The following is a 230,686-nucleotide window of genomic DNA, read 5'->3' on the forward strand; positions in this document are numbered from 1 at the left end:
TAAGTCTCCTTATTACAGTAATATGCAGGGCGTTCACCTAATGTTATTTTTTAATAAGCTTGTTCATTACTTCATATAGCTTATTTGCTGCATCTGGAATACCAAGTTGCTTAGTAGCCAGTTTCATATTTTGTAATGTTTGTGTATCCAATAAAATCTCATCAATGTCACGAATAAGCGTTTCAGATGTTAAATCTTTTTCAAGTAGCATTTTAGCTGCTCCTTTATCAACAACTGATCGTGCATTTTTTTCTTGATGGTTATTTGTTACATACGGACTTGGAATTAATACACTTGGCTTTCCTAACGCTGTTAATTCTGCAAGCGTTGTAGCCCCTGCTCTTGAAACAACAAGATCTACACCCGTCAGTACCTCTGGCATATTATGAATAAAAGGTTTAATAATAACATTATTCGGATTCCCTTTTTGTTTCACGGCTTCCATAACTTTATCATAATGTACTTCGCCTGTTACATATAATACTTCGTAACTTTTATTCCCAAATTGTTCAATCGCTTCTACAAAAGCATCGTTAATCGGTCTAGCCCCGCGACTCCCACCAAAAATAAGCACGGATTTTTTAGAAAGGGATAGTCCTACCGAACGTTTTCCTTTCATTCCATTTTGGTCCATTACTTCTGATGCACGTGGATTACCTGTCATAACCACTTTTGACTGCGGGAAATGTTCTGCAGCTGCTTCAAAACAAACTGCAACTTTATCGACATAACGACTTAAAAATTTATTCGTTACACCAGGTACACTATTTTGTTCATGTACAATAGTCGGAATACCTAATTTAGCCGCAGCATATACAACTGGCCCACATACGTATCCACCCGTGCCAATCACAATATCAGGGTTAAAACGACGAATATATCGTTTACTATCTTGAACACCTTTTAGGAAACGCATCACTGTTTTTACATTATCAAGAGATATTTTTCGTTTAAATCCACTTATAACAATAGATTGGAACGGAATACCCGCTTTCGGTACGATGGTACTCTCTAATCCATTCTCTGTACCAATGTATAAAAACCTTGCTTCTGGATTTAGTTTTTTTATTTCTCTAATTAAAGCAAGAGCTGGATAAATATGTCCTCCAGTACCCCCACCACTTACTAATACTCGCACTACTGATTCCTCCACTTCCCTGTTCTTATTCAATCGTATTTATTTCTATATACATATTGTATTTTCACACACACACACGAAAAACCCTGTCTTTTAAACAGGGTTTAATAGCGAGAATGGCGACTTATATTCAATAATACACCTACTGCCATTAACATTAAGGTCAAACTTGATCCACCATAACTTAAAAACGGCAAAGTAATACCCGTAACAGGCATCAGTCCTGTTACAACACCAACATTAATCATTACTTGAATCGCAATCATCGCCACAATACCTACTGCTAAAAACGTACCATATAAATCTGGCGCTCCTAATGCTATACGAATCCCACGCCATAATAATAGACTAAATAATAATAACACAAATGAACCACCAATAAAACCTAATTCCTCGGATAAGATTGCAAATATAAAGTCTGTTTGTGGTTCAGGTAAATAAAGAAATTTTTGTCTACTTTGTCCAAGTCCAAGCCCAAATAAACCACCAGGTCCAATTGCGAGTAACGATTGTATAATTTGAAATCCACTTCCGAGCGGATCCGACCACGGATCTAAATATGATGTGATGCGTTTCATTCGATATGGCGCTGATGCAATTAACCCTACAAATCCCGCTGCACCAAGCAAACCAAACATTGCAAAGTGAAAGACCCTTGCTCCCGAAATAAATATCATAATAATACATGTCCCAACCATTACCGTTCCCGTACCAAGATCTGGCTGTAACATAATTATCCCAAAAGCAAGAAATACAAAACTAAGAGCCGGTAGTAAACCTCGTTTAAAAGATGTAATTAATTTTTGTCGTTCCGCTAAAAATCTTGCTAAGAAAATAATCATCGCGAATTTCATAAACTCTGACGGTTGGATAGAAAATGCCCCGATTCCAATCCAACTTCGTGCCCCCCCACGAACGAGACCTACTCCAGGAATAAGAACAAGAATAAGAAGAACGAAACAAACTAGTAAAATTACTTTTGAATACGTACGCCACACCCAATAATCAATTTTCATTAGAAAAAACATAGCTACTACCCCAAGACTTGCAAATAACAATTGTCTTTTTGCAAAAAAGAATGAATCCCCCATTTTATAAGAGGCCCAAACCGCACTCGCACTATAAACCATAATCATTCCGATTGTTAACAACGCAAGTGTAACGATGATGAGAATAAAATCAGGCGTTTTCTTCATTACCCATGAACACCACCTCTTTGGGCAGAACCTTTTGCCCTATGTAACAAAACATCAGTAGGTATTAGCCTACTGATGTTTTGATTTACTTTATATAAGTTTATGCACAGCTTGTATAAAAATGTCTCCTCTTTCTTCAAATGTTTTAAATTGATCCCAGCTTGCACATGCTGGTGAAAGAAGAATAACATCACCATCGGTAGAATGAGCATAAGCTTTCACTACTGCATCATCTAAAGTATCGACACTTTCAATTACATCTAATCCTGCTTTTTCTGCCGCTCTTACTAATTTTGGTGCAGTTTGTCCAAATGTTACAATCGCTTTGACATGTTTAAAGTATGGAATTAAATCATCAAATTCATTACCACGATCAAGTCCACCAGCCAATAATACAATCGGTTGTGTAAATGCAGATAATGCTTTTTCTGTCGCTAGCATATTCGTCGCTTTTGAATCATTATAAAATTTACGATTATTAATCGTTGTTACATATTCTAAGCGATGTTTTACACCTGTAAAACTTTTTAACACAGCAGTAATTGCTTCATTAGAAACACCTAGTAATTTAGCAATACTCATTGCTGCTAAAATATTTTCTAAATTGTGCTTACCAGGTAAAACAATATCGCTTACTTTAACTACTTTTTCGCCTTTAAAATAAAGAGCGTTATCTTTTATACACGCACCATCTTCAATTTCTTTCGTCGTCGAAAATAATACTTTCTGTCCTTTACTATATGCCGATAATACCATTACCTCTGCATCATCTGCGTTAATTACACTATAATCTGTTTCAGTTTGGTTTTTGAAAACATTCGCTTTCGCCAAACCATACTCTTTCTTCGTCCCGTGATAATCTAAATGCGCTTCAAATAAATTTAAAAAGGCTGCAATTTTTGGTTGGAACGATTCCACTCCCATCAATTGAAACGATGAAAGTTCCGTAACGACAACTTCATTTTCTTTCGCCAATTGTGTAACTTCACAAGCTACAGTACCTATATTCCCCGCAATAACTGGGTGCTTTTGTCCTTCTTTTAACATTTCAAACGTTAACATTGTCGTTGTTGTTTTGCCGTTAGATCCCGTAATCCCAACAAACGGTGCTGCTGAAATGCGATATGCTAATTCAACCTCAGTTACAATTGGAATTTGCTTTTCCTTCGCCGCCACTAAGAGTGGATTAGAATATGGAATTCCTGGGTTTTTTACGACAAGTGAAATGTTTCTCTCCAGCAATTCTAACGGATGCCCACCACATATAACATCCATTCCTTCCGCTTGTAACTCAGAAGCAAGCGCATTACCCACTAATGGTTTCCCATCATTTACAATGACGTTTGCCCCTAATTTTTTTAATAAAGTAGCTGCTGCATAACCACTTTTAGCAATACCTAATACAAGAACATTTTTATTTTGATATTCAATTACAGTTTTCAATTACATCCACACCCCGATATAAATTCCTAGCACAGCTAATAAAAATCCTACAGACCAAAACGTTACAACAACGCGCCACTCTGACCAACCACATAATTCATAATGATGGTGTAATGGACTCATTTTAAAGACACGCTTTCCTGTTGTTTTGAACGAAATAACTTGGATAATAACAGATAAAGTTTCCGCTACGAATACACCGCCAATAATAACGAGTAACAATTCTTGTTTTAACAAAATCGCTATAGCTGCGATAGCACCACCTAAAGCTAGAGAACCTGTATCCCCCATAAATACTTTCGCTGGATTCGCATTGAATACTAAAAAGCCAAGTACAGCTCCTACAACTGCCATACAGAAAATCGCTACCCCAAATTGTTCTTGAGCTACAGCAATAATACTAAATGCTCCGAATGCAATAGCAGCTGTTCCTGATAATAAACCATCTAAACCATCTGTTAAATTAACCGCATTTGATCCACCAATAAGCATAAATAATACAAGAACAAAATATGCCCAGCCTAATTCAAACTTAACATCAGTTCCCGGAATCATGATATAAGTGTGAAATGCTTGCCCTTTTCCAATTAAAAAGAACGCAATAGCAATTACAAGCTGACCAATCAATTTTTGTTTTGATGTTAAACCAAGATTTCTTTTCTTTACTACTTTTATGTAGTCATCTAAAAATCCGATTAATCCGTACCCAAATGTAACTAATAATAACAATGATACTTCTGCACCTAAATTGTTAAATTTAATCGCCATAATAAGCGTAGTCACCATCATAGATACATATATGACAATACCACCCATCGTTGGTGTCCCTGATTTCTTTTGGTGTGACTTCGGTCCTTCGTCACGAATACTCTGTCCGAACTTTAACTTTCTTAAAAATGGAATAAATAATGGCGAAAGGGCAACAGAAATTAAGAATGCTACCCCAGCCGTTACTAATAAACCTTGTTCAAGCACATGTAGTCCTCCTCTGTTACACTTCGTTGTTTAAACGCTCCGTGATTGCTTCTTTAGCGACTTCACGATCGTCAAAATGATGAACTTCTTTACCAATAATTTGATACGTTTCATGCCCTTTACCAGCAATAATAATAATATCTTCTGCTTTCACTTTCGAGATAGCGGAACGTATCGCTTCTTTTCGATCAACAATTACTTCATAATTATTCCCATTTGCATCATTTACCATATCATCTAAAATAGCCTTCGGATCTTCACTTCTTGGATTATCTGATGTGTAAATTGCATGAGTTGCATACTCGGTTGCAACACTTGCCATTATTGGTCTTTTCGTTCTGTCTCTATCTCCACCGCAACCAACGATACAATATACATCACCTTTTGCAAACTGTTTTGCTGTTTTTAGTACGTTCTCTAAGCTATCAGGTGTATGTGCATAGTCAACAATAACTGTGTAATTTTGTCCACCATCAACAACTTCAAAACGTCCAGGAACGCCGGCAAGCTCTTTAATTACATCAATAATTGTTTGTAAGCTCACTCCTGAAACAAGACCTGCTGCTGTAGCAGCTAACACGTTGTATACATTAAACTTACCAATTAATTTCATCGTAACATTTACAGTTTCATACGGTGTTACAAGTGTAAATGTTGTACCGCCACTCGTCATTACGATATCTCGTGCCATAATGTCGCTTGCAACATCTATACCGTATGTTACAACAGTAGCTGCTGTACTTCTCATATACTCTTCTGCTACTGGATCATCACTGTTTAATATAGCGTATTTTTCACGATTATGATGATAACTATTGCCAAGCTGTGCAAAAAGCAACCCTTTCGCATGTTTATATTCTTCCATCGTTTTATGATAGTCTAAATGATCTTGTGTTAAATTCGTAAATACTGCAACATCGTAATCGCACCCGTGTACACGGCCAAGATCTAAAGCATGAGACGAAACTTCCATTACTGTACTATCCACACCTTGTTCAACCATTTTTGAAAATGTCTGTTGAAGTGTTAGTGCATCTGGTGTTGTATTTTTCACCTCAAATGTTTCATCACCGATTTTCATATTGATCGTTCCAATTAGCCCTGTTTTATGACCATGTGCGCGCATAATTTCATCCATAATATGCGATGTTGTTGTCTTTCCATTTGTACCTGTAATACCGATTAAATGTAACTTGTGTGTTGGTTGGCCATAAAAATAATCAGCTAAAACCGCTAGCGAACGAAAAGTATTTTTCACAAGTACAACTGGAACGTCAACATCAATTGGTCTTTCCGCAACAATAGCAGCCGCTCCTTGTGCGGCTGCTTGCTTAGCAAAGTCATGGCTATCAACCGTATATCCTTTCATACATATAAATAAGCTTCCCTCTTTCACTTTACGTGAATCCGCTTCAATAGATGTTATTTCTGGATTTTCTGTTGGAACAACTGGAAAATCATGCAAACATGATACAAGTGTATGCAACTTCATTTCACTAAACCCTCTCTACATTGTTTATTTATCTCTTATTTTAGCAAGTAACACGTTACCTCCTAGTTATATAAAAATAGGAGGTAAGTGCTACTATAGTCTAATCAATAGATTTATTTATTAATGAGACACTTATCGTCTCAAATAAAGCAATTTTTCTATAAAGAACTCACTTCCACCAATTGTACCATAAAACACAATCAGTTACCTTTAATTCCCGAAGTAAATTCTAACTTTTGAACCCTCTTTTACTTTAGCTCCTGCTTCTGGTGATTGTTTAATTACTTTCCCACCATCACCACTTATATCAAGCTTCAAGTCTACAAGTTGCGTTTGTAAATCTTTCTTTTTCATACCAATTAAATTCGGAACTTCCACAGTTGGTGTATCGCCCCATTTATATTCTTTCTCAACTTGCTCTTTTCTCGGTTCCACTCCCATTACAGGAAGTGCGTCACGAAGAATATTCCCAACAATAGGTGCTGCTACAACTCCACCAAATTGAGTGACTCCTTTTGGATTATCCACTGCTACATAAACAACAATTTGCGGATCGTCAGCTGGAGCAAAACCGATAAATGATACAATATAGTTATTATCTAAATATTTTCCATCTTTCACCTTTTGAGCAGTTCCAGTTTTTCCACCTACACGATATCCATCAATATAAGCCCCTTTACCAGAACCTTTCGCTACAACATTCTCTAATGCGTAACGAACTTTCTCTGAAGTTTCCTTGGAAATAACTTCCCTTTTCGCAACAGGTGTCTTTTTGCTGACAACTTGATTATTCTTCGGATCAATAAATTCCTTCGCTATATATGGCTGATACAAAGTTCCACCATTTACAGCGGCCGCTACAGCTGCTACTTGTTGAATCGGTGTAACAGAAACACCTTGCCCAAATGAAGTCGTCGCTTGCTCGACTGGACCAACTTTATCTAAATTAAATAAAATCCCGCTACCTTCACCTTGTAAGTCAATTCCGGTCTTCTGTCCAAACCCGAAATTGCGAATGTATTTAAACAATCGATCTTTACCAAGACGATCACCGAGTTCAATAAATCCTGGGTTACAAGAGTTTTGAACTACCTCTAAAAACGTTTGGCTACCATGGCCTCCAGCTTTCCAACACCGCAATCTAGCTCCACCAACTTCAGCTGCCCCATCATCATAAAATGTATCTTTCTCTAAGTCTACCAAATTTTCATTCAAGGCTGCAGCTAATGTAATAATCTTAAATGTTGACCCCGGCTCATACGTACTCCATACAGGTAAGTTTCTGTTATATACTTCCGGAGAAACACTTTGGAAATCTGCTGGATCAAAACTTGGTCGACTTGACATACCTAAAATTTCACCATTTTTCGGATTCATTGCAATTGCTATCATACCGTCAGGATTATACGTTGATTCCGCAATATTCATTTCTCTTTCCATAATCCTCGTAATGCGTGAATCAATTGTTAATCCTAAATTCAAGCCGGCTTCTGGTTTTTTGAAATCATCTCCAACGTTAGGCATTCTCTGTCCTTTCGCGTCTGCAAAAAATCGCACATGACCTTTATCACCATTTAGCTCTTTATCATAATATTTCTCTAGTCCCATAAGCCCTTGATTATCACTGCCCGCAAATCCTAATACGTGTGATAAAAAATTACCGAATGGATAGTACCGGATAGAATCCTCTGCGATGTACACACCCTTTAAACTTAATCCGCGTACTTCTTTCGCTTTGTCATGCGATATTTTCCTTCCGCCTTTATCAAGCCTTACAATCGATTCTTTTTTTGTAATCCGCTTATAAACATCATCTTTTTCCACACCTAATACTGCAGCTAACTTCTCTGCAGTCTCTGCTGGTTTTTCAATTTGCCTCGGCACAACAAAGACGGTCGGTGCACTTTTATTCGTAGCAAGCTCCACACCATTTCGATCTAAAATTTTCCCTCGCTCTGGTTCAAAAGTAATATTACGACTCCATGAATCCTTCGCACGATCCGTTAACATATTTCCAAGAAAAAATTGCACATATCCAAGACGAATATCGATAATGGTGAAAATGAGTATACCCGATATAAGTATAAAAATAAGTCGTTTTCTAACTGTTACATTTGATACACGCATATTGGAACAAGCCTCCCTTACGCCTAGCTTGTTCCAATATATGCTTGTACTTATTTAATTAGAACTTCTTCCCTATTACCATTATGGCTTTTCTGCTTCTTGCTGCGGCTCAAGTGGTGGTACGAGTGTTACACCTAATTCTGTACCAGGTTGCAACAATGTTCCTTCCGCCACACTTTGTTCCGTTACATATCCTGTACCAGAAGGTTTTAAGTTAAGCTTTAATGTTTTTGCTAAATTCATAACATCACGCAGTGCCCATCCCTGTATATTTGGCATTGTAGGCTTATCTCCTACTAAGAAGACTCGATCACCCTTTAATGTTTGTTCAGTTGCCTTCGGCACTTGCTGTTGCACTTTCCCTTCACCTAATACGATTGGACGAAGTTTTGCTTTATCAATTGCTTTCTTCGCTTCTTCCATCGTTTTTCCGGTTACATCTGGAACGACAGTTTGTTGCTCTTTCACATATTTCTTCGGATCCTTTATTTCATTTGGCTTAATCTTTAAATACTCTAAACTATTTTTCGTTACATATTTAAAGATATCAGCTAAAGGTTTAGCCCCGTTTTCATCATCTTTTAATTTTGGTTGTTTAACGGCCACATACACAACAAGTTGCGGATCGTCCATCGGTGCCATACCTAAGAATGAGAATATATAATTCTCTCTTCCTGTCATATAGCCACCTTTCCCATCAGGAATTTGTGCTGTACCTGTTTTCCCCCCGACTGAGTACCCATCAACTTGATATGCAGTCCCTGTTCCTTTCGGTGATGTAACAACACGTTCTAGTAATTGCCTTACTTGCGCTGCTGTCTCTTTGGAAACAGGTTTTCCTACTTCTTCTGGTTTATGCTCTAGCTGTACTTTACCTGTTATTGGATCAACAATTTTATCAATTGTATAAGGTTTCATCATTTTCCCATCATTTGCAATCGCTGTGGCAGCTTGTACAAGTTGAATTGGTGTAACTGTAGAACCTTGTCCAAACGCTGTTGTTACTTGTTGTATTTGTTGATCAAATAAAATTGTATTTGACCCTTCACCAAGTAAATCAATGTTTGTTTTTTCATCTAATCCAAAATTATGAATATACTTTCGGAAACGATCTGGACCAAGCTTTTGATCGCCTAAAATTGCAAACGCTACGTTTGAAGAGCGCTCTACCCCTTCATCAAAAGTAATAGAACCCCATCCAGCGCCGCCGTTATGATCTTTTATTTTGCGATTACCAACTTGATATGTACCAGACTGATAAAAGTCTTGTCCCTTGTATACACCTTCATTAATGGCCGCTGCTAATGTAAAAATCTTCATTGTTGATCCAGGTTCAAATGCATTTGCAATTGCGTCGTTATAATAATAATTAATATTTCCCTGGTTCGGATCATAACTAGGTTTACTAGACATCGCTAATATTTTCCCCGTCTTTGGATCCGCAACAATTCCAATTAAATTTTCTGGTTCATAATGTTTACTTGCTTCTTTCATTGCGTCTTCTAAATAACTTTGAATACGTTGGTCAAGCGTTAAATACACGTTATCTCCATTTTTAGGTGCCTTTACATTCACTTTTCCACCGTCAAGAGATACTCCTTTACGATCGCCTGTATAAGCTACCTCTCCATTTGAAGCACCTAAGTATTTATCTAAACTCTTTTCTAAGCCAAATTGACCTACTGAGATTCCATCTTCATTCGGTTTTGCGTACCCAATAACGTAAGATGCGAAATCCCCATTTGGATACACTCTCGCATTTTCGGTAATAAATGAAATCCCTGGCAATTTCAATGCTTCTATTTGTTCCTTCTTTTCTTTCGTCAAGCCCCTACCTAACTTCCCAAATTCCACTTGACTTCTACCTTCTTTATTTAAAGTAGCTAAAATCTCTTCTTCACCGTTTCCGAGTACTCCTGCGATTTTTTTTGCAGTATCCTCTTTATCCTCAACATGTTTAGCTCCTTTTAATTCGGCTACCATTTTATAAGAATTTGCATCTTGCGCTAGTACATGACCATTTTGATCATAAATTGTTCCTCGATTCGCTTCGAGAACTCCTTTTTTACTATGTTTCTGTTCAGCAAGTTTTTTCAAATCATGATTATCCACTGTTCCTGTTACTTGTATGTAAAAAAATCGGGCTAACAATAGAAAAAAGAGCAGGAGGAAAAATATCATAAAATAACCTGCTCCCTTATTGGTATGAAATTTGGTCATATTTTTATTCATCTTTTCTTCACACCTATTTGCCTTACTTTAGGCCTTTCACGTTATTCGCATTAATTTCTAGCCCGTGTTTTTTTGCAACTTCAGCGATACGCTCATAACGACTTAACTTCTCTACTTCAGCCTGCAATTCTTGATTTTCCTTTTGTTTTTTCACAATTTGTTCTTCTATCGTCGCTGCTTCTACATTAACTTGATATAGACCCGCTTTATTCCCAATAAAAGCTACACAGGCATATAATAAAAATCCAATAAACGTTACGTACAATAGCTTTTCAATTCTTGTAATTTTCGTTTTAACTTTTGGTTTAACCATCTGCTGTGGTGGCGTTTGAATTTGTACCTCTTCTTGCGCCTGTTGTTTATACTTTACAGCTAAATTAGTCATACCTCTCTCTCCTTTTTATCGTTTTTCAGCGATTCTCAACTTCGCAGAACGCGCTCGATTATTTTCTTCTAATTCAATGTCAGAAGGCAAAATCGGTTTCCTTGTAATAAGCTTTAATTTCGGCTTAAATTCATCTGGAATAATCGGTAGTCCCTTTGGTAATTGCGGCGTTGTGCTATTTCGCTTAAACGTCGTTTTACAAATACGATCTTCTAAAGAATGGAATGTTATAACACTAACTCTTCCACCAGGCTTGACCATACCAATTGCAGATTCCAACGCTTCTTCAAATACTTTTAATTCATCATTTACAGCAATACGAATCGCTTGGAATACTCGCTTCGCAGGATGTCCACCTGTTCTACGTGCCGGAGCTGGAATACCTTCTTTAATTAATTCCACTAATTCTCCTGTCGTTTCAATAGCCTTATTCTCGCGATACGCTTCAATTTTCCTTGCTATTTGCTTTGAAAATTTTTCTTCGCCGTATTGGAAGAAAATTCTTACGAGTTGTTCATATGACCAGCTGTTCACAACATCATATGCTGTTAATGGGGCATCTTGATCCATCCGCATATCTAACGGTGCATCATAATGATAACTAAAGCCACGCTCTGGTGTATCTAATTGTGGGGATGAAACACCTAAATCGAATAAAATCCCGTCTACTTCTGTGATACCTAATTCATGTAGTTTTTCAGATAAATAACGGAAGTTGCTCTTCACTGTTACAAATTGTTCACCATAAGAAGAAAAGTTTTCCTTCGCATTTTGAATCGCTATTTCATCTTGATCAAACGCTATTAATTTTCCACCATCTGTTAGCTGGGATAATAAATAAGAACTATGTCCTCCTCCACCCAGTGTACAATCTACATATGTACCACTCGGCTTTATATCTAAGCCATCTACTGTTTCTTTCAAAAGTACTGTTACGTGTTTGAACATTGCTGTGCACCTACTCTTTTTCCAATTAATTATGTTAAATACATTTCTCACTCTACAAACATAATTTACTACTAGAGGATGAAATGCTACTAAAGAACGACTCATTTAACTTCCAACAAGGTAGCATGCTATACAAATCGCTATTTTATTTTATTATATACTAAATTTTATCATTTTTTGCGGGAATTTAAACAAAAACCTGTCGAAAAAGATAATAATCCGTTTACATTTTGTGCTATTTTGTCATATATATATACCTGCTACATAGCGATTCATTACATTAACATAAGATAGATAATTCAGAAATGTTTCACTTCACAGTTAATTCAACGGAATAAAAATAAAATCCTGCTCAAAAGAGCAAGATTCTATAGTTTTATTACATGATGTTTTCCGTCCCACGAAAAAGATTGTTCCATTACCCGGTCAACAAAATCAAGACCGAACTGATTTAAATAATAACACACATTCCACACACGTTCTTGCGGTGCTCCTAATGGACGAAGCGCAAATTGTAAACGGCGGAATTTATTCAGTTGAACCTCATGTTTCTTCTCAACATTTCTTTTCAACATTCTTTCTAACAGTTCAATTTGCTCATTAATTTTCAGTTCATTTTTCCCAGCAAACTCATTTAATCCTGGATCTATTTTTTTCACGAATTGTTGTAATGATGTATGAATATCCATTATTTCTTTTTTCGCTTCTATAAATCGCTCGTCAATCGGTTCCTCTATTTGATTAGAAAGCCAGTTGTCACGCAGATTATCTATATTTTTTAGAAATGGATCAATTTCTTGCAAATCTAAATCATATAAATCTGTCGCTATATCTCGCTCCATATAAGTAATCGTAAGACGCGGAACAACAGGTGGCATTTGGAAACCGGCAGTATGAAACACTTGTTGCAATTCACTCCAATAAGCTAACTCCCCCGGACCACCAATAAACGCTAACGTAGGAAACACATATTCTTGCATAAGAGGGCGCGTTACAACATTATTACTAAAACGTTCTGGACTTCTTTCCATCTCTTCCATCAATTCTTCATACGAAAATGAATGTACTCCATCTTTTCCAATAAACTTCCCTTGATTCTCTTCAAGCAATACTCGCTCATTATCAATTTCCATAAATATATGCACTGCATTTGTCTTCGTTTCAATACTCGGTTTAAATCCTAATTCCTTAATTACTTCCTGTTGATTACGAAGCCCTACTTGAATTTCTTTATATTTACTTATAATTTGTTGTAAAAACGGTACTTCTAATTTTCTTAATGCAGGATGATGTGAATCTACAAGAATTAAACCAGAATTTGCGAACATTTTCGTAATAAGGCGCGCAAAGAAATCTACATATGTATGCGATTTACCTAAAGCATCATCAACAAATTGTAATACATCCTTTGTAAAATTCGTTTCCGGATATGTTTTAAAAATCTCTTCAACCCATTTTCTACAGTCTTCAATAGAAAGCTCAGACTCAGAAGCACTTGCCTTTTTCGGATAACGATCATGAAAAATGGTCTTTTTTATTTTTTTATTTTTCGTTACAAATGTATGATTAATTTCATCCATATCATGGTCTTCACCAGCAATCCAAAAGACAGGAACAACCCGAATCCCTAAGCTCTCTTCTTTTTCTTTTGCAAGCTGTAAAATTGAAATGATTTTATGCACTGTATAAAGCGGACCAGTTAATAACCCTGCTTGTTGTCCAGCTATAACAACATATGTATTTTCATCTTCAAGCGCTTTTATATTTTGAATTGTAAATTCTCCCGCTTGCAATTGTGTATTATATTCTAATAAATGCGTTACTAAATCTTGACGGAAAAACTCTCTCTCACGTAAATCATGTAAACGCTGTTTAAAAGCATCCTCTGTTAACAGATAATCAAAACATGACTGTATCTCTTTTTTACCGTTCATATAGTCCGCTACAACACCTTGTAGTGGAACAGAGATTTTTTTTATCTCCATATAATTCTTCCTTTCGTATCCTGTTCTCTCACCAACCCACATTGTAGTCAATGTTTCACGTAAAAGCAAAGAAAAACGCTTATAATTCCATTCCTCTTATTGCATTGAACAAAAATCGAAGTGTCGGAACAGATCTTTGTTGTCCCTTAGCCTCTTCTAGTACATATCCAACAATTGCATTAACTTCCGTTTGTCTATTCGCTCTTACGTCCGCTAACATAGATGAAGTATTATGAGATGTTTTTTCACATACTCCGCATACCATTTTCCATACCATTTCTTTGTCTTCTTCTTTAACAAGAAATGCAACTTCCTGAAATACTTGCTCCATCATTTGATAAAAAAACGGATTTGAAATTAACTCTCCGTTCTCAACCTGCAATAATGCGGTCAACGGATTAATACATACATTGACTACTAATTTATTACGCATAATCACATTCCAATCATCTTCTATCTGAATCGGAAAATAATCAAAAGGAAAACAATTAAATACCTTTTTAAAACAACTAGATTGACCACGCACTACACCAAACTTTGTAACACCTATTCCAATATGATGAACTGTATGTCCATCCCCTTTTTTTGCACCATGCTCCACAATCCCGACTGCTATACGTTCATTTCCTATTTTTTGCATAACGTGAAGATGTGACATTCCATTTTGCAAAAAGATTAATGACGATTCTTCCTGCACAAAAGGTAATATGTCAGTTATATGATATTGCTTTACAGCAATAAATGTATAATCTAACTGTTTATCCAGCATACTTTCTATCGGTAAAATAGATGGAAATACTGTTTCACGTTCTCCATTCCTAATACAAGTTACACCCGTTAAATTTAATTCCTCTGCTTGCTTAGCGTTTCTTGTAAACAACGTAACATCTTGATTGCTTTTTTGTAAATAAAATGTATATAGGAGACCAATAGCTCCCGGTCCAACAATTCCAATTTTCATCTTCACACAAAGAACTCATATTAACAAGTGATATAAGTTCCCTTGCCCTCCCCCCGTTACATCTTATTAAATTACAATTACATAGTTGAGGATTCAATTATCTTTTAACAAATGCAACCTCTTCTTTCACTATGTATATACTACCTATATACATAGTTCTATTCTTAGTTTAGCAAATCCTCAAAAAAATAATGAAAGAAATATTCTATCTTCTTCATAAAAATTAAAAAATGAGTTATAATATTATTATAAATATTTTAACTTTTCTGCATTCAACAAGATAAGAAAAGGATGTGATGTAATGGGATTCCCAAAAGTTGAACGCTTGCTCATCAATTATAAAACATTAGATGAATTTAAAAAATTTAAAGGGTGCGGAGCTCAAGAACTATCCATGTTGGAAGAATTACAAGCAAACATTATTGAAAATGATAGTGAGTCTCCATTTTACGGTATTTATTATGGAGGATCGCTAATCGCACGTATGAGTCTATATATGAAAAGGAACGGTGGAGAACCATTTGAAATTACAGGTACTTACCTAGAACTTTATAAACTTGAAGTGTTGCCGACTTTTCAAAAACAAGGATTCGGACAAATGCTTGTTAATTATGCGAAACAACTACAATTCCCAATTAAAACGATAGCACGTATCCAGTCCGCTGATTTTTGGGATAAATTAAGTTTCCAGCCAGTATCAGTAACTGATGGTGATTTTTATATTTGGCACCCAGAAACAAATTTAAATGCGATTACAAACGAAGAATCTGCATAAGAAATAAAAAAAAACAGCTGTTACGCAGCTGTTTTTTATTTCTTTAATTTTTCTAATTCTACATTCGAGCGAGCACCATTTCTTTCTGCTACCATTACACTTCTTTTTTGATCGATATAATCAAGTAATGTTCTATATTCTTCCTCATATACTGATAATCGCTCCAAAAGACGTTCTTTCTCTGTTTGTAACGATTCAATTTGTTGTTGCAACACCATTAAAGAGCTTTCATCTTTATAATTTCGCAAGAATTCAATAACATCATTCAACGTAAGAGATTTTGGCTCTAATACCTTTGTCTCTTTCACTTCATAATTTTCTACCTTACGAAGTTGCTTCGCTTCTTCAATACGTTCTTTATACTGCTTTCTAACGTAAGAATTCCACCTAAATCCACAAGCTGCAGGTGTACGAGACAAATGCCTCCCCACTTCTTTAAAAGCGGAAAGTTGCGTTCCACCTTCACGAATATGCCGGAGTACTACTTCTGCCAGAAGCAAATCTTCATCATCAGTCCAAGCATCTTGTCTTGTTGTCGCCATCTCTCTAGTCCTCCCTATGCATTTTTTATTAAGCATATGCAGTTACTAGAAAAGATAGAATACAACAAATAAAGAATAAGACAAAAAAAAATAAACGTAGAAGATATCTTCTACGTTTATTTTTCGCAATTACTTGCTGATTACTTCTTTACCTTTGTAAGTACCGCATGCTTTACATACACGGTGAGCTAATTTCGCTTCACCACAGCTTGGGCACTCTACCATACCAGGTACTGATAATTTGAAATGCGTACGACGCTTTCTTTTTACTGTTTTAGAAGTTCTTCTAAAAGGTACAGCCATTCTTCCCACCTCCTTAAAAGAAATAATTATTTTCATATGAAGGCCTAAACCAGTCTTCCGATTATTTGTCAAAAAACTTTGCAAGTCCTGCTAATCTTGGATCAACAGTCTTTTCTTTGTTTTCTTCCGAAATCACTTGCCAGTCTTGACCTTGCATCGGTGCTCCACCAGAAACATCATCACTGAAAATTTGCATTGGAATCTCCAAAAGTATATTTTCCTTGATTACGGGCAGTAAGTCAAGTACTTCTCCTTCTAAACAATGAATTTCAGCTTCTGTTTCAAATTCTTCTTCTGAAGTTTGGAACACCTCAGTTGTTTTAATGTCAAATGGTAATGTCACATCTACTAAAGAGCGAGAACATGGTAAAACCATGCTTCCAGTTATATGTAGATGAAACGTAAACTTACCGGAGCCAAAATCAACTCTTCCTGTTACATGAACAGGATTAATTTCACGAATATCTTTCTCGACCTCTTTTAGTTCACTTACATCTACCATTTCATTTAATGTCAATCCTTTATTTCTCAATTTATTCAATTGATGGATGGACCATTTCATATCATATCACCTCAAGGCAACAAACAAAATTATAGCTAGCCATTTTATATTTGTCAATGTTTTTTCTTTACACTATAATGAAGTCATCATAGGAAATAATATATAGATTATCACGTTTTCCAAAAAGATGCTACATCGAAAGGAGAGATTACCATAAAATCCAGTGGTATTGTTGTTGAATATAACCCTTTTCATAACGGTCATGCTTATCATGTGCAACAAACAAAAAAGTTAACACAGTCTGATATTATTATCGCCGTTATGAGTGGTCCTTTTTTGCAGCGTGGTGAGCCCGCACTCATCTCCAAATGGTATCGTACTAAAATGGCCTTAACAAACGGCGTAGACCTTGTTGTAGAGCTCCCTTATGCATTCGCAACACAAAAGGCCGAAACTTTCGCAAATGGCGCAATTTCGATTTTAAACGCCCTTGGTGTTTCCGAAATTTGTTTTGGTAGTGAAGATGGACAAACTGAAAATTTCTACACTACCATCGCTATACAAAAAAATGAAGAAGAGACTTTTAATCGTCTTGTGAAGCAATTTATGAATGCAGGTAATAGTTATGCAAAAGCTACATCTGAAGCCTTTTTACACATCTTACCACCCGAAAAAAACGTAGATATGTCACAACCAAATAACATTTTAGGCTTACAGTACATTAAAGCAATTCTCTTACAAAATAGTTCCATGCAAGCACAAACTATAAAAAGATTCGCCTCTCATTATCATGATGAAACATTTCACGATCAACATATTGCAAGTGCAACAAGTATTCGCAAACAGCTATTTAATGAAAACAGTTCCTCTACAACTATTGAGCCTTTTATCCCGAAAATGACTGCTTCTCTTTTAGAAAACTACAAGCAAAACTACGGTACGTTACATAACTGGGAAAAATACTTTTCATTTTTTAAATACAAACTTATGACGATGTCTCCAGGGGACTTACAACATATATATGAAATGGAAGAAGGTTTAGAGCATCGTATTTTATCAAAAATACAAAACAGTTCATCTTTCTATTCATTCATGGAAGCATTAAAAACAAAACGTTATACATGGACTAGATTACAAAGAGCTTGTACACATATTTTAACAAATACAACGAAGGAAGAAATACATAAAGCAAATATTGAGCAACATGCGCCGTATATCCGTCTTCTCGGAATGTCACAAAAGGGACAAACTTATCTTTCTAAAAATAAGAAAAAAATAGAACTTCCAATCCTTACTCATACAAAAACATTTGAACATCCGACTTTAGACATAGAACGAAAATCAAATGCTGTATATTTCTCCATAATGCAAGAACCTTTGCGGACACAACTGCTAAAACAAGACGCAACGCATCATCCAATTCGTTATGATGAAATAATGAAAAAATTCCTATAAGAAAAAACCTCTCTTCTTCAGAGAGGTTTACTTTGTTTTACCCATTTTTTCCAAATACGTTAATGCATCATCCAGTGTGTCCACCGGTACAATCTTCATCTTTGTTTTAATATCTTTCGCAGCTTCAAGAGCATCTTTATAATTCGATTTCTCTACACCTTTTTCATTTGGCGCAAAAAACACTTCAGCTCCTGCATCACTAGCAGCTACTACTTTTTGCTGAATACCACCAATTGGACCAATTTCTCCTTTATCATTGATTGTACCTGTTCCAGCTATTTCATGTCCGTTTGTTAAATCTTCTTCAACGAGCTGATTATAAATTTCTAGTGTAAACATTAACCCTGCTGATGGACCCCCTATTTCATGGGAATCAATTTTCACTTTCGGATCTACTACTAACTCTCTTTCCGTAACGATAGAGACCCCTATACCGACGCGTCCATTCCCATTAGGGATTGTCTTTACATTTAAATTTTCTTTAAACTGTTTTCCGCCCCGCTTGTATTCAATACTTACTGTATCCCCTTCTTTTTTCCCTGTCATATACTCAATAAATTGTTCCGTCTTGTCGAATGTTTTTCCATCGACAGCTACTATAACATCTCCAAGTTTAAGCTTTCCTTCTGACGGCATACCCTTTGCTACACCAGCCACTAGTACACCTTTATTTTCAAAAGAAACAGAGCGATTTGCACGTTTATATGCATTATAAATTGCAGCGTTTTGTGAATCTTTCATCGCATACTCTTGACGAAATTGATATTCTTCATCACTCTCACCTTTTTGCAATATTTCTTCCGCCTTCGAAACGTGTGTATATTTATTAAATTGCGCGGCTATTAAGTTCACAACATTTGCAGGCCCCATTGAGACAGTGACAAGCATAAAATCACCAGACTCTTTAGTACCACCGTCAACTTGCACGTACGGCGCTAATTTTGCGGCCATACCTGGTTTTGTCACAAAGTATGGCAAACGCACATAAACAAGTAGCATCGCCAATATAACCCCTATTAAAATTGCATATATAAACCGAAAACGCTTAAACATTATGTTTCTCCTTCCACTGCTCAATTAGTAAATAAATGTTTGAAATGTGTTTTTCTGCTTCCACTTCTCCGACCTTGATAATGTCTTCAATATGTGTAAAAGCACGCGAACTAAATTGTTCTACTGCTGGACGCATCATTAAATCTGATGCTATTTGCCGATTCATCACAAGTTCATGTTGCATGATTTCAATACTTTGCATAATCACATCATAAATCGATGTAACCTCTCCATTCACCTTAATTGGAGATACATCAACAGCAATAACAATATCAGCCCCTAAATCTTTTACAACCGATACGGGAATACGGTCAATTACCCCTCCATCCACTAATAAACGGCCATCTATTTTCTCTGGAACAAACACCCCTGGTACAGATATACTAGCTCGAACCGCCTCCGCAATCGGACCGCTTGTAAAAACAACTTTTTCCCCCTTCAAAATGTCAGTAGCCACAACAGCCGTCGGGATATCTAACTCTTCTAAATTTTTATTATATGTAAACATTTTAATCATATCTTTAATACGTTTTCCAGCAATAAATCCCATTTTAGGAACTGTAAAATCCAAATAATATTTCCTTTTAAAAACAGCTGCCAATTTATACAGTCTTTCAACGTTACAACTCGCTGCATAAAATGTACCAATTAGCGCTCCTATACTACTCCCTGCTATCATATGAATAGGGATACCAGCTTCTCTTAACACTTTTATTACCCCTATGTGTGCAAAACCTTTTGCACCTCCGGATCCAAGCGCTAAACCGATTTTTGGTTCCTTCATTTTTCTCACCCTTTAATTTTTTTCATTCCTTTTTCATACTTATGGTCTAAATTCACCACATATCCACGTATACTGAAATGAACGTTTTTGGGACAAGGGGGGATTTTCTTACATGTACGAAAAATGGAAAACTGCTTTTCTTACCATATCAATGTTGTTTTTAACCTTTTCTCTTGTACTTCACCCCCAAGATGCTTTGCAAGCTTCGATTCGCGGGTTAAATATATGGTGGGAAGTTGTATTCCCTTCACTACTACCGTTTTTCATCATTGCGGAACTTCTAATCAGTATTGGTGTTGTAAAATTTATCGGTGTTATATTAGAACCACTAATGCGTCCACTATTTCGTGTTCCAGGGGTAGGTGGGTTTGTTTGGGCAATGGGAATGGCTTCAGGATTCCCCGCTGGCGCCAAATTAAGCGCTAGACTACGCAAGAGCAATCAACTAACACAAATCGAAGCGGAACGACTCGTATCTTTCACAAATTCTTCTAATCCACTTTTTATTTTTGGAGCGGTTTCTATTGGTTTTTTCAATAATCCGAAATTAGGGCTCGTATTAGCAGCAGCACATTATATAAGTAACTTTATTGTCGGATTACTTATGCGCTTTTATGGTAATAACGATACTTACATAAAAGACAAACATACGAATCAAAAGCGTGCCTTTCAAAACCCTTTTTCCGTCCTCCACCAAACACGTATGCAAGAAAAAAGACCACTCGGAAAACTACTCGGTGACGCTATTGTTTCTTCTATTCAAACATTGCTCATGATTGGTGGGTTTATTATTTTATTCTCTGTTTTAAATAAAATGATTACTGTTTTCGAAATTACAGAAGCGCTTTCTTTTATTATGCAACATATTTTATCATTCTTCCAACTTACATCCCAATTTAGTATTCCGATATTATCCGGTATTTTTGAAATGACGCTTGGAAGCCAAATGATTAGTCAAATTAATGAATCAACACTTCTTCAACAAGCGATGGTAACAAGCTTCATTTTAGCATTTAGCGGTCTTTCTATTCAGGCACAAGTAGCAAGCATATTAGCGGAGACAGATATCCGCTTTAAACCATATTTTTTAGCTCGAATTATCCAAAGTATTCTCGCTCCTATTTTCACTTTTATATTTTGGGGACCATTTTATGAAAAAGTTCATTCTTTCTCGCCTACACAAGAAGATCTTCCCGTATTTTTATTGAATCATTCTTACACACTAACTGATATTTGGACATCATTTATACACTACGGACCAATCTTCACCTTATTTTGTTTATATTTATATGTTATCTTATTGTTTTTACGCATTTATAAAGAAAAACCCCGTTCACTTTAACGGGGTTTGAAACTTTTCTTTTAAAGCACGCTCTACAATCGGAGGAACAAGGTCTACTACACTTCCCCCATATCTCGCAACTTCTTTCACAATACTTGAACTTAAAAATGAATATTGATTGTTTGTCATAATGAAGAAGGTTTCGATATTTTCGTCTAATTTTCGATTCATTGAAGTAATTTGCATCTCATATTCAAAATCAGAAACCGCTCGCAAACCACGTAATATTGCATTTGCATTACGCATTTTTGCATATTCCACCAATAATCCACTATGTGAATCAACTTTTACATTCGGAATATCCTTTGTCGCCTCTCGAATTAACTCTAGGCGTTCTTCTACCGAAAAGAATGGTTTTTTTGATGAATTGTTTAAAACAACTACATATACTTCATCAAATACTTTTGCTCCCCTTTTAATAATATCCAAATGTCCAAGGGTAATTGGATCAAAACTCCCTGAAGAAATAGCTATACTTGTCATTCTGTCCCCTCACCTTCATACTTATAAATCGAAATTGCTGTAATCCCGTAGTTTTCTGCCCGTACTTTTACAAGCTCTCCTATAGAATCAGGTAAAACCACGTCATCCCCATGCTCTGCCATAATGATGCCATCTTTATTTAACAATCCATGTTGATCCATTACACTAATTAAAGACACAATTTTTTGACCTTTATATGGAGGATCTATTAGTATAAGATCGAATGATATTTCACGCTTTATAAGCGCCTTTACCGCACGTTCCGCATCATTTCGATACACTTCAGCTTGTTCTTGTATTCTACAGCTTTCTAAATTTTGATGAATGACTTTTATCGCTTTACTATCTCGGTCAACAAAAATCGCTTTATCAATCCCTCTACTTATGGCCTCAATTCCAAGACCACCACTACCACCAAATAAATCAAGAGCGGTACCACCATCATAATAAGGACCTATCATATTAAAAATAGATTCTTTCACTTTATCTGTCGTTGGACGTGTTGTATTACCAGGTACCGCTTTAAGTGGGTGCCCTTTACATTTTCCTGAAACTACTCTCATCTGTTGTCACTACCTTTATTTCAATCTATCGAGCGATTACAGTAAATCCTTCTCAAGTCGGTAACCGCTACCAAACCATACAATTCTTCACTAATTCGTTACTTAACCTATAGAGAACTTTAGTTAAAATAACCGTTCGCTATTTCTTGCATATTCATCTCACTATTTGCGAACAAAAACCCTTTATGTACATCAGTTCCACTTTACCTTTTTTATCCTATCATAAAATAAAAAAAAGAAAAATAAAAAGCCTAACATAAATTTTAATTTCATTATGTATATCTTCATTTAGATTGGACATAAATAAATATAACAACATCATCTTCGATGTTGTTGCCAACCGCGGAGAAGACTTACGTTTCCCCATAAGTTCTTCCTCCGGTTTCTCCTCTCCCTTTTCCTTCTTACTAGTACATACTAGTATTAGAAGGGCCCTGCTTTGCAGGGTTTTTTTATTTGTCTACTTTTCATTTAAAAAGTGAGGTGGTACAGTAAAAGAAAGAGGAGGAAAAAATATGATTCAACGCTTTATAGAACTCGGAGAAGGCTACTCTGACTTATATGAATTACTTGAAATTGCCAAAACAAACCAAGAACGTGTAACACATATGTTACAATTCGAAACTGTAAAAAACGAAAAAAAAGTGTGTTCACTTGTTGTAATACTAAAACCGACAACTACTGGTGATTTCCAACCATTATACATATGTCGTGAAGGCATTCCTGTACTTGAAAATAAAAAAAGTAAACGTGTCGTTTTATTTGAAGAAATGGCGGAACAAATAGGGAAAAAAGTTACTCCCTTTACTGTAAAACCATCAACAACTTTCCCTGAAAAAGAACTATTTTTTAATCATCTAATTGGTATTTTACGAATGAACAATTTCATTCCTCCAATGAAATAACACGTTATTTCAAGTAAAAAAATCCCCTGCTAAATTTAGCAGGGGATTTTTTTACTTAGCTATAATCGTATTCTTTTGCCCGATCAGGACGCGAATTTTCGAATTCCGTTTTTAAAAATGGGCGATACGACTGTTCTACTTTTTTTACAAAAGGAAGTTTATTCAATTTTTGCATCATATGCTCAATTTGTTCCATATCACAATATACAACGGCATATTTCAAACGTTTTGATATGTAATGAATGTTACCATATTTCCTTAAAATCTTGGCATGTTTCAATGAATGTAAATAAACAATCATACTTTGTCGTTGCCCGAACATAATCTTCTCCATCTTCTCCTTTTAAAAACTTATATTCTTATATTTTATGAAAACCAATCAAAAATTTATGACACTAAAGGACAAACTCTGTATACGTTTTCTTCTATATTCTAAAAAACAGGGTAAATTACCCCGTTTTTTTACAACCACAACCGCCTCCAGTACCACAACCACCGCCACAGCCACCCGCATCAAAAAACGGATTTCCTGTTGGAACTTTAACGGAAGGAGACACCTCAGAACCAATTGCTACACTAACTTCATCTAATAACTTTTGTAAAGCAGTTTCTGCTCTTTTAAAGGCTGCAACCTTATCATGCATATCTACAGAACGCTTTAATTCCCTCATTTTCGTCGAAACGAAAGTATAATCAGGATGATATTTACCAAAACGTTGCACTTCTTCGTATCGCTCTTTCATCGCTGTAAATTGCTGAATTAGCGTCTGGACTTCTATATCTTCTTGTAAATCCTTATAATACTTACGATAATCTTCTGCTATATCTGAACAGATAATCGCTTTTGCAAGCTGCTCTGCCTTATCTAAAATCAATACGCTTTCCAGCGTCGCTACAATCATGAGAGACACCTCCGAGTATTCATCATAACACATTTGGAACAGAACTACTAATTGAAGTATCTCACCTAAAAGAAAGATATGATTCTAACTACTTTTCATACAATCCCCTTGCACTCTTATACACTAATATGCTCCGCAATATTATATTTAAGAACATCCCATTTCCCGCTATTCTCTTTCACGTAGCTAATACATGCGTTTTTTAACGGCGTTTTAAATGTAATTTCATCTGGTGCAATTGCGTGTAAAATAGCTTTTATTGCATGTGAATGCGCAACAATGATAATACGTTTATCTCCATGTGCTGCTGCAACCTCTTGTAAAGCCGTAAAACAGCGCTCTACAATTTCTTCATCCTGCTCCATTCCTTCTATATTACCTTCTGCAATTAACTCTCTAACAGCCGCAACTGGTCTCCCAGAAGCTTTCCCAAAATTACGTTCCATAAATCGCTCATCTAATAAAATAGATGGTAATCCAATAGCCCCAGCAATTTCCTTAGCTGTTTCTTGCGCTCTAATTAACGGACTACTTATAATTATATCCCACGATTCCGCTTGCAAGGCAACTGCACTTTGACTCGCTTGCTTCTTCCCAACTTCGTTGAGTGGAATATCTTCGCGCCCTTGAATAATCTCTTGAAAGTTCCAATCAGTTTGTCCATGTCGTACTAAACAAATTTCCGTCATGCTGCAACTCCTTTTTTAAATAATCCGATTCTATTGTAACAAAAGTTTTGCATAACGGACATAGTTTCCCCTTCCAATTACGTCGTATTTTGCTGCTTCATATACTGGAACATATCAATCATAATTGAAGCAACCGCCAATTGATTTTGAAATTTTTCCACTTTATCTGGTATCGTTTTTTTGAAATGCTGCATGGCAGCTAACTCAAAAGCTTCTTTTTCTTCTGGGTTACGCGTCAATTTCCGGTACCAGTATGGCTGTTCCCGAATATAGCGAGCTAAATCCTCATCAGCTTTTATAAACTCCATAATTTCTGCTCTCATCCTCTTTCCCCCTAATCCTTTTGAAAGAAAAAAGGATTATTTTCAGAAGTACTTTGTTCTTGCTGCGCACGGTTCCCTTGAAATTGTTGGATAACTTGTTGCACGCTACCAATCGCACTCGTTACATTCGCTAAATGATGTTGCATTTGTTCTACGTCTAGCTTTTTAAAGAAAGAAAGCATTTGCCCCATCACATCAGCAGTTTTTTCCTCTTCTGTTCGATTTTCTTTTTCTTCTTTATTTTCTTTTACCGAAGAAAAAGCAGGTGCTCCATCAGGTCTATACGCTGTCCATATTTGATCTTCTTCACCAAGTAAGTACCATTCTTCATAAAATTGCTGCCAAGTTTTTTGACCACCTCTAACCTCATGAACCATTTTAGGGTGATGGTTTACAAAGTCTTTAAACTGTTGAACCGATGGATGTAACGGCCCTTTTGTTGTTGGCATAATCCTCACCTCTTCATGTATATCTACTATATTGTAAGAAAAAAAAGGCACATGGTTCGCCTATTTTTAGACGATTCATGCACCTTTTTATCTCCCTATTTGTGGACAGTAAGACTCCCACCTTAAACTTCTACGAATGCGCAGAAGTTAGGCGGGAGTCTTACTGCCCGTTAAAGCCTTCATTTTATTTTCGGATAAAGTTTTGAGTATAAAATTTATCATATACCCCAACACCTAATCCAGTAAATTGTTCATTTAATAAATTCTTTCTGTGACCCTCACTATTTAACCAACCTTGTACCGCCGCAATTCCATCACTATGTTGCGCCGCTATATTCTCACCAGCAAGTTGAAAAGCCACTTGCCCACGTTGCAAACGATCTCCTAACGTACCAAAAGTAGGTGAATCGTGTGAAAAATAATTATTATCCTTCATATCTTTACTATGGCCAAATGCAACATCTGCAGTTTGTTGGTCCCATGTTAACAACGGTAATTGATGACGACTTCGAATAATATTTGTTAAATCGAGAATTTGTTGCATATTTCCATTTTCTACTTGCTTCATTTTTTCCGGCGTCAGCGGCTGTTCCGCTATTAATTCACCTGAATAAACAAGTTGATATGGTCTTTGTCGTAATAACGTTTCATCATCCATATAACGAAGACCAACAAGCTCATGTGTAAAGTGATCAAAGTATAATTGTGCCCATCCATCTTCTACAGGTACTAGCGGTTGTTCCATTACTTCCGTATCAGATAACTCAAATTGATAACTATTCTTTCCTCTTTTTAATGAAGGCTCATGTGAAAGTGGATTCTTTTTATATACCTCTTCATACTTTTCATTTATATAATAGGGAGCCACCTTAACTTTCTCACCAGCAACATACGCCGTTACAACTTTACGTTCAGCAACTCCAAATTGAACATACTGAGCTAAATCTTGATTATACACCCACCATTCATATCCATAAGCAGACGGCTCTATTCGAGACGGTTCGCCCCACTTCGCTAATAAATTCTCAGAGTCCCCACCAATCATATTTAAAACAGTGTCTGTGGATTCTTCATTTACTTGCTTCTTCTTTTTCACAATTTTATTTTCTTGCTTAGAGTGAGATGGGGTTAATATATATTGTGACACGAGTAACTTCCCGTATAAATCAACAGCTAAAATTAAAAATGTAATCATTACGATACGCATTAATTTCTTCAAACGATATACCTCCTGAACAAAGCATAAAATCGAGATATACACAAATCCTTTTCTTTCCTTTTTTGTGTGTACCGTACTCTTTTCACTATATCATATTTTCACGAAAAAAGTCTGGATTATCCCTTTTCTCGCAATATGAATTGCACTTTCTTATTATTCATACTATTATAAAAATAATGCACTAACATTAAAAGAAGGAGGTATTTCATGCAATTTACAAATACAAAATTTAATGATGCAGTCGTTGATTTAACTCTTTTAACTGAGATTATGGAAAACAATCATTTTGTACTTGCTGGACAATGGGATTACGAACGCGTTACATATGATTATAAATTTGAAATATTAAAGGATATTTATTATTTACGTGTACAAGGATTTGCTGTTGAAGGTGACATCGGCGGCAGACACGCTCAAGTAAAACTATTGCCACCCTTATTAGGAAAACATTATTATCCTCATGGCGTTGAATATGGAGATGATGAGATTTTCCCAACGAATGTACTTCAAAAAAGCGAACAACTCCTACAAAATATTGAAAAAGAGTTGAAAGAATTTCAAATTATTGAATAACAAAAAACTAGCGCATCAATACGATGCGCTAGTTTTTATTTCGTCTGCAAATAAGGAGGTAACTCTTGCAGCTGCTCTTTATCCTTTTCACGCTCTCTACGTGCCCATTTAAAGAACACATAACCGATAATCGTGCCGTACACTATTTCCTGGACAATTTTCATAATGATACCACCTGTTTGCTGGTCTTGTACTACCGGCATCCAATGTAAAAATTCTGGTCCAGTTATATTTAAATCTGATAAAGTACCCACCGGTACACAGAGTTCCATTGCCTTCATCCAAGCGGCCGGATCTGTATATGTTGCAAATAATGGTGCAGTCGCAAAAATTATTAACGCACAAGCTGGCGTTAATAAAATACCATTAGCAAACATGTAACCAAGCTTCTTAATATCACTTAAAGTTTGATATTCTGGCAGCGGATTTAACATCGGCCACCACATCATCATTGCTGCAAAAAACAATATAGCAAGGCAAATAGGATGCGCTATTTGACTTTGTTTTACTGCATCAAAAACAATTGGCAAATGATAAAAGGAAAACAGGCCATTAAATACAAACAACGCAATAAGTGGCTTAGCAAAAAACTTTATCACAATTTGAACGAACTTAAAAGAAGTAATATAACGATATAACCAAACAGGTATACCAAGCAGTAATAACGGAGGCACCGCAATATACATTACTGCCATCTCAAACATATGTGCACTAAATATAATATGACCAATTAAATCAATAGGTCCTCCCTTTACAAAATACAAAAGAACAATCCCGGTCGTAAAATAAAAAATTTGCTTCTTACTTACCTTCGTCGCATTTTCAAATCGCGTTCTATATGGTCCAATAATTAAAAAATAACTAATAAGAATCGAGATCATGAATAATAAAAAAATCGGACTCCATAAAGCTTGAAAACCAAATACCCATAAGTTTTCCATTTCCACACCTACCTTTTCAAAATCCTTATATTTCATATAAAAAGAGGGCTATGATAAATCAGAGCCCCCTACTATCACTGTTTAAATCCACACAATTGTCATAAAGGCTAATATTGTTAATAAACCAATTAACAATCCAGAGTACAAGAAGAAACTCGCCGCTTCATGCCCTTTATGACTCATATGCATGAAATAATATAACTGAAATATAACTTGAACGACTGCTAACAATAATATAAATGGAACCGAAAAAATCGGGCTAAATGTTTTCGGATATGCCACCGCTGCAAATGCAACTAATGTTAAAAAAATCATTAGTGAAAATGTAATAACTTGGTGCTTCATTTCCTCTGCACTTTTTCTCTTCCGATAAACAAGATCCACCTTAGGATTATTCGTTTGCTTAACCGCCATTGTTTATCCCACCATTCCCATCAAATATACTACAGTGAAAATAAACACCCAAACTACGTCAATAAAGTGCCAATAAATTGATGCAACATAAAACTTTGGTGCGTTGTATAAATTTAAACCTCTCTTCGCGTTTCTAAAGATTAATGTTAAAATCCAACATAATCCAAACAACACGTGGAGCCCGTGTGTACCAACAAGAGCATAAAATGCAGAACCAAATGCACTACTTCTCATAGTATGCTTAAATTCATGCGTATAATGATAAAACTCATATATTTCAAACCCCAAAAATCCTAAGCCAAGCAACACTGTTACAAGTAACCAAAGTTGCATTTTCTTAAAGTTGAAATTTTTCATGTGATACATTGCGTATACACTCGTTAAACTACTTGTTAACAAAAGCATCGTCATAATGAAAACGAGCGGCATTTGAAACATCTCTTGAGATGTTGGTCCACCATTTGTAGAGTTCTTTAACGCTAAATATGTGCCAAATAAGGAAGCGAACAACACTGTTTCGCCTCCAAGAAATAACCAAAAACCAACAAACTTATTTTTCCCTTCAAGGGTTGCTTTTTCAGGCTCTGCTGGAAATGTTTCATTCGTTAATTTCTCATCTACATGCATTACGCCTTGCCCCCCTTATCATCTAAATCTTCCTTATGAATATGATATCCATGATCATCAATTACTGAACGACGGAACATTGTACCAAATGTAATGATTAAACCGATAATTGCTACTAATAACCAAAATTTATCTTTGCCGCCCTGCATATACATTGCACCAAAAGCAGCTATAAATAGGCCTAGAGAAATAATAAACGGTGAAAATGAAGAATTTGGCATATGAATATCACCGACTGGTTCCGCTGCTGTCATCTCTTTATTACCCTCACGTTTTTCAATCCAAAACGGATCTAATCCGCGAACAAATGGTAACTGTTTGAAATTATATTCCGGTGTAGGTGCTGGCATTGTCCATTCTAACGTACGAGCATCCCATGGATCACGACCAGCCTTCTCTTTTGATACCGTTGTTTTTATTACATTGAATAAAAGAACAATCGTTCCAAGAGCCATAAACACTGCTCCAATAGAACTAATCATATTCCCCATTTCCAATCCTTGCCCCTCTAGATATGTGTAGTAACGACGCGGCATACCGATTAGACCCAGGAAATGTTGAATAAAGAACGTTAAATGGAAACCGATAAAGAATAACCAAAATGTTATCTTTCCTAACGTTTCATTTAATACTTTATTAAACATAAGTGGCCAATAATAATGCGCACCTGCAAGTAAACCAAATACAACACCACCAACAATTACATAATGAAAGTGTGCTACTACGAAATAATTATCATGAAACTGATAATCAGCTGGTGCAGAAGCAAGCATAACGCCTGTAACTCCACCCATAACGAAGGATGGAATAAAAGCTACCGCCCACATCATTGGTGTTGTAAACCTAATACTTCCACCCCACATTGTAAAGAGCCAGTTAAATATTTTAATACCCGTCGGAACTGCGATCGCCATTGTTGCAACTGAGAAGATAGCATTTGCAACAGGCCCAAGACCAACAGTAAACATATGATGCGCCCATACCATAAATCCTAAAAACCCTATTAATACTGTCGCGAACACCATCGAGGAATAACCGAATAATCGTTTTTTCGAAAATGTGGCGAAGATTTCTGAGAATATTCCGAAAGCTGGGAGTATAAGAATGTATACTTCCGGATGACCGAAGATCCAGAATAAATGCTCCCATATAATCGTGTTCCCACCTAGTGCCGGATTAAAGAAACTTGTGCCAAATAAACGATCTAACATTAAAAGTCCTAATCCTACAGTTAATGGTGGAAATGCAAATAAAATAAGTGAAGATGTTACAAATGTTGTCCATGTAAACATCGGCATGCGCATGTACGTCATCCCTGGCGCGCGCATATTAATAATTGTAACAAGGAAGTTAATACCTCCAATTAATGTACCAATACCTGATATTTGCAAGCCAAGTACATAAAAATCAACACCATGTCCTTTAGAGGCTAAAGCTAAAGATGCATACGATGTCCACCCTGCATCAGGCGCTCCTCCTAAAAACCAACTTAAATTCAAAAATAATCCACCAAAGAAAAATAACCAAAATCCGAGCGAATTCAAAAACGGGAACGCCACATCACGTGCTCCAATTTGAAGTGGTACAGCGGCGTTCATAAATGCAAACACGAGTGGCATAGCTGCGAGGAAAATCATTGTTGTACCGTGCATCGTTAATACTTGATTATAAGCATCCCCAACAAGAAAAGCATTGTTAGGAATCGCTAACTGCAGGCGAATAAATAGTGCTTCTATTCCACCTATTACAAAAAACAATCCACCTGCAATTAAATAGAGAATGGCAATCTTTTTATGGTCTACTGTCGTTAAATAATCCCATATGACAGCACCCATCCCCTGTTTTTTTGCTACAGAACTCACGCTTTCAACCTCCCCTTCGCAAATGATCCCTCTTTACTTTTCAATCTTTAACGTTTGTAAATATGCATTTAATTCATTAATTTGATCATCCGTTAAGTTGCCATATTTACCAGTCATTTTATTACCTGGTTTCATATTTTCAGGATCTTTGAGCCATTTTTTTAAGTTCTCTTCATTATTTTCGGCAATACCAGCAACCATATCGCGATCTGCAAAGTTTGCTAAGTTCGGTGCGATACGAGCAGAAGGTGGTCTACTATCATTTGATCCAACTGCATGACAACCAATACAGCTTTTATTAAATATTTCTTGACCCTCTTGCGCCTTTGTAGAAGCTACTTCTTTTTTCCCATCAATCTTCTTCATGTCAGCAAGCCACTTTTTGTACTCGCTTTCATCCAGAGCTTTCACTTTGAACTGCATTAAAGAATGTGATGGGCCACAAAATTCTGTACAAAAACCATTATAAGTGCCCGATTTATCTGCCTTTAACCACATTTTGTTTACATTATCTGTATTTGTATCCATTTTCCCAGCTAAAGATGGAACCCAAAACGAATGTTTAATATCGGCACCCTTCAAATTCAAATACACTTTCTTACCTGTGGGGATAACTAAATCTTGAGAAGTTACTATTTTTTCTGATTTATAAGAAAATTCCCACCAATAAAGATTCGCTGTTACATCAACAACGATAGTATCTTTATCAATATTCTTTTTCTCCATCGCACTTACATCAGCAAGCTTGAATGTATATGTAACAGTCGGAACAGCCAAGATTAACAAAAGAATAATCGGAATAACTGTCCATATAATTTCTAGTTTGTGATTTCCTTCAACTTGCTCTGGAATATAATCTTCCTCACCCTTTTTTTGTCGGAAACGCACAATTACATATAAGAAAATAATAGTAACTACAAGTACTACTCCTACCATGATTGCACTCGCTAGCAAGAGCAAATCATATTGCATTTTTGCTACTTCTCCTTGCGGAATTAACGTAGACTGAAAAGCTTTACCGCATCCCCCTAACAGTAAAGCCAGCAGTGAAACGAACGAAAGCAGTCGCCACTGTTTCTTCATACAAACAACCCCCACTTTCTTTGTGAATTAGATTGCACTTTATAGTTAAGTAAAGTAAATCTCAACGTAAAGAAATCCAATCATGTCGTTGTCTTAGAAGAATGTAACTACAATCATTGACACAAATAAGATTGTTAAGTAATTCAGGGAATAAACAAACATTTTTACGGACCATTTGATGTCATCTTGCTTCCGGAAGCCATAAAACCCTAATGCGATCCATCCGATGTTAAGCAATGTTGCAATTACCATGAATGTTATTCCAAGCCCACTCATATAAAATGGTAGTGGTAATAAACATACTGTCCAAATCATAATCTGACGTTTCGTAATATCAAATCCCTGTACAACAGGAAGCATTGGGATTCCTGCATTTCGATATTCATCAACACGCTTCATCGCTAATGCGAGGAAATGTGGGATTTGCCAAACAAACATAATTAAAAATAACATCCAAGCAATTGGATGACTTAAAGACGGATCAATTGCCGCCCATCCAATTAAAGGTGGAACTGCTCCTGATATACTACCTACAACAGTGTTTAACGTATATTTTCTCTTCGTCCATAATGTATATAAAACTACATATGTGAAGGCACCAATAAATGCGATTAATACTGCCATCGGTGTCGTAAGTAATAAAAATACAAAGCCAAGAAGTAAAATTACAAGTCCAAATGCAAGTGCAAAGCCAGGTTTATATTTACCTGTTACCGTTGGACGGTTTTTTGTTCTTTCCATTAATGGATCGATATCTCGGTCAATGTAGTTATTTAAACAACATACCCCAGCCATAATTAATGCAGAACCAACGATTGTGAAAAATAGCTTATCTAGATTGTCCATAACACTCAATCCATTAAAATATAAAGCCAACCAAAATCCTGTAAATACAGTAAGTGTATTTGAGTTTACAATTCCCATTTTAACGAGCGCTGATAAATCTTGTAACCGAGTTGTTTCCGGTACACTCGAAACAGCTGACTCATCATGCAGCTCACTTGTTGCATGGTTCATCACTTTAACCCCCTCTTAAACCTATCATCTTTCTAAGCATATATTTCATGTGAAATATTTCGCTTCTATATAGCAATATTATTACAGTAGAAATATTGTTAACCCACTCTACTACTAATCTACGCCCATACTCCAATATATTAAATCACATTTCCCGAACATTTTGTGAAGAAAACATGAACTTTTTGTGTCGAACATTAAAAAACTTTATTCTAATTTATCCTTATCATAACATGATGTTATCTTCTATAATAAACTATTTTGTCATATTTAGCATGTATTCTCCCCATTTCTTTTCAAAACAGCCTGATTTTCCCCTAAAATATGTATTTAAAATCCCGTTTTTTTCTTTATACTACGTACGTTGTCCTCGCCCTCCATTTCTTTGCTATTTTATTATTTTTTATATATCATAGGACTGTAGCACGTTTTATTCTATACATAATGGAATGAAAATATTTCGCAATAACTTCATAGCAGAAAGATGGTGAAAGAGATTGCAACGCTTTATTAAATGGTTAGCAGTCATTACAAGTCTCGATTTATTAGTAGTTTTACTAGGAGGCGCTTTAGTTACAAAAACAGGTTCAGGCCAAGGGTGCGGTAAATCATGGCCACTTTGTAACGGTGAATGGTTTCCATCTAATTTATCAATGGAAACTATTATTGAGCTAAGTCACCGCTTAACATCGGGATCAGCAGGAATCCTTGTTACTCTTCTTTGTATCTTGTCCTGGAAATATTATAAACATGTGCGCGAAACAAAGATGTTAGCAATTTTATCCTTCGTATTTTTAGTTGCACAAGCATTAATGGGGGCGGCAGCAGTTGTTTGGGGACAAATGCCTGCTGTATTAGCTATTCATTTCGGTATTTCCTTAATTTCATTTGCTTCTGTCATCTTGTTAACGTGTCTTATTTTTGAAATTGATCAGAAATTTGATGCACGTTCACTTATTATGGACAAAAAAATGAAATTTCATATTTATGGTGTAACAATTTACAGTTATATCGTTGTCTACACAGGAGCTTTAGTACGTCACGAACGAGCTACCTTAGCCTGTCCAGACTTCCCCTTATGTAGTAAAAACAGACCTATGCCAACTCAACTACATGAGTGGGTCCAAATGGGACATAGAGTTGCAGCGATGTTAATATTCGTTTGGATACTATACGCGATGTTTATAGCTATTCGTCATTACAAGCAGCAGCGTGTAGTATACTGGGGATGGATTATTTCATTTATCCTTGTTACACTTCAAGCTATAGTAGGGATTTTAGTCGTATTGACAAATGCTAGTTTAGCAATGGCATTATTACATTCACTCTTCATTTCTTGCCTGTTTGCTGTACTATGCTATTTAGTTATGTTAGGTACAAGAAGTACATTCAATGCAAAAGAAGCTGAATCAACTTCTAAGCAAACAAAATAAAGTAAAACTATAATACCTTGCCAATTCGGCAAGGTATTATTTACACACAAAAAAGAGCTGCTTTCGCACAGCTCTTTTTCTTTATTTTAATGATCTAATTCAATGAGTAAATCTCCCGTTTGAATTGCATCCCCATCATTTACATATACTTTTTTCACTTTACCACTAAATGGCGCCTGAACCGTCGTTTCCATTTTCATCGCTTCTGTAATTGCCATGGAATCACCTTTTTTCACTTCATCGCCTTCTTTTACAACTACTTTAATAACAGTTCCTGGCATCGTTGCACTAATGTGGTTTGGATTTTCACGATTCCCCTTCACACGCTGTGCAACAGTTGCTTTCACGCTTTCATCTTTCACAATAATTTCACGCGGTTGTCCATTAAATTCCAAGTAAAGCACACGATTTCCATCTGGCTGCGGCTCCCCAATGGAAACTAGTTTAACCATCAATGTTTTACCTTGTTCGATTTCTACATCAATTTCTTCACCAAGTCTCATTCCATAGAAGAAAGTAGGTGTATCAAGCACAGATACATTTCCATAAAGCCCAGCAACTTTTTCATAGTCCATAAACACTTTTGGATACAATGCATATGCGACTACATCAAAAATTGTTACTTCGCGTCCAAGTTTGTGGAATAACTCTTCTTTTAAAGCGTCAAAATCTACCGGCTCTAATAATTCACCTGGTCTTACTGTCAACGGCTCTTTCCCTTTTAAAATAATATTTTGTAATTCTTTCGGGAAACCACCGTATGGTTGGCCTAAATCTCCAGAGAACATTTCAACAACAGATCCTGGGAAGTCCATAGAATCTCCACGCTCTAAAATATCTTGTTCTGTCAGATGATTTTGAACCATAAATAATGCCATATCACCGACAACTTTAGATGATGGTGTTACTTTTACAATATCTCCAAACATGTCATTAACACGACGGTACATCACTTTAACTTCGTCAAAGCGATCTCCTAAACCAACCGCCTTCGCTTGTTGTTGAAGATTACTATACTGTCCGCCTGGCATTTCGTGCATATATACCTCTGTGTGAGGAGCGTTCATACCACTTTCAAATGGAGCATAGTATTTGCGGGCATCTTCCCAGTAATGAGATAGTTTTTCTAATGAGTCTATATTAACATCTGGTTGTCTCTCGTTTCCGCCTAATGCATAGTATAGTGTGTTCGCACTCGGTTGTGACGTTTGACCAGCCATAGAGCTCACTGCTACATCGACAATATCAACACCTGCTTCAATCGCCTTCGTATACGTTAATATACCATTTCCGCTCGTATCATGAGTGTGCAGATGAATTGGAATCGATACGGTCTCTTTTAATGCTGAAACTAAATCATATGCTGCATTAGGTTTTAATAAGCCTGCCATATCTTTAATTCCTAAAATATGAGCTCCTGATGCTTCCAACTCTTTTGCTAAATCTTTATAATAATTTAAATCATATTTACTACGTAACGGGTCATGAATATCTCCTGTGTAACACATTGTTGCTTCTGCAATTTTACCAGTATCTCGTACAGCATCAATTGCAACTCTCATACCTTCTACCCAGTTTAAGCTATCAAAAATACGGAACACATCAATTCCAGCTTGCGCGGAACATTCTACAAATTTTTGAATTAAATTATCTGGATAGTTTTTGTATCCAACTGCGTTTGAAGAACGAAGTAACATTTGGAATAAAACATTCGGCATTTTTTCACGAAGATCTAGTAATCGTTCCCATGGATCTTCTTTTAAGAAACGATATGCAACATCAAACGTTGCACCGCCCCACATTTCCGCTGAGAATAAGTTCGGTAACATTCTCGCTGTCGGCTCTGCAATTTGATGTAAATCTTTTGTACGAATACGAGTTGCAAGTAATGACTGATGTGCATCACGGAATGTTGTATCCGTTAAAAGTATACGTTTTTGATCTTGAACCCACTTTACTAATCCATCCGCCCCGCGCTCATCCAAAATTTGTTTCGTTCCACTTTGAATTGGTTCTGAGTGTGTCACATCTGGTATACGAGCATCTGGAAAAATTGGCTTCTCTTTTTTCCCTACTCCCGGGAAGCCATTGACTGTAACTGAACCAATGTAATTTAACATTTTTGTTCCACGGTCTTTACGTTTTGGGAACAGGAATAGTTCAGGTGACGCGTCAATAAATGAAGTATCATACTCTCCTGATAAGAAGTTTTTATGTTTTACTACATTCTCTAAGAATGGAATATTTGTTTTAATGCCACGAATACGGAATTCTTTTAAATTACGTTCCATTTTTGCAGCAGCTTGTTCAAAAGTAAGTGCCCAAGTTGTAACTTTTACAAGTAAAGAGTCGTAGTACGGTGTAATAACTGCACCTTGGAAACTATTACCTGTGTCAAGACGCACACCAAAACCACCACCCGATCGATACGCCATAATCTTCCCTGTATCAGGCATAAAGTTATTAAGTGGGTCTTCTGTCGTTACACGAGATTGAATTGCATAACCATGCACAATAATCTCTTCTTGTTTCGGCACACTTACCATCTTGCTATGTAAAGCATGTCCATCTGCAATTAAAATTTGTGATTGAACAATATCGATTCCTGTAATCATTTCTGTAATTGTATGTTCTACTTGAACACGTGGGTTTACTTCAATAAAGTAAAATTCATCATCTTTCACTAGGAATTCAACTGTTCCAGCATTTAAATAATTTACATTTTTCGTTAACTTTACTGCAGCATCACAAATACGCTGACGCAAATCATCTGAAAGTGACACGCTTGGTGCAATTTCAACTACTTTTTGATGGCGTCGTTGTACAGAGCAATCACGCTCATATAAATGTACAACATTACCTTCTTCATCTGCTAAAATTTGTACTTCTATATGTTTAGGTTTTTCAACGAATTTTTCAACGTACACTTCATCATTACCAAAGGCTGCTTTTGCTTCTGATTTCGCGCGATTATACGATTCTCTTAATTCTTCACTAGCACGTACAATACGCATACCGCGACCGCCGCCACCAAGGGATGCTTTAATAATAATCGGGTAATCATACTTTTCAGCAAATTCTTCAACTTCTTCTATTGAATCTACTGGGCCATCACTACCAGGAATAATTGGAATTTGTGCTAGTTGCGCTTGTGTTCTTGCTTTAACTTTATCTCCAAACATGTCTAAATGCTTACTTTTTGGACCGATAAAGATAATCTCTTCTTCTTCGCAACGTTTTGCAAATTGAATATTTTCTGACAAGAAACCATATCCAGGGTGGATTGCATCTACATGATTACTTTTCGCAATCTCAATAATGCCTTCAATATCTAGATAAGCATCAATTGGCTTTTTCCCTTCCCCAACTAAATAGGACTCATCGGCTTTATAGCGATGATAAGAACCGCTATCCTCTTTAGAATAGATCGCAACTGTGTTTAATCCAAGTTCTGAACATGCTCGGAACACACGAATTGCTATCTCTCCACGGTTAGCTACCAATACTTTTTGAATACGTTGCAGCTTTATCATGATTTTCCCCCTCTATTTTCCTACCACTCTAGAGATAAAATACATACACACTCTAAAGAGCGTGAAGTTCTTCACTTTCAACATTATATTATACTTAGAAAGCTTCACTTTATTTTTATCCATCATACCTTATTTTTCAACAAATGATAAGTTTTCTGATCAATTTGTTTCACAAAAATAGTATAGCATACCTCTTCCTTTTCTAACAACACTATTGTATATCACATTTATTTAAATGTAATATACTTTTTATTTTAAAAGAATAAATGTTATATCACATTTGAAACTTAACAACATAAAAAACACATTGAACTCTAGAGCTCAATGTGTTTTTTATTTTACAACAACAAGATGCGGTCCACCTTGTTCTATTTCGTTAGTCAATTCGTTTTGTTGTTTCTCTTGTCGTTTTACATAACTAGCAATATTTAACAGTATACCCATTGCAAGTAAATTAGCCAATAAAGAACTCCCACCATAACTTACAAACGGTAATGGTACTCCTGTAAGGGGTATTAACCCAGACATACCACCAACATTTATAAAAGTTTGAACTCCAAACAAACTTGCAATTCCAATTGCTATTAAACTTCCAAACGGATCTTTGCACTTTTGTGCAACCCTAAATGCCCGAACAATAATAAGTAACAAACAGATTAAAATGACAGCTACACCTATAAAACCAAGCTCTTCAGATATAATTGCCATAATAAAATCTGTTTGCGGTTCTGGTAAGTATCCATATTTTTGCACACTGTTCCCTAACCCTCGACCATTTAGCCCTCCTGAAGCAATTCCAATAAAAGAATTTATTAATTGGAACCCATCATTTTGAGGATCGTTAAATGGATCAAGAAAAACTGAAAAACGTGCCTTTTGATACGGGTTTAATGCATAATTTCCGAGAAAATATAGTGCCGGAATCCACACTATAGAAGTTAAAACAATTCGTTTAATCCATAAGTTAATCCGGACTCCCGAACAAAGAAACATAATTCCTACCGTTCCCGCAATTAACATATCGGTACCTAAGTCATTTTGCTTTAAAATTAAAAACATAATTAAACCAACACCTAAAAGTACCGGTCCCGACCCTTTAAAAACGGACGTATTCGTTTCTTGCCTTTTCGCAAAAAAATGAGCCAATACGAGAATAACTGTTATCTTTACAAATTCCGCAGGCTGTATTCCAAATATCCATCCATTTGCACCATTTACTTTCTTAGTGAAAAAGGCTGCTGCCGCTAATAAGGCAACACTAGCACCATAACTCCCCAACAAAAAAATTCGTTTTCTCCAAACTTTATATGGGATAATAGCGATAATTACTAATGCTATAGTCCCAACAGCTAGAATAAATAATTGTCTTTTAAAAAAGTAATTTGCTGGCCAGTTATGCTTCGAAATCGCAACAATGGAACTAGAACTATATACCATTATGACTCCCAGCACACATAAGATAACAAGAGGAAGTAATAATGAATAATCCATCGATTTCCATACTTTTTTCATTTCATTTCCTCTTTCTGTTTCAATTTAATTATTGTTGTATTCCATATGTATATAGGTTCTTCCTTCTTTATTATACAAATAAAAAGCCCAAACTATTTCAGTTTGAGCCCCCTTATTTGAACCCGTTATTGTTGTTTGTTTGTAAATGCTTCATGAAGTGCAGACAACTCACGTTCAAGCTCTCCTAACATTGCTTTCCCTTGTTCTTCTGCAATAAGACCAAGGCGAACCGCAAAATCGACCTCGCGGGATAGTCCAAACATTTGTGTGTCTAAAACTTCTTCATATAATGGACATTGCGGCATTGTAAGATTGTCCATTTGTACCTTAATAAGTCTTAAAATCTTCTCTGCATCCGCTTGTAGAAGGGCTAGTGCCTTTTCCTGATGATTTGATACTGTCTCAGACGCCAAATTGATTCCCTCCGTTTCCGTCCTACTCTCTCATATCTATTAATATTAGCGATAGTTTTAATAAATTGCAATAGAAACATTTTTTGTGACAACAGTGTCTAATACTATTATACTGAAAAGTGGGAGTATAACACAAATGGGGGAACAATAATGAGCGAAATTTTATTTATTAATGGAAAAGTTCGTTTTCCAATCACTATCGATCCAACTGTATGGATTTTCGATGATCGAAAAATAGATTTGACAACCTACTTTGATGAAACTAGAGAAGAATCATCCGAATTAGAAACATACTTAAAACATACTTCGGAGCATTGGGATCGCGAAATCCGTGATGGCGCTGCCTTCCCGCCAATACAACAAAGTGTAAAGAAATACAAAAAAGAACAGCTTATTAACGGGACATTTGGCATACCACTTCATCCATTTCTTAAAAATGCTGAAATTTTAGAAGATGCTACGCAAGTCGAAATTGAAACCACAGACAATACAATTACACTTCCGTTAGAAACAGCCCATAAAGCTATTCTCGGTTTTTCAAAAGAAGGTAAACCATTACGAGAAGACGGGCCTGTTCATCTATATTTCCATGATGGATCTAATAGACAAAATCCGATTCGTAACATCCGTAAATTTACAATCATTTAAATTGTATAATTAAAAGGCAAAAAAGGAGTGAGCTTAGGCTCACTCCTTTTTATAATAAATCCGCTGCTAGTTGTGCTAAATTAGAACGCTCTCCTTTAACAAACTTTACATGACCACTAATACGTTGTTCTTTAAACTTCTCTACAACATATGTTAAACCGTTATTATATTCATCTAAATACGGGTGATCAATTTGCTGAGGATCTCCCATTAATACAATCTTACTTTTTTCGCCTACCCTTGTTAATATCGTCTTTACTTCATGCTTCGTTAAATTTTGTGCCTCGTCAATTATAATGAACTGGTCTGGAATACTTCTCCCGCGTATATAGGTAAGCGCTTCTACTTCAATCGAACCCATCCCAGCTAAAATAGCATCTAGCTCCCCAGGCTTTTTCGTATTGAATAAATACTCTAGATTATCAAAAATAGGCTGCATCCACGGTCTTAATTTTTCCTCTTTCTCTCCTGGTAAATAACCTATATCTTTTCCTACCGGTACAATTGGTCTCGCGACAAGTAGTTTTTTATATAACCCTAAATCTTCCGTTTGCATTAGTCCCGAAGCTAATGCAAGTAACGTTTTTCCTGTACCGGCTTTCCCTGTTAATGTTACAAGTGGAATATCTTCCCGAAGTAGCAATTCTAATCCCATAATTTGCTGCACGTTTCGCGGACGTATCCCCCACACTTGCTCATTGTGAAAAATAAGTTTCTTTACCTTCTTACCTAAATGATCCACAATCCCAAGTGCAGAACTAGAACCCCCTAGTGCATCTTTCATTACAACAAACTGATTTGGATAAAAAGGATGATTTGCGATTTCAGATAAAGGCAGTTCACCTTTTTCATAAAAATAATCTAACTGTTCTTTTGATATATATCCTTCTAAAAATCCTGAATATATATTTTCCACTTCAATTACACGGTCACTTAAATAATCTTCGGCCTGCAATCCGATTGCATCGGCTTTTACCCTTACGAGTACATCTTTACTTACTAAAATAACTGATTTCCCGTCCTCTTTTTCTTGTTCTTCTAAAGATAGGTTTTTTGCCACCGCTAAAATTCGATTATCATTTGTTTTTTCTACAAAAATATCTTGTAATTGAACAAATGAGCGATGATTTAATTCAATACGGAATGTACCGCCGTTTTCTAACGGAATACTTTCATGCAGCTTTCCTATTTCACGAAATTTGTCTATTAACTTAGATACATAGCGAGCATTTCGTCCTACTTCATCCATATAACGTTTTTTCGAATCAACCTCTTCTAATACAACTGCCGGAATCACTACTTCATTTGTTGCAAATGAAAAAATAGATAAAGGATCCTGCAAAAGTACATTCGTATCTAACACATAAATTTTATCCAACCTGTTACCCCCTGACTCCACTTTTAAATTTGTAGAACAAGGGTTTCATCCATATAAATATGGACGAACCATTGTTATAATTATATGTACCGTAAAAACGAGGTAGAATCGAAATTCATAGAAATTAAACCTTTTCTTTATTTTTTATTCATTTCTATTCAATATATTACTTTTAATTATAATTTTTCACATTAAATCACAATACTCACTTGTAAAAGTTTATGAACGATGTTCCTATTCATCTTCTTTATAATTCTTTCATTCCTACTAATACTTGATTATCAAGCTTTTTAGCAGCTCGAAGATCATATGTTTTTTCATATGTTGGTTCAGTAGCAAGTTTCGCACCATAAAACATAACATCACGAACTTCTTGCACAGTCACTTCTACTACCGTTAATTTTAGAGGAATCCCTTCCATTCTATCTGTTAAAATTTCACTTTCACCACTTATGGAAAATACGGATTCATTCGCCATTATAGTCAATACAACCCCTGCACTATGCCGTATATTTCCCACAATACGTGAGCGTTGATCTACCGCAAATCGAATACTAGTTTCACTCACTGCATATACCCAAGAAATAGCACTTACGTTAGGGATTTGTTTTTCGAAGTCTGTTGTTGCTATCATAACGATACACTCTTTACGCAAAGATTGTACTAAGTCATCTGTCAATGTAGGCTCAACTACATTCGCCATATTTCCACCTCCAAATATTCTTTATATATCCTTATCATAACCTATTTTTCGAATTGCGAAAATATTATTTTTTCCCGCTATTATTCAAAAACATTATACTTCCATGATATACTTATACTGATAGAATTCGTATTGAGGTGACGAAATGAGAGTCAAATGTATGATTTGTGATAAAAAAGATATGTTAGATGACGAAAATCCTATGGCAAAAAAACTGCGTAATCGCCCTATTCATACATATATGTGCATGGAATGTACGGAACGAATTGCAGAGCGTACTATGGAACGCCATGCGAGTGGTAATTTCCGATTATATCGTGATAAAAAAGTAGAAGACGATTGGTAAACCGGAAATAAGTCCTTAATCATATAGATAAGGACTTATTTGTATTTTTCTGGTTCACGATTCATCTGATCCAAAAAACAATCAATGGCTTCTACCGGAAATCTTGCACACCTTATTTCTCCATCAATTTCATATGTAATCAAATACATTTCCTCGTTCTTTTCAACTTCTACATTTCGTAATTTATGCTCTTCATATATCATATTTTGAAATAATAAATACGTTTCTTGTGCAGCACTATCATCTGGACGTGCTTCCGCAACCGTTTTAATTGTTAACCAATTATATAGTGCATCTTGTACTGAGCGCATGAAAGCCCCTCCTTTTTTCACCCTGTTTTTTGTTGTTTAGCTTGACGTAAACGCAGTCTATAAATTCCAAATACAATTGCCGCTACAACGAGCCCCTCTCCAACAGGTAAAAAAACTGCAAAAAAAGTTAATACCGTGCATCCGATTGCTAAAGATGTATATATCACTATATTTTTCAGTACCGATAGCTTCCTTGCAAATCCTAAATTATATACAAGTGCACTTAATAAAATTATTGTTCCATAAAGCAACCACATCCCTAACTCTGGATTTTCATCAACTTTACAAAGTTTCGCGAAAAATGACATTCTTTCTAACAATATCTTTCACCTCTTCTCATGAAACAAATTCTCTTTATGTACTTAATACAAGAGTAACTCGCAAAAAAAATACTGTCCACAAAAAAGAGTAAATATTCTAAAAAAAAAAAACAAAAAAACAAAAAAACAAAAAAACAAAAAAACAAAAAAACAAAAAAACAAAAAAACAGCTACCTTTATAAAAGGTAGCTGTTTTAATATTTTATGCTTCAACAGATTTCTTTTTCTTAGCAGCTCTTTCGCGCTCACTCTTATCAAGAATCTTTTTACGTAGACGAATTGATTCTGGAGTTACTTCACAGAACTCATCATCGTTTAGGTACTCTAATGACTCTTCTAAAGTCATTAAGCGTGGTTTTTTCATTGTTGAAGTTTGATCTTTCGTTGCAGAACGAATGTTAGTTTGTTGTTTCATTTTTACAACGTTAACTGTTAAATCATTCTCACGTGTATGTTCTCCAACGATCATACCAGCATATACTTCTGTACCTGGTTCAACGAAGATTACACCGCGATCTTCAACTTGCATAATACCATATTGTGATGCTTTTCCTGCGTCAAGTGAAACTAGAACACCTTGGCGACGTCCACCAACTTGTCCAGCATGTACTGGTTGGTAGCAATCAAATGTGTGGTTTAAAATACCATAACCACGAGTTAATGTTAGGAATTCTGTTGTGTAACCAATTAAACCACGTGCTGGAACCATGAAAGTAAGGCGAACTTGACCGTTTCCGTTATTCACCATATCTAACATTTCACCTTTACGTGCACCCATTGATTCCATAATAGAACCAGTGTATTCTTCAGGCACATCGATTTGTACGCGCTCTACAGGCTCAGATCTTACGCCATCAACATCTTTAATAATTACTTCTGGCTTAGATACTTGTAGTTCATAACCTTCACGACGCATGTTTTCAATTAAGATAGATAAATGTAACTCTCCGCGTCCAGATACGATCCATGCATCAGGAGAATCTGTATTATCTACACGTAAACTTACATCTGTCTCTAATTGTGAACGAAGACGCTCTTCAATTTTACGAGAAGTAATAAATTTACCTTCACGACCTGCAAATGGGCTGTTATTTACAAGGAATGTCATTTGTAGTGTTGGCTCATCAATACGTAATAATGGTAAAGCCTCTTCATGCTCAACCGGACATACCGTTTCACCTACGTTAATGTCTTCCATACCTGAAACAGCTACTAAATCTCCAGCTTTTGCTTCTTCAATTTCTTGACGTTTTAATCCAATGTAACCAAATAATTTAGTTACACGGAATTGTTTTACACTTCCGTCAACTTTCATTAATGCAACTTGTTGTCCTACTTTCATTGTACCGCGGAATACGCGTCCAACCCCAATACGACCAACATAGTCATTGTAATCAAGAAGTGCTACTTGGAATTGAAGTGGCTCTTCGCTGTTATCAACTGGTGCTGGAATATGTTCAATAATTGTGTCAAACAATGATTTCATATTCTCTTCTTGATTTGCTGGATTTGAATCTAAGCTTGCTGTTCCATTCATTGCTGATGCAAATACAACTGGGAACTCTAATTGATCTTCGTTTGCACCAAGTTCGATGAATAAGTCGACTACTTCATCAACTACTTCATCAGGGCGAGCGAAGTCACGGTCAATTTTGTTTACAACAACGATTGGAGTTAAGTTTTGCTCAAGAGCTTTCTTTAAAACAAATCGTGTTTGTGGCATACAACCTTCATATGCATCAACAACAAGTAGAACACCATCAACCATTTTCATGATACGTTCTACTTCTCCACCGAAGTCAGCGTGACCAGGTGTATCTAAAATGTTAATTCTTTTATCTTCATAGTGAATCGCAGTATTCTTCGCTAAAATTGTAATACCACGTTCTCTTTCTAGATCATTTGAGTCCATTGCGCGTTCTTCAATATGTTCATTCGCACGGAACGTCCCCGCTTGACGTAATAACTGGTCAACAAGTGTTGTTTTACCATGGTCAACGTGGGCAATAATTGCTATATTTCGTAAATCTTGTCGTTTTTTCAACATGTCCAACTCCTAATGTCTTTTTAATCCTTCTCTATTATAAGAGCGAAGGGGATACAATGGCAATCAAAATAAAATCAAGAATGAAAATATAGTTGTATTCTTACTTTTGTGAAAGTAAAATGAAATTGGAGGGTGAAGAAATGGAACACATTCAATATCGCTTTTTATTAACAGCAATTATCGGTGTCATCTTCTTAATTGGTATCGGAATTATGATTGCTGAAAATAGTCCCATCGGCACTATTATTTGCATTATCGGCACATTTGTTACAGTTGGATACGGTTTTGTAACAAAAAGAAAAATGCGTAAATCGCAATAACATTAAAAAGTAAGAAGCTTCTTTATGCCTCTTACTTTTTTTCATTATTGCGATACAAATGGTAATAATTCTTCGTATACTCCTGGTTTTGCAACTAACACACTGCTTTTCTCTACAATAGAAAGAGGCGTTCCCAAGAACGTTGTCACTTTACCGCCAACTTCTTCTACAATAATCTGTCCCCCGCCAAAGTCCCATGGCGATAAGCGCGGTGTTACATATGCATCTAATCTTCCCGTTGCAACATATACCATTTCTAACGCTGCACAACCATATGACCTCGTACCTCTCGCCTTCTTAACGAGCATCATCATTTTTTCCATATTAAGCAATGGATTATCAGTAAGCCATATCGCATTCAAAGCTATAATTCCATGCTCTACCGTTCCTTTTTCCAACATGGGAATAGCTAAATCATTGCAAAAAGCCCCTTCTCCCTTTACCGCATGATATAGTTCGTCATGAACTGGATCATAAATAAGACCAATCTTTCCGATACCGTTCTCATAAATCCCGATTGAGATTACGAAATTCCTTTTTTGATGAACAAAGTTCATCGTGCCGTCAATTGGATCAATTAACCAAACAACCCCATTAGAAGAGGTAATCTCATCTCCGTAGCCTTCTTCCCCTAAAATATTATGAGCCGGGAATGTTTCTTTAATTTTCCCAATTAAAAACTGCTCCGTTTCTCGGTCCATGTTTGTTACTAGATCAGCTGCATTTGACTTTGTTTCTATAATAAGTGTTTTTTTCAGTGACGCCATTAAATGTTCTCCGGCTTCTCGAATCCACTGTTTCGCGTGTGTATCGATGTCTTTCCATACTTCTTGCATGTTTAAACACTCCGATCTATACTGTTCACAGAAAAAACGAACCCTTTATAAGGTTCGCACCAACTAATTATTTATACATATATTATTATTACGCTTCTAAACGGATCATTTCAAGTCTTAACACTTCTAATTTTTGTACGCACTCTTCTTTTTTCTGTTTGTCGTTATCCATCATCGCATCATATAAAGTTGCTAATTCATAATCTAGCTCCAAACGTAGCACCGGAATTCTCTTTTCAGCATCTGTTCTCTTTAACGCATTAATCACCTGTCTCATTTTTTTGCCTCCTCCCAATATTCGTCTGCCCTCGGACTAGAATTGATTCAATTTTCTGATTTTTTGTTTTATACTATACTATGTTGGATAAATCATCTATGCAACAAAATTATATTTTTTTATTTAAATTTTTTTGTGCTGTTTTTTTTATGAATAGTACAAGCTATGCTAAAATTAAAACAAAATAGGAGTTGGAGGAACAATCATGACACTACAAACATTCACATCAACTGATTTTGAAGTCTTTACTGTTGATGGTCTTGAAGAACGAATGAGCGCAATTAAAACGAATATTCATCCTAAGCTAGACGCTTTAGGGGAACAGTTTGCAGAATATTTATCACAACAAACTGATGAAAACTTTTTCTACCATGTAGCAAAACATGCACGCCGCAAAGTCAATCCACCAAACGATACTTGGGTTGCTTTTTCAACAAATAAACGTGGATATAAAATGTTACCACACTTTCAAATTGGTTTATGGGGTACTCATGCCTTCATATACTTTGGTTTAATCTATGAGTGTCCACAAAAAGTGGAGACGGCTCACGCCTTCTTAGAACATTTAAATGATTTAAAAACAAATATTCCAAATAACTTCGTTTGGTCCATTGACCATACTAAACCAGGTGTAAAATTACATAAAACGCTTGAAACAGAAGACTTACAAAAGATGATTGAACGTTTAGCTACTGTGAAAAAAGCAGAGTTATTAGTCGGTATTCATATATCACCAGAGGAGTTTTCAGCAATGACCAACGAACAATTCCTTGCTAAGATTGAATCTACGATGCAACCACTCCTTCCTTTATATGCACTTTGTAATCGATAGTAGAAAACGGACAATTTATATTGTCCGTTTTTAGTTGTTATCACATTATAGCACTTCGTATTTTATTTTTCAAAATATTTTTACATTTTAATAATCTTTTTTTCCGCTACTTCCTTTGCTTTTTGAATCGTACGATATATAGAATATCCACTTACTTCTTGAAATTCTTTATCAATTTTTTTCTCCGCTGCCTTCGATGGCACAATCTCTTTAAAACGACGATATAATTCCATCAAATCTTCTCTCAAAACTCCTTTTTCATATACCTTTTCAATCGCTTCATAAAACTTTACAACTGCTACCATTTCTTCATTGGACCAATCGTAATCAAGTGGATATTGATATTCCATTTTTGCACCTCATTCAGTATTCTTTCTTTTTCCATTATGCTACCTTTAAGAGAACCTTTTATTCTTCACTATAGCCACTCTGCATTATACACCATTTATCCATTTCAATGGAATTGTCTTCCTCTTTGCAGTATTTAAAATATGACTATTAAACATACTCACCTTGAAAATGAGATTTTTCTATACATCTATAATTATTGGTGATATAATGCTTTTGTTTTATAGAGAATAAAGTGAGACTACCATCCCCAAAAAGGCTTTTGCGAATGGCAGAAAAACAGGTCAAGTTCTAAAAGCTTGCCATCTTAATTTCCTTTTAGAATGAGATGAAATCATATAAAACAAACTCTAATAAATATTACGAAGAAGAAGGGGTGTATAGATTGTCCCAATACGAAACACCATTGTTTACCGCTTTAGTTGAGCACAGTAAGCGAAATCCAGTTCAATTCCATATTCCGGGTCATAAAAAAGGACAGGGCATGGATCCTACATTTCGCGAGTTTATTGGGCATAATGCATTAGCAATTGATTTAATTAATATTGCGCCGCTCGATGATTTACATCATCCAAAGGGTATGATTAAAGAAGCACAGGATTTAGCAGCCGCTGCTTTTGGTGCAGATCATACGTTCTTTTCTATTCAAGGTACAAGTGGTGCAATTATGACAATGGTGATGAGCGTTTGCGGTCCTGGGGATAAAATCCTCGTGCCACGAAATGTGCATAAATCAGTAATGTCAGCTATTATTTTCTCAGGTGCAAAACCAATTTTCATGCATCCTGAGATTGATCCGAAGCTCGGTATTTCACATGGGATCACAATTCAATCTGTCAAAAAGGCTCTTGAAGAGCACTCAGATGCGAAAGGCTTACTTGTTATAAACCCAACATATTTTGGGTTTGCTGCAGACTTAGAGCAGATTGTAAAATTAGCTCATGCTTACGATATTCCTGTACTTGTTGATGAAGCTCACGGTGTTCATATCCATTTTCATGATGAACTGCCGATGTCAGCTATGCAAGCGGGTGCAGATATGGCTGCAACAAGTGTTCACAAATTAGGAGGGTCTTTAACCCAAAGCTCTATTCTTAATGTAAAAGAGGGTCTTGTTAACGTAAAACATGTTCAATCCATTATTAGCATGCTTACGACTACATCAACTTCTTACATTTTGTTAGCATCTCTTGATGTTGCCAGAAAACGTCTTGCTACAGAAGGAAAAGCTCTCATAGAACAAACAATACAATTAGCTGAACATGTTCGTGATGCTATAAATGCTATTGAGCATCTTTATTGTCCAGGAAAAGAGATGCTAGGTACAGATGCTACTTTTAACTATGATCCTACAAAGATAATTGTATCTGTAAAAGATTTAGGTATTACAGGCCATCAGGCTGAAGTATGGCTTAGAGAACATTACAACATTGAAGTAGAGCTCTCTGATTTATATAACATACTTTGTCTTATCACATTTGGAGATACAGAAAGTGAAACAGATACACTTATTACAGCATTACAAGATTTAGCAGCAACATGCAGCAATAGAGCAGATAAAGGTGTTCAAGTACAAGTAGAAATTCCAGAAATACCTGTGCTAGCACTTTCTCCTAGAGATGCTTTTTATTCAGAAACAGAAGTCATTCCATTTGAAAACGCAGCAGGTCGTATTATAGCTGATTTTGTTATGGTTTATCCGCCAGGGATTCCAATCTTTACTCCGGGGGAAATTATTACACAAGATAACTTAGAGTATATTCGTAAAAATTTAGAAGCTGGGTTACCTGTACAAGGTCCCGAAGATATGACATTACAAACATTACGTGTTATTAAAGAGTACAAGCCTATCAGTTGATAGGCTTTTCTTTCACCTTTTTTCTCTTTTTTCATACGATACTAAAGAATTTGACATTCCCACCCCTAATGGGGCAAGCTGACTAACATCAGTGGGATTCTTGCTACCAAAGGCGAAGTCCATTTCTGGTATCGCTGACGTGTAAGATTGCGGTGTGCCATCACGACTCTCACAACAGATCTTATAGGTTCGTGAGCTATGTACTATACCCATACCGTACAGATTCGTGTTCAGGTGTTTTAGCGTCTTGTTCTTGACGACACATATCATTTTATCGATAGCTTGAATTCGGCTATCGAACTCCCTATGATATCTTTTTTCAAGGAACACATTGGCGTTTTAAAGACCTGTACTTGTCTGTAGTTAAAGTCCACCAAAATATAAAGTGAAACTTTAATCAGTGGGGGTTTTGTTCATCCCCAACTGATTATTAGCCTTCACCAATCGGGTGTTTACAGGCAGCAGGGCTCCCACCTAACTTCTTCGCTCCAGCCGAATTTTGAGGTGGGAGTCTTACTGCCCGCAAATAGCGGGATAAATGTTTTTCTATGAAAAAGCGATACTTTCATCCTATGTCTAAAGGCGGACTAAAGTCCAATATGGGCTTTCCCGTATCGCGAAATCTGTAACGTATAGGTGGGGATACCATTATGATTGTGATAGGCCGTTCTATTGTACACCCTTATATCACAAATGAATATGAGCCATTTGCAGCTGAAAAACAACAGATTTTATCCATAATGGCGGGAAATCAAGAAGTTTATTCCTTCCGAACAGCCGATGAACTCAGCTTTGATCTTAATTTACGAGTTAATATTATTACTTCCGCGCTAGAACTTTTTCAAAGTGGATTTCAGTTTCGTACGTTTCAACAATCTTTTTGCAACCCTCAGTTTTGGGAAAGAACATCACTTGGCGGATTTCAACTACTCCCAAACGTACCACCCTCTATTGCCATCCAAGATATTTTTAAAAACGGAAAACTATATGGAACTGAATGTGCCACCGCAATGATTATCATTTTTTACAAAGCATTACTATCATTATATGAGGAAAAAACTTTCAACCGTCTATTCGCAAACCTCTTACTTTATACATGGGACTACGATCGCGACTTAAAGCTCATAACAAAAACGAGTGGCGATATCGTTCCAGGTGACCTCGTTTACTTTAAAAACCCACAAGTTAATCCAGCTACGATTGAGTGGCAAGGAGAAAATACAATCTATCTAGGAAACTTCTTTTTTTACGGGCATGGCGTAGGCGTAAAAACGAAAGAGGAAATTATTTATTCATTAAATGAACGAAGGATTCCTTATGCTTTTATTTCAGCTTATTTAACCGATTTTATTACTCGTATTGATAGCCGTATGATGAGTCAATATGCCTCTCCTAACACGCCACAAACATCAATAGGATTTATTCCTATTAGAGATGATGCAATCGTTGCAACAGTCGGACATACAACTACAATCTATTAAAAAAACGCCTACATGTGTAGGCGTTTTTTCTTACTTATTAAGCTTTTGTATGTTCTTTATGGTCACATTCGCAATGAGATCCACATTTCCCATAAAGTACTGTTGATTTTTCATCTTCAAAATGTCCGATTGTTCCGTCGCAAACTTGGCATACGATTGTTCCCATTTTCATTTCCCCCTGAGTTTTAAGAATAATCTACTTATATATGATTAAGCTTTCGCATTGTCTCTACTAGCACAGTCACAATTGGAACCACATTTCCCATAAAGTACTGTCGTTTTCTCATCCTCAAAATGTCCGATTGTTCCTTCACAAACTTGACATACGATTGTTCCCATTTTTCATTTCCCCCTAAGTTTATGGTCCTAAAAACTTTTAGCTGTCAATTTCCTATCAATTATTGGGCTTTTGTATGTTCTGTGTGATCACATCCGCAAGATCCACATTTCCCGTAAAGTACCGTTACTTTCTCATCCTCAAAGTGTGCAATTGTACCTTCACAATCTTGACATACGATTGTTCCCATTTTTCATTTCCCCCTAAGTTTAGAATCCCAAAAACTTTTGTAACCGCTTAACTTTCTGTCTTTATTTTAATATGTTATACTTTTTACGTCAATAGGTTTTTAGTATAACACATTAAATATTTTAAAATTAAATTAGTATGCGATATTAACACAAAAAAACAGCCATATCTCATACATACGACTGTTTCTTGTTAATTATTCTTCATACTCCGCATGCAAAGAAGTAGACGGAACAAGAAATTTAAAAAACTGAGCTAACTCCTCCGCCTCCTCTTCCGATCCTAACTTAAAAGTTTCTTGTATATATGGAACATTTTCTACATCATCTCGCCCAAGCAAAGTAGATCTCCCTGTTTGCATACAAACAATAAGTGGCTTTCCAAAAAACATATTTGTATAAATAACTCCAAAATCATAACGTGTATCCTGCGTCATAAATCCTAAAAATCGTACCTTCACACTTTCATGCTCATCATACAATTTTTCAAACATCAGTTTCCACCTTTCTAAATAACACTTCCTACTCATTAATATATTAAACAAAAAAAGCAATACTCCTTTTAATTGTCAAAAAATTCAGTAGGATGTAGAATGATATTATTCTACTAAGCTAAGGGGGAATTTGTATGCAACACGCCTTTATCACACTTGTACCTAAATCCAATCAACAATCTGTTTCAATAGAGGATGTTAAACACCTTTTTCATAACTATAAAACCGTTACTTCCAAGACTGGTGATCAAATTAATTATGCTTATACAAATACAGCTTTTCCTTATGAAATATTAGATACATCAGCAACAACATTAAAACTCCAATCGAGTCACGATCGATATGATTCTATTTATGTTGGGATTGGAATAGAAAAGGAACAATCTTTCATTCAGGTTTCTTTACCTACTACAGCAACATTTGGTGATAAAGGAAAAGCAAATGAATTTAGCCGTTTTCTAGCGAAGAAATTAGAAGGAGAGTTGCAACTATTTAATGGAAGAACAATGTATTTCTATAAACGTTAATTTAAAAAATAGAGAATATGATTAAAAAAAGTATGCAATTTGAACACGTAAGGAATAATGCCTGCTTTCTTACGTGTAATACAAAACATGCAATCACATATGCCAAATAAAGAAATACGAAAAAGAGAATTACTTTATAATGAAACTTATCACCATTCGATAATGTTAATACAATGGAAAAACCACTCCATAATAGAAAATGATAAAATATAACATGTAATATTCTCATGGAACCTTCTCCTTTGACATGCTCTATTTTATTAATATATGGGATTAAGTTTGAATCAATTACATATTATATAACGGCATATATTCTAACCGTTCATTTAAAGTATTATATATTCATTCGACAAGTACATATAAAGACCTTGCAAGTCATTTTATGAAAATGAAAATAACCCATCTCTTTAAATAAGAGATGGGTTATTTTCATTACTCAAATTATTTTACAATGTGAATTGGCATTCCAAGAGCAACTTCAGCTGCTTCCATTGTGATTTCACCTAATGTTGGGTGAGCATGGATTGTTTGAGCGATATCTTCAGCTGTCATTCCAGCTTCAATAGCTAAACCAATCTCAGAGATAATATCAGAAGCACCTGTACCTGCAACTTGTGCACCTACAAGAAGACCATCTTCTTTACGTGTTACAAGTTGTAAGAAACCGTCAGTGCTGTTTAATGATAACGCACGACCGTTTGCAGCGAATGGGAACTTAGATACAGCTACTGTCATTCCTGCTTCTTCAGCTTGTTTCTTAGTGTAACCAACAGATGCTAATTCTGGATCAGTGAAGCATACTGCAGGAATTCCGATGTAATCGATTGCTGATGCATGGCCACTAATTACTTCAACAGCTACTTTACCTTCGTAAGAAGCTTTGTGAGCTAATGGTGGTCCAGGAACGATATCACCGATTGCATAGATGTTTGAAATATTTGTACGGCATTGCTCATCAATTTCGATGATGCCACGGTCAGTCATTTTAATTCCAACTTGCTCAAGACCGATTTCTTGAGTATTTGGACGACGACCTACAGTTACTAAAACGTAATCTGCTTCAACAGTTTTCACTTCACCGTTAACTTCGAAGCTAACTGTTACGCCGTTTTCTGTTTCTTCAACGCCTTTAGCCATAGCTTTTGTATGGATATTTACGTTACCTTTTTTCTGAAGCGCACGCTTAACAACAGAGCTCATTGCTTTTTCAAAACCAGCTAAGATTTCATCGCCAGCTTCTACTACAGTAACTTCTGTACCGAAGTTAGCATATGCAGTTCCTAATTCCATACCGATGTAACCGCCGCCGATTACAACAAGTTTTTTAGGAATTTCAGGTAAGCTTAATGCACCTGTAGAGTTGATAACACGTTTAGAGTATTTGAATCCAGGAATTTCGATTGGTGTAGAACCAGTTGCAAGAACAGCATTTTTAAACGTATAAGTTTGTGCTGCATCTTCAGTCATTACGCGTAATGTGTTAGCATCTACGAAGTAAGCTTCACCGCGAATGATTTCAACTTTGTTACCTTTAAGAAGGCCTTCAACACCGCCAGTTAATTTCTTAACTACGCCGTTTTTCCATTCTTGAACTTTTGTAAAGTCAACTTTTACGTTCTCTGCAGTGATACCCATGTCATCAGAATGCATTGCATTCTCATAACGATGACCTGCATTGATTAACGCTTTTGAAGGAATACATCCAACGTTTAAGCATACGCCACCAAGGTTAGCTTTTTCAATAATCGCTACCTTTTGACCTAATTGTGCTGCACGAATTGCCGCAACGTATCCACCAGGACCTGCACCAACAACGACTGTATCTAATTCAATTGGGAAATCTCCTACTACCATTGTTATTACGCCTCCATTACTAATAATTGTGGGTCATTCAATAGACGTTTAATTTGGTTTAATGCTTTTTGAGCAGTTGCTCCGTCAATTAAACGATGGTCAAAGCTTAGAGATAATGCTAATACTGGAGCTGCAACGATTTCACCGTTTTTCACAACTGGTTTCTCAGCGATACGGCCGATACCAAGGATTGCTACTTCTGGGTGATTGATAACTGGTGTGAACCATTGTCCACCTGCAGAACCAATGTTTGTAATTGTGCAAGAAGCACCTTTCATTTCAGTTGGAGCTAAACGACCGTCACGTGCTTTACCAGCAAGTTCATTGATCTCGTTAGAGATAGTAAAGATAGACTTACGATCTGTATCTTTAACAACTGGTACTAATAGACCTTTGTCTGTATCAGCTGCGATACCGATGTTGAAGTAATGTTTATGAACGATTTCTTGAGAAGCATCGTCTAAAGCAGTATTCAACATTGGGAATTCACGTAATGCAGATGTTAAAGCTTTTACAACGTATGGAAGGTAAGTTAATTTAATACCTTTGTCAGCTGCAACAGCTTTGAACTTCTTACGGTGAGCAACAAGTTCTGTTACATCTACTTCGTCCATTAATGTTACGTGAGGAGCTGTATGCTTAGAGTTAACCATTGCTTTCGCAATCGCTTTACGGATACCACTCATTTTCTCACGAGTTTCTGGATATTCACCAGCTGGGATTGGTTGTGCTTTTGGTGCTTCTTCTTTCGCTGCTGCTGGAGTAGCTTCTACTGCTGCTGGAGCCTCAGTTGCTGCTACAGTTTGTCCACCATTTGCAAATGCATCGATGTCAGTTTTCACAACACGGCCGTTCTTACCAGAACCAGCTACTTTATGAATATCTACACCTTTTTCACGAGCATATTTACGAACAGATGGCATAGCGATTACACGCTCATTTACTACTTCTGCAGTTGCTGCTGGAGTAGTTTCCGCTGCTGGAGCTTCTACTGCTGCTTCTTCAGCTTTTGGAGCTTCATCATGATCGTCACCTTTAAATTTAAGGTTTTCGTATCCAGGAGCATCAAATTTAATTAATGTATCTCCTACTATTGCAACTGTTCCTTCTTCTACAAGTACTTCAAGTACTTTACCTTTAACAGGAGAAGGGATTTCTACTACTGCTTTATCATTTTGCACTTCAAGAAGTACATCGTCTTCATTAACTTCATCGCCTGGTTTAATAAACCATTTTACGATTTCACCTTCGTGGATACCTTCACCGATATCTGGTAGTTTAAATTCAAATGCCACGGAATTCAGCCCCCTGATTCATTTCATTATTATGGAATATGTACAAAAGAAACCAGCATGTGCTGATTTCTTCTGCACATGAAAAACTAAAAATTAGAAGTTCATTACTTTGTTAACAGCTTCAACAATATCTTTATGGTTTGGTAACCATACGCTCTCAGCTTGAGAGAATGGGAATACTGTATCAGCAGCTGCAACACGAACAACTGGAGCTTCTAAGTTTAAGATTGCACGGTCGTTAATTTCCGCTACAACGTTAGCTGCAATACCAGCTTGTTTTTGAGCTTCTTGAACTACAACTACGCGACCTGTTTTTTCAACAGAAGCAATGATTGTTTCGATATCTAATGGTTGAACTGTACGTAAGTCAACAACCTCTAAAGAGATACCTTCTTTTTCAAGTTCTTCAGCAGCTTTTAATGCAGCATGAACCATAGCACCATAAGCGATAACAGATACATCTGTACCTTCACGTTTGATATCAGCTTTACCTAAATCAATTGTGTAATCGCCTTCTGGTACATCTTGACGGAATGAACGGTACAATTTCATATGCTCTAAGTAGATAACTGGATCGTTGTCACGAATCGCAGAGATTAAAAGACCTTTTGCATCGTATGGAGTAGATGGAATAACAACTTTTAGACCAGGTTGTTGAGCCACTAATCCTTCTAAGCTATCAGCATGTAGTTCTGGAGTATGAACGCCACCACCGAATGGAGAACGAATTGTTACTGGAGCAGTCCAACGTCCACCAGAACGGTAACGCATACGAGCTAATTGACCAGAAACTGAATCCATTACTTCATAAATGAAACCGAAGAATTGGATTTCTGGAACTGGACGGAAGCCTTCAAGTGCAAGTCCAACTGCAAGTCCACCAATACCAGACTCTGCAAGTGGAGTATCCATTACACGATCTTCACCGAATTCAGCTTGTAAACCTTCAGTAGCACGGAATACTCCGCCGTTTACACCAACGTCTTCACCAAACACAAGTACGTTAGGGTCATTTTTCATTTCAACGCGTAATGCATCAGTGATTGCTTGAATCATTGTCATTTGAGCCATGGCTTACTTCGACTCCTTTTCTTTGTAAATTTCATATTGTTCAGCTAAGTTGTAAGGCATTTTTTCGTACATGATTTCCATTAAATCAGTAACTTTTTGTTTTGGAGCTTGGTCAGCCTTAGCAATTGCTTGTTTGATATCTTCTTTTGCTTCTTCGATTACTTTCTCTTCAACTTCTTGAGACCATAGGCCTTTGTTTTCTAAGAATGCACGGAAGCGTACGATTGGATCTTTTTGTTCCCATTCGTTTTCGATATCTTTTGTACGGTAACGAGTTGGGTCATCACCAGCCATTGTATGTGGACCGTAACGGAATGTTAAAGTCTCGATTAAAGTAGGACCTTCGCCGTTTACTGCGCGCTCACGAGCGAAAGCAGTTGCTGCGTATACAGCTAATGGATCCATACCGTCTACTTGAATTCCGTAAATACCTGCTGCTACTGCTTTTTGTGCTACAGTTTTAGCTGCAGATTGCTTTTCTACTGGAGTAGAGATTGCATAACGGTTGTTTTGTACAACGAAGATTGCTGGAGCTTTGAATGCACCCGCAAAGTTCATACCTTCGTAGAAGTCACCTTGTGAAGCACCACCGTCACCAGTGTAAGTAATTGCAACAGATTTTTTACCACGTAGTTTCATACCTAACGCAACACCAGCAGTTTGGATGATTTGCGCACCGATAATGATTTGTGGAGCAAGTGCATTTACATTCTCAGGCATTTGGTTACCCATGAAATGTCCACGAGAGAATAAGAATGCTTGATATAATGGTAGACCGTGCCACACTAATTGTGGAACATCACGATATCCTGGTAAGATGAAATCTTCTGCTTCAAGTGCGAAATGACTTGCTAATTGAGAAGCCTCTTGTCCAGCAGTTGGTGCGTAGAAACCTAAACGTCCTTGACGGTTTAAAGAAATAGAACGTTGATCTAGTACGCGAGTATACACCATACGGCGCATTAATTCTTTTAATTGATCATCAGATAATTCAGGCATAGCTGCTTCATTCACAACTTCGCCTTTTTCATTTAAAATTTGTAATGTTTCAAATTGAGCTGCGATAGCTTTCATTTGCTCATCAACATTAAATAGGGTCTTTTTTGTTTTAGTACCCATTCCGTTCACCTCTTCCTCTCTTGAACCATATTCTGAAACGCTTTCACTATCTATTAACTAGACTGAAAGCGCAACAATGTAAACCAACAAATTTGTCTGTCGGTTGAGAATAATTTTGTGTACCTAACAATCTGTACTAATGTTTTTTCAAAAACATATTAATACAATCTTGATCACGTTTTTTAGTTTACAACTATTCTAATTACGATGTCAATTACTTTGAATACGTTTTTTTATAAATAATATGCAGGTTTCCTCTACACAAACGTGTTTTTATTTTTCACATCTGTATTAGTAAGCAATAACCTACTGTTATATTATTCCCTTTTTAACTTGTTTTTTCTCTTAGAATAATATGTAAACGATTTAATTCTCTTTAGTTTTTCTCTCTTCTCAAGAAAATTATACAAACACTTCTTCCTTTTATAGGTAAATACCTATACATTTCTGATCATTCCTCCATACATTATAGTAACCGCAGTATTAGCGGGAAATGATAAAGGAGGTCATCTCATGTACGGATACTCATATTGCTATCCAACAACTTGTTCATATCCTTCCTACGGTTATGGCGGTTCTTGTGGCGGATCTGGACGCGGCTTCGCCTTAATCGTTGTGTTGTTTATCCTTTTAATTATCGTTGGTGCTGCTTGCATTCGCTAATTAATGTAAAATGAAACAACTATGGAAAGAAACAGACGGCTTTGCCGTCTTTTCTTTTTATTAGAAGATTTGTTTCCAAGTAGCTCTTCCTTACTTGCCGATGACTTTTTTTATCTCCTTTGGTAGACTAAAGAAGAAAGGAGAGATTACATATGCTTACAATGAACGAGGTAATTCGTGAAGGAAATTCTATTTTGCGCGACGTCGCAGAAGAGGTCTCCTTACCTGCTAGCGAGGAAGATACAAATACCCTTAAAGAAATGATTGAATTTGTAATAAATAGCCAGGACCCTGAAATGGCTGAAAAATATAATTTACGCCCCGGAATCGGATTAGCGGCTCCGCAAATCGGTATTTCAAAGAAAATGATTGCGGTTCATGTAACTGATACGAACGGTACGTTATATAGCTACGCATTATTTAACCCAAAAATCATTAGTCATTCTGTTGAACGTACATATTTACAAAATGGTGAAGGCTGTCTATCTGTAGACCGTGAAGTATCTGGTTATGTCCCTCGTTACACAAGAATTACAGTAAAGGCAACAGCGATTAACGGTGAAGACGTAAAACTGCGATTAAAAGGTTTACCAGCAATTGTATTCCAACATGAAATCGACCATTTAAACGGTGTTATGTTCTATGACCATATTAATAAAGACAATCCATTTGTGGCTCCCGATGATTCAAAACCTCTAGAGCGATAATAATAAAGTGAAACTTTAATCAGAGGGGGTTTTGTCCATCCCCTCTGATTATTAGCCCTCACCAATCGGGCTTTTACGGGCAGTCACTCTCCCGCCTAACTTCCTCGCATGTGCCGAATTTTGAGATGGGAGTCTTACTGCCCGCAAATAGCGGAAAAAGGCGAAAGTTAACCTTCCGCCTTTTTATTATATGAAATGGGTTCCACACTTACTTATAACAAGCCAGCCCACTTTAATCCGTGATAAATACCGTCTTCATTAACATCTTTTGTCACATAATTAGCAAGTTTTTTCAAATCCTCATGACCATTCCCCATCACAATGCCTGTTCCTACTGCTTCAATCATTTCTAAATCATTTAATCCGTCCCCAAATGCATATACTTGTTCACGATTAAATCCTATTTTCTCAATAAACTTCTCAATCCCTTTTGCCTTAGAACCACCATTAGGAATAATATCCATTGAATATGCATGCCAGCGTATAAAATGAAAATCTGGATAATGATGAATAAACTTTTCTTCTTCGTTTACTTCACAAAAAAGAAGCGTTTGATAAATATCGCGTTTCTCGTAAAAATCAGGTTCATATGCCGGATGCTCGAATTGTAAGCTTCCAAAACCTTCTTTTACATAATCATGATATTCCACTGACGCTCTCATTTCTTGATGGTCAAGATATACAAGTGGATATCTTTCTTGTTTTGCAAACTGAGTAAACTTATGTAGAGCAGCTGGGTGTAACGGATTATTAAATATTACCTCATCTTCAAATACAACGTACTGTCCGTTAAAACTAACATAATTATGTATATTGAGTTCCTCACGAATATCTTCAAACATAAATGGCGCACGCCCTGTCGCAATCGCTACATGCACACCTTTTTCTTGTAAATCTCTTACTGCATCTCTTGTAGATTGCGGAATTTTTTTATCATGATCTAATAATGTTCCATCAATATCAAAAAAGACAATTTTATCATTCATTTGTCAAAATCCTTTCTGGCACTCTATATTCCTATCTTGATTATCACTTTTCAAATTTCAAAAAAAAGTATAACATATTAAACATCTGTGAAGAAAGCGTTCACTTTCTGACCTTATTTATGAAATGTGCATATACTATTAGTAAAAAAATGTGGATACTTGTTCGGATGAATTTTCTTTTCTATTCTTCCTCATACTATATCTATAACTAACGGCTACTAATCGTTACTACAGGATAACTTACACTATACTAAAAAGAACAAGATTCACTATGTACTTCTAATCTTCTTTCTTGTACGGGAGACGGAGTTATCATTAGTAATATGCATGTTTAAAATAAGGAAAGGAAGGAGTAATCATGCTGAAGAAGCTGAAGAAAAAGCTCAAGCGTTATTTAAACGATTTAGTCCATAAGAAGACAATCGCTTAAATTGTGCCCATTTCGGGCTTTTTCTTCATTCTCATTCGAAAAAACATGAAAATCGTGACTGTTTGCTTTATAATAAGTAACAGATAATGCAAAACATAGACAAGGAGAGGTTTTCCCAATGATTTTTAAAGTATTTTATCAAGAAAAATTAACTGAGGTCCCAGTACGTGAAAATACAAAAGTTTTATATTTAGAGGCTACGTCTCAAAAGGATGTTCGTAAAAAATTACAGAAGTTCGCATATAATATCGAGTTCGTTCAGTCTGTTACTGGTGCTCATCTTGAATATGAAAAACAAAACGCTGATTTAATATTAGCGGAGATCGTATAGTCATATGAAATTCCTAAAAAATGATCAAGTTGCCGTTTTTGCTCTCGGTGGTCTTGGTGAAATCGGTAAAAATACATATGCTGTTCAATTTCAAGATGAAATTATTATAATTGACGCTGGAATTAAATTTCCAGAAGACGAACTCCTCGGGATCGATTATGTAATACCAGATTACACTTATTTTGTGCGAAACGAAGATAAAATTAAAGGATTATTCATTACACATGGTCACGAAGATCATATCGGTGGAATTCCTTATCTATTACGTCAAGTAAACATTCCAATTTACGGTGGAAAATTAGCAATTGCCCTAATAAAAAACAAATTAGAAGAGCACGGATTACTTCGTAAAGCAAAACTTTATGAAATTCAAGAAGATGATGTTATTAAATTTAAAAAGACATCTGTTTCCTTCTTCCGTACAACTCACAGTATTCCGGATTCATACGGAGTTGTTGTGAAAACACCTCAAGGACAAGTCGTTCATACAGGTGATTTCAAATTTGATTTCACACCAGTAGGTGAGCCAGCAGATTTAACAAAAATGGCCGAAATCGGAAAAGACGGTGTACTTTGTCTCTTATCTGATAGTACAAACAGTGAAGTGCCAAACTTTACGATGTCTGAGCGCCGCGTTGGTGATAGTATTCAAGATATATTCCGCAAAGTAGACGGTCGTATTATATTCGCAACCTTTGCATCGAATATCCATCGTTTACAACAAGTCGTTGAGGCTGCTGTTGAAAACAATCGTAAAGTAGCTGTATTCGGTCGCAGTATGGAGGCAACTATTGAAATCGGACAAAACCTTGGTTATATCCGGTGTCCAAAGGATACATTCATAGATACATCTCAGCTAAACCGCCTACCAGCTAATAAAGTTGTTATTTTATGTACAGGTAGTCAAGGGGAGCCAATGGCAGCACTTTCACGTATTGCCAATGGTACACATCGTCAAATTCAAATTATCCCTGGCGATACAGTTGTTTTCTCTTCTTCACCAATCCCAGGCAATACAATTAGTGTAAGCCGTACAATTAACATGTTGTATCGTGCTGGTGCTGATGTAATCCATGGTAAACTCTCAAATATTCATACGAGTGGACACGGTGGACAAGAAGAGCAAAAACTAATGCTACGTCTAATTAAACCGAAGTATTTCATGCCAATTCATGGTGAGTATCGTATGCAACGTATGCATATGAAATTAGCGAATGATTGTGGTATTCCAGAAGAAAACTGTTTCACCATGGATAATGGAGATGTTCTTGCTTTACGTTCAGATGAAGCAAGCATAGCTGGGAAAATCCCATCTGGCTCTGTCTATATCGATGGAAATGGTATTGGAGATATCGGTAATATCGTATTACGTGATCGTCGCATTCTTTCTGAAGAAGGACTTGTTATTGTAGTTGTAAGCATTGATATGAAAGAATTTAAAGTTGCAGCAGGACCTGATATCATCTCGCGTGGTTTCGTTTATATGCGTGAAAGCAGCGATTTAATCAACGATGCTCAAGCATTAATTACAATACATTTAGAAAAAGTAATGGAGCGAAAAACAACACAATGGTCTGAAATTAAAAATGAGATTACAGACACATTAGCACCATTCCTATACGAAAAAACGAAACGTCGTCCAATGATTTTACCAATCATTATGGAAATATAAGAAAAAGGACAATGCCTCCTCGGCATTGTCCTTTTTCTTATATTAAAAAACGCTTAAAACGATCTACTTCATCGTCATGACCAATTACAATTAATATATCTCCCGCCTGAATGTTTTCTGTAGCTCGAGGAGATACGATAACTTCTTTCCCACGTTTAATTGCTACAATGTTCAAACCAAACTTCGCACGAATATCTAATTCAATTAATGAGTGCCCATCAATTTTTTTATTTGCGATAATCTCTACAATACTATGCTCATCTGAAAGCTCTAGGTAATCTAACACATTACTTGATGCGATATTATTAGCAATCCTTTTTCCCATATCTCGTTCTGGATGCACAATATGATCTGCCCCTATTTTACTTAACACTTTTTCATGATAGTCATTTTGAGCTTTCACAGTAATATTTTTCACACCTAATTCTTTCAAAATTAACGTTGTTAAAATACTTGAATTCAAATTATCTCCAATAGCAACGACTACATGATCAAAATTACGAATACCAAGACTTTTTAATACCATCTCATCTGTTGAATCTGCAATTACAGCATGCGAAGCTATATTTGCAAACTCATTAATTTTATCCTCATCTGAATCAATTGCCATTACTTCCATACCTAATTGAGCTAATTCACGGCAAATACTTCCACCAAAACGGCCAAGCCCAATAACAGCAAATTCTTTCTCTTTTTCGCCCACAGGAATTCCTCCAATAACATCAAGTACTATGTACTTTTATTGTAACATACTTTAGATTTGCTACAAAAACCCGTATATAATTCTTATTTTTGTTTTTGCATATAAAAATACTGTTGTAAATAAAATGCGATACCGAAAATTAACATACCAAATACAAATATATTTCCAAATGAACTAAATGTTTCAAAAACGAACAATAGCGTTTCTTGTCCGAAAAAAGCAAATAAAAGTTGTGTAAATGCGAATAACAGTGCCCATATGTAATGATGTTGATAGAATAAATAATGTGTTGCGCCTAAAAAAGCTACAAGCGAAACAATGAAGATCCACCAAGTTTCTAAAAACAGTTGCCAATTAGTAAATTGATATCCATTTACTAATATCGCAATAATTCCTATAACTGCCATCGTCGGTACACTCCATAATAATGCACGCCCTCTAAAGAAGCGCGCACCTTTTGCATCTCCTTTTTCATTTGCAATGTATGTTAGCACAACAGTACTTATATACAAAACAGAGAGGATTGTTAAAACAATGATAAGCCAAAAATGTAATTGATAATATTCATGTTCTATATTCGTCACGATTGCAGCTAACATACATGGAATAAACATCCCTGTCCAACCATCTATTTTTCTTTCGTTCCAAAACACCGTATTACCAATCCGAATTCCTAATAGCATAAAAATAATGATACCTAGTACAAATAATGTAGTCTTATTCCCTACTAAACTCGTTGAGAAAGCAATTAATCCAATAAATAAAAAAAGAACAAATCCATTCATAATTTCTAGTACAGGTGACAAGTATCTTTTCACCCATTTGTATGTTTCTTCATATTCACTATTATTTGCTAAACGATAGGCGTAAAAACTTATCCCAAAATAAACCGCCGCAATAATAACATATGCATATAAGACGAAACATAAAATCGCACTGCTAATTTGCACGTAATTCCCCACCCTTTTTTCTATGTATCACATTGATTTTACACACTTTTCATACTAAAAGTAAACATATATAGGATAGTTAAATAATTATCTTCCCTATTAGCAATAATTAATAATGAGCAGTGGCTAAAAACCCCCTGCTCATTATTAAGACGTCAAATTTAACTTTACTCATTTGTATGAAGATGTCTAACACTAACAAATACGAAAGATGTTTTCATCTCTGAACTAAGAAGTCCCCACTCTAAACTATTGCACAATTAGCGAGTAAGTTCACTTTCTATTTCCCTTCCACTTCACATATTGATTTAAAAATACAATCGCTTTCTCAATAACCTCTTCGTCTGGTTTTAATTTCGCATGATGTAAACCATATTCTGAATTTACTCCAAGCCAAAACATAAATCCAGGTATCTCTCGAAGCATATAACCAAAGTCTTCACCTGTCATTGCCTCCGTACATGTAATTACGTCCATATTCGTTTGTTCACGTGTAAATTGCATAAACTCTCTCGTTAACTCTTCATGGTTATACACTTGATGATACATCGCTCCGTAGTCAATAACAGCTTCACATTGAAAAGAAGCTTCTATTCCAGCAACAATTGCCTCAATTCGGCTTTTAACACGTTTCATTGATTCCACTGATAGCGTTCGAATTGTTCCTTCTAAACGAGACTTTTCTGCGATAATGTTTTGAACTGTACCACCTGTAATTTTCCCAATTGTAATTACCGCACTGTCAAGAGGGTTCACATTACGACTAATAACTGATTGAAGTTGTGTAACGAGATGACTCGCTGCAACAATCATATCATTTGCTGTATGCGGATATGCAGCATGTCCACCTTTTCCTTTTAAATCAACGTATAACTCTGATGTATTCGCAAATAATAAACCTTCTTTTGTAGCAATTGTTCCCACAGAGTATTCAGGCGCAATATGAAGTCCAAGAATCATATTAGGCTTCCATTCTTTTAACTCATCGCTTTCTAACATAGGAAGTGCACCACCTGGACCTTCTTCAGCTGGTTGGAATATAAACACAAGATCATCATCTATTCTTTCGCTTACAGCCGCTGTTAGAAGTCCTAAACCGATTGTTGTATGCAAATCATGTCCACATGCATGCATCATTCCTTCATGGACAGAAGAGAATTCATATCCCGTTTCCTCTGTAATTGGTAGACCGTCTATATCTGCACGATAACCTATTATTTTTTCTGGATTTTTTCCATTTACTTTAACAATTACACCTGTTTTCCATGTTTTCACTTCCAAATATTCATTAGGAAGCGTTCCTATATAATCTAAAATATATTGTTGTGTTTTCCACTCTTTAAATCCGATTTCCGGAATTTTATGTAAATCTCTTCGAACTTGGACAAATTTGCTTACTGTCATTTTTGCACCTCTATCTATAAAAAGCGTAAGAGCACATTCATGCTCTTACGCTTTTTGTTTTTTATTTCTCTGGGTTTAATTGACGAAGCTCTTGTTTAATTTCAGTTTTTGCTTTTGTCTTCTCATCAATTTCTTTAATTACACGTGCCGGAGTTCCCGCAACAACTGTATACGGAGGCACATCTTCTGTTACAACTGCTCCTGCTGCTACAACTGCACCTTTACCTACTGTAACGCCTTCTAGAACAACTACATTTGCACCAATTACAACATCATCTTCAACGATAACTGGTTTTGCAGAAGGTGGCTCAATAACACCTGCAAGTACAGCACCTGCACCTACGTGACAGTTCTTACCAACTGTTGCACGTCCACCAAGCACTGCGTTCATGTCGATCATAGTACCTTCACCAATTACAGCACCGATGTTAATTGTTGCATTCATCATGATAACAGCGTTGTCACCAATTTCTACATGGTCACGAATAATCGCGCCTGGCTCAATACGAGCTTTAATACCTTTTAAATCAAGCATTGGAATTGCAGAATTACGACGGTCGTTCTCAACTACATAGTCAACAATGTGCGTGTTATTTTCATCAAGAATTGTCTTAATTTCAGACCATTCTCCGAATAATACACCCGATTTTTTATTTACAAATGCTTGTACTGTTTCAGGGAATGTTACTTCTTTTAAATCCCCTTTTATGTATACCTTTACAGGAGTTTTCTTTTCACTGTTTTGAATAAACGAAATAATTTCGTTAGCGTCCATCATTTTCATTCTTGTTGCCTCCTAAATCCATTTATAATGTTACTCTACCAAACGATAGAGCGAGTAGCAAGACAATAATCTTATTTTTCCATTTGAATTTCTTCTATAATTTTTAAAAATGCTTGCACTTGCTTCAACTGCCTTGCCGAGTCACTCGTCAATAACCATGTTTCTCTCGTTAATTGAACAGGTGTTTTATACATATTCTCCTGCACTTCTTTTAAAACAGTCGAAGGTAAAAGAGCATAACCTATTCCATTTAAAACAAGCTGTTTGCACGTTTCAATTTGGTCAACTACAATCGTTCGCTTAGGTGGATTTGAAAATAATCCATACCACCAATTTTGTATTTGTCCATAGTAGGTCGAATCACTTTTAAATTGAATAAATGGTCTATTTGTCTCTTTTAACATCGAAATATCTTTTATTTCTTTATCAACTAAGTATAATTCATCTTCAAATAATTGTTGCTTCTGACCTTTGTATTCTTGTGATCCTCTCAGTATAGCAACATGAACGTCTCCTTCATAAAATTGCTTTTGCACTTCACTACTCCAGCCAGTAAACAGAGATATCTTCACAGAAGGATACTTATGCACAAATTTTTTCAAAACAGGAGGAAGCCAATATTGCCCAATGACTGATGCAACAGCTATTTTTAACGTACCGTATGTTTCCGTTCTAAAAAGAGCCAGTTCACTTTTAATATCCTCTTCCCGTTGTAACATTTCTTTTGCATAATTTGCAACTTTTTCCCCTTCAGATGTAATTGTTAATCCTTTTTGTGAACGAATAAAAAATTTCATTCCCCATTGTTTCTCCATAGATTGTAATCGTTGACTAAGCGCAGGTTGGGAAACAAATAAACGTTCCGCCGCTTTTCTCATATTTGATTCCTGAGCTAACACAACCATCATTTGAAAATCATCAATTTGCAACTTTCTCCCTCTTTCCTTAGCTTCCATACACCTAATTTTAATAAGCATTTCATCCTTAATTTAATTGAATACTTTTATACATTAGAACGGTTTGTTAGTTCAAACTTTTCTTATGTTTTATGTCTTTTTAAATATAATACATACACAACTGATATGCACGAAAAAAAGTGACTTCGCCTTTTCTGTGAAGTCACTTTCCCTACGTTATCGATTATGCTGTCTCACTTTTTTATTCAACAATTTTAAAATAGCCCGACGTGTTAAAATACCCTCGAAGTAACCTTCTTCACTGACAGCGCAAATAAAAGGATGATCAATTGTCATTTCTAAAGCTTTTGCAAAAGAATCTTCTAACATAAGAACTGGAATCTCTTCCTTCATCACTTGTTCCACTTTCATATTCTCAAGTCTTTCAAACTCAATACGCTCTAATCCTAAAATGCCATCTAAAATCATAGCAGTACTAATTAACCCATGTAATTTATACATAGGGTCTAAAACAGGAATCGCCGAATATCCAGATTTCACAAGAACGAGTAAAGCATGTTCTAAACCATTCCCTATTTGGACATGTGCTACTTTTTCTGATGAAATCATTAAATCCTTCACAAGAATTTGTTGAAACTCATCTTTCGGAATACTAATCATGTTACATCCCCCATTTCCCCTACTTATATTCTCCAATCCTATTCACATTTTATGATAGCGTTTTCATATTATTATTTTGTCCTAACATTCTTCTAATAAAAATAAAGATACACAGCTATTTTAGCATATAACATAAAAAAAAGACTACCATTCCGGTAGCGCTTAATACCCTTTATTTTTTAATCGATAAAACAATCTTGTGATTTTTTTATATTGCGTCACATCTGTCTGTTTTAAACCATTCTCAATGTCTGTAAGCTCCACCGCTAAAATTTCGCTCGCGTAATTTTGCTGAAACAGAATATCCAACAATAAATTTTCTTCTTCTCTTGTTAAAACAAATTCCTTTTCCATATGCTCCTCTCCTTGCACTCTCATTATATAAAATTTTCAGCTTTTTTAGCAGATGCAATATTCAGTTTTTGTTAAAAATACTTAACGACTGCAAATATATAGACATCATTTCACATTATTTCGTATATCTGTTCGCATAACTAAATGCCGCATAAGCATCTGGTTTAATTTTTGCTGTTAATCCCATTGCTTGAATTTTCATCGTCATATCTAAAATAAATTCTTTTGTTAAACCATCATTCCCGATATCTAAATGAATTTCCATTATGAATCCTGCTCCATCTTGAGCGTATGGGTGCAATAAATCCCATATTGCTTGTATATGATTGGGAGTAAATAGATAGGCGATTTCTTGACTAAACTGTGTTTCTAAATATATTTTCTCTCGCAACGTTGCTGGCTTATTTTTCACTGATTTATGATGCAAACATCCCCATGCTCCTTTTCCAACCCGATGAATATGTATCGCTGTGATAAACCTCGTATCCTTTTGATGCGCTTGTGAGTCTGTCCCAATAGATAATCGATATAAATTTCGTGGATCCTTTTCAATGAAACTACAAATACGGTTAAATACCATATCAAAATTCAAATGTCTCTCTGAAACATTATAAAATGTATGCTCACCGTCCACATAGTCACGTCCTTTCAATTAGACAGACTTTTCGTATTCTCATTGTATGGGACAAAAACAAAAATTATAACTTACTACCCTTTATTCGTTTCAATATTTCGAATTACATAATTACAAAACTTACATGTATAAATTACATTTTGATTAGACTGGGCGGTTAATACGTGATGAATTTCAGCATGACTGTGACAATTAGGACAAATAACAATCGGTAAGCGTTCCATTCTTCGCACCTCCTATTAATATTTACTATCATTGTAGGAAAAATGAAAAATTCCTATACATATACATTTGTAAAAACTCTTTTATTTAATCGCGACTTAAATTACAACTTCTACTACCTATATAGCCCATGAATTAATATAACTAAAAAAGGTACCGCCATTTGGCAGTACCTTTTTTATATGTATCAAGAAATGATATCGTAAATCTCAATTGCAACCATATCGATGTTATCGAATTGATACACCTGAGGTTTTTCACCTTGTTGATACACTTCTAACTCATACATTTCACTTTTATCGAAAAATTTCACGCTACATTTGCGCTCACCGTTCACTTCAAAATAGCGTTGTGCTACTTCACCGCTTTCAGCTTGTTCTTGTAGACTAACAAGTCGAGTTAAAATTCCTTGGAGTAGAGACATGAAATCTCTCCTTTCTCTGATCTTCCTACCAATAGGTTTTACAGCTATACTCATTCTATCCGTCATAACAGAAAAAACGTTCCACAATCTAGGATAAAGGTTCTTGGCCAGAAACTCAACTAAAATTTGTCGAAATACGAAGTAAAAAGATGAAAGAGCATCTTTTTACTTCTTTATTGCGCTTTTTATACTGGCAGAATATAATAAAAAACAGAAAAAGGGAGGAATTACAATGAAAAAAATTGAGGTTTATACACAACCTGATTGTCCACCTTGTACCATTGTAAAAGAGTTTTTAAAACATAATAACGTTGTATATGAAGAATTTGACATAAAAAAAGACGCTGCTGCACGCAATCGTCTTTTATATGACTATGAATCCTATTCAACTCCAACAGTTGTAATTGACGAAGAAGTTGTCGCAGGTTTTCAAATTGAAAAATTACAACAGCTACTCGGTATAGAATAGGAATAGGGGACACCTATTCCTATTCTCATAATTGTTGTAACCTTTTTATTTCAGTCAACAGTTCCTGACTTTCATGATACCCTGCTAATTTCCATTTTCCATTATCCTTTTGCAATGTCACAATTTTATATTGTCCACTCTTTGCCCGCTCGTAGACATATAAATTTTTATGTTCTTCATCATAAGACATTTTTGTTTCTGAATTAAAAGAAAACGGAGCTTCTTTTGCTGGAAGTAAATATTCACCACTTTGTTTTTCATTTCTACTGTTTTCATCTGTAAAAACTTGAAGGAAATTATTTGTAAAATATGGTGATAACGTCTCTATCATCTTATTCATAGATATTTGCTTCCCTCGAATTGAAAATTGCGTCTCATAACCTTTTTGTATCGTTATAAACACTTCTTTCCGATCCACTTTCACTTCTTCTTTTCCTAAAACAGTTGTGACACTATAGCCAACTAGAAAGGCAACACATATAAATAGAACAAACCATATTCCATATTTCTTCATTTTTTCACCTTCCTTTTAAAAGAGCTTGTCTTTGTAGTATTCATTGTAACAATGATTATGCAAAGAAAGGGAGGATTTCGTTCGTAAAATCTTTACAACGATAGACAGCATTTTCATCATCATTTTCACTATTACCAATTTATGATAAAAACAAACAAAAAAAATGCACGAATCTCTTCGTACATTAAAATAAAACATCTTCTTCATATAAATATTCGTACGATAAATCTATAAATAAAAAGTTTTCATCATCAATCGGGAATGAAAATGTTCGTACCATTTCACCAGTTTCGATATCAGCATATAAATCTGAAAGTCTTGCCTTATTCTCAAAACGCATTTTCATTATATTTTCTAGAAAATACGGGCGCCAGCTCCAGTTCTTCATATAATACTCTGGCATAATGATCCATTCACCATCTTTTTTCATAATATTACCAGATTGTTGGAAACCATCTTCATTACAAATAAATATCCGAAAACTATATTGTGATATGCTTTGGCTAAATTGTAATAACCAATCATTTATATCTTCATTCTTTTTTTGTTTTGACAGAACATCACCAATTCGATCACGTAACATCTCTGTTAAATTATAAATTTTTTGCAACTTCTTCTTCTCATGCAGAATAAATTGATGACATTCATTACCAAGTCGCTCTTTTAAAACATTCGTTTCAATAAAATCAGGTAAACATTCTTTCAAATAATTACCTTGATAATATCTACCACCGTTTTTCCAAGCATATTGTAGTTGATAAAAAGCATCAATTTCTTCATATAACAATGTCGCACCAATTCTTCTAGCAAGTAAAGATAAGGAATATAAAATATCTTGATAAGATTGTAAAAGTGCAGTTTGCCTTAAATTTGTTAAATCTACTTTTAAAATATCCGGTGCTAACACGCTAATACGCTCTAAATTACTAGTACCCGTTCCGACTTTATTAATCGAAATTTGAATACCATATGTACGATAATACATAAGTAAATGATTAAATTGTTCTATATCTTCTTTACATTCATGTTCTGTTATTTCCAGAACAATACGTTGTAAGTTCAAACCTTGTTCTTCATACATCAGCAAAAGTTGAAGTAAACTTTCATCTTCATCATTCATTAATACATTAGCATTCCGATGTATAAATAATAATAATTTTTGATCCGTTTCTAAATACCTATTTAACGCTTTTTCTACAATGATATTATCCGCTTCAAGTTGGAACTCACTCGGAATAGAATCATCATGGAAGAAAGATGCTAAACTTTGTATGCCCTCTTCTGTTTGAATACGTCCTACAACTTCATATCCAATTATTGTATGCTCATCCGCACTAAAAATAGCTTGATAATAAGGAAGGACTTTATCCAGGTTACTCATTACATCTAATGCATCTATCAACATGCTTCCCTCCCTTTACTTTTCAAAAATTATAACACGATATTTACGAAAAAATAATAAAAAATCCCTTCAGTTTTCCTGAAGGGATTAGAGGGGTAAAATGCTAAGGGGAATTAGCAATTCTACTATGAAGAAAAAAGAGGTCTTAAATATAACGTATATATTCCCCTTTGTAAACATATTTCTCTCATATGTCACAACTTCGTCACATTTCACCGAAGAAAAATTAATAACTCATTCATTTTTCATCTCTTTTAAAATGGATATTGGTGCAAATGCTGGCCACCATCCATTGTCATACAAGTTCCATTTATGTATGCAGCTTCATCTGAACATAAATAATAAGCTAGACCCGCAATTTCTTCTGGTGTCCCCAGCCTACCAAGTGGGACACTTTGTATTGTACGCTTAGCCATTTCTTCTGAAATCCATAATTTATCGGCACCACCTGTACGTTCAATTGGTCCTGGTGCGATAGCGTTAACTCGTATCCCATATTTACGCCCCCACTCAACAGCAAGAGTTTTTGTCATCGCTAATACACCAGCTTTAGCTGCTGCCGAATGGATAACCCCTGGGCCTGCATCCCATGCATATGTTGCCACCATGTTAATAATATTTCCTTTTATACCTTTTTCAATCCAATATTTCCCTACAGCGTGGCTACAATAAAACGTCCCATTTAATACAATATTAATTACTGAATTCCAGCCATTCACAGATAAGTCCTCTGCTGGACAAATAAAGTTTCCGGCTGCATTATTTATTAAAATATCAATTCTTCCAAACTTCTCATCAATATGTTCAATCATTTTTTGAATATCATCAGTATTTCGTACATCCATTTGTACAGATAATACTTGCCCTGGAAACTGTTCAATTTCTAACTTTGCTTCTTCTAGCTTTTCTTTTGTACGCCCTGTAATAACAACTCGTGCCCCTTCTTTCGCAAAACGAGTCGCCATCCCTTTTCCCATTCCACTTGATCCACCTGTTATAATAACTACCTTCTCTTTCACATACATCCCCTCCAAAAAATGAATACACATTCATTTTATCACTTTATTTGATAGAAATCTTTATATTTTTCAATTTTTCTGATATTTTAACGTAAAGAGGTTTCTTTTCGTTCATTTTTTTCATAATCTATACTACTTTTTTAGTGTTTAAAATATATTTTAAAAAACTGAAGGGAGATTCAAGTAACCTATATATGAAGAAAATTACAAGAAGAAATTTTTTAAAATCCGGAATACGCACTTGTCTATATTCATTTATAACCGCTAGCATCGGCTATTATTATGCTAAATATATAGAGCCCTATTTGCTTTCTTTTACAAAGCACACACTTAAATCACAGCTCATACCAAAAGGGTTTCATGGTATGAAGATCCTTCAATTTAGCGATTTACATCTCGGATACTATTTCTCTCTCCATCATTTATCTCAAATCGTTTCCAAGATTAATGCTGAAAAGCCAGATATTGTCCTTTTTACTGGTGATCTCATTGATGACTACCAAACATATACCGAGGCTCCTTTTGTTGCATCCATTTTAAAGAATATACAGGCACCCTTCGGTAAATTTTCTATTTATGGTAACCACGACCATGGCGGATATGGAACTGAATACTATGACCACATCATGCGCGAATCTGGATTTGAACTTTTGCACAATAGCGAAAAGCGAATTCGTTTACTGGATAATAGTGAAATTTCTATTTTCGGACTCGATGATATGCTACTAGGTAAACCAAAAATAGCGGAAACTTTACAACATGCAAAACAAAATATTTATACCATTGTTCTCGTTCACGAACCAGATATCGCGCCACAAATCGCTACATATCCAATCAATCTTCAACTTTCTGGTCATAGCCATGGCGGACAAGTACAAATTCCTTTTTTAGGTGCTATTATTACCCCGTCGCTTGCAAAAGAATATACTGAAGGTTTCTATAACATTCAAGGTTTGACTCTCTATGTCAATCGAGGTATTGGAAGAACACGTGTCCCATTCCGCTTTATGTCAAAACCTGAAATTACACTCTTCATCCTACAACATTCGTAACAATTCGCCTATTTTCTTACATATCCTTTCTTGTACGCGCTCATCCACGCTTGGTCCACCATATGATAAAAATGAGTCCAGTAAAGGAGGTTTGTTCATGTATCCATATTATCAACAGATCCCAGTTCGTTCAGCACCTATTGGCCCAGCAGGCGACTCACGCTTCTTTCCATTTTTCGGTGTTCCATTTCTAGCTGGAATTGCTGGAGGGTTACTCGGTGGAGCATTAGCTTTCGGCCCTAGACCGTTTTATCCGCCTTTCCCACCACCTTTCCCACCACCAGCACCTTTTCCTTGTTACGGAGGGCCTTGTCAACAACCATACTATTACTAATTTAAAACAACGATTCTTCCAAATATTATTCTCTCAATGAACCGACGCATCATACGCTTATAATAAAAACTATTCTCTCTACTCATTCTTCCATTTACGGAACATATGAATAGAGAAAAAATAAAAACCTCTTAATTTCGATTAAGAGGTTTCTATTTTTTCTCTATTATTCAGCGTCTGTATTTTGATACGCCATCTTAAATAAATTCACTTGGCTATCAATTTCTTCTATACTACTATTAATTATATAATAATAGTCACCATCTTTATTTTGTTCACGTGTTTTCACATTATCAGCTAAAATCAGCTGTAAAATTGCCTTTATTCTCGCTTTCATTTCAATATCTAAAATTGGGAAGGATATTTCTACTCGTTTTTCCATATTTCGCGTCATCAAATCAGCTGAAGATAAATATATTTTCTCATCTCCATTATGATGGAAATAATAAATACGGCTATGTTCTAAATATCTTCCAACAACACTAACTACACGAATATTTTCACTTACATTCGGAATCCCTGGCCTTAAACAACATGTCCCTCTAACAATGAGCTCTACCCTTACCCCAGCTTGCGATGCTTCATACATTTTTTTTATTAACGGTTTATCTGTTAACGAATTCATCTTAGCGATAATATATCCATTTCCATATTGTCTATGGTAACGGATTTCCTCATCTATTAACTCCATAAATTGCTCTCTTATATCAAACGGGGCAACAGATAAATGATGAAAATGCGGTTTTTTTGTATAACCGCTCAAATAATTAAAGAAATTTGTTGCATCTACACCAAAGTCTTTTCGCGATGTAATATATCCAAAATCAGTATATAACTTCGCTGTTGCATCATTATAATTTCCGGTTCCAAGATGTACAAACCTTTCAATTTTTCCGTTTCTTCTTCTTACAACTAACGTAATTTTACTATGCGTTTTCAAGTGACTTACTCCGTAAATAACGTGACATCCGGCCTGTTCCAATTCTTTAGCCCAATGAACATTATTCTCTTCATCAAACCTCGCCTTTAACTCAACCAATACTGTCACTTGTTTTCCTTTTTCAGCTGCTACCTTCAACGCCTGAATTATTGGAGAATCTCCACTTACACGATATAATGTTTGTTTGATCGCAAGTACATTCGAGTCATCTGCCGCATCACGGACAAAATCAACGACTGGTTGAAACGACTCAAAAGGATGATGTAATAAAATATCATGTTCTATCGCTTTTTCAAATACATCTTCCTCATCACCTAAATCTTGAGGAGGTTGCGGAATAAGAGCCGGATATACAAGATGTTCATATAAAGGCGCTAATTTTTTATATAAGGAGAATAAACATGTTAAATCTAACGGTCCATCCATCATGTACACATCTTCATCTTTTACTTCCAACACCTCATACAATAACGCTAACACTCTTTCATCAATGTGTTCTTTACCAACTTCTAAACGAACGGCAGCTCCCCACTTACGCTTTTTCAATTCTTTTTCAATTACTTTTAATAAATCGCGTGCACCTTCTTCATGGATTGTTAAATCCGCATTACGTGTAATACGGAAACGAGTAACAGGTGATACGTTATATCCTGTGAATAATTTATGGGTAAAACCACTAATTACATCTTCTAATAAAATAAATTTATGTTTTTGCCCTTCACTCGGTAAAAATATGAAACGCTCCAGTAAAGAAGGCACTTGGACAATTCCTAACTTCGTGCGATTTTCTTCCTCTGCCTGCTTCTCATCGTATAAAATAGTAGCTAAATTCAAGCTTTTATTTAATAACATAGGAAATGGACGATACGCATCAATAGCTACAGGAGTTAACACTGGAAAGATTTGTTCATCAAAATACTCTTCGATAAATCCCCTCTGCTCTTTCGTCAAATCATGGAATGTTAGACGCTCAATCCCCTCTAGTTCAAGCGCTGGCAATACATAATTTTTAAACGTTTCATACTGCACAGTCATTAACTCATGAGCTTTTATCGCAATCTTATTTAACTGCTTCTTTGGTGTTAAACCTGCTTTATTTTCTGGCTGATTAAATCCGGCACTTACCTGATCTTTCAAACCTGCTACGCGCACCATAAAAAATTCATCTAAATTCGAACTGAAAATACTAATAAACTTTAGTCTTTCTAATAGTGGATTATTTTGATCTTGCGCTTCTTGTAGTACACGTTCATTAAAAGCTAGCCAGCTCAACTCGCGGTTATTATAATACGCTGTATCATTTAAATTTACTAAATTCCCCTTTAGCAATTCCATTCTCTTCACACTTCCCTTTGAAACTTTTTCACTATAATTTAGTTACTTTTATTTTATCAAATTATAATATTCCAAAGTGTTAATTTTTCGTAAAGACATCCGTACAACTTAACATCTTGATTCGAATGATAAGTTAATATTCGTTTTCAATACTCTTTCTAGTTGCTTTTTTTGTTTTTCAGCTTGCACTTTTTCCGCTAATGCCGATTGTTCACATACAATTCTAAATGTTAATCCTTCTTTACTTTCTGTTATAGATATCGTTTCAACAAGCGCTCTTTGTCTCACATTTAAAGCAGCTGAAAATTGCAAAACAGCTCCTAATAACCGGATTTTTTTTTGTTCACTTTTATCAAACCACCCTTCAAATGGGGCTAAATGTTGTTTAAATAACATTTTTGATTTGTATGAAGCAATAAGTGCTAACCTAACTCGATCTTTATGCATCATGCCATCAATTGTTTTATTCGCTAGTAAATAAAACGTATGTAAGCGGCTCGCTTCTTCATCAATGTACTTCCCTATATTGAATACTTTCGCCGCTTGATCGAATATTTCCCAGTCTTTTTCCGACATAGAAATAAGTCCTGCTCCTTCAAGTTGTTTACAAATCAATGTTCCTTGTTTAATAAGTTGAATTACAAATTCCATATCCATTTCGTATTCATATGATAATAAATGTAAACTTTCCTCTACTACGTTCGGATAGTATGAAATCCCAAAGTCTTTCGTTAATTCTTCGTAGAAAACACCTTCTCTTAAACCTTTTTTGCTCAATACAAATGCCGGCGCCTCTATAACGTTAACAAGCATATGAAATACTTCGACCGCTGGAATAATTGTATCTGCTCGATCTTTTGCTAACCCTTCCAATTTTTGCAGTTCTATGAAAGACAATTTTTTCAATTCATCTTTTACATTTTTAATATCTTCTTCTTTCATTTTGTATAAATGTAATCCAGCTATAGGATAACAAATTAAATTTTGATGGATTTTCACCATGTTCCTCGCACTACCCCCAATTGCGATAAGAGGCAATTTTTTATCGATTAACCACGGCAGCGTTCGAAATTGATAACATAAATACCTTTTAATCTCATCTAACTCTTCAGTAGTAGGAATATCCCCTTGAATAAATTGTTGCTTTAAAGAAAGTGCTCCAAAAGGAAAGCTATGGTATTCTAAAATTTCTCTATTTCGAAAGTATGTAACTTCTGTACTCCCCCCACCAATATCAACTGTAATTCCTTCTGAAAATGAAGTGGAATTCATAACTGCTAAATAACCGTAACGCGCTTCTTCATATTCTGATAAAACTCTAAGAGTAAAATCAGTTTGCCCTTCAACAAGTTTTTTAATTTCATCTTGATTCTCAGCCTGTCTAATTGTTGCCGTTGCAACACAAAGTACATGATGTAACTTATGGAATCGTGTACTTTCTTGAAATTGAAATAATGTTTGTAATAATACTTCTATTCCTTCTTCACTTAATACACCATTTACTAAATAATTTCTTAACCTAGCGACCACTTTCGTATTTTCAATCTCTTTATAAAAACCCCCACTTTGTTTTTCATAAATAACTAAACGCATTGTATTAGAACCAATGTCTATAATGGCATATTGTAGTTTTAATATTTCTTTCAAACTTCTCACTCTTTCATTATCAAATTTCTGAAACATATTCTATCACTATTATACAAAATAGTTGTTTTTTGTAACAATATTGCTTTAATATTGAAAATATATACAATTACTTTTTGCATATAATAAAAAGCCATTTTATTTATGCTATAATAAGGAAAACTTGAAAGGAGATTCAATATGAAACCTTCACAACCACAATCTCAATTACATAATCAACATTCTATTAATAGACTAGCTCAATCTATTTTCGTTGTGAATCGTCATGCTAAAGCTGCAACTAACCCTAAGTACTTATATTGGTTAAAAAAGACTGCTTTAGAACGCTTAATTACTGAAAAAAAGGCTATCAAAGAAGGATTACATTTTTCTAGAAATCCACGTTTTAGTCAACAACAATCCGATGTTCTTATACGTTTAGGTGATTATTTTTTCCATATCCCTCCTACGAAAGATGATTTTGGCACCCTACCGCATCTTGGTCACCTTGAATCCTCCTATCGAAATCCGAAAACAACCTTATCTTTAACAATAGCAAAAAAAACACTTCAAGATTATATTGGTCCTGAAGCATTAAAACAAGAAAAAAAATTAAGCGAACCAGTTCCATGGTATAGCCGTACCTATACAAAAAAATAAAACAGTTTGGCCCATATTAGGCCAAACTGTTTTATTTTTTATCTTCCTTAATTTTAATATTCGCTTGTTTATAGAATGCAACTTTTTCTGTATTATATGATTTCGTATATTCATTAAACTTATCTTTTTCTGTCTCAATATCTTTATATGCTTGGTTTACTAACTTTACTTTCTCGCTAATATCTTTTAATTTTGTACCTTTATCTTGTAGCATTGTATATAATTCTTTTTCTTGCTTTAAAGATTTATTATAGCTATCGTACATCTTTTGGAATGAATCATATCGTTTCTCATAAGTACTCTTTACTTTATCCGCCTGGTCTTTTAATTTATTATCTTCAATTTTCTTCACATGCTTATCAGCTGACTTCACTTCTTCTTGCGCTTTATTTAACGCCTCTTTTTCTTTAATAAGAACTTTTTCTCGTTCAGCTGTATTTTTCACCGCTTGATCAAGCTTATCCTTAACAGCCTGATTATTATCTTTTCCTTCTTGGACAATTTGATTATATAATACTTGCCCCTCTGTCTCTAATGACTCTAATTTTTTCGCATCTTCAAACATTGTTTTTTCTTGCTTGGCAGCATTTTCAAATGCAACATATAGCTCCTCTTCTGGTTTTGGGCCGAAACAACCAGCTAGTAAAGTCATTGATAATGCAGTTACAATTGCTAATTTATTATATTTCAACATCTTTTCCTCCTATTAATAAACGACCATCGTGCCAAAAATCCCATGAAAAACATGTAACTTCTTTATCTATTTCACGCTCGCATCTTTTTTACGAAGATCATCAATAATTATTTATACTGCTTGTACAATTTTCGTACTTGAAATTATGTAATGTCTTAAAACATAAAGGTATTTACCTTAATCTTACCTACTGCAAGAAACACTATAATGTTTCACCTGATAAAAGATGATCGTTGACCTCTCACGTCTATCATTCCCTTTCTCACTTTCTATCAAATAACCTCTTTGTCCATTTTACATAGTGCAAAGGTGACCTCGCAACTCTTACAAAGATTCTTTTAATTTCTTAAAAAGGAAAAGTGTAGAGCATGTTTTCCTCTACACTTTTAAACTGAAAGCATTGTGCAAAATGCATTGACACATCCATACACAATTATATGCTGATTTCATATATTTTTAAAGACTTTTGTTACAAAAAAAAGTTTTCTTGTAACAAAAGACAAAAAAATGTTACAAAAAATCCTTTATATCATACTTCTTCAAATCAAAGTTTCATTCATGACTTTGCAAGTTTCTATAATTATACAATTGATTTTGTGCCTTTCTAAACAAATCTTCAAAAGTTTTCCCTTCTATCGGATAACTTGCAGCCCCAAATAATAGTGTGACACTTAATAAATCATTCGCTATTTCATTTTGAATATTTTTGATTAATCTATTTGTTATTGTTGACTTTTCATAGCCATTATCAACAGCTACGATAACATATTTATTTTCATCCCACCTCGTAACTACATCGCCTTTTCGAACTGTCTTTACAATTGTAAGTTCTACTCTTTGGACTAGCTTATCTAACTTTTTTTCTTGCACTGTGTCTTTTAATACATCCCATTCTTTTACGGAAAGAATATACACTGTAATATTACGAGAATCTCTTTCTGATAAAGCAGCTACTTTCCCAAAAAAATCAACGACAAAATCGTTATTCTTCATTCCTCCTACTTCAATATTTACACGTGTATTCGCTCTTTTATCGTACCAATGTCCAAACTAATAGCTTAGTATCATTTGCAATATATAAATAATAAAGACGGTAAAAAATGATCGTGAATCTAGCTTAGCAATTACATCCTGAAGTGCAATCCATTCTGTAACCGCAACTGTGTTCCCAAGTAATAATCCACTAATTTTCCCTTTATGTTTCATACTCTCCCCCTTTTTATACCAATATATGTTTCTATAACAATAATGTTTTTCTACAAAATAAAAAATGTACATATTTAAAGTACATTTCTACTTAAGCTTGTATACCTTTTCTATTTTATTTCATATATATACTATATATCGTTTTTAGGAAGGAGTGACCTATATGCCTCAAAAAGAAAATCTATCAGATATTGTGCGCTTACTAGCTGGCTTTTTGTTATCATTAAAATTACTATTTAACTCTTTCGGAATAAACTTCATTACAAATGATCAAATTGACGCTATAGTAAATGTTATTTCATTTCTATTCATTCTATATTTTGGATACAAAAATAACTATGTTGGAAAAAAGGGAGTGGAACAAAAGAAATTACTCAAGAAGCACAATCTTCATTAAAGAAGGAACCTTTCGCACAGGTTCCTTCTTATCATTTTCTGACAACCACTTCATTTGTTTGTAGCGGTCCATATGATACTCCTTTATATTGAAATGTATATGTAGCCTGAAATAATGAATTGGGAGGAGCTTTATCTTTATTTGCTTTTATTTGACAAATTAATTCTACCTTTTCACTCGGCGATAAATTATCGATTCGCCACCTTACAAGCTGAAATAAAAACTCACTTATTCCCTTATCTGCTTTTAAAGAGTTTGGGATATACGCAAAATAATCACGAATCATATGACTTACAACTACTCGCGAAATCATTTCACCGCCTTTATTTTCAACTTCAAGTCGAATAATTAGTATGTCATTAACATCATAGATCATCTCATATGAAAATTTTTCTTTATACATACTACGGATTTGCAATGTGACTGCTACATTGGATGCTTCCGTGTCCTTTTTAGAACCATCAATCCACAAAACCGGCTGTAACGGTATAGAACACCTTCCTTGATCCGAAATTCGTTTCCATATTTTCATAATATATTCACCTCATTCCAGATGTATCATCTATACAACTGTATTCTGCCTCTCGATGCAATAAACTACACTTAGAAAAAATATTGAGCTTGCTACAAACCATCTTAAATTTTTCTTTTCCTTTTATCCTATTCGACAATATAAAGAAAAAACCATTTTTAATAGGTTGACACAGGTTATTCTTTATTAAATATTTTTTTACAATTTCCTTCCTTGACTACATAAAAAATAAATTCTTACTCTCTCTTTTGGTTAATATAATAAAGTGAAACTTTAATCAGTGGGGGTTTTGTCCATCCCCCACTGATTATTAGCCTTCACCAATCGGGCTTTTACGGGCAGTTAATCTCCCACCTAACTTCCTCGCATTCGCCAAATTTTGAGGTGGGAGTCTTACTGCCCGTTAAAGCGGGATAAAATACTTTGGCGTAATAAAACATTTACCTTTTAGTCAAATTTGACTATAATATAATCTGTGATTTCCAATCTTTATATCATGTAGGATTAATTTTTGTAAATAAAGAGGGAATGAAACAAACTGTACACAAAGGTTTTTATGCACTACATCTAAAAACTTAAGTTAGTTTAATTTTTATTAAAGGAGGGCTACTCTTGGAAGCACAACTATCAAAAAACGACTCAAGTAAAACAAAATTTGTTGTTGCCGGTTTACTACTTGGTATTCTAATGGCAGCAATGGATAACACAATCGTCGCAACTGCGATGGCAACGATTGTCGGAGACTTAGGAGGGTTCGACAAGTTCGTTTGGGTCACATCTGCCTACATGGTAGCAACAATGGCCGGAATGCCTATTTTCGGTAAGCTGTCTGATATGTACGGACGGAAACGCTTTTATATTGGCGGATTAATTCTCTTCTTATTTGGTTCTGCACTTTGCGGGACAGCATCAAGTATTGAACAGTTAAGTGTTTATAGAGCCATTCAAGGGATTGGTGGCGGCGCTCTTATGCCTATCGCATTTACAATTATGTATGATATATTCCCGCCTGAAAAACGCGGAAAAATGACCGGACTATTTGGTGCTGTTTTCGGAACATCTAGTGTTTTCGGCCCTTTATTAGGTGCTTACATTACAGATTATATAAGTTGGCACTGGGTCTTCTATATTAATATTCCGTTAGGACTTATCTCCTTCTTCTTCATTACTAAATACTATAACGAGTCTCTAGAATATCGAAAACAAAAAATTGACTGGGCTGGTGCCATTACACTTGTCATTAGTATCATTTGCTTAATGTTTGCCCTAGAACTTGGCGGTAAGGAATATGCATGGGACTCTAATGTGATTATTGGTTTATTTTCAACTGTTATTATTATGCTTATTATTTTCTTCTTCGTAGAAAGAAACGCAATTGAGCCTATTATTTCTTTCCATTTATTTAAAAAACCTTTATTTGCAGCTAGCCAAGGTGTTGCCTTTTTCTATGGCGCAGCTTTTATCATCTGTACAGTTTATATTCCAATCTTCGTTCAAGGTGTTCTCGGTGGTTCAGCCTCAAATGCTGGATTAATTTTGACACCCATGATGGTAGGATCTGTAATTGGAAGTCAAACTGGTGGACAGTTCGCTTCACGAACAAGTTATCGTAACATCATGATAGTATCTGGAGTTTTCTTCGTTCTTGGTATTTATTTACTAAGTACTTTAACAATGGAAACATCTCGCAGCCTCGTAACAATGTTTATGGTGCTTGCTGGACTTGGAGTTGGATTCTCCTTCTCAGTTTTAAGTATGGCATCTATCCACAAACTAGAAATGAGAGATCGCGGTTCTGCTACATCAACGAACTCATTCTTCCGTTCACTTGGAATGACCCTTGGCGTCACGATTTTCGGTACGATTCAAAATCATGTTTTCACTGATAAATTAAAAGCAGTCTTCCCTCCTGAACTAGCAAAAATGGCTCCTAAAGGTGGAGACACAAGCTTTTTATTATCACCAAATGCTACTGAAAAGCTACCTCCTGAAGTAATGAGCGGAATTAAAGAGGCTCTTGCAACATCTATTGCTAATACATTTTTCTGGGCACTTATCCCAGCTACGCTAAGTATAATTTGTATTTTACTTATGGGAAATGAACGTCTTTTAACAGGACCAAAAACAAAGCAAAAACAAAAACAAGTAAGCTAATATAGAAAAACGAAACGGTATATCCCTTTATGAAAGAGGATATACCGTTTATAATATATATAAAGTTTCTATATACAGGAGTTGAGACAGCATGAGCATGAAGTTAGTCATTCTCGGCTTGTTACTCGAAGGAGATAAACATCCATATGAAGTGCAGCACATAATGAAAGAAAGACAAATGGATTGTTATATTAAATATGCCAAGGGATCGCTATACTACGCCTTCGAGCAATTAGAAAAACAAGGTGCGATTAGCGTTACCAATATTGTTCGAGATACAAATAGACCAGAAAAAACAATCTTCCATATAACAGAGGAAGGAAAAGCCCTTTTCCACACCCTATTATTAAAACAATTTGAAGCGAAAAACCAAATATATAAACCTATTTATTCAGCGCTCTCTTTCGCTCACTTTAGCGACGAACAAGCACTAGTTCCTATTTTGGAAAAAAAGAGAGATGATACAATGTTATATTTACATACAATGCAAACGATATACGATCATAATAAACAACTAGTTCCTCGTGCTCAACTATATATTCTACAAAGCGTCATTGAGCATATTAATGTTGAATTACGTTGGCTAAACACACTCTTACAAGATGCAACTGCAGGTCGTCTTTCAGAAATAGGTGTAGATAATGATTAAGTTTTTCTAAAAGAGGTGCCTCCTCTTTTAGAAAAACTTAACACTATAATTATTCCTCGCAACTCAAAACACCCTCATTTTAATAATAAATAACCGTTAAAAACTCTTAATTTTCCGAATAAAAAGAAATGAAAAACTTTAGAATTTTCTTATTTTAAAACAGTGGACAAAATTCCGAAAATTGTGTTAGAATTTGTTTCAATATCATATCGCTTGTTACATTCCTTTCAAAAGGAAAATAGGTACACGAATATTTCACTTCGTGTTTAAAAGGGAAGTTTGGTGAAACTCCAACACGGTCCCGCCACTGTAAATGCTGAGATTTCTTTTTTGTACCACTGTGAAAACGGGAAGGTGAAAGAAATTATAGGAAGCATAAGTCAGGAGACCTGCCTATTTTAACAACACTGATAGACTCACGGATGATGATGAGGTGTTAAGAACAAAAAGGAAGGCTTATTTTTCTATGCCTTTATGCTTTTTGTTATAGGTATTTCCGAGTAAACGGAAATGCTTACTTTCAATTAGGGAGGAATTTAAAATGGCAATTCAAACAAGTAACTTAGGTTATCCACGTATCGGACTACAACGAGAGTGGAAAAAAACATTGGAAGCTTTTTGGTCCAATAAAATTGATGAAGAACAATTTTTAACAACAATGAAAGAAATTCGCCTTCAACACGTCAAAGTACAGCAAGAAAAAGGAATTGAATTAATTCCAGTTGGCGATTTTACATATTATGACCACGTTCTGGATACGGCCTACATGTTAGGATTCATCCCGTCACGTTTTTCAGAGTTTACCTCTTACCTTGATGTATATTTTGCAATGGCACGCGGCTCTAAAGATCACGTTGCTTCTGAAATGACAAAATGGTTTAACACAAACTATCATTACATTGTTCCTGAATATGAAGAAGGATTACAAATTTCTTTAAAAGACAATCGTCCTCTTCGTTTATATGAAGAAGCGAAAAAAGAGTTAGGCGTGGATGGAAAACCAGTTATTTTAGGACCTTATACATTCCTAAAACTAGCAAAAGGTTATAACGAAGAGCAATTTGCCACTATTTTAAAAGAGCTAGTTGCACCTTATGTACAATTATTCTCTGAATTACACGCAGCTGGAGCACAAATTATTCAAGTTGATGAACCGATCTTCGCATCTTTAACAAAAGATGAAATTAATCAAGCGAAAGAACTTTACGAAGCTATTCATAAAGAGGTTCCGAATGCTAAACTTCTTCTACAAACATATTTTGATAGTGTAGAAGAGAACTATGAAGAAATCATTACATTCCCTGTTTCTGGTATTGGATTAGACTTTGTTCATGGCAAAGAAGGTAATGTAAATGCTATTTCAAAATATGGATTCCCAGCTGATAAAATTTTAGCTATCGGTTGTATAGATGGCCGTAACATTTGGAGAGCTGATCTTGATGATGTACTTTCTTTATTTACAACATTACAAGATCAAATCACAGCAAAAGGTTTAATTGTTCAACCTTCTTGTAGCTTATTGCATACTCCAATTGATAAAACGGAAGAAACGCACTTAACAACTGAATTATTTGATGCACTTGCATTTGCTAATCAAAAATTAGAAGAACTAGTCCTTATCCATTCTGCTCTTACTAAAGGTGTAGCAAGCATCAGTAGCGATTTGACAACATATCGTAATGCACATCATGCAATCCGCTCATCAGCTGCACGTAATCGTGAAGATGTAAAAGGGGCACGTACATCACTTAAAGAAGATGATTTCTCACGTCCTCTTCCATTTGAAAAACGATATGAACTACAGCAAGTAGCTTTACAATTACCGTTGTTACCAACAACAACTATCGGTAGCTTCCCGCAAACGACTGAAGTTCGTCAAACACGTAAACAGTGGCGTAACGGCGATATTTCAAATGAACAATACAATCAATTCATCGAAAAGGAAACTGAAAAGTGGATTCGTTACCAAGAAGATATTGGTCTTGATGTACTAGTACACGGTGAATTCGAAAGAACTGACATGGTGGAATATTTTGGAGAAAGACTTGCTGGTTTCTCCTTTACTAAAAACGGATGGGTACAATCATACGGTTCTCGCTGCGTAAAACCACCTGTTATTTATGGTGATGTTGCCTTTATAAATGGAATGACTATTAAAGAAACTGTATATGCACAAAGCTTAACAGAGAAAGTAGTAAAAGGTATGCTCACTGGACCTGTCACTATTTTAAATTGGTCATTCGTTCGAAATGATATTTCAAGAAAAGAAGTTTCATATCAAATTGCATTAGCACTTCGTCATGAAATTGAATTACTTGAATCTTCCGGAATTAGAGTAATCCAAGTCGATGAGCCTGCACTTCGTGAAGGTATGCCGTTAAAAGAAAAAGATTGGGATGCATACATTACATGGGCAGTTCAATCATTCCTTTTAGCAACATCTTCTGTAGAAAATGAAACACAAATTCATACTCATATGTGTTACAGTAACTTCGAAGATATTGTAGATGCAATTCGAGCGTTAGACGCAGATGTTATTTCTATCGAAACATCAAGAAGTCATGGAGAATTTATTAATACATTAAAACATACAACATATGAAAAAGGAATTGGTCTAGGTGTATATGATATTCATAGCCCACGTGTCCCAAGTAAAGATGAAATGTTCACAATCGTAGAACAATCTTTACAAGTATGTGACCCTAAATATTTCTGGATTAATCCAGACTGTGGTTTAAAAACACGAAGAACTGAGGAAGTTATACCTGCTTTAGAGCACATGGTTCAGGCAGCAAAAGATGCTCGTTCTCTCCTAAAGACAAACGCATAATAAAAAACGTGTTATCCTTCAAAAAGGATAACACGTTTTTTTATTCTACACTCTCAAAATAGAAGTCATATTGTACTTTATACAATTCATCGTCTGATGGCTCTTCAAGAGGAGTTGTCTGCAAAACTATCATATATTCCCCGTTCGGAATAGGAATATGCAATTTATTAGAAAGAATACTTGTTATATATACTTCTTCATTCTTCACTGTGAAAGGAACTGATATCGTTCTAACCACTTCTTCTTTCTCAATATGATTTCCACAAGTAACTTCTACTTCACAAGTATAGTCAGAGATTGCTTCAAAAATAATAGCTCCATCCACCTCAGCGTAGCCTCTTTCAAAATCTTCAGGAGTCCAATCTACATAAGGCTGCTGACCATCATAGTTCATTATCATTAATTGCGAATATGAAATTGTTAATTCCATAACTATCCCTCTCCTCCACTATGAAATGTATGCCAATTACTATTTCACTTCAAATTTCACACGCGTACCATCTGGATATTTGTCTAGCTTATTCCCTACCCAAGAACCTGCACCGCGGTTATCTGCTGGACTTATATATTCAATATGAGCTCCTTTTCCGCCTTCCTTACACATCGCCATCGGCCATTCATCACGATCATAACCTTTCTTCGTCGGATATGGCGCTAACGATAATTTCCTTCTATCCGCTGCACCATTACGATCAATTGTACACATTTCTGAATGCCCTTCTTTTATAGCATCCGTTATATGTTTCCCGGTCTCTGGATATCGTTCTTTCGGGAACTCTAGAATTTGATCATACGTAGTTGTTTTTTTAGTACTTGTCTCCTCTGGCACAAATACTTCATATACCGCTACCAAAAGAGAAAGAATTGCAATAATTGAAATGATAATACCTTTAAATTGCTTCATGTGTACCTCCGTGTTCCTACCAATTTCTTTTCCTCAGTTATTATAACAAACTTCTTCTATGTATGTTTTCAGACATTATGTTAGCTCTTCCTCTCCATTCCGCCAAAAACATTCATTTTTCCTCACCTTTTCACTAATGCTGTAGAAAACTAATATCCTTCCGACATTCTTTTTCAAAGGAAGTTATCATAAAAGATTGAATTGGTATATACGATACTTTTTGGGGAGGAAATTTCATGGAAGCAATCTATAAAACGAAAGATGTTACAAATAAAACAGGTATCCCAAAACATATAGTCCGAAAATATAGCCAACTCTTAGAGGAACACGGTTATATCATTTCAAAAACAGCTGATGCTCGTATTTATAAATTGGATGATTTAAAACTATTGAAATCTATACATGAAAGGGCTGCTACATTACAAGAAGACATTTCAGAAACAATACCTATTATTTTAAAAGAAAAAGAGGCCCCACCTGTACCTGTTATTCAAGATAAACAAGAGATACAACCAAAAGAAGATGGGCGTAACTTTGAGGAATTCATGTTAAAACTTGAAATGCTTGCTCAATTAAATGAAGCAATTATTCATCAAAACTCTACTCTCATTACACAAAATCGTTTAAAAGACGAGAAATTAGATGAACTAATGCAACAAGTTTATGTAAAAGAAGGCTCTCAAGAAAAAATGTTACAAGAGCTAGTTGTTCACGCCGCCGAAACAGATGCACTCCAAAAAGAAAAGATGGACTTATTAATGAATCATATGTATAAGCGAGAATCCAAACAAGAAGAAAAAATGAATAAACTTGTCAATCAAATTTACAATAAAGACAGCACCCGTGATGCACAACTTATGCAAGTTATTCGCGAAATTCAAGAAACAAAAAGATTAGTCGCCGCCTCAAAAGAGCAAAGCTTCTTTCAATCATTTAAAAGTCTATTCGTTCGAACAAAACAAGAAAAAATAAATGAATGAAATTTTGTATATTTTTCTAATTCACGATAAAATAAAAAGTTACCTTCTACCGGTAACTTTTATTCCTTATATCGTACAGCTGGCAATATAATAATAGCTTCAGTTCCTTTTCCGCTTTCACTTTTATATTCCAATGTACCATTATGCGCTTGTAAAATACTAAATGTTACCATAAGACCTAATCCTGTTCCTTTTTCTTTTAAAGAATAATACGGTTGTCCAAGCCTTACTAACTGTTCTTTTGTCATGCCAACACCACTATCTTTAACTCTTATTATTATCATTTCATCTTTTTGAATAGCTGTTACTTTTAAATACCCTTTGTTTCCTTGAATTGCTTCAATACCGTTTTTAACAACATTCATAATAGCTTGCTTCAATTTCGTCTTATCGCCGATAGTATAAAGGCTCTCAGAAATCTCAACTTGCAAATAAACGCCCTGCATCGCTGCAAATGATGACATAAGAGTTGTCATTTCAATTAATTGTGCTGATAAACAAATATGTTCTTTTTTTTCAATTTGAGGCCTTGCTAAATTTAAATAATCTGAAATAATCTGTTCAGCACGATCCAGTTCAGCTAATACGAGACGCATATAATCTTTGTTTTTTACGTCTTCCGTACTCTCTAGCAATTGAATAAACCCTCGTACAACAGTGAGAGGGTTTCGAACTTCATGTGCAACACTTGCAGCTAACTCACTTACAATATTAAGTTTTTCTGATTTTTGCATTTCTGTACGCAATAATGCATTTTCATTTAAATACTCAGTCAAATACACTTGAAATACCATTGTCATAACCATAATAAGTGATGCAAATATATACCCACTATATAGATTAGATATGTACGGTGTAAAACCTGTTTCTAAAAGGACATTCAACATCCCGACTACTAATGAAACAAGAACATAAAATGATGCAATCATAAAAGCTAATATTAGCTTCTTATCTCTTGAAAAAAGAGACCATTTCTTTGACAAAAACAATGGAATTATCGAAAGAAATATAACTTCTACGATAGGCAACCAACTGAGCTCCTTAAAAATCCATTCATATGCAACAAAAATAATGGCAGGGATGAGCCCAACAATCCCACCATATAAAAAACCACTAACAATTGGGATTGGATGAAAATTGTATCCGCAAACGGTACCAAAACAAATAGAGTATGTCATGGAGAGAACGAGTGTAACGCTAGATAAAAACATAATAAAGTAGCGATTAGGCTTCGGAAGCATTCCTTGATAACGATTTAAACGAATCGCTTCATATAAAAATAGTGGTAAAATAATGATGGCAATTTGGATCATTAAATCACGAATCAGCTCCATAGCCTCTCATCCCCTATATGTATTTTGATATGATTATATCATTTTATAAGTCTATTTGTTTTAAAATTTTGATTTTTCTTAACACTTTTGTTAATTATTTGTTAACAACTAATAATAAATGTTACAAATTTCCGAAATGATTGTAAACCCTGTACCAAATTTCCTTCGTGCAGTATACAATGAATACGGATTACAAAGAAAATAAAAAACACCTCACTAGACGGACAACTATCGCAAAATACAGCATATAATCCATACTATCTATGTTTACAAATAAGTGATCATTACTTTAGTAGGAGGAAGATAAATATGGCGGGTACTACGCTTGTTTTAAAAGAAGAAAATTTGGTTGTGCTAGAAAACGTTGAAAAATCAGTATACGAAGAATTGCAACATAAAGCAGGGAACGATGACTGTACATGTGCTGTAAATGAATCCGTTGTCCATCTTGGCAAAGTATCTTCCGTACTTTGGAACGAAGATGAAATAGATTGGGAATACGGTTATTAAAAAGTCGCTTGCAGCGGCTTTTTTTGTGTTTATGCTTAAACAAATGGAGTGAAACTTTAATTAACTCACACAGCTTATACTCTTATGGACATTTGAATCCTCACATAATTTCTTACTTCCACTGAATGTTAAGATACGATTCTTATCTTTCACAAATAGCGGGGGAAATTTTATAAACAAAGCGTAATAGTTAAAAATATGATAAAATGAACTTAATTTTCAAACGGAAGAAAGGGACATACAATGGAACAATTCATTAATCCTAGAGTGAAGGACATCCAAATTTCTGGAATCCGTCAGTTCTCTAACATGATTCAAAACTATGATAATCTCATCTCTTTAACAATTGGGCAACCCGATTTCCCTACACCTTCTTTAGTAAAAGAAGCTGCTAAACGGGCCATTACAGAAAATTATACAAGCTATACACATAATGCTGGTTTATTAGAATTACGCGTGGCAGCTTGTAACTTTGTAAAAGCTAACTACGATTTACACTATTCACCTGAAAACGAAACCATCGTTACAATCGGTGCTAGCGAAGCGATTGATGTTGCATTCCGAACAATTTTAGAACCAGGAACAGAAGTAATTTTACCTGCTCCTATTTATCCAGGCTACGAGCCTATTATTCGACTATGCGGTGCAATGCCTATTTTTATAGATGTTCGTGAAACTGGATTTCGTTTAACAGCTGAAGCATTGCAAAATGCAATTACAGAACGAACAAGATGCGTCGTTTTGCCGTATCCTTCTAATCCAACTGGTGTTACCCTATCAAAAGAAGAATTACAAGATATTGTATCTGTCTTAAAAGATAAAAATATTTTCGTTCTTTCTGATGAAATTTATAGCGAACTAGTATATGAAGGGCAACACACATCTATTGCTCAATTCCCAGAAATGCGTGAGAAGACTATTGTCATTAATGGCTTAGCCAAATCACATTCTATGACAGGATGGCGTATTGGATTTTTATTTGCTCCTAATTATTTAGCAAAGCATATTTTAAAAGTTCATCAATACAATGTGACATGCGCTAATTCAATCGCCCAACATGCTGCAATTGAAGCGTTAACAGCTGCCAAAGATGCGCCGAAGATGATGCGCCACCAATATAAAAACCGCCGTGATTATGTATATAATAGACTCATTCAAATGGGCTTAACAGTCGAGAAGCCAAAGGGTGCGTTTTATTTATTCCCATATGTCGGAAACTTAACATCTTCATCATTTGATTTTGCACTTGATCTTGTAAAAGAAGCTGGGCTAGCCGTCGTTCCTGGGACCGCATTTTCTGAATATGGTGAAGGTTATCTTCGTCTTTCCTATGCTTATAGTACCGAAACTTTAAAAGAAGGCTGTGACCGTTTAGAAGCCTTTCTAAAGCAAAAAGCTAAGAGTTAAACTCTTAGCTTTTTTATGCATGCTGATCACAAGTTTGACGCTTCAATAATTTATGTGGAATAATAATGCATTTTGCAGTAGACTCCGAATGCTCCACCTTATCAACTAAAGCTTTTGCCGCTTCATACCCTAATTGATAAATATTCACATCAACTGTCGAAAGTGGCGGACTAGCAATTTCTGATAATAAAGCATTGTTAAAGCTTACAATCGAAACATCTTTCGGTACAACAAATCCTTTTTTAGAAAGCGCACTTAACACGCCAAGTCCAATTAAATCATCCGTTGCCATAATTGCTGTCGGTGGTTGCTTTAGTCCCATTAATTCCTCAACAGCCTGTTGACCACTCTCTCTTGAAAAATCAAAGTGTAAAATATACTCTTTCGGTAATATAATATCTGCTAGTTTCAAAGCATCACTCATCCCCGCCAAACGATCTCTCGTTACAAGTAAATCTGAGCCACCACCAATGAACGCGATTTGCTTATGGCCTAATGAAATCAAATATTCTGCTACTTCTCTTGCCGCTGTATAATTGTCATTATCTACATATGTAATTTCATCTTTTCGATCATATGGTTTTCCAATTAATACAAACGGGAAATTTTGATTATGCAAATACTGAATAATCCGGTCATTCTCTCTTGAATATAAAAGAATAATACCACCAATTTGACGCCCTTGTACCATCTTGACAACACCATTAAAAATTTCTTCTTCCGTTTCACCTGTCGACATATAGAGCGCATACCCTTCCATATGTGCAAATGAACTAATTCCTCTTATAACTTCTGGAAAGAATGGGTTTTGAAAAGCTTTACTTGCTGAGCTCGGCATAACGAGCCCAAGCGTTTTCGTTGTTTGATTTGCAAGGTTTCTTGCATTTAAATTTGGATGATATCCTAGTTCACTCATTACTTTCCGAACACGACGCTTTGTTTTTTCACTTATACTTGGATTATCAGCAATTACACGAGAAACTGTCGATGGTGCAACATTTGCCTTCTTCGCCACATCTTTAATTGTAACTGTCATAAAAATCCCCCTCCTCTCACTTCTCTGCCATTTTTCATATATTTTTATCTTGCACTTGTTGCAAGTAATAGGAGAAGTCGTAAACTTTCATCACTTTATTCTATCTTGCAAAAATCATCTTATTCTCCCTCTCCATGTATTGTAAGGGATATCGCTCTTTTTTCCTATACTATAATATACTATTTATTTCACATTTTTTCACATTTAATGTCAAATCTCTTTTCATCTTCCTACAAATCCTTTTATAGAGAGATGAAAAGAGAAATGGGACGTAATGCCCCATTTTCACCCTTTCGTACCGCCAGCTGTTAAACCAGAAATGAAGTATTTTTGTAATGATAGGAATAAAATCGAAATTGGTATTGCAATTAATACTGAACCCGCTGCAAACGTCGTAAATTCATTACCAAATTTTTTCGCTACCATTTCATATAATCCAACTGCTAAAGTGTAATTTTCCGGCGTGCGTAAAATAATACTTGCTAAAATGAAATCTGTAAATGGACCGATGAAAGTGAATAATGCTACAACCGCTACGATTGGCTTTGCAAGCGGCATAATGATTTGCCAAAAAATACGGAAGTGTCCTGCTCCATCCATGCGGGCTGACTCATCCAACTCTTTCGGAATTGTATCAAAATACCCTTTCATAAGCCAAGTATTCATTGGAATTGCCCCGCCTACATAAATTAAAATTAATGCAAGATGTGTATCAATTAATCCTGTTAACTGCGCTAATACGTATAGTGCGATTAACGCTGCAAAGTTCGGAATCATTTGTAGAATTAAAAATGTTAATAAACCATTTTTTCTTCCGACAAAACGATATCTCGAAAATGCATAAGCAGTAAAGCTAATTGCTAACACCGAAAAAATCATCGTCATAACACTAACTTTTAACGTATTTTTATACCAAAGTAAGTACTTACTTGAATCAAGATCAAGTAGCTTACGATAATGATCTAACGTAGCATTTTTCGGAATAATGCTAGAACCAGACAAACTATCTCCTGGATTAAACGATGAACCAATAATCCATAGTAATGGATAGAAAATAATCGCACACATTATGAAGATAACCAAATAACTTAATGAAAGACGTAACATCTTTTGTCGTTTAATATTCATTTACATCATATCCTCTTCTTGGAATGATTTTGTTCTCTTAAATTGCCATAATGCAACTGTAATAACGATTAACGATAAAATCATTGTAAGAGCTGCTGCTTTTCCGTACTGCGCTGAAGTCATCGTTAACTTATAAATCCATGAAATTAAAATATCCGTTCCACCTGCATCTTGCCCCGCTACAGCAGGACCTCCGCCATTAAATAGATAAATGATACTAAAGTTATTAAAGTTAAACGTATATTGTGTAATTAAAATTGGTGCTGTTGCGTATAAAACAAGTGGCAATGTAATTTTACGGAACTGTTGCCAAGCAGTTGCTCCATCTACTGTAGCAGCTTCATATAATTCTCCTGGAATCGATTGCAATATACCTGTTGTCATTGCAAAGACGAATGGGAAACCAAGCCACGTTTGGATCATAATTAAAGCAATCTTCGCCCAAAACGGATCTGTCATCCAAGCAATCTTTTCAATCCCGAATAAAGCTAAGACTTGATTATTAATTGCTCCAAATGTTTCATTAAACATACCCGAGAAGACAAGAATAGATACGAATGCTGGAACAGCCCACGGTAAAATGAAGATTGTTCGAATAATTGCCTTACCTTTAATACCAGGCTGATTTACGATAATCGCTAAGAAAATACCAAGTGCAACTTGTAATGTTGTTGCAACAAATGTCCAAATGACAGTCCAAGAAAATACACTTAAAAATGTCTCTCTCCACATTGGTAATGTGAAAATATCAATAAAGTTTTTAAAGCCCACCCAATCTACTAATTTAGCTGGAGGAGAGTGATATAAGTCATAGTTCGTAAATCCAATTAAGATTACAAAAATGATTGGAAATACAACTACAAAGATTAGTAATAGAAACCCTGGTGAAACCATTAAATATGGAAAACCTTGATCTAATAAGTTACGGTATTGCTCTTTTACTGAGTTTAATGGTGTTCCTATATCACGTTTCTTCCCATTTTGGTATGCATCATATAAGTTAAATCCATATATTCCAAGTCCAAACACTATGACGATAAGTGCCAAAATCCCTTCTACTAATAGAAAGACAGAATGGTCACGTGGAACTTCTGTACCGAGCGTTACAATTCCCCATAATCCCATATTTAGCAAATCAGCAAATGCTACAATAAATGAACCTGTTAATACTAGAAAAATAAGACCTTTTACATATTGTTTATTATATAGTTGACCAATGCCTGGAATAATAGATAACATGGTCGCCATTTTCCTATGTTTCGAACCGTTCATATCTTTCATTGGTTCCATAGATGTTTGCATGTTCCTTCCCCCTTTTTCTTCCTAATTGGAAGGGAGAGAATTCGTGCCTCTCATATTAGAGGCACGAATTTCACCTTATTTTTGCTTACTATGATTTGCCTCAATATTTCCTTTAATTTGTTTCACTGCACTATCAAGCGCTGCTTTTGGTGCCTCTTTATCTGTAACAACTAACTGAAGAGCGTCTCCAGCTGGTTTCCATACTTCTTGCATTTCTGGAATATTCGGCATTGGAATTCCATTTTCTGATTGAGTTGCAACTGCTTTTGCAGCTTCATTATCTTTAATAATTGGATCTTCCATTACTGATTTTACTGGAGGAATTTCTTTTGTCTTCTCAAATCGAATTTTTGCATTTTCTTCATTTGTTACCCACTCAGTAAATTTTGTAGCTAAATCATTTTGTTTAGAGAAGCTTGTTACATGCCAGCCTTTTACCCCAACAAATGTTTTCATCGGTTGACCATTTGGTAATTTCGGCATTGGAGCAACACCATAATCAATTCCGTTCTTTTCCATCGCTTGGAACGCCCACGGTCCGTTCATAATAGATGCTGCTTTTCCTTCATTGAATAATCCATCAGCAGCAGGGCCACCAGACTCACCGATAATACCTTTCGGGAATAACTTTTCTTTGTACCATTTTTGAAGATATTCAGCGCCTTGTACTGCTCCGCTATTATTTAATCCAACATCACTTGCATTTGGTTTTCCGTCTTTCTCACCAAATACATATCCGCCCATACCTGCCATAAACGCGTTAGCAAAGTAGAAGTTATCTCCTAATGTTAAAAATCCGTACTTGCCATCCTTCGTAAAGTCTTTTGAGAAGTTAAACAGCTCGTCCATCGTTTCTGGTGCTTTTTGCATTAATTTTTTATTGTAAATAAAAACTGGTGTTTCAATCGCTTTTGGTAAACCATATAATTTCCCGTTGTATGTCTGTGCTTCTATTGATAAGTCAGTAAATTTACTCTTAACAGCATCATCTGCTTTTACTTCAGAAAGTAAGCCTTCTGTTACTGCATTTCCAATTTGATCATGTGGCAATGTTACAACATCCGGTCCAGTCCCCGCTGGCCCATCAAGACGTAACTTCTTCACTTGATCTGTCATTTGCATTTCAACAACTTTAACTTTCACGTTATATTTTTTCTCAAAGCTTTTCACAGCTGGTTCTAAACCAACACCTTTTTTATCATCTTCCCAAACGAGAAGATCATAGTCTTTCTTCGCTTTACTTTCCTCTTTTTTCCCTGAATCTTTCGGTCCACATGCAGATAACATGCCGATTGACAATGCTGAAATCGTTAATAGTGATAATGCTTTCTTCATCCCAAAAACCTCCCTAAATTGTCTATGTACCTTAATGATTGAAAACGTTTGCATTCGAAAGTTTAATAGAAGCGCAAACACTATCTCAAATCTATGAAAACGTTTGCGCTATTTGTCTATCATTATACATTCTTTTATTCATTTTGCAAATATTAATTTTAAAAATAATGTCATTATGCTCTTTATACATTGACTTTATATGAAATGAATACTACTCTTATAAGCAATATTAAAGCTATTAGAAAGGCAATCGTTTGCAATATGGGCTTTATTATTACACTTAAGGGAATAATATGTATAGAGATGTTAAAGGGGGATTTTCTATATGCTTAAAGAAGCCGTTTACCATAGGCCGAAAGATAATTATGCATACGCTTACGATGAAAAAACAATTCACATCCGAATACGCACTAAGAGAGATGATGTTCAAATCGCCACTCTTATCTACGGTGATCCGTACGAATGGCAAGATGGGAAATGGATTACAGCGAGTACACCGATGAAAAAAACCGGATCTACTGAGTTATTTGATTATTGGTCGGTTTCAATCAAACCAAAATTTAAGCGCTTACGTTATGGATTCGAATTAAAAACTGAGACAGAAACTCTTATTTATGCAGAGCGAGGATTTTTTTCTACCATTCCAAATGATGATGTTGGTAACTTTTTCTGTTTCCCATTTATTCATGCAAACGATGTATTCAAAGCACCTTCCTGGATTAAAGACACCGTTTGGTATCAAATTTTCCCAGAACGGTTCGCTAATGGAGATAGTGCGCTGAATCCAGAAAACACCCTTCCTTGGGGAAGCGCTGAGCCAACTCCAACTAATTTTTTCGGTGGAGATTTTGCTGGTATTATTCAAAACCTTGATTACCTTGTTAAGCTTGGAATTTCCGGAATATATTTCACTCCTATTTTCAAAGCTCATTCGAATCATAAATATGACACAATTGATTACATGGAAATCGATCCACAATTTGGGACGAAAGAAACTTTCAAAGAACTCATTCAGGCGTGTCATAAACATGGTATAAAAGTAATGCTCGACGCTGTTTTTAATCATAGCGGATACTTCTTTGATAAATTTCAAGATGTGCTAGACCATGGTGAGAATTCCGCCTATAAAGATTGGTTCCATATTCATGAATTTCCAATTATAACTGCGCCACTTCCTAACTATGATACTTTCGCATTTACACCATATATGCCTAAATTAAATACAGCACATCCAGATGTAAAAGAATATTTACTTGAAGTAGGGCGTTATTGGGTAAGAGAATTCAACATAGACGGTTGGCGCCTTGATGTAGCAAATGAAGTTGACCACAGCTTTTGGAGAGAATTCCGAAGTGAGATAAAGGCGTTAAATCCTGAAGTATATATTTTAGGCGAAATTTGGCACGATGCCCTCCCATGGCTACACGGAGATCAATTTGATGCTGTAATGAGCTATCCTGTTACAAATGCACTACTTTCTTACTTTGCTAACGAGTCCATTCATGCAAGTGAGTTTATGAAACAAATTACAGACTCTCTACATTCCTACTCTATGAATGTAAATGAAGCAGCATTTCATTTATTAGACAGTCATGACACACCTAGAATTTTAGCAACATGTAATGGGGATAAAAATAAGTTAAAGTTACTCTATGTATTTCACCTTTCTTTCATCGGTTCTCCTTGTATTTATTACGGCGATGAAATCGGTATGGATGGTGGAATGGACCCTGGCTGTCGCAAATGCATGATATGGGATGAAAAAGAACAAGATACTCTTTTATTTACACATATACAAACATTAATTTCATTACGGAAACAACATAAAGCATTTGGAGGAAACGGTATTTTTCAATTCATTGAGGCAAATGATGAACATAATTATATTTCTTATACAAAAACATATGAAGATGAAACTATCTTTTTCGTTTTAAATCCTACTAACAGTGAGGTTACAACTTCACTCCCTCTCCATATTACTGGGAAGAAAATAATTAACATTTATACAAACGAAGAATTTTCAGCGGAAGCAAGTGTATTACAAGTTACACTTCCACCGCACGGATTCTCCATATTAAAATGGTAATAGAAAAAGCCTTATGCCACTCGGACATAAGGCTTTTTCTTATTTCAATTTATACACCATTGCTTCATATGGACGTAATGTAATGTTTTCCATCAATCCATTTTCCAAGTCATAGTTGTGTATTAATAGTTCTGATTCGCTATAAACAATATCCTCTGGCAATTCAAATACACATTCATCTGCAGTGAAGTTTGCAATCACCAGAAGCTTTTCTTCTCCATATGTTCTTACATAAGCAAAAATAGAAGGGTTATTTTCTAGTATTAAATCATATGTTCCATACACAACTATTTCATTGTTTTTACGTAACTCAATCAATTTTTTATAGTAATAAAAAATCGATTCTTCGTCTTGGATCGCCTGTTTCACATTAATCTCTTTGTAGTTAGGGTTTACCGCAATCCAAGGCTCACCCGTTGTGAATCCAGCATGTTCTCTATCGTCCCACTGCATCGGAGTTCTAGCATTATCTCGGCCCTTTATATAAATAGATTGCATCACTTTATCTTTATCTTCGCCGCGCTCTATAACTTTTTCTTTATACATATTTAGGGTTTCAATATCTCGGTATTCATCAATTGATTCAAATCGAACATTGGTCATTCCGATTTCTTCTCCTTGATAAATATATGGCGTTCCCTTCATCATATGAAGTACTGTCGCTAACATTTTCGCTGATTCAGTATGATAAGCCCCATCATTACCAAAACGAGATACAACGCGAGGCTGGTCATGGTTATTCCAATAAAGGCTATTCCATCCTGTTTGTTCTAATGCTTTTTGCCACTTTGTTAAATTTTGTTTCAAAGTAAGAAGTGAGCATGGTTTTACATCCCATTTCCCACCTTCTCCTGAATCTAAATCCATATGTTCAAATTGGAATACCATTTGTAGTTCGTTTCTAGCTTCTCCTGTATACAATTTAGCCTCTTCTGTCGTTACACCTGGCATTTCCCCAACCGTCATAACGTCATACTGAGACAATACCTCTTCATTCATTTCATGCAAATACTTATGAATGTTCGGACCGTTCATAAAATGTTTATGACCTGAAACATATCCTTCTTCATCTGTTTCAACAACTGGTAAACCTTCTTCTTTAGAAATAAAATTAATAACATCCATACGGAACCCATCAATTCCTTTTTCTAACCAAAACTTCATCATATCATAAACATCTTGTCTTACCTTTTCATTATCCCAGTTTAAATCTGGCTGTTTTTTAGAAAATAGATGTAAATAATATTCATCTGTCATTTCATCATATTGCCATGCAGATCCACTAAATGCTGCTCCCCAGTTATTCGGCTCTTTCCCTTCTTTTCCAGGGCGCCATATATAATAGTCTCTATATTTATTATCTTTCGATTTACATGATTCAATAAACCAATTATGTTCATCTGAAGTATGATTAACAACTAAGTCCATCATAAGTTTCATATTACGTTTATGCATTTCATGTAATAGTTCATCCCAATCTTCCATTGTTCCGAACTCGTTCATAATTTTACAATAATCACTTATATCGTAACCATTATCATCGTTTGGAGATTCATAGACTGGTGATAACCAAATTACATCAATACCTAATTCTTTTAAGTAATCTAGCTTTGAAATAATACCACGAAGATCACCTATACCATCACCATTACTATCCATAAAGCTACGAGGATAAATTTGATATACTACACTTTCTTTCCACCACTGTTTTTCCATTATGCTACCCCATTTCATCTATACTATTGATTCTTTTTTCTTTTTTTAAGGCGCAAACGTTTTCATTAATGAATGATAACAGATTCTATCCAAATTTAAAATAGCGCTTACAATATTTATTTTCTTTTTCTAATAAAACATGTAGAACTTATTATATATTCATAGGAATAATGAAAACGTTTTATTTTTTTATATTGTTTTTATTTCTTTTTTGAATCTATTCGTTTATAATAAATTCAAAGAAAACGTTTGCATAAACTTTCTAGGGGGAAATATCATGGCAGAACTTAAATTAGAAAATATTTATAAAATATATGATAATAACGTAACAGCCGTAACAGATTTTAATTTACACATTCAAGATAAAGAATTTATCGTATTCGTTGGTCCTTCTGGCTGTGGAAAATCTACAACACTACGAATGGTAGCTGGACTTGAAGATATTTCAAAAGGAGAATTTTCAATTGATGGTAAGCTAATGAACGATGTTCCTCCAAAAGATCGAGATATCGCAATGGTCTTCCAAAACTACGCTCTTTATCCACATATGAGTGTGTATGATAATATGGCATTTGGATTAAAACTTCGAAAAATACCGAAAGATGAAATCGACCGTCGAGTGAAACATGCAGCTCAAATTTTAGGGCTTGAACAATATTTAGATAGAAAACCGAAAGCTTTATCAGGTGGACAACGTCAACGTGTTGCATTAGGTAGAGCAATTGTTCGAGATGCAAAAGTCTTCTTAATGGATGAACCATTATCAAACTTAGACGCTAAACTACGTGTTGCAATGCGATCAGAAATTTCTAAATTACACCACCGCCTTGGCACAACGACAATTTATGTAACACATGATCAAACTGAAGCAATGACAATGGCTTCACGTCTTGTTGTTATGAAAGACGGCAAAATCCAACAAATTGGAACTCCAAAAGAAGTATATGAAACACCTGAAAATATTTTTGTCGGTGGTTTTATCGGTTCACCCGCAATGAATTTCTTCCGTGGAAAATTAACTGAAACCGATTTCGTTATAGACAGTTCACTAAAGATTAAAGTATCTGAAGGAAAAATGAAGTTATTACGCGAACAAGGCTATGTAAATAAAGAAATTGTTTTAGGTATTCGTCCAGAAGATATTCATGATGAACTATTATTTTTAGAAGCTTCACACTCTACTACTTTCACAACAAAAATTGAAGTTGCAGAGTTGTTAGGGGCTGAATCCATTATATATATGAAACTTGGAAATCAAGATTTTGCAGCACGTGTTGATGCAAGACATACTTTTTCACCTGGTGACCAAATTAAACTTGCTTTTGATATGAATAAAGCACATTTCTTTGATAGCCAAACCGAACAACGTATTCGTTAAAACATAAAGTTCTATTATAGAACATACAAAAAAACCGTCCACATATATACTGAGGGCGGTTTTCCATTATTATACTAGGGCTTCTATTGTATGAAATGATTGTCCTCTCGTGCTAATAATACCGAAAACTGGTAAATCGCTAAGCACCACTTCTTCTTGCTGTTTCATAAAAGATGACGTTAATTGTTTTATCTCTATCCAAACGTCATTAATACAAAGTACATTGGAATCGTTCTCTTGTTGGCGAGAAAAAATAGAATCTATTTTATATAGACCAGCATTTTGAAAAAGCATATCAACACGACTATATGCCTCCATAGCAAAACTGATAACACGTTGCCAATCTCCTTTTTTCCCCATATCGTAGGATATAAAAAGTGCCTCTCCGCCTAGATTCGTAATTTCCTCGGCTGTTGCTTGTCCACTTTCTTGATCAATGTCCGTCACAATTACTTTTGCGCCTTGCTTAGCCAACAAAAGAGCTGTACTACGTCCAATACCGATGCCACCACCAGTTACAATGGCAACCTTTCCTGCAAGCTTCATTTTCATTACCCCTTCTATAAGTCTTACCGTCATTCAGTATACTCTTTTATTAGATTAGTCCGCAAGCAGGAAAAGCTAACTCGACAACTTGTAAGCGATTACTTTTTTGATTCTTTTTTTTTCTTACTTTTATATTGATCGAAGGTTAAACCAATAAAAATAAGAATTCCCCAAAATATTAAGCTACCTCCAGTCATTCCAAATCCCCCTTTGTTATATAACAATATTATTTATATCCATTATACCATTATCTTAATCTTCAATCTATTTAAATGAAAATAGGATGTTTGAATTAGCTACCGCTTCTTTAAACATCCTTCAGTAATATGGAGGGTACTATATGGGAGATGTCCGCCCTATATACATTCCATTATATCAATTCCGTTTATCGAATTTTGTAAAAAAAATAAGACTTTTTATATACAAACAATAAAAAGTCTTATTTCATTAGTAGCACGTATAATCTAAATATTACTTATACAAGACTCATCACTTTCGTCTTTGCAATTAAATCATGAAAGCCACAATTATCTTTGCGGAATAACATCATATATACATTGCATATTAATGGAACTCCCAGTAATAATATGCTTGGTAATAATAATACCAAAAATCGTATTATTAATGTTTGTAACGTTAGCTTTTCACTTGTTAACGAGATTATTTTTGTTCTTGTTACCTTTTTACCAAGTGTAGAACCGTTCCAAAGAAAAGGTAACACAATAAAATTTATAGCCATTAATACGACAACAAGTGTAAGGTCATATCTATAGTCACCTAAACTTATATTAAAACGATTGAAAATAGCACTATAGTTTCCGGTAATAATAGCTACTACTGCACCGTACGTAACCGAGATTAAAAACATGTCAATAAGGGAAGCACCTATGCGATTCATTACAAGCGCTGGACGATGCATCTTTAACTTCATTTTGTGTCGACTCCTTCATATCCTTCTTTACCCGTTTCATCGTACCACTTCTAAAAAACATTGTAAACTGGCGTTTCGCTTACTTTTCTTGTACAATGTGTTACAACAGCATTGTGAAGGAGGTTCCCATATTGAAAAGATGGATAATCCTATTTGCCGCACTCTTATTAACAGGTTGTACAGGCAATACAAACCATTTAACCTATACAATTAACGATGAATATGAACTCATTCATACTTCTGGAGATGCATTTGAACTTTTCCCATCGCAGGATGCTGTATATGCTACACAATACATCCCTGCAAAAATTACAGAAATCGCTTGGGACGATAAATACATTATCACAAAACAAATTGAGGAAAAATCAGATCCAAATAATCCTGACGCAGCAATTACAAATAAAAAAAGTGAACATTATTGGATTATCGATGTAAAGCATAATAAACGATTCGGTCCTTATAATGAAAAACAATTTAACGAGCAAAAAGATGCTTTTAAAATTACAGTACCTTTTCAAAGTGTAGATTCATATGTGAAGGAGCTAAAAAAACAGTCAGCATAACTTTTTATGCTGACTGTTTTCGTTTAAATATACACCTTACTTGGAAAGTGAGATATTGAAAGTTTGCGGCTCTTTAACAGCTTCATGAGTATCTCCTGCTGCTAAATCATCTGTTGTAAACTTGATATCCTTTATCTTCTCTTTTCCATCATCGAGTATTAAACCGATAATTCCTTCTCGTGTCTCACCAGGCTTATAATCTTCCCTTGATACACTCTTTGTACCTACGAGTGTGTCTTCTTCATATAAAAAGTTTTGAGTTGCTACATTAAAATGCTGTTTGTCATTTATAGTAACATCATTCATAGAGAAAAATTGCATATTTTTAGCTCCACTATTTTCTACCTTATATGTAATTTCAACATACCGAATCGTATCGCTAATCTCTGTTCCACTTAACGATGCATATAATTCAGCATCTTCTTGACTCACTTTATCTCCCAATCTACGCTTTACTTCTTCAGGAGTTAATGCAGTATACACTTTCAATGTATTTTTTGCATCTTTGCTCATTTGTGATAATGAGATAACTTTAACGTCTTGTACGTGAATTTTCATTGGGGCTACTTCAAATGTCTGGTTCACAGAATGAACTTGTTCTAATTCAAATGTCCCCCATCCTTTTTCTTTCACTTTTTGTCCTACTTTTTTAAGCTCACGCCCACCATACTCTTTTGTTTCTGGAATAGATTCTTTCTTTTTGGGTTCTGCCTTCTTTTCTTCTTGATGGAAGCAACCACTTAACATAAGAAGAAAACTACATAAAACAAAAATACTTTTCCATGCTTTCATCATTTAATTTCTCCTAACACTATCATTCATTAAAATATATTAGTCCCTTGTTTTGTAAACTATAGAAACAATAAGAAGTCCACAAAACGAACTTGTCAGTCCAGATACTATTATACCTCCTATTTGGAAAATATGAAAATAGGGGTCTAATAACGCGTGAACGATAAATATAGTGGCTGCCACAACGATGGATGAAGCCCAATATTTCCTTTTTTTCGAAGCTAAACTAGTATCTTTATCAGTTTCCCCCCTATATTTCCATAGTACATACATTAGTAATAGTAGACCAAAACATGTACTCCCATGCTGTAAAAATTTATAAATCGGAATACTATATACTTCTTGCTGTAACAGCGGCATTTCCATAACAAAATAGCCTGTCTTATGAGTAAAAGCATCCCAAACGACATGCGTCACCATACCGAATAAAGCAGAATAGCAAAATACAAAAAAATCCTTCCAAGTATACAGCCCCCACTTCTCATCTACTACATATTTATAGTAACTGGAAAAAGGCTTAGGTAAATGTGTTATAAACGGTCCTTTTAAAATACGATGATATGCATATGCTAATAAAAAAACGAGTGGTAAATTCAAATAGAAGAAGCCAGCCCATGTATGGCCAATCATACCGTATGGCCTAAAATATAAAAAATATTCAAAATCAGGTGCCATACTACCTAATATAAGAGCCGTCACTGAAATATAACTAGACTGTTTCTTAGCAAAAGGGAGAACAGCTGCTGGATGTGCAAATGTAAACGGCATATTTTAACTCCTTTTCATAATTTCAATAGAATACATACTATCATAACGACATGAATAATCTCCATGCAATATTTATTTTCACATTGGAATATGATAGTTTACATGTTATAATCCACAGAAAATAAGGAGGAGTTCATGTATCGTTAACACTTTTCTTTTTTCTTATTCTTTCTATTCTTTTAATAAGTACGTACATAGGATTTTTTCAATGGAAGCACTTAAAAAATATAAAATATACGCCTACTCTAGTTGGCTTTATAAGCGTTCTTTTCATTTTTATATGGAAGAGAATGACTTTCAGATGGGAAGGTCTCGGTTTTGGCGCACTTCAATATACATTATTATCCCGCTATTTGCTGGCAGTAAGACTCCCACCTCAAAATTCGGCTGGAGCGAAGAAGTTAGGTGGGAGCCCTGCTGCCCGTAAACGCCCGATTGGTGAAGGCTAATAATCAGTGGGGGATGAACAAAACCCCCACTGATTATTAGCAAGTTGTCTTACACTTGTATTCGCTGCTTTTTTAGAAACAAAATCCTTTATGAATTGAGGTTTATATATTGATTGACGTACCCTTTTTAAAAAGTGTCACATTAAAAAAAGAAAGCATCCCTAGTTTTTCCGCATATCCTTACTGTTTACCCGCTATTCGAACATTACAATCACTCGATTTCCACCCAAATGTAACATTCATAATTGGAGAAAATGGGACGGGTAAATCAACATTACTCGAAGGAATTGCAGTTGCTTTAGGTTTTAATGCAGAGGGAGGAACGAAGAATTTCCGTTTTAACACATACGATTCACACTCATCTTTACATGAATACATTCGAATTTCAAAAAGTTTTAATATACCAAAAGACGGCTTCTTTCTTCGCGCTGAATCTTTTTATAATGTTGCTTCTTACATTGATGAAATGGATAACGATCGAGAAGGACTTGGGGAAAAAATTATTAATTCCTATGGTGGTATCTCACTACACAAACAATCCCATGGTGAATCATTCTTCTCATTATTTATGAACCGCTTTTCAGGACAAGGTTTATACATTTTAGATGAGCCTGAGGCTGCTTTATCACCGATGAGGCAACTTTCAATGCTCATTCGCATGCACGAGCTAGCTGAACAAGGTTCACAGTTTGTTATCGCAACGCATTCTCCCATTTTAATGGCTTATCCTGAATCTACTATATACTCTTTAACTCAAGAAGGGATTCACGAATCAACATTAGAAGAAACGGAGCATTACCAAACAACGAAACTTTTCTTTGAAAATCGCAATCGATTATTTCATCACTTATTTGAGTCATAAAAAAAGAGGCAGCAATCGCTGCCTCTTTTTTATAATGCTTCTATAAATAAGGCTACTCCAATACCGCCTCCAACGCATAGAGAAGCAATACCTTTCTCTAATCCACGTCTTTTTAATTCGTGAATTAAACTTACCGTAATACGAGCTCCTGTACAACCAATTGGATGTCCAAGTCCTACACCACTACCGTTTACATTCACTTTCTCACGGTCTAACCCTAATTCTTTCTCTACAGCTAAATATTGTGCAGCGAAAGCTTCATTAATTTCAAGTAAATCTGCATCTTCTAATGACCAATCTACTTTTTCTAATCCTTTGCGAATTGCTGGTGCTGGTCCAATACCCATAATTTTCGGATCTACACCCGCTACTGAATATCCAACAATTCGGGCTAACGGTTGTAAGCCTTTTTCTTTTGCTTTTTCTTCGCTCATTAATACTAGAACTGCACTTCCGTCATTAAGACCAGATGAATTCCCTGCAGTTACTGATCCGTCTTTACGGAAAGCTGGTTTTAATCCTGCTAATTTTTCAGCTGTAATATCTGCACGTGGATGTTCATCCTTCGCAAATACAACTTCTTTTCTACGTTCTTTTATCGTAATAGGAACAATTTGATCGTCAAAGTATCCAGACTCCATCGCTTGCAGCGCTAATGTATGACTACGAAGTGCAACTTCATCTTGTTCCTCTCTTGTAATTTCATATTGTTCAACTAAATTTTCCGCTGTTTCACCCATCATAATATGGTGAGTCGGATCTTCTAAAACTTCCCACACCGTATCACGAATTTCTCCGTGCTGTAGACGTTGTCCCCATCGGTGTTGTTTTAATGCATAAGGGCTCGAGCTCATTGCTTCTACTCCACCTGCAACAACAATATCACTTACACCTAATTGGATTTGCATTGCAGCAGACATAATTGCTTGCATACCTGAAGAACATTGACGTTGAATTGTATAACCAGTAACTGTGTCAGGAAATCCTGCCGCTAATGCAGCTGTTCTTGCCGTATTTGCTTCATCAGTTCTTTGAATACAATGACCTAAAATTACTTCGTCAACTTCATGTGGCTCTACTCCGCCTCTTTTTACAGCTTCCTGAAGTACAGGAACAGCTAATTCTACTGGTGTTATATTTTTTAGTGCTCCTCCGAAAGTTCCAATTGGTGAACGAACTGCAGCTGTAATGACAACATTATGCATTTTGTACTTGCCCCTCTCTTATGTACCCTAGTAAGTTTTTAGATGGAATTCCATAAGATGTATGTCTACAGTTATCATACTATAAACATACCAAAAAATCAAAATATTTAATATAATAAAAATAGAAGGAATTAACCTTCTATTCTGTCAATGCATATAAAAATTTTTGTAATATCTTCTCTGTCGTTTCATTCAATTTCGGTAACTTATCTACTGGAAAATATTGAAGTTGTAACCCTTCATGATCGAGCTTTAATTCTCCGCTTACATGATGTGCCTGATACAGATGAATCACATTAAAAATTTCATCTCCATTTGGATAACGGAAATAAACTTCCTTTCCTGAAAGAACGCCAAGAAATTGCATTATTTTTGCACTTAGCCCGGTCTCCTCGAATAATTCTCTACGAGCAGTTTCTTCTGTCGTTTCTCCCAGTTCCATTGCCCCGCCAGGCACACCCCAATCATATGTATCTGAACGATATTGAAGCAATACCTCTTGATTATCATTTAGTATAATAATTGCTGACCCTACTAAAATAAGTGGTCTCGTACCAACTACTTTGCGTAACTCTTCAATATACCCCAATATGTAAACTCTCCTTTCCTCACCCTTCCTTATCATAACAAAATTCTCTTCCTTTTGTTGATGTAATTCTCAATAAAAAAAGGAAGCTTCTGCTTCCTTTTTTTACCGTTATCCCGATTGGTGAAGGCTAATAATCAGTGGGACATGGACAAACCCCCCACTGATTAAAGTTTCACTTTATTTCTTAAAGCTTTCGTATTTTACAGCTTCAAAAGCCTCTTCAATTTCCTCATTGCGATAATGGACATATGTAAAACGCCCTAATTCTACTAATCTAGCTATTTCTTGCAATGCTTTATGCTGATCATATATTTCTTCAATTGTAATATGTACATAAAATTTCATTAATGGATGTTCATATAAAGGTTCTCCCACCTCTACATATACATCTTCAACCCCTTGTACAACTCTTACATAGCTCGCAAATTGATAAAGAGCTTCTCTGTCTGAAACGATTTTTAATGTATACATATATTCTCCCCCTTTTCTTTACTATATCAAAAAGCAGACCATACTACGTTATAGAACTATGAAATTTTTTCGACTTGTATTATATATATTCGTGCGATAAACAAGGCGTTTATCCATACATAGAATCTTTCCCCACATATATTATAGGAAGAATTTTTTTATTTGAGGTGTTCCTTATGGATTCATACGTTAATATATGTGTTTGCATTACTCCAGGCGCCGATATTTCTGACGATCGTATTGCAAAAGATTTAGCGGTTGCAGAATCAATTTGGCATCCCATTACATTTAAAATTAAAGAAGTAATTGTACTAAACGAGCTTTTCCGTTTTTCTAATCGGGAAATTAGTTATAAAAACTCCATTCAAAGTCAGGAAAAATTATCATCTTTTTTTCAAACTTGTGTTAACGAAGCTCCTGAATGCGACCTTTATATTTGTTATATTGGTAGTGATTATTTCAAAGAAACCGCAGTAATCGCTTGCGCTTACTCTCTAGCGAAACAACAGCAACTTACTGGTTACATCGTTTTAACAAACTCAGCTGCTCCAATGAAAAATATATACACCCTCGCTCACGAAATTGGTCATATTTTATTTACAAGACGAATTCATGGAAAACTCACGCACGCAGACCCTCATTCTCCAACCGGTTCTGAACATCATCCTTCTCCATCAAACCTTATGTACCCTATAGTCCCCCGTCCTGATCAAGTTCACATCAATTCATTATTAACAAATGAACAAAAAGGGCTCTCTTTACAAAGTCCTTTATTACAAAGAAAAAAACAGTAACGATATTGTTACTGTTTAAAACAACATATTCCAATCAACAAGCCAAATACCGGCTGCGAGAAATAAAAATATACAACTAAAAGTAAATGTAATCCCTCTAAAAATCCCTATATAATATTTCTTTGGAAATACTTTTTTGCATATCCAGAGCAGCCCTTTTCCTATTAAACCGAAGAACAAAATATATCCTGATGTATCATCTAATAAAGTATTAAAATATTCATCATGTATTCTTTTGGTGAAAGCAGTATAGATCCCTAAAATTGCTAATCCTAGAAACATAATGGTTAATATACATATAATCATTATTTGCATATGAATGCCCTTTTTTCTAATTTTTCGTGAATTTTTAAAAGCATATAAATAACGACTAAAAAAACTATTTGGTGTATATACATTCCTATAATACCTGATAAATCTAACATTACAAATATACATTCTAATGCAATTGGAACAAGCAAATAGAACAAAGTAAACCAACCACCAAATTTAATATTTATAACGGCTGCGCTCAGAAATACAATACCTACAAGACCAAAGCTTTCTATAGCAGTAAATTGAATAAACGTTGTGCCATAAAAGCTATTTAGTAATGCAATACTGAAAATTGATAAAAACCATAGCACACTAGTTATATACATAATAATAAGTTCAGTTCTTTTCCGCTTAAACGCCGCTGTTCTCATGCCCACTATTAATATGCCAATCCCTACAAAAGTCATAATTGGATATCCGATTAATTCAATTAGAGAATAAGATAAACGATGATCTAATTCGCTAAAAAATACGCTTTTCATCATCGTAAACGCTAATACATTTACAATAAAATAAATCAATAATTTATAATTCCCTTTCTTATCTACATCCATCTCTTTTGCAAGCTGATCTGCATATGTCTTTGGAGAATTACCAAATATGTCATCTACTGTTTTCCCTTTCTTTTCTCCTTCTATTAAATGAAGCTCTGCATCTTCTAAAAAGGCAATAATATCAGATTCGCTAATTCCCTTTACTCGTAAATACGCTCGTGTTTCTTCTATAAATCTTTGAGATTCCTTTGTGAGCATTATAACCCCTCCCTTATTTAACCGTCTCTCTTCTATTCGTCCTCATCATAATTTCAAGGAAAATTAAAATAAACAAACTTCCGTATAAACATATAATTTGAAATAACATTGGTACGAGGTCTTCTGATGTAAATGTTTTAAACACTAACATAATAGAAAGCGGAATGATTAAATATAAGTTTTTAAACCATCCTTCAAAATACATATTTATCGCTACTGTGATAATAAAAATCCCACCACCTAATATATAACTTTGCACTTGGGTAAATGTAATCATCTTTGTAGGATATATTACATCCAATATCGTAACCGCTCCTAATAAAAACATTGGCGCTATCATGACTAAAAACCACATTGAAAACCATGTTTTTGTAAAACTTGCTACAAAGGTCATTTTACGAAGTAGAAAATTAGGACCCATTACAGCTAAAATCAATGTAAAACTATATCCAATGCACTGAATAAGTGAAATCTGTAAAACTCCATTATTCACTATTACAATAGAAGCAATAATCCAAAACGCAACGATATTCATTACCGTAAAACCAATTTGCTTCCACGTTTCCTGTCTATCCTTTTCCATCACTTTTACAAGTTCATTTGCATATTCTTTCGGTGAGCTTCCAAAAATATCTTCTACACTTTTCCCTTCACTCTCACCTTCAATTAAATGGAGTTCTGCATCTTCTAAAAAGCTTTCAATGTCACTTTCTTTCACACCTTTTGCAGTCAAAAATAGGCGCATATCTAATAAGAACTGTCTTGCTTCATTGGATATCATTATTTTCTTCTCCCCTTCCCTTCAAGTAGACGCTCTACACTACTTTGCAGCGCTTCCCAGCGATCCATAAATTCATCCAGTGCTTCCTCGCCTTTTTCTGTTAATGTATAATATTTTCGTTTTGGGCCAGATGGAGATTCCTTCATTACACTTGTTATTAATCCTTCCTTTTGCATTCGTATTAATAACGGATAAATACTTCCCTCACTCGCCATTGTGAAACCATATTTCGCTAGTTTTTCACTCATTTCATAACCATATATTTCACCTTCAGAAATAATAGCAAGTAAGCAACCTTCTAAAATCCCTTTCAACATTTGACTTGTCGACATATTTCAAATCCTCCCACTATCTTGTTTTACAAGATAGGTAAGTGTAAGTATCTTGCTTTACAAAATAGTATAGCAAAGACTATTTTGTAAAACAAGATAGCTAACAATATTTTTTCCAAATGTTTGCAGGGATTTCATTATCTCCTCTCTAAATAGAGCAATAAGAGAATTTTTATATAAAGGAGTGTTTTTCATCATGGTTACAAATCGAGTTGTCTTTTTAACCGGCGCTGCGAGTGGTATTGGTTATGAAATGGGGAACGCTTTTGCAAAAGAAGGCGCAAAAGTTGTTATTAGTGATCGTCTTGAAGATCGTGCGAAAGAAGCTGCTGAACAATTGCAAAAAGAAGGGTTTCAAGCTATCGGATTAAAATGTGACGTTACATCCGAAGAAGAACTTACCGCAGCAATTTCTCAAACAGTTAGTTATTTTGGTTCATTAGATGTATTGATTAACAATGCAGGAATGCAACATGTTTCACCAATTGAAGAATTTCCAACAGATAAGTTTGAACTTCTTATTAAAATTATGCAAATTGCTCCATTTATTGCGATCAAACATGCTTTTCCTATTATGAAAAAACAAAAATATGGCCGGATTATTAATATCGCTTCTATTAACGGTCTTGTTGGATTTGCTGGAAAGGCTGCTTATAATAGCGCGAAACATGGCGTAATCGGATTAACTAAAGTGGCTGCTTTAGAAGGAGCAACCCATGGAATTACTGTAAATGCTCTTTGTCCTGGTTATGTCGATACCCCTCTTGTACGTAATCAACTGCAGAATTTAGCTACTACACGAAATGTACCACTTGAAAATGTTTTAGAAGATGTTATTTATCCACTTGTACCACAAAGGCGCTTATTACAAGTACAAGAAATTGCTGATTATGCTATGTTTTTAGCGAGTGAAAAAGCTAAAGGTATAACTGGTCAAGCTGTCGTTATCGATGGTGGTTATACTGCTCAATAAAAAATAAAGTTTGCTCAAGAAGAGCAAACTTTATTTTTTATCACGAGGATCGTCGCACGTTAGTAATTGCTGTGGCAGTTTTTCTATTGCAACAGTTATCCCATCTAATTTACTTTCAATCCGATGGAGTAAATATAATGTTACAACAATTGGAAAGCCCACATTACCTATCATCCTGATCCACTCTTCCATCCCCCTCGCCTCCTTTCATTATATAAATAAGAGAAAAGAATACATTTAGGCATAAAAAAACAAGCTATTATTTATTAGCTTGTTTTTCAAATAATGATGCAATTTGTCGTTTATAATCTCTGCGTATAATACCTTTCTCAGTAATAATACCGGTAATTAATTCATTCGGTGTTACGTCAAATGCAGGATTATAAACGTCAGTTCCAATTGGCGCCACTTGTCTCCCAAAAATTTTCGTAACTTCTGTTTCATCTCTTTCTTCAATGACAATTTCAGCACCTGTTTGTTTCGTAGTATCAAATGTAGATAACGGTGCTGCAACGTAAAATGGGATACCAAAATACTTTGCTAATATAGCTAAATTTAGTGTTCCTATTTTATTAGCAGTATCACCGTTCTCAACGATTCGATCTGCCCCTACGATAATCGCATTAATTTCTTTCGTTCGAATTGCATGTGCTACAGTATTATCCGTAATAAGCGTTACATCAATGTCTGCTTGCTTCAATTCCCATGTCGTTAAACGACCACCTTGTAAAACCGGTCTCGTTTCACACGCATACGCATGTAAACGCACACCCTTCTCTTTCCCAATATAAAATGGGGCTAATGCTGTTCCATATCTAGTAGTTGCAATACTTCCAGCGTTACAAATTGTTAAAATTTTATCACCGTCTTTAAAACATGTTAAAGCATGTTCTCCAATACTTCGGCATACCTTTTCATCCTCTTGCTGAATACGAAGTGCTTCTTCTTCTAATATTTTTTGTGCTTCTTTTATTGTAGCAATCCCTCGTATAGCTTCTCTCATACGATCAATTGCCCAAAATAAATTGACTGCCGTCGGGCGTGATGTCCCTAAATAGTTACAATCTCTATTAAACTTCTTTTGAAATTCATCGATATTTGTAGCATCGTATTTCTTTGCCGCAAGCGCCAAACCAAACGCAGCCACAATTCCAATTGCAGGTGCTCCGCGTACTTCTAACATAATGATACTTTTCCATACATCTTCAACATTCGTTAATGTTTTGTATTCAGTGACATGCGGCAACTTTGTTTGGTTTAATACCGCAATGGCATCTCCTTTCCAACTTACAGATCTCGGAACAGTAATGATTGTACTCATGCCTTTACGCCTCCTGAAATTGTATGTTGAAATAATGTTCGGAACAGTTGTATATCTGCGCTCTTTGATTCATATTTCAATAGTTCTTTTCCTAAATAAAGTGCTTGTTTTTTAGCTTGAATTCTTCTTTCTTTATCTGATATTTCATCTAAATCTGCTACGTGTGCTAGACCAATTGTTCTACGAATAAGTTCACATCCAGCAAATCCAACAATATCACTAAAAATATTTTGCAAAATAATTGGTAACCATTGTTTCTCTTTCGTATATACTTCTACACCTTCTCCAATCCATAGCTTTGTAAAAGCTTCTACAAAATAACTCCATGTTTTCTCGATATGAAAAAATAGCACACTTCTTTTTTCCTCTTCACGCGATAACGCATTTAATAATAAATTTGCAATAAATTGACCAAGATCAAATCCAAATGGACCGTACGTTGCAAATTCTGGATCAATTATTTTCGTTTCAGAAGGCGATGAAAATATACTTCCAGTATGTAAATCCCCATGAATGAGCGCTTCTTTTCTCGTTAAAAACTTATACTTATACTGTGCTACTTTTAATTTTAAATTTTTGTCACTCCACAGTTCATCAACCGCTAGTTGTAACTCTGGCTCATAATCATTCGTATCGTAATGCCCAAACGGATCTGTAAACACTAAATCTTCTGTTATTTTGCTAAGGTCTGGATTTACAAATGTACCTTCTAGCACCCTTTTCTCTTCTGACTGTAAACCAAAATCTGAAGTATAAAATAAAACATATGCTAGAAAACGACCGATATGCTGAGATAAAAGCGGATATTCTTCTCCTTCTATTAATCCTTTTCTTGTAATTGTTAGTCTTGATAAGTCTTCTATTACTGTAACTGCTAACTCTTCATCATGACTGTACACTACCGGAACATAATCCGGTACATACTTCGCAAAAATTTGCAGTGCTTTACTTTCAATCGTTGCTCTTTTTATAGACAACGGCCAGCTCTCACCAACTACTTTCGCATATGGAAGTGCTTGTTTTATTATAATTGATTTCTCTCCATCATCTAATTTGAACACGTAATTTAAGTTTCCATCTCCAATTTCATGACAAACTACATTCGCTTTCTTTTCAAAATAGCCATGTTCTTTCGCATAATGTACAGCTGTTACTTCTGTTAATGAATAATATCCCATCTTCTTTTCCTCCTTTTTTAATTTCAGAGGTTTTTCTAACGCAGAAAAACCTCTTTCCACAAAGAAAGAGGTTTGAAGTTTATCTTCTCCCCTCTTATCTGCCAGAAAGTCTACTTTCTGCTGGAATTAGCACCGTGCCTTTTGGCGTAATAAACGCCCCATTTCACAATGGTATTATGGTCGGTTGCTGGGCTTCATCGGGCCAAATCCCTCCACCTGCTCTTGATAAGAGTTGTATATTTTTTTAGAATTTTTAACTTTATGTTGAAGACTATATCAAGAATAAAAATCACTTGTCAACATTTTATTTGTATAATTCGGGACGGCGATCTGCAAAAACTGGAATTCCTTTACGAACTTCTTTAATTTTCTCGAGTTTGAGCTCTCCAAATAAAATAGATTCTTCTTCATTTGCCTCTACTACAACTTCACCCCAAGGATCCACAATTAAAGAATGACCTGCAAACTCATTGTTCGGATCCTTTCCTGCTCTATTGCACGCAACAACATAACACTGATTTTCAACTGCTCTCGCCTGTAAAAGCAAACGCCAATGCGCTAAACGTACTAATGGCCATTCTGCTACAACAAATAAAACTTTTGCTCCTTTAGCAGTATGGACACGCATCCACTCCGGAAAACGAATATCATAACAAATTGTGCCAGCGCACTCTACATCATCTAGCATAAATTCACCCGTACCATTACCCGCTACTAAATATTTATGTTCATCCATAAGCTGAAATAAATGCACTTTACTATATTCATTTACTAGCTGCCCTTCGCGGCTTACAACATACATCGTATTTGTAACACCTTGCTCTGTTTGCTTTGCTATGGAACCACCAACAATATGTACACCATATTGTTTCGACCATTCTTTCAACATTTCTTGCGTTTTCAATCCATCCCTATCTGCAATCTCAGAAAGCCTTGTTAAATCATATCCTGTTGTCCATAATTCTGGTAAGACGATAATACCTGGTCTTTCCTTCATCGCCTCGTTTATTTTACTTTTAGCATTCTCAATATTTTTTTCTACATCTCCAAAGATAATATCCATTTGAATACATGCGACTTTCATTTTGTCCGCCCCATTCTTAATTTTTTCTTTACAAAATACTGGAAAGATTATATCATTTGTCACTAGAATTGTAACAACTTTCAAAAGAGGTGGAAAGTATGAAATTATTTCAACCTTCCAAAGTAGTAACATCATTGCCAACACAATTTTTCGCTTCACTTGTTGCAAAAGTTAACAAAGTCGTTGCAGCTGGTCACGATGTTATTAATCTAGGTCAAGGTAATCCAGATCAACCAACACCGCAGCATATCGTAAAAGCTTTACAAGATGCTGCCGAAAAGAGCATTCATCATAAATATCCGCCATTTCGCGGACACGAAAGCCTAAAAGAAGCCGTGGCAGCATTCTATCAGCGTGAATATGATGTAGTAGTAAATCCAAAAACTGAAGTTGCTATTTTGTTTGGTGGAAAAGCTGGATTAGTAGAATTACCAATTTGTTTTACAAACCCTGGTGATACCATTCTCGTTCCAGATCCAGGCTATCCAGATTATTTATCCGGAGTTGCTCTAGCAAAAGCGCACTTTGAAACAATGCCGCTTATTGCAGAAAATAATTTTTTACCGGATTATACAAAAATTGATGCCTCTGTTGCCCAGCGAGCAAAGTTAATGTTTTTAAACTACCCAAATAATCCAACTGGTGCTGTTGCATCAAAAGAATTCTTTGATGAAACCATTCATTTTGCTAATAAACATAACATATTAGTTGTTCACGATTTTGCTTATGGTGCTATTGGGTTTGATGGTCAAAAGCCGGTTAGTTTCTTGCAAGTAGACGGCGCCAAAGATACAGGAATTGAAATTTATACTTTATCAAAAACTTTCAATATGGCTGGCTGGCGTATTGCTTTTGCAGTGGGTAATGCAAGTATCATCGAAACAATTAACCTATTGCAAGATCATATGTATGTTAGTATTTTTGGTGCAGTTCAAGATGCTGCCCGCGAAGCGCTATTAAGTTCGCAGTCTTGTGTAATAGATCTTGTAAATAGTTACGAATCTCGAAGAAATGCTCTTATTAAAGCTTGTCACTCGATTGGTTGGAATGTAGATATTCCAAAAGGATCATTCTTTGCATGGCTTCCTGTACCAGAAGGCTATACATCTGAGCAATTTTCTGATATTTTGCTAGAAAAAGCACATGTTGCTGTTGCCCCTGGTGTTGGATTTGGTGAGCACGGCGAAGGGTATGTTCGTGTTGGTCTCTTACATACAGAAGATCGATTACGAGAAGCGATTAATCGCATTGATAAATTAAAGTTTTTCAAAAAGTCATTGACAACATAAAAAATATCTGACAAAATTCAGTTATCTTAAAAATTTAAACATTTCTAAATACTTCTTATCAAGAGCAGGTGGAGGGACGAGCCCGACGAAACCCGGCAACCGATCTACAATTGTAGACACGGTGCTAATTCTCGCAGCGTTACGCTGACAGATAAGGAGCTGGTTGTAAAAAAACCTCTCCTTAGCTGAGAGGTTTTTTTATTTAACTAGGAGGTTATAACAATGAGCGGAATTATAGCGACATATTTAATCCACGATGATTCTCACAACTTAGAAAAGAAAGCGGAACAAATTGCAATTGGTTTAACAATTGGTTCATGGACCCATTTACCACACTTATTACAAGAACAATTAAAACAACATAAAGGCAATGTCATTCATATTGAAGAGTTAGACGAACAAGAACATATTAACTCTTATCTTGGCAAAAAAGTATCACGTGGAATCATTAAAATTCATTATCCATCGCTGAACTTCAGCCCAGACTTACCAGCCATTTTGACAACAACATTTGGAAAACTTTCGTTAGATGGGGAAATTAAACTAATTGATTTAACATTCTCCGACGAATTAAAGAAACAGTTCCCTGGACCACAATTTGGAATTGAAGGCATCCGAAACCTTTTACAAGTTCAAGATCGCCCTCTTCTAATGAGTATTTTCAAAGGGATGATAGGACGGAATATTGGATATTTAAAAACTCAGCTACGAGATCAGGCAATTGGAGGCGTAGATATTGTAAAAGATGATGAAATTTTATTCGAAAACTCATTAACACCACTTACAAAAAGAATTGAATCTGGGAAAGAAGTTTTACAATCTGTATACGAAACTTACGGACATAAAACTTTATACGCAGTAAATTTAACAGGGCGAACTTATGATTTAAAAGAGAACGCGAAACGTGCGGTGGTAGCTGGAGCAGACATTCTTTTATTTAATGTATTTTCTTATGGATTAGATGTACTGCAATCACTTGTAGAAGACGATGAAATTCCAATTCCTATTATGGCACACCCTGCTGTAAGTGGCGCATATTCGTCATCGAAACTATACGGGTTCTCTTCTCCATTACTACTTGGAAAATTACTACGTTACGCTGGTGCTGATTTCTCTTTATTCCCATCACCATACGGCAATGTTGCATTAGAAAAAGAGGAAGCTCTTCTCATTACAGAAGCATTAACTGAGGAAGACCACCATTTCAAGAAAAGTTTTTCTGTCCCATCTGCTGGTATTCACCCTGGTTTCGTTCCCTTTATTCTACGAGATTTCGGTAAAGATGTTGTTATTAATGCCGGCGGCGGGATTCATGGGCATCCAAATGGAGCTCAAGGTGGTGGCAAAGCTTTCCGTGCTGCCATTGAAGCTACTTTACAAGGTAAACCACTCCATGAAGTGGATGAAATAAATTTGCATAGCGCACTACAAATATGGGGAAATCCTTCTCATGAGGTGAAATTATGAGTATTCAAGTATTTTGTGATTTCGATGGTACGATTACAAATAACGATAATATCATGTCCATTATGGAAAAATTCGCACCACCAGAAGCAGAGCAAATAAAGCAAAAAATTTTATCGCAAGAACTTTCTATTCAAGAAGGCGTTTCTCAATTATTTCGATTAATACCCATTAATCTACAGGATGATATTATTCAGTTTTTAAAAGAAACTGCTGAAATTCGTGCAGGTTTTCATGAATTCATACGATTTATTACTGAAAATAACATTTCCTTTTACGTTATATCAGGTGGAATGGATTTCTTCGTCTATCCACTCTTACAAAAAATAATCCCTAAAAAACAAATTTATTGTAATGCAGCTGACTTTTCAGGAGAATTTGTCGAAGTTAAATGGCCGCACCCTTGTGACGAGCAATGTCAGCATAGTTGCGGTCTCTGTAAATCATCATTAATTCGTAAACTAAGCTCTAAAGATGATTTTCATATTGTGATAGGAGATTCCATTACTGATTTACAAGCAGCAAAACAAGCAGATAAAGTATTCGCCCGTGACTTCCTTATTACAAAATGTGAAGAAAATCATATTGCTTATACATCCTTTAACACATTTCACGATATTCAAGTCGAATTACAACATTTGTTGGAGGTGAAATCATGAAACAACTTTTTCGTCAGTGGTATGACTTAAGTGAAATAAAAAAAGAATTAACAACTCGGAATTGGTTTCCAGCAACAAGTGGAAATATTTCTATAAAAGTCAGTCATGATCCCCTTACTTTTCTTATTACAGCAAGTGGAAAAGATAAAACAAAAACCACTCCAGATGATTTTCTATTAGTAAATCATCAAGGAGTTCCCGTTTTAGAAACTGAGTTACGCCCTTCAGCAGAAACAATATTACATACACATATTTATAACAGTACGAATGCTGGGTGCGTACTTCATGTTCATACAACTGATAATAATGTCATCACAAATTTGTATAGCGATAAAGTCACCCTTCAAAATCAAGAAATTATTAAAGCTCTTGATATTTGGGAAGAAGGTGCAACGATTAACATTCCTATTATCGAAAATGATGCTCATATCCCAACGCTTGGAGAGAAATTTCGAAAGCATATACAAGGAGATTCAGGAGCAGTATTAATTCGAAACCATGGCATTACCGTATGGGGCCGTGATAGCTTTGATGCAAAAAAAAGATTAGAAGCTTATGAGTTTTTATTCCAATTTCATATAAAATTATTATCAATTCAAGGAGGCGTTTCTAATGGCGCAAATTCGTATTCATGAGGAAAATACTCGTATTGAAAATGAAGTAGAAGTATCAAACTTTCTACAAGGAGAAGATGTTTTATATGAGAAATGGAATATTTCTAAACTTCCTACTCATTTAAAAGAAAATTACTCCTTAACAGATGAAAACAAAGCTGACATATTAACGTTGTTTTCAAAAGAAATTGCTGATGTTTCAGAGCGCAGAGGGTATAAAGCATATGATGTGATCTCACTTTCAAATAGCACACCTAACCTTGACGAGTTATTAATTAATTTTCAAAAAGAACACCATCATACTGACGATGAAGTTCGCTTTATTGTCAGCGGTCATGGCATCTTCGCTATTGAAGGAAAAGATGGTCGATTCTTTGACGTTGAACTTGAGCCTGGTGATCTTATATCTGTACCTGAAAATGCAAGACATTATTTTACCTTACAAGATGACCGCCAAGTTGTAGCTATTCGTATTTTTGTTACAACAGAAGGTTGGGTTCCAATTTATTAAGGTAGCTAGTTGAATAAAAGAAATTGGAGCCCCTTTTCCAACCTTTTATTCACTCTACATATATACATCCTCCTATGGAACAGGCTTATTTCATTTTCTGAAATAAGTCTGATTTTTTATTTACTCAAGAACTTCTTCTCTTCCTTTTCAAGGGAGAATTACCCTCTTCGATTTTTAACACTTTTTGAACATTTATTGAACTTTTTTTGAATTTTTTCTGAAAATTCTGTTTTATATATGATATACTACAATTACTAATAAGGAAAATAATATCGCAAACAGAGGGGGATAATCATGAGTTTACTTATTGCACTTATACTTGGAGTTACATGCGGAGCTATTCCTGTTATTTTAGGCGCTATTATGGAAGAGTTAGAAGTTGGTGTTTTAGGTTTTGCTGCATCTTGTGTAAGCGCTTTATTTTTTGGTTTATATGGCGCTATTCCTGTTTCTATTCTGTGCGCATTTTATATAATACGCCATGCTCGAGCGAAACAGTTTGGTCCTAATCACATTGCACAAATTATTCCATTCCCAATTGAAAGATGCCGTCGCGCTTCAAACTTATAATTCCTGCCCATATAAATAAAAAGTCCTCAAATGAGGACTTTTTATTTATTCTCTTCTAGAAATTGAAACAATTCTTGCAAATGAAGTGCATCTTCACTATAGCTAACGGATACATGACATGTCCCTTCAATCTCAGCATGCATATAAAGGGCAATTCCATCCCGATCATATTTCAATGCCAAATAAAACTCCATTTCCTCTAACATCTTTTTCGAGGTTCGGATGACATAATGTCCTTTCTCATCTCTTCCATATTCAAAATCTGGTCCAAAATCGTATTTTTGTTTAAAAGCTTCTTTTTGCTTATCATTAATCTGTACACAAGTTGCTCGCTGCACAGCATCAATCATCTCGTCAAACTTTTGGAGATCCATTTCATTTACCCCCTTATATACTTTTTGTATAATACTTGTGTTCCGCTATTCTCTTTTCCATCTGCGATTAGCTCTTCATACAATTCCTTCGCTAGGGTTAAACCCGGTACTGGTAATTGTAATTTTTCAGCTTCATCTAAAGCAATCTTCATATCTTTCATAAAATGCTTTACATAAAAGCCAGGTTCAAAATCTCCTTTTAACATTCGAGGAGCTAAATTACTTAATGACCAGCTACCTGCTGCTCCTGTCGAAATACTCTCTAATACTTTATCTGCATTAAGTCCAGCCTTTTTCGCATATGCTACCGCTTCACATACTCCTATCATGTTAGAAGCAATTGCAATTTGATTGCACATTTTTGTATGTTGTCCACTCCCAGCAGGGCCTTGCAATTGAATATTTGTTCCTAGTTTTTCAAATAAAGGTAAGCAAATATCATATATTCTGTTCTCTCCACCGACCATAATTGCTAGTCTAGCTTCTTTAGCCCCAACGTCCCCTCCAGATACTGGTGCATCTAATGTATATATATTCTTGCTTTTCGCAACTTCATTAATACGTTTTGCCAATGTTGGTGTAGATGTCGTAAAGTCAATTGCTATCGTACCTTCATTTGCATGTTCTAAAATTCCATCTATCCCAAAATACACTTCTTCTACATCATGAGGGTAACCAACCATCGTCATAACAACATCAACTTTCTTTACTAACGCTTTCGGTGTATCACACCAAGTCGCACCCTCTTGCACTAAAGAATCCGCTTTTTCCTTCGTTCTATTATATACATATACTTTATAACCACTTTGCATTAAATGGTTAACCATACTTTTTCCCATCACACCAATACCAATGAAACCTATTGATAAATTTTTATTCTCCATCTTCTCATCCCCTTTGTTCTAATAAATCATTTACCATCTTCCTAAATTCCTTATTAAAATCATCATCCAAACCATTCTTCACATTTGAGAATAAAATAACAAACGTTCCTTTTTCTTTATTGAAATTATTAAACGTATTCCAACCCGATAGTACACCATGGTTATGGAAAAAATCAGGATATATGTAAAAGCTAAATGCATATTTTTTCTCTGCAGAAGGTGTAAACATCGCTTGTATACTTTGTTCAGAAAGAAGCTTTCCATTTATAATCGCTTCATCTAATTTCTTCATATCGCCTACTGTCGTATACATCTCACCAGAGCCATATAACCAGTCCATCCCTAATTTTTGCGCTGGTACAAGTTCTTGATCTTTCTTCACATAACCCTTCGTGAAGTTTTTATCTCCAGGCACCATATTTCCCATACCTGATTCATGCATCTCTGCCTTTGTAAATATATTTTCTTTTATATAATCTCCTAAAGGCTTTTTCGTTATATTTTCTATAATATATGCGAGCACCATATAATTATAATCCGTATACTTCCAACCTGTTCCTGGTGGAAAATCTAACTTTTGACTTCCAATCCAATTTATTAAATTTATACGTGAAGCTACATTAACCTTCCCTTTCCCATTTTCCGGTAAACCAGATGTATGCGTTAATAAGTGATATAACGTGATGTTCTTATCTGCTGGAAATGAAGAAATGTATTTATTTACATTATCTTGGATATTTAACTTCCCCTGTTCTTGTAACTGTAAAATGGATGTAGCAACAACTGTTTTCGTAATAGAACCGATACGATATTTTGTTTGAGGCGTATTTTCTATTTTATTTTGAACATCAGCATATCCATATCCTTTATTCAATATAACATGCTCTTTATCTGTCACCAAAACTGTCCCATTAAATTGCTTTCCTACTAAATACTGATCTAACTTTTGAGATATACTAGCATAATTAATTTTTTGTACTTCTTCTATATTATCCTGTACCTCTGACTCAATAGCAGGAGTTACCTTTGTTGTTAATACTGCTTGTTCCTTTGGATCTGGACTATAGAGAAAATAGTATACTCCCCCGCAAACTACAGCAGACAGTGAAGCCATAACCATTATTTTTTTTATCATATTGTTCCTCCGTAATTACTTCATTTAAAATGGTCCCCCCATATTCTATTATCAGGTAATAAAAAAAAATCGCAACAATTTGTTGCGAAAAATCACATTTTTTCTTTTCTATATATACATACTTGATTTTTCCCATTTTTTTTTGCTTCATATAATGCAATATCCGCTCTTTGCATTAATTCTTCTTTAGTAATCCCATTCTCATGTAACGCAACTCCAAAACTCGCTGTTAATTTCGAAATTCCAGAGAATTGCTTTGTTTCAATAAAAAATCGTAATGACTCCGCAACTTGAAACGCTTCTTTTTCTACCGTATTTGTCACTAATATTATAAACTCCTCTCCTCCCCACCTTGCAAATATATGTTGATGTTCAAGTTTAGATTTCATAAGATCTGCAAGTTGTACTAATGCTAAATCGCCAAAATCATGACCATATGTGTCATTTACTGATTTAAAATTATCTATATCAAACAAAATAAGTGCTATTTTTTCATCATTACGTATTACATTCTCCCACTCTTTCTCCAATATTTGTTGGAATTTCAAACGATTATATATTTCTGTCAATGAATCTATCATTGCAAGTCTTTCTTGCTCTTGATAGATTTCATCTAATTCTGTAATCTCTGTGCATTTTACTATAAATCGCGACAAGTCTTCTGGTAATGGTGTCGCACGTAATAGAAAAGTAAATGCTTCTCCTTCATAATTGTACATTTTAATTCTTCTTCCATTTGATAAAGTATCATCCAACCATGTTATATCGTGAGTCGTCGAATAATATCCGTTCTCTCTAATAAGATGTTCTGCAAACACTAAATGTTGTTCCCGATACGTAAATAAATTATCATATCCGAAGAATTGTAAAAAATTCGTATTACAATCAACAATCTCATCATCTTCTACTATAAATAATAAATCATTTTGAAAATCAAACATCGTTTGAAGCAATTCTTGTTGTAAACCTACTTGCCGCACTAAAGAAAGTTGATATAAACTTTTATTTACTTCCTCTAGTACCACTTGTGGGGTTACTGGTGCTATAACAATATTACGTATTCCTAACATTAGTAAATCTGCAAACTCATTGTTTATCTGTTGATCCCAAATGATAATGAATGTACTCCGTGAATCATATATATTCTTTATATATTTTATTTGAGCAAAATCTGTTACATACATAATTACAATATGCGGTCTAGTTCTATGAAACAATATTTCTCCTTCTTCAAAACTATTTGCTATAAACATACATTTTGGATGGACATTTTCTATCGTTTGTTGATGTGTACATCCATCTTCTATATAAAGGACATTCAACTGAAGATCTTGTAATACATTTTGGAAAACAGTATTCTCTAATAAAAAATGTAGTATGTTCATCACTAGTCTTCACTCACTTCATATATCTTGTTTTACTGAATTCCTCACAATCATTTTATAAAGGATTATTCTCAAAAAAATCCGATTAGTGAGGGATACATATTAACAAGCTAATTGAGAATGTTATCTTCGCTTATCTACTATGGAAATTCCTTTTTTAGTGTATGATTATATGAATTGTATCGTTTGTATGAATGCCCTGCCTTATTATTTAAAACTTGACAATTAAAATAAAATTATTATATCCTTAAGCTCGATAACTTACAAAATGTAAGTATAATATATTACATTTATTTTATATTAAGTTGATATGTAATTTGGAGGATATATAATGACAAACAATGACTTTTTTAACGTTTTATATGAGCGCACATCTACACGTGCATTCAACCCTGAAAAAGAAATTTCATCTACAGAATTACACGAAATTTTAAAAGCAGCTGCTCAAGCACCTTCTGCTTGGAACTTGCAACACTGGAAATTCCTTGTTTTCCAAGGCGAAGACGTACAAAAACGATTACATCCAATTGCTTATAACCAACAACAAATTCTTGATGCTTCTGCCGTAGTCGCTATTTTAGGTGATTTAGAAGCATATAAAAATGTTGAACCTGTTTACGGTCCAATTGTAGAACAAGGATTTATGAAAGAAGAAGCAAAAGAGCGCTTAGCTAAAAACATTGAATCTGCATATACTCGTGAGCAATACCCACGAGATGCTGCCTTTTCAAATGCTGCTTTAGCAGCAATGCAACTTATGCTTGCTGCTAAAGCAACTGGCTGGGATACTTGTGCAATTGGTGGTTTCAACCCACAAGCACTAATGGAAGAATTTAATGTTTCATCTCGTTACGTACCAATTATGCTTATTACAATTGGTGAATCAACTTTAAAAGGTCACCCTGCACCGCGCATGAGCGTAGAACAAGTGAGTGAATGGGCGAAATAATAAAAAAACGAAGGTAATTTCATTACCTTCGTTTTTTTATATTCTGTCACACATCCGTAATATTACAATGTATTATTCGACATCTACACATAGAAAAATCGTAATATCCACGCTATCCCCATAAACAAATATGACGTTTCGTGTCGAAATTTGTTAAAGTATCGAAATATAACCGTGTATTTTTGTTACAATTGTGATACAATGATAACAAATAGATAACAAGAGAGGGATTTTCATTGAGTTCATACGGAAGCTTTATCGCACTTTTAAGTTACATAGTAACTGTACTACTGCTATATTTTATTGGCGATGCTGCAAACATATCAGTGTTACAATTCCCAAAAGAAGAAGCGTTACAATTAGAAGCAGAAAAACATACTGCACGATCCATTGCACCACTACTCTTAGCTCTTCCCGTATATATCATCGTTTTATATAAAAGCAAAAAAGTGTAAAGACTACCTATTTCATTAATTTTGGTGGTCTTTACATTTTTTTGTGATATTTCCCCTATTTCAAACATCATTCCGTAATAAACACCCATCTAGTCATTTAAAATGAGAAAATCCCCTAGAAAAATTTCCATTATCTGTCCAGTCACCGACTGCCGAACTTACATAGATTATAAGTGTGAAGGGGGTGATGAGGATTATGTTTGGATCATTTGGATGCTGTGATAACTTTAGAGAATGCCATCATCGTGAAAGAGAGTGTGACCATCGCGAGAAAGAGAGAGAAAGAGAAGAAGTTAGACCACACCGACCTGCTGTATGTAACGTACTTGCTACCATTTCAGTTGGAACAGAAATTTCTCTTTTAAGCATTAGAGGCCATCAATCATTCCGCAATGTAATTTTTGAAGGATTCTGTAACGGTGTTGCTCTTTTCTCTGCTTTAGCTCGTAATGACAAAGATAACAACAATAATAATAATAAAGACGATAAGAACAATCAAAATACTTTTACTGGCATTTTACGTGTATGCCCAACTGATATTATCGCGGTTGCTATCTAATTCTGTTCTTTATCCTCAATAGCCGCAAAATAAGATTTACTTTTCTCATAGAAAAAACCTGAGATCGATTTCGAATCGACTCAGGTTTTTTACTATTATATGCTTTTAACTAATTCAACAACTTCTTCAGCAGTTGACATTGTTAATGCTTTTTCTGCTAATGTTTCCATTTCTGCTTTTGACAACTTGCTTAGTTGTGTTCTTGCAGGAAGAATAGATGTTGCACTCATACTGAACTCATCTAAACCTAGTCCTAATAATAATGGGATAGCAAGTGAATCTCCTGCCATCTCACCACACATACCAGCCCACTTGCCTTCTTTATGAGCAGCATCGATAACCATTTTTACAAGACGTAAAATAGATGGGTTATATGGTTGGTATAAGTAAGCTACACGTTCGTTCATACGGTCTGCAGCCATTGTGTATTGGATTAAGTCATTTGTTCCGATAGAGAAGAAATCAACCTCTTTTGCGAACTGATCTGCTAATACTGCTGAAGCTGGAATTTCAACCATCATACCAATTTCAATAGAATCAGAAACAGTTGTACCCGCTTGAACAAGTCTTTCTTTCTCTTCTAATAAGATTGCTTTCGCTTGACGGAACTCATCAAGAGTTGCAATCATTGGGAACATAATTTTTAAGTTACCGTATACGCTAGCACGAAGTAATGCACGAAGTTGTGTACGGAACACATCTTGCTCATCAAGACATAAGCGAATTGCACGGTATCCTAAGAATGGGTTCATTTCTTTTGGTAAATGTAAGTATGGAAGCTCTTTATCTCCACCAATGTCAAGTGTACGAACAACGACTGGTTGATCTTCTTTTACACCTTCAAGAACTGCTTTATACGCTTGGAACTGCTCTTCTTCTGTTGGAAGATTGTCACGGCCCATGTATAAGAATTCTGTACGGTATAAACCAACGCCTTCTCCGCCATTATCGATAATACCTTGTACATCATTTGGTGTTCCGATATTAGCAACAAGCTCAACATGATGCCCATCACTTGTTACAGTTGCTTGGTCTTTTAATTTTGCCCATACAGCTTTTTGCTCTTCAAATTTCGCTTTCTTTTCTTCAAAAGAACGAAGAGTTTCTTCAGATGGGTTTACAATTACTTCTCCATCTAAACCGTCAATGATTACGATATCGCCATTTTGGATTTTCTCCATAACAACTTTCGTGCCAACAACAGCTGGAATTTCCATAGAACGAGCCATAATTGCAGAGTGAGATGTACGTCCACCGATATCAGTTGTGAAACCTTTTGCATACTTACGGTTTAACTGAGCTGTATCAGATGGTGTTAAATCTTCAGCAATAATGATTACTTCTTCAGAAATTGTACCAGGATTTGAGAAGTTAATTCCTAGTAAATGTGCAAGAACACGTTTTGTTACGTCGCGAATATCTGCAGCACGTTCTTTCATATATTCGTTATCCATGTTTTCAAACATAGAAATAAACATTGATGCAACTTCATCCATTGCAAATTCAGCATTTACTTTTTCGCTATTTACTTTATCTTTTACTGGATTTACTAATTCTGGATCATTTAATACTAATAAATGTGCTTCAAAGATAGCAGCTTTATCAGCACCTAGCTCAGCAAAAGCGTGGTCCTTAATAGCTTCTAGTTCAGATTTTGCTTTCTCAAGCGCAGCGTCTAAGCGTGCAATTTCAGCAGCTTCGTTTGTAATTGATTTCTTTTCAATGTTAAATTCAGGATTCTCAAGTCTGAAAGCCTTTGCAATAGCAATCCCACTTGATGCAGCGATCCCTTGGATGTTAAGAGTCATTATTCTCCTAATCCTTCGTTTTTCATAGTTTCTTCGATAGCTGCTAGTGCTTGAGCTGCATCATCACCATTTGCAGTGACCTTAATTTCCGCGCCTTGTTGAATTCCTAAAGACATAACACCCATGATTGATTTTAAGTTAACGTTTTTCCCGTTATACTCTAAGTTAATGTCAGAACCGAATTTGCTTGCAGTGTTTACAAGTAGAGTTGCTGGACGAGCATGAATTCCTGAGTCGCTAGTTACTTTAAAGATTTTTTCCATGATAATTTATCTCCTTTAAATACAGTATTTTTTTAGTTGTATAGACGTTAGTACTACATCATCTATTGTATATAATAGGCGATGTTCGGTCAACCACATCGCCTATTATAATTATAAACATTTTGCGTCAAATTCCTACTGAATGTCAATAATAGCGTTTTCGCCCTTTTTAACATTTCCATCTTTTTTCAATTCGACTTGTTGCCCTTGTTGTAAATTCGTAAAGACGATTGGTGTAATAATAGATGGTGCATTTTCTTTTACAAATGCAAGATCTACTTTTAATAATGGTTGTCCTTGCTTCACTTTATCACCTTGTGCTACAAGCGTTTCAAAGCCTTCACCATTTAATTTTACAGTATCAATACCGAAGTGGATTAAAATTTCTTTTCCACCTTCAGACTGAATACCAATCGCATGTTTTGTAGGGAATACATTTACAATCTCACCATTAACCGGAGAAACTACCGTTCCTTCTGTTGGCTCAATCGCGAATCCATCTCCCATCATTTTCCCTGAGAATACTTGGTCAGGTACTTCTGTAATCGGTAAGATTTTCCCTTCAATTGGTGAAATGATTGTTTCATTTCCATCAACTTGTTGAGTAGCTTCTTCCGCTTTTACAGGCTCTTCTTTTTCAACATGAGGTGTACGACCTGACATAATATCATGAATTTGTGATTTTAATGTGTCAGATTTCGGTCCGAAAATAGCTTGAATGTTATTTCCAACTTCAAGTACACCAGCTGCTCCAAGCTCTTTTAAGCGGTCTTTATTTACATTTTTTTGTTCGTTAACTTGAACGCGTAAACGAGTAATACAAGCATCTAACGAAGCAATGTTTTCTTTACCACCAAGTGCTACTAATACTTCACGTGGAAGTTCTCCTGCTTCTGTTTTCCCTGCGCCTTCATTAGCATTCGCTTCTTCACGACCAGGTGTTTTTAAGTTCCATTTACGGATTGCGAAACGGAATCCGAAGTAGTAAATAACTGCTAGTACAAGACCAACAATAATTACCCACCACCATGCCGTACGACCTGGTAGTACACCGAATAATATGAAGTCAATTAAACCACCAGAGAATGTCATACCAATTTTAACACCTAAAATTTGCATTGTCATAAATGATAGACCAGCGAATACTGCATGGATTCCAAATAATACTGGTGCTACGAATAAGAATGAAAATTCAAGCGGTTCTGTAATACCTGTTAAGAAAGATGTTAATGCAGCAGATCCTAAAATACCAGCTGCTAATTTTTTATTTTCTGGACGTGCTTCATGGTACATTGCTAAAGCTGCTGCTGGAAGACCGAACATCATGAACGGATACTTACCAGTTGTAAATGTACCAGCTGTTAATTCTACGCCGTCTTTTAACTGTGCCATAAAGATTTTTTGGTCACCACGGATTAATTCGCCAGCTGCATTTGTATACTGACCGAATTCAAACCAGAACGGTGAATAGAAAATATGATGTAATCCAAATGGAATTAATGAACGTTCAATTAAACCGAATATAAATGCTGCTATCGTTCTATTTGCATCAATCATTTGATGTGAGAACGTATTTAAGCCACCCTGAATGTATGGCCAAACGAAGCACATGATAATACCTACTACTAAAGAGAATGTTGCAGTTGCGATCGGTACGAAACGCTTACCTGCAAAGAAACCTAAGTATGATGGTAATTCAATGTTGAAGTATTTATTATAGCAATATGCCGCTACTATCCCGACGATAATACCACCAAACACTCCTGTTTGCAGCGTTGGAATTCCTAATACGTTTGCATATGCTGGATCTGAAAATCCAATTTTCACTGGATCTGTTCCAGTGCTTGTTACTTTCACTAGTTTATCTACTTCTAAGAACACACTCATCGTTTTGTTCATAATTAAGTAGCCGACGAACGCTGCTAAACCAGCTACTCCGTCTCCACCAGCTAAACCGATTGCTACCCCAACTGCGAATAATAGCGCAAGGTTAGCGAAAATAATATCACCCGATTGTTCCATAATTTTTGCAACCATTACGAACCAATCTGCTTTTAAAGCAGGGATAACATTTGTTAGTTGTGGATTTTGAAATGCATTACCAAATCCAAGTAAAATACCTGCTGCCGGTAAAATCGCTACTGGAAGCATAAGCGCTTTTCCGACTTTTTGAAGAACACCAAAGATCTTCTTAAACATGGAAACCCTTCCTCTCTTATCTATATTGATACTTTTCGACAAACGCCAAAAAGGCATGAGGAAAAAAAAGATAGAACGATAGCTATACAAAGGGTAGTATGTCCCTTTCTTTAGCTTACATTCCCAACTTTTCTCCACTCATGCCTGATCGAATCAGTAACACGTGTCAAAAATAGGATTACGTATAAGTTCACTATAATTAAAGCAAACGTTTTCGTTATTTACCTTAATGTGTTTGTCGAATTTTGTATAACTTTGCAATAGTTATTATACATAACTATTGTAAGCGATTCAATCATTTTTTTTAACGTTTTCATTTTAGACAAAAATATATGTCTTTTTACCCATGTTCTGCTTTCACTAATCGTTGTAAATGCATCGTTAAATAAATACTCTCCGCTTCATATACAGGAAGTTGCAATTCTTTCTGCATTACTTTGACTAGTTTCCACGCCAAATTATAACAAACTGGATATTCCAACTTTAATAAATCAGCAAAACTCTGTGCTTCTTCTACTTTTTCTCCTTTTTTCACCCGCTCAATAGCATATTGTAAATGGCGAATAAGGCGTAAATAATGAATGCTTTCTTGGTCTAATGTAATTTGTAGGCTTGTCTCAATTAAAGACACAAGTTGTGCAATAAGACGGGAATTTTGATTAACAGAAGATAAATCAGAGTTTGTAAGCGAGCTGTAAATGTGAAGTGCGATAAAGCCAACTTCCCCTTCTGGCAATGTAATTTGCAAACGAGAATTTAAAAGTTGCACAACGCCTTCAGCAATTTCATATTCCTCTGGATATAGCATTTTCGTTTCAACTAAAAAAGGATTATCTATTGTAAGTCCTTGTTTCAGTCTTTTAATTGCAAAAGAAATATGATCTGTTAAAGCGATATGAATATGTTCATTTAATGGAGACTCCGCTTTTTCTTGAATGTATAACATAATATCATTCATCAATTCAATTAGCTTTTCACTCACATGTGGCACTAAAAGTTTGTATTGTTCTCGATCACGTTCATTTTTTAAAACAAACATTTTCTCAATTTGTTCTTGCTCCAACACATCTTCAGCCTTTTTTCCAAATCCAATTCCTTTACCGATCACTACTACTTCCTCGTGTTCAGGATGGCTAGCAATGATGACATTATTATTTAAAACTTTTTTAATTTCTAGATAATTACTCATATAACACCACCCTCGTACTTAAATAGCCTACTTTTATGTTACAGAACATTCTTCTTTGTCGTCAATGTAAAACATCTACCATTTGATAAAAATTCATTTTTTAGACATGTTTGTATATGATGCGTATAATGTAAGAGCAACTGTACATAGAAAGGAGATAACAACATGATTAAAATGTTTGTAAGTGATATTGACGGTACAATGATGCAACATGGAGGTCTAATTGATGAACAAGATATTGTAGCACTTCGCAGTCTTGCCGAGCAAAATGTTATTCTTTGTTTCGCTTCCGGGCGACTTGATAATGAAATCGCAGACTTAATGAAGGCTGTAAATACAAATTTCCATCGCATTAGTGTGAACGGTGTTTTCGTATATACACAAGAAAATAAACAACTATTATCTGCAACATTCGATTCCAGTATTCTACCTGATTTGTTAGCAATGACAAATCAAGACCCTTATTTCCGTTATGTAAGTGATGAGCATAATTACTATATTGAAGAAAAGACACCTTTTATTCATGAACTCGAAAAACAAATAACAATGACTTCTGTTGAAGAACCAAATTTATTACAGAAAATCGATGATACAATTTTTCCAAATAAAATTTCTATCGGGGGAACAAAGGAAAACTTACAACTCCTTCAAAAAAAGATTGATGAAAAATTCCGTGGAAAAGTTAGTACTTTCATTTCAGCTGAACAATGTTTAGATGTAATGCCACCAAATATTAGTAAAGGTTCTGCTATTTCTGTTTTATTACAAGAGTTTCAAATACAACCAGAGGAGGTTGCATGCATAGGGGATTCTTACAATGATATTCCAATGTTTTCTTTAACTCCTCATAGTTTTGCTATGTCTCAAGCTGATGACGCGGTAAAAGAGCACGCTCACTATGTAGTAGCTGCTGTCAAAGATGCCGTTAACCAAGTACTTATTTATAATGAAGAAGCAAATAAAAATACGACTCGATCCTTATAAGGATGAGTCGTGTTTTTATTTCTTTACATGTTGAAAACATCAAAGTTCACTGTACTTCACAAACTGAAATATATTACTTGTTACGTGCGATGTTCGTAATAAACTTGTAACGATCCCCACGATAAATACATTTCACATACTCTAACGGTAACTCACCTTCTGAATATGACCATTGACGCATTACAAGTACAGGCGCCTTTTTAGGAATATGCAGATGTTCAGCTTCATTATCCGTTGCAATTGAAGCTTCAATTGATTGAGTAGCGCGAACAAGCTTAAAGCCCAGTTTTTTCTCTAAATGTTCATATAAAGATTGTTGCAATATTTCTTCGTTAATATCTTTCACAAGAGTTGGCGACAAATATGTCGTCTCAAATGCAATCGGTTCGTCATCAGCTAAGCGCGTACGCCTCACTTCATAAACCGATTCTCCCTCTTGTATTCTCAGCCGGTCTGCTATTTTAGCAGTAGCTGGAACTAGGCGGAAACTAAGTAACTGGCTGCTCGGTTTCATACCACGAGAAATCATATCTTCTGTGAATCCCGTCATTCCTTGCAACTTTTGCTCCACTTTCGGAAGTTGGACGAACGTTCCAATCCCACGTTTCCGGTATAAATAACCTTGTTCCACTAAGTTATTAATCGCCTGTCTGATTGTCATACGACTCACTTCGAACTTATCACAAAGTTCATTCTCAGATGGAATTTTATCTCCCGGCTTCCATTCGCCTTCCTCAATTAGCTGTTTCACCCACTCTTGAATCTGATAATAGATCGGAAATGGTGAATACTTGTCGATGTTCATCAGCAATCGCCTCACTGCATAAAGATAGAGCTTCTGGATCTGCGATTACGGTTACATTCGGATGACGTTGTAAAACTGTAGCAGGACACGCCTCACTATACTCACCTTGCAATAATTCTTTAATAGCTTCTGCCTTTTTAGATCCCATAGCAACAAGTAGAATTTGTTTCGCTTTCATAATACTTCCAATTCCCATTGTAATCGCATGAGTCGGCACATCTTCTTCATTTTCAAAGAAGCGAAGGTTTGCTTGGCGCGTAGATTCTGTTAATTCTACAATGTTAGTTGGAGAATTAAATGGTGTTCCTGGCTCATTAAATCCGATGTGACCGTTTTCACCGATTCCAAGAATCTGTAAGTCAACTGGGTTAGCTACTAGAATGCCTTCATAACGCTTGCACTCTTCCTCTAAATCACTTGCCATCCCATTCGGTACATAAGTTTGTTTAAATGGAAGATGATCAAACAACTGTTCTTGCATGAAATAGTGATAGCTGTTTTTATCTTCGTGTGGTAAATTTACGTACTCATCTAAGTTTACAGTGGTTGCATGACTTGTATCAAGTTTATTTTTTCGCATTTCTGCATAAATACCTAATGGAGAGCTTCCTGTAGCCATTCCTAAAGTTGGATTTTCTTTTGATTTTACAACCTCTTTAATTAACTTATAACCTGCTTCTGCTAATTCTTCTGGAGTTTTTACAACAAGAATATTCATCTAATTACTTCCCTTCCTTCATATGAATTCCTAAACGAACCGTATCATATACATGTAATTCTTCAGTCATAACAACAAAGTCTGCATCTTTACCTGCCGCTAACGCGCCTTTATTATTTAATCCAAACTCTTCTGCTTGGTTAACTGATGTCATCAACACTGCATCCTCGATTGAACATCCTGTAAATTCAATTACATTTCGGAAAGCTTGATCCATTTTTAAAATACTACCAGCTAACGTTCCATCTTCTAATCGGGCACTGCCATCTTTTACATGTACTGGCTGTCCGCCAAGCTCATATAATCCTTCTTCAAGACCTTTTGCACGCATTGCATCTGTAATGACACTTACTTTTTTCGGTCCTTTTAATTTATATGCTAATTTCACCATATCAGGGTGAATGTGAATACCATCTGTAATTACTTCAACCATTACATCTGGATTTAATAACACATGACCAACAACTCCTGGTTCACGATGATGTAATCCACGCATTTGATTGTATAAATGTGTTGCATGTGTAATTTTTCTATTTTTCAGTTGTGCATCAATCGCATCTGTATGCCCCATTGTGCCAACAACACCTGTTTCAGCAAGATACTGTTCAAACTCTAACGCACCTTCTTCTTCCGGTGCATATGTTACTAATTTAATTAGATTACCGCTTGCTTCCTGCCATTGTTTAAATTGCTCGATACTCGCAGGAACAATATGTTCAAGTGGTTGTGCACCCGCACGTTTTTTTGAAACATATGGTCCTTCTAAGTGAATATATTCGAAATGTGCTCCTTTATCTTTCGCTTCCTTCGCAGCACTTAGCGCCGCTTCAATCGCTTCTGGAGCTTGTGTCATTGTTGTTGGGAAGTAAGTTGTAACTCCTTCTTTTAACATTTCTTTACCAAGAGTTACTAATCCATCGCTATTTGCATCCATCGCATCAATATCGTATCCACCATGAATATGAACATCAATCATACCTGGAATCACAATCTTTCCTGCCACATCTAACACAGTTTCATTTTCTTGTGATACATATTGAGCCATCAAACCAATTTCTTTAACTGTTTCTGCGTAACGAATAAATCCGTTTTCCACTACTTCTTTACCTGTATAAATTTTGGCATTGATGACAACTTGCGTTTTCATTTTCATCGATCCTTTCCCATGAAATACCTACTTATTATTATTACCTTATTCGCCTAATTCCATCTTAATATACACACAAGTAGTTGTCTATACATTCTAATGAAATTTCCTCTTCGTTCAGCGAAAAAAGGAAATTGATTTCTTTTTCATTATAATATATATTATTCATTTTTTCCAAAATGGATAATAACCTCTTATATAATCAGTTACTTAAGTAATGGCATAAGACCGCTTGTCCCCATAGTAATATGTTCACCATCTGTTTCTATTTCTACAGTTCGCTTGTTTGTTCCGTATATCATTATACCATGCTGTTTTAATCGTCTTACTACACTTTGATGAGGATGCCCATATGGATTTCTACTCCCGTACGAAAGAATAGCGAATTGTGGATCTACTTTTTTTAAGAATGTTTCACTCGTTGAAGTATACGAGCCATGATGCCCAACTTTTAATACATCTGCATGTACATCAAATTGCCTTAATATTTCATTTTCCGTCCGTATATCAGCATCACCCATTAATAAAAAGTCCGCTTTACCATATCGAATCTTTAACACAATTGAGGACTCGTTATTCTCGTCTTTCGATTTACCATTGTTCAATACTTGTATAGAAACATGTGGATCTAGCGGTATGTATTGTCCTTCCTTCACTGAAATGAAAGGTATGCCCCTTTTTTTAATATTATTCCGATACGTATGATAAGTAAATGAACTATATGTTTTTCCGCTATCTAATACGAGTGAAACCGGCATTTGTTCTACAATTGGAATAAGTCCCCCTATATGGTCCATATCAGGATGAGTACTTACAATCACATCTAAATGATTAATTCCTTTTTCAATTAGTTTTTGAATAATAACCTCTCCCGCTTCATAAGGGCCCCCATCTATTAACATCGTTTGACCATTTGGCAATGTAATAAGTGTCGCATCACCTTGTCCAACTTTTAAAAAACTCACTTTCATTTTACCAAAATGTTGCCGATGCATATGTATAGAAGACGCAGTATGAATAGACATCATATATCTTTTAGCCGATGCGCTGTTTAACGAAAAACATAATAAAACAGAAACCAACAATAGAATACTCCGTACACCTTTCATAACTCGTCTCCTTTTTTCATTTAGTATGGCACGCTCTGTAATTGATATACAAAAAAAGCTTAGCAAAATGCTAAGCTTTTATTTTGATAATTCCTGTAAAGAACCAAAGAATAAATCTGCTTCATTCATTTGTTCATTTTCTTCCGAAAGAGGTGGTAAATCATCTAATGTTTTCAATCCAAACGTATCTAAAAATTCTTTCGTCGTTCCGTATAAAATAGGGCGCCCTGGCCCTTCCGCTCTTCCCGTTTCTTTTATAAGTAAGTGTGAAACTAACGTTTGTAATGCCTTGTCTGTTTTCACTCCTCGAATCTCTTCCATTTCTGTCCTTGTAATCGGTTGACGGTACGCAACGATTGCCAACGTTTCAAGAGCTGCTTGAGACAGTGAAGCCGTTGTTGGGGTATTTATTAATTTTTGATAGTATGCAGCATGTTCTTTCTTTGTTGCAAAACGATACACTTTTGCATATTGTACAATTTGCAGCCCTCGATTCGAGCCTTCACATTCTTTTTGCATTTCCTCTATACTGTTTATTACTTCTTCCACTTCAACTTCCAGAACTTTAGCTATCTGTTCCGGATAAATCCCTTCGTCACCTGCAACAAATAAAAGCCCTTCAATAATCGCTTTTTGTTCTTTTCTATCCATTTTACGAACTCCTTCCTCCTATTTTCCATAAAAATACACATAAAAAAACCGAATCACAGTAAATGCGTTCGGTTCAATATTTCTTCTCTCGTTCCAAACGATGCATTAAAACCTAACATAAGATAAAATATTTCTATCCCATCTTCACATGCTGGCTCTATACGGATTTATTAGAGCTTAACACGAAAATTTCATCAAAATTATGTTCTTGCTCAATTATGATTTGTTGATTTTTCATTAGCTCAAGAACCGCTAAAAATGTTACAACCATTATTTCACGTTCTTCATCAGCAAACAAATCATAAAAGCTTTGACGACCGCCTTTTACTTCTAACTGTTGTAGAATATCAGTCATTCGCTGTGCAATTGGTATTTCTTGGCGAGTAATTCGCGTTGTCACGGGGGTCTTTGCTTTTTTACGACGCATTAGCTTTTGAAATGCCGCTAACATATCATATAACGTAACATCAAGAGGTAAGCTTGTCTCCTCTTCTTGTTGAAATGATGTAAAATCAATTGGCGGACGTGTATATAGCTGTGCTCTTTCTTGTTCTCTTTCTTTTAACTCAGTAGCAACTTGCTTATATTTCTTATATTCAATTAACCTCTCCATCAATTCTTGACGAGGGTCATCTATAAAGTCTTCACCGTTATCAGGTACATCTTCTTCTTGTTTCGGTAACAACATTTTACTTTTAATTTGTAATAACGTTGCAGCCATTACTAAATACTCACTGGCAACATCTAATTGTAATTCTTTCATCGTATGGACATAAGATAGATATTGCTCTGTAATTTCCGCTACAGGAATATTATATATATCAATTTCGTAACGATGTATTAAGTGTAACAATAGATCTAAAGGCCCTTCAAAAGCCTCTACTTTAAAATTATACTGCACAAAGCATCCCACCACATTTTTTCTATAACAACATAAGTATAGAGCATACTCATGTTCTATCCAACCTTTTTAAGAAATTTAATTAAAAATAGACCTATGCCCATGTCATAATGCCCACCGCTTCATATGATAACAATGTAGTAAGAACAATGTAGGAGGTCAAAAAACTATGGGTCACGTTGATTGCGGTTTTAGCGGTGGGTTCGCATTACTTGTTGTACTGTTCATTTTACTAATCATTGTAGGAGCAGCTTGCTTCTGCTAATATGAAGCAATAAAGCGACTAGGGATATTTCCCTAGTCGCTTATTGTTAATATTTCTATGATACACTGTACATATAATCGTTAGACAGGAGCGAAAAAAATGTATCCTACCGAGTACATACAATTTTTAATTCATTTTCACGGAGACTATGATTACTTTGAATGTCATGAAATATTAGAAGAGTATTGGAAATTAAAACCTAGAGGAGAACGCGACAATTACTTAGTCGGTCTCATTCAAATTGCTGTTTCCTTATACCATCACAGACGATCCAACTGGAATGGTGCAGAGAAGATGATAAAAAGCGCAATAGCACTTTTAGAAAAGAACAGTGCGCCGTTACATCAATTAGGAATAGATCATAAACAACTTATATTCTTATTAAATGAAAGGTTACAATCTATCCACAAAAAGGAAATTTTCGCGCCGTTATTTTTACCATTATTAGACGCATCGTTAGAAAAACAATGCATACAGTTATGTAAGAAACAAAACCTCTCTTGGAAAGATGGGAACGTCATTCCTGGTGAATCCATCATAAATAAGCACACATTGCGTGATCGAACAGAAGTCATTTCTGAACGACACGAACAACTACAAAAAAGAAAGCAGAGATAATAAACTACTTATCCCTGCTTTCATGAATGTATATTTTGTTCAAGCTCTTTACACTTTTTGCAAAAACTTGCTGTTTGCTCATTTCCGCAAATTGTAAACTCAAGAAATTTACTCTTAAGCTCTTGAACCATCTTCGTCCCAATCCCCATATGGCGGTGAGACGGATTCACGCTCAAATGCTGAATTTCCAATACCTGATCTTCTTTTTTTATAATCCCCATTATCCCAACAAAATCTTCATTTTGTTTCCACAAATACAATTGCCAATCCTCTTTCGCTTCATACTCTTTCATTGTCAATTGTAATGTTTTTACATCTTTTTCAGTTGGCATAAATGAAAGAAGCCCCATTGCAATTTTTTCATAACTTTTTTTAAAACGAATTAACATAACCCTTATCCCTTCTTACAAAAGTTATAAACTATTTATCCCATCAATCACTCTTTTCATATCACATTCATTCTACAATATTTTTACCAGAGTGAGAAGAGGCTGAAACAACTTGATAATCATACAAAGCGTTAAGAAGAAAGTCAAATATATGTTTCCACGCTATTTCTTTCTATTATACCGCTCAAAAAAGAGACAATACTGTATAGGAACTAAAAGGAAAATCCCTTTCTCATCACATTTCACTTATTAACCACTTTTGAACAAAATAGTTCTACCAAAAGCAATATGTTAAGAGAAATACATTTATTGAAGCATATAATTCGTACTCCATCCTATGTATTTTATTAAAAGTGTGTTCTCATGAACAATATAATTTAACGTTAGTAGCCGTCCTATTTGTGTCATATACTTTAAAATATATACCAATTCCTGTTTATAGGAAGTAAAAAAAGAGAGCAAAATCGCTCTCTTTTTCTCATAACTTATTCTTCCCAAACTTTAACTTCTTTCATTACATCGCCTTGACGCATGTTTAATATCGTTTCAATACCGCTTGTTGCTTTACCGAATACAGTATGTACGCCATCTAAATGCGGTTGTGGCTCATGAACAACAAAGAATTGGCTACCACCTGTATTACGGCCAGCATGTGCCATAGAAAGTGATCCAACAAGGTGTCTATGAGGATTTCCATCAGTTTCACATGGAATAGAGTAACCTGGGCCACCTGCACCTGTGCCTGTTGGGTCTCCACCTTGACTTACGAAGCCAGGAATAACGCGGTGGAATGTCACACCATCATAAAATCCTTGCTCTGCTAATTTTTTAAAGTTTTCTACTGTTTTTGGTGCCTCTTCTGGGAAAAATTCTAAATCGATTTTTTCGCCATTTTCCATTAATATGTATCCTAAAGTTTTCATATGTATATGTCTCCTTTCAACTATCTCAGCACTATATTACCATATTCATGACGAGAAACAAAAAGAATCCGACAATCTGCATACTTCTTTTTCGAAATGTGGGAAAAGCTAGGTGACAAATTTTAAAAATATACTATAATAACTGTGTTGCCCGAAAATTTCAGAAAGAGAAAGGGAGCGATTTTTCGTGAAAGCGAAATTACTAGCTCTGCTATTAGCTGTAGCCGTATGTATTATGCCAACAGCTTCATTTGCAGACATCATTGAGGGAGAATCAATTGTTACACTAGGAGAAAACTTATCTGAACAACAAAAACAAGATCTGTTAAAAGAAATGAAAGCACCAAAAGATGCTACAATCATCACTGTGTCTAATGCGGAAGAACATAAATTTCTAGAAGGAATTGTTCCAAAAGCACAAATTGGTACAAGAGCAATTTCCTCTTCTATGATTACATACACAAAACCAGGGTCAGGTCTCATTGTACGCTCAAAAAACATTAATTCGATAACAGATGCAATGTACACAAATGCACTTATTACAGCAGGTGTGAAAGATGCAGAGATTCAAATTACTGCACCATTTAAAGTTTCCGGAACTGCTGCTTTAACAGGTTTAATGAAGGCCTATGAAACAACATCGAACAAAGAGATTCCAGAAGATGTTAAAAAAGTAGCCAATGAAGAAATGGTACAAACAGCAAAACTTGGTGATAAAATCGGTGAAGAAAAAGCAGTTCAACTTGTTGCAAAGATTAAAGAAGAAATTGCAAAAGAACAGCCAAAAACAACTGAAGATTTACGTTCATTAATTAAAAAAATTGCTGATCAACTCGGTATTACATTAACAGATGAACAGTTGGATAACTTAGTATCGTTATTTGATAAAATGAAAAACCTTAATATCGATTGGAACCAAGTTGGTAGCCAATTAGATAAAGCAAAAGACCATGTGTCTGCCTTCTTAGGATCTGAAGAAGGACAAAGTTTCCTAGATAAAGTAAAAGATTTCTTCTCTAGTATCATTGATTTCGTTAAATCTTTATTCAAGTAAAAAAGAAGCTCGCCGCTGGCGAGCTTCCTTTTTATACAAGTAACGGTAATTTCATAACAGCTTCTTCAACCGAACGAACAACATGATTTGCTCTCCCCTTCACATACGGATGAGCATGATGGAGGGTGAAGGAGTGCGGGGTTACTTCAAACATAGAAATATCATTGAAAGAATCTCCAATACATGCAACTTCCTTTGCTTCAATTTGTAAATGTTCCATTAATCGTTTCAGAGCGCTTCCTTTACTTACACCTCTTGGCATAATGTCAACATAGCGCTTACCCGATATAAAAACTTCCGCTTCGCTATGAAATGTATCTCGCAACTCTTGATCTAATGCTACAATTTTTTCTTCTTCTCCAAAAACAAACAATTTCGCAGGACGTACAGTCTTCCCAAATTCCTCTTCTAGTTCTTCGATTTCAGCAATATGCACTCCCATATACTCTTCAAAAGTATGATGATGTTTATTCTTCCTTTTTGTATATCGCTGCTCATTTGCACAAACAATATCTGCTAGTCCCTTTTTATGTATATATCGATATATTTCCTGGGCAACCCCATCTTCAAAACTCGATTCATGAAATAATTTTCCATCTGGTAGTATCATCGTCGCTCCATTTAAACTAGTTGTGTAATACGGGAACGAAAACCGTTTTACCGCCTCATCAATTCGGTGAGTAAAACGGCCAGAGGCAAAACAAATATTTGTCCCTTTTTCAGCTAGCCAACAAAGCGCTCGCTCATCTTCTTTTTGCATATCATTCACATTGTAAACGAGCGTATCATCTAAATCACTTACAAATAATTTAATCATGTCCTCTTCCCCTTTCATACACAATATCTACTCTAATTGTACAAAAAAAATGTTTGGTTTTTGTTAAAAAAATAATAAATTTTCAATAAAAAATAAGCGAGAGCATAATCCCGCTTATTTTTGTCTTCTTACATTTTGAGGTCTTACAATACTTGGACGCACTTTTAGACTAGACATAGTTGGACGGAGTAAAATTTTCGTTAACGCGCCCCAATCAAACGGTAAAAACGGCCATAAATACGGTGTTTGCAAGCTTTTTATAGATGTTAAAAATAGAGTCAATATCGTCATTCCAATGACAAATCCCATTTCATGAAATATACCCGTCAAAATAATAACAAATAATTTTCCAATCTTATTCCCAAGCCCTAACTCATAACTTGGCGTAGCAAATGATCCAATCATAGAAACCGCTACATACAAAATAACTTCTGGTACAAACAAACCTACATCAATTGCAATTTGACCAATTAATATGGCAGAAATTAATCCTGCTGCAGACGACAATGATGTCGGTGTATGAATGGCAGCCATCCTTAAAAATTCGAGTCCGATTTCCGCCATCAAAACTTGTAATAAAATTGGTAAATGCGTCATCTTATTTGGTCCAATGAAAGCAAGGCTTTCAGGCAAAAGAGTTGGATCAAATACAAAAACTAACCAAAACGGCAATAAGAATAACGAAAATATAACACCTAAAAAACGTACCCAACGTAAAAATGTACCTACAGCGGGATTTTGTCTAAACTCCTCTGCATGCTGTAAATGATGGAAATATGTTGTTGGCGTAATCATAACACTTGGTGATGTATCAACGAGCACTAGCACGTGTCCTTCTAATAGATGATTTGCTGCTACATCCGGCCTTTCTGTATATCGAATAAGCGGGAAGGGATTATAGCTTTGCTTGACTACAAATTCTTCTACTGTTTTATCCGCCATCGTAATCCCGTCTACATCAATGTTATTTAATTCTTGTTTTATAATCTTTACTAAATCTGGGTTTGCAACATCTTGTACATATGTAATACAAATATCCGTTTGCGATCTATCCCCTACTCGAATCATTTCATTTCGAAGACGTGGATCGCGTATTCTTCTACGAATTAACGCTGTATTTACAACGATATTTTCAACAAATCCATCCCTTGCACCGCGCACTACCTTTTCTGTATCTGGTTCTGTCGGTGTCCGCCCTGGATAACTACGAACATCTATTGCGAACGCTTCCGTTTCACCTTCCACAAATATAACAATGAGTCCTGATAATACTTGGAGCATTACATCATCCATCGTTTTTACTTTACTTACTTGTTGATGAATTAAACGATTCTCCAAAAGCTTTACTGTATCTTCTTCTACATCCCTTATTTCATTTGTATCCACCGCTTCTTCTAAAATAGGGATAATATAATTCGTATCACAAAGTCCATTTACAAATAACACACCAATTTCTTTATTTAAAATTTGAAATTTACGAATACCAACATCGTATGTAACACCTAGTCCAACTGTTTGCTTTAAGTAATTTTCATTATCACTTAAAAAAGATGAAATCGGGATATTCACTTTTTTAGGCTTCGTCATAAAACCCACTCCTTTCCAAAATTAATTGAATCGCTTTTCTAGTAATAGGTGATCCTCTCTCCCATTCATCATTTCCGCACATCTTGCCAATATCACCGACCCCCACAATGACAGGAACATTCAGATCATCTAAACAATAAATCGTATCCCCACTAATCCTACCAATGTCACCATCTGGGAGTCCAAATTTATCAACGCCGTATTCTGTCAAATTCCCATTCCGATCTACACTTACATCTACACGTGCCCATTCCCAATGATGTGTATTAGATGCTACTGCTAAAATACCCAGTACATCAACTTGTTTATGTGTTGCGACATACTTTAACGCCTTTTCACCAGATCCTTCTCCTATAAATCCGCTGTCATCAAACATGACAAATACAGGGTCATATGGCGTTTGCATAATAAGCTCAACAACTTTCTTCCCTGTCAATTTGGTCGGATTACTTTGCGATGCTGAAATACACCTTCCCCCAAACTCCTTTGTTAACAGCTCAATTGTCCGCTTTGCATATTCATCTCCATCTGTGACCAAAACAACCCTTCGTCTCATTTGATTTATCCTTTCGGTTTACATATAAGTGCAACAAAAAATGAAAATAATATCGCTGCTGAAATCCCCGCAGACGTTAAGCTAAACATACCGATTCCAATTCCTAAATATCCATGTTTTTCTGCCGCATGCATTGCCCCGTGCAATAGTGAGTGTCCAAAACTTGTAATAGGGACTGTTGCCCCAGCACCTGCAAATTTTATAAGCTTATCGTACAATCCGAATCCGTCTAAAATAGCTCCGGCGACTACAAAAGTTGCCATTAAATGTGCCGGTGTTAACTTTGCGAAATCTAGCAACACTTGTCCAATTACACAAATAGCTCCTCCTACAAGAAATGCATATATAAAATCCACAATTCACTCTCCTTTAACGCTTTCAAACACAACACCATGCGCAATCGTTGGAATCGTTTCCTTCTGTTGCATCATCATGGGGCTTAATAGAGCTCCAGTTGAAACGACCAAAATTCTTTGTAAATTCCCTTTTTGCATTTCACGCAATAAATGTCCGTATGTTACAACAGCAGAACAAGCACAACCACTGCCCCCTGCAAACACTTCTTCTTGATTTGAATTGTAAATCATTAATCCACAATCATTGTATACATTCCCCAAATCATAACCTTCCTCAAGTAAAAGTTGTTTCGCAATTGGTGTCCCAACAGCTGATAAATCACCAGTAACAATAAGATCATAATCAGCTGCACTTCTTCTCAAATCTTCAAAATGCTGTTGAATTGTATGAGCAGCAGCTGGTGCCATCGCTGATCCCATATCTAAAGGATTAGCAATTCCTAAATCTTGTACTTTACCAATTGTTGCTGCTGTTATTTTAATTGCACTCTCCTCATTGCTAATTAATATTGACCCTGCTCCGGTAACAGTTGAGTTTGCTGTCCCTGGCTTTTGTCCTCCGTATTCTGTTGGGTAACGAAATTGTCTTTCAGCCGTCGCATTATGACTACTTACTGTAGCTAAAATACGATTCGCAAATCCACCATCTATAAAAGCTGATCCAACCGCCAAAGTTTCCATTGACGTCGCACAAGCGCTGAACATCCCTAAAAAAGGAATACCATACTCACGAGCAACATAATTTGCTGTCACTGTTTGGTTTAATAAATCTCCCGCTAAAAAAAAATCAATTTGCGATTTTTTTATATTCCCTTTTTGCATCGCTTGTTGAATTGAGTCTGACATTAACCTTCGTTCAGCAAGTTCCCAGTTTTCCTCTCCGCAATGTAAGTCAGAATATGAAATATCAAAATCCTTTCCAAGAGGGCCTTCAGCTTCTTTCGGACCGACAGCAGTACCAGTTGCATTCACGAAGATATCATTTTGAAATACCCACGTTTGTTTTCCTGTCAATCTCATACCCACCCCTCCTTTAAGACATTAAAATTTGAAATGTATATCTTATTAACCCGATAATATATGCACCTACGACTCCAAATACAATGACACTTCCTGCAAGCTTAAACATGTTAGTAGCGATTCCTAGAACAATCCCTTCACTCCTATGTTCTAGCGCAGCACTCGCCATAGAATTCGCAAATCCAGTAACCGGTACTGCTGATCCCGCCCCAGAAAACTGCCCGATTTTATCATATACACCACACCCTGTTAAAATCGCTGATAGTAAAACAAGAGTTGCAACTGTAGGGTTTCCTGCCTCTTTCTCACTAAAGTGAAAGTAATGTATATAAAATTTCATCAACACTTCTCCCGCCGTACAAATGAGTCCACCAACAAGAAATGCCTTCACACAATTTATGAAATAGTTCGGTTTTGGATGGTACTCCTTCACTTTATTTATGTAATCGTCCTTCAATTTTCGCCCTGCCATATACATTGCCTCCTACTTTACGAAATAAATCCAGTGAAACAACGAGCCTATTACTTTCCCAAGTACAAGAGCAACGAGTAAAACAACAATTTTCCCCTCTACCCTTACTCGTTTCGCTAAAATAGGTAAAACGTTTAACACTTCCGTTAACGCCGCAGCGAGCATTCCAATGAATGTGCCACAAAATATCCCTAATATAACAAGCCAATATTGTGACGTTTGAAATGTAATATTTTTCAAACTACACCAAGCCCCTGCTAAAGTACCTGCAATGACCGCCCACTCAAAATATTGAATATGCTTTCCACTTCTCGTTAATTGAGCTAAACGAGGGATTATACCAAGTACAGCTAAAAACGCGACATATCCGCTACCTACTGCAATCCCTCCAGCTAAACCAATTAATACAACAAATGCACACTCAATCATCAGCAATCTGTTTCATATTATCCTTGTTTTCATGAACAATTACATATTGATCAAGCGACTGCTGATATTGAAACATCTCAACTTCTAACGGGCTCGGCTCTTCATTAATTCTCTTTTGAAATACATGATTAAAAAATAAGACCATACCTAATCCAAGACCTAATGAATAAGGAATTTGAAATAAAAGTGGTTGCGCCTTAAATTCTCCAGTAATCATGTAATATAACCGTTGGTGTACTTGTTGCATACTTACATCTTCATGGAAATAAATGATCGCAAGGGCCGCTCCAATAAAAAGTAACAACCATACAAGTCCGAAGAAAACTGGATGCACTTTCTTTTTTTCGTATATAATTTCAACAAGAGTTTGTCCAGAACCAAGTAAATTAATTTGTATGTGAGCCGCTTTTTGTTGAATAATCTCAATCACTTTCATAACATCAATTACAACATGTGTTTTATCATGCGCTGTTATTTTGTAGACTATCTCATTTTGTAACGACTCAACTACCAAAGAATCTCCGACAAGTTGAGCAACATCGCTCAGCTTTACTTCATACGTAGGAGACACTTTTAAACGGTTGCGCATTTTAATATAAATCGTTTGTTCCAATTTTCATTCACCCCTTCACTCTTCCTCGTAGTTGTAGTATGGTTATTGGAATTTTTTCTAATACAATTTTTTCATAAAAAAAACATCTGTACCATTTCGGTACAGATGTTTTTAGCTTATGCCTTTTTCTTAAATAAATTTGCAATACTTAATGCAAGTCCTCCCCAAATGACTACCATACCTATAACCATCATCATAATCGCTGATCCGCTCATCATGAAACACCTCGGTCCTTCCATTCTTTTTCAAGCTGGGCAGAGTCTGAATGTATTTGTGCATTCCATTTCTTCAGACTAATGACTAGTGCAACTATAAGAAACGCTGCCGCTATCGACCAACCATACGTTACAACAAACTCTGTTGGATAACCTCCGTAGTTCTTTTTAATGTTTTCGATTGTACCATCAATTAGCATATACCCTAACATAAGTGGAGTAATAACGAGTAAACTCACTCTCCAAAACGTTCCTAACTTTATATCAGATACAAAGTTTGCATGATTTTGATAAACTGGTAAACGGCGCAAGATTAGTCCTATTGTAACTACTTCAACTAGTGCAATTGTAATCAATCCAAAATTGTTAGCGAAGTAATCAACAACATCTAGGAACATAAGTCCACCACGCGTTGCAAAAACAAGAGAAACTAATACTAATAGCGTTCCCATAATTCCAATCGTCTTTTGACGACTCAAACCGAATTTTTCAGATACAGCGGCAAAGCATACTTCTGCAAGTGAAATGAGTGATGTAATTCCAGCAACAGTTAGAGATAAGAAGAATAATACACCAAATAACGGCGACATCGGTAACTCATTAATAATTTGCGGGAATACTACAAATGCAAGTCCTACGCCAGCACTAGCTACTTTATCAACCGGTACCCCCATGTTATTTGCCATAAATCCAAGAGCTGCAAAGACACCAATACCTGCCAATAATTCAAATCCTGAATTTGCAAATCCTGTAATAAAAGCATTATTTGTTGTATCTGAGTTTTTCGGTAAATAACTAGAATACGTAATCATAATTCCGAATGCTAAAGATAAACTAAAGAAAATTTGACCGTAAGCAGCAAGCCATACTTTCCCATCAAAAATACGACTCCAATCTGGTTTAAAGAATGCATCTAGCCCCTGCATCGCACCTTCCATCGTCACTGCACGAACAACGATAATAAGGAACATAACAACTAGTAAAGGAATAAAAATGCGGTTAACAACTTCGATCCCTTTTTTAACTCCTTTAAACGCAACACCAAGCACAATAATCCAAACGAGAGCCAATGGAATTAATACTTCTGGTACGAGCCCCCCGAATTGTCCTGGCTTATCTGCAACATGTAAATATTCTTTAAATAAAAATGATTGCGTGTCTTTCCCCCATGCTCCAGTAATTGCAAAGTACGTATACGAAATAGACCAAGCAATGATTACAGCGTAATATGTTGAAACAATAAATGTCACACACATTTGCCACCACCCAATAAATTCAGCACGTGGATGAATACGGAAGAATGTAAGTGGCGCCGAACCACGATGACGATGCCCAAGAGCAAACTCGAACGCTAACAATGAAATACCAGTCGTTAATAATGCAAATAAGTACGGTAAAAAGAATGCGCCTCCCCCGTTTTCATACGCTGTATAAGGAAAACGCCATATATTCCCTAGTCCAACAGCGGAACCGATTGCTGCAAAAATAAATCCAGCCCTCGTCCCCCATTGTTGCCTCGTTTCCATGTTTCCTTCCCCCTTTGTGACAAGTTCATACTTGGATTATAGTTTAAATTAACTAAATTATCAATAAATTCTGTAAATTTTTTAGCGATAGTTGGAATCTTCTCCTTTTCGTGAAAATAAAAAAATCGAATAGATAGCTATTCATCTATTCGATCTTTCATCTGTTTTAATATTTTCTTTTCAAGTCTTGAAACCTGTACTTGCGAAATGCCTATGCGCTCCGCTACTTCTGATTGAGTTTGGTCTTTATAATAGCGTAAATATACAATTAGACGTTCTCGTTCATCCAGTTCTTTAATTGCTTCTTTTAAAGCAATTTTATCAAACCATTTCGTTTCCGATTGATCTGCAATTTGATCTAAAATAGTAATTGGATCTCCATCGTTTTCATACACAGTTTCATGTATCGACGAAGGAGCACGACTCGCTTCTTGCGCCAGAACAACTTCTTCCGGCGTTAGTTCAAGAGCCTCTGCTACCTCATTAATCGTTGGAGCCCTTCCAAATTCTTTCGAAAGCTCGTCTCTCATCTTCCGAACTTTGTTGCCTGTTTCTTTTAAAGATCGACTTACTTTAATTGATCCATCGTCACGTAAAAATCGTTGTATTTCACCAATAATCATTGGAACTGCATATGTTGAAAATTTCACGTCGAAAGATAAATCAAATTTATCTACCGATTTTAAGAGCCCAATACATCCAATTTGAAATAAATCGTCTGGTTCGTACCCTCGATTAAGAAACCGCTGCACAACCGACCATACGAGACGCATATTACTTTGAACGATTGTATCTCTCGCTTGTTGATCTCCATCTTGACTTTTTTGAATTAACGCTTTTAGCTCGTGGTCCTTTAACTGAGGTTTCTTCTTCTCATTTCTGACCTCTATGTCCATTGGCTATTCTCCTTAATTGCATAGAGCGTTACTATTTGATAAGTATTTTGTCAAATGGATTGTTGTCCCGAAAGATTCGTTTGAAATAACCTCTACTTCATCCATAAAATTTTCCATGATAGTAAATCCCATTCCGGAACGCTCTAATTCAGGTTTAGTTGTAAAAAGGGGTTGTCTTGCTTCATCTAAGTTAAAAATACCAATCCCTTCATCTCGAATCGTGAGTTTCACCATTGCCTCTTCCAAAATCACTGAAATATAAACAACACCTTCTGCATTTCCTTCATACCCATGAATAATTGCATTTGTAACCGCTTCTGACACAACTGTTTTAATCTCTGTTAGTTCTTCCATCGTCGGGTCTAGTTGTGCAATAAAAGCAGCTACTGTAACACGAGCGAATGATTCATTCTGACTTAAAGCTGAAAATTGAAGGTTCATTTCATTTCTCATTTATGCCACCCCCAACGTCGCGAGCGCATGCGCTTCACTTTCTTCTAAACGAACAATTTTGAATAGACCTGACATTTCAAATAAACGTTTAACAGGCGGTGAAATTGCACAAACAACCATCTCTCCACCTAATCCCTTTACATGTTTATATCGGCCTAATATAACACCTAAACCGGAACTATCCATAAATGTTAAGTTCTCTAGGCTCAAAACAATATGATGAACACCATGTGTCTCAATCATATCTGTTACTTTCGTTCGCAACTCTTCAGCAGTATGATGATCTAATTCACCCTCTAACCTCACACATAAGACGTCACGTTTTACTTCTAAATGCATGGAAAGACTCACACGATTTCCTCCTTATGCTCAAACTTTACTCATTAACATAAGAGTTTCGTGATATAAAACAAGAATCCTTCCTACTGACAAAAGAAGAACTATTTCGTCATAAAGTGAAACCTTTCAGCAATTATCCCCGTGAATACGAACAGAAAAGCGGCAAAATTCCCACCGCTATTTTGATGTTGAAAACATCCCAAAACTTCTTTTAAATAACTCCCACCAGCTCGCTGCAGCAACATCTTCTTTTGCTACAATTGTTTGTTTTAATAAAACATCTTTATCTTTTTTAATAACGAGTGTACCAAGTGCATCACCTTTTTTAATCGGCGCTTTCACTTTCTTTTCAGCGACTACTTCTTGTTTAACTTTGTCCATATTTTCACCCTTCTTCATAAGAAGAGACACATTGTCCGACGCAACTAAATCTACTTTTTCTTTCTTACCTTTTCCTACTTGTACAGTCTTAATTTTTTCGCCACGTGTATACAATTTCTTTGTCATATATTGTCCAAATGCATAGTCAAGCAGTTTCGTCACTTGATTGTTCCGCTCTTTTGATGTAGGTGCGCCCATAACAACTGAAATAACACGCATTCCATTTTTTTCAGCTGATGCTGTTAAACAATACTTCGCTTCCGTCGTAAAGCCCGTTTTCACTCCATCTACTCCAGGATAAAAACGTACTAACTTATTCGTATTAACGAGCCAAAATTTCTTATCCGTATTTTCACGTAAATAGTCTTCATATTTACCTGTATATTTTCGAATAAGTGGATACTTCATCAATTCTTTCGCCATAATAGCCATATCATTCGCTGTGGAATAATGATTTTTCGCTGGCAGACCTGTCGGATTTTGAAAATGTGTATTTTTCAGTCCTAAATCTTTCGCTTTTTTGTTCATCATATTTACGAATCCTTCTTCTGAACCAGCGATATGCTCGGCTACTGCAACAGATGCATCATTTCCAGATGCGATTGCAATGCCCTTTAACATTTCATTTACAGTCATCTCTTCCCCAGGTTCTAGAAAAATTTGTGATCCGCCCATTGAAGCTGCGTGTTCACTCGCTCTAACTTTATCGTTTAGTTTTAGTTTTCCTTTTTCAACTTGTTCCATAATTAATAGCATTGTCATAATCTTTGTCATACTAGCAGGTGGCAACTTTTCATTCGGATTTTTATCAAATAAAACTTTACCTGTATCTTGCTCAATTACGATTGCTGACGATGCTTGTTCCGCTAACTTCGGCGTGGTTTCTTCTGTTTTTTCCTGCTTCGTTTTCTCAGATTGTGCGAAACTAACTGAAGTACCAGAAAGCAATAATATGAAACAAACAAGTATTCCAAAAACTCGCTTCATGACTAACCCTCCATTCTATATCAAACTTATTTTTTCCAATTTATTCATTTTTAATACCATATTTTTCTATCATTTTCAGTTGACAAATACATTCATTGCTTATATTGTATTAAGTGTATTATACGTAATAGTACACTTAATGCTCATCAGGAAGGAGACATTGCTCTTGCATATTCAAATTGATCCAAGAAGCAACACTCCGATATGGGAACAAATTGTTCAAAATATAAAAGAGCTCGTATTAAAAAACATGTTAGCTCCAAGTGATAAGCTCCCTTCTGTACGCGAGCTCGCTTCTTTGCTCGTTATAAATCCAAATACAGTAAGCAAAGCTTATCAAGAATTAGAGCGACAAGGGATTATTGAAACATTACGAGGAAAAGGAACATTTGTATCTCAATCGATTACCCCAACATTAGACGAAAGGAAAATCGCTATGGTTGAAAAGCAATTTCATCAATTACTACTAGAAGCCTCTTATCTTGGGATTACGAAAGATAAAATTCATAACTGGATAGATTCATACTATAAAGAGATTGGAGGGAATGCAGATGCTGAAAGTGACAAACTTGAAGAAAACAATTGATAACCAAACGATTTTAGACGATGTTTCTTTCACATTACAAAAAGGTAGTATCGTCGGATTGCTCGGAAGAAATGGCGCGGGGAAAACAACTTTATTACGAACGATGGTCGGTATTTTAGACCCCGATGAAGGAACTGTTACATATGAGGATACAGATGTTCATAAGCATCCTGAAATGAAACAAAAAGTTGTATACGTTCCAGATTCTACTAACATATTAAACGGATATACAGTGAAGGAAATCGTGAAGTTTTATAAAGCAGTTTATACAGCTTTTGATGAACCATATTTCTATGAACTGTTAGAACGTTTTAATTTACCAAATAAAAGAATTCGTAGTTACTCAAAAGGAATGAAAGCACTGCTTGCGATTATTTTAGCTTTCGCTGCAAAAGCAGAATATATCATTTTAGATGAGCCGACAAACGGGCTGGATCCTATCGTTAAAAGACAGATTTTACAATTTCTCGTTGGAGAAGTTGCAGAAAAAGAGATTACCATTTTCATCTCAACTCATCATTTAGATGAAGTCGAACAAATTGCAGATACAATCATTATATTAAAAGGCCATACCGTATCTTCTATTACATCACTAGATGATGCAAAATCACAATTTGCTAAAATACAAGTTGCTTATGAGCGTTCATTACCTCAAAAACTAGAAAACTTAAGCAATATAAAAATATTAAACCAAACCGGAAAAGTATATACGATTTTAATAGAAGGAAATGTTGCTGCAACGCTTGAAAAATTTTATAAAGAGCAACCAATACTCATTGAAGAATTAACAATGTCACTTGAAGATGTCTTCGTTACGACACTTGAGGAGGATGGGTATGTTTCATAAGGCGTTGTGGATGTGGAACTGGAAACGCGGGAAATATGCTGTTTTACTCTTTTTCTTTAGTTCACTTTATCTTTTATCTTTCGGATACTATAAAGCAGCCGAGCGACAACTTGCTGAATATCACGATTTGCAAGAAAAGGGAACGTACTATTATTTCTATTCTTTTGGATTTGGGGAAAGTAATAGCGTTTGGTTAACTGTTCTTATCATTGCTTTAGCTTGTTTATTGATGGGCTGGGAACGTAGTAACCAGTCTAATACTTTACTTATGACGATGCCATTTAAAAGAAAAGATGTTTTTTTATCTAAATGGGCTTTTGGTTCATTTTGTATTGTAGGCTCATTACTTATAAATTGGATCCTTATGTATGTTATTTATAGAACAACCATTCATTTTGATTATCAATCATTTGGACCATTTCATCGATACTTTCTTTATGCAATTGTCTCTTATGTTGCAGTATATACAGCTGCATTATGTATCGGTACTTTTACTGGAAGCGTTGTTTCGCAAGTCGTTTTTTGTATTCCGTGGCTTCTAATGGAGCTTACATTTATTCCATTAGTGTACACTTTTACAATAAACCATTTACATGCTACAGATAATAGAAATAACAACTTGTATGAACAACTTCATGAAATCAATCAAAAAACAAATATAGTTGCACCAATATATAATTTTACGATTCGTTACCACTATGATCCAAAATCACGTAAGAAAGAAAACGATTCAACCACTTTAAGAGATCCGGCAAATCATACGTATTATTCAGCTAAGTCAGTGCTAGTTCCTATTTTGTATACAATATTTTACTTACTACTTGGCGCATATTTATATACACGATCGCCAAATGAAAACGCTCAAAAAATATTTATTTTCCAAAAACATTTACGCATATGGATATGGGGGACAACCATTTACTTTGCATTACTAGGTGGCTATAAAATAAATCAATTTAATTTCTTACTTAACTACTATATCAGTTTGCTTCTCGCTGGAATCATTACTTATTTTGTACTATCACGTCTAACAAATTATAAAGTTTTTTAAAGGAGGGGGCCTATGTTTCAAAAAGCACTATGGCTAAGAACATATCAACAAAGTAAATATGTTGTGTGGTTGTTTTGGTTCGTTAGCTTCTATACTTTATCATATAAATACTATATGGCTTCTATTCAACAGCTATACTTTCTAAATGACAATAAAAAGTGGAACTATGTATATCACTACCACTTTGATTTAACACTTATAGAGCCTGCCCTACTGTTAGGTGGTGTACTTATCGTTCTAGCTTGTACATTAATTGGTTGGGAAAGACAAAATAACTCTAGTGACTTGCTATGGTCTATGCCATTTAAACGTTCACACATCTATATAACAAAGTGGTTGTTTGGGATCTGCAACATTGCAGCAATCATCGTATTAAACTGGGGACTATTCGCCATTATGAAAAAAACAACTTTTCATAATAAATATCAAATATTTTCACCATTTCATACTTATTTTCTATACATGTTAATTGTGTTAATCGCTATTTATACGCTTGCATTATGTATAGGAACAATTACTGGGAATATTCTCTCGCAGGGACTTCTTACTGCAGCTATATTCATGTTTCCATTGTTATTTCCATCCCTTATCTCAGCGGTCATCGCTGTTCACTCGAATACTGACTTTCATGAGGACAATGGCAATATTCATCGTGTTATGGAAAACATACGCATTTCGGGTCCAGCAGAAAATTTTCATATTAGATTTGATTATGATCCACAAAATGCTTATACCGATAAAGATGGAGTGCGTCATAATGAACCAAACTTTACAGAAATCCCTTCAGTAAAAACATTGATTGGACCTATTGTAAATATAATTATTCTATTACCACTCGGTATATATTTATATGTTCGTTCAGCCAATGAGCGGAATGGTAGTTTCTTACTATATCCAAAGCTTCAAAAAACATTTATGGTCTGCGCTATTTTCTGTATTGGAATTAGCGGCGGTTTAATAATTGGTGGGACCCATTCGTTGCTTAATTTTTACGTTGGTTTATTCGGAACAAGCATAATTAGCTATTTTCTTCTATCTAAAATATTGAGATTGAAGGTCTCTTGGAATTTCAAATAAAATAATCTCCTCACTAAGAGGAGGTTATTTCACATTCTCTCTCCTATCTCCATACACCATCTCTTCTTTCATCCCAAATCCATCACCATTTTGCACAATTTGCTCTGTTGGTGCGACTACACTTTCAGCAATTTTCCATTCCCCGCGCTCTTTTATAAATACTTGTAGAAAATAGTTCATGCCATTTAGCTGATATGCATTTTCTTTTTTCACGTTATAGTGCACCGCAATGTAGTACACTTGAATATTTTCTTTTCCTGCTTTCGATACGTATTGCGATAATCTCGGAATATACATGGATGCTTTCTGAAAAGGCAGTTGCTTCGCTCTAACGAGCGATGAACTAGTTACATTACGTAATGTGTCCTGCTTACGAACATTATCGCTATGATGAAATAATACTGCGTTTTGCATAGAACGAACCCATAATTTCGAATATAAGACAGTATTATCGTTTTCAATGTACTTCACTTCTTTTTGCACCACTTTGATAGGGGTATCGGCGTACATGAATGTATGAAAGCAGAAAAAACTTCCAAGTAAAATGGTAAGTGCAGCAATATATTTCATAATCTTTCCTCCGATTCTTTTTAATTAAAGTATCGGAGTTTCAAAATATTTTTATTCAAAAGAAAAAGGATAGGAAAGCTCTCGCTTCCTATCCTCATTTATTATAATACGCGGCCAAATAGTTCTAAAACCATTTCTATCTCTTGGTCGCTCCAACCTTTAAATTTCTCTTTATAATATTCTTTACGCACAGCTTCAAGCTTTTCAGTTACTTCTCGTCCGTTTTCAGTAATTTCTAAGTATACGATACGACGGTCCGAATTTGAACGTTTTCTTTCAACAAACCCTTTTCGCACGAGACGATCTGTTACAGCTGTAATATGACTGGAGGTTACGTTTACTTCACTCGCAATTTGCGAAGCCATCTGTGGACTTTTTAAAAATAACGCACGTAATACAGAGAATTCATTATATGGCATATGCTCTGAAAAACGTGTATTAATATCATTTTGCAATAAACGTATCATCTTTCGAAATGATGCAGATAAATCTAAAATCAGTGTTTCTCTATTTTCGTTCACTAGCCTCGTCCCTTTTTTATCATATTTACACATATTATAATCTATAAATACCTATGTTGTATATGCTTTCTTCTCACAACATTCTCATTTATGTAACTTTTTTCATACGATTTTCTTTTTTGTTCACACATATACATGTAAAAAAGGATGGTGAGCATAAATGCAAGGTGGAATGAATCCGTATTTACATAATATACGTACGACAAATACTGGTAAAGAAGCTACTATTACTGTACAAGGAGAAGGCATTATAAAGGCAAAACCAAATGTTGTCATATTAACACTGGGCATTCGAACAGATAGTAAAAATGTAAAACAAGCGCAAGAAGAAAATGCGATACAATCGAAACAATTGCTTGATGCACTCAAACAGCTAGGTATTGCCGATAAAGATATAGAAACCATTTCTTATACGATTACTCCTCAATACGAATATGTAAATGATAAAGCATTACTACAAGGCTACCGTGTGGAGCATTTGTATGAAATTACCGTTTTAAATGTGCAAAAAGCAGGGGAAGTATATGATATAGCCGTTACGAATGGTGCAAACGTAGCAAAAGGATTACGTTTTCGAATATCTCATCCAAATAAATATTATGAGCAAGCTCTCATTCAAGCTCTGCAACAAGCAGTAGACAAAGCTCGTACAATTGCGAGTACCTACAATTTAAATATTAATCCTGTTCCCCTCTCACTCGTTGAAGAATCTGTCCAATTACCACGGGAGATCGCATCATATGCTACTTTGCATGCACAGGCAGCTCCGCCCATTCAATCAGGAGAACTAGAAATCATTTCATCTATCCGGGCAATTTTTACGTATTTATAAATAAATCCATTTATAAGTAACCGTTATCATTTTCGTTGTTGTAAAAACATGATGTTCTGATATAATAAAGGACGGTGAGCTCTTACATAAGAGATATCACGGGTGGGAGAGGGATATGAAAAAGAAGGTTTAACATGAAAGGAATACTTGAAAGAACATTTAAATTAGACTTACACCAAACATCACCAAAACAAGAAGTTTTAGCTGGAGTCACGTCATTTTTCACAATTGTTTATATTATGATTGTAAATGCGTCAATCTTATCAGATGCCGGCATTCCTCTTGAGGCAGGAATTTTAGCAACTGTTTTTAGTTCATTTGTCGGATGTCTACTCATGGCATTTTGGGCAAATGCACCTGCTATTCTTGTCCCTGGTATGGGTGTAAATGCATTCTTCACGTACACTGCTGTGCATACGCTCGGTTTAACTTGGCAAGAAGCATTGGCAGCTGTTTTTATCGCCGGTATTATTTTTGCAATTGCTGCTTTTACACCGATTGCTCGCGTGCTTTCGGTATCGATTCCAAAGTCATTAAAGGAAGCGATCACTGTCGGTATCGGGTTGTTTTTAGCTTTCATCGGCTTGCAAAAAGGTGGTTTAGTCGTTTCGCATCCTAATACTGCTGTTGCAATGGGGAAATTAAGTAGTCCTGTCGTTCTTGCCACACTACTTACTCTTATTGTGGCACTTGTGCTATTTGTGCGTAACGTACGTGGAAGCTTTTTATGGACGATTGCAATTGGAACTGGTATTGCATGGCTGTTTGGTCTTGTTGATACGAGTCAAGTGGGAAGTAGTTCGTTTTCATTCGCTAATTACGGCGATGTGTTTGGAGCTATGTCATTTGGGAAACTTTCTTCCTTACCATTTTGGATTGCAACATTCTCCTTAAGCATGGTGCTTATTTTTGAGAACATGGGACTACTGCACGGCTTATTAGAAGATGATCGTAAATTCCCACGTGCTTACCAAGCAAATGCAATTTCAGCAATGACATGTGGTCTATTTGGCACAAGCCCTACCGTTTCAACAGTAGAGAGTGCCGCAGGTATTACTGCAGGCGGAAAAACAGGTCTGACGTCTATCGTTACAGGGTTGTTATTCTTCGCATCACTTTTTGCGCTTCCGTTTGTCAAACTAATTCCTGATAGTGCCATTGCACCAATCTTAATTATTATTGGCGGCCTGATGATTACAAGCATTCAACAAATTCCTCTGAACGACTTTTCAGAAGGATTTCCAGCGTTTTTAATTATCGTTATGATCCCGCTCACATATAGTATCGCTGATGGCATTGCGTTCGGATTTATTGCTTATCCTATCTTGAAAGTTGCTCTTGGAAAGCGTAAAGAAGTCGCACCGTCCATGTATATCGTTACATGCTTATTCTTAGCCATGTTCGTATTACACGCTATTGGCTAAGAAAAAAACACCGAGGAAATCCTCGGTGTTTTTTTACTTAAACCATCCTTTTTTATAAAACCAAGCCATCATTCCGCCGCCAATTAACGCCATAATTAATAGACAAATAAAGTAACTATACTTCCCGCCAAGCTCTGGCATATGCGAAAAGTTCATACCGTATACCCCTGCAATAAATGTCAACGGCATGAAAATAGTTGAGAAAACAGTTAATGTTTTCATAATATTGTTCATATGGTGGGAATTCAATGAAAAGTAACTATCTCGAATATCTGCTGTTAATTCACGGCTCGCTTCAATCATCTCTGTCAGTTTAAGCAAATGATCATGTATATCTTTAAAATAAATTTCATGATCGCTTATACCGTAAAAACGTGTTGAATTTAGTATACGATACAATAAATCACGCATCGGAATAATCGTACGCCTTAGCTTAGATAAATCTGTCCGAATATCAAATACCTCTTCTAGCACACTTCCTGCTGTCTCACCCGTTAAATTGTCATCAATTGCATTTAAATGGTCTTCAATGTAATAAACAGGTGCGAAATAATCATCTACAATTTGATCAATAATTGTATGTGCTACATTTAAAGGACTCTTCTTAATACGTTTCTTCTCACCGAGCGTTTTCCATACTCTTTCAATCGCATTGTTATGAGAGAAGTGGAAAGAAACTATATATCGATCACTAACAAATAAATCGATTTCATGCGGTTCTAATCCGTCTTCTCCGAATCCATGGAGAACTAAAAAGTTATATCCATCATAAAAATCTACCTTTGGCCTCTGTACATACTCTACACAATCTTCAATTGCAAGGGGATGGAATTTGAAATGATCTTGTAAAATATATATATACTCTTCTTTCGTCGGCTTATATAAATCAAGCCAATACCATACGATGTTTTCTTTTTTCGTTTCTTCTAGCGAAACATCATATAAAACTTCATTTTTTTTCGTTATTGCACAAATTCTAATCATAATTTCACCCATTACTATTATAAACAAAAAATAGTAAAAAAAGCCAAGGAGAAATCTCCTCAGCTTTTTTTATTACTTCGTTACAATTCCGTGTACTAAAGTCGGTGCATCTACCTGGTCTTTAGCGATTTTCATGTTCTCATAAATTTTCGCTTTTACGTCTTCAACATTTTCGCGGTTTGCGTAAATTGTAACAAGAGAGTCGCCTTTTTTTACGCTATCTCCTACTTTTTTGCGAAGCATTAGACCAACCGCTAAATCAATTTCAGACTCTTTCGTTGCACGCCCTGCTCCTAAAAGCATTGCTGCTGTTCCGATTTCATCTGCAACGATTTCTGATACGTAACCGTCTTCTTTCGCTTCCACTTCAATTTTATATTGTGCTTGTGGCAATTTAGAAGGATCATCAACAACAGAAGCATCGCCGCCCTGCGCCGATAAGAACGTTTTAAATGCTTCTAACGCTTTTCCATTGTTCATTACTTCAATTAATTTTTCACGTGCATCTTCTAAAGATGAAGCTTGTCCAGCAAGGTATACCATTTGACTTCCAAGCGTTAAACATAGCTCTTCTAAATCTTTTGGTCCCTTACCTTGTAATGTATCAATCGCTTCTTGTACTTCTAATGCGTTACCGATTGCCTCACCAAGTGGCTGACTCATATCAGAAATAACTGCCATCGTATTACGGCCAACGTTATTTCCGATTCGCACCATTGCTTCCGCTAAACGTTTTGCATCTTCGTCTGTTTTCATAAATGCGCCCGCTCCAGTTTTTACATCAAGAACGATTGCATCTGCGCCAGCAGCAATTTTCTTACTCATAATCGAACTTGCAATAAGCGGAATAGAATTTACTGTTGCCGTTACATCACGAAGCGCATATAACTTTTTATCAGCAGGTGTTAAGTTTCCACTTTGTCCGATAACAGCAATTTTATTTTCATTTACAAGACGCATGAATTCATTATTTTCAATTTCAACATGGAATCCTGGTACTGCTTCTAATTTATCGATTGTACCACCCGTATGTCCTAGACCACGTCCAGACATTTTCGCAACTGGTACATCTAAAGCAGCTACTAATGGACCTAATACAAGTGTCGTTGTATCACCAACACCACCTGTTGAATGCTTATCTACTTTTACCCCTTCAATTGCTGATAAATCAATTGTATCGCCGCTGTTTACCATTGCCATCGTTAAATCAGCACGTTCTTGTTCATTCATATCTTGGAAGAAAATTGCCATTGCAAGTGAACTCATTTGATAATCTGGAATATTACCATTTGTATATCCTTCAACGATAAAGTTAATTTCTTCTGTCGTTAATGCATGCCCATCACGTTTTTTTGCAATTAGGTCCACCATTCTCATTGTGAAGTCACCCCTTCATTTGTTTTACAATTGCTTTTACTAACGCTAAGAAGTTAGCTTTAACACGTTCTGTCGTTTCAATTACTTCATCGTGGTGAAGTGGTTGATCTAAAATACCAGCTGCCATATTTGAAATACAAGAAATACCAAGTACTTTCATACCCGCATGACGCGCTACAATTACTTCAGGTACAGTTGACATACCAACTGCATCTCCGCCAAGTGTACGAAGCATACGAATTTCAGCAGGTGTTTCATATACAGGACCTGTCATTCCAACATATACACCTTCTTGTACTTTAATATTTAAATCTGCTGCAACTTGTTTCGCCATTTCGCGAAGTTCTGGCGTATATGATGTAGACATATCAGGGAAACGTACACCCATTTCAGAATCATTTGGTCCGATTAATGGATTCGTACCCATGAAGTTAATGTGGTCTGAAATTAACATAAGATCGCCTGGTTCAAATGATGTATTTACACCACCAGCTGCGTTCGTTACGACAACTGTTTCTACACCTAGTTCTTTCATAACACGAACTGGGAATGTTACTTTTTGCATATCGTATCCTTCGTAGAAATGGAAACGTCCTTGCATTGCTACTACTGTTACACCTTGAAGTGTACCGAATACAAGTTGGCCTGCATGTCCTTCTACCGTTGAAACTGGGAATTCAGGGATTTCACTGTATGGGACTGTTACTGCATTCTCGATTTCATCTGCTAATACACCTAGTCCAGATCCAAGGATTAGTCCTACTTGTGGTGTCTCTTGAAATTTCTCTTTTAAGTATGAAGCTGATTTTGTAATTAGTTCACGATTCATCTGTTTATCCCCCTATTTCTTTAGCTCGTTTAAGAAGCTTGTTCCGTGTTCTGGCATTTTCACACCGAAGTTTTCTGCTACAGTTGCACCAATATCAGCAAATGTTTGACGAAGTGGTAGCTCTTGTCCGCCTTCTTTCATGCTTGGGCTATATGCTAATAACGGTACATATTCACGTGTATGATCAGTACCAGGATGTACTGGATCATTACCGTGGTCTGCTGTAATTAATAATAGATCATCTTCTTGTAGTTTTTCGAATACTTCAGGAAGACGTGCGTCATATTCTTGTAGAGCTTCTCCGTACCCTTGTGGGTCACGACGATGACCAAATAAGGCATCAAAGTCAACTAAGTTTAAGAAGCTAATACCTGTAAAGTCCATATTTAATGTATCTACAAGCTTGTCCATTCCATCCATATTTGATTTCGTACGAAGTGATTCAGTTACACCTTCTCCATCATAAATGTCAGCAATTTTACCAATAGCAATTACATCATAATCGCTATCTTTTAGTTCATTCATTACCGTACGACCGAATGGTTTTAATGCATAGTCATGACGATTTGGTGTACGCGTGAAGTTTCCTGGCTCTCCAACGAACGGACGAGCGATAACACGTCCTACCATGTACTTCTCATCTAATGTTAATTCACGTGCGATTTTACAAATTTTATATAGCTCTTCAAGTGGTACTACTTCTTCATGAGCTGCGATCTGCAATACACTATCAGCAGAAGTGTAAACAATTAAAGAACCTGTTTCCATTTGTTCTTGACCAAGCTCATCAAGAATCTCAGTTCCAGAGGCTGGTTTATTACCGATAATTTTACGACCTGTCTTTTCTTCTAATTCATCAAGTAATTCTTTCGGGAATCCTTCAGGAAACACTTGGAATGGTGTATCAATGTAAAGGCCCATGATTTCCCAGTGACCTGTCATTGTATCTTTACCTGTAGATTTCTCTTGCATTTTTGTATAATATCCAAGTGGTTTCTCTACTTTAGAGATCCCTTTCATTTCACGAATATTACCAAGGCCTAATTTCACCATGTTTGGCATGTGTAATCCATTCATATGTTCAGCAATATGACCAATTGTATCAGAACCTAAATCACCAAACTGTTCAGCATCCGGTGCTTCACCGATTCCCACAGAGTCCATTACGACTAGGAAAATACGTTTATATTTATTCATAACTGCAACCTCCTATATGTTCAGTTCTACTTCTTGTAGTATGTTCAAAACGCTATAAAGTGAAACTGTTATCAATGGGAATTATCTTCGTCCTCATTACCAAACAGTACTTCTTTAAATCATTCTCTAACTTTTTCGTTTTACTTTCAAACGAATCAAAAACATTTCTAGTTTTTTCCAAGTCAGATGTCAGACATCTGATATTGATATCATAACATGTTTACGCTTTCTTTTTAATACATTTTCGTAGAATTTCTCATTTTCTTTACCCTTCTATTGTAATCCATTCTGCAAAGAAGTGCTAATCATTTCATGACTTATTTCCTAAAATAAAAAGCAGCTCTAAGAGCTACTTTTTATTTTACTTCTACTGTTTCTTCTTTATGTTCATGTAGTTCACCTTTTCTTACATGAACTTTCACTTTATAAGCACCATTCTCTTTGAAAGTATGTTTACTTTCATATTCCCCTTTATTCCCCTCTTTTGCTGGAATAAATTCGTGTTTTTCAACGCCGTCTTTCCAAATTTCAAGTTGTACTTCAGCACCAGTTAATGCTTCTTCTTTTTGTTTTAAATGAACTTTCATTGTTGACTCAGCATTTGCTTTTATGTCACCAGCCATAAGATGAATCATTGTGTCACTTTTATGATCGCCATGTCCTGCACTGTGATCGCTATTTTCTTTTTTCGCATCTTCTACTTTCGCATTCCCTACAGCAACTTTGTGTTCTGGCATAACGTGCATATCACGTGCATTTGTATGAGGAATAATATGATATACTCCATCAGTTTCAAATGTTTTCTCTACTGCATAAACACCTTTTCCTTTATGCTTACCATCTAACATCTCGTGTTTCTCGTCGCCATCTTTCCAAATCTCAAACTTTACGTCATCAGCATCCGTTACTCTTTCTTTTCCTTGTGTAACAAGTGCTTGTACTTCTGTTTTTTCACCAGGTTTAATTTCTTCCGGATTCGTTTGAACCGCTACTTTTATACCTTCAAGTTTCTGTCCTTTTTTCGGTTCTTCTTTGTTTGTATTACAGCCAGCCAATGCTAGCATCGCGATAAATAATGTAATAATAAGTTTTTTCATCTTCATTTCCTCCTTCATACTTTCCTTAGTATAGAGGAAATACATTGTAATATTCTAGTCTTCTGCTGAAAACAATGTACGAAATGTTTGTGAAGTTTCTGTGAAATGGTTCACTCTTCTTAATCTATGAAAAAAGAGCATAGTGACTATGCTCTCGGGTGAAACTGTTTATATACATCTTTTAATCTAGTTTTTGAAACATGCGTATAGATTTGCGTTGTTGAAATATCTGCATGTCCAAGCATTTCTTGTACAGCACGCAAGTCTGCCCCGTTTTCTAATAAATGCGTAGCAAAAGAATGGCGCAACGTATGCGGTGTAAGCTCTTTTTCAATATTCGCTTCTTTCGCTAGTCGTTTTAAAATTTTCCAAAATCCCTGTCTCGATAATCGATTACCATGATGGTTTAAAAAGAGTGCATCTACTGCTTTTTTACCCATCAATTCTCTTCTTCCTTTTTCAATATACTTTTGAATCGCTTCTGTTGCTAAGCTTCCTAATGGAATAATTCTTTCTTTATTCCCTTTCCCAATGCAGCGAACAAACCCCATCGTTAAGTGTACATCTTCTAAATTTAATGCAATTAATTCTGAAACACGAAGTCCTGTTGCATACAACAACTCTAACATTGCCTTATCACGAATCCCAAAAGCACTTGCCGTTTTCGGTGTTTGAAGCAATGCTTCCACTTCGTCGATTGATAATACTTTTGGTAATTTTCGTTCCCCTTGTGGCGTTTCAATATGTACCGATGGGTCATGCTCCACTGCTCGTTCACGAAGTAAAAATTGATGAAACGAACGAATCGATGCAATATGACGCGCCAATGTTTTTGAAGATTTCCCGTTTTCTTTTAAATGCTGCAAAAAGTTAACAATATGCAAGCGTGTCACTTCATGAAACGTCTTCGTTTGTTCTACATTTTGCAAATACTTCACATAACTTTTCAAATCGCGTTCATAAGATACAACTGTATTTTTCGCTAAACCTTTTTCAACAATCATATAATGAATAAAATCTTTTAATTGATCTTCCAATCTACACTACTCCCCATTTTCATAGAAAAACATCATTCTATTTACGAAAGCATCCTTTTCCGGCTCCTCATTCCCTGATACTTTTTCTACAGTCTCTTCTTTTGGCTTTTCATAACGATGGTAACTTTCATATTCTTCATTTATCCATAGTATAGCGAAATAAAACAAAATCGTACAACTTGTAAATAATAAAAATACTTTCATCCCATCAAAAGTTAATTTTAAAGCTCGGCGCATTGTAAATTCCTCCAAAATATAAGTTATTACAACATATGCCAAGCTTTCACCAATTTATACCTTATTCAAATAAAAAACCTCTTCCTAGTTAAATAGGAAAAGGTTATTTTTCATCCGTTTCATTTTCTTGACAATTTTTACAAATCCCATGGAATGTTAAACGATGATCTTTCACCTTAAAGCTCCAGTCTCGTTCCACTTTATTCTCCACTTCACCAAGTAAATCTTCTTGTATTTCTTGTACAGCACCGCATTGTGTACAGATTAAATGATGATGGAAACGCTGTGCACCTTCTTGGCGTAAGTCATAACGCGAAACACCGTCTCCAAAGTTAATCTTATCGACAACTTTCAACTCAGACAATAACTCTAAAGTTCGATAGACGGTTGCTAATCCGATCTCTGGCGACTTTTCTTTTACAAGGAGGTATACATCTTCTGCGCTTAAATGGTCTTCTTCATTTTCTAGCAGCACACGAACTGTTGCTTCACGTTGTGGTGTCAATTTATAGCTCGCTGCATGTAATTGCTTCTTAATTCGTTCAATTCTTTCTTCCATTCGGTACTACTCCCTCCTCGCCACTCTTACACCATTATATCAGAAGAAGGGCTCCTGTCAAAAGAAAAACAATAAAAACAAACTGATAATTATTCTCAAAAAGTATTTATTGTTTGTTAATAGCCTCCACAACTTCTTTCATTAAAACTGGTGATGCATACACTTCGACACTGGAAGCAATAGCTAATATCGCTCCAATCACGAGAAAAAAACATGTATAGCGAATTAATAACGGTAATAGTGGCTCAGTTATTTTCCTGATAAATTGATGCCTAATCATTCTCAAGGAAAAGCTTGCAGCAATTGTTGTCATTACGAGAAATACAGGAATTATAATTAAATTTTGTGGCAATACAGATACAAATGCTAATAATAATCCATTCCATCCGTGCTGACTTACTAAAAAACCTACTGTAAATCCAACAACTACCCCTTTTAAAAATAGTAAGATAAAAATGAGCGGCAACCCAATAATTGAAATCCCCAAAATCCAAATAAAGCCGATATATTTTAATTGCGAAAAGTAACTTTCTCGAAACATTTCGCCCGCGACAGCAAATTCTCCTTTAGAAACTTGTCCAAAAAAACGCTGTAAATAAAATGATAAATCTTGCTTTTGGTTTATTTGTAAACTATTCACAAGAATCGCTCCAAATATTACTCCCATCAGTAATAAAACCGCATTAAATATATATAGTGAAGAATTTTCCTGTATGTGAGACATTACACGGTCTTGCCACGTTTTTCGCCACATTTTCCTTCCCTCCGTTCACACTCTTACTAAAAATGTATGAAAGAAAGAAAAAAAGTATGACGAATTAACATTGAAATTCCGCTCTACTTTGCTAAACTAAAAAGTAGAGAATAGGAGGGATTTCTCTTGAAACCATTATTATTAGATTTTCCAACATTATTTCAAACTGAGCGCTTGCAAGTACGTAAGCCGTTTCCAGGTGATGGTACAGAAGTATATGAAGCAATCCAAGCTTCTCTAGAAGACTTATTACCGTGGGTACCAATTACAGCTGAAACAGAAGAACGTGCTGAAGAAATTGTTCGCGAAGCTCACGGACAGTTTTTACTTCGTGAAACACTTGATTTCCACTTATACGATAAAGTATCTGGTACATTCATCGGAGCTATTACTCTCAAGCCTGAAAACTGGAATATTCCAAAGTTTTCACTTCACTTCTGGCTACATAGCGCTTATACAAAGCAAGGCTATATGACAGAAGCCATTAAAGGTGCGATTCAATTTGCATTTGATAAACTAGGTGCTAGAAGAATTGAAATTCGTACTGATGCAACAAATATAAACGCATGTAACTTAGCAGAACGTTTAGAATTTATTTTAGAAGGTACAATGGAAAATGATTTCCTAGCACCCGATGGTAGCTTACGCGATGCACGTGTATATGCAAAAATCAACTAAAAACACTCGCCTTAGGCGAGTGTTTATTTTTGTAATTGTAAATATTGTACTGCAAACATCGTCTTAGCATCATGTATGCGAAGGTCTTTCATAAGATCAATCGCTTCTTCTAATGACACTTCCATTAATTCCACAAATTCATCTTCATCTAAAGCTGCTTTATTTTCTTTTTGTTTTAATCCTGTCGCTTTATATACATATAAAATCTCATCTGCAAAACCAGGTGATGTATAGAAAGATGTAATAAGCTCCATATTTTCACATACATATCCTGTTTCTTCTTCTAATTCACGAACTGCTGTTACCTCTGGCTTTTCCCCAGGTTCTAACTTCCCAGCAGGAATTTCCACAATTGCTTTTTCGAGAGCTTTACGATACTGCTCAACGAGTACAATTTTCCCCTCATCAGTAATAGCAATAATAGCAACTGCCCCAGGGTGATTTACGATTTCACGTTTACTCATTTCTCCATTTGGTAATACTACATCATCAACACGAACTTTTATAACTCTACCATCAAAAATCGGTTCAGTTTTTACTGTTCTTTCTGCAAGATTACTCATACTACTTCATCTCCCTGTTCTATTTCCTAATCGTTCTTCATACATTTTACCACATTGAAAGGAGCGTGATAGAAATGAAAGTTTACATTTTACCAAATCGCGTCACTTTAGTCGGCAAAGCATGGCAAATTCGTCATAAGCTAAAACAATATGGAAAAGAGTATACAACTGTACAAGAGTGGATTACAGCAAATAAAGTGAAACTTTAATCAGAGGGGGGGTTGCCCATCCCCCTCTGATTATTCGCCCTCACCAATCGGCCGTTAATCTCCTACTTAACTTCCTCGCATGTGCCGAATTTTGAGGTGAGAGTCTTACTGCCCGCAAATAGCGGGGGAAAAAGTAAATGTTTGTCAACCGCCTTCCCCTTTCGTACAATAAAGATAAGGAGGTTGACCTATGAAAAAACGTCAATTAGGAAACTCAGATTTATATGTTACGGAAATCGGATTTGGCTGTATGTCTCTCGGTACATCTGAGGCTGAAGCTATGCGTATTATCGATGAGGCAATCGATTTAGGAATTAACTTTTTTGATACAGCGGACTTATACGATTATGGATTAAATGAAGAATTTGTTGGAAAAGCTCTGAAAGGAAAACGTGACCAAATTGTTCTTACAACAAAGGTTGGAAATCGATGGACAGAAGAAAAAAACGGTTGGTCTTGGGATCCTTCTAAAGCTTACATAAAAGCCGAAGTAAAAGAGAGTTTACGTAGACTTCAAACAGATTATATTGATCTTTATCAACTGCATGGCGGGACGACTGAAGATCCTATAGATGAAACAATTGAAGCCTTTGAAGAATTGAAAAAAGAAGGTATTATTCGTCATTATGGTATCTCTTCTATACGTCCAAATGTCATTCGTGAGTATGCACAACGTTCAAATATCGTTAGTGTATTAATGGAATACAGCCTTTTAAATCGTCGTCCTGAAGAATGGTTCCAGGTGCTTAATGAACATCAAATTAGTGTCATCGCACGCGGACCACTTGCGAAAGGCATTTTAACTAACAACAATGCAAGCAAGATAGAAAGAGTAAAGAAAAAAGATTACCTATCCTATTCTTATGATGAATTACATACAACACTCGCGAGTGTAAAAGAAATTATAGGAGAAAGATCTTTAACTGGATCGGCCATTCAATACTGCTTACATAATGAAGCTGTTGCATCTGTTATACCTGGTGCAAGCTCTATTCAACAGTTGCAAGCAAATGTACATGCTGGGGAACAAACGTCGTTAACAAAAGAAGAATATACACAACTTCAGCAAATTGTTAAATTTGATACGTATACATTACATCGTTAAAAATATGAGTTTTATTTTTTCTTGTGGAACATTGCTTCAGTAAATGAAATTATATTGGCGATTCGACAAGGAATATCGATTATCAATACTATTTTATAATAGTATTAACCTAATAATAAGAAATGGCTACCCCAAAAGGAATTTGGGGTGGCCTGTCTTTTTATAACGTATCATATTTATCAGGATTCGTTCCTACATGTAAATTACGATTTAACGTATTAATTTGATCCATCTCTTCTTCAGTTAATGAGAAATCAAAAATAGTAAAGTTCTCTTTAATACGAGATGGCGTAACAGATTTAGGAATAGTCACAATCCCACTTTGAATATCCCATCGCAATATAACTTGTGCAGGTGACTTTTCATATTTTTTAGCAATATCCTGAATAATTGGATGCTGGAATACTTCGCCGCCTCTCATTAAAGGACTCCACGCTTCCATTTGAATTTGCTCACCTTGACAGAAATCACGCAATTCAAATTGCGCTAACATCGGATGAAGTTCAACTTGGTTTACCATCGGCTTCACTTTACAATTTGGTAATAACAGTTCTAAGTGATGTTTATGAAAATTAGAAACACCAATGGCACGCACTTTACCTTCTTCATATAGCTTTTCTAGAGCACGGTATGTATCAACATACTTCCCTCTTATCGGCCAATGGATTAAATATAAATCTACATAGTCCATTTGTAATTTCTTTAAACTTTTTTCAAACGCCCGAAGAGTCTCCTCGTACCCTTGATCGTCGTTCCAAACTTTCGTTGTAATAAACAAGTCTTCTCGCGGGATTCCAGATTCACGAACCGCTTCTCCGACACCGCTTTCATTTTCATATACACTTGCTGTATCAATCGAACGGTATCCAACTTCTAATGCTGTTTTTACTGCTTGTTTTACTTCGTTTCCTTCTTTCGCTTTATAAACGCCTAGACCAATCATCGGCATTTTCACACCATTATGAAGTGTAGTTGTTGGAATATGCACAGTCGTTCTCCCTTTCATTCTTACATTTTTTTATAAACCACCACTTTATTTCAACAAGATTCACCCAAAAAGTCAAAACATACGTACAGTTTACATAATACTTTTATACACATTTAAAAAAATAACGTGAACTCAGTCATTCACGTTATTTCCTTTCCATTCTTTCGCTTTTTCATCAACATTACGTACAAACTCATTTTTCCCTTCCGTATACATCGTGCCATCATATGTATATTTTTCCGCTAGTTCTTTCTTTAAAGTTGCATATGCCTCTGCTTCTTCACAATGAGCCATCATATAATCACGAAATGATAAATGCCTTGTAATCTCAGGATTCCCTTTTTCAAATACGTGTAAGTGATACGATCGTCTTTCTTCCGTTCCATGAATAAAATAACGGCGTCCTGAAATACCATTTTCCCCTTTCACAATATAACCAAGCTCGTCAAAGTGTTTGTTCCAATGATCAACTCTTTCAATACTATCTACTTCCATTATCATATCAATGATAGGCTTAGCCGCCAGTCCTGGCACTGATGTACTGCCAATATGATGAATTTTCACCGTTTCTGGCATCGCCGCCCTTAATCTTTCGGCTTCCATTTGGAATTTCTCCCTCCAATGATTTTCGTACGGAACGACTACAATTTTCCTCATTCTAACTCCCCTTTTCTTACAAACTCGTCAAAAAAATGATCAGCGGCATTTCACTGATCATCTTTTTATTATTTAAAGTCTTTCCAAGTAAGGCTACTTTCACTTAAGAGTTCTTCAAATGATTTATTCTTTTCACGTTCTTTTTGTTCCTTACGCTTTCTTTCTTGCTCTGCTGCCTCTTTTTTCTCTTCTCTCACTTGCAACTCTTTTTTCTTATTCTTTAATTGTTGCATGAGCGAATCATTCAATTGATCACCTAGTGTAAGCGATTCTTTCTCTGGTTGATTCATTTGAGATTGTCTTTGTGTTTGTGTTTGTCTTTGCTTCTTTTTCTTCATGCTGCTCACCTTTTGCTTTTTTCTCCATTATAGAGGATACACAATGAAATCGACAATAAAAAAGGCACATTACTTTCATCATTTCTATCATTTAACTTTTGTAAATATGTAAATCTTTCGAAAAAACTAAATTTTATTGTAGCTATAATCCTATTAATCTATTAAAATTATGTCGTATGATGTCAGATTATAAAAAAAGGAGAAATTAATTATGTGGAAAAAAATCATTCCTGCTGTTGCTGTTTTGAGCACCCTTACTTTTTCAAGCGTATTCGCCGCTCCTCCATCTCAGACTCCAGCCGAACAAAACCGATACATAGACGTACAAATGCTTGGTATTAATGATTTCCATGGACAACTAGATACTGTAAAAAAAATTAATAACAAAGAAGCTGGCGGCGCTGATTACTTAGCTACTTATTTAAAAGAACGCAAAAAACAAAACCCTAATACGCTTCTTGTACATGCTGGAGATATTGTCGGAGCTAGCCCACCAGTTTCAGCTTTATTACAAGACGAACCGACTATTGAATTTTTAAATGACTTAAAGTTTGATGTTGGTACAATTGGAAATCATGAATTCGATGAAGGTATCGATGAAATGAAACGCCTCATTTACGGTGGATATCACGAAAAAACAGGGAATTTCAAAGGTGCAAACTTCCCTTATGTCGCTGCAAACTTCTATAATAAATCAACTGGCCGCTTATTTTTACCACCATTTACTGTAAAAATGGTAGATGGAGTTCCTGTAGGGTTCATTGGAGTTGTTACAACGGATACACCGAATGTCGTTATGCCAACTATGCTAAAGAATGTACAAATTACTGATGAAGTTGAAGCTATTAATAAATCTACTCAACAATTAAAGCGTCTCGGTGTTAAATCTATCGTAGTCCTTGCGCATGTTGGAGGTACAACTGATGACACTGGCGTAACAAACGGTGACCTTACCCGTATTGCAAATGAAACCGATCCAGAAGTCGATGTTATTTTCGGTGGACATAGTCATACGTATGTAAACGGTACTGTAAATAATAAACTTATCGTACAAGCGAACTCTTACGGCACAGCTTTCTCCGACGTAGATGTAACGATTGATAGAAAAACAAAAGATATTGTGAAGAAAAAAGCTGAAGTTATTACAACGTACCATGAAGGTGTAGAGCCTGATCAACAAGTAAAACAAAAGCTAGATCAATATAAAGAAAAAATCGCACCGCTTGTAAATGAAGTTGTTGGAAAATCTACAGCAGCTATCGACCGTAAACAAAACGATGCTGGTGAGTCTACTCTTGGAAATTTAATTGCCGATGCACAGCGCCAAACAATGCAAACGCAAATCGCTCTTATGAATCCTGGTGGAATTCGTAATGATCTAGATGCTGGAGATATTACATGGGGCGAATTATACGGCATTCAGCCTTTTGGAAACCAATTAATTAAAGTAGATTTAACAGGTCAAGATATTCGTGATATTTTAAATCAACAATGGCAAAAAGGAGCAACGAGAATGCTTCAAATCTCAGGTATTCAATACACTTGGGATGCAAATAAACCGATGGGCGAAAAGGTTACAAATATCCGTTTAACAAATGGTGAAGAGTTAGTTTCCTCTAAAACGTATAGCGTAGTTGCAAATGCTTTCCTAGCTTCTGGCGGTGATGGATTTGTATCCTTTAAAAATGGAAAAAATGCTGAAACTGGTCCAAACGATTTTGAAGCATTAGTCGATTATGTAAAACAAGTGAAAGAACCAATTCAGCCAATTATTGATGGACGTATTCAAAAAATCAACTAAATACTATTCAAACTAGTGCATGACACTCGAAAGAAGAAGCTCCTTTTATATGCAAGGAGCTTCTTCTTTTAGAGTCATATGCATTGTCAGACTGAGAGGTATTCCTCTAGTCCATGGCAGTAAAGGATAAGCACATAGCCCCTTGTTTCCTCGTAGGATATAGAAAACTATAATGGGAGGATTCGTATGTATTTCTATCCAAACAATTACGATACATTATATCGACAAAACGACAAACTCATTCGTAATATTGAGAAAGCAATTAATGGAGAATATAGCGCCATTCATTGTTATGCTAAATTAGCTAATTTAGCTCCAGACATAAATGAACGAAATCAAATCCTTGAAATTCGGCAAGATGAAATAAAACATTTTCACCAATTTGTCCAAATCTACACCCTTTTAACTGGTAAAAAACCTCAACCCCAAATCATTGAAGAATGTCCAACTCTTTATTTGAGCGGATTAGAATTCGCTATACAAGATGAGCAACGAACAGTTGATTTTTACTTAGAAATTGCAGACGAAGCGACAAATCAACAAGTAAAAGAAATATTTCGGCGCACAGCAGCTGATGAACAAAATCACGCTGTTTGGTTCTTGTATTACTTTTCGAAACAAAACAAAAAATAAAATGAAATAAGACAAAAAGGATACACGCTCTTATATGGAACATAGTATCCTTTCTTTTATCTTTCTAAATACGTTTCACCATTTAAATCATATCGCTGCAAAAATTCCTGTAGTGCCTCTTCTACAATTTTAGACTTTTGAATCCCTTTCGATTCCGATATAACATCTAGTCTTGCTAATACTTCTATATTAATCGAAAAGGTTCGTTTCTTTTTCTCTGTGCTCTTACTTATAATTTGAACACTTACTTCTTCTCTTTTTCTTAGCAATTCATAAATGCTTTGTAATTGTTCATAAATTAGTAATTGATAGTCTGTTTTTGCATATTGAAGGGCAGTAGCTTCTTGGATTTGCAAATGACGTGGCTCTTCACCATCACCTATAAAGATACGTTTTTTCTGCTCTCCATCATATTCATATCCAATCACCCTTAATTTCTTTGATAATGTATATGGGCTCATTTCAAGCCGTTTCGCTATAATAGCGATTGATTCGCGTCTATTTAAAGAATCAATAATTTCTCCAATCGTCACATTCTCCCCCCTCTCTTAATCGCCTAAACTTGAAATCAAACCAGTATGTTATGATACAATGATTTTCTAGTAGTATATGCAAAAGAAAGAGCCTGTGCGATTCATACCATTTAAGAAAAAGGAGGTTTATATATGCTTTTTCGTAGCCATACCCCTCGGTTTTATAACGAAAAGAAGCAATTAATCCCTAACAGTATCGCTACGATAGAAAGCGTTATGATTAATGACCGGAAACAATCTCTCCTTATACGCGGACAAAACGTGGACCAGCCTATTTTATTATGCTGTCACGGTGGGCCTGGTATGGCACAAATTGGCTTTATTCGTCATTTTCAAAAAGAGCTAGAAAAGCACTTTATCGTTATTAATTGGGATCAACGAGGGGCAGGTAAATCCTTTTTATGGCGAGATATCCAAACAAATTTTACGATTGATCAATTTGTTTCAGATGCACAAGAAGTCATTCACTATCTTCTTAGACGCTTTAAAAAACAGAAATTGTTTCTCGCTGGACATTCTTGGGGAAGTATTATCGGACTGCAAATCGCTAGTCAATATCCCGAATATATAGAAGCATACATCGGCATCGGTCAAATCGTACACATGAAGCAAAATGAAGAATTACTATATCGACATTTAATTAGCTCTGCAAAAAAACATGACCATAAAAAGGCATTAGCTTCTCTTTTAAAATTAGGGAAACCACCCTTTTTAGATACAAGACGTCTCATTATTCAAAGAAAGTGGCTTGGTACGTTTGGAGGAGCAATACAAAACGGATCTTCCTTTTCTTTCATACGAAAAGGTTTCTTTTCTCCTGAATATACGCTATTAGATTGGTTCAAATTTCTCGCAGGAAATTTAAAATCCGGAGCTTTATGGGAAGAGATGCTGACAATCGATTTCTTTTCGTCTATTTCAAGTTTATCTGTTCCTGTTTATTTTTGTTCTGGTCGCTATGATTATCAAACTCCTTATGCACTCGTTCAACAATATTGCGATATCATTCAAGCTCCTATTAAAAAGATGATTTGGTTTCCAAACTCGGCACATTCTCCAGATTTAGAAGAGCCTGAACTATTCGCCAAATCTTTACAATCAATTAAACAAGAACTATCTTTTCAACATAAATAACGAAAGGCTCTTTTACATTTCATAGAAAACATTTTATAATAATATGTCGCAAGCACCTACAAAATAATACACTTCACATTTGCTTGCCTTAACAGAATAAAAATTAGGGAGATTACATTTATCATGAATGCTGTACTTATCGCAGTAGCAGTCATGCTATTGCTTAGTTTATTACGTGTCCAAGTCATTGTCGCCATTATTGTTGGAGCTTTAACAGGCGGGCTTATCGGCGGACTCGGTATTTCAGAAACAATTAGCACTTTTACAACCGGTCTTGGGAACAGTGCTCCTATCGCATTAAGCTACGCAATGCTCGGTGGATTTGCTATTTCCCTTTCAAAAACAGGACTTCCTGATGCAATGATCCAATCAGCTTTAAAATGGATTGGTAACGAACAAGACACGAAAAAACAAGTCTATTCTAAAATACTTATTTTATTCATCATTTTAACAATGGCTTGTTTCTCACAAAATGTTATCCCTGTCCATATCGCCTTCATCCCGATCTTAATTCCGGCACTTTTAAAAGTATTAAATGAGCTGAAAGTGGATCGTAGACTTGTAACATGTCTTATTACATTTGGGTTAATTACCCCTTACATGTGGGTCCCGGCAGGGTTCGGGAAAATTTATCATGACGTATTGCAAACAAATGCTGCACAAAGCGGCCTTATATTTGATGTCGCGCTTATTCCAAAAGCAATGACTATTCCAGCAATCGGTATGATTATCGGATTATGTGTAGCGGTTTTCATTACATACCGAAAACCACGTACATATGAAACAGAACAAATTCATGCTGCACAGAATGAAATCGTTCCCTATACAAAACGAAGCATTACTTTTGGATTATTATCTATCCTAGCTACATTAATGGTTCAATTAGCAACAGAATCAATGATTTTCGGTGCTTTAGCAGGAATTATCGTCTTATCAGTTAGCGGTAGTCTTCCACTTAAAGAAGCAGATGCTATTTTAACGAGTGGAATGCGTATGATGTCCTTTATCGGATTTGTTATGATTTCTGCTGCTGGATTTAGCGCTGTTCTTCGAAAAACAGGACATGTTGAATCTCTTGTGCAAACGAGTGCACATATAATCGGAAATAATAAACCGCTCGCTGCATTTCTTATGCTCGTTATTGGACTTCTCGTTACGATGGGAATCGGTTCGTCCTTTTCAACCATCCCTATCTTAACAACAATTTTCGTACCGTTATGCATCCAGCTCGGATTTAGTCCGATGGCAACAATCGCAATTATCGGCACAGCTGGTGCACTAGGTGATGCAGGTTCTCCCGCATCTGATAGTACACTTGGACCAACGTCTGGTTTAAATGCTGATGGTCAACACCACCATATATGGGATACATGTGTCCCAACATTTCTACACTATAATATACCGTTACTTATATTCGGCTTTATTGCCGCAATTACACTATAAAAGGTGCGTTTTAAAAACGCACCTTTTACTTTGTTGTTTCTCTCTCAATGCATCTAAATTCTGTTTCTACTTCTTCTTGTCCCACTTGTTTCTTCTTTATTTTTCCTATTAACTGCTGAAAAGCTATTTCCCCATTTTCTTCGATATAACTTCCAATCGTCGTTAATGATGGGCTTATCCATTCTCCCTCTATACTCCCGTTAAATCCGACGATTTGCAACTTATCTGGTACATGAATATTAAGCGTTTTCGCCGCCCTGATTAGCTCAATAGCGACCTTATCACTTGAAGCTACAATCCCATCTATGTATGGATGCTTTTGTAACAATTCAAGAAACTGTTGATTCGTATACCCTTGTACAATTTCCTCTCGATAAGAAAGTCCTTCTTTCCAAGCAGTATCTAAAAACCCTGCCACATGCTCTTCCATTTCTTCACTCTCTACTCCCTCACCGATATAAGCAAGAAACTGGCAGCCTTTCTCTTTTAATAAAGAAACAGCTTTTTGGCCACTTTCATAATAGCTCATAAGAGATTGCCGTCCCTCAAGCACAACGAAAGGAAATGAAACTTCTCCTATACTTCGGAAAACAGATTTTGTCATTATAACACCTGCAATGTTATTTTGCTCCAACATATCTATGTATCTATTCTTATTTTCTATATTACAAACTATTACTTGATACCCTTCTTTATATGCTATTTCCTCAACGAAACGGAGCAAAGTGATGTATGATGGATTATGCAAATTATCTACAAGTAATGCAATCATCGTTGAAGGCTGTTTAAATAAAGGCTTTGCTGTAGCATTCGGTCTATATTGTAACTCTTCAATTGCTTTTTTTACTTGTTTCACCGTATCTTCATGGACATATCCTTTTTCGTTAATGACTCTTGAAACGGTTGCGACTGAAACACCGGCCAATTTTGCAACATCACGTATAGTTGCCACATCGTCACCCCTTAATATGGTAATAGATTACAATTTTAAATTAAACCAAAATATAACATTCGTCAAGGTTATTGTTCCATATTTCTGAAAATTGTTACATAACTTCTACTCTACTCATAAAATATACTCCAGCTGAATTTCATGTGAAATCGCGATATTATCATAACCAATAAACGGAATTTCTTTCTTTATTTTTCGTGCTTCCTTTACCGCATCAATATACAAGTTCGTCATCATGAAGTTACGTTTTTGATAAAAACGAAGTGCGTTCATATTATCATTCGTCGTAATGAGCCACACTTTTTTACATTCGTTCTCTTTTGCCACTTGCAACACACAATCCACCAGTTTTGTACCAATCCCCTTTCCTTCCTCAAAACTATTTAACGATACAATTTCACACATATTTCCCATTAATTTATATGTTACAATTCCCACTATTCTGTTATTTATAAGTGCAACAAAACCGGGTAATTCTTCTAATTGATGTACTCTGCCACGCGAGACCATCACTGAGCTTCCCCAGTTTTCACACATAAAATCCTGAATTGCTTCTTTCATTTCTGGTGTGATTTTTTGTATATGAACCATATACGATTTCTCCCCTTTTCACATCATTGTGATACAATGTTAGTGTATCACATGTAGAGGTATTTGGAGGATGAGGTAAAGTATGAAACGTTTTTTTACAGCATTGTTTACTATACTAGGTGCACTAACTGCGATTGGGATTTTCTTTACAAATAAAGTTATGTACTTGAAGAAAAAAACAGAGGAAGAAGTTTTAGAACGCGAAACGAAAAAGCATTTTCATTTGGACGATTTTAAGGCTATTCAAAAAGAAGAAGTTCACATCCCTTCTCAATTCGGATACGAACTTCACGGATATTACATGCCAGCTGGTCATTCCAATAAATTTATGATTTTTTGCCACGGTGTGACCGTAAATAAAATGAATTCCGTTAAATATGCAAACTTATTTTTAAATAGAGGATATAACGTATTTATTTATGATCATCGCCGTCATGGTAAAACCGGTGGTAAAACAACAAGTTATGGCTATTATGAAAAACATGATTTAAAGTCAGTAGTTGACTGGCTAAAAGATCGTTTCGGAACGAATATTACACTCGGAATTCATGGTGAATCTATGGGTGCTGCAACTCTTCTTCAATATGCAGGACTTGTAGAAGATGGTGCTGATTTTTATATTGCTGATTGTCCTTTCTCTGATTTTTATGGACAGTTACAGCATCGTTTGAAAGTTGAGTTTCATCTGCCAAAATGGCCTTTATTACCTTTAGCAAATGCCTTTTTAAAAGTTCGTGATGGCTATACAATTCGTGAAGTTTCACCAATTGATTGTATAAAAAACATTAACAATCCTGTTCTCTTTATTCATAGTAAAGATGATGACTATATTTTATCTGATATGACGAAATCACTTTATGAAGCGAAAGAAAATAATAAACAGCTTTATATTGCAGAACATGGTGCACACGCTTGCTCTTATAATGAAAATAAAGAAGAGTACGAAGATGCCATCGATCAATTTTTAAACACATATGTAAAAGAAACAAAAAACAGGCTTGCATAAGCCTGTTTTTTTACTGCGCTAAAACGTCTGTAACTTGTTCCATATTTTCAGAAATCCACTTTACTGCCTCGTCTAGCGTTGGGAATTCCGTCGTTTGAAAAGTCACCTCATCTTGAAGTAACCAAACATCTTTCGGTTCTTGTCCTACACCTGCGATTGACCAATGAAGTAAACTATATGGATGATTATCATTCAAAAATGATGCCCATGTGCGCTCATTTGCAATATTTTGTAGTGTTTGTAATTTTTTATCCATCTTTCGTCACCTTACTCTAGTCAGTTATAAAAACTATTATAACACTCTCTTCTCTCTCAAACAAAGTGCTCTTTTTATATTGTCAAGTACTCTCCCTAATTATATGATGAGAGTAAGCGTTTGGAAAGGAGGGATAACGTTGGCAAAAGTACAAATTAAAGTAAATGATAATGGCTCTTTTCGCGTTACAGGGGACGTGGAATTAGTTGACTCACAAGGGAATGTATTCCCAGCAAAACCGGCATTTTCTTTATGTCGTTGTGGTTTATCAAAAAACATGCCTTATTGCGATGCTTCGCATAAAGGAAAATTCGAGTCTGTTGTTAGAGCACCAGAGGCAGAATAAATATTTAAAGAGCATGCACATTTATTTGTGTATGTTTTTTCTTTTGACCAAAGCCTATACAGCCCTTCCCCTTTCAACATTTCTATTACTTTCGTCCCCATTCAAATCGGCATATATTTTCACACAATTCTTCACATTCTAACATTTTTTACTATGCTTTTTTCTTTTTTGTGCTATAATGTGAGCAAACAACATCCTTCGGGGTCGGGTGAAATTCCCAACCGGCGGTGATGAAGCGAAAGCTTCTAAGTCCGTGACCCGTTTTCAACGCGAAAACGGTGGATCTAGTGAAACTCTAGGGCCGACAGTATAGTCTGGATGGGAGAAGGATATGTTTTCTAGTAATTATATATAGCGAATACACTTTTATTTCAGTATGCATATTTTTAAAGGTTCATTTTGACCCTTTATATATGTTTTATTTTGTATACTTATGTTTCTATACTGAAATAAAAAGATACGACTAGCGTTTGAAAAACTCGATATTTTGCTAGGTTTTTTTCTTATACCAAAATATCAATCATCGTTAGGTTTCTTTCCTATACTTTCGTATTCGAACTATATTTCTAGAAATCACGTCTCCCAAACCCCAAGGATTCTATATCCTTGGGGTTTTTTGATTTTTTCAGGAGAGGTGACGAGAATGACAGATCAAGAATATATGAGGATTGCCTTGCAGTTAGCACAAGGAACATCGGGACAAACAAGCCCAAATCCTATGGTTGGTGCTGTTGTTGTAAAAGATGGCAACATTGTCGGAATGGGTGCCCACATGCGTGCTGGTGAAGAACATGCTGAAGTTCATGCTCTTCACATGGCTGGCGAAAGAGCAAAAGGCGCTACCGTTTATGTAACACTTGAACCGTGTAGCCATTTTGGAAAAACACCGCCTTGCTGTGAATTACTCATTGAAAAGGGAGTCCAGCGTGTTGTAATTGCCACCCTTGATTGCAATCCACTCGTTTCTGGTAATGGACAAAGGAGATTAGAAGAAGCTGGAATCGAGGTAACTACTGGTGTCCTTGAAGCGGAAGCAACTTTATTAAATCGATACTTTTTTCACTATATGAAAACGAAACGGCCATTTGTAACAATAAAAACAGCAATGAGCTTAGATGGAAAAACAGCGACTGTAACGGGGGAAAGTAAGTGGATTACAAGTGAAGAAGCGCGAGCTGATGTTCACCAATATCGTCATATGCATGACGCTATCCTTGTCGGTGTGAATACAGTTATAACTGATAATCCACACTTAACAACACGAATTCCAAACGGAGGTAAACATCCTATACGCGTTATTTTAGATACCCACTTACGAACGCCGCCATCTTCTCATGTCATAACAGATGGCTTAGCTCCGACATGGATTATTGTCGGTAAGGATGTAAATAAAGAGAAAATAGCTTCTTATGAATCTGAAAATATAACTATATTCCAAATGAAAACGAAGCAAATTGAAATACAAGATGTCCTACACCTACTCGGTGAGAAACAAATTCTTTCTCTATTTGTTGAAGGTGGTCAAGCGGTACATGCAAGCTTCTTAAAAACAAATAGTTTTAATGCAATTGTGACCTATATAAGCCCAAAATTAATTGGTGGAAAAGATGCACCTACTTTATTTGGCGGATCTGGTTTTTCAAAGTTACAAGATGCACTTTCCTTAACAATTCAAGAGATGAAACAAATTGGTAATGATATAAAAATTGTTGCAACCTTAAAAAGCGAGGTGACGGAATGTTTACAGGAATTGTAGAAGAGTTAGGAACGATATCAAGCATGACTCAAAGTGGTGAAGCAATGAAGCTAACTATTAACGCAAATCAAATTTTATCAGATGTCAAGTTAGGTGATAGTATCGCGGTTAACGGCATTTGCTTAACAGTAACTACTTTTACGACTACTTCATTCACTGTTGATGCAATGCCTGAAACAATGAAAGCAACATCACTTCGTATGCTAAAGCCAAGTGCCAAAGTGAATTTAGAACGGGCGATGGCTGCGAACGGAAGATTCGGTGGACATTTCGTTACCGGACATATCGATGGTATCGGTACGATTTTAACTAAAAAACAACATTACAATGCCATCTATTACAAAATAGCAATTTCTGATGAATTACTACGCTATTGTTTGCATAAAGGATCCGTTGCTGTTGATGGCACTAGTTTAACAATATTTGATATAGACGAATCTTCAATTACAATCTCACTCATCCCCCACACAGTAAGCGAGTCTATAATCGGAGAAAAAAAAGCCGGGGACATCGTAAACATTGAGTGTGACATGATTGGAAAATATATTGAACGCTTTATTTCAAAGCCCGTAAAAAGAACAGATTCAATGACCGAAAGCTTTTTACAAGAAAACGGATTTCTATAAGGAGGAAGCACAATGTTTCATCGTATTGAAGAAGCTCTAGAAGATTTAAAACAAGGAAAAGTCGTTATCGTATGTGATGATGAAAACCGAGAAAATGAAGGCGATTTTATTGCTTTAGCAGAGTACATTACACCAGAAACGATTAATTTTATGATTACACACGGTCGTGGTCTCGTTTGCGTACCGATTACGGAGCAATACGCAGAACGTCTACAGTTAGAACCAATGGTTTCTCATAATACGGATTCGCATCATACTGCTTTTACAGTAAGTATCGATCACGTTTCTACAACAACAGGCATTAGTGCTCATGAGCGTGCTACAACAATACAGGAATTATTAAATCCCGCATCTAAAGGAACTGATTTTAACCGCCCTGGACATATCTTTCCATTAATTGCGAAAGAAGGTGGCGTCCTTCGCCGCGCAGGTCATACAGAAGCTGCTGTTGATTTAGCAAAACTTTGCGGAACTGAGCCAGCTGGCGTCATTTGCGAGATTATAAATGAAGATGGGACGATGGCACGTGTACCTGATTTAATGCAGTGTGCAAAACAATTTGATATAAAAATGATTACAATTGAAGATTTAATTGCTTATCGCCGCCATCACGAAACACTTGTGACGAGAGAAGTGGAAATTACATTACCTACAGATTTCGGTACTTTTCATGCAATTGGCTATTCTAACTCATTAGATATGAAAGAACATATCGCGCTCGTAAAAGGTGATATTTCAACAGGCGAACCTGTACTTGTACGCGTTCATTCAGAATGCTTAACAGGAGATGTATTTGGTTCGTGCCGCTGTGATTGCGGACCACAGTTACATGCTGCACTTGCTCAAATTGAGCGTGAAGGAAAAGGTGTTCTTCTCTATATGAGACAAGAAGGACGAGGCATTGGCCTTCTTAATAAGCTTCGCGCTTATAAGTTACAAGAAGAAGGGTTAGATACTGTAGAAGCAAATGAAAAACTTGGGTTCCCAGCCGATCTTCGTGATTACGGTATTGGCGCTCAAATTTTAAAAGATTTAGGCTTACAAAGTTTACGATTATTAACGAATAACCCACGGAAAATTGCTGGCTTACAAGGTTACGATTTAGAAGTAACCGAGCGTGTACCGTTGCAAATGCCAACAAAAGAAGAAAATAAAAAGTATTTACAAACGAAAGTAAGCAAATTAGGACATTTACTAAACTTATAATTAAGGGAGAGATACATTATGGTATTCGAAGGTCATTTAGTTGGTACAGGATTAAAAGTTGGGGTTGTTGTTGGACGTTTTAATGAGTTTATTACAAGTAAGTTACTTGGCGGAGCTTTAGATGGATTAAAGCGTCACGGTGTAGAAGAGAATGATATTGATGTTGCATGGGTTCCTGGTGCATTTGAAATTCCTTTAATCGCTAAAAAGATGGCGAATAGCGGAAAGTATGATGCTGTTATTACATTAGGTACTGTAATCCGCGGTGCTACAACACATTACGATTACGTTTGTAATGAAGTGGCAAAAGGCGTTGCGTCTTTATCACTACAAACGGACATTCCAGTTATTTTCGGTGTATTAACGACAGAAACAATCGAACAAGCGATTGAACGTGCAGGCACAAAAGCTGGTAATAAAGGATATGAATCAGCAGTTGCTGCAATTGAAATGGCTCATTTATCAAAGCAATGGGCATAAAAAAAGAGGCTGCGGCCTCTTTTTTTATTTTTCCACCTTTTTTCGTACATCCTCTATTAATTCATCCATCGTTTTTCCTTCTGTTTTTATACGAAGAGTTTGTGCTGTTCTCCACACATTCTCTCTTTTTTTCGCTTCTTCTATAATAGTAATTTCTTTTCGTACTTCTTTTAAATCTTTTCCTTCTGTTTCAAGTCCAAAATGTTCAGCTTTCGTTCGAAAATGTTGTTCAATTCTTTGTTGCATTTCTTTTTGTTCAGGATTTTCAGCCGCCTTAACCGGATCAGCACTTATCGCTTTTATTAAAATAAGACAAGTCATACTAGCTAATATATATTTGTGCATGTAAAATCCTCCAACCCAATATGAATTACATTTTTACTATGTACAATTGGGGCTTGGAAAATTCGTCCACAAAAATTCTTTTTCTCGATCAAAAACCAATAGTATCAAGCGTTAATGGCTATTTATTACATTTTTTTACAAAAAAGCAAACCCTTTAAAGAGTTTGCTTTTCATCTATCTTATAGCGCACATTCTTCAATCTCAAATCCTAAATCTTCAATCATACCCCAGTCCGCAGTCGGCTCTTGTCCTGCTGTTGTTAAATAGTCCCCGACAAAAATAGAGTTTGCTGCAAATAAACCAAGTGGCTGTACAGAACGCAAATTAATTTCACGACCACCTGAAATACGAATTTCTTTTGTTGGGTTTACAAAACGCATCATCGCCAGCACTTTTAAACATTCTACAGGTGTTAATTCTTTTTGTCCTTCAAGCGGAGTACCCTTTACAGCAACAAGGAAATTACACGGAATAGAATCCGCATCTAAACGTTGTAATTCAAATGCAATTTCAGCGCGCTGTTCAATCGTTTCTCCCATTCCGAAAATTGCTCCAGAGCATGGAGAAATACCAGCTTGTTTTGCTTTTTGAACTGTATCAACACGATCGTCATACGTATGCGTTGAACAAATACTATCGTAATTATTCGCATGTGTATTTAAGTTGTGATTATAACGATGCACACCAGCTTCTGCTAAACGTCCTGCTTGATCTTCATTTAAAAATCCTAAACAACAGCAAATTTTTAACTCTGTCGTTTCACGAATTTCTTTAACTGCTCCAATAACGTGATTTACTTCTTTATCCGTCGGACGACGACCAGATGCAACAATACAATATGTACCTGCTTTACGACGAATTGCTTCGTGCGCTCCTTCAACAATTTTCTCTTGTGTTAACCATGCATACTTATCAATCGGTGCTTCTGAAATAATAGACTGTGAACAATACCCGCAATCTTCAGGACATAATCCAGATTTCGTATTTATAATCATGTTCAACTTTACTTTCTTACCAAAATGATGATGGCGAATGATGTAAGCTGCACTCATAATTTCTAAAACCTCTGTATCATCAGCTTCTAATATTGCAATTGCATCTTCTTTCGTAATCATTTTCTCTTCTACTACGTCGTATGCAAGTTTTTTCCAATCCCTTTTTGTTTGTACTTGTTTCATTTCATCTCTTCCCCTCTTTTGTTATATACGTAAATAAAGCATGATATGTTGCTACTATCCCTTCTTTTTCCGTGAAGTCTCTTTCGTATATTCGAAGCATCGCACGAAAGAGTGAAGGACTTTGACAATACGACTCTTCATTACTATTGGTCGCTCCTACTTTTCGAATAGAATGTAGAAACTCCCTAACTTCTGCAAATCTTTCTATGTAACATGTTTCAGAAACATGTACATTTCCTAATGGCATTTCACATATATTTACTAACTGTTCTTTCGAAATGAAGCGTTGTCCAATTGAAGCACAATTGTGTATCCCCTTTTCTTTCTTAGCACGTTGGAAAGACGTATGTAATTCTTGGAAAGTCGTATTACCAAACGTCGAAAATAATAATATTCCCTCTTCAGACAAATAGTTAAATAAATCTTTCACTGTCGCTTTTAAATCATTTAGCCATTGAAATGTAGCGTTTGAAATAATGACATCATATGAATCTTCTAATTTTAATTTCTCAATATCTTCACATCTAAATACGACATTCTCCACTTGTTTCCTAGCCTTTGCCACTGCAATCATCTCATCAGCAAAATCAACAGCTGTAATATGTGCTTTCGGAAATGAATTTGATAATTGCTCTGTTACATATCCAGTTCCACATCCAAGTTCTAAAATACGTATCGATGATGCTTCACTATACCGTTCTTTCAATATAGAAAGTAACGAATGTGCCATCTTCTTTTGTACATTTGCATATTGATCGTAAGATACGGCCGCCCCGTTAAACCGTTTTTGCAGTAACGTTTTGTTGATCATGTCGTATCCCCTCTACAAATTGAATAATTTCATTTGCGCAATATTCAAAATTCGTTACACATAATGCATGCCCAGCACCGCTTACTACTTTTAGATTGGCATTCGTATTATTCGCCATACTGTGGGCTGCAGACAATGGACATATTACATCCTGCTCTCCATGAAGGAGTAACAGCGGGGCTTTCATATTTATTACTTCATTTCTCATATCTGTTTCTATTAAATAATCTAAGCCTAATTGTAAAGAATGAATCGTGTCTCCTTTAAATCGCATTGTAATCTCTTCAAAATTCTTATTCTCTTTTAACTCATTTTTCGTAAACATATTTTCATAGAAGCGCTGTAGCGTACTTTCTTTCTGCCTTACTAAATTCTTTTTCATACGTTCTACAAATGAAGCATTCCACCCACTTGTATAGTCGTTAGTAATTGCAAATTTAGCAGTACCACCTATTAAAACTATACCTTTTGCCTTAACCTTTTTATAAGATTGGATAGCTGCTAGTGCTCCTAATGACCACCCAACTAAAATCACATTTTCATCATTTGCTGCATCTATGATACGTCCCGCAAATTCACTACTTTCTTTCACATTACGCCACTCTACACATTGAACAGAATATCCTTTAAAATACGGCAGAACTAAAGTCCAAACCCCTTCTTCCATTCCCCATCCAGGAATAAAAATAATCTTCAGCTCTTTCATACTAAAAACCCCTCTTCTTTACCAATGCGAATAATATGCTGCGTTGCCCACTTTAAATCGGCTCTTGTATGTTGTGACGTAACTGCAAAGCGAATTCGAGAACTATTGACTGGAACAGTTGGTGGGCGAATTGCAATTGCTGCAATACCTATCTCTTGCAATTCTCTACTAAAGCGCATAGCATTTTCATTTGAACCGACTATAATTGGAACTATATGCGTTGAACTATCTCCAATATCAAAACCTGCTTCTCGTAAATGAGTTCTGAAGTATGCACCATTTTCTATGAGTCTCTCTCTTCTTTCGTTATCTTCTCTTACTATTTCAATTGCCTTCTTTATCGCTCCTAATGTCCCTGGCGGTAACGCAGTAGTAAAAATAAAGCCCCTCATCATATTTTGCAAATACTCTATACAAGTTGAATTACCTGTCAAGTAGGCACCATAACATCCTAGTGCTTTACTAAACGTCCCCATATGTATATCAATTTTATTTGCAATGTCTTTTTCAATATGGGATAATCCGGCACCATCTTTTCCAAATATTCCACTCGCGTGCGCTTCATCAACCATTAGAAGTGCCCCATATCTTTCTTTCAGCTGTACTAAAGCTTGTAAATTCGCGGTATCACCATCCATGCTAAAAACAGTATCTGTAACAATTAACTTTCTTTTTGCTGATGATGTCATACGTAACATTTTCTCTAAATGTTCTAAATCATTATGACGATACCTTTTATGTTCTGCTCCGCTCAACGTTATCCCATCAACGATACTTGCGTGATTTAATTTGTCACTAAAAACAATATCGTGACGACCAACTAACGAGGAAATCCCCCCAACATTCGCGGTATATCCGCTATTTACAATTAAAGCTTTTTCAGTACCTTTCCAATCACATATACTTCTCTCAACCTCTTCATACAGTGGATAATTTCCTACAACGAGACGAGAGGCAGTCGCTCCAGTTCCATATTTTTTTGTGCAGACAATAGCAGCTTCTTTCAACCTTTCATCTCCAGCTAACCCTAAATAATTATTTGATGCTAAATTTAGCATCCTTTTCTCATTTCGAATAAGCCATGTCTCTTCCGCTTTCTCTGTTACATGCAAATTACGATACTGCCCTTGCTCTTTTAATTGTTCTATTTTAGAGTGAAGGTGTGTGTGCCACGTTTGATTCATTTTGGGTGGACTCCTCTAATTTTGAGATCATAATATGTTCTTTTGCCGATTCCAATAATTCTTCCCTTGTAAACTCACCTTCAAGGAATGGTAATAAACCTAAAACAGGTACTCCACTTAACTCCTCAATCATTTCTTTGTTTTCTTGCACTCTTTCTTTTTCACATTCTTTACAACCAGACAAAATTACACCTGCTACTGTTAAACCGTGTGCCTTTGCATAAGAAATTGTTAAGACAGTATGATTAACTGTCCCTAGTGTCGGACGCGCTACTATAATAAGAGGGAGCTCTAATTCTTTTGCAAAATCAATCACTAAAGCGTCTTCTGTATATGGGACGGCAAGCCCACCAGCTCCTTCTACCAATAGGCTATTAAACTCTTTTAGTAGTTCATTATAGTGAGCAGTAATTTCTTTTAACGTTACTGTCCTTCCAGCTCTTTTCATAGCAAGTCTCGGAGCAAGTGGTTCTTCAATTGAATAAGGGCAAATTTCATCTTCTTTTGTCGGTACACCCGATAATTCTTTTAATCTTGCTGCATCTCCTTCTGGATTTGAAGCAACATGACCACTTTGCAACGGTTTATATACACCAACATTATGTCCACGCTCTCGAAATATACCTGCCAATGCTCCTGTCACTACCGTTTTTCCAACTTCTGTATCCGTTGCTGTTATAAAGAAACCACTCATTACTCTCCCTCCGTAACATCCGAGATTGCTTTATATAAAATGCGTAACATCTCATCAATTTCAGCCACTGTAGATGCAAGAGGAGGCATAAATACAATGGTGTTACCGAGTGGACGTAAAATCATGCCTAACTCTCTTGAACGTTTACACACTTGAACACCGACTCTTTCCGTCCATTCAAACGATTCTTTCGTTTCCTTACTTTTCACAAGTTCAATGCCAACCATTAGCCCGCACTGACGAATATCTCCTACGTGCTTATATTCATTAAGCGCTTCTAATTGTTTTGCTACATATTCTGCTTTATGCGCAACATCTTCTATTAAATTAGTTCTTTCATATAGTTCTAAATTTGCAATTGCTACCGCACACCCTAACGGATTCCCTGTATAACTATGACCATGGAAAAATGTTTTTTGTTCTTCATAGTCTCCTAAAAAGGCATTATAAATTTCATCTGTCGTTACCGTAATCGCTACAGGTAAATAACCACCTGTTAAACCTTTTCCCGCAGTTAAAATGTCTGGCGTCACATCCTCGTGTTCACATGCAAACATTTTTCCGGTACGTCCAAATCCCGTCGCTACCTCATCTGTAATAAATAATACATTGTATTGTGTACATAAATCGCGGAGCCCTTTTAAGTATCCTTTTGGCATTGTAATCATCCCACCAGCACCTTGCATTAATGGCTCCACAATGATAGCTGCTACTTCTTCATGTTTTTCTTTCAGCAATTCTTCCATCTCTTCTAAATGTTTCTTTACAATTTGTTCCTTATTATCCCCATAAGGAGAACGGTATGTATATGGATACGGCATTTTAATTGCCTCAAATAATAGTGAACTATACACTTGGTGAAACAAGTCTATTGCTCCTACTGAAACAGCACCTATTGTATCACCGTGATATGCTTCTTTTAATGTAACAAATCTTTGTTTTCTCGGTTTTCCTTTATGCTGCCAATATTGAAAAGCCATCTTAATTGCAATTTCAACAGCGGTAGAACCAGAGTCTGAATAAAATACTTTTTTCAAGCCTTCTGGTACAACATCAATTATTTTTTCTGCTAATAAAATAGATGGAACGTTAGCAAGTCCTAGCATAGTAGAATGGGCAATTTTATTTAATTGCTCACGAATTGCCTCATCTAGTTCCGGTACTTGATGCCCATGAACATTTAACCAAATAGACGAAACACCATCCCAATAGTCATTTCCATTTACATCGTATAGCTTTCTTCCCTCTCCACGTTCAATAATGACAGGATCTTCTTCTAAATAATCTTTCATTTGTGTAAATGGGTGCCATACGTAATCTTTATTCTTCTTCGATAATTCTTCATATGTATAAGACGATTTTTCACTCGTGTTACTATTAACAGTCACAATTGCCACCCCTAATGTTAACTTATTTATAAATATAGTTAACATTAAAATTAAATGACTGTCAATTATTTTTAAATCAAATAGTTCTTAAAAAAGAACAACTTATCATACGATAAGTTGTTCTACTTTCCATGTTGTATCTTTCCAATTTCTAAAATAATCTCTTCATCTTTTTTTCCTTCTGTATCAATTCCAAGTTGCTTAGCATGCTCAATTAATAAATCATGGCGCTGCTCAAACCTAGCGGTATCTACTTCTTCCGTAATCTCTTCTTTTGTTTTCCCATCAGTAGAAACCCCTAATTTTACAGCTGATTGTTCCATCGATTTCTTCTCTTCAGTTTCTTTCGCTTTCTTCACTTCTGACTGCTGTATTTGCTTTTGTTTCGACTGCTCTGATTCAGCTGCAAAAGCTGTGTAAATTCCAGCACTTCCGCCAACGACTAGTAAGGTGGTAAAAAGAATTATTTTTTTCTTCACTCTTTCCTCCCCTTTCAAATTCATTATAACGCACATTTTCACAGTATTAAAACCTTTCTCCTTTATTTTCCTAAAAAATTATTGAACATTTTTATTGACATGTAAGACGAATATATGATAAAAATTTAACTAACATCATATGAATCGGCGTTGATAGGATTTAGTAGTATCTCGATTTCTGATTTCAGAGAGCTGGTGGTCGGTGCGAACCAGTACAGAGCGATTTATGAATTACCCCCTGGAGCTTCTTTTACGAAACGTGAGGAGTAGTGAAAGACGGTTTAGACCGTTATGTCTAAAGAGTGGTGAAACGAAACTGTTTCACAATTTAGGGTGGTACCGCGAATTTTTCGTCCCTGCATATATTGCAGGGACGTTTTTATTTTATTAGCGCATATCATACGACCCTTTATTTTGTGATACATTCCTTTCACAAGCTAGGGTGGTACCGCGATTTCTTCGTCCCTGCATAATTATATGCAGGGGCGTTTTTTTATCCAATCATTTCCGTATCATATAGAAGTGTCAACATTTACCGGTGATTTGTCACAAAATTCTAAATTTTAGAAGGAAATATATAATATTGGCGAATTTTATATAAAAAAGGCTATTTTTGATTAATTAGGAGGGGAAAACAATGGTTTCAAAAATTGAATCTGTTCTTTTAACAATTTTTATCTTTTTCTGTATTGGTTTTAGTGTTATTCAATTAGAAGTTTCACCGCATATCCCAATTTTATTCGGTATCGTTATTTTATTAGCGTTTGGATTTATGAAAAAAGTTTCTTGGTCTACTATGGAAAAAGGGATGATCAGTAGTATTTCAGCTGGTATTCCATCTATATTCATTTTCTTACTTGTAGGCGTATTAATCAGTGTTTGGATCGCCGCTGGAACAATTCCAACTTTAATGGTATACGGCTTCCAACTTGTATCTCCAAAAATTTTCGTTCCAACTGTTTTTGTTGTTTGTGCGATTGTCGGAACGAGTATCGGTAGTGCTTTTACAACTGCTGCAACCGTAGGGCTTGCCTTTATGGGCATGGGTAGTGCTCTTGGATACGATCCAGCTCTTATCGCTGGTGCAATTATTTCTGGCTCATTCTTTGGGGATAAAATGTCTCCTTTATCTGATACAACAAACTTAGCTCCAGCTGTAACTGGTGTAGATTTATTTGAACATATTCGCAATATGCTTTGGACGACAGTTCCTGCTTTCATTATTGCTTTTATTGCATTTTTCATTTTAGGAAGTGGATCTGAAGGCAATGTTGATTTCTCAACTTTTATTAATACGTTAGAAAAAAATGCAACGATTTCTATCGTTACACTTATTCCGATTTTATTACTCTTCCTATTCGCATTTAAAAAAGTACCCGCAGTTCCAACATTACTTGCAGGAATCGTAGTAGGGATCATCATTCTATTTATTTTTAAACCTAGTACTTCTTTAGCTGATTTAATGAAAATTATGCAAGATGGTTACGTTTCTAAAACTGGTATAAAAGATATTGATAGCTTATTATCTCGCGGTGGTTTACAAAGTATGATGATGTCAATTGCTCTTATTTTCCTTGCTCTTTGTATGGGGGGATTACTACAAGGAATGGGCATTATCACGCAACTGATGAATATCATCTCTAGCTTCGTAAAAAATAGTACACGCTTAATTATTTCTACTGCTTCAACTGCAATTGGTGTAAATTTCTTACTTGGCGAACAATACTTATCAATCGTTTTAACAGGACAAGCATTCGCTGACAAATACGATGAAGTCGGTTTAGAACGTCGTAATTTATCACGAGTACTAGAAGATGCTGGTACAGTCATTAATCCGCTCGTACCATGGGGTGTAAGTGGCGTATTCTTAACAAACGTCCTTAGCGTTCCAACAATCGATTATGTTCCATACGCAATCTTCTGTTTAGCTTGTCCAGTCTTAACAATTATTGTTGGTTTCACTGGATTTGGTCTTTCATGGAAGAAAGAAAAAGCAGTACCAGTTTCATAATATATACGTGAAAAAAGGATTACCGATTACGGTAATCCTTTTTTCATACAATGCTTTACTATCTATTTGCTTTCTTTCTTCTAAATAACATAAGTAATCCCGCTCCAACAAACGCAAGACCCGCTCCAATTGTAGAAGCAACACTTGCACCTGTTTTCGGTAAATCACGTTCCTCTTTATCTGCTTCTTTATTTTCACTTACAGTTTCTTTTGTATTTTGATTATCCTTTGTAGTTTGTCCAGTTCCTGCGTTGTTTCCATCTTGTTTCGGTTCATTTCCATTATTACCGTCACCTGTTGGTGGTGTCGTTGGATTTTCTCCATTGCCTCCATCACCTGTTGGCGGTGTTGTTGGATTTTCTCCATTGCCTCCATCACCTGTTGGTGGTGTTGTTGGATTTTCTCCATTGCCTCCATCACCTGTTGGTGGTGTCGTTGGATTCTCTCCACCAGTCTCCTTATCATCGTCGTTCTTTTTCGTTATATCAATTGCATATTTAGCAAATTCATTTTCAGATGGTCCAACATATGATATTTTCCCATCTTTCTTTATATGCTTTTGTGCATTTGGTGAAGAGTCAAATGTTGTATTTAATTTATCTGCAACAATTGGTTTAAATGTCCAATTTTGATCAGCTGCTGGATCAATAACTGGTGTTTCTTGCATATACTTCACAATGATTTGACGTGTTTCATCTTGCGATTGGTATACAACCTCCCCTTTACTTACACCAGGGAATGTTTGGCTACTTCCACGATAGTTATTTGTAGCAACGATGAACGCTTGAGTGTCGGCTACAGGCTTACCTTCATACGTCATATTTACAATACGATTCGTATTTGCATTTACAACTTTTCCATCTTTATCGTATTTCGCTGGTTGCGTTACGTCAATTTCGTATTTTAAGCCATCTAAAACATCAAAATTATATGTAGGATAACCTATATTTACTAGTGGCTGTTCTTCTGTTTTCTTTGAATCAATTTGATTAAATTGACCAGCAGACATTTCAAGCCATTCTTTCACTTGTGCCCCACTTACTTTTACAGCATATAATGTATTTGGATATACATATAAATCCGCTACGTTTTTAATTGCTAAAGTTCCAGCCGGAATATCAGTATAATATGAAGCACCGTTTCGGCCACCTGCTTTAAATGGTGCTCCTGCAGATAAAACTGGAATTCCTTTATATTTACTATATTGTCCATTTTCAGCGAATAGCTTTTCGACATACCATTTCTGGGCATTTGTCACAAGTTGTACAGACGGATCATCTTGTACTAACGAGAAATAACTATTAATTGGCGCTGTCGTTTTACCTACAGCTGTATTTACATAATCGATTGTCGCTTGGTGATCATCTTTAATTTCATTAACTAGTTTTTCATCAGATTGTACTAATGGGTTACCTTTACTATCAGCAATCGGACGAAGTTGTGGCTTAGACTGATCTTTTTGTACTTCCCATTTTCCATTTACCTTTTTCAATTGCATGTCGATAATACCTAAGTTACTGCCAAAAACGCCAGGCATTACAACTGGAACACCATTAAATACATCCTTCACTTCAGTATGTGAATGACCCATTAATACTGCATCTACACCAGGAACTTCTGTTAAATAAAACGATGCATTTTCCATCCCTACATTATATCCACTCTTATCAACACCTGAATGAGCTAATGCAACAACGATGTCTGCCTCTTCCTCTTTTTTCAGTTTCGGTGCTAATTTCTTCGCTGTTTCAACAATATCTTTCGCTTTTACTTTTCCTTCTAAATTTGCTTTATCCCAGTTCATAACTTGAGGTGGAACAAATCCCATTACACCAATTTTTATTGTTTGTTTTTCACCTGATTCATCTTCTACATCTTTTTCAATAATATGATATGGTTTAAAGTAATTTTGGTCGTTCTCTTCGTTATTATCATGATCATCTTTATAAACATTCGAGTTAATAACCGGGAATGCCGTTTTACTAATCACTTTGTTTAAATAGTCTAAACCATAGTTAAATTCATGATTTCCAAGAGAGATGACGTCATACTTCATTAAATTCATTAAACGATATAATGGATGTACATAACTAGGATCAACAGGATTCTTCGGATCATTGATTTTATTCGCCACATAATCCCCCAGCGGCGTCCCTTGTAATGCATCCCCATCATCAAATAGGACAGAGTTCTTCGCTTCTTCACGTGCTTTATTAACAAGTGTTGCAGTTTGAACGAGACCCACTTTATTATCTGTTTTCGTTTGATAATAATCGTAATTCATTAAGTTAACGTGAATATCTGATGTTTCTAAAATTCGTAAGTTAACTGTACTCTCCCCAGTTTTCTCATCCGCATGAGCTGTTGTTGGCAATACTTGTGGTGCTATAACACCTATAGCAAGCGTTGCTCCAGCTAGCATTTTTTTTGACTTTTTCACAAAAAATCCCCCTTATACAATTACCAAAGAATAATGAAATGAATTTCTATCAGTCTCTAACCACATATCTTTTTTCTTCTATCAGAGCGACAATTTTCATTTCATCCCGCGTTAATGGGCAGTACCCATAAACGCCCGATTGATGAAGACTAACAATTAACTGGAAATAAAGCTCCCACTAAGTAGGATTTCACCTTATCTGACATTATCATATATAATGTACTTTCATATCGTCAATATTTTTTGACACACTTCTACAAATTTTCTGTAAAGTTATTGTAAATTTTTCATAAATATATACTATGCCCTTACATTGCTTATACTGCTGAATATGATACAATTACCAATTACAAGGAGGGTAAATGTATGAAAAACGTCATCTTAATAATTGTTTGTCTCCTCCTTCTAATCATTTCTTATTCTAATTTTGAAAAGAACGATGAGACAAAACAAAAAGAAACTGAAGGAAAAGCAGAAAAAACATCTGCTCCCAGTTGGATTGATAAGCAAACGAATGACTCTTTTTATCACCTCGTATTAGGTGATTCACTTGCCAAAGGATATGGATCTACACAAGGGGGATTTGCCGAATTAGCATCTAGACAATTAGAAGGACAAATTCATAAACCAATTACGGTAGAAAACCTTGGTGTAAATGGTCTCACTACAGATCGTCTCGTTAAAAAAGTTCAGTCAGAAGAAGTGCAACAAAAAATTAGGGAAGCAAATATAATTACTATTAATATCGGAGGAAACAATTTATTTCGCTTAAATCGTGATGTAGGTGTTATAGATGGTATTAAAATGTTAAATAAAGAAAAATCCCGTTTTGAAACGGATGTAAAAAATATTGTAAAGACAGTTCGGGATCAAAATCCGAATGCTTTACTCATTCTCTCTGAACTCTATAACCCTTTCCAACTCGATGACTCCATCGCAAATTATGCAGATATGTTTTTAGATGGCTGGAATGATTCTATTTATTCTATTTCAAAAGCACATCAACCGTCGATCGTTTTACCAATTCGCAAATTAATATCGAATGATAAAAAAGATTTACTATTTGACCAAGTACACCCAAATGATAGCGGTTATACGATTATTGCCAATACATTTACAAAACAAGTGTTATCCTACAAATATTAGGGCTGCCATGAAACAATTCTATTTTTATACCTTGTCTTTTTTGTTACAATGATAGTGGAAGGGGGCCGTTATATGGAATCACGCGAGTGGGAACGTATTGTTGATCATCTTCTTTCGCTAGTGCCTCTTTTTTATCGCAAATTTATGCTTCCTGGAGAGTTTTCTTCTCAAAGACATATGCCGCCATCACATACGCAAGTGTTACTGCTTTTGCATGAAAATGGTACATTAGCAGTTTCAGAAATTGGCAAGCGGCTAGCGATTTCACGGCCTAACATGACCCCTCTATTAAACAAACTTATTCAAGAAGAACTAATAGAGCGTCATTATAGCGAAAAAGATCGACGGGTCATTTTAATTTCCCTAACAACTGAAGGGAAATTGCTAGTAAATCAGTATCAGCAATTCATTTTAAACAAACTAAAAGAAAATTTTCAAACATTATCTGAGGAAGAGCGTGAAAAGCTCATTCATTCTCTTCAAACCATTCAAAATTTAATTTTGAAAACAAACGCATAAAGCTGCTTCTAAATAGAAGCAGCTTTATGATTCGTAATAATTACCATAGTATACATTTGAATACGGCCATGTCATTAAATACGGCTTTCGTTCTTGAACAGGTTGCTGCTCAGGCTGTTGCATTTGCTGTATTTGTTGCTGCGGATATACTCCGAATCGCTGCCATATATCATTTACAGGATAATAATTTGTATATGGATATACTTGAGGTACATAGTAATAATACATTCATTCTCTCCCCCTTTTTCTTAAACATATTCAAAGGAGAAAATGAATGTGACATTCTTTATATTTGTACAAGTGGTTCTCTCACTTGTTTCTTTCTTTTCTTCAAACGTAACTTACGATTCTTTTCATATAAATAATGCACAACGAAATATGAAATTACCCCAAACACAATTCCTATTATCGTCATACCAATTAATACATATACTTCACTCTGTAATAAGCTCTTTAACATCGTAAAAATATGGCTCGAAAACAAATCTGATATCGTAAATGGTTCATGATGTATTTTCTGTACATCAAATGGATAAATCATTTTCCCTAACGCATAAGCAAACGGAAATAAAAATACTGGGAGAAACGATATTTTCCCAATAATATTACCAATGACTGCGGCTGGAAAAGATCCCTTTGCTAACCTGACAATTGGATAAAATATTAAATATACGAGCGATGCCGTATAAATCACCAACATTTCTAAACCAAATCCAATAGCAAAACCTAACGACACTTTCTTTGCTCCTTCTGGCGATCGAAGCAACTTAAAATATTGAAACTTTAATATTCTCCACATTCGCTGAAAAAACGAATATGTTTTCTTAGTTGTTTTCAAATTCATCATCTCTTTAACTATATTTTTTTATCTAGTATGTCCTTACATGATATGAAAAATAAAATTAGTTTTCTCTTTTTATTATAAATGATATAGAGATAATTAACTAAATATACATCCGACATTTCAATATAAAAAAACCTCCCTTTTAGGAAGGCTCTTCTAAATTTTTAAACAAACTCACTAATAACGCTTTTTGCGCGTGCAGTCGATTACCAGCTTGCTCAAAAACGATAGACTGTGGCCCATCTATAATCTCTCCAGTTACTTCTTCTTCACGATGAGCAGGCAAACAGTGCAGGAAACGATATGTTTGTTTTGCATGTATAACAAGCTCTTTATTTACTTGGAAAGGCTGGAATAAAATATATTTCTCTGCTTCTCCTTCTTGGCCCATACTCATCCAAACGTCAGTATAAATAAAATCCGCTCCGCTTACCGCTAATTCAGGATTATGCAAGATTTCAATTTCAGCCCCTGTTTCATCAGCAATCGCTAGCGCTTTTTCAACAATTTCTTCATTCGGTTCATACCCTACGGGAGTTGCAACAGTCATATTCATTCCGACTTTTGCACTTGCTAGCAATAGTGAATGACATACATTATTCCCATCACCTACGTAAGCTAATTTAATTCCTTTAAACGTATGAACTTCTTCATATATCGTCATTAAATCTGCCAATGCTTGGCAAGGGTGATGATCATCAGTTAAACCGTTAATAACTGGGATACTGGACTCTTTTGCAAGCTCTTCTACATCTGCATGCGAGAATGTACGTATCATAATTCCATCAATATAATGAGATAGTACTTTCGCAGTATCTGACACCGTCTCTCCTCTGCCAATTTGCATCTCTTTTCCACTTAAAAACATTCCATGTCCTCCGAGCTGTACCATTCCTGCTTCAAAAGAAACGCGAGTACGAGTTGAATGTTTATCAAAAATAAGCCCTAATATTTTCCCTTGTAATAAAGGTTCCTGCTTGTTCTTTTTTAAATATATAGCGAACTCAATTAAAGAAATGATTTCTTCTTGCGTCAATTCTTCTAACGTTAAAAGATCTTTCGTATTTAATTTCGGTACTTGTACAGTTGACATGAAATTTCCCCCTTATATTATTGATGCATTTTTTGTACAAACCACTTTTTTTATCATATATACTGCCTGTTCTAGCTCTTCATTCGTTACAATAAGTGGTGGTAATAGTCTTATAACATTAGGCCCTGCTTGTAATACGAGAAGTCCTGCTTTTTCTAGTTGTTCTATGAAATTTGCAACCTCATGCTTACATTCGATTCCAATCATAAGTCCCTTACCACGAATATTTTGAATACATTCGGCATGTCGTAATTCTTCTTGCAATTTTTTTAATACGTACTCGCTCTTTTCCTGTACTTCTTTTAAAAACGATTGTTCCTTAATGAATTGCAATACTTCTTTCGCTGCAGTCATAGCAATATAATTCCCACCGAAAGTTGAACCGTGTGACCCTGCAGTAAAAGAAGAACCTAGTTCTTTCCGACCAATCATCGCTCCAACTGGAATACCATTCCCAAGCGCCTTTGCGATGGTAACGATATCAGGACCTATTCCCATTTGCTCATAAGCGAATAGTGTTCCTGTTCTGCCTATTCCAGTTTGTACTTCATCTATAATAAAAAGAGCATTGTACTCATTACATAGTTTTTCAATTTCCTTCAAAAAGGATGGATCAGCTAATATCACCCCTCCTTCTCCTTGAATAACTTCTACCATTACCGCTGCAACTTCTTCATTCATTACTTCCTCTAATGCGTGTATATCGTTAAATGGTGTATGTAAAAAAGACGGAAGTAATGGACCGAATCCTTCTTTCACTTTATTTTGCCCTGTTGCACTCATCGTTCCAAATGTTCTCCCGTGGAAAGATTGCTCACATGTTACGACGAGAGATTTTCCAGTATGCTTACGTGCTAGCTTTAAAGCCGCTTCATTTGCCTCCGCCCCGCTATTACAAAAAAACACATAATCTAATGCTGTATCTTCTGTTAATAACAATGCGACCTCTTCTTGTAAGGAGCTCGTAAATAAGTTAGATACATGCCATATGTTTCCAAGTTGCTTTTCTACTGCCTTTACAACAGTAGGATGACAATGTCCTAAGTTACATACTCCAATACCAGAAGTGAAATCTAAATATTGCTCACCATTTTTATCAATAACTTTCGCCCCATTGCCCCTTAGTAATTCAATGTTTCTTCTTCCATACGTTTGAAAAAGATGGCTTGTCATATAATACTCACTCCTTTTGTTACCGTAGTTCCAACACACTCTCCTGTAACCTCAGTAAAATCCTTTGTACCATTTACGATACTAGCCTTTTTCACTCCCATTTTTAACGATGTAAGTGCCGCCTGTACTTTCGGAATCATCCCGCCTGTAATGACACCTTGTTCTATAAAAGTAAGGATTTCATATTCATCCGTTTTCTTTACCAATCTTCCTTCGTGTAATACTCCATCTACGTCCGTTATAAAAATGAGTTCTTTTGCGGATAGTGCGGCTGCAATTCCAGCTGCAGCAGTATCTGCATTTATGTTATAAACTTCATTACCATTTATCCCGATTGGAGCAATAACAGGGATATAATTCATATCTATCAACCCTTTTAATAAGGCTGTTTCTACATAACTTACTTCTCCTACATATCCTATCTCTTCACCAACAGGTTGAACTTGAAGTAAATTACCGTCACATCCTGAAAGCCCCACCGCAAGTAAATCATGTTTTTGTAAATTCATTACGAATTTTTTATTCGTACTTCCGCATAGCACCATTTGAACAACATCCATAACCTCTTTCGGCGTTACTCGTAATCCATCTTTCTTTTCTATCTTGATATTATAGTCTTCTAACTTGGCATCAATTTCTGGGCCACCGCCATGGACAATAACAACCTTATACTTATTTTGCAATTTCTTTATGCAATCAAAAAACACACTATTTAATCGATTCAACATGCTACCGCCACATTTAACTACAATATAATCACTCATCTTCTCTCTCCTTATGTACGATAACAAGCATTTATTTTCACATATTCATAACTTAAGTCGCAGCCCCAAGCTGATCCCGTTTCATCTCCTAAATGTAAACACACATCAATTTTTATTTCATGTTCTTGTAATTTCTTTTTCATTTCCTCTTCAAAAAACATTTGAGGCTCACTATTTTTTAATACGGCGATAGATTGAAGAGTGATATCAATTGTATTTTGGTTAATAGTTACTTCACTCTGTCCAATACTACTAATAATTCGTCCCCAATTTGGATCCTCACCGTATATTGCTGTTTTCACAAGACTTGAACCGACTATTTGTTTTGCAATTTTCTTTGCTTCTTCATTTGTTCTAGCCCCTAACACGTTTACTTCTATTAACTTCGTAGCACCTTCACCATCTTGTGCAATGTTTTTCGCTAAATCTTCACATACCTTTTGTAAAGCAAATACGAAAGTTTCCCAGTCCTTATGTTCCATATTCATCGTTTTCGTTTCTGATAATCCACTTGCCATGACGATGACCATATCATTTGTAGAAGTATCTCCGTCTACCGTAATTTGGTTAAATGTATGATTCGTAATTTGTGCTAATGCTATTTGCAGTATTTCATGCTCTATATTGGCGTCTGTTGTAATAAAACTAAGCATTGTTGCCATATTCGGATGGATCATCCCAGAACCTTTAGCAACACCAGCAATGGTCACTGCTTCCCCATCAATGATCATCTCATAGCAAGTTTCTTTCGTTATAAGGTCTGTCGTTAAAATTGCTTCACAAAAAGAATGAGCTTCACTTACTTTCTTTGTTGGCACAAGAGATTCAATTCCCTTTCGAATGATATCCATCGGTAAAGGTACTCCAATTACACCTGTCGAAGCGACTGCGACGTACTTTTCTTTTACTCCAAAGTGTTCCGCTCCTACTGTTCGCATCTCATAAGCATCTTGCAATCCTTTCATCCCCGTACAAGCATTTGCATTGCCGCTATTTACAATAATTGCTTGTAATTTCCCTTCTGCTGCTATGCTATCCTTCGTTACTTGCAACGGCGCTGCTTGTATTTGATTTGTTGTATACACAGCGGCACATGATGCTGGCACCTCACAAACGATTGCACCCACATCCTTTTTCATCTTTTTCAGACCATTTGCAGTACCGATTGCCGAAAAGCCTTTCGGCGTAACAATTGAACCATTTGCTAATTTTGTAATAGACGATGCTTTAATCATAATTTCCCCCTTATGGATAAAGCGGCATATGCTGTAAACCCGTTGTCTCTTCTATTCCCGCTAATAGATTTGCATTTTGAACTGCTTGCCCTGCTGCGCCTTTCATCATATTGTCTATCACAGAAACTACTGTAATTCTTTCTGTTCTTTCATCGTAAGCCATCCCAATATCACAATAATTTGAGCCTCTTACTTCTTTCGGACTCGGGAATTCTCCTTGAGAACGAATTCGAACGAAAGCTGAGTTGTGATACGTTTCTTCATACAACGTTTGAAGTTGCTGCATTTTGATTTCTTGTTTTACTTTCGCATAGAGTGTAACCATAATCCCTCTTGATATCGGTATTAAATGTGTACTAAATGTGATTGGCTTCGCTTTACCATTCCACTCTACAAGCATTTGCTCAATCTCAGGAACGTGCTGGTGCTGATTTACTTTATAAATGTGAAGGTTATCATATAGCTCTGGAAAATGTGTCATTGTTGTTGGAGTTTTGCCCGCTCCAGATACACCTGACTTTGCATCAATGATAATCGAATCTTCTTCAATCATTCCGCTACGTACTAACGGCGCTATCGCTAATAAGGCGGCTGTCGCAAAACATCCTGGGTTTGCAATTAAATTTGCATTTTGAATCTCAGGCCTTTTCCATTCACTTAATCCATATACTGCTTTCCTAAGGATTTCTACTTCTGCAGCTGGCCGTTTATACCACATTTCATATGACGAAGGATCTATCATACGAAAGTCACCAGATAGGTCAATCACTTTTAAATCGACTTCTAATAATTTTGGTGTCAGCTCCGCCGATACTCCTGCGGGTGTTGCTAAAAACACAACCTCTGCTACCTTCCTTATTTCACCCACATCAATTTCTTGCAACTTATGAACGAGAACATTTCGCAAATGCGGATATGCATTCGCTATGCACTCGCCAACTTGCGAAAAGGAGTGAAGAGATGCTATTGAGAAGTATGGGTGTTGCTCTAATAACCTAATTAATTCAATACCTCCATATCCAGTTGCTCCAATAATTGCGACTTTCATACGCTCCTCCTTAAATCGATTCTTTAAATTAAATATGATTATAATATTGTATATTTATAGAGTCAATTAAATATTTATTAATTTTAAAAACTTTAAAAACTTAATTTTACTAGAAAAATAATATACACAAGTGGATTTTTATACAAAAACAGTGCATGGTAGTATTTTTATTTCACTTCAAGTACAATAAAGTGAAACTTTATTCAGAGGGGATTTTGTCCATCCCCTCTGATTATTAGCCCACACCAATCGGGCTTTTACGGGCAGTTAATGCGGGATAAAACAATACATGTATACATACAGGCGGGGAAAAACATGAATGAAAAATTAATTGAGAAAATGATTATAAAAAGTTTTCGGCAATATCAATGTAATCCTGTTTCAAAAGAGGATCAGGAAATGCTAATTAAACATATTCAAATGATAATTCATTCAAATACTGAAATTGATGTATACGAGGCAGTTGAGGATATCGTTTACGATTATGTGACTGGAAAATAAAAAAATAGGAGATTTCCATATGGAAATCTCCTATTTTTTACTTAATGATTTGCCTGCAACACGTTCAAATAAACCTGGGAATAATGCGTAGAGCTTTGGCCCCATTCCCATCCACTTCGGCAAGTTTACTTCACGTTTTTTCGTTTGCATCGCCTTTACGATTTGTTCTGCTACATATGTTGGTTTTAACATGTAACGTCCCATATTTTTCACATATGTACCTGATTGATCGGCTATTTCAAAAAAGTTCGTATCTATCGGTCCTGGGTTAATTGCTGTTACATACACATTTGTGTTAGATAACTCCATACGCAAACTATTCGTAAATCCTAATACAGCGTGTTTTGTTGCTGCATAAGCACTCGACTTCGGCGTTGCAATTTTTCCAGCCAATGAAGCAATATTAATAACTTGTCCTTCGTTCCTTTTTACCATATAAGGTAATACCGCTTTCGTACAAGCTACTAATCCAAATACATTTACTTGAAACATATCCTTTACTTCATCCATTGACGCATCTTCAAACGTTTTAAAAATACCAAACCCAGCATTATTTACCAATATATCAATACGCCCTACTTCTTCTAATACCTTTGAAAAAACAGATTGTACTTTCGTTTCTTCACTTACATCTAGTACATAGTAATAGCAAGGCGTATTATAAGTTACTTTAATTTTGTCTGCTAATGCTTGTAGCTTCTCTTCTGTTCGAGCCATTAATACCGGCGTCGCCCCTTGCTCTGCAACCTGCATTGCAACTTGCTCTCCAATTCCACTAGAAGCACCTGTAATGACGATTACTTTTTCTTGTAAACGTCCCATCATTGCTGTCACCTACTTTGCATAATAAATCAATTGTTGTGAAGATTCATCAATCATCACTTGTTGATTATATGCTAAAAAGTCTAATTGTCCAACAGTTTCTGAGATAGTAAGTGGCAATTGCTCTTTATATAATACCGGAAATAGTTTTACACATACTTCAAATGCTGTCATTGGCTTTTCCTTTAATAGTTCAAGCACTTTAAAAGCACGTGTCTCTTGCTTTTGTAATCTTGTTTCAATAAGTTGTTTCACATTCAGAACATCTTCCCCATGCCCTGATAAAATACGTGAAATATTCATTTCACTTAAACGTTTTAACGTTTGATTGTACTGCAATAAAGGACGTGCTCTTTCTGTTTGCCCTTCATATGGTGGTTCTAATATTGGATTTGAAGAAATATGACTAATGAGAGCATCCCCACCAATTAATATTCCATCAGATTCTCTATATAATGAAATATGAGTGGAAGCATGACCCGGGGTTTCAATCACTGTAAATCCAGGTAACGAATCTATACGATCTCCCTCTCTCACGGTATGTGTTAACGATCTATTACAAGAATATTTAAGTGTCTTCGTCGTCAATAACGCCTCATCATTCAGAAATGCTGCTGGAACGCCGAACTGCAAGGCTGTCTCTTTAAAAAATTCATGATACCTCTTTAAAAATTCAGCATTCTGCGTGATCCACGGTTCATTCCAAGGATGTCCGATAATCTTTACTTTTTCAGAAAATGTATTTAAAAGTCCGCAATGATCCGCATGGTGATGCGTAATCACTACCGTTTCAATATCTTCTATCTTATACCCTAATGCACCTAATTGACTTTCTAGTGCCTTCTTTGCTTCTTCTGTATTTGTCCCTGTATCAATTAACGTTAATGTTTCTCCCTCAACTAAAAACACATTTACTGTCTCAACTGCAAATGGAACAGGAATCTCCATTCGATGAATCGCCGTCATGCTTAGCCCCCCCTGTCTTTTTCCGGTTCAAAAATGAATACCTCTTCAGTTTACAACTTCCCTATAAATTTGTCATTATTTTCAGATAAAAAGAGGTGTTTTCCATAAAAAAACGAATGTATGTACATTTATAAGCATTTCTAACCAAATTTAAAGGAGGCACATCATGTCTATGCAAAACATTTCCTTTCTCGGTGCAGGCTCTATTGCCGAAGCGATTATTGATGGTTTATTAAACGCAAATGTTGTTAAAGGGGAACATATTACTGTAAGTAATCGTTCTAACGAGACAAGATTACAGGATTTACATAAAAAATACGGTGTCAAAGGTACACATAATAAAAAGGAATTACTTGCTGATGCAAATATTCTTTTTCTAGCTATGAAGCCAAAAGATGTTGCAGAAGCGATTATTCCTCTTAAAGAATACATAAATAATGACTTGCTTATTATTTCGTTATTAGCAGGTGTTTCTACTCATTCAATTAGAAACCTGCTTCAAAAAGACGTTCCGATTATTCGTGCAATGCCAAATACATCTGCTGCCATTTTAAAATCCGCTACCGCTATCTCACCTTCAGAATACACAACGGAGGAACATATTCGCATTGTAACATCGTTATTTGAAACGATTGGTCTCGTCTCTGTTGTAGACGAAGAAGATATGCATGCTGTCACTGCATTATCCGGAAGTGGACCAGCTTATATTTATTACGTGGTAGAGGCAATGGAAGAGGTTGCAAAAAAAATTGGTTTAAAAGAAGATGTTGCAAAATCTCTTATTCTTCAGACGATGATTGGTGCTGCTGAAATGCTAAAAGCAAGCGAAAAACATCCTTCTATTTTGCGAAAAGAAATTACTTCTCCTGGCGGAACTACTGAAGCAGGTATTGAAGTATTACAGGAGCATAATTTTCAACAAGCATTAATTTCCTGTATTACACAAGCAACGAAACGATCACACGATCTTGGAAAAACATTAGAAAAAATAGCAAAAGAAAAATAAAAAACGGAGCTCAACTTTATTTGAGCTCCGTTTTTTATTTTAATCATATGATATGCTTTTAGTTATTACTCTTACCAAAAATCTCTTCTTGCAGACGACGACCTGTTGGTGTTGCTGCAAGTCCACCTTCTGCTGTTTCACGAAGTGCTACTGGCATCGTTTGTCCAATTCTAAACATCGCCTCAATGACTTCATCACATGGAATTGTACTAGTTACACCAGCTAATGATAAATCAGCTGAAATCATGGCATTCGCAGCTCCTGCTGCATTACGTTTTACACAAGGTACTTCTACAAGACCTGCAACAGGATCACATACTAAACCAAGCATATTCTTTAATGAAATCGCCATCGCTGTAGCAGCTTGATCTTGTGTTCCACCAGCCATCTCAACTGCTGCTGCTGCTGCCATTCCACTTGCTGAACCTACTTCAGCTTGGCAACCTCCTGCCGCGCCGGAAATACAAGCATTATTCGCAACAACCATACCGAAAGCTCCTGCTGTAAATAAAAATTCAATCATTTCTTCGCGTGTCGGCTGTAATTTTTCTTGCAGTGCAAAGAGTACACCTGGCACTGTTCCAGCAGATCCTGCTGTTGGTGTTGCACAAATGATTCCCATCGCCGCGTTTACTTCATTTGTTGCGACAGCTTTACTCACTGCGTCCAAAATTGTATCTCCAGATAAGCCTTTTCCACTCTGCATATACGCTCGAACTTTCACGGCATCGCCGCCAGTTAAACCAGTCGGTGATTTTACACCACGAATACCGCGTTCTACTGCTTGTTCCATCACGACTAAGTTCTTTTCCATTCCAGCAATTACTTCTTCCCGTGATATACTTCTTGTCTTCATTTCACATTGAATCATAATTTCTGCGATTTTTACATTTTGCTCTTTAGCTTGCGCCACTAGTTCCGCTGCGTTCCGAAACATGGTGTGTCCCCCCTGCAATTAATCCATAATAGTTACTTGACAAATATTTTGTTGCCCATTTATTTCCGCGATTACTTCATCTGCTAATAATTCATCTGTTTCAATGACCATAAGCGCTCTTCTTCCTTTTTCTTTACGAGAAACACTCATTGTACTAATGTTAATCTCATGCTTAGCAAGGATTGAAGCTACAGCTGCGATAGCACCAAAGCGATCGTTATTTACAATAAGTAGTGCTGGACTCGTGCCTGTTAATTGAAGATCAAATCCGTTTAATTCTACAACTTCAATTTTACCGCCACCAATTGAGCAAGCAACAACTTCAATTTCCTCTTCACCTTTATACAGACGAATTTTCGCTGTATTTGGATGCGGAGCATTTGCATCTTCTTCAATGAATTCCACTTCAATCCCGCGTTCTTTTGCAATATCTAACGCACTTGGAATACGTAAATCATCTGTTTCAAATCCTAGTATTCCACCGATTAGCGCTACATCCGTACCGTGACCACGGTATGTTTTTGCAAATGAACCATATAATGAAATGCTAACTCTCTCTGGTTCATGACGAAACAGCTGGCGAGCAACTTGCCCCATTCTTGCCGCGCCTGCTGTATGTGAGCTTGATGGACCAATCATAACTGGACCAATAATATCAAACACTGAGCGATACTTCATTATAACTCCCCCTAAACCTCTATGAAAAAATTTATTCTACTATTTTATTAAGCTGCCGCATCTGTTGCTTTTCCAGTTGTACCACGAATCTGTTCCGCTGTACGAATTGGATAGTTTTTGAATAAAAGTGAATCAATATATCTTGAAATAATACCAGATACCATAGTACATAAGAAATATAGCATTACTTTCATTTAAAATGATATAAGATAACCAGCAATAAATCCTGGTAGCAATCCAAAGTTTAACACAGAAGCCCCTACAAGCATAGCATAAACAGGTGATACACCCATTGCTAATGCAACTAAAGTTGCACCCGCTACTCAGCTTAGACTACCTACTGATTTTCCGACTTCTTTTAAAGAATGGTATACCAATTAAATCTCCACCAACGTATAATTGAAAAGCTTCAACTAAGAAACTTGCAACGGCTACACTTGCTAAAGCTCCTATTGCTTTCATACCGTTTGGCGCTTTAAAACTAAAGAGTGAAACAAGATATAGTACAAATAATCGTAATATCTTTCTTTTAATAATCTTCCATGTTGCTCTCTCACTGTTTAGTCAATTTCGTTTGTTACAAAAAATGGCTAACACGCATGATGTAAATTATGATAAATTATAATGTGCCCTCATTATATCTTGTTTTTTATAAAACGCTTACTTTTGTTGAATTTTAAAATTTCTGAATAAAATTCCATTCCCTCTATTTGTATTACATGTATATATACGTTCTTATATAACAGTTTTTCTAAATAATCGATATTTCTTATTTTCATCCTATATATTCGAGCCATTAAAAATTTCTGTGTTATCCAATTGTAAATATAAAATGATAACAGTTTATCACTAAATTTTTTTAGAAATAAAAAAATGGTAAACATAAGTTACCATTCTTCCTGGAAAATATTATTTTTCTACTGGAAATACTTTTAAATCCATTGCAATTTCTGTATTAGGAAATAATTCTTTTGCTTCTTTCAATAATTCCTTATATGTATCTCCTTGATAACGAGAACTAATATGAGTCAATATTAATCGTTTGGCATTTGCCTGAAGTGCAATGCTCGCAGCTTGCTTAGATGTGGAATGAAAATAATCATACGCTTGTTGTTCATCTTCTGCCGCAAAAGTGGCTTCATGAACAAGTACATCAGCGTCTTGCGCAAGCTCTCTACTCGCTTCGCAATATCGTGTATCACCTAAGATGGTAATAATTCTTCCCTTTTGAGGTGGGCCGATAAAATCTTTTCCATTTAATATCGTACCATTCTCTAATTCAACTACTTCTCCATCTTTTAAACGCTTAAAGATTGGACCTGGTTTCACACCCATTTCCAGCAATTTATCGACTAAAAGAACACCTTGTATATCTTTCTCTACAATACGATATCCAAAACACTCAATGCCATGTGACAATTTTTTCGTTTCGACATAAAACTCATTATCTTCAAATACAGTACCTTCTTCTGTTATCTCAACGATTTCAAGTGGATATTTCACATGTGTCGTACTTACTGATAATGCCACTTCAATAAATTGTTTAATTCCTTTTGGTCCGTACACTGTTAACTTTGTTGTTCCACCTTGAAACGAACGGCTACCCAATAAACCTGGCAATCCAAAAATATGATCGCCATGTAAATGCGTAATAAATATTTTTTCAATGCGGCGTGGACGTACAGACGTATGTAGTATTTGATGTTGCGTCGCCTCGCCACAGTCAAATAACCAAGTCTGTCCTCGTTCTTCTAACAATTGTAAGGCAATTGCTGAAACGTTCCTTCCTTTTGAAGGAACACCTGCACCAGTTCCTAAAAATACAAATTCCACTTTCTTTCCTCCAGCTCTTTATATAATCTATCTTTCATCTTACGGAATGTTATTTCAATTGGCAAATTGAATTTACATAACCAATCATCTAGACAACTATATAACACGAACATTAAAAATAAAAAACTTAACAATCGTTCGTGTTTTGTAGTAATATAACTATATCACACATAAAGGGAGCGTTTTATTATGAAAGAAGTATTTCGTTTACAAACTGATTTTTCATCTTCATTTGATCGCTGGGTAAGTTCTTTCGTTTCTGATCACCCAGCACAACTAGAGTGGACGACTTTAAAAGAATTAATTCATGAATATACAACATCACATACAAATGAGACGTTACCAACATATATTTCTTCAGCTTTAACATATTACGCACAACGCGTTTCAACAACAAATAGCTCAGAGATTGTTATTTTTGAAAATGCTACAATCTCATAATCTATAATAAAAGCACTGTATAATCAGTGCTTTTTATTTATATTCATTAAATTATTTTCCCACCTTATTTAGAAAAAAACACATCTTATTTCATACTATATAGTCATCACGAATCTATTTAACTTTTCAAAAAACAGATAAAAAAGATATTGACACTACAAATTTACAATGCTAATATTCAACGTGTAATTGAATATGGTCTCTGTTAGGTGAGGCTCCTGTATAGAGAAACGCTGCTGCCCAAAAATGTCGAGAGACGCCAATGGGTCAACAGGAAAGGTCGGAATGAAGGCCTTTCTTAACGTAGCTGGTTTCAGTACCTATGCTATACAGTGCTAAAACTCAACGAGGGAGAGGTGCGTATGTTTTGTCATACACAAAAACTGTTTTTATCTATGTTTAATAACAGTCTTTGTTGTTGACTCTTTTTGACTGCGAATTCAGACCTTTGCTCGTTGTGAGTAAAGGTCTTTTTACGTCTGTATGCACCTTACTATGAAACAAACATAGCATATTCAGAAACTATTAAATTGTACGGAGGTGAGGAACAGTGGCAAGTGATGATTCGGCCCAGATACCCATATGTTTTACATTTATATTTCATCATGTAGGTAGGAAAGAAGCTGTTCCTCCCAATTTTAAATAATCGAGTAACAGATTGTTTCCTCCTTCATGAAAGAGGAGGAACTACCGATGTTAAATTTACAAAGACAAGAAACGAAGCATGCTTACGATCAAGATAGCATGAAAGCAAATAACGAATTATTAGTGGAAGTTGCAACACAGGATGTAAACTCTGTGTTAAAACTTCTAGAAACAACACAAAATGGACTCTCTAAACAAGAAGCGTCTCATAGACTTTCTTTATATGGCCCGAACGAAATTGCTCATAATAAAACATCGCCATGGTACATTCAATTTTTGTTAGCATTTAAAAACCCATTTATCTTTGTTTTGTTAGCTCTTGGAGCACTCTCTTTTTTCACAGATGACATACAAGGAACAATTGTCGTATCTGTAATGGTGCTGCTAAGTGCAACGATTCGCTTTCTACAAGAATTTCGCTCTCAGAAAGCGGCAGATAAGTTAAAGGCTATGGTTCGAACAACTGCTAGTGTCTTTAGAATAGATGGATTTGTACACGAAACAAAAAACGTAACAAATTTAAATCGAAATTACACAGCAGAAATTCCAATTGAAGAACTTGTACCTGGCGATATTATTTCGCTTTCAGCTGGTGATATCGTGCCAGCTGATGTGCGTATTTTATCCGCTAAAGATTTATTTGTTAATCAATCTTCTTTAACAGGGGAAGCACTTCCTGTAGAAAAATACGAGAACTGCTACCATACGGAAAATAAACATATATTACCGAAAAACATGAAAAAAAATTACAATCCGCTCGATATGGAAAACCTTTGCTTTATGGGTACAAATATTGTTAGCGGTAGCGCAAAAGCTGTTGTTGTTTCAACAAGTACCGATACGTATTTCGGCTCTTTAGCAAAAAAGGTTATCGGAAAACGTGCAGAAACAAGCTTTGATAAAGGCGTAAACAAAGTAAGTTGGCTCTTAATTACATTCATGCTTATTATGACGCCCATTGTCCTTCTCATTAATGGATTCACAAAAGGAGATTGGCAAGAGGCTTTCTTCTTTGCTATTGCCGTTGCAGTTGGTCTTACACCTGAAATGTTACCAATGATTGTAACTGCTAATTTAGCTAAAGGCGCCGTGAACATGTCTAAACAAAAAGTAATTGTAAAACAGCTAAACTCAATTCAAAACTTAGGTGCTATGAACATCCTTTGCACGGATAAAACTGGAACTTTAACAGAAGATAAAGTCGTCCTTGTTCGTCATTTAGATCCTAATGGAAATGAATGCAATCGTGTCTTACAATTTGCATATTTAAATAGCTTCTATCAAACTGGATTGAAAAATTTAATAGATAAAGCTGTCATTGAACATACAGAGGAAAACCATAAATTTGATCCATCAGCTTTTCAAAAGCTAGATGAAATTCCATTCGATTTCGCTCGCCGTCGCATGTCTGTTATCGTGAAAGATATTTCAGGTGACCATACAATGGTTTGTAAAGGCGCCGTAGAAGAAATTTTATCAATTTGTAATTACACTGAAGTGGATGGGCAACTTGTCCCTCTTACTGAAGAAATGAGAGCAAATGTAAAACATCTTAGCGAAACTTTAAACAGTGAAGGAATGCGTGTCATTGCTGTAGCATACAAGAAAGATAACAAATCTTATCATAGAACTTATGCAGTACAAGATGAATCCGCTATGATTCTTACTGGATATATCGGCTTTTTAGATCCGCCTAAACCATCTGCTACTTCTGCAATTCAAGCATTGCATAAACACGGCGTACAAGTGAAAATCTTAACGGGCGATAATGAAATTGTTACAAGAAAAGTTTGTAAAGAAGTGGGATTAAATATAGGTGAGCCTGTCCTCGGTTACGAAATTGATTCTTTACCAGATAAAGCATTAGCAAAACTTGCAGAAGAAACAACAGTTTTCGCAAAACTAAATCCAATGCAAAAGTCCCGCATCATTCGCGTATTGCAAGGTAATGGTCATACTGTAGGTTATATGGGGGATGGTATTAACGATGCCGTTGCACTACGTGATGCTGATGTTGGAATATCTGTTGATACTGCTACTGACATTGCAAAAGAATCTTCCGATATTATTCTACTAGAAAAAAGTTTAACTATATTAGAAGCAGGTATTTTAGAAGGACGCACTACGTTCGGCAATATTTTAAAATATATAAAAATGACAGCTAGCTCTAACTTTGGAAATGTATTTAGTGTATTAGTGGCAAGTGCTTTCATTCCATTCTTACCGATGCTTGCCATTCATCTATTAATTCAAAACTTACTTTATGATATTTCACAGCTTTCAATTCCATGGGATAAAATGGATAAGGAATTTTTAGAGAAGCCTAGAAAATGGGATACTGCAAACTTGCGTAACTTCATTATTTGCATCGGTCCAATTAGCTCTATATTCGATATTATCACATTCGTTGTCATGTGGAATGTATTCGGTGCAAATACACCTGGAGAACAATCACTATTCCAATCTGGTTGGTTTGTCGTTGGGTTACTAACTCAAACATTAATTGTCCATATGATTAGAACACAGAAAATTCCGTTCATTCAAAGTACAGCATCAATACCAGTTCTTTTATTAACCGCTTGTATTATGGCAATCGGAATTTATATTCCATTCTCACCACTTGGTGCAGCAATTGGTTTACAAGCATTACCACTAAGCTACTTCCCTTGGTTAGTAGGAATATTATTAGGTTATGCTTTCTTAACACAATTCCTGAAAAAAGTTTATATTAAAAAGTTTCATAGCTGGTTATAAAGATGAGAATGAGTGGGTACTCCCCACTCATTCTTAAAAACCATAACACGTACTTATATGTATGGAGGTGACCATGATGGTATGGTATGACATTGTATTAAGATTATTGATAGCAATTATTGTAGGTGCTTGCATCGGAATGGAAAGACAATGGAGACATCGAATGGCTGGTTTGCGGACAAATGCTCTCGTATCACTTGGCGCCTGTATATTTGTTTTATTATCCGTCATGCTTGATCATGATGCTAGTCCATCACGCATCGCCGCTCAAGTTGTTAGTGGTATTGGCTTTTTAGGAGGCGGTGTTATTATTCGTGACGGTTTTAGTATTAGGGGGTTAAATACAGCAGCAACTTTATGGTGCGCAGCTGCTGTCGGTACTCTTACAGGCGCTGGTTTTCTCGTTGCAGCTATATTAGGTGCAGCCGGCGTTTTACTAACAAATATACTACTTCGCCCAATCGCTCTCTTTATGAATAAAAAATCAAAAGAGGAATCACCTGAACAAACAAACTACTTCCTTTCTCTTACTTGTTCAGAAGAAAATGAAGCACATATTCGTTTCTTACTCATGCACATGGTAAGTTCAGAAGGTCTCGGTTTAAAAGAATTGTATAGTGAAGATGTTAATCCTAATCAAAAAGTATGTATACAAGCTACATTACATTGCAAGACAAATGCAGCTGTCTTGATTGAAAAGATAGTAAGTAGAATGTTATTAGAATCTGGCGTTACTGCTGCAGGCTGGAAAACTTCATTAGATTTAGAGGCAGGTTAAATACAAAAAGTGTCATGGTATAAATCCATTTTTTAGGTTTCACCTTATAAGCAACTACTGGATGCTCTCTTCCACCTAACAAGAAAGGGTTTATATTCATGACACCTTCTACATACATCCATTTTTTATTTTCAAGTTATTAGCTACCGCTAGGAATAACTTGAAGTAATCCATACTCGTTTGATCTTTTTGTTTTAACTTGGCATGGAGCCGAAAAAGGATCTGACCGCTTCTACGCATGGCGGATTCCCTCTTCCATTTAAAAAAAGAAGGGTTTACATTCATGACACCTTCTACATAAACTTATTTTCTAACTTTTGTTGAAACGATTTCTCTTGCTTACGTAGTAGTTGACTACCTCTCTGTAAAAGAGGCGTTCCATACTTATCATTAATTTGATCAATGACAGCAAGTAGCGGTTCTTTTTTCGCATCTTCTTCAAATGAAAACAAATCTAACTGTTTCACCGATTCTGTCTTCCACTCTAATTCAGTAGCTGTAACACCTAACAGACGAACAGCATCACCATCCCAGTGTTGCTTCCATAAACGGGATGCCGCTTGGAAAATAACCCGTTCTTCCCAAATTGCATTTTTCAATTGTTTACTCCGTGTTACTGCGCGACGATCATGGTATTTAATCATAATTTGAATGTTATAACTAACGAGAGTTCGTTTTTGTAGCCTTTTGCTTACAGATTTCGATAATCTTTCTAACATATCAAGTAATTCTTTTTCTTCGTCCATATCCTTTGCGAAAGTCATCGAATTTCCAACGCTTTTATGTTGTCCCATTTGATTCGGATCAACTTCCCTGTCATCCATACCTTTTGCACGTTTTTGTAAATCAACACCGTGCTTTCCAATTTTAGCGCGAATGATATGCTCGTCCCCTTTTGCTAACTGTTCAATTGTATGTATATGAATGTCTTTTAGTTTTTCAGCTGTTTTCTCTCCGATTCCATGCATCTCTGCAACTGATCGTGGCCAAATAATTTCTGGGATATCACGTTTTCGAAGTACTGTAATACCAAGAGGTTTTTTCATATCTGAAGCAGTCTTTGCTAGGAAAAGATTTGGAGCGATTCCAATGCTACATGGAAGCTGTAACTCTGTTAATAACGCTTGTTGAATCATCTTCGCTATTTCAGGAGGCGAGCCGAGCGCATAGCAATCTGTAATATCTAAATACCCTTCATCTATAGAAACTGGTTGTATTTTTTCTGTAAAACGGGAAAGTATTTGAAACATTTGAAATGAAGCTTCGCGATATAATGTAAAATTAGGACGCCTTACAACTAATTGTGGGCATAACCTTTTCGCTTCCCAAAGAGGCATTGTCGTACGTATTCCATATGCTCTCGCCTCATAACTACACGTTATAATAATTCCTTTTCTCTCTTTTTCATTTCCAGCAACCGCTAATGGCTTTCCTTGTAATGATGGATCATGAGCAATTTCAACAGATGCGAAAAAACAATTCATATCTACATGTAAAATAACACGACCATTTTTCGGATACATTTCTCGCATAATACTCATCTCCTCCAAAGAACATCCGTTCCTTTATTATATCAAATTCATGTACAATATAATAATTTACTTATTCTTTTTATCCTTATTTTTGCTATACTTGATACGAAGTATGGATATTATTGTAAAAGGGGTGACTTATTATGAAATCAAATAGTAAACTCAACTATACATTTCTCATTATTATATTAATCATCTTAATTAATTATTTGTTACTTCCAATTTTTAGTATTAACGCCACTGGACTCCTCCCTCGTTTACTGAGCATCGCAACCACTTATATACTGCCATGGATTTTCTTATACTGGCTTATCCGCCTTGTGAAAGCACTTGAATCAAAATAAAAAAAGACGTGTAAACCATAATTGGTTCACACGTCTTTTTGACTTTATTACTTACTTCGCTACTTCTTCGATAATAGCTACAACTAATTCTGCTGTTTTTGCTAATTCTTCAACAGGAATCTTCTCGTTTGTTGTATGAATATCTTCATACCCAACTGCTAAGTTAACTGTTGGGATACCATGTCCTGCGATTACATTCGCATCACTTCCGCCACCACTTTGGTGAAGAGAAGGCGTACGACCGATGTTTTCAGCTGCACGTTTTGCAACTTCTACAACGTGATCGCCAGCAGCAAACTTAAATCCTGGATACATAACGTTTACTTCAACGTCTGCATGACCACCCATTTCTTTTGCAGTTGTTTCAAATGCTTCTTTCATTTTTGCAACTTGTACTTCCATTTTCTCATTGATTAAAGAACGAGCCTCTGCAAAGATTTGTACATGATCGCAAACGATATTTGTTTGTGTACCACCTTCAAAACGTCCAATATTTGCAGTCGTTTCAGAATCAATACGACCAAGTGGCATCTTCGCAATTGCTTTCGCTGCAATAGTGATTGCAGATACACCTTTTTCTGGTGCTACACCAGCGTGAGCTGTTTTCCCGCGAATAATTGCGTTCACTTTCGCTTGTGTTGGAGCTGCAACAACGATTTCACCAACTTTTCCATCGCTATCTAATGCGTAACCATATTTCGCTGTAATACGCTCACGGTCTAATGCTTTTGCACCAACAAGGCCAGATTCTTCTCCAACTGTAATAATAAATTCAATTTTACCATGAGGGATGTTTTTCTCTTTTAACACACGAATTGCTTCGAACATTGATGCTAATCCTGCTTTATCATCCGCACCTAAAATTGTAGTACCATCTGATACGATATATCCATCTTTAATAGAAGGCTTAATTCCATTACCAGGAACTACTGTATCCATATGAGAAGTAAAGTAAATTGTATCAACACCATCTTTTGTTGCTGGTAAAGTACAAATTAAGTTACCTGCACCATGACCAGTCACACCCATCGTGTCATCCTCAAATACTTCTACACCTAAAGCAGTAAATTTCTCTGTTAACACTTTGCAAATTTCTGCTTCAAATTTTGTTTCAGAATCTACTTGTACTAACTCCATAAATTCATTTACTAAACGTTCTTGATTAATCATAAGACTGCGCCTCCTGCACTACCATTATGTATGTAACAACATTAATTATAACAGAATTTCGCAAAAGTTTCGAAATTCAAGACAAAAAACAGATGGTTTTCACATCTAGATACCCATCTGCTTTCTATTACTCATTTAACAATACCCAGCGCATATGATCTTCCCAAACACCATTTACCATTAGCATTTTTCGAGATACACCTTCATATTGAAATCCTATCTTCGTCACTACTTGTATAGAGGCTAAATTACGCGGCATAATTGGTGCTTCTATACGATGTAAATGAAATTCTTCAAAGGTAACTTGAATTGCTTTTCTAAGCGCTTCTGTTGTGTAACCTTTATTCAATTCTTCCTTATCTAATTTATAACCAAGTACACAAGATTGATAAATTCCGCGAACAATTAGATTAAATGAAATACACCCAATAATTTTCGTATCATCACCCTTTTTAAAAATCCATAGCCTGATGATTTTACCTTCCGCAAACTCTCTTCTATCCTTTTGTAACCTTTTCTGTTGATAGTCTAACGTGAAAAAACCATCTGGTCTATACTCTTCCCACGCTTTTAAAAACTCACGATTTCTGTCGTAATATTGAAGAATTTTTTCCGCATACGACTCATCAATTTCCCTTAAATGTAAGCGATCCGTTTCGTATATTTTCATCATCGTATCTCCATTCTTCAGCTTGCATAACAAAAAAACTTGCACTCTGTCTTCTAATATATTCTCTACGCACACACAAATTTCCTGTTATACTTTACACACACTTCTCGAAATTTGTCATTTCTCTCCCCTTGTCCACAGTTTCATTTCTCGTTACAATGAAGGTGTACTGATTTGCAAGGAGGTTTAACGATGCATAAAAAAGGTCAAAAAATTATGGTTTATATAATGCTAATTTCTATGCTTGTAACAACATTACTTACTGGCGCAAGTATGTTTTGGTAAAAAGGACGATTCACTCGTCCTTTTTTTACTGCTTACACATATAAAATAGACCATCTCGAAATCGAGATAGTCTATTTTATAATGAACATTTTATTTTATATATATTACAATTGCTACAATGCTAAAGGAAAAGGCCATTACAAGTGCTATTACAAAACTTGTATATTGTTTCTGCTGAAATGCCCCAATAACAAAAGTAAGATTGAGTAATGCCATAAATACAATCGCTACAACGTAAGAAAATATATTAAAAGTTGCCAATATGAATGTAATAACAAATAGAAAACCAACACAAAACTGCATGTAAGAAATTTTTGGATTTAAATACATATGAGCAACCCCTTTACTCAATTATCTTTATATATTCTCATTAACGCATGGTTATGTACACATGTCAAGACAACTTATAGAAAAGAAAAAAGCCAACCTTTGCGTTGGCTTTTTCATATGCAATGGCGCCTTTTTCTTTTGCCAATTGCTGAAATGTTTTTTTTGACTTCACAATCCACACTTTCGTTCCAATTGGGATACGATCAAATAAATACTCCACATCGTTTTTCTTCATTCTTATACACCCTTGTGAAATATATTTTCCAATTGAACTCGGTTGGTTTGTTCCGTGTATTCCATATTTACTCCCATCAGTTCCTCTTGCATTAAATCCTATCCACCTTGATCCAAGTGGATTTTTGGGCGATCCGCCTGGAATATCCTTTGCAATATAGTACGGATCCTTCGCTTTCATTACAATATCAAAAGTTCCTTCTGGGGTTAATTCATTCGTTTTTCCTGTCGCTACAGGAAAAACCTTTTGAATCTTCCCATCGTCAATGTAAGCTAGTTTATTCGTCGCTTTATTTACAATAATGAAAGGATCTCCGGCACGTGGATTATCACCAAGAGGCCAAATCGGAGATAAAGAAAAACATAATATGAAAGAGAGAAGATACGGCATAAATAATTCCTACCTTCTATATAAGTTCTTTTATATTATCCTTTCCCTTAAAGCGACTTTTAATGAGTAAATATTGCTCCATTTCATACACAAGTTGAACAAGTTTCGCACGTATTTCAAATTCTTCACGCGTGACTGGTAACGGCATTTCTCTAAATAACTCTCTCATTTCTTGAAGCTGCCTTAAGGAAATAGCTCCCGTGCTTTCAGGGCTAATCGCATTCCCAATGTTCTCAACAACATCCGCAATCATGTCAGCTTGTTCATATGTCCACGATAAAGAAGCTGCTAATGGTATCATCCGCTCTAAAATTTCGAATTGTTGCATGCGCATATTAAAATAACGATAGTAATAATCATCTTCGCGCATAAATGCATTCTCAAGTTTCTTAAAAGATAAATCTCTTGCTTCATTTAGCATATGCTCGGTTTCAATGAGTTCTGCCCCACTCCAACTACTTTCTCGGTTTCGTAAATACACAACCATTTCAAACAAAATTGTTTTAAAATTACTTTCTATTTTATCCCGATACTCTCTTAGCTTATTTTCACTACTTGGCATATACATGTTCACTAATAACGCCACACTGATCCCTATCGTTAATATAGCAATTTCATTTCCAACTATAAGCCATGTAATGTGTTTCAATGAATATAGATGCATAACAATAACTGAACTCGTGACAATACCTTCTTGAATTTTCAACATAACTGCAGTTGGAATAAATGTAAGTAATAATATGCTAATTGCAAGTGGTGTATAGCCAATTGTTTCAAAAATACAAAACGCGAATACCATCGATAATACACAAGCTAAAAAACGATGTATCGATACTTGGAGCGATTTACGCTTCGTATTTTGCACACATAATATAACTAAAATACCTGCCGAACTATAAAATTCTAATCCTAATAACTGAGCAATAAAAACTGCCGCGCCTGTCCCTATTGCTGTTTTCACTGTACGGTATCCAATTTTAAACATATCATTTGCTCCTATATGTATAAACGTATTTACAGTTAGTATAAGAAAAGGATGACACAATGTCATCCTTTTCTACTTATTATTCACATAACCTTTTCATATTACAATATTTTTTGCAAAAATTCTTTTGCACGTTCACTTTTTGGTGCTGTAAAAAACTCTTCCGGATTACTATCTTCTACGAGCTTTCCACCATCTAAAAAGAGAACGCGGTCTGCTACTTCTTTTGCAAATCCCATTTCATGTGTAACGATTGCCATCGTCATTCCTGTCGTAACTAATGATTTCATAACTTCTAACACTTCTTTCACCATTTCTGGATCTAGCGCAGAGGTCGGTTCATCAAATAACATAACTTCCGGTTCCATCGCTAACGCTCTTGCAATTGCTACACGTTGCTTTTGTCCACCTGAAAGGCGATTTGGATATGCATCTTTCTTATCTAATAACCCCACTTTTTCTAGAAGTTTCTCAGCTTTTTTTTCAGCCTCTTGCTTCGTTACTCCTTTTACATTGATAGGAGCATACGTAATATTTTCTAATACAGTCATATGAGGGAATAAGTGAAAATGTTGAAATACCATTCCGACATTTTCACGAACGTGCATAATATTTGTTTTCGGATTCGTTACTTCTTCCGTTCCAATCCAAATGTGACCAACTGTCGGTGCTTCTAGTACATTCATACAGCGTAAAAACGTTGACTTTCCAGATCCAGATGGTCCGATAATTGCAACAACTTCTCCTTTTTCAATCGTTGTTGTAATTCCTTTTAATACTTCATTTTTTCCAAATGATTTATGAAGGTTGTCAATTTTAATCACTTTTCTTCATTCTCCCTTCAATTGCCTTTCCGACTAATGTAAGAATAATTACTAATATATAATAAATAAGTCCAACAAACAGTAATGGCTCAAGATATTTAAATGTTTCACCGCCTACAATATAAGCACGGCGCATTAAATCAGTCGCACCTATTACAGTTACTACAGCCGACTCTTTCGTAAGTGTCGCAAACTCATTCACGAGCGCTGGTAATATATTTTTTAAAGCTTGAGGAAAAATAATATTTCTCATCATTTTACTGTACGGAATACCTAAAGCCATTGCTGCTTCTGTTTGTCCTTTATCGACCGCTTGAATGCCGGCGCGAATTACTTCTGACATATATGCACCTGAATTTAAGCTAAATGCAAGTACAGCTGCTAAAAAGGCTGGTATCTCATATCCAATCATTTGCGGAACACCGAAATAAATAATCATTAATTGCAATACAAGCGGTGTGCCACGAAATATTGACGTATAAATATCTGCTGCGATGTTTAGTACTCGTATTCTAGCAATTTTGCAAAGCGCTAATAACGTCCCTAAAATAAATCCTGCCAAAGCTGATGCAGCTACAATTTTCAATGTAACTTCTAAGCCCTTTAATATATATGGTATTGAAGGCGTAATTGCCGAAAAATCTAGATTCATCCTTTTCATTCCCCTCACAGAAAAGTGAAAGGCAGCTTATTTTCCGCTGCCAAACCATTTCTTCACTAATTTATCCATTTCTCCATTTTCTTGCATTTTCTTAATTACTTTATTAAATTCTTCTGTTTTATCACTGTTTTTCGGAAGAGCAATTGCTGCACCTACTTCTTCTGGTGCTTCTTGAATTTCAATTCCTTGTAGTTCTTTCATTTTTTCTAAATAATTTTTTGCAACTGTGTCTTCTATAATTGCAGCGTCAAAACGACCAGCTTTAATTTCTTGTACGATTTCTGGTATACGGTCACGTCCCTCAGCTTTGAAATCGACTTGTTTTTTTAATTCTTCTGCTTTTTTTTCTTGGATTGATCCTGTTTGTACCCCTACTTTTTTACCTTTTAAATCTTCTAATGTTTTAATATTAGAGCCCTTTTTTGAAACAATCATATTTTTAGCAACAAAATAAATATCTGTAAAATCAGCATTATTTTTACGCTCTGCAGTTGGCGTCATACCTGCCATAACGAAATCAACTTTTCCTGAGTTAAGAGATGCTAATAATCCTCCAAAATCCATATCTTTCACTTTCACTTCATATCCAAGTTCTTTTCCGATATATTTTGCAATATCGACATCAAAGCCGATAACTTCATCACTCTTTGATGCTTCTACATATTCATAAGGTTTATAATCCGCTGAAGTTCCCATTACAAGTACCTTTTTATTTTTGCTACTCGCCTTGTCTTCCCCATTACTACAAGCACTGAACATACTTACTATTAAAATAAGTGCAAATGATATTGATAATAACTTCTTCATCTTTCTTCCCCCTAATAATGTATATTTAAAAGTTAAATAGAATATTTATTCGATGTTTGTATTGTATCAGCACTTTCATTTTTATGCAATATTTAAAATAAAAATAAATATAAAAACAATGTTAAAGCCATTGTATATGCATAAAAACATGCATAAAATAAAAACCTCATGCATGTTTAATTATTTTAAACACTAAATAAAAAAAGGCGGTACACCCACTTGATCGTGGACGTACCGCCTTTTCTCTTCCTTATAGTTCTTCGCAATTATCTTGGAAGTAAGATTGTAGTTTTGCAATGACTTGCATTGGTTCATGACCTTCAATTTCATGACGTTCTACCATTGTTACAATTTTCCCATCTTTTAATAATGCAAATGATGGAGATGAAGGTGGATATCCTTCAAAATATTCACGAGCTCTTGCTGTTGCTTCTTTATCTTGACCTGCAAATACTGTTACTAGATGGTTAGGACGTTTATCATAATGTACGGAATGTGCAGCAGCAGGACGAGCAATGCCACCTGCACAACCACATACAGAGTTTACCATTACAAGTGTTGTACCATTTCTTTTAAATGCTTCTTCGACTGCTTCTGGTGTCGTCAATTCTGTATATCCCGCAGAGACAATCTCTTCACGCGCTTGGCGGACAACATCATTCATAAAAAAGTTAAAGTTAATCAATCTTTTCCCTCCTCTAATTCTACCTATTTGTATCTTACCAGTTAATGTTTAGAGAATACAAGTAAGTTTACTTGTATTTCAGCATAGAAAAGGTGTTAGAGCTCTTGCTCTAACACCTTTTCTTAATGCCCTCGATGTTTTTGCTTTGCCTTTTGTACTTTTATTAAACGTCTTCTTTCCTTTTCAGCTTCTCGTTTCTCTTTAGATTGCACTCGCTTTTCTTGTTTATACAACTCGTAAGATAAACTAATTGCCTCTTGCGCTTTTGTATAACGTTTTTCATTTACTTCTTTGCCGGCTTGCCGTATGATACGCTTAATATTTTTCGGGCGCTGTTTTTCTTTAATCTCCACACCAAATCTTGCAAAGTGCTGGAAATACGCTAACATTGAACCATTTACAAATATAAATACTTCTTCATCTGATGGTTCCGTCCCAAAAATATACCTTGCTCCAAACAATTTCCCTTTTTCTTTGCGAGTAATAATTCCCACAAAAAATTGACCATCATGATATACTGTCAACTCCATTGACAGCCCCTCCTTAAAAAAATTAGAAATACTGGACATCCCGGAGGGGAAGGTTACTGACATAAAATCATGCGTCTGGACTACCAACCAGAGCTGTGTTTTTGTATTTCTTCCACTACTATTATATCTTTTTTTCCATAATTTTCATATATTCCACAATCATTTTTTTATGCGATCCTACAATATAATCAGGTAGCTCTGTTACCGGGAAGAATTTAAGCTGAACCGCTTCTTCTTTATTCATAACAAAATCCCCTTCGTATTCATCGGTATAATAGGCTGTCGTTACGGATTGAAACTCATCACCGTTTGTTAATTTTGTAAAATAGTTCGCTCCAGAAAATACATTGATTAATCGCAAATTCTTTACTTCTATTCCTGTCTCTTCGTATACTTCACGGTAAGCTGTTTCTTCTGGTGATTCACCAAGCTCCATTAGCCCGCCAGGCAGCCCCCATTTTCCGTACGGTTCTGTTCGTTGTTGCAATAATACATCTCCATGTTCATTTATAACGAGTACAACAGCACCAACTAAAATTAAAGGGCGATGACCAACTATTTTTCGTAATTCTTCTACATATCCCATCGTATCGCCTGCTACAAAAAATATAGACAAATGTATATTCTTAGAGTATTCCTGCTTCTATGTGTCCTGTCTCGCCGCTAACTCGCTACTACAGTTTGATCTAACACTCCACAGGCGTAAATTCCGATGTAGCCCACCGTACATATATACAATCTATTTACATTAGTATTGTATATTTTTTTGCTTGTAAAAGGTTGATTGACGCGTTCAAATCTCTATCCATTACATTTCCACAGTCACATGTATATACTCGGTCGGATAGCTTTAAGTCTACTTTCTTTTGACCACAGCATGAGCATAGCTTTGACGATGGATAGAACCTGTCTACTTGACGTAGTTCAATTCCATATTCCTCACACTTCGTCAATAACCATGTTTTAAATGTATAAAAGCACTGCTCAGCAACTGCTTTAGATAGATGTTTATTCCTCACCATACCTTTCACATTCAAATCTTCCACTGTAATAAACGTTGGCTTGGTTTTCACCACATCATTTACAATAGACTTTACATACGCTAATCGAATATTTACTAGTCGCGCATGTAGTTTTTGCACCCTAATAATATTTTTATCTATATTCGCTCTTTTTTTAGTAACAGATTGTTCACCTCTCTTTTTTATATTTTTAAATTTACGCGATAAAGAACGTTGCTCACGTTTTAACCGTTTTTCTATCTTTTTTACTTTTATTGTTTTGTTAATGTTTTCATGAACGATACCGTCGCTACGTATAGCGAAATCCTTCACCCCTAAATCAATCCCTACACCTGTTTGCTTGAGAGTTGGCTTCGTTTCTGTTTCTTCCAATTCGCAAAGCACAGATACAAAATATCTTCCTGCTCTTTTACCTATCGTTCCACTTTTTACAATCGCGTTTTTGGGGATATACCCATATTCTTTTAACCTCATCCAACCAATCGTTGGGACTTTTACTCTATGTCTTTCTACTGTCCAATCTGTTTTGTTATTTTTAGGAAAATAGCATTTCACATCTTGATTCTTCTTTTTCTTATAACGTGGAAATCCAGATAAACCCTGAAAAAATCTTTTAAAAGCTTTATCTCCATTCATAATTGCCTGTTTTACCGCTTTACTAGATACCTTTTTAATCCATTGGCTACATTCTTTTGTATAGACATTGTTTAGCCATTTAGAAAAGTCATATCCACTCAAAAACTTTCCCTCTGATTCATACATCTCTTTGTTTTTGGAGAGATACAGATTGTAAACGTACCTACACACTCCAATTGTTTGATTGATCTTGATAATTTGTTCATTTGTCGGTTTTATCTCTATACAATATGCTCTTCTCATATCTCTTTATCCTCCGACTACATACATACATGAATGATAGATAGCAAATCTTGAACAAGTTCTTCTTGTGTAGATTGTTTTTCATTTATCTTTTTGATTTCGATAAGCAGTTAAAACACCTAGATTATCCTATCTTTTCAATGTTTCAATAGACATGTGAATCATTTCCAAAAATTCTTTCAACATATACTCGTTCATAATTACATTTTTATACATATGTCTATGATGGGTTACTTTTTTGATTACTGTTTAATACTCTTTTTTCGTTGTCCACACTATTTTATCATATGTATGGAACGACAAAATGCGTATATTTTTCATTTTTTTAACAAAATATTTATTTTATGTGTTTCATCTACTGTAGCTAACATTATGGATTCGATTTCCGCACTCTTCTCTAAAAACTCTTTCGCCCACTCTTCTGTTTTTCCTAATAAAGCGAGAACGTCCTGCTGTATTCTTCCATCCTTCACTAAAATAAAAGCAACGGGAGCTTTTTTTCCCGCCACTTTAAGATCAAGCCGAGAAACTGCTTCATATTCTGGATACTGAAATATAGAAACAACACCACTTGCTTCCCATAATGCTAATTTAATCGTTTGAATATCGCTCACATTTCGCATGCGAAGTTCCGAAAATAAATATTCCACCGTAATTCTCGCTTTTTTTAAATTACTAAAATCAATGGAACCATTATGTATAAGAATGATAGGTGCTGGCTCTAAAAAACGTCTCCATCTATCCCACTTCAACATTAAAACAGAGCTTATAATATGAAGTACAACGAGTATGAACGTTGTAATCATTGAACCGAGTAATCCGACCTTTTCATCTGATAATGCGTTAGAAATATTTCCCCCTAATAATAACACTAGTACAACGTCTAAAAATCTTAGTTGCGCAATAGACCTTTGTCCCATCGCTTTCGCAACAAGAATTAAAAATATATAAGCTATAATCGCTCGGATAACCCATTCACCAATAGAAAGATGCCGTGCTCCTTCAAAAATGTGCATATGCATAACTTTGCACTCCTTAAACGTTGCAAACTACAATTTTGTTTTAGTTTGCAACGTTTACGAGCATATATGTAAAAAAGCTAGTTCGTTTTTACACGAACTAGCTTTTTTATTTAACTGAAAACATATATTTTTTATACGTTTTCCGTACGGACAATATGAGCCCCATCATAATCATATTCGAGAATAAGGAACTTCCTCCATACGATAGGAATGGTAATGCAATACCTTTTACAGGCATTAATCCAACAATCATACCGATGTTTTGGAATATTTGAACCGTTAGTATTCCTATTGATCCAGCACATAATAATGTACCAAATAAATTATCAGCAGAATAACCAATAATAATTGTTCGATAAAGTAGTAACAGGAACAAGAACACAACTAGTGCTGCTACTATAAATCCACCTTCTTCAGCGATCGTAGCGAAAATAAAGTCAGTGTGTTTCTCTGGAA

General features: G+C 35.6%; 255 protein-coding genes, 2 pseudogenes, 5 riboswitches and 1 other annotated feature (1 of these 263 running past the window's edge). Of the genes and pseudogenes, 77 read left to right on the forward strand and 180 right to left on the reverse strand.

Going from position 1 to position 230,686, the window contains the following annotated elements:
- Window positions 1–43: 43 nt before the first annotated feature.
- The 11 genes from murG to panE form a co-directional block, all read right to left on the reverse strand.
- Window positions 44–1,138, reverse strand: coding sequence for an undecaprenyldiphospho-muramoylpentapeptide beta-N-acetylglucosaminyltransferase (gene murG / locus FT637_RS01695; protein WP_002088269.1), 1,095 nt, complete (start codon window positions 1,136–1,138; stop codon window positions 44–46).
- 104 nt (window positions 1,139–1,242) lie between these two features.
- Window positions 1,243–2,334 carry a stage V sporulation protein E gene (gene spoVE / locus FT637_RS01700; RefSeq protein ID WP_193644895.1) on the reverse strand — a complete coding sequence of 364 codons (1,092 nt, stop codon included), beginning with the start codon at window positions 2,332–2,334 and terminating at the stop codon, window positions 1,243–1,245.
- A 90-nt stretch (window positions 2,335–2,424) separates the two neighbouring features.
- Window positions 2,425–3,777: a UDP-N-acetylmuramoyl-L-alanine--D-glutamate ligase gene (murD, locus tag FT637_RS01705; RefSeq protein ID WP_193644896.1), complete on the reverse strand. Its 1,353-nt coding sequence runs from the start codon at window positions 3,775–3,777 to the stop codon at window positions 2,425–2,427.
- Window positions 3,778–4,752 (reverse strand): phospho-N-acetylmuramoyl-pentapeptide-transferase, encoded by a 975-nt coding sequence (mraY, locus tag FT637_RS01710; protein ID WP_193644897.1) that lies wholly within the window; start codon window positions 4,750–4,752, stop codon window positions 3,778–3,780.
- A 16-nt stretch (window positions 4,753–4,768) separates the two neighbouring features.
- A complete protein-coding gene (gene murE / locus FT637_RS01715) occupies window positions 4,769–6,244 on the reverse strand; it encodes a UDP-N-acetylmuramoyl-L-alanyl-D-glutamate--2,6-diaminopimelate ligase (protein WP_002111441.1) in 1,476 nt (491 codons plus the stop codon).
- A 210-nt stretch (window positions 6,245–6,454) separates the two neighbouring features.
- Window positions 6,455–8,371 (reverse strand): stage V sporulation protein D, encoded by a 1,917-nt coding sequence (locus tag FT637_RS01720; protein WP_002014741.1) that lies wholly within the window; start codon window positions 8,369–8,371, stop codon window positions 6,455–6,457.
- Window positions 8,372–8,452: 81 nt separating this feature from the next.
- Entirely contained in the window at window positions 8,453–10,552 is a 2,100-nt protein-coding gene (locus FT637_RS01725) for a penicillin-binding protein (protein WP_193645510.1), read from the reverse strand.
- Between the two features lie 73 nt (window positions 10,553–10,625).
- Window positions 10,626–10,988, reverse strand: a complete 363-nt coding sequence (gene ftsL, locus FT637_RS01730) for a cell division protein FtsL (RefSeq protein WP_193644898.1) — start codon at window positions 10,986–10,988, stop codon at window positions 10,626–10,628.
- Window positions 10,989–11,003: 15 nt separating this feature from the next.
- A complete protein-coding gene (gene rsmH / locus FT637_RS01735) occupies window positions 11,004–11,936 on the reverse strand; it encodes a 16S rRNA (cytosine(1402)-N(4))-methyltransferase RsmH (RefSeq protein WP_193644899.1) in 933 nt (310 codons plus the stop codon).
- Window positions 11,937–12,304: 368 nt separating this feature from the next.
- Entirely contained in the window at window positions 12,305–13,921 is a 1,617-nt protein-coding gene (gene bshC / locus FT637_RS01740) for a bacillithiol biosynthesis cysteine-adding enzyme BshC (RefSeq protein WP_193644900.1), read from the reverse strand.
- A gap of 79 nt (window positions 13,922–14,000) precedes the next feature.
- Window positions 14,001–14,888, reverse strand: coding sequence for a 2-dehydropantoate 2-reductase (gene panE, locus FT637_RS01745; RefSeq protein ID WP_193644901.1), 888 nt, complete (start codon window positions 14,886–14,888; stop codon window positions 14,001–14,003).
- Window positions 14,889–15,183: 295 nt separating this feature from the next.
- Between panE and FT637_RS01750 the strand changes: the two genes are divergently transcribed.
- Complete coding sequence (locus FT637_RS01750; RefSeq protein ID WP_193644902.1) at window positions 15,184–15,657, forward strand: N-acetyltransferase; 474 nt, start codon at window positions 15,184–15,186, stop codon at window positions 15,655–15,657.
- Between the two features lie 35 nt (window positions 15,658–15,692).
- Here the strand turns inward: FT637_RS01750 and FT637_RS01755 are convergent, their stop codons facing one another.
- The 3 genes from FT637_RS01755 to FT637_RS01765 form a co-directional block, all read right to left on the reverse strand.
- On the reverse strand, window positions 15,693–16,199 hold the full coding sequence (locus FT637_RS01755; protein WP_193644903.1) for an RsfA family transcriptional regulator: 507 nt from the start codon (window positions 16,197–16,199) through the stop codon (window positions 15,693–15,695).
- A gap of 129 nt (window positions 16,200–16,328) precedes the next feature.
- Window positions 16,329–16,502 carry a 50S ribosomal protein L32 gene (gene rpmF / locus FT637_RS01760; protein WP_001984764.1) on the reverse strand — a complete coding sequence of 58 codons (174 nt, stop codon included), beginning with the start codon at window positions 16,500–16,502 and terminating at the stop codon, window positions 16,329–16,331.
- A gap of 61 nt (window positions 16,503–16,563) precedes the next feature.
- A complete protein-coding gene (locus FT637_RS01765) occupies window positions 16,564–17,064 on the reverse strand; it encodes a YceD family protein (protein ID WP_000872151.1) in 501 nt (166 codons plus the stop codon).
- Window positions 17,065–17,217: 153 nt separating this feature from the next.
- On the opposite strand from FT637_RS01765, the gene FT637_RS01770 reads away from it, so the two are divergent.
- Window positions 17,218–18,459 (forward strand): nucleotidyltransferase, encoded by a 1,242-nt coding sequence (locus tag FT637_RS01770; protein ID WP_193645511.1) that lies wholly within the window; start codon window positions 17,218–17,220, stop codon window positions 18,457–18,459.
- A gap of 27 nt (window positions 18,460–18,486) precedes the next feature.
- Here the strand turns inward: FT637_RS01770 and FT637_RS01775 are convergent, their stop codons facing one another.
- Both FT637_RS01775 and FT637_RS01780 read right to left on the reverse strand, forming a co-directional pair.
- The gene (locus FT637_RS01775) at window positions 18,487–19,512 is read right to left on the reverse strand and encodes a SepM family pheromone-processing serine protease (protein ID WP_193644904.1); all 1,026 of its coding nucleotides are present in this window, start codon (window positions 19,510–19,512) and stop codon (window positions 18,487–18,489) included.
- The gene (locus FT637_RS01780) at window positions 19,505–20,296 is read right to left on the reverse strand and encodes a patatin-like phospholipase family protein (protein ID WP_193644905.1); all 792 of its coding nucleotides are present in this window, start codon (window positions 20,294–20,296) and stop codon (window positions 19,505–19,507) included. The genes FT637_RS01775 and FT637_RS01780 overlap by 8 nt, the downstream gene beginning before the upstream one ends.
- Window positions 20,297–20,408: 112 nt before the next feature.
- Between FT637_RS01780 and ylbJ the strand changes: the two genes are divergently transcribed.
- Window positions 20,409–21,638, forward strand: a complete 1,230-nt coding sequence (ylbJ, locus tag FT637_RS01785; RefSeq protein ID WP_193644906.1) for a sporulation integral membrane protein YlbJ — start codon at window positions 20,409–20,411, stop codon at window positions 21,636–21,638.
- On the opposite strand, the gene coaD is transcribed toward ylbJ, so the two are convergent.
- Both coaD and rsmD read right to left on the reverse strand, forming a co-directional pair.
- Window positions 21,630–22,121: a pantetheine-phosphate adenylyltransferase gene (gene coaD, locus FT637_RS01790; protein ID WP_000200601.1), complete on the reverse strand. Its 492-nt coding sequence runs from the start codon at window positions 22,119–22,121 to the stop codon at window positions 21,630–21,632. The genes ylbJ and coaD overlap by 9 nt on opposite strands.
- Window positions 22,118–22,684, reverse strand: a complete 567-nt coding sequence (gene rsmD / locus FT637_RS01795; RefSeq protein ID WP_193644907.1) for a 16S rRNA (guanine(966)-N(2))-methyltransferase RsmD — start codon at window positions 22,682–22,684, stop codon at window positions 22,118–22,120. Before rsmD ends, coaD begins: the two co-directional genes overlap by 4 nt.
- A 515-nt stretch (window positions 22,685–23,199) precedes the next feature.
- Between rsmD and FT637_RS01800 the strand changes: the two genes are divergently transcribed.
- Window positions 23,200–23,589 (forward strand): hypothetical protein, encoded by a 390-nt coding sequence (locus tag FT637_RS01800; RefSeq protein WP_002014762.1) that lies wholly within the window; start codon window positions 23,200–23,202, stop codon window positions 23,587–23,589.
- A gap of 55 nt (window positions 23,590–23,644) precedes the next feature.
- Here the strand turns inward: FT637_RS01800 and FT637_RS01805 are convergent, their stop codons facing one another.
- The 6 genes from FT637_RS01805 to FT637_RS01830 all read right to left on the reverse strand — a co-directional run bounded on the left by FT637_RS01805 (window position 23,645) and on the right by FT637_RS01830 (window position 27,171).
- The gene (locus tag FT637_RS01805) at window positions 23,645–23,911 is read right to left on the reverse strand and encodes a YlbG family protein (protein ID WP_002088292.1); all 267 of its coding nucleotides are present in this window, start codon (window positions 23,909–23,911) and stop codon (window positions 23,645–23,647) included.
- 127 nt (window positions 23,912–24,038) lie between these two features.
- The gene (locus FT637_RS01810; protein WP_070144653.1) at window positions 24,039–24,491 is read right to left on the reverse strand and encodes a YlbF family regulator; all 453 of its coding nucleotides are present in this window, start codon (window positions 24,489–24,491) and stop codon (window positions 24,039–24,041) included.
- A 116-nt stretch (window positions 24,492–24,607) separates the two neighbouring features.
- Entirely contained in the window at window positions 24,608–25,180 is a 573-nt protein-coding gene (locus FT637_RS01815; RefSeq protein ID WP_193644908.1) for a histidine phosphatase family protein, read from the reverse strand.
- 77 nt (window positions 25,181–25,257) lie between these two features.
- Window positions 25,258–25,503, reverse strand: coding sequence for a YlbE-like family protein (locus FT637_RS01820; protein WP_002121947.1), 246 nt, complete (start codon window positions 25,501–25,503; stop codon window positions 25,258–25,260).
- Window positions 25,504–25,514: 11 nt separating this feature from the next.
- Window positions 25,515–25,952, reverse strand: coding sequence for a YlbD family protein (locus FT637_RS01825; protein WP_193644909.1), 438 nt, complete (start codon window positions 25,950–25,952; stop codon window positions 25,515–25,517).
- A gap of 184 nt (window positions 25,953–26,136) precedes the next feature.
- Window positions 26,137–27,171 carry a CAP domain-containing protein gene (locus FT637_RS01830; RefSeq protein WP_193644910.1) on the reverse strand — a complete coding sequence of 345 codons (1,035 nt, stop codon included), beginning with the start codon at window positions 27,169–27,171 and terminating at the stop codon, window positions 26,137–26,139.
- Between the two features lie 207 nt (window positions 27,172–27,378).
- Here FT637_RS01830 and FT637_RS01835 point away from each other — a divergent pair, with 207 nt between their 5' ends.
- Window positions 27,379–27,744 carry a YugN family protein gene (locus FT637_RS01835; RefSeq protein WP_193644911.1) on the forward strand — a complete coding sequence of 122 codons (366 nt, stop codon included), beginning with the start codon at window positions 27,379–27,381 and terminating at the stop codon, window positions 27,742–27,744.
- 35 nt (window positions 27,745–27,779) lie between these two features.
- On the opposite strand, the gene ctaG is transcribed toward FT637_RS01835, so the two are convergent.
- From ctaG to ctaB, 6 genes are all read right to left on the reverse strand, one after another.
- Window positions 27,780–28,685 carry a cytochrome c oxidase assembly factor CtaG gene (gene ctaG / locus FT637_RS01840; RefSeq protein WP_193644912.1) on the reverse strand — a complete coding sequence of 302 codons (906 nt, stop codon included), beginning with the start codon at window positions 28,683–28,685 and terminating at the stop codon, window positions 27,780–27,782.
- Between the two features lie 81 nt (window positions 28,686–28,766).
- Window positions 28,767–29,099, reverse strand: coding sequence for a cytochrome c oxidase subunit IVB (gene ctaF / locus FT637_RS01845; protein WP_002121961.1), 333 nt, complete (start codon window positions 29,097–29,099; stop codon window positions 28,767–28,769).
- A gap of 3 nt (window positions 29,100–29,102) precedes the next feature.
- Complete coding sequence (gene ctaE / locus FT637_RS01850; protein ID WP_000557861.1) at window positions 29,103–29,726, reverse strand: cytochrome c oxidase subunit III; 624 nt, start codon at window positions 29,724–29,726, stop codon at window positions 29,103–29,105.
- On the reverse strand, window positions 29,726–31,561 hold the full coding sequence (gene ctaD, locus FT637_RS01855) for a cytochrome c oxidase subunit I (protein WP_193645512.1): 1,836 nt from the start codon (window positions 31,559–31,561) through the stop codon (window positions 29,726–29,728). The genes ctaE and ctaD overlap by 1 nt, the downstream gene beginning before the upstream one ends.
- 60 nt (window positions 31,562–31,621) lie before the next feature.
- Entirely contained in the window at window positions 31,622–32,671 is a 1,050-nt protein-coding gene (gene coxB, locus FT637_RS01860; RefSeq protein ID WP_193644913.1) for a cytochrome c oxidase subunit II, read from the reverse strand.
- A gap of 93 nt (window positions 32,672–32,764) precedes the next feature.
- Window positions 32,765–33,688: a protoheme IX farnesyltransferase gene (gene ctaB / locus FT637_RS01865; RefSeq protein WP_193644914.1), complete on the reverse strand. Its 924-nt coding sequence runs from the start codon at window positions 33,686–33,688 to the stop codon at window positions 32,765–32,767.
- A 497-nt stretch (window positions 33,689–34,185) separates the two neighbouring features.
- Between ctaB and ctaA the strand changes: the two genes are divergently transcribed.
- On the forward strand, window positions 34,186–35,121 hold the full coding sequence (gene ctaA / locus FT637_RS01870) for a heme A synthase (RefSeq protein ID WP_193644915.1): 936 nt from the start codon (window positions 34,186–34,188) through the stop codon (window positions 35,119–35,121).
- A gap of 86 nt (window positions 35,122–35,207) precedes the next feature.
- On the opposite strand, the gene pyc is transcribed toward ctaA, so the two are convergent.
- From pyc to FT637_RS01885, 3 genes are all read right to left on the reverse strand, one after another.
- Window positions 35,208–38,654: a pyruvate carboxylase gene (gene pyc, locus FT637_RS01875; RefSeq protein WP_193644916.1), complete on the reverse strand. Its 3,447-nt coding sequence runs from the start codon at window positions 38,652–38,654 to the stop codon at window positions 35,208–35,210.
- A 333-nt stretch (window positions 38,655–38,987) separates the two neighbouring features.
- On the reverse strand, window positions 38,988–40,166 hold the full coding sequence (locus FT637_RS01880) for an FtsW/RodA/SpoVE family cell cycle protein (protein WP_193644917.1): 1,179 nt from the start codon (window positions 40,164–40,166) through the stop codon (window positions 38,988–38,990).
- A 125-nt stretch (window positions 40,167–40,291) separates the two neighbouring features.
- Complete coding sequence (locus tag FT637_RS01885) at window positions 40,292–40,579, reverse strand: YlaN family protein (RefSeq protein ID WP_000135698.1); 288 nt, start codon at window positions 40,577–40,579, stop codon at window positions 40,292–40,294.
- Between the two features lie 150 nt (window positions 40,580–40,729).
- Between FT637_RS01885 and FT637_RS01890 the strand changes: the two genes are divergently transcribed.
- On the forward strand, window positions 40,730–41,227 hold the full coding sequence (locus FT637_RS01890; protein ID WP_078172903.1) for a hypothetical protein: 498 nt from the start codon (window positions 40,730–40,732) through the stop codon (window positions 41,225–41,227).
- Window positions 41,228–41,276: 49 nt separating this feature from the next.
- On the opposite strand, the gene FT637_RS01895 is transcribed toward FT637_RS01890, so the two are convergent.
- A complete protein-coding gene (locus FT637_RS01895; protein ID WP_002088317.1) occupies window positions 41,277–42,605 on the reverse strand; it encodes a PhoH family protein in 1,329 nt (442 codons plus the stop codon).
- Between the two features lie 247 nt (window positions 42,606–42,852).
- Window positions 42,853–43,308, reverse strand: coding sequence for a pyridoxamine 5'-phosphate oxidase family protein (locus FT637_RS01900; protein ID WP_002121984.1), 456 nt, complete (start codon window positions 43,306–43,308; stop codon window positions 42,853–42,855).
- A 145-nt stretch (window positions 43,309–43,453) separates the two neighbouring features.
- Here FT637_RS01900 and FT637_RS01905 point away from each other — a divergent pair, with 145 nt between their 5' ends.
- Window positions 43,454–43,654 carry a YlaI family protein gene (locus tag FT637_RS01905; RefSeq protein ID WP_002111485.1) on the forward strand — a complete coding sequence of 67 codons (201 nt, stop codon included), beginning with the start codon at window positions 43,454–43,456 and terminating at the stop codon, window positions 43,652–43,654.
- Between the two features lie 35 nt (window positions 43,655–43,689).
- Here FT637_RS01905 and FT637_RS01910 read toward each other — a convergent pair whose 3' ends face one another.
- From FT637_RS01910 to typA, 3 genes are all read right to left on the reverse strand, one after another.
- The gene (locus tag FT637_RS01910) at window positions 43,690–43,965 is read right to left on the reverse strand and encodes a hypothetical protein (RefSeq protein WP_002121986.1); all 276 of its coding nucleotides are present in this window, start codon (window positions 43,963–43,965) and stop codon (window positions 43,690–43,692) included.
- 17 nt (window positions 43,966–43,982) lie between these two features.
- The gene (locus FT637_RS01915; protein WP_193644918.1) at window positions 43,983–44,285 is read right to left on the reverse strand and encodes a YlaH-like family protein; all 303 of its coding nucleotides are present in this window, start codon (window positions 44,283–44,285) and stop codon (window positions 43,983–43,985) included.
- A gap of 202 nt (window positions 44,286–44,487) precedes the next feature.
- Complete coding sequence (gene typA / locus FT637_RS01920; protein WP_002160682.1) at window positions 44,488–46,332, reverse strand: translational GTPase TypA; 1,845 nt, start codon at window positions 46,330–46,332, stop codon at window positions 44,488–44,490.
- Between the two features lie 140 nt (window positions 46,333–46,472).
- Between typA and FT637_RS01925 the strand changes: the two genes are divergently transcribed.
- A complete protein-coding gene (locus FT637_RS01925; RefSeq protein WP_193644919.1) occupies window positions 46,473–46,652 on the forward strand; it encodes a DUF5325 family protein in 180 nt (59 codons plus the stop codon).
- Window positions 46,653–46,696: 44 nt separating this feature from the next.
- Here FT637_RS01925 and FT637_RS01930 read toward each other — a convergent pair whose 3' ends face one another.
- Both FT637_RS01930 and FT637_RS01935 read right to left on the reverse strand, forming a co-directional pair.
- The gene (locus FT637_RS01930) at window positions 46,697–47,488 is read right to left on the reverse strand and encodes an inositol monophosphatase family protein (protein ID WP_193644920.1); all 792 of its coding nucleotides are present in this window, start codon (window positions 47,486–47,488) and stop codon (window positions 46,697–46,699) included.
- Window positions 47,489–47,576: 88 nt separating this feature from the next.
- Window positions 47,577–47,765 (reverse strand): hypothetical protein, encoded by a 189-nt coding sequence (locus FT637_RS01935; RefSeq protein WP_002121995.1) that lies wholly within the window; start codon window positions 47,763–47,765, stop codon window positions 47,577–47,579.
- A gap of 205 nt (window positions 47,766–47,970) precedes the next feature.
- Here FT637_RS01935 and FT637_RS01940 point away from each other — a divergent pair, with 205 nt between their 5' ends.
- Entirely contained in the window at window positions 47,971–48,597 is a 627-nt protein-coding gene (locus FT637_RS01940) for a YktB family protein (protein WP_193644921.1), read from the forward strand.
- A gap of 80 nt (window positions 48,598–48,677) precedes the next feature.
- Here FT637_RS01940 and FT637_RS01945 read toward each other — a convergent pair whose 3' ends face one another.
- Window positions 48,678–48,947 carry a UPF0223 family protein gene (locus tag FT637_RS01945; RefSeq protein WP_193644922.1) on the reverse strand — a complete coding sequence of 90 codons (270 nt, stop codon included), beginning with the start codon at window positions 48,945–48,947 and terminating at the stop codon, window positions 48,678–48,680.
- Window positions 48,948–49,330: 383 nt separating this feature from the next.
- On the opposite strand from FT637_RS01945, the gene speA reads away from it, so the two are divergent.
- Window positions 49,331–50,803, forward strand: coding sequence for an arginine decarboxylase (gene speA, locus FT637_RS01950; protein ID WP_193644923.1), 1,473 nt, complete (start codon window positions 49,331–49,333; stop codon window positions 50,801–50,803).
- Window positions 50,804–51,453: 650 nt separating this feature from the next.
- Window positions 51,454–52,284, forward strand: a complete 831-nt coding sequence (locus FT637_RS01955; RefSeq protein WP_193644924.1) for a protein-glutamine gamma-glutamyltransferase — start codon at window positions 51,454–51,456, stop codon at window positions 52,282–52,284.
- 37 nt (window positions 52,285–52,321) lie between these two features.
- Here FT637_RS01955 and FT637_RS01960 read toward each other — a convergent pair whose 3' ends face one another.
- The 4 genes from FT637_RS01960 to FT637_RS01975 all read right to left on the reverse strand — a co-directional run bounded on the left by FT637_RS01960 (window position 52,322) and on the right by FT637_RS01975 (window position 53,303).
- Window positions 52,322–52,450 (reverse strand): GapA-binding peptide SR1P, encoded by a 129-nt coding sequence (locus tag FT637_RS01960; protein WP_193644925.1) that lies wholly within the window; start codon window positions 52,448–52,450, stop codon window positions 52,322–52,324.
- 44 nt (window positions 52,451–52,494) lie between these two features.
- The gene (locus FT637_RS01965; RefSeq protein ID WP_002033839.1) at window positions 52,495–52,623 is read right to left on the reverse strand and encodes a GapA-binding peptide SR1P; all 129 of its coding nucleotides are present in this window, start codon (window positions 52,621–52,623) and stop codon (window positions 52,495–52,497) included.
- A gap of 59 nt (window positions 52,624–52,682) precedes the next feature.
- Complete coding sequence (locus tag FT637_RS01970; protein WP_000536778.1) at window positions 52,683–52,811, reverse strand: GapA-binding peptide SR1P; 129 nt, start codon at window positions 52,809–52,811, stop codon at window positions 52,683–52,685.
- A 195-nt stretch (window positions 52,812–53,006) separates the two neighbouring features.
- Window positions 53,007–53,303, reverse strand: a complete 297-nt coding sequence (locus FT637_RS01975) for a DUF3055 domain-containing protein (protein WP_193644926.1) — start codon at window positions 53,301–53,303, stop codon at window positions 53,007–53,009.
- 134 nt (window positions 53,304–53,437) lie between these two features.
- On the opposite strand from FT637_RS01975, the gene FT637_RS01980 reads away from it, so the two are divergent.
- Window positions 53,438–53,830 (forward strand): DUF1885 family protein, encoded by a 393-nt coding sequence (locus FT637_RS01980; RefSeq protein ID WP_002014853.1) that lies wholly within the window; start codon window positions 53,438–53,440, stop codon window positions 53,828–53,830.
- 1 nt (window position 53,831) lies between these two features.
- Here FT637_RS01980 and FT637_RS01985 read toward each other — a convergent pair whose 3' ends face one another.
- From FT637_RS01985 to pdhA, 5 genes are all read right to left on the reverse strand, one after another.
- Window positions 53,832–54,059: a hypothetical protein gene (locus FT637_RS01985; RefSeq protein WP_002088334.1), complete on the reverse strand. Its 228-nt coding sequence runs from the start codon at window positions 54,057–54,059 to the stop codon at window positions 53,832–53,834.
- 212 nt (window positions 54,060–54,271) lie between these two features.
- Window positions 54,272–55,684: a dihydrolipoyl dehydrogenase gene (gene lpdA / locus FT637_RS01990; protein WP_193644927.1), complete on the reverse strand. Its 1,413-nt coding sequence runs from the start codon at window positions 55,682–55,684 to the stop codon at window positions 54,272–54,274.
- A 5-nt stretch (window positions 55,685–55,689) separates the two neighbouring features.
- The gene (gene pdhC / locus FT637_RS01995) at window positions 55,690–56,979 is read right to left on the reverse strand and encodes a pyruvate dehydrogenase complex dihydrolipoyllysine-residue acetyltransferase (RefSeq protein ID WP_002128881.1); all 1,290 of its coding nucleotides are present in this window, start codon (window positions 56,977–56,979) and stop codon (window positions 55,690–55,692) included.
- A gap of 93 nt (window positions 56,980–57,072) precedes the next feature.
- Window positions 57,073–58,050: a pyruvate dehydrogenase complex E1 component subunit beta gene (gene pdhB, locus FT637_RS02000; RefSeq protein ID WP_000068162.1), complete on the reverse strand. Its 978-nt coding sequence runs from the start codon at window positions 58,048–58,050 to the stop codon at window positions 57,073–57,075.
- Window positions 58,051–58,053: 3 nt separating this feature from the next.
- Window positions 58,054–59,169 (reverse strand): pyruvate dehydrogenase E1 component subunit alpha, encoded by a 1,116-nt coding sequence (pdhA, locus tag FT637_RS02005; protein WP_000536893.1) that lies wholly within the window; start codon window positions 59,167–59,169, stop codon window positions 58,054–58,056.
- A gap of 513 nt (window positions 59,170–59,682) precedes the next feature.
- Here pdhA and FT637_RS02010 point away from each other — a divergent pair.
- Complete coding sequence (locus tag FT637_RS02010) at window positions 59,683–59,832, forward strand: YjcZ family sporulation protein (protein WP_000274565.1); 150 nt, start codon at window positions 59,683–59,685, stop codon at window positions 59,830–59,832.
- A 152-nt stretch (window positions 59,833–59,984) separates the two neighbouring features.
- A complete protein-coding gene (def, locus tag FT637_RS02015; RefSeq protein ID WP_193644928.1) occupies window positions 59,985–60,539 on the forward strand; it encodes a peptide deformylase in 555 nt (184 codons plus the stop codon).
- Between the two features lie 212 nt (window positions 60,540–60,751).
- Here def and FT637_RS02020 read toward each other — a convergent pair whose 3' ends face one another.
- Window positions 60,752–61,525 carry a Cof-type HAD-IIB family hydrolase gene (locus FT637_RS02020; RefSeq protein WP_193644929.1) on the reverse strand — a complete coding sequence of 258 codons (774 nt, stop codon included), beginning with the start codon at window positions 61,523–61,525 and terminating at the stop codon, window positions 60,752–60,754.
- Between the two features lie 548 nt (window positions 61,526–62,073).
- Here FT637_RS02020 and FT637_RS02025 point away from each other — a divergent pair.
- Both FT637_RS02025 and rnjA read left to right on the forward strand, forming a co-directional pair.
- Window positions 62,074–62,286: a DNA-dependent RNA polymerase subunit epsilon gene (locus tag FT637_RS02025; RefSeq protein WP_000576437.1), complete on the forward strand. Its 213-nt coding sequence runs from the start codon at window positions 62,074–62,076 to the stop codon at window positions 62,284–62,286.
- Window positions 62,287–62,290: 4 nt separating this feature from the next.
- Window positions 62,291–63,958, forward strand: a complete 1,668-nt coding sequence (gene rnjA, locus FT637_RS02030; protein WP_193644930.1) for a ribonuclease J1 — start codon at window positions 62,291–62,293, stop codon at window positions 63,956–63,958.
- A 37-nt stretch (window positions 63,959–63,995) separates the two neighbouring features.
- On the opposite strand, the gene FT637_RS02035 is transcribed toward rnjA, so the two are convergent.
- The 10 genes from FT637_RS02035 to FT637_RS02080 all read right to left on the reverse strand — a co-directional run bounded on the left by FT637_RS02035 (window position 63,996) and on the right by FT637_RS02080 (window position 71,010).
- On the reverse strand, window positions 63,996–64,661 hold the full coding sequence (locus FT637_RS02035; RefSeq protein ID WP_193644931.1) for a potassium channel family protein: 666 nt from the start codon (window positions 64,659–64,661) through the stop codon (window positions 63,996–63,998).
- 83 nt (window positions 64,662–64,744) lie between these two features.
- Window positions 64,745–65,611, reverse strand: a complete 867-nt coding sequence (locus tag FT637_RS02040) for a cytochrome C oxidase assembly protein (protein WP_193644932.1) — start codon at window positions 65,609–65,611, stop codon at window positions 64,745–64,747.
- Window positions 65,612–65,884: 273 nt separating this feature from the next.
- The gene (locus FT637_RS02045; RefSeq protein ID WP_193644933.1) at window positions 65,885–67,015 is read right to left on the reverse strand and encodes an N-acetyldiaminopimelate deacetylase; all 1,131 of its coding nucleotides are present in this window, start codon (window positions 67,013–67,015) and stop codon (window positions 65,885–65,887) included.
- Between the two features lie 61 nt (window positions 67,016–67,076).
- Entirely contained in the window at window positions 67,077–67,799 is a 723-nt protein-coding gene (gene dapD / locus FT637_RS02050) for a 2,3,4,5-tetrahydropyridine-2,6-dicarboxylate N-acetyltransferase (RefSeq protein ID WP_105584700.1), read from the reverse strand.
- A gap of 71 nt (window positions 67,800–67,870) precedes the next feature.
- The gene (locus tag FT637_RS02055) at window positions 67,871–68,755 is read right to left on the reverse strand and encodes a LysR family transcriptional regulator (protein ID WP_193644934.1); all 885 of its coding nucleotides are present in this window, start codon (window positions 68,753–68,755) and stop codon (window positions 67,871–67,873) included.
- Window positions 68,756–68,932: 177 nt separating this feature from the next.
- The gene (cbpB, locus tag FT637_RS02060) at window positions 68,933–69,376 is read right to left on the reverse strand and encodes a cyclic-di-AMP-binding protein CbpB (protein ID WP_193644935.1); all 444 of its coding nucleotides are present in this window, start codon (window positions 69,374–69,376) and stop codon (window positions 68,933–68,935) included.
- Window positions 69,377–69,538: 162 nt separating this feature from the next.
- A complete protein-coding gene (gene abbA / locus FT637_RS02065; protein ID WP_002145987.1) occupies window positions 69,539–69,730 on the reverse strand; it encodes an antirepressor AbbA in 192 nt (63 codons plus the stop codon).
- Between the two features lie 115 nt (window positions 69,731–69,845).
- On the reverse strand, window positions 69,846–70,364 hold the full coding sequence (locus FT637_RS02070) for a ribonuclease H-like YkuK family protein (RefSeq protein WP_002033829.1): 519 nt from the start codon (window positions 70,362–70,364) through the stop codon (window positions 69,846–69,848).
- Window positions 70,365–70,438: 74 nt separating this feature from the next.
- Window positions 70,439–70,588, reverse strand: a complete 150-nt coding sequence (locus tag FT637_RS02075) for a hypothetical protein (RefSeq protein WP_193644936.1) — start codon at window positions 70,586–70,588, stop codon at window positions 70,439–70,441.
- Window positions 70,589–70,773: 185 nt separating this feature from the next.
- The gene (locus FT637_RS02080; RefSeq protein WP_000055151.1) at window positions 70,774–71,010 is read right to left on the reverse strand and encodes a YkuJ family protein; all 237 of its coding nucleotides are present in this window, start codon (window positions 71,008–71,010) and stop codon (window positions 70,774–70,776) included.
- A 232-nt stretch (window positions 71,011–71,242) separates the two neighbouring features.
- On the opposite strand from FT637_RS02080, the gene FT637_RS02085 reads away from it, so the two are divergent.
- Window positions 71,243–71,479 (forward strand): glutaredoxin domain-containing protein, encoded by a 237-nt coding sequence (locus tag FT637_RS02085; RefSeq protein ID WP_002014835.1) that lies wholly within the window; start codon window positions 71,243–71,245, stop codon window positions 71,477–71,479.
- 25 nt (window positions 71,480–71,504) lie between these two features.
- On the opposite strand, the gene FT637_RS02090 is transcribed toward FT637_RS02085, so the two are convergent.
- The 3 genes from FT637_RS02090 to fadH all read right to left on the reverse strand — a co-directional run bounded on the left by FT637_RS02090 (window position 71,505) and on the right by fadH (window position 74,414).
- Complete coding sequence (locus tag FT637_RS02090) at window positions 71,505–71,993, reverse strand: DUF3993 domain-containing protein (RefSeq protein WP_193644937.1); 489 nt, start codon at window positions 71,991–71,993, stop codon at window positions 71,505–71,507.
- Window positions 71,994–72,177: 184 nt separating this feature from the next.
- Window positions 72,178–73,395 carry an EAL-associated domain-containing protein gene (locus FT637_RS02095; RefSeq protein WP_193644938.1) on the reverse strand — a complete coding sequence of 406 codons (1,218 nt, stop codon included), beginning with the start codon at window positions 73,393–73,395 and terminating at the stop codon, window positions 72,178–72,180.
- 254 nt (window positions 73,396–73,649) lie between these two features.
- On the reverse strand, window positions 73,650–74,414 hold the full coding sequence (gene fadH, locus FT637_RS02100) for a 2,4-dienoyl-CoA reductase (protein ID WP_193644939.1): 765 nt from the start codon (window positions 74,412–74,414) through the stop codon (window positions 73,650–73,652).
- 194 nt (window positions 74,415–74,608) lie between these two features.
- Here fadH and FT637_RS02105 point away from each other — a divergent pair, with 194 nt between their 5' ends.
- Window positions 74,609–75,466, forward strand: coding sequence for a metallophosphoesterase (locus tag FT637_RS02105; RefSeq protein ID WP_193644940.1), 858 nt, complete (start codon window positions 74,609–74,611; stop codon window positions 75,464–75,466).
- Window positions 75,467–75,563: 97 nt separating this feature from the next.
- On the forward strand, window positions 75,564–75,800 hold the full coding sequence (locus tag FT637_RS02110; protein WP_193644941.1) for a hypothetical protein: 237 nt from the start codon (window positions 75,564–75,566) through the stop codon (window positions 75,798–75,800).
- 166 nt (window positions 75,801–75,966) lie between these two features.
- Here the strand turns inward: FT637_RS02110 and FT637_RS02115 are convergent, their stop codons facing one another.
- Window positions 75,967–78,075, reverse strand: a complete 2,109-nt coding sequence (locus FT637_RS02115; RefSeq protein WP_193644942.1) for a polyphosphate kinase — start codon at window positions 78,073–78,075, stop codon at window positions 75,967–75,969.
- A gap of 108 nt (window positions 78,076–78,183) precedes the next feature.
- Window positions 78,184–79,758 carry a Ppx/GppA family phosphatase gene (locus FT637_RS02120; protein WP_193644943.1) on the reverse strand — a complete coding sequence of 525 codons (1,575 nt, stop codon included), beginning with the start codon at window positions 79,756–79,758 and terminating at the stop codon, window positions 78,184–78,186.
- A gap of 141 nt (window positions 79,759–79,899) precedes the next feature.
- On the opposite strand from FT637_RS02120, the gene FT637_RS02125 reads away from it, so the two are divergent.
- Complete coding sequence (locus tag FT637_RS02125) at window positions 79,900–80,358, forward strand: YkyB family protein (RefSeq protein WP_193644944.1); 459 nt, start codon at window positions 79,900–79,902, stop codon at window positions 80,356–80,358.
- A 31-nt stretch (window positions 80,359–80,389) separates the two neighbouring features.
- Here the strand turns inward: FT637_RS02125 and FT637_RS02130 are convergent, their stop codons facing one another.
- Both FT637_RS02130 and FT637_RS02135 read right to left on the reverse strand, forming a co-directional pair.
- Complete coding sequence (locus tag FT637_RS02130) at window positions 80,390–81,052, reverse strand: YkyA family protein (RefSeq protein WP_193644945.1); 663 nt, start codon at window positions 81,050–81,052, stop codon at window positions 80,390–80,392.
- A gap of 552 nt (window positions 81,053–81,604) precedes the next feature.
- Window positions 81,605–82,258 (reverse strand): annotated as a pseudogene (locus FT637_RS02135) (diguanylate cyclase domain-containing protein).
- A gap of 163 nt (window positions 82,259–82,421) precedes the next feature.
- Here FT637_RS02135 and FT637_RS02140 point away from each other — a divergent pair.
- A complete protein-coding gene (locus tag FT637_RS02140) occupies window positions 82,422–82,655 on the forward strand; it encodes an SPP1 phage holin family protein (RefSeq protein ID WP_193644946.1) in 234 nt (77 codons plus the stop codon).
- A 31-nt stretch (window positions 82,656–82,686) separates the two neighbouring features.
- Here FT637_RS02140 and FT637_RS02145 read toward each other — a convergent pair whose 3' ends face one another.
- A complete protein-coding gene (locus tag FT637_RS02145) occupies window positions 82,687–83,187 on the reverse strand; it encodes a hypothetical protein (RefSeq protein WP_193644947.1) in 501 nt (166 codons plus the stop codon).
- A gap of 612 nt (window positions 83,188–83,799) precedes the next feature.
- On the opposite strand from FT637_RS02145, the gene FT637_RS02150 reads away from it, so the two are divergent.
- The 3 genes from FT637_RS02150 (at window position 83,800) to metE (ending at window position 88,820) form a co-directional block, all read left to right on the forward strand.
- Window positions 83,800–85,341 (forward strand): MDR family MFS transporter, encoded by a 1,542-nt coding sequence (locus tag FT637_RS02150; RefSeq protein ID WP_193644948.1) that lies wholly within the window; start codon window positions 83,800–83,802, stop codon window positions 85,339–85,341.
- Between the two features lie 91 nt (window positions 85,342–85,432).
- Window positions 85,433–85,990, forward strand: a complete 558-nt coding sequence (locus FT637_RS02155; RefSeq protein ID WP_193644949.1) for a PadR family transcriptional regulator — start codon at window positions 85,433–85,435, stop codon at window positions 85,988–85,990.
- A gap of 223 nt (window positions 85,991–86,213) precedes the next feature.
- Window positions 86,214–86,402: riboswitch (cobalamin riboswitch) on the forward strand.
- 129 nt (window positions 86,403–86,531) lie between these two features.
- Window positions 86,532–88,820, forward strand: a complete 2,289-nt coding sequence (gene metE, locus FT637_RS02160) for a 5-methyltetrahydropteroyltriglutamate--homocysteine S-methyltransferase (RefSeq protein WP_193644950.1) — start codon at window positions 86,532–86,534, stop codon at window positions 88,818–88,820.
- A gap of 40 nt (window positions 88,821–88,860) precedes the next feature.
- Here the strand turns inward: metE and comJ are convergent, their stop codons facing one another.
- Together comJ and nucA are read right to left on the reverse strand one after the other, a co-directional pair.
- The gene (gene comJ, locus FT637_RS02165) at window positions 88,861–89,250 is read right to left on the reverse strand and encodes a competence protein ComJ (RefSeq protein ID WP_193644951.1); all 390 of its coding nucleotides are present in this window, start codon (window positions 89,248–89,250) and stop codon (window positions 88,861–88,863) included.
- A gap of 39 nt (window positions 89,251–89,289) precedes the next feature.
- Complete coding sequence (gene nucA / locus FT637_RS02170; RefSeq protein WP_193644952.1) at window positions 89,290–89,724, reverse strand: DNA-entry nuclease; 435 nt, start codon at window positions 89,722–89,724, stop codon at window positions 89,290–89,292.
- A gap of 236 nt (window positions 89,725–89,960) precedes the next feature.
- On the opposite strand from nucA, the gene FT637_RS02175 reads away from it, so the two are divergent.
- Window positions 89,961–90,704: a DUF3967 domain-containing protein gene (locus FT637_RS02175; protein WP_193644953.1), complete on the forward strand. Its 744-nt coding sequence runs from the start codon at window positions 89,961–89,963 to the stop codon at window positions 90,702–90,704.
- A gap of 59 nt (window positions 90,705–90,763) precedes the next feature.
- On the opposite strand, the gene FT637_RS02180 is transcribed toward FT637_RS02175, so the two are convergent.
- Entirely contained in the window at window positions 90,764–92,038 is a 1,275-nt protein-coding gene (locus tag FT637_RS02180; protein WP_193644954.1) for a sensor histidine kinase, read from the reverse strand.
- 309 nt (window positions 92,039–92,347) lie between these two features.
- Between FT637_RS02180 and FT637_RS02185 the strand changes: the two genes are divergently transcribed.
- Entirely contained in the window at window positions 92,348–92,548 is a 201-nt protein-coding gene (locus FT637_RS02185; RefSeq protein WP_193644955.1) for a hypothetical protein, read from the forward strand.
- 243 nt (window positions 92,549–92,791) lie between these two features.
- Complete coding sequence (locus FT637_RS02190; RefSeq protein WP_193644956.1) at window positions 92,792–93,955, forward strand: aminotransferase A; 1,164 nt, start codon at window positions 92,792–92,794, stop codon at window positions 93,953–93,955.
- A 13-nt stretch (window positions 93,956–93,968) separates the two neighbouring features.
- Here the strand turns inward: FT637_RS02190 and malR are convergent, their stop codons facing one another.
- The 4 genes from malR to FT637_RS02210 form a co-directional block, all read right to left on the reverse strand.
- On the reverse strand, window positions 93,969–94,991 hold the full coding sequence (malR, locus tag FT637_RS02195) for a maltose operon transcriptional repressor MalR (protein ID WP_193644957.1): 1,023 nt from the start codon (window positions 94,989–94,991) through the stop codon (window positions 93,969–93,971).
- 285 nt (window positions 94,992–95,276) lie between these two features.
- Window positions 95,277–96,119, reverse strand: coding sequence for a maltosaccharide ABC transporter permease MalD (malD, locus tag FT637_RS02200; RefSeq protein WP_002160656.1), 843 nt, complete (start codon window positions 96,117–96,119; stop codon window positions 95,277–95,279).
- Window positions 96,120–97,421, reverse strand: coding sequence for a maltosaccharide ABC transporter permease MalC (malC, locus tag FT637_RS02205; RefSeq protein WP_070144701.1), 1,302 nt, complete (start codon window positions 97,419–97,421; stop codon window positions 96,120–96,122).
- A 75-nt stretch (window positions 97,422–97,496) separates the two neighbouring features.
- Window positions 97,497–98,756 (reverse strand): extracellular solute-binding protein, encoded by a 1,260-nt coding sequence (locus FT637_RS02210; protein ID WP_193644958.1) that lies wholly within the window; start codon window positions 98,754–98,756, stop codon window positions 97,497–97,499.
- Window positions 98,757–99,081: 325 nt separating this feature from the next.
- Between FT637_RS02210 and FT637_RS02215 the strand changes: the two genes are divergently transcribed.
- The gene (locus FT637_RS02215) at window positions 99,082–100,842 is read left to right on the forward strand and encodes an alpha-glycosidase (protein WP_193644959.1); all 1,761 of its coding nucleotides are present in this window, start codon (window positions 99,082–99,084) and stop codon (window positions 100,840–100,842) included.
- A 39-nt stretch (window positions 100,843–100,881) separates the two neighbouring features.
- On the opposite strand, the gene malL is transcribed toward FT637_RS02215, so the two are convergent.
- Window positions 100,882–102,558, reverse strand: a complete 1,677-nt coding sequence (malL, locus tag FT637_RS02220; RefSeq protein WP_193644960.1) for an oligo-1,6-glucosidase — start codon at window positions 102,556–102,558, stop codon at window positions 100,882–100,884.
- Between the two features lie 277 nt (window positions 102,559–102,835).
- Between malL and FT637_RS02225 the strand changes: the two genes are divergently transcribed.
- On the forward strand, window positions 102,836–103,936 hold the full coding sequence (locus tag FT637_RS02225; RefSeq protein WP_193644961.1) for an ABC transporter ATP-binding protein: 1,101 nt from the start codon (window positions 102,836–102,838) through the stop codon (window positions 103,934–103,936).
- 69 nt (window positions 103,937–104,005) lie between these two features.
- Here the strand turns inward: FT637_RS02225 and FT637_RS02230 are convergent, their stop codons facing one another.
- From FT637_RS02230 to FT637_RS02240, 3 genes are all read right to left on the reverse strand, one after another.
- Window positions 104,006–104,515, reverse strand: a complete 510-nt coding sequence (locus FT637_RS02230) for an SDR family NAD(P)-dependent oxidoreductase (protein ID WP_193644962.1) — start codon at window positions 104,513–104,515, stop codon at window positions 104,006–104,008.
- A 65-nt stretch (window positions 104,516–104,580) separates the two neighbouring features.
- Complete coding sequence (locus FT637_RS02235) at window positions 104,581–104,679, reverse strand: flagellar motor protein (protein ID WP_193644963.1); 99 nt, start codon at window positions 104,677–104,679, stop codon at window positions 104,581–104,583.
- A 278-nt stretch (window positions 104,680–104,957) separates the two neighbouring features.
- Window positions 104,958–105,413, reverse strand: a complete 456-nt coding sequence (locus tag FT637_RS02240; protein WP_193644964.1) for an RDD family protein — start codon at window positions 105,411–105,413, stop codon at window positions 104,958–104,960.
- Between the two features lie 131 nt (window positions 105,414–105,544).
- Between FT637_RS02240 and FT637_RS02245 the strand changes: the two genes are divergently transcribed.
- The gene (locus FT637_RS02245; RefSeq protein WP_002033805.1) at window positions 105,545–105,976 is read left to right on the forward strand and encodes a DUF3997 domain-containing protein; all 432 of its coding nucleotides are present in this window, start codon (window positions 105,545–105,547) and stop codon (window positions 105,974–105,976) included.
- A 36-nt stretch (window positions 105,977–106,012) separates the two neighbouring features.
- On the opposite strand, the gene FT637_RS02250 is transcribed toward FT637_RS02245, so the two are convergent.
- Window positions 106,013–106,771, reverse strand: a complete 759-nt coding sequence (locus FT637_RS02250) for a hypothetical protein (RefSeq protein WP_193644965.1) — start codon at window positions 106,769–106,771, stop codon at window positions 106,013–106,015.
- Between the two features lie 36 nt (window positions 106,772–106,807).
- Complete coding sequence (locus FT637_RS02255; protein WP_193644966.1) at window positions 106,808–107,536, reverse strand: DUF4184 family protein; 729 nt, start codon at window positions 107,534–107,536, stop codon at window positions 106,808–106,810.
- 164 nt (window positions 107,537–107,700) lie between these two features.
- On the opposite strand from FT637_RS02255, the gene FT637_RS30410 reads away from it, so the two are divergent.
- Together FT637_RS30410 and FT637_RS02265 are read left to right on the forward strand one after the other, a co-directional pair.
- Window positions 107,701–107,985: a hypothetical protein gene (locus tag FT637_RS30410; RefSeq protein ID WP_319805940.1), complete on the forward strand. Its 285-nt coding sequence runs from the start codon at window positions 107,701–107,703 to the stop codon at window positions 107,983–107,985.
- Window positions 107,986–108,094: 109 nt separating this feature from the next.
- Complete coding sequence (locus tag FT637_RS02265) at window positions 108,095–108,847, forward strand: AAA family ATPase (protein ID WP_193644968.1); 753 nt, start codon at window positions 108,095–108,097, stop codon at window positions 108,845–108,847.
- A gap of 29 nt (window positions 108,848–108,876) precedes the next feature.
- Here FT637_RS02265 and FT637_RS02270 read toward each other — a convergent pair whose 3' ends face one another.
- The 3 genes from FT637_RS02270 to FT637_RS02280 all read right to left on the reverse strand — a co-directional run bounded on the left by FT637_RS02270 (window position 108,877) and on the right by FT637_RS02280 (window position 111,112).
- Window positions 108,877–110,052 (reverse strand): acetyl-CoA C-acetyltransferase, encoded by a 1,176-nt coding sequence (locus FT637_RS02270; protein WP_193644969.1) that lies wholly within the window; start codon window positions 110,050–110,052, stop codon window positions 108,877–108,879.
- 139 nt (window positions 110,053–110,191) lie between these two features.
- Window positions 110,192–110,641 carry an NUDIX hydrolase gene (locus FT637_RS02275; protein ID WP_002145954.1) on the reverse strand — a complete coding sequence of 150 codons (450 nt, stop codon included), beginning with the start codon at window positions 110,639–110,641 and terminating at the stop codon, window positions 110,192–110,194.
- A 177-nt stretch (window positions 110,642–110,818) separates the two neighbouring features.
- Window positions 110,819–111,112, reverse strand: a complete 294-nt coding sequence (locus FT637_RS02280) for a DUF3928 family protein (RefSeq protein ID WP_193644970.1) — start codon at window positions 111,110–111,112, stop codon at window positions 110,819–110,821.
- Window positions 111,113–111,288: 176 nt separating this feature from the next.
- Between FT637_RS02280 and FT637_RS02285 the strand changes: the two genes are divergently transcribed.
- On the forward strand, window positions 111,289–111,906 hold the full coding sequence (locus FT637_RS02285; RefSeq protein ID WP_193644971.1) for an ImmA/IrrE family metallo-endopeptidase: 618 nt from the start codon (window positions 111,289–111,291) through the stop codon (window positions 111,904–111,906).
- Between the two features lie 15 nt (window positions 111,907–111,921).
- Here FT637_RS02285 and FT637_RS02290 read toward each other — a convergent pair whose 3' ends face one another.
- The 4 genes from FT637_RS02290 to FT637_RS02305 are packed head-to-tail and all read right to left on the reverse strand — an operon-like array spanning window position 111,922 to window position 114,086.
- On the reverse strand, window positions 111,922–112,221 hold the full coding sequence (locus FT637_RS02290; protein ID WP_193644972.1) for a DNA-binding protein: 300 nt from the start codon (window positions 112,219–112,221) through the stop codon (window positions 111,922–111,924).
- Entirely contained in the window at window positions 112,212–112,973 is a 762-nt protein-coding gene (locus tag FT637_RS02295) for a DUF1129 domain-containing protein (protein ID WP_193644973.1), read from the reverse strand. The genes FT637_RS02290 and FT637_RS02295 overlap by 10 nt, the downstream gene beginning before the upstream one ends.
- 13 nt (window positions 112,974–112,986) lie before the next feature.
- Window positions 112,987–113,754, reverse strand: a complete 768-nt coding sequence (locus FT637_RS02300; RefSeq protein WP_193644974.1) for a DUF1129 domain-containing protein — start codon at window positions 113,752–113,754, stop codon at window positions 112,987–112,989.
- The gene (locus FT637_RS02305; protein ID WP_193644975.1) at window positions 113,754–114,086 is read right to left on the reverse strand and encodes a PadR family transcriptional regulator; all 333 of its coding nucleotides are present in this window, start codon (window positions 114,084–114,086) and stop codon (window positions 113,754–113,756) included. Before FT637_RS02305 ends, FT637_RS02300 begins: the two co-directional genes overlap by 1 nt.
- Window positions 114,087–114,282: 196 nt before the next feature.
- Between FT637_RS02305 and FT637_RS02310 the strand changes: the two genes are divergently transcribed.
- Window positions 114,283–115,059, forward strand: coding sequence for a 3-hydroxybutyrate dehydrogenase (locus tag FT637_RS02310; protein ID WP_193644976.1), 777 nt, complete (start codon window positions 114,283–114,285; stop codon window positions 115,057–115,059).
- 30 nt (window positions 115,060–115,089) lie between these two features.
- On the opposite strand, the gene FT637_RS02315 is transcribed toward FT637_RS02310, so the two are convergent.
- From FT637_RS02315 to FT637_RS02330, 4 genes are all read right to left on the reverse strand, one after another.
- On the reverse strand, window positions 115,090–115,251 hold the full coding sequence (locus FT637_RS02315) for a YvrJ family protein (protein ID WP_193644977.1): 162 nt from the start codon (window positions 115,249–115,251) through the stop codon (window positions 115,090–115,092).
- A gap of 67 nt (window positions 115,252–115,318) precedes the next feature.
- Window positions 115,319–116,380 (reverse strand): S-methyl-5-thioribose-1-phosphate isomerase, encoded by a 1,062-nt coding sequence (mtnA, locus tag FT637_RS02320; RefSeq protein ID WP_193644978.1) that lies wholly within the window; start codon window positions 116,378–116,380, stop codon window positions 115,319–115,321.
- On the reverse strand, window positions 116,377–117,558 hold the full coding sequence (gene mtnK / locus FT637_RS02325) for an S-methyl-5-thioribose kinase (protein WP_193644979.1): 1,182 nt from the start codon (window positions 117,556–117,558) through the stop codon (window positions 116,377–116,379). The genes mtnA and mtnK overlap by 4 nt, the downstream gene beginning before the upstream one ends.
- A 91-nt stretch (window positions 117,559–117,649) precedes the next feature.
- Window positions 117,650–117,790, reverse strand: a riboswitch (SAM riboswitch).
- 72 nt (window positions 117,791–117,862) lie between these two features.
- Window positions 117,863–118,726 carry a carbon-nitrogen family hydrolase gene (locus FT637_RS02330; protein WP_193644980.1) on the reverse strand — a complete coding sequence of 288 codons (864 nt, stop codon included), beginning with the start codon at window positions 118,724–118,726 and terminating at the stop codon, window positions 117,863–117,865.
- A gap of 14 nt (window positions 118,727–118,740) precedes the next feature.
- On the opposite strand from FT637_RS02330, the gene FT637_RS02335 reads away from it, so the two are divergent.
- From FT637_RS02335 to FT637_RS02360, 6 genes are all read left to right on the forward strand, one after another.
- Window positions 118,741–119,931 carry a pyridoxal phosphate-dependent aminotransferase gene (locus FT637_RS02335; protein WP_193644981.1) on the forward strand — a complete coding sequence of 397 codons (1,191 nt, stop codon included), beginning with the start codon at window positions 118,741–118,743 and terminating at the stop codon, window positions 119,929–119,931.
- Between the two features lie 52 nt (window positions 119,932–119,983).
- Window positions 119,984–120,089, forward strand: a riboswitch (SAM riboswitch).
- A 64-nt stretch (window positions 120,090–120,153) separates the two neighbouring features.
- Entirely contained in the window at window positions 120,154–121,398 is a 1,245-nt protein-coding gene (gene mtnW / locus FT637_RS02340) for a 2,3-diketo-5-methylthiopentyl-1-phosphate enolase (RefSeq protein ID WP_193644982.1), read from the forward strand.
- Window positions 121,395–122,054, forward strand: coding sequence for a 2-hydroxy-3-keto-5-methylthiopentenyl-1-phosphate phosphatase (locus FT637_RS02345; RefSeq protein ID WP_193644983.1), 660 nt, complete (start codon window positions 121,395–121,397; stop codon window positions 122,052–122,054). Before mtnW ends, FT637_RS02345 begins: the two co-directional genes overlap by 4 nt.
- A complete protein-coding gene (locus tag FT637_RS02350; RefSeq protein WP_002111581.1) occupies window positions 122,051–122,689 on the forward strand; it encodes a methylthioribulose 1-phosphate dehydratase in 639 nt (212 codons plus the stop codon). Before FT637_RS02345 ends, FT637_RS02350 begins: the two co-directional genes overlap by 4 nt.
- Window positions 122,667–123,179: a 1,2-dihydroxy-3-keto-5-methylthiopentene dioxygenase gene (locus FT637_RS02355; RefSeq protein ID WP_193644984.1), complete on the forward strand. Its 513-nt coding sequence runs from the start codon at window positions 122,667–122,669 to the stop codon at window positions 123,177–123,179. Before FT637_RS02350 ends, FT637_RS02355 begins: the two co-directional genes overlap by 23 nt.
- 294 nt (window positions 123,180–123,473) lie before the next feature.
- Window positions 123,474–123,749 (forward strand): hypothetical protein, encoded by a 276-nt coding sequence (locus FT637_RS02360; RefSeq protein WP_193644985.1) that lies wholly within the window; start codon window positions 123,474–123,476, stop codon window positions 123,747–123,749.
- Window positions 123,750–123,790: 41 nt separating this feature from the next.
- On the opposite strand, the gene FT637_RS02365 is transcribed toward FT637_RS02360, so the two are convergent.
- From FT637_RS02365 to FT637_RS02380, 4 genes are all read right to left on the reverse strand, one after another.
- Complete coding sequence (locus FT637_RS02365) at window positions 123,791–124,123, reverse strand: DUF3909 family protein (RefSeq protein WP_002122159.1); 333 nt, start codon at window positions 124,121–124,123, stop codon at window positions 123,791–123,793.
- Between the two features lie 5 nt (window positions 124,124–124,128).
- Entirely contained in the window at window positions 124,129–125,007 is an 879-nt protein-coding gene (locus FT637_RS02370) for an NAD(P)-dependent oxidoreductase (protein WP_193644986.1), read from the reverse strand.
- A gap of 4 nt (window positions 125,008–125,011) precedes the next feature.
- On the reverse strand, window positions 125,012–126,142 hold the full coding sequence (locus FT637_RS02375; protein WP_193644987.1) for a serine hydrolase domain-containing protein: 1,131 nt from the start codon (window positions 126,140–126,142) through the stop codon (window positions 125,012–125,014).
- A gap of 92 nt (window positions 126,143–126,234) precedes the next feature.
- Entirely contained in the window at window positions 126,235–127,527 is a 1,293-nt protein-coding gene (locus FT637_RS02380; protein WP_193644988.1) for a GGDEF domain-containing protein, read from the reverse strand.
- Window positions 127,528–127,858: 331 nt separating this feature from the next.
- Between FT637_RS02380 and FT637_RS02385 the strand changes: the two genes are divergently transcribed.
- The 3 genes from FT637_RS02385 (at window position 127,859) to FT637_RS02395 (ending at window position 129,490) form a co-directional block, all read left to right on the forward strand.
- A complete protein-coding gene (locus FT637_RS02385; protein ID WP_002066978.1) occupies window positions 127,859–128,476 on the forward strand; it encodes a nitroreductase family protein in 618 nt (205 codons plus the stop codon).
- Between the two features lie 236 nt (window positions 128,477–128,712).
- Window positions 128,713–128,931, forward strand: coding sequence for a hypothetical protein (locus FT637_RS02390; protein WP_002088422.1), 219 nt, complete (start codon window positions 128,713–128,715; stop codon window positions 128,929–128,931).
- Window positions 128,932–129,127: 196 nt separating this feature from the next.
- Entirely contained in the window at window positions 129,128–129,490 is a 363-nt protein-coding gene (locus tag FT637_RS02395) for a DUF3915 family protein (RefSeq protein WP_193644989.1), read from the forward strand.
- A 95-nt stretch (window positions 129,491–129,585) separates the two neighbouring features.
- Here FT637_RS02395 and ptsP read toward each other — a convergent pair whose 3' ends face one another.
- The 4 genes from ptsP to glcT form a co-directional block, all read right to left on the reverse strand.
- The gene (gene ptsP / locus FT637_RS02400) at window positions 129,586–131,298 is read right to left on the reverse strand and encodes a phosphoenolpyruvate--protein phosphotransferase (protein WP_193644990.1); all 1,713 of its coding nucleotides are present in this window, start codon (window positions 131,296–131,298) and stop codon (window positions 129,586–129,588) included.
- Window positions 131,298–131,561: a phosphocarrier protein HPr gene (gene ptsH / locus FT637_RS02405; RefSeq protein ID WP_002033915.1), complete on the reverse strand. Its 264-nt coding sequence runs from the start codon at window positions 131,559–131,561 to the stop codon at window positions 131,298–131,300. Before ptsH ends, ptsP begins: the two co-directional genes overlap by 1 nt.
- A 135-nt stretch (window positions 131,562–131,696) precedes the next feature.
- Entirely contained in the window at window positions 131,697–133,760 is a 2,064-nt protein-coding gene (gene ptsG, locus FT637_RS02410) for a PTS glucose transporter subunit IIABC (protein WP_193644991.1), read from the reverse strand.
- Between the two features lie 340 nt (window positions 133,761–134,100).
- On the reverse strand, window positions 134,101–134,949 hold the full coding sequence (glcT, locus tag FT637_RS02415) for a glucose PTS transporter transcription antiterminator GlcT (RefSeq protein ID WP_193644992.1): 849 nt from the start codon (window positions 134,947–134,949) through the stop codon (window positions 134,101–134,103).
- Window positions 134,950–135,114: 165 nt separating this feature from the next.
- Between glcT and FT637_RS02420 the strand changes: the two genes are divergently transcribed.
- The gene (locus tag FT637_RS02420; protein WP_193644993.1) at window positions 135,115–135,933 is read left to right on the forward strand and encodes an HAD family hydrolase; all 819 of its coding nucleotides are present in this window, start codon (window positions 135,115–135,117) and stop codon (window positions 135,931–135,933) included.
- 73 nt (window positions 135,934–136,006) lie between these two features.
- On the opposite strand, the gene phnF is transcribed toward FT637_RS02420, so the two are convergent.
- The 6 genes from phnF to FT637_RS02450 all read right to left on the reverse strand — a co-directional run bounded on the left by phnF (window position 136,007) and on the right by FT637_RS02450 (window position 141,264).
- The gene (gene phnF / locus FT637_RS02425; protein ID WP_078172874.1) at window positions 136,007–136,738 is read right to left on the reverse strand and encodes a phosphonate metabolism transcriptional regulator PhnF; all 732 of its coding nucleotides are present in this window, start codon (window positions 136,736–136,738) and stop codon (window positions 136,007–136,009) included.
- Complete coding sequence (gene nagB, locus FT637_RS02430) at window positions 136,668–137,456, reverse strand: glucosamine-6-phosphate deaminase (protein ID WP_002033913.1); 789 nt, start codon at window positions 137,454–137,456, stop codon at window positions 136,668–136,670. The genes phnF and nagB overlap by 71 nt, the downstream gene beginning before the upstream one ends.
- Window positions 137,457–137,460: 4 nt before the next feature.
- The gene (gene nagA, locus FT637_RS02435) at window positions 137,461–138,603 is read right to left on the reverse strand and encodes an N-acetylglucosamine-6-phosphate deacetylase (protein ID WP_193645513.1); all 1,143 of its coding nucleotides are present in this window, start codon (window positions 138,601–138,603) and stop codon (window positions 137,461–137,463) included.
- 206 nt (window positions 138,604–138,809) lie between these two features.
- Window positions 138,810–139,712, reverse strand: a complete 903-nt coding sequence (locus tag FT637_RS02440; RefSeq protein ID WP_193644994.1) for a ComEC/Rec2 family competence protein — start codon at window positions 139,710–139,712, stop codon at window positions 138,810–138,812.
- Window positions 139,713–139,790: 78 nt separating this feature from the next.
- On the reverse strand, window positions 139,791–140,363 hold the full coding sequence (gene scpB, locus FT637_RS02445; RefSeq protein WP_002088435.1) for an SMC-Scp complex subunit ScpB: 573 nt from the start codon (window positions 140,361–140,363) through the stop codon (window positions 139,791–139,793).
- Between the two features lie 157 nt (window positions 140,364–140,520).
- The gene (locus FT637_RS02450; RefSeq protein ID WP_002088436.1) at window positions 140,521–141,264 is read right to left on the reverse strand and encodes a segregation/condensation protein A; all 744 of its coding nucleotides are present in this window, start codon (window positions 141,262–141,264) and stop codon (window positions 140,521–140,523) included.
- A gap of 169 nt (window positions 141,265–141,433) precedes the next feature.
- Here FT637_RS02450 and FT637_RS02455 point away from each other — a divergent pair, with 169 nt between their 5' ends.
- Together FT637_RS02455 and FT637_RS02460 are read left to right on the forward strand one after the other, a co-directional pair.
- Window positions 141,434–141,529 carry a YjcZ family sporulation protein gene (locus FT637_RS02455; RefSeq protein WP_000510194.1) on the forward strand — a complete coding sequence of 32 codons (96 nt, stop codon included), beginning with the start codon at window positions 141,434–141,436 and terminating at the stop codon, window positions 141,527–141,529.
- A 99-nt stretch (window positions 141,530–141,628) separates the two neighbouring features.
- Entirely contained in the window at window positions 141,629–142,147 is a 519-nt protein-coding gene (locus FT637_RS02460) for a DUF309 domain-containing protein (protein ID WP_193644995.1), read from the forward strand.
- A 20-nt stretch (window positions 142,148–142,167) separates the two neighbouring features.
- Here FT637_RS02460 and ribT read toward each other — a convergent pair whose 3' ends face one another.
- On the reverse strand, window positions 142,168–142,536 hold the full coding sequence (gene ribT, locus FT637_RS02465) for a GNAT family N-acetyltransferase RibT (protein ID WP_000908403.1): 369 nt from the start codon (window positions 142,534–142,536) through the stop codon (window positions 142,168–142,170).
- A 485-nt stretch (window positions 142,537–143,021) separates the two neighbouring features.
- On the reverse strand, window positions 143,022–143,459 hold the full coding sequence (locus FT637_RS02470; protein ID WP_193644996.1) for a peptidylprolyl isomerase: 438 nt from the start codon (window positions 143,457–143,459) through the stop codon (window positions 143,022–143,024).
- Window positions 143,460–143,646: 187 nt separating this feature from the next.
- Between FT637_RS02470 and FT637_RS02475 the strand changes: the two genes are divergently transcribed.
- Window positions 143,647–144,513 carry a DUF1002 domain-containing protein gene (locus FT637_RS02475; protein WP_193644997.1) on the forward strand — a complete coding sequence of 289 codons (867 nt, stop codon included), beginning with the start codon at window positions 143,647–143,649 and terminating at the stop codon, window positions 144,511–144,513.
- A 31-nt stretch (window positions 144,514–144,544) separates the two neighbouring features.
- On the opposite strand, the gene FT637_RS02480 is transcribed toward FT637_RS02475, so the two are convergent.
- The 14 genes from FT637_RS02480 to dacF all read right to left on the reverse strand — a co-directional run bounded on the left by FT637_RS02480 (window position 144,545) and on the right by dacF (window position 155,160).
- A complete protein-coding gene (locus FT637_RS02480) occupies window positions 144,545–145,348 on the reverse strand; it encodes a Cof-type HAD-IIB family hydrolase (protein WP_193644998.1) in 804 nt (267 codons plus the stop codon).
- Window positions 145,349–145,444: 96 nt separating this feature from the next.
- Complete coding sequence (spoVAF, locus tag FT637_RS02485) at window positions 145,445–146,917, reverse strand: spore germination protein SpoVAF (protein WP_193644999.1); 1,473 nt, start codon at window positions 146,915–146,917, stop codon at window positions 145,445–145,447.
- Window positions 146,904–147,473, reverse strand: coding sequence for a stage V sporulation protein AE (locus FT637_RS02490; protein ID WP_193645000.1), 570 nt, complete (start codon window positions 147,471–147,473; stop codon window positions 146,904–146,906). The genes spoVAF and FT637_RS02490 overlap by 14 nt, the downstream gene beginning before the upstream one ends.
- Before the next feature lie 5 nt (window positions 147,474–147,478).
- Entirely contained in the window at window positions 147,479–147,829 is a 351-nt protein-coding gene (gene spoVAE, locus FT637_RS02495) for a stage V sporulation protein AE (RefSeq protein ID WP_002014916.1), read from the reverse strand.
- Between the two features lie 3 nt (window positions 147,830–147,832).
- The gene (gene spoVAD, locus FT637_RS02500; protein WP_193645001.1) at window positions 147,833–148,849 is read right to left on the reverse strand and encodes a stage V sporulation protein AD; all 1,017 of its coding nucleotides are present in this window, start codon (window positions 148,847–148,849) and stop codon (window positions 147,833–147,835) included.
- A 13-nt stretch (window positions 148,850–148,862) separates the two neighbouring features.
- Window positions 148,863–149,321: a stage V sporulation protein AC gene (gene spoVAC, locus FT637_RS02505; RefSeq protein WP_002067042.1), complete on the reverse strand. Its 459-nt coding sequence runs from the start codon at window positions 149,319–149,321 to the stop codon at window positions 148,863–148,865.
- A 12-nt stretch (window positions 149,322–149,333) separates the two neighbouring features.
- On the reverse strand, window positions 149,334–149,750 hold the full coding sequence (gene spoVAB, locus FT637_RS02510) for a stage V sporulation protein SpoVAB (protein WP_193645002.1): 417 nt from the start codon (window positions 149,748–149,750) through the stop codon (window positions 149,334–149,336).
- A complete protein-coding gene (locus tag FT637_RS02515) occupies window positions 149,743–150,363 on the reverse strand; it encodes a stage V sporulation protein AA (protein ID WP_193645003.1) in 621 nt (206 codons plus the stop codon). The genes spoVAB and FT637_RS02515 overlap by 8 nt, the downstream gene beginning before the upstream one ends.
- A 116-nt stretch (window positions 150,364–150,479) precedes the next feature.
- The gene (locus tag FT637_RS02520) at window positions 150,480–150,578 is read right to left on the reverse strand and encodes a methionine/alanine import family NSS transporter small subunit (RefSeq protein ID WP_000016829.1); all 99 of its coding nucleotides are present in this window, start codon (window positions 150,576–150,578) and stop codon (window positions 150,480–150,482) included.
- On the reverse strand, window positions 150,578–152,104 hold the full coding sequence (locus FT637_RS02525) for a sodium-dependent transporter (RefSeq protein WP_193645004.1): 1,527 nt from the start codon (window positions 152,102–152,104) through the stop codon (window positions 150,578–150,580). Before FT637_RS02525 ends, FT637_RS02520 begins: the two co-directional genes overlap by 1 nt.
- A gap of 137 nt (window positions 152,105–152,241) precedes the next feature.
- Window positions 152,242–153,000, reverse strand: coding sequence for an RNA polymerase sporulation sigma factor SigF (gene sigF, locus FT637_RS02530; protein WP_193645005.1), 759 nt, complete (start codon window positions 152,998–153,000; stop codon window positions 152,242–152,244).
- A 12-nt stretch (window positions 153,001–153,012) separates the two neighbouring features.
- On the reverse strand, window positions 153,013–153,453 hold the full coding sequence (spoIIAB, locus tag FT637_RS02535; RefSeq protein ID WP_001243400.1) for an anti-sigma F factor: 441 nt from the start codon (window positions 153,451–153,453) through the stop codon (window positions 153,013–153,015).
- Window positions 153,454–153,804 carry an anti-sigma F factor antagonist gene (spoIIAA, locus tag FT637_RS02540; RefSeq protein ID WP_002088460.1) on the reverse strand — a complete coding sequence of 117 codons (351 nt, stop codon included), beginning with the start codon at window positions 153,802–153,804 and terminating at the stop codon, window positions 153,454–153,456.
- Between the two features lie 165 nt (window positions 153,805–153,969).
- Complete coding sequence (gene dacF, locus FT637_RS02545; RefSeq protein WP_193645006.1) at window positions 153,970–155,160, reverse strand: serine-type D-Ala-D-Ala carboxypeptidase DacF; 1,191 nt, start codon at window positions 155,158–155,160, stop codon at window positions 153,970–153,972.
- A gap of 166 nt (window positions 155,161–155,326) precedes the next feature.
- Between dacF and FT637_RS02550 the strand changes: the two genes are divergently transcribed.
- The 4 genes from FT637_RS02550 to FT637_RS02565 are packed head-to-tail and all read left to right on the forward strand — an operon-like array spanning window position 155,327 to window position 158,721.
- Window positions 155,327–155,746, forward strand: coding sequence for a GntR family transcriptional regulator (locus FT637_RS02550; protein WP_193645007.1), 420 nt, complete (start codon window positions 155,327–155,329; stop codon window positions 155,744–155,746).
- Window positions 155,712–156,593: an ABC transporter ATP-binding protein gene (locus FT637_RS02555; protein ID WP_193645008.1), complete on the forward strand. Its 882-nt coding sequence runs from the start codon at window positions 155,712–155,714 to the stop codon at window positions 156,591–156,593. The genes FT637_RS02550 and FT637_RS02555 overlap by 35 nt, the downstream gene beginning before the upstream one ends.
- On the forward strand, window positions 156,583–157,644 hold the full coding sequence (locus FT637_RS02560) for an ABC transporter permease subunit (protein WP_193645009.1): 1,062 nt from the start codon (window positions 156,583–156,585) through the stop codon (window positions 157,642–157,644). The genes FT637_RS02555 and FT637_RS02560 overlap by 11 nt, the downstream gene beginning before the upstream one ends.
- Before the next feature lie 12 nt (window positions 157,645–157,656).
- Entirely contained in the window at window positions 157,657–158,721 is a 1,065-nt protein-coding gene (locus FT637_RS02565) for an ABC transporter permease subunit (RefSeq protein WP_193645010.1), read from the forward strand.
- A 24-nt stretch (window positions 158,722–158,745) separates the two neighbouring features.
- On the opposite strand, the gene FT637_RS02570 is transcribed toward FT637_RS02565, so the two are convergent.
- Both FT637_RS02570 and FT637_RS02575 read right to left on the reverse strand, forming a co-directional pair.
- The gene (locus tag FT637_RS02570; protein ID WP_193645011.1) at window positions 158,746–159,291 is read right to left on the reverse strand and encodes a hypothetical protein; all 546 of its coding nucleotides are present in this window, start codon (window positions 159,289–159,291) and stop codon (window positions 158,746–158,748) included.
- A gap of 101 nt (window positions 159,292–159,392) precedes the next feature.
- On the reverse strand, window positions 159,393–159,812 hold the full coding sequence (locus FT637_RS02575) for a MarR family winged helix-turn-helix transcriptional regulator (RefSeq protein ID WP_002088468.1): 420 nt from the start codon (window positions 159,810–159,812) through the stop codon (window positions 159,393–159,395).
- A gap of 160 nt (window positions 159,813–159,972) precedes the next feature.
- On the opposite strand from FT637_RS02575, the gene FT637_RS02580 reads away from it, so the two are divergent.
- Both FT637_RS02580 and FT637_RS02585 read left to right on the forward strand, forming a co-directional pair.
- The gene (locus FT637_RS02580) at window positions 159,973–160,644 is read left to right on the forward strand and encodes an SIMPL domain-containing protein (protein WP_193645012.1); all 672 of its coding nucleotides are present in this window, start codon (window positions 159,973–159,975) and stop codon (window positions 160,642–160,644) included.
- A gap of 134 nt (window positions 160,645–160,778) precedes the next feature.
- Window positions 160,779–162,068 carry an NCS2 family permease gene (locus tag FT637_RS02585; RefSeq protein WP_193645013.1) on the forward strand — a complete coding sequence of 430 codons (1,290 nt, stop codon included), beginning with the start codon at window positions 160,779–160,781 and terminating at the stop codon, window positions 162,066–162,068.
- A gap of 33 nt (window positions 162,069–162,101) precedes the next feature.
- On the opposite strand, the gene corA is transcribed toward FT637_RS02585, so the two are convergent.
- The 9 genes from corA to spoIIM form a co-directional block, all read right to left on the reverse strand.
- Window positions 162,102–163,064 (reverse strand): magnesium/cobalt transporter CorA, encoded by a 963-nt coding sequence (corA, locus tag FT637_RS02590; protein ID WP_193645514.1) that lies wholly within the window; start codon window positions 163,062–163,064, stop codon window positions 162,102–162,104.
- Between the two features lie 60 nt (window positions 163,065–163,124).
- Window positions 163,125–164,429, reverse strand: a complete 1,305-nt coding sequence (locus FT637_RS02595) for a pyrimidine-nucleoside phosphorylase (RefSeq protein ID WP_193645014.1) — start codon at window positions 164,427–164,429, stop codon at window positions 163,125–163,127.
- A gap of 7 nt (window positions 164,430–164,436) precedes the next feature.
- Window positions 164,437–165,258, reverse strand: a complete 822-nt coding sequence (locus FT637_RS02600) for a purine-nucleoside phosphorylase (protein WP_001078443.1) — start codon at window positions 165,256–165,258, stop codon at window positions 164,437–164,439.
- Window positions 165,259–165,270: 12 nt separating this feature from the next.
- On the reverse strand, window positions 165,271–166,455 hold the full coding sequence (gene deoB / locus FT637_RS02605) for a phosphopentomutase (RefSeq protein WP_193645015.1): 1,185 nt from the start codon (window positions 166,453–166,455) through the stop codon (window positions 165,271–165,273).
- A 356-nt stretch (window positions 166,456–166,811) separates the two neighbouring features.
- A complete protein-coding gene (locus FT637_RS02610) occupies window positions 166,812–167,552 on the reverse strand; it encodes a FixH family protein (protein ID WP_193645016.1) in 741 nt (246 codons plus the stop codon).
- Window positions 167,553–167,698: 146 nt separating this feature from the next.
- A complete protein-coding gene (gene xerD, locus FT637_RS02615; protein ID WP_193645017.1) occupies window positions 167,699–168,589 on the reverse strand; it encodes a site-specific tyrosine recombinase XerD in 891 nt (296 codons plus the stop codon).
- 6 nt (window positions 168,590–168,595) lie between these two features.
- The gene (locus tag FT637_RS02620; RefSeq protein ID WP_002088473.1) at window positions 168,596–168,826 is read right to left on the reverse strand and encodes a YqzK family protein; all 231 of its coding nucleotides are present in this window, start codon (window positions 168,824–168,826) and stop codon (window positions 168,596–168,598) included.
- Between the two features lie 103 nt (window positions 168,827–168,929).
- Window positions 168,930–169,385, reverse strand: coding sequence for a Fur family transcriptional regulator (locus FT637_RS02625; RefSeq protein WP_000392654.1), 456 nt, complete (start codon window positions 169,383–169,385; stop codon window positions 168,930–168,932).
- A 106-nt stretch (window positions 169,386–169,491) separates the two neighbouring features.
- The gene (gene spoIIM / locus FT637_RS02630) at window positions 169,492–170,139 is read right to left on the reverse strand and encodes a stage II sporulation protein M (protein ID WP_193645018.1); all 648 of its coding nucleotides are present in this window, start codon (window positions 170,137–170,139) and stop codon (window positions 169,492–169,494) included.
- Between the two features lie 126 nt (window positions 170,140–170,265).
- Between spoIIM and FT637_RS02635 the strand changes: the two genes are divergently transcribed.
- Window positions 170,266–170,817: a GNAT family N-acetyltransferase gene (locus FT637_RS02635; RefSeq protein WP_193645019.1), complete on the forward strand. Its 552-nt coding sequence runs from the start codon at window positions 170,266–170,268 to the stop codon at window positions 170,815–170,817.
- A gap of 23 nt (window positions 170,818–170,840) precedes the next feature.
- On the opposite strand, the gene FT637_RS02640 is transcribed toward FT637_RS02635, so the two are convergent.
- Window positions 170,841–171,380, reverse strand: coding sequence for an NUDIX domain-containing protein (locus FT637_RS02640; protein ID WP_002014941.1), 540 nt, complete (start codon window positions 171,378–171,380; stop codon window positions 170,841–170,843).
- Window positions 171,381–171,454: 74 nt separating this feature from the next.
- Here FT637_RS02640 and mciZ point away from each other — a divergent pair, with 74 nt between their 5' ends.
- Both mciZ and FT637_RS02650 read left to right on the forward strand, forming a co-directional pair.
- Entirely contained in the window at window positions 171,455–171,589 is a 135-nt protein-coding gene (gene mciZ, locus FT637_RS02645) for a Z-ring formation inhibitor MciZ (RefSeq protein WP_000870297.1), read from the forward strand.
- Window positions 171,590–171,779: 190 nt separating this feature from the next.
- Window positions 171,780–172,694, forward strand: a complete 915-nt coding sequence (locus tag FT637_RS02650; protein WP_193645020.1) for an aldo/keto reductase — start codon at window positions 171,780–171,782, stop codon at window positions 172,692–172,694.
- Between the two features lie 160 nt (window positions 172,695–172,854).
- Here FT637_RS02650 and FT637_RS02655 read toward each other — a convergent pair whose 3' ends face one another.
- The 3 genes from FT637_RS02655 to FT637_RS02665 all read right to left on the reverse strand — a co-directional run bounded on the left by FT637_RS02655 (window position 172,855) and on the right by FT637_RS02665 (window position 174,677).
- Window positions 172,855–173,682: an aldo/keto reductase gene (locus tag FT637_RS02655; RefSeq protein WP_193645515.1), complete on the reverse strand. Its 828-nt coding sequence runs from the start codon at window positions 173,680–173,682 to the stop codon at window positions 172,855–172,857.
- Between the two features lie 132 nt (window positions 173,683–173,814).
- On the reverse strand, window positions 173,815–174,339 hold the full coding sequence (locus FT637_RS02660) for a GrpB family protein (RefSeq protein ID WP_193645021.1): 525 nt from the start codon (window positions 174,337–174,339) through the stop codon (window positions 173,815–173,817).
- 68 nt (window positions 174,340–174,407) lie between these two features.
- Window positions 174,408–174,677: a YqkE family protein gene (locus FT637_RS02665; RefSeq protein WP_193645022.1), complete on the reverse strand. Its 270-nt coding sequence runs from the start codon at window positions 174,675–174,677 to the stop codon at window positions 174,408–174,410.
- A 211-nt stretch (window positions 174,678–174,888) separates the two neighbouring features.
- On the opposite strand from FT637_RS02665, the gene FT637_RS02670 reads away from it, so the two are divergent.
- Complete coding sequence (locus FT637_RS02670) at window positions 174,889–176,478, forward strand: bifunctional metallophosphatase/5'-nucleotidase (protein ID WP_193645023.1); 1,590 nt, start codon at window positions 174,889–174,891, stop codon at window positions 176,476–176,478.
- Window positions 176,479–176,664: 186 nt separating this feature from the next.
- Window positions 176,665–177,111: a ferritin-like domain-containing protein gene (locus FT637_RS02675; RefSeq protein WP_193645024.1), complete on the forward strand. Its 447-nt coding sequence runs from the start codon at window positions 176,665–176,667 to the stop codon at window positions 177,109–177,111.
- Between the two features lie 56 nt (window positions 177,112–177,167).
- Here the strand turns inward: FT637_RS02675 and FT637_RS02680 are convergent, their stop codons facing one another.
- Window positions 177,168–177,644: a ribbon-helix-helix domain-containing protein gene (locus FT637_RS02680; protein ID WP_193645025.1), complete on the reverse strand. Its 477-nt coding sequence runs from the start codon at window positions 177,642–177,644 to the stop codon at window positions 177,168–177,170.
- Window positions 177,645–177,776: 132 nt separating this feature from the next.
- Here FT637_RS02680 and FT637_RS02685 point away from each other — a divergent pair, with 132 nt between their 5' ends.
- A complete protein-coding gene (locus FT637_RS02685) occupies window positions 177,777–178,778 on the forward strand; it encodes an alpha/beta fold hydrolase (protein ID WP_193645026.1) in 1,002 nt (333 codons plus the stop codon).
- Between the two features lie 123 nt (window positions 178,779–178,901).
- On the forward strand, window positions 178,902–180,221 hold the full coding sequence (locus FT637_RS02690; protein WP_193645027.1) for a Na+/H+ antiporter family protein: 1,320 nt from the start codon (window positions 178,902–178,904) through the stop codon (window positions 180,219–180,221).
- Between the two features lie 25 nt (window positions 180,222–180,246).
- Here the strand turns inward: FT637_RS02690 and FT637_RS02695 are convergent, their stop codons facing one another.
- A complete protein-coding gene (locus tag FT637_RS02695) occupies window positions 180,247–181,173 on the reverse strand; it encodes a LacI family DNA-binding transcriptional regulator (RefSeq protein ID WP_193645028.1) in 927 nt (308 codons plus the stop codon).
- Between the two features lie 114 nt (window positions 181,174–181,287).
- Window positions 181,288–181,764: a GNAT family N-acetyltransferase gene (locus FT637_RS02700; protein WP_193645029.1), complete on the reverse strand. Its 477-nt coding sequence runs from the start codon at window positions 181,762–181,764 to the stop codon at window positions 181,288–181,290.
- An 82-nt stretch (window positions 181,765–181,846) separates the two neighbouring features.
- On the opposite strand from FT637_RS02700, the gene FT637_RS02705 reads away from it, so the two are divergent.
- The gene (locus FT637_RS02705; RefSeq protein ID WP_002014993.1) at window positions 181,847–182,770 is read left to right on the forward strand and encodes an alpha/beta hydrolase; all 924 of its coding nucleotides are present in this window, start codon (window positions 181,847–181,849) and stop codon (window positions 182,768–182,770) included.
- Between the two features lie 10 nt (window positions 182,771–182,780).
- On the opposite strand, the gene FT637_RS02710 is transcribed toward FT637_RS02705, so the two are convergent.
- Window positions 182,781–183,026 (reverse strand): DUF2552 family protein, encoded by a 246-nt coding sequence (locus tag FT637_RS02710; RefSeq protein WP_002111659.1) that lies wholly within the window; start codon window positions 183,024–183,026, stop codon window positions 182,781–182,783.
- A 139-nt stretch (window positions 183,027–183,165) separates the two neighbouring features.
- Here FT637_RS02710 and FT637_RS02715 point away from each other — a divergent pair, with 139 nt between their 5' ends.
- From FT637_RS02715 to ribH, 5 genes are all read left to right on the forward strand, one after another.
- Window positions 183,166–183,372, forward strand: a complete 207-nt coding sequence (locus FT637_RS02715; protein WP_001151582.1) for a CDGSH iron-sulfur domain-containing protein — start codon at window positions 183,166–183,168, stop codon at window positions 183,370–183,372.
- 190 nt (window positions 183,373–183,562) lie between these two features.
- Window positions 183,563–183,706, forward strand: a riboswitch (FMN riboswitch).
- 309 nt (window positions 183,707–184,015) lie between these two features.
- On the forward strand, window positions 184,016–185,128 hold the full coding sequence (gene ribD, locus FT637_RS02720; RefSeq protein WP_193645030.1) for a bifunctional diaminohydroxyphosphoribosylaminopyrimidine deaminase/5-amino-6-(5-phosphoribosylamino)uracil reductase RibD: 1,113 nt from the start codon (window positions 184,016–184,018) through the stop codon (window positions 185,126–185,128).
- Window positions 185,110–185,754, forward strand: coding sequence for a riboflavin synthase (ribE, locus tag FT637_RS02725; RefSeq protein ID WP_193645031.1), 645 nt, complete (start codon window positions 185,110–185,112; stop codon window positions 185,752–185,754). Before ribD ends, ribE begins: the two co-directional genes overlap by 19 nt.
- A gap of 12 nt (window positions 185,755–185,766) precedes the next feature.
- Window positions 185,767–186,960: a bifunctional 3,4-dihydroxy-2-butanone 4-phosphate synthase/GTP cyclohydrolase II gene (ribBA, locus tag FT637_RS02730; protein ID WP_193645032.1), complete on the forward strand. Its 1,194-nt coding sequence runs from the start codon at window positions 185,767–185,769 to the stop codon at window positions 186,958–186,960.
- An 18-nt stretch (window positions 186,961–186,978) separates the two neighbouring features.
- Window positions 186,979–187,440, forward strand: coding sequence for a 6,7-dimethyl-8-ribityllumazine synthase (gene ribH, locus FT637_RS02735; RefSeq protein WP_000230892.1), 462 nt, complete (start codon window positions 186,979–186,981; stop codon window positions 187,438–187,440).
- A gap of 24 nt (window positions 187,441–187,464) precedes the next feature.
- Here ribH and FT637_RS02740 read toward each other — a convergent pair whose 3' ends face one another.
- The 8 genes from FT637_RS02740 to FT637_RS02775 form a co-directional block, all read right to left on the reverse strand.
- On the reverse strand, window positions 187,465–187,785 hold the full coding sequence (locus FT637_RS02740) for a hypothetical protein (protein ID WP_193645033.1): 321 nt from the start codon (window positions 187,783–187,785) through the stop codon (window positions 187,465–187,467).
- Window positions 187,786–187,964: 179 nt separating this feature from the next.
- Window positions 187,965–188,963: a biotin synthase gene (gene bioB, locus FT637_RS02745; RefSeq protein WP_193645034.1), complete on the reverse strand. Its 999-nt coding sequence runs from the start codon at window positions 188,961–188,963 to the stop codon at window positions 187,965–187,967.
- A gap of 1 nt (window position 188,964) precedes the next feature.
- Window positions 188,965–189,774, reverse strand: coding sequence for a malonyl-ACP O-methyltransferase BioC (gene bioC, locus FT637_RS02750; protein WP_193645035.1), 810 nt, complete (start codon window positions 189,772–189,774; stop codon window positions 188,965–188,967).
- Complete coding sequence (locus FT637_RS02755; protein WP_193645036.1) at window positions 189,740–190,480, reverse strand: alpha/beta fold hydrolase; 741 nt, start codon at window positions 190,478–190,480, stop codon at window positions 189,740–189,742. Before FT637_RS02755 ends, bioC begins: the two co-directional genes overlap by 35 nt.
- Window positions 190,477–191,664 carry an 8-amino-7-oxononanoate synthase gene (bioF, locus tag FT637_RS02760; RefSeq protein ID WP_193645037.1) on the reverse strand — a complete coding sequence of 396 codons (1,188 nt, stop codon included), beginning with the start codon at window positions 191,662–191,664 and terminating at the stop codon, window positions 190,477–190,479. The genes FT637_RS02755 and bioF overlap by 4 nt, the downstream gene beginning before the upstream one ends.
- Window positions 191,630–192,358 (reverse strand): dethiobiotin synthase, encoded by a 729-nt coding sequence (gene bioD / locus FT637_RS02765; protein WP_193645038.1) that lies wholly within the window; start codon window positions 192,356–192,358, stop codon window positions 191,630–191,632. The genes bioF and bioD overlap by 35 nt, the downstream gene beginning before the upstream one ends.
- Window positions 192,358–193,791 (reverse strand): adenosylmethionine--8-amino-7-oxononanoate transaminase, encoded by a 1,434-nt coding sequence (gene bioA, locus FT637_RS02770; RefSeq protein WP_193645039.1) that lies wholly within the window; start codon window positions 193,789–193,791, stop codon window positions 192,358–192,360. Before bioA ends, bioD begins: the two co-directional genes overlap by 1 nt.
- Window positions 193,792–193,868: 77 nt before the next feature.
- Window positions 193,869–194,225 carry a hypothetical protein gene (locus FT637_RS02775; RefSeq protein WP_193645040.1) on the reverse strand — a complete coding sequence of 119 codons (357 nt, stop codon included), beginning with the start codon at window positions 194,223–194,225 and terminating at the stop codon, window positions 193,869–193,871.
- Window positions 194,226–194,366: 141 nt separating this feature from the next.
- Window positions 194,367–194,586 (forward strand) — a binding site (T-box leader).
- A gap of 276 nt (window positions 194,587–194,862) precedes the next feature.
- Here FT637_RS02775 and nhaC point away from each other — a divergent pair.
- Window positions 194,863–196,236, forward strand: a complete 1,374-nt coding sequence (nhaC, locus tag FT637_RS02780; RefSeq protein ID WP_193645041.1) for a Na+/H+ antiporter NhaC — start codon at window positions 194,863–194,865, stop codon at window positions 196,234–196,236.
- A 58-nt stretch (window positions 196,237–196,294) separates the two neighbouring features.
- Here the strand turns inward: nhaC and cpdB are convergent, their stop codons facing one another.
- Window positions 196,295–198,676, reverse strand: coding sequence for a bifunctional 2',3'-cyclic-nucleotide 2'-phosphodiesterase/3'-nucleotidase (gene cpdB, locus FT637_RS02785; protein ID WP_193645042.1), 2,382 nt, complete (start codon window positions 198,674–198,676; stop codon window positions 196,295–196,297).
- Between the two features lie 366 nt (window positions 198,677–199,042).
- On the opposite strand from cpdB, the gene FT637_RS02790 reads away from it, so the two are divergent.
- On the forward strand, window positions 199,043–199,822 hold the full coding sequence (locus FT637_RS02790; protein ID WP_193645043.1) for a GDSL-type esterase/lipase family protein: 780 nt from the start codon (window positions 199,043–199,045) through the stop codon (window positions 199,820–199,822).
- Between the two features lie 72 nt (window positions 199,823–199,894).
- The gene (locus FT637_RS02795) at window positions 199,895–200,341 is read left to right on the forward strand and encodes a MarR family winged helix-turn-helix transcriptional regulator (RefSeq protein ID WP_193645044.1); all 447 of its coding nucleotides are present in this window, start codon (window positions 199,895–199,897) and stop codon (window positions 200,339–200,341) included.
- 24 nt (window positions 200,342–200,365) lie between these two features.
- On the opposite strand, the gene FT637_RS02800 is transcribed toward FT637_RS02795, so the two are convergent.
- The 7 genes from FT637_RS02800 to argC all read right to left on the reverse strand — a co-directional run bounded on the left by FT637_RS02800 (window position 200,366) and on the right by argC (window position 206,498).
- A complete protein-coding gene (locus FT637_RS02800; protein WP_193645045.1) occupies window positions 200,366–200,569 on the reverse strand; it encodes a hypothetical protein in 204 nt (67 codons plus the stop codon).
- A 58-nt stretch (window positions 200,570–200,627) separates the two neighbouring features.
- On the reverse strand, window positions 200,628–201,179 hold the full coding sequence (locus FT637_RS02805) for a DUF2062 domain-containing protein (protein WP_142344322.1): 552 nt from the start codon (window positions 201,177–201,179) through the stop codon (window positions 200,628–200,630).
- Window positions 201,180–201,327: 148 nt separating this feature from the next.
- A complete protein-coding gene (argF, locus tag FT637_RS02810) occupies window positions 201,328–202,278 on the reverse strand; it encodes an ornithine carbamoyltransferase (protein ID WP_193645046.1) in 951 nt (316 codons plus the stop codon).
- A 12-nt stretch (window positions 202,279–202,290) separates the two neighbouring features.
- Window positions 202,291–203,451 (reverse strand): acetylornithine transaminase, encoded by a 1,161-nt coding sequence (locus FT637_RS02815; protein WP_193645047.1) that lies wholly within the window; start codon window positions 203,449–203,451, stop codon window positions 202,291–202,293.
- On the reverse strand, window positions 203,448–204,215 hold the full coding sequence (argB, locus tag FT637_RS02820) for an acetylglutamate kinase (RefSeq protein ID WP_193645048.1): 768 nt from the start codon (window positions 204,213–204,215) through the stop codon (window positions 203,448–203,450). Before argB ends, FT637_RS02815 begins: the two co-directional genes overlap by 4 nt.
- Window positions 204,216–204,226: 11 nt before the next feature.
- Complete coding sequence (argJ, locus tag FT637_RS02825) at window positions 204,227–205,450, reverse strand: bifunctional glutamate N-acetyltransferase/amino-acid acetyltransferase ArgJ (protein ID WP_193645049.1); 1,224 nt, start codon at window positions 205,448–205,450, stop codon at window positions 204,227–204,229.
- 10 nt (window positions 205,451–205,460) lie between these two features.
- A complete protein-coding gene (gene argC / locus FT637_RS02830) occupies window positions 205,461–206,498 on the reverse strand; it encodes an N-acetyl-gamma-glutamyl-phosphate reductase (RefSeq protein WP_193645050.1) in 1,038 nt (345 codons plus the stop codon).
- A gap of 315 nt (window positions 206,499–206,813) precedes the next feature.
- Between argC and FT637_RS02835 the strand changes: the two genes are divergently transcribed.
- The gene (locus FT637_RS02835; RefSeq protein ID WP_002160569.1) at window positions 206,814–206,999 is read left to right on the forward strand and encodes a YqzH family protein; all 186 of its coding nucleotides are present in this window, start codon (window positions 206,814–206,816) and stop codon (window positions 206,997–206,999) included.
- A 30-nt stretch (window positions 207,000–207,029) separates the two neighbouring features.
- Here FT637_RS02835 and FT637_RS02840 read toward each other — a convergent pair whose 3' ends face one another.
- Entirely contained in the window at window positions 207,030–207,824 is a 795-nt protein-coding gene (locus FT637_RS02840; RefSeq protein ID WP_193645051.1) for an SDR family oxidoreductase, read from the reverse strand.
- Between the two features lie 9 nt (window positions 207,825–207,833).
- On the reverse strand, window positions 207,834–208,787 hold the full coding sequence (locus FT637_RS02845) for an MBL fold metallo-hydrolase (RefSeq protein ID WP_193645052.1): 954 nt from the start codon (window positions 208,785–208,787) through the stop codon (window positions 207,834–207,836).
- A 166-nt stretch (window positions 208,788–208,953) separates the two neighbouring features.
- Here FT637_RS02845 and proI point away from each other — a divergent pair, with 166 nt between their 5' ends.
- Window positions 208,954–209,793 (forward strand): pyrroline-5-carboxylate reductase ProI, encoded by an 840-nt coding sequence (gene proI, locus FT637_RS02850; protein ID WP_193645053.1) that lies wholly within the window; start codon window positions 208,954–208,956, stop codon window positions 209,791–209,793.
- Window positions 209,794–209,851: 58 nt separating this feature from the next.
- Here the strand turns inward: proI and sdaAA are convergent, their stop codons facing one another.
- The 5 genes and pseudogenes from sdaAA to rnz all read right to left on the reverse strand — a co-directional run bounded on the left by sdaAA (window position 209,852) and on the right by rnz (window position 213,241).
- The gene (gene sdaAA, locus FT637_RS02855; RefSeq protein ID WP_193645054.1) at window positions 209,852–210,730 is read right to left on the reverse strand and encodes an L-serine ammonia-lyase, iron-sulfur-dependent, subunit alpha; all 879 of its coding nucleotides are present in this window, start codon (window positions 210,728–210,730) and stop codon (window positions 209,852–209,854) included.
- A gap of 18 nt (window positions 210,731–210,748) precedes the next feature.
- Entirely contained in the window at window positions 210,749–211,408 is a 660-nt protein-coding gene (gene sdaAB / locus FT637_RS02860) for an L-serine ammonia-lyase, iron-sulfur-dependent subunit beta (RefSeq protein WP_002088527.1), read from the reverse strand.
- 47 nt (window positions 211,409–211,455) lie between these two features.
- A complete protein-coding gene (locus FT637_RS02865; RefSeq protein WP_193645055.1) occupies window positions 211,456–211,602 on the reverse strand; it encodes a hypothetical protein in 147 nt (48 codons plus the stop codon).
- Between the two features lie 3 nt (window positions 211,603–211,605).
- Window positions 211,606–211,945, reverse strand: a pseudogene (locus FT637_RS30540) (PTS sugar transporter subunit IIC); the annotation flags it as partial.
- Window positions 211,946–212,317: 372 nt separating this feature from the next.
- Complete coding sequence (gene rnz, locus FT637_RS02875) at window positions 212,318–213,241, reverse strand: ribonuclease Z (RefSeq protein ID WP_193645056.1); 924 nt, start codon at window positions 213,239–213,241, stop codon at window positions 212,318–212,320.
- A 189-nt stretch (window positions 213,242–213,430) separates the two neighbouring features.
- On the opposite strand from rnz, the gene FT637_RS02880 reads away from it, so the two are divergent.
- From FT637_RS02880 to FT637_RS02890, 3 genes are all read left to right on the forward strand, one after another.
- Window positions 213,431–213,682 (forward strand): DUF3932 family protein, encoded by a 252-nt coding sequence (locus tag FT637_RS02880; RefSeq protein ID WP_002145851.1) that lies wholly within the window; start codon window positions 213,431–213,433, stop codon window positions 213,680–213,682.
- 194 nt (window positions 213,683–213,876) lie between these two features.
- Window positions 213,877–214,042: riboswitch (M-box (ykoK) riboswitch) on the forward strand.
- Between the two features lie 333 nt (window positions 214,043–214,375).
- On the forward strand, window positions 214,376–217,081 hold the full coding sequence (gene mgtA, locus FT637_RS02885; protein ID WP_193645057.1) for a magnesium-translocating P-type ATPase: 2,706 nt from the start codon (window positions 214,376–214,378) through the stop codon (window positions 217,079–217,081).
- A 76-nt stretch (window positions 217,082–217,157) separates the two neighbouring features.
- Window positions 217,158–217,859 carry an MgtC/SapB family protein gene (locus tag FT637_RS02890; RefSeq protein WP_193645058.1) on the forward strand — a complete coding sequence of 234 codons (702 nt, stop codon included), beginning with the start codon at window positions 217,158–217,160 and terminating at the stop codon, window positions 217,857–217,859.
- Between the two features lie 293 nt (window positions 217,860–218,152).
- On the opposite strand, the gene FT637_RS02895 is transcribed toward FT637_RS02890, so the two are convergent.
- Window positions 218,153–219,391 (reverse strand): DNA polymerase IV, encoded by a 1,239-nt coding sequence (locus FT637_RS02895; RefSeq protein WP_193645059.1) that lies wholly within the window; start codon window positions 219,389–219,391, stop codon window positions 218,153–218,155.
- A 143-nt stretch (window positions 219,392–219,534) separates the two neighbouring features.
- Here FT637_RS02895 and FT637_RS02900 point away from each other — a divergent pair, with 143 nt between their 5' ends.
- A complete protein-coding gene (locus FT637_RS02900) occupies window positions 219,535–219,735 on the forward strand; it encodes a hypothetical protein (protein WP_193645060.1) in 201 nt (66 codons plus the stop codon).
- Window positions 219,736–219,786: 51 nt separating this feature from the next.
- Here FT637_RS02900 and FT637_RS02905 read toward each other — a convergent pair whose 3' ends face one another.
- Together FT637_RS02905 and FT637_RS02910 are read right to left on the reverse strand one after the other, a co-directional pair.
- Complete coding sequence (locus tag FT637_RS02905; protein ID WP_193645061.1) at window positions 219,787–220,905, reverse strand: tripeptidase T; 1,119 nt, start codon at window positions 220,903–220,905, stop codon at window positions 219,787–219,789.
- 127 nt (window positions 220,906–221,032) lie between these two features.
- Window positions 221,033–221,578: a GNAT family N-acetyltransferase gene (locus FT637_RS02910; RefSeq protein WP_193645062.1), complete on the reverse strand. Its 546-nt coding sequence runs from the start codon at window positions 221,576–221,578 to the stop codon at window positions 221,033–221,035.
- Between the two features lie 189 nt (window positions 221,579–221,767).
- Here FT637_RS02910 and prli42 point away from each other — a divergent pair, with 189 nt between their 5' ends.
- Window positions 221,768–221,860 carry a stressosome-associated protein Prli42 gene (prli42, locus tag FT637_RS02915; RefSeq protein WP_193645063.1) on the forward strand — a complete coding sequence of 31 codons (93 nt, stop codon included), beginning with the start codon at window positions 221,768–221,770 and terminating at the stop codon, window positions 221,858–221,860.
- Window positions 221,861–221,950: 90 nt separating this feature from the next.
- Here the strand turns inward: prli42 and FT637_RS02920 are convergent, their stop codons facing one another.
- The 12 genes from FT637_RS02920 to FT637_RS02975 all read right to left on the reverse strand — a co-directional run.
- Window positions 221,951–222,190 carry a DUF3894 domain-containing protein gene (locus FT637_RS02920; protein ID WP_193645064.1) on the reverse strand — a complete coding sequence of 80 codons (240 nt, stop codon included), beginning with the start codon at window positions 222,188–222,190 and terminating at the stop codon, window positions 221,951–221,953.
- A gap of 64 nt (window positions 222,191–222,254) precedes the next feature.
- Window positions 222,255–222,815, reverse strand: a complete 561-nt coding sequence (locus tag FT637_RS02925; protein WP_193645065.1) for a L,D-transpeptidase — start codon at window positions 222,813–222,815, stop codon at window positions 222,255–222,257.
- Between the two features lie 16 nt (window positions 222,816–222,831).
- Window positions 222,832–223,800: an aromatic acid exporter family protein gene (locus FT637_RS02930; RefSeq protein ID WP_193645066.1), complete on the reverse strand. Its 969-nt coding sequence runs from the start codon at window positions 223,798–223,800 to the stop codon at window positions 222,832–222,834.
- A 101-nt stretch (window positions 223,801–223,901) separates the two neighbouring features.
- On the reverse strand, window positions 223,902–224,624 hold the full coding sequence (locus FT637_RS02935; protein WP_193645067.1) for an amino acid ABC transporter ATP-binding protein: 723 nt from the start codon (window positions 224,622–224,624) through the stop codon (window positions 223,902–223,904).
- The gene (locus tag FT637_RS02940; protein ID WP_002160560.1) at window positions 224,617–225,276 is read right to left on the reverse strand and encodes an amino acid ABC transporter permease; all 660 of its coding nucleotides are present in this window, start codon (window positions 225,274–225,276) and stop codon (window positions 224,617–224,619) included. The genes FT637_RS02935 and FT637_RS02940 overlap by 8 nt, the downstream gene beginning before the upstream one ends.
- A 36-nt stretch (window positions 225,277–225,312) precedes the next feature.
- Window positions 225,313–226,092 (reverse strand): transporter substrate-binding domain-containing protein, encoded by a 780-nt coding sequence (locus tag FT637_RS02945; RefSeq protein WP_193645068.1) that lies wholly within the window; start codon window positions 226,090–226,092, stop codon window positions 225,313–225,315.
- Window positions 226,093–226,342: 250 nt separating this feature from the next.
- Complete coding sequence (locus tag FT637_RS02950) at window positions 226,343–226,756, reverse strand: BrxA/BrxB family bacilliredoxin (protein ID WP_193645516.1); 414 nt, start codon at window positions 226,754–226,756, stop codon at window positions 226,343–226,345.
- Window positions 226,757–226,899: 143 nt separating this feature from the next.
- Window positions 226,900–227,307, reverse strand: coding sequence for a YjdF family protein (locus FT637_RS02955; RefSeq protein WP_193645069.1), 408 nt, complete (start codon window positions 227,305–227,307; stop codon window positions 226,900–226,902).
- A 121-nt stretch (window positions 227,308–227,428) separates the two neighbouring features.
- Complete coding sequence (locus tag FT637_RS02960) at window positions 227,429–227,893, reverse strand: NUDIX hydrolase (RefSeq protein WP_193645517.1); 465 nt, start codon at window positions 227,891–227,893, stop codon at window positions 227,429–227,431.
- Between the two features lie 157 nt (window positions 227,894–228,050).
- Window positions 228,051–229,208 (reverse strand): RNA-guided endonuclease InsQ/TnpB family protein, encoded by a 1,158-nt coding sequence (locus tag FT637_RS02965; RefSeq protein ID WP_193645070.1) that lies wholly within the window; start codon window positions 229,206–229,208, stop codon window positions 228,051–228,053.
- 317 nt (window positions 229,209–229,525) lie between these two features.
- Window positions 229,526–230,230 (reverse strand): DUF421 domain-containing protein, encoded by a 705-nt coding sequence (locus FT637_RS02970; protein WP_193645071.1) that lies wholly within the window; start codon window positions 230,228–230,230, stop codon window positions 229,526–229,528.
- Between the two features lie 106 nt (window positions 230,231–230,336).
- Window positions 230,337–230,686: the end of an FtsW/RodA/SpoVE family cell cycle protein gene (locus tag FT637_RS02975; protein WP_193645072.1), read on the reverse strand. Its footprint extends 829 nt past the window's final position; only the last 350 of its 1,179 coding nucleotides appear in the window; the start codon falls outside the window, past its right edge; the stop codon is at window positions 230,337–230,339.

The organism is Bacillus cereus (assembly GCF_015071065.1).
GTDB lineage: Bacteria > Bacillota > Bacilli > Bacillales > Bacillaceae_G > Bacillus_A > Bacillus_A cereus_BA.

Excerpts from the sequence above, each read along its gene's own strand:
- spoVE (WP_193644895.1), bottom strand. The coding sequence starts at position 2,334 with ATGAAGAAAACGCCTGATTTTATTCTCATCATCGTTACACTTGCGTTG.
- murE (WP_002111441.1), bottom strand. The coding sequence starts at position 6,244 with ATGAAGTTGCATACACTTGTATCATGTTTGCATGATTTTCCAGTTGTT.
- FT637_RS01720 (WP_002014741.1), bottom strand. The coding sequence starts at position 8,371 with ATGCGTGTATCAAATGTAACAGTTAGAAAACGACTTATTTTTATACTT.
- FT637_RS01725 (WP_193645510.1), bottom strand. The coding sequence starts at position 10,552 with ATGATATTTTTCCTCCTGCTCTTTTTTCTATTGTTAGCCCGATTTTTT.
- ftsL (WP_193644898.1), bottom strand. The coding sequence starts at position 10,988 with ATGACTAATTTAGCTGTAAAGTATAAACAACAGGCGCAAGAAGAGGTA.
- rsmH (WP_193644899.1), bottom strand. The coding sequence starts at position 11,936 with ATGTTCAAACACGTAACAGTACTTTTGAAAGAAACAGTAGATGGCTTA.
- bshC (WP_193644900.1), bottom strand. The coding sequence starts at position 13,921 with ATGGAGATAAAAAAAATCTCTGTTCCACTACAAGGTGTTGTAGCGGAC.
- FT637_RS01750 (WP_193644902.1), top strand. The coding sequence starts at position 15,184 with ATGGGATTCCCAAAAGTTGAACGCTTGCTCATCAATTATAAAACATTA.
- FT637_RS01755 (WP_193644903.1), bottom strand. The coding sequence starts at position 16,199 with ATGGCGACAACAAGACAAGATGCTTGGACTGATGATGAAGATTTGCTT.
- rpmF (WP_001984764.1), bottom strand. The coding sequence starts at position 16,502 with ATGGCTGTACCTTTTAGAAGAACTTCTAAAACAGTAAAAAGAAAGCGT.
- FT637_RS01765 (WP_000872151.1), bottom strand. The coding sequence starts at position 17,064 with ATGAAATGGTCCATCCATCAATTGAATAAATTGAGAAATAAAGGATTG.
- FT637_RS01775 (WP_193644904.1), bottom strand. The coding sequence starts at position 19,512 with ATGTTTAAGCGTTTTCGGTTTATATATGCAATTTTAATAGGGGTTATA.
- FT637_RS01780 (WP_193644905.1), bottom strand. The coding sequence starts at position 20,296 with ATGAAGGAACCAAAAATCGGTTTAGCGCTTGGATCCGGAGGTGCAAAA.
- ylbJ (WP_193644906.1), top strand. The coding sequence starts at position 20,409 with ATGTACGAAAAATGGAAAACTGCTTTTCTTACCATATCAATGTTGTTT.
- coaD (WP_000200601.1), bottom strand. The coding sequence starts at position 22,121 with ATGACAAGTATAGCTATTTCTTCAGGGAGTTTTGATCCAATTACCCTT.
- rsmD (WP_193644907.1), bottom strand. The coding sequence starts at position 22,684 with ATGAGAGTAGTTTCAGGAAAATGTAAAGGGCACCCACTTAAAGCGGTA.
- FT637_RS01800 (WP_002014762.1), top strand. The coding sequence starts at position 23,200 with ATGATTCAACGCTTTATAGAACTCGGAGAAGGCTACTCTGACTTATAT.
- FT637_RS01805 (WP_002088292.1), bottom strand. The coding sequence starts at position 23,911 with ATGTTCGGGCAACGACAAAGTATGATTGTTTATTTACATTCATTGAAA.
- FT637_RS01810 (WP_070144653.1), bottom strand. The coding sequence starts at position 24,491 with ATGATTGTAGCGACGCTGGAAAGCGTATTGATTTTAGATAAGGCAGAG.
- FT637_RS01815 (WP_193644908.1), bottom strand. The coding sequence starts at position 25,180 with ATGACGGAAATTTGTTTAGTACGACATGGACAAACTGATTGGAACTTT.
- FT637_RS01820 (WP_002121947.1), bottom strand. The coding sequence starts at position 25,503 with ATGAGAGCAGAAATTATGGAGTTTATAAAAGCTGATGAGGATTTAGCT.
- FT637_RS01825 (WP_193644909.1), bottom strand. The coding sequence starts at position 25,952 with ATGCCAACAACAAAAGGGCCGTTACATCCATCGGTTCAACAGTTTAAA.
- FT637_RS01835 (WP_193644911.1), top strand. The coding sequence starts at position 27,379 with ATGCAATTTACAAATACAAAATTTAATGATGCAGTCGTTGATTTAACT.
- ctaG (WP_193644912.1), bottom strand. The coding sequence starts at position 28,685 with ATGGAAAACTTATGGGTATTTGGTTTTCAAGCTTTATGGAGTCCGATT.
- ctaF (WP_002121961.1), bottom strand. The coding sequence starts at position 29,099 with ATGGCGGTTAAGCAAACGAATAATCCTAAGGTGGATCTTGTTTATCGG.
- ctaE (WP_000557861.1), bottom strand. The coding sequence starts at position 29,726 with ATGCATGTAGATGAGAAATTAACGAATGAAACATTTCCAGCAGAGCCT.
- ctaD (WP_193645512.1), bottom strand. The coding sequence starts at position 31,561 with ATGGGTGCTGTCATATGGGATTATTTAACGACAGTAGACCATAAAAAG.
- coxB (WP_193644913.1), bottom strand. The coding sequence starts at position 32,671 with ATGAAGAAACAGTGGCGACTGCTTTCGTTCGTTTCACTGCTGGCTTTA.
- ctaB (WP_193644914.1), bottom strand. The coding sequence starts at position 33,688 with ATGAACCATGCAACAAGTGAGCTGCATGATGAGTCAGCTGTTTCGAGT.
- pyc (WP_193644916.1), bottom strand. The coding sequence starts at position 38,654 with ATGATAAAGCTGCAACGTATTCAAAAAGTATTGGTAGCTAACCGTGGA.
- FT637_RS01880 (WP_193644917.1), bottom strand. The coding sequence starts at position 40,166 with ATGAAAAAAGTATGGAAATCGATGGATTATTCATTATTACTTCCTCTT.
- FT637_RS01890 (WP_078172903.1), top strand. The coding sequence starts at position 40,730 with ATGAGCGAAATTTTATTTATTAATGGAAAAGTTCGTTTTCCAATCACT.
- FT637_RS01900 (WP_002121984.1), bottom strand. The coding sequence starts at position 43,308 with ATGGCGAATGTAGTTGAGCCTACATTGACAGATGACTTAGTACAATCT.
- FT637_RS01905 (WP_002111485.1), top strand. The coding sequence starts at position 43,454 with ATGAGAGTCAAATGTATGATTTGTGATAAAAAAGATATGTTAGATGAC.
- FT637_RS01910 (WP_002121986.1), bottom strand. The coding sequence starts at position 43,965 with ATGCGCTCAGTACAAGATGCACTATATAATTGGTTAACAATTAAAACG.
- typA (WP_002160682.1), bottom strand. The coding sequence starts at position 46,332 with ATGTTGAAAAAACGACAAGATTTACGAAATATAGCAATTATTGCCCAC.
- FT637_RS01925 (WP_193644919.1), top strand. The coding sequence starts at position 46,473 with ATGGAACACATTCAATATCGCTTTTTATTAACAGCAATTATCGGTGTC.
- FT637_RS01930 (WP_193644920.1), bottom strand. The coding sequence starts at position 47,488 with ATGCAAGAAGTATGGAAAGACATCGATACACACGCGAAACAGTGGATT.
- FT637_RS01935 (WP_002121995.1), bottom strand. The coding sequence starts at position 47,765 with ATGAGACAGGTGATTAATGCGTTAAAGAGAACAGATGCTGAAAAGAGA.
- FT637_RS01940 (WP_193644921.1), top strand. The coding sequence starts at position 47,971 with ATGACACTACAAACATTCACATCAACTGATTTTGAAGTCTTTACTGTT.
- FT637_RS01945 (WP_193644922.1), bottom strand. The coding sequence starts at position 48,947 with ATGGAATATCAATATCCACTTGATTACGATTGGTCCAATGAAGAAATG.
- FT637_RS01955 (WP_193644924.1), top strand. The coding sequence starts at position 51,454 with ATGATTGTGATAGGCCGTTCTATTGTACACCCTTATATCACAAATGAA.
- FT637_RS01960 (WP_193644925.1), bottom strand. The coding sequence starts at position 52,450 with ATGGGAACAATCGTATGCCAAGTTTGCGACGGAACAATCGGACATTTT.
- FT637_RS01965 (WP_002033839.1), bottom strand. The coding sequence starts at position 52,623 with ATGGGAACAATCGTATGTCAAGTTTGTGAAGGAACAATCGGACATTTT.
- FT637_RS01970 (WP_000536778.1), bottom strand. The coding sequence starts at position 52,811 with ATGGGAACAATCGTATGTCAAGATTGTGAAGGTACAATTGCACACTTT.
- FT637_RS01975 (WP_193644926.1), bottom strand. The coding sequence starts at position 53,303 with ATGTTTGAAAAATTGTATGATGAGCATGAAAGTGTGAAGGTACGATTT.
- FT637_RS01980 (WP_002014853.1), top strand. The coding sequence starts at position 53,438 with ATGCAACACGCCTTTATCACACTTGTACCTAAATCCAATCAACAATCT.
- FT637_RS01985 (WP_002088334.1), bottom strand. The coding sequence starts at position 54,059 with ATGAGAATATTACATGTTATATTTTATCATTTTCTATTATGGAGTGGT.
- lpdA (WP_193644927.1), bottom strand. The coding sequence starts at position 55,684 with ATGGTAGTAGGAGATTTCCCAATTGAATTAGATACAGTCGTTGTTGGT.
- pdhB (WP_000068162.1), bottom strand. The coding sequence starts at position 58,050 with ATGGCTCAAATGACAATGATTCAAGCAATCACTGATGCATTACGCGTT.
- pdhA (WP_000536893.1), bottom strand. The coding sequence starts at position 59,169 with ATGGGTACTAAAACAAAAAAGACCCTATTTAATGTTGATGAGCAAATG.
- FT637_RS02010 (WP_000274565.1), top strand. The coding sequence starts at position 59,683 with ATGTACGGATACTCATATTGCTATCCAACAACTTGTTCATATCCTTCC.
- def (WP_193644928.1), top strand. The coding sequence starts at position 59,985 with ATGCTTACAATGAACGAGGTAATTCGTGAAGGAAATTCTATTTTGCGC.
- FT637_RS02020 (WP_193644929.1), bottom strand. The coding sequence starts at position 61,525 with ATGAATGATAAAATTGTCTTTTTTGATATTGATGGAACATTATTAGAT.
- FT637_RS02025 (WP_000576437.1), top strand. The coding sequence starts at position 62,074 with ATGATTTTTAAAGTATTTTATCAAGAAAAATTAACTGAGGTCCCAGTA.
- rnjA (WP_193644930.1), top strand. The coding sequence starts at position 62,291 with ATGAAATTCCTAAAAAATGATCAAGTTGCCGTTTTTGCTCTCGGTGGT.
- FT637_RS02045 (WP_193644933.1), bottom strand. The coding sequence starts at position 67,015 with ATGACAGTAAGCAAATTTGTCCAAGTTCGAAGAGATTTACATAAAATT.
- dapD (WP_105584700.1), bottom strand. The coding sequence starts at position 67,799 with ATGAAAATGATGGACGCTAACGAAATTATTTCGTTTATTCAAAACAGT.
- FT637_RS02055 (WP_193644934.1), bottom strand. The coding sequence starts at position 68,755 with ATGGAAGCTAAGGAAAGAGGGAGAAAGTTGCAAATTGATGATTTTCAA.
- cbpB (WP_193644935.1), bottom strand. The coding sequence starts at position 69,376 with ATGATTAGTATTCCGAAAGATGAGTTTCAACAAATTCTTGTGAAGGAT.
- abbA (WP_002145987.1), bottom strand. The coding sequence starts at position 69,730 with ATGGAAAAGGAATTTGTTTTAACAAGAGAAGAAGAAAATTTATTGTTG.
- FT637_RS02075 (WP_193644936.1), bottom strand. The coding sequence starts at position 70,588 with ATGGAACGCTTACCGATTGTTATTTGTCCTAATTGTCACAGTCATGCT.
- FT637_RS02080 (WP_000055151.1), bottom strand. The coding sequence starts at position 71,010 with ATGTCTCTACTCCAAGGAATTTTAACTCGACTTGTTAGTCTACAAGAA.
- FT637_RS02085 (WP_002014835.1), top strand. The coding sequence starts at position 71,243 with ATGAAAAAAATTGAGGTTTATACACAACCTGATTGTCCACCTTGTACC.
- FT637_RS02090 (WP_193644937.1), bottom strand. The coding sequence starts at position 71,993 with ATGAAGAAATATGGAATATGGTTTGTTCTATTTATATGTGTTGCCTTT.
- FT637_RS02105 (WP_193644940.1), top strand. The coding sequence starts at position 74,609 with ATGAAGAAAATTACAAGAAGAAATTTTTTAAAATCCGGAATACGCACT.
- FT637_RS02110 (WP_193644941.1), top strand. The coding sequence starts at position 75,564 with ATGTATCCATATTATCAACAGATCCCAGTTCGTTCAGCACCTATTGGC.
- FT637_RS02115 (WP_193644942.1), bottom strand. The coding sequence starts at position 78,075 with ATGGAATTGCTAAAGGGGAATTTAGTAAATTTAAATGATACAGCGTAT.
- FT637_RS02120 (WP_193644943.1), bottom strand. The coding sequence starts at position 79,758 with ATGTTTCAGAAATTTGATAATGAAAGAGTGAGAAGTTTGAAAGAAATA.
- FT637_RS02125 (WP_193644944.1), top strand. The coding sequence starts at position 79,900 with ATGAAACCTTCACAACCACAATCTCAATTACATAATCAACATTCTATT.
- FT637_RS02130 (WP_193644945.1), bottom strand. The coding sequence starts at position 81,052 with ATGTTGAAATATAATAAATTAGCAATTGTAACTGCATTATCAATGACT.
- FT637_RS02140 (WP_193644946.1), top strand. The coding sequence starts at position 82,422 with ATGCCTCAAAAAGAAAATCTATCAGATATTGTGCGCTTACTAGCTGGC.
- FT637_RS02145 (WP_193644947.1), bottom strand. The coding sequence starts at position 83,187 with ATGAAAATATGGAAACGAATTTCGGATCAAGGAAGGTGTTCTATACCG.
- FT637_RS02155 (WP_193644949.1), top strand. The coding sequence starts at position 85,433 with ATGAGCATGAAGTTAGTCATTCTCGGCTTGTTACTCGAAGGAGATAAA.
- metE (WP_193644950.1), top strand. The coding sequence starts at position 86,532 with ATGGCAATTCAAACAAGTAACTTAGGTTATCCACGTATCGGACTACAA.
- comJ (WP_193644951.1), bottom strand. The coding sequence starts at position 89,250 with ATGGAATTAACAATTTCATATTCGCAATTAATGATAATGAACTATGAT.
- nucA (WP_193644952.1), bottom strand. The coding sequence starts at position 89,724 with ATGAAGCAATTTAAAGGTATTATCATTTCAATTATTGCAATTCTTTCT.
- FT637_RS02175 (WP_193644953.1), top strand. The coding sequence starts at position 89,961 with ATGGAAGCAATCTATAAAACGAAAGATGTTACAAATAAAACAGGTATC.
- FT637_RS02180 (WP_193644954.1), bottom strand. The coding sequence starts at position 92,038 with ATGGAGCTGATTCGTGATTTAATGATCCAAATTGCCATCATTATTTTA.
- FT637_RS02185 (WP_193644955.1), top strand. The coding sequence starts at position 92,348 with ATGGCGGGTACTACGCTTGTTTTAAAAGAAGAAAATTTGGTTGTGCTA.
- FT637_RS02190 (WP_193644956.1), top strand. The coding sequence starts at position 92,792 with ATGGAACAATTCATTAATCCTAGAGTGAAGGACATCCAAATTTCTGGA.
- malR (WP_193644957.1), bottom strand. The coding sequence starts at position 94,991 with ATGACAGTTACAATTAAAGATGTGGCGAAGAAGGCAAATGTTGCACCA.
- malD (WP_002160656.1), bottom strand. The coding sequence starts at position 96,119 with ATGAATATTAAACGACAAAAGATGTTACGTCTTTCATTAAGTTATTTG.
- malC (WP_070144701.1), bottom strand. The coding sequence starts at position 97,421 with ATGCAAACATCTATGGAACCAATGAAAGATATGAACGGTTCGAAACAT.
- FT637_RS02210 (WP_193644958.1), bottom strand. The coding sequence starts at position 98,756 with ATGAAGAAAGCATTATCACTATTAACGATTTCAGCATTGTCAATCGGC.
- FT637_RS02215 (WP_193644959.1), top strand. The coding sequence starts at position 99,082 with ATGCTTAAAGAAGCCGTTTACCATAGGCCGAAAGATAATTATGCATAC.
- malL (WP_193644960.1), bottom strand. The coding sequence starts at position 102,558 with ATGGAAAAACAGTGGTGGAAAGAAAGTGTAGTATATCAAATTTATCCT.
- FT637_RS02225 (WP_193644961.1), top strand. The coding sequence starts at position 102,836 with ATGGCAGAACTTAAATTAGAAAATATTTATAAAATATATGATAATAAC.
- FT637_RS02230 (WP_193644962.1), bottom strand. The coding sequence starts at position 104,515 with ATGACGGTAAGACTTATAGAAGGGGTAATGAAAATGAAGCTTGCAGGA.
- FT637_RS02235 (WP_193644963.1), bottom strand. The coding sequence starts at position 104,679 with ATGACTGGAGGTAGCTTAATATTTTGGGGAATTCTTATTTTTATTGGT.
- FT637_RS02240 (WP_193644964.1), bottom strand. The coding sequence starts at position 105,413 with ATGAAGTTAAAGATGCATCGTCCAGCGCTTGTAATGAATCGCATAGGT.
- FT637_RS02250 (WP_193644965.1), bottom strand. The coding sequence starts at position 106,771 with ATGATGAAAGCATGGAAAAGTATTTTTGTTTTATGTAGTTTTCTTCTT.
- FT637_RS02255 (WP_193644966.1), bottom strand. The coding sequence starts at position 107,536 with ATGCCGTTTACATTTGCACATCCAGCAGCTGTTCTCCCTTTTGCTAAG.
- FT637_RS02270 (WP_193644969.1), bottom strand. The coding sequence starts at position 110,052 with ATGCATAATGTTGTCATTACAGCTGCAGTTCGTTCACCAATTGGAACT.
- FT637_RS02280 (WP_193644970.1), bottom strand. The coding sequence starts at position 111,112 with ATGTATACATTAAAAATCGTTTCAGACAGAGAAGCTCTTTATCAATTT.
- FT637_RS02285 (WP_193644971.1), top strand. The coding sequence starts at position 111,289 with ATGGATTCATACGTTAATATATGTGTTTGCATTACTCCAGGCGCCGAT.
- FT637_RS02290 (WP_193644972.1), bottom strand. The coding sequence starts at position 112,221 with ATGCAAATAATGATTATATGTATATTAACCATTATGTTTCTAGGATTA.
- FT637_RS02295 (WP_193644973.1), bottom strand. The coding sequence starts at position 112,973 with ATGCTCACAAAGGAATCTCAAAGATTTATAGAAGAAACACGAGCGTAT.
- FT637_RS02300 (WP_193644974.1), bottom strand. The coding sequence starts at position 113,754 with ATGATATCCAATGAAGCAAGACAGTTCTTATTAGATATGCGCCTATTT.
- FT637_RS02305 (WP_193644975.1), bottom strand. The coding sequence starts at position 114,086 with ATGTCGACAAGTCAAATGTTGAAAGGGATTTTAGAAGGTTGCTTACTT.
- FT637_RS02310 (WP_193644976.1), top strand. The coding sequence starts at position 114,283 with ATGGTTACAAATCGAGTTGTCTTTTTAACCGGCGCTGCGAGTGGTATT.
- FT637_RS02315 (WP_193644977.1), bottom strand. The coding sequence starts at position 115,251 with ATGGAAGAGTGGATCAGGATGATAGGTAATGTGGGCTTTCCAATTGTT.
- mtnA (WP_193644978.1), bottom strand. The coding sequence starts at position 116,380 with ATGAGTACAATCATTACTGTTCCGAGATCTGTAAGTTGGAAAGGAGAT.
- mtnK (WP_193644979.1), bottom strand. The coding sequence starts at position 117,558 with ATGGGATATTATTCATTAACAGAAGTAACAGCTGTACATTATGCGAAA.
- FT637_RS02335 (WP_193644981.1), top strand. The coding sequence starts at position 118,741 with ATGAAATTATTTCAACCTTCCAAAGTAGTAACATCATTGCCAACACAA.
- mtnW (WP_193644982.1), top strand. The coding sequence starts at position 120,154 with ATGAGCGGAATTATAGCGACATATTTAATCCACGATGATTCTCACAAC.
- FT637_RS02345 (WP_193644983.1), top strand. The coding sequence starts at position 121,395 with ATGAGTATTCAAGTATTTTGTGATTTCGATGGTACGATTACAAATAAC.
- FT637_RS02350 (WP_002111581.1), top strand. The coding sequence starts at position 122,051 with ATGAAACAACTTTTTCGTCAGTGGTATGACTTAAGTGAAATAAAAAAA.
- FT637_RS02355 (WP_193644984.1), top strand. The coding sequence starts at position 122,667 with ATGGCGCAAATTCGTATTCATGAGGAAAATACTCGTATTGAAAATGAA.
- FT637_RS02360 (WP_193644985.1), top strand. The coding sequence starts at position 123,474 with ATGAGTTTACTTATTGCACTTATACTTGGAGTTACATGCGGAGCTATT.
- FT637_RS02365 (WP_002122159.1), bottom strand. The coding sequence starts at position 124,123 with ATGGATCTCCAAAAGTTTGACGAGATGATTGATGCTGTGCAGCGAGCA.
- FT637_RS02370 (WP_193644986.1), bottom strand. The coding sequence starts at position 125,007 with ATGGAGAATAAAAATTTATCAATAGGTTTCATTGGTATTGGTGTGATG.
- FT637_RS02375 (WP_193644987.1), bottom strand. The coding sequence starts at position 126,142 with ATGATAAAAAAAATAATGGTTATGGCTTCACTGTCTGCTGTAGTTTGC.
- FT637_RS02380 (WP_193644988.1), bottom strand. The coding sequence starts at position 127,527 with ATGAACATACTACATTTTTTATTAGAGAATACTGTTTTCCAAAATGTA.
- FT637_RS02385 (WP_002066978.1), top strand. The coding sequence starts at position 127,859 with ATGACAAACAATGACTTTTTTAACGTTTTATATGAGCGCACATCTACA.
- FT637_RS02395 (WP_193644989.1), top strand. The coding sequence starts at position 129,128 with ATGTTTGGATCATTTGGATGCTGTGATAACTTTAGAGAATGCCATCAT.
- ptsP (WP_193644990.1), bottom strand. The coding sequence starts at position 131,298 with ATGACTCTTAACATCCAAGGGATCGCTGCATCAAGTGGGATTGCTATT.
- ptsH (WP_002033915.1), bottom strand. The coding sequence starts at position 131,561 with ATGGAAAAAATCTTTAAAGTAACTAGCGACTCAGGAATTCATGCTCGT.
- ptsG (WP_193644991.1), bottom strand. The coding sequence starts at position 133,760 with ATGTTTAAGAAGATCTTTGGTGTTCTTCAAAAAGTCGGAAAAGCGCTT.
- glcT (WP_193644992.1), bottom strand. The coding sequence starts at position 134,949 with ATGAGTAATTATCTAGAAATTAAAAAAGTTTTAAATAATAATGTCATC.
- FT637_RS02420 (WP_193644993.1), top strand. The coding sequence starts at position 135,115 with ATGATTAAAATGTTTGTAAGTGATATTGACGGTACAATGATGCAACAT.
- phnF (WP_078172874.1), bottom strand. The coding sequence starts at position 136,738 with ATGAACATCGACAAGTATTCACCATTTCCGATCTATTATCAGATTCAA.
- nagB (WP_002033913.1), bottom strand. The coding sequence starts at position 137,456 with ATGAATATTCTTGTTGTAAAAACTCCAGAAGAATTAGCAGAAGCAGGT.
- nagA (WP_193645513.1), bottom strand. The coding sequence starts at position 138,603 with ATGAAAACGCAAGTTGTCATCAATGCCAAAATTTATACAGGTAAAGAA.
- FT637_RS02440 (WP_193644994.1), bottom strand. The coding sequence starts at position 139,712 with ATGAAAGGTGTACGGAGTATTCTATTGTTGGTTTCTGTTTTATTATGT.
- scpB (WP_002088435.1), bottom strand. The coding sequence starts at position 140,363 with ATGGATAGAAAAGAACAAAAAGCGATTATTGAAGGGCTTTTATTTGTT.
- FT637_RS02455 (WP_000510194.1), top strand. The coding sequence starts at position 141,434 with ATGGGTCACGTTGATTGCGGTTTTAGCGGTGGGTTCGCATTACTTGTT.
- FT637_RS02460 (WP_193644995.1), top strand. The coding sequence starts at position 141,629 with ATGTATCCTACCGAGTACATACAATTTTTAATTCATTTTCACGGAGAC.
- ribT (WP_000908403.1), bottom strand. The coding sequence starts at position 142,536 with ATGTTAATTCGTTTTAAAAAAAGTTATGAAAAAATTGCAATGGGGCTT.
- FT637_RS02470 (WP_193644996.1), bottom strand. The coding sequence starts at position 143,459 with ATGAAAACTTTAGGATACATATTAATGGAAAATGGCGAAAAAATCGAT.
- FT637_RS02480 (WP_193644998.1), bottom strand. The coding sequence starts at position 145,348 with ATGAAAGGGGAAGAGGACATGATTAAATTATTTGTAAGTGATTTAGAT.
- spoVAF (WP_193644999.1), bottom strand. The coding sequence starts at position 146,917 with ATGACGAAGCCTAAAAAAGTGAATATCCCGATTTCATCTTTTTTAAGT.
- FT637_RS02490 (WP_193645000.1), bottom strand. The coding sequence starts at position 147,473 with ATGAGACGAAGGGTTGTTTTGGTCACAGATGGAGATGAATATGCAAAG.
- spoVAD (WP_193645001.1), bottom strand. The coding sequence starts at position 148,849 with ATGAGATTGACAGGAAAACAAACGTGGGTATTTCAAAATGATATCTTC.
- spoVAC (WP_002067042.1), bottom strand. The coding sequence starts at position 149,321 with ATGGCAGGGCGAAAATTGAAGGACGATTACATAAATAAAGTGAAGGAG.
- spoVAB (WP_193645002.1), bottom strand. The coding sequence starts at position 149,750 with ATGATTGAGTGTGCATTTGTTGTATTAATTGGTTTAGCTGGAGGGATT.
- FT637_RS02520 (WP_000016829.1), bottom strand. The coding sequence starts at position 150,578 with ATGAGCGGATCAGCGATTATGATGATGGTTATAGGTATGGTAGTCATT.
- FT637_RS02525 (WP_193645004.1), bottom strand. The coding sequence starts at position 152,104 with ATGGAAACGAGGCAACAATGGGGGACGAGGGCTGGATTTATTTTTGCA.
- sigF (WP_193645005.1), bottom strand. The coding sequence starts at position 153,000 with ATGGACATAGAGGTCAGAAATGAGAAGAAGAAACCTCAGTTAAAGGAC.
- spoIIAB (WP_001243400.1), bottom strand. The coding sequence starts at position 153,453 with ATGAGAAATGAAATGAACCTTCAATTTTCAGCTTTAAGTCAGAATGAA.
- dacF (WP_193645006.1), bottom strand. The coding sequence starts at position 155,160 with ATGAAGCGAGTTTTTGGAATACTTGTTTGTTTCATATTATTGCTTTCT.
- FT637_RS02555 (WP_193645008.1), top strand. The coding sequence starts at position 155,712 with ATGCTGAAAGTGACAAACTTGAAGAAAACAATTGATAACCAAACGATT.
- FT637_RS02560 (WP_193645009.1), top strand. The coding sequence starts at position 156,583 with ATGTTTCATAAGGCGTTGTGGATGTGGAACTGGAAACGCGGGAAATAT.
- FT637_RS02565 (WP_193645010.1), top strand. The coding sequence starts at position 157,657 with ATGTTTCAAAAAGCACTATGGCTAAGAACATATCAACAAAGTAAATAT.
- FT637_RS02570 (WP_193645011.1), bottom strand. The coding sequence starts at position 159,291 with ATGAAATATATTGCTGCACTTACCATTTTACTTGGAAGTTTTTTCTGC.
- FT637_RS02580 (WP_193645012.1), top strand. The coding sequence starts at position 159,973 with ATGCAAGGTGGAATGAATCCGTATTTACATAATATACGTACGACAAAT.
- FT637_RS02585 (WP_193645013.1), top strand. The coding sequence starts at position 160,779 with ATGAAAGGAATACTTGAAAGAACATTTAAATTAGACTTACACCAAACA.
- corA (WP_193645514.1), bottom strand. The coding sequence starts at position 163,064 with ATGGGTGAAATTATGATTAGAATTTGTGCAATAACGAAAAAAAATGAA.
- FT637_RS02595 (WP_193645014.1), bottom strand. The coding sequence starts at position 164,429 with ATGAGAATGGTGGACCTAATTGCAAAAAAACGTGATGGGCATGCATTA.
- FT637_RS02600 (WP_001078443.1), bottom strand. The coding sequence starts at position 165,258 with ATGAATCGTGAACTAATTACAAAATCAGCTTCATACTTAAAAGAGAAA.
- deoB (WP_193645015.1), bottom strand. The coding sequence starts at position 166,455 with ATGAATAAATATAAACGTATTTTCCTAGTCGTAATGGACTCTGTGGGA.
- FT637_RS02610 (WP_193645016.1), bottom strand. The coding sequence starts at position 167,552 with ATGAAAAAACTTATTATTACATTATTTATCGCGATGCTAGCATTGGCT.
- FT637_RS02620 (WP_002088473.1), bottom strand. The coding sequence starts at position 168,826 with ATGCGCCGAGCTTTAAAATTAACTTTTGATGGGATGAAAGTATTTTTA.
- FT637_RS02625 (WP_000392654.1), bottom strand. The coding sequence starts at position 169,385 with ATGGAAGAAAGAATTGAACGAATTAAGAAGCAATTACATGCAGCGAGC.
- spoIIM (WP_193645018.1), bottom strand. The coding sequence starts at position 170,139 with ATGTGGCGAAAAACGTGGCAAGACCGTGTAATGTCTCACATACAGGAA.
- FT637_RS02640 (WP_002014941.1), bottom strand. The coding sequence starts at position 171,380 with ATGAGTAATCTTGCAGAAAGAACAGTAAAAACTGAACCGATTTTTGAT.
- mciZ (WP_000870297.1), top strand. The coding sequence starts at position 171,455 with ATGAAAGTTTACATTTTACCAAATCGCGTCACTTTAGTCGGCAAAGCA.
- FT637_RS02650 (WP_193645020.1), top strand. The coding sequence starts at position 171,780 with ATGAAAAAACGTCAATTAGGAAACTCAGATTTATATGTTACGGAAATC.
- FT637_RS02660 (WP_193645021.1), bottom strand. The coding sequence starts at position 174,339 with ATGAGGAAAATTGTAGTCGTTCCGTACGAAAATCATTGGAGGGAGAAA.
- FT637_RS02665 (WP_193645022.1), bottom strand. The coding sequence starts at position 174,677 with ATGAAGAAAAAGAAGCAAAGACAAACACAAACACAAAGACAATCTCAA.
- FT637_RS02670 (WP_193645023.1), top strand. The coding sequence starts at position 174,889 with ATGTGGAAAAAAATCATTCCTGCTGTTGCTGTTTTGAGCACCCTTACT.
- FT637_RS02675 (WP_193645024.1), top strand. The coding sequence starts at position 176,665 with ATGTATTTCTATCCAAACAATTACGATACATTATATCGACAAAACGAC.
- FT637_RS02685 (WP_193645026.1), top strand. The coding sequence starts at position 177,777 with ATGCTTTTTCGTAGCCATACCCCTCGGTTTTATAACGAAAAGAAGCAA.
- FT637_RS02690 (WP_193645027.1), top strand. The coding sequence starts at position 178,902 with ATGAATGCTGTACTTATCGCAGTAGCAGTCATGCTATTGCTTAGTTTA.
- FT637_RS02700 (WP_193645029.1), bottom strand. The coding sequence starts at position 181,764 with ATGGTTCATATACAAAAAATCACACCAGAAATGAAAGAAGCAATTCAG.
- FT637_RS02705 (WP_002014993.1), top strand. The coding sequence starts at position 181,847 with ATGAAACGTTTTTTTACAGCATTGTTTACTATACTAGGTGCACTAACT.
- FT637_RS02710 (WP_002111659.1), bottom strand. The coding sequence starts at position 183,026 with ATGGATAAAAAATTACAAACACTACAAAATATTGCAAATGAGCGCACA.
- ribD (WP_193645030.1), top strand. The coding sequence starts at position 184,016 with ATGACAGATCAAGAATATATGAGGATTGCCTTGCAGTTAGCACAAGGA.
- ribE (WP_193645031.1), top strand. The coding sequence starts at position 185,110 with ATGTTTACAGGAATTGTAGAAGAGTTAGGAACGATATCAAGCATGACT.
- ribBA (WP_193645032.1), top strand. The coding sequence starts at position 185,767 with ATGTTTCATCGTATTGAAGAAGCTCTAGAAGATTTAAAACAAGGAAAA.
- ribH (WP_000230892.1), top strand. The coding sequence starts at position 186,979 with ATGGTATTCGAAGGTCATTTAGTTGGTACAGGATTAAAAGTTGGGGTT.
- FT637_RS02740 (WP_193645033.1), bottom strand. The coding sequence starts at position 187,785 with ATGCACAAATATATATTAGCTAGTATGACTTGTCTTATTTTAATAAAA.
- bioB (WP_193645034.1), bottom strand. The coding sequence starts at position 188,963 with ATGAAACAAGTACAAACAAAAAGGGATTGGAAAAAACTTGCATACGAC.
- bioC (WP_193645035.1), bottom strand. The coding sequence starts at position 189,774 with ATGATCAACAAAACGTTACTGCAAAAACGGTTTAACGGGGCGGCCGTA.
- FT637_RS02755 (WP_193645036.1), bottom strand. The coding sequence starts at position 190,480 with ATGAAAGAGCTGAAGATTATTTTTATTCCTGGATGGGGAATGGAAGAA.
- bioF (WP_193645037.1), bottom strand. The coding sequence starts at position 191,664 with ATGAATCAAACGTGGCACACACACCTTCACTCTAAAATAGAACAATTA.
- bioD (WP_193645038.1), bottom strand. The coding sequence starts at position 192,358 with ATGAGTGGTTTCTTTATAACAGCAACGGATACAGAAGTTGGAAAAACG.
- bioA (WP_193645039.1), bottom strand. The coding sequence starts at position 193,791 with ATGTTAACTATATTTATAAATAAGTTAACATTAGGGGTGGCAATTGTG.
- nhaC (WP_193645041.1), top strand. The coding sequence starts at position 194,863 with ATGGTTTCAAAAATTGAATCTGTTCTTTTAACAATTTTTATCTTTTTC.
- FT637_RS02790 (WP_193645043.1), top strand. The coding sequence starts at position 199,043 with ATGAAAAACGTCATCTTAATAATTGTTTGTCTCCTCCTTCTAATCATT.
- FT637_RS02795 (WP_193645044.1), top strand. The coding sequence starts at position 199,895 with ATGGAATCACGCGAGTGGGAACGTATTGTTGATCATCTTCTTTCGCTA.
- FT637_RS02800 (WP_193645045.1), bottom strand. The coding sequence starts at position 200,569 with ATGTATTATTACTATGTACCTCAAGTATATCCATATACAAATTATTAT.
- argF (WP_193645046.1), bottom strand. The coding sequence starts at position 202,278 with ATGTCAACTGTACAAGTACCGAAATTAAATACGAAAGATCTTTTAACG.
- FT637_RS02815 (WP_193645047.1), bottom strand. The coding sequence starts at position 203,451 with ATGACAAGCCATCTTTTTCAAACGTATGGAAGAAGAAACATTGAATTA.
- argB (WP_193645048.1), bottom strand. The coding sequence starts at position 204,215 with ATGAGTGATTATATTGTAGTTAAATGTGGCGGTAGCATGTTGAATCGA.
- argJ (WP_193645049.1), bottom strand. The coding sequence starts at position 205,450 with ATGATTAAAGCATCGTCTATTACAAAATTAGCAAATGGTTCAATTGTT.
- argC (WP_193645050.1), bottom strand. The coding sequence starts at position 206,498 with ATGAAAGTCGCAATTATTGGAGCAACTGGATATGGAGGTATTGAATTA.
- FT637_RS02835 (WP_002160569.1), top strand. The coding sequence starts at position 206,814 with ATGAATGAAAAATTAATTGAGAAAATGATTATAAAAAGTTTTCGGCAA.
- FT637_RS02840 (WP_193645051.1), bottom strand. The coding sequence starts at position 207,824 with ATGATGGGACGTTTACAAGAAAAAGTAATCGTCATTACAGGTGCTTCT.
- FT637_RS02845 (WP_193645052.1), bottom strand. The coding sequence starts at position 208,787 with ATGACGGCGATTCATCGAATGGAGATTCCTGTTCCATTTGCAGTTGAG.
- proI (WP_193645053.1), top strand. The coding sequence starts at position 208,954 with ATGTCTATGCAAAACATTTCCTTTCTCGGTGCAGGCTCTATTGCCGAA.
- sdaAA (WP_193645054.1), bottom strand. The coding sequence starts at position 210,730 with ATGTTTCGGAACGCAGCGGAACTAGTGGCGCAAGCTAAAGAGCAAAAT.
- sdaAB (WP_002088527.1), bottom strand. The coding sequence starts at position 211,408 with ATGAAGTATCGCTCAGTGTTTGATATTATTGGTCCAGTTATGATTGGT.
- FT637_RS02865 (WP_193645055.1), bottom strand. The coding sequence starts at position 211,602 with ATGAAAGTAATGCTATATTTCTTATGTACTATGGTATCTGGTATTATT.
- FT637_RS02880 (WP_002145851.1), top strand. The coding sequence starts at position 213,431 with ATGAAAGAAGTATTTCGTTTACAAACTGATTTTTCATCTTCATTTGAT.
- mgtA (WP_193645057.1), top strand. The coding sequence starts at position 214,376 with ATGTTAAATTTACAAAGACAAGAAACGAAGCATGCTTACGATCAAGAT.
- FT637_RS02890 (WP_193645058.1), top strand. The coding sequence starts at position 217,158 with ATGGTATGGTATGACATTGTATTAAGATTATTGATAGCAATTATTGTA.
- FT637_RS02895 (WP_193645059.1), bottom strand. The coding sequence starts at position 219,391 with ATGCGAGAAATGTATCCGAAAAATGGTCGTGTTATTTTACATGTAGAT.
- FT637_RS02900 (WP_193645060.1), top strand. The coding sequence starts at position 219,535 with ATGAAATCAAATAGTAAACTCAACTATACATTTCTCATTATTATATTA.
- FT637_RS02905 (WP_193645061.1), bottom strand. The coding sequence starts at position 220,905 with ATGATTAATCAAGAACGTTTAGTAAATGAATTTATGGAGTTAGTACAA.
- FT637_RS02910 (WP_193645062.1), bottom strand. The coding sequence starts at position 221,578 with ATGATGAAAATATACGAAACGGATCGCTTACATTTAAGGGAAATTGAT.
- prli42 (WP_193645063.1), top strand. The coding sequence starts at position 221,768 with ATGCATAAAAAAGGTCAAAAAATTATGGTTTATATAATGCTAATTTCT.
- FT637_RS02920 (WP_193645064.1), bottom strand. The coding sequence starts at position 222,190 with ATGTATTTAAATCCAAAAATTTCTTACATGCAGTTTTGTGTTGGTTTT.
- FT637_RS02925 (WP_193645065.1), bottom strand. The coding sequence starts at position 222,815 with ATGCCGTATCTTCTCTCTTTCATATTATGTTTTTCTTTATCTCCGATT.
- FT637_RS02930 (WP_193645066.1), bottom strand. The coding sequence starts at position 223,800 with ATGTTTAAAATTGGATACCGTACAGTGAAAACAGCAATAGGGACAGGC.
- FT637_RS02940 (WP_002160560.1), bottom strand. The coding sequence starts at position 225,276 with ATGAATCTAGATTTTTCGGCAATTACGCCTTCAATACCATATATATTA.
- FT637_RS02945 (WP_193645068.1), bottom strand. The coding sequence starts at position 226,092 with ATGAAGAAGTTATTATCAATATCATTTGCACTTATTTTAATAGTAAGT.
- FT637_RS02950 (WP_193645516.1), bottom strand. The coding sequence starts at position 226,756 with ATGAATGATGTTGTCCGCCAAGCGCGTGAAGAGATTGTCTCTGCGGGA.
- FT637_RS02955 (WP_193645069.1), bottom strand. The coding sequence starts at position 227,307 with ATGGAGTTGACAGTATATCATGATGGTCAATTTTTTGTGGGAATTATT.
- FT637_RS02960 (WP_193645517.1), bottom strand. The coding sequence starts at position 227,893 with ATGGGATATGTAGAAGAATTACGAAAAATAGTTGGTCATCGCCCTTTA.
- FT637_RS02965 (WP_193645070.1), bottom strand. The coding sequence starts at position 229,208 with ATGAGAAGAGCATATTGTATAGAGATAAAACCGACAAATGAACAAATT.
- FT637_RS02970 (WP_193645071.1), bottom strand. The coding sequence starts at position 230,230 with ATGCATATGCACATTTTTGAAGGAGCACGGCATCTTTCTATTGGTGAA.